A 230,686-nucleotide genomic window follows, 5' to 3' on the forward strand; every position below is an offset into this window, starting at 1 on the left:
CGTTATCGTTCCCCGAAGGTTCAGATAACTCGTTTCCGCTCGACTTGCATGTGTTAGGCCTGCCGCCAGCGTTCAATCTGAGCCATGATCAAACTCTTCAATTTAAGATTTTGTTCGGCTCAATGAATACTGAACATTACATAAGTAATGTTTGAATTGACTGTGCTGAATCCGAAGATTCAATGGTCACTTCGTTTCATTGAAACCTAATTTGAAACCGCTCTTTATTAAGAGAAATTTCTAATTGGATTATCATCAACGAGTGCCCACACAGATTGATAGGTCTATATTTTTAAAGAGCACACTTTGAAGTTCTCTTCAAAGTGGACGGCCATTTTAGCTAGATAACTTATCGTGTCAAACACTTTTTTAAGTTATTTATCTGCGAGTTAATTCTTAACTCACTGACCTTGTTGTCTAGGCTTCGCTTAACTTGCTTTCCCTTGACAACGGAGGCGCATTATAGGGCGTTCATTAAGGAACACAAGTGCATTTTTAAAAAAAACTCACCTTTTTAGTTCATTCGTATAGAAAACAGGCAAAAGGTTCTAAAACATTATAGAAAAGGGGCCAAATGGCCCCTTGAATGTGATTTTTATCTCATTTCTTATTGTATCCGTGCAATTACTGATGGGCACGAATTTGGTCATTAGTAACGATTAGCTGCACTTTCTTGTCTGGAACAATTTCACCAGAAAGAATCGATTTGGCTAATGGGTTCTCGACATTCTGTTGAATTGCGCGTTTTAAAGGACGCGCACCATATACAGGGTCGAAACCAACTTGAGCGATCAAATCGAGTGCTTTGTCAGAAACCTCTAGTTGATATCCTTTTTCTTCTAGTCGTTTCGCCAAACGTTCTAATTGAATAGAAGCGATGGACTTGATGTGCTCTTGACCAAGTGGATGGAACACCACGATTTCGTCAACACGGTTCAAGAACTCAGGACGGAAGTGTTTGCTAACCACATCCATTACTTCACTCTTGATACCTTGATAGTCTAATGTTGCGAAATTCTCTTGGATACGAGATGAACCCAAGTTCGATGTCATGATCACAACCGTATTACGGAAGTCAACAGTACGACCTTGACCATCCGTTAAACGCCCATCATCGAGAACTTGCAGCAGAATGTTAAATACATCCGGATGCGCTTTCTCTACTTCATCTAACAAAATTACCGAATACGGCTTGCGACGAACCGCTTCCGTTAAGTAACCACCCTCTTCATATCCGACATAGCCTGGAGGCGCACCAACCAATCTTGCCACTGAGTGTTTCTCCATGAACTCAGACATGTCGATACGGACCATCGCATCTTCGCTGTCGAACATAAAGCTCGCAAGTGTCTTACAAAGCTCTGTTTTACCTACACCAGTTGGACCTAAGAATAAGAAGGAGCCAATTGGTCGGTTTGGATCAGAAAGCCCAGCTCGACTACGACGAATGGCATTCGATACAACAGAGACCGCTTCGCTTTGCCCTACCACACGATTATGCAGTACGTCTTCCATACGAAGTAGTTTCTCTTTTTCCGCTTCTAGCATCTTGGATACTGGGATGCCAGTTTGCTTAGAAAGTACTTCTGCAATCTCGTTGTCGGTTACTTTATTACGCAATAGTGTCATTTCCTGCATTTCCGCTTGGGTTGCAAGATCTAACTGCTTCTCAAGTTCAGGAATACGACCATATTGAAGTTCCGACATGCGGTTTAGATCACCAGCTCGGCGAGCAAACTCCATATCCATACGAGCTTGTTCAAGCTCAGACTTAATATGTTGAGTGCCAGAAAGTGCGGCTTTTTCTGTATTCCAAACCTCTTCTAGTTCAGCGTACTCACGTTCTTTTTCATTGAGTTCTTCATTAAGCGCTTTCAAACGCTTTTCACTCGCTTCGTCGTGCTCGTTACTAAGCGCCTGTTGCTCAATCTTAAGTTGGATGATTTTACGTTCAAGCTTATCTAATGACTCTGGTTTAGAGTCAATTTGTAAACGAATGCTTGAAGCCGCTTCGTCGATTAAGTCGATCGCTTTATCTGGCAGTTGACGGTCAGAAACATAACGATGTGACAAACTCGCCGCTGCAACAATCGCTGGGTCAGTAATTTCAACGTGATGATGAAGCTCATAACGCTCCTTCAAGCCACGTAAAATCGCCACGGTATCCTCAACGGTCGGCTCATCCACCAGCACTTTTTGGAAACGACGTTCTAACGCCGCATCTTTTTCGATGTACTGACGATATTCATCCAGTGTTGTTGCGCCAACACAGTGCAGTTCACCACGGGCTAATGCAGGTTTGAGCATGTTCCCCGCATCCATTGAGCCTTCACCTTTACCCGCACCAACCATAGTGTGGAGCTCGTCGATAAACAGAATGACATTACCTTCTTCTTTAGCGAGTTCATTCAATACCGACTTCAAGCGCTCTTCAAATTCACCACGGTACTTAGCACCAGCAACCAGTGCGCCCATATCTAATGACAGCACACGGCGACCACGCAGACCCTCTGGCACTTCATTGTTGACAATGCGCTGAGCTAAGCCTTCAACAATTGCGGTCTTACCTACGCCAGGTTCACCGATGATCACAGGGTTGTTTTTAGTACGGCGCTGCAATACTTGGATGGTACGGCGAATTTCATCATCACGGCCGATAACCGGATCCAGTTTGCCCTGTTCTGCTCGCTCGGTAAGGTCAATGGTGAACTTTTCCAATGCTTGGCGAAGCTCTTCTGCATTCGGATCATTAACCTTTTGACCACCTCTGATCTTTTCGATTGCTTGGCTAACTTTTTGCTCTGTTAAACCGATCTCTTTGAGTAATTGCCCCAATGGTCCGCGATCTTCTAAAGCAGCAAGCAGGAAGATTTCAGACGAGATATAGGAGTCTTGACGCTTTTGCGCCACTTTGTCACACAGGTTAAACAACGTGCCCATCGAACTAGAGAGCTGTACATCTCCACCGATGCCACTGACTTTTGGTAATCGATCTAGCATTTCACTCAATTTAGAGCGTAAATGCGTTACGTCCACATCCAGCATAGTAAGCAATGGACGAATTGGACTGCCATTTTGGTCAAGCAAAGCCACCATTAGGTGAACTGGCTCGATATATTGATGATCGCGCCCTAACGCTAGTGATTGAGCATCAGAGATAGCGATTTGAAACTTACTTGTGAATCGATCAAGACGCATATCTACCTTCCTAACCTCAACTAAAGGAAATTCTTTTGACAGTTAGAAAGATGGATACTCAGAGGAGGAATTTCAAGGGAGTGAATGAATAAAGATAGCTTTGCAAAAATAGCACTATGCATCTTGGCACTTTAGTGCTTATAACTAATCTTCAATCCAAATAAAGGTGGCTTGCCGACCAGTTTTACCATCACGGCGATACGAATAAAAAGAGGCTTTATCTTGGTAAGTACAAAGTCCAGAGTCAAACACTTGTGTCACACCAGCTCGATTTAGACGTTGCGTTGCCAGCTTTGACATATCAGCCAACCATTTACCTTTAGCCCCTCGTGGCATAAAAGCTTGATGTGCCAGAGAATCGACATCAACAAAAGCTTGCAGAACATCTTCACCGACTTCAAAAGCTTCAGGCCCAATAGCAGGCCCAAGCCACGCTATCACTTCACCTGAAAACAACGCTAATGCATTTTCGACAATACCATTTGCTAAGCCGCGCCACCCTGCATGAACGGCAGCGACCTGCGTGCCTTGTGTATTAGTCAATAATACAGGTAGACAATCGGCGGTCATCGCTGAACAAACAACATGGCTTGAAGAAGTAAATACACCGTCCGCATCAAGCACTTGTGTTGTTGGTTCATTTGCTTGAGCCACAACGGTCGAATGCGTTTGGTTTAACCAGATTGGCGCATTGGGCATGTTCGCCTGCTGCGCCAACCAAGCTCGGTTCTTCTCTACTAAAGACAAATCATCCCCAACGTGAGTACCTAAATTTAGCCCTTGATAAGGGCCTGTCGAAAAACCGCCTATGCGTGTTGAGGCAAAAGCTTTGACATTTTTAGGCGCACGCCAATTCGGAATGATTGTCTTCATCTTAGAACTCTTCCGGTAAACCGTGCTCTTCCGTATCTTGACGAAGCGCTTCAGTCATCGCCACCATGTCATCAGGCACAGGGGCATGGAACTCAAGTACTTCTCCCGTAATTGGATGTTCAAAGCGTAGCATTACGGCGTGCAATGCTTGGCGATCGAAGCCACGGATCATTGCAGTTAGCTCTTCAGAAGCACCTGTCGGGATGCGAGCACGTCCACCATATGCAATATCACCGAGCAGCGGATGCTGAAGGTAAGACATGTGCACACGGATCTGGTGCGTACGACCCGTTTCAAGACGCAGACGGATACGTGTGTGTTCGCGGAAACGTTCAGCGACACGGTAGTGCGTTACCGCTGGTTTACCCATTGGTGCTACCGCCATAAGCGTGCGCTTGGTAGAATGACGACCAATAGGTTGGTCCACTTTACCGCCCGCTGTCATACGACCAATAGCGATCGCTTCGTACTCTCGAGTAATATTACGTTTTTGCAGTGCGCGAACCAGACGAGTTTGTGCAGGAACGGTTTTCGCCACCACCATCAGACCCGTTGTGTCTTTATCCAGACGGTGCACAATACCTGCACGAGGTACTTCTGCGATATCAGGGTAATGATGCAACAACGCATTAAGCACCGTACCATCTGGCGTACCGGCACCTGGGTGAACCACAAAGTCACGAGGCTTATTGATAACGATAATATCGTCATCTTCAAAAACGATATCTAGCGGGATATCTTGCGCTTCCCAGCGTTCTTCATCTTCTAACTCGGCTTGCAATGTAATTTCCTCGCCACCCATTACTTTGGTGCGAGGTTTGGTGACAACTTCACCATTAACTTGAACTTTCCCATCAAGCAGCCACTCTTTCAGGCGCGAGCGAGAGAAGTCCGCGAATAATTCGGCGATAGCTTGGTCTAAACGTTGACCTAACTGGCTATCTTTTACGGTATTTGTTAATACAATCTGCTGAGCCATATCGAACTTTTTTAAAAACTGTGAGACTAATGCTCACGACTGTGAAAAAATAGACTATTACGTCATTGTATCTGTTACTGGAAAGAAAGTAACGGCAGCTTAAGAAATATTTAGATTCAAGGAACAGACTCCTGATATGAAACGTCAGACTTTAACAGGCCTTTTAGCGGTATCCCTTCTGTTTGGATGTGCAAGCAAAGAAGAAATCGTTCCTGATGTGCCGCCTTCGGAACTGTATGCAGACGCACAGATTTCTCTTCAAAGTGGTAATTGGCTTTCTGCAATTGAGAAACTGGAAGCATTAGACTCACGTTACCCATTCGGTGCCTACTCAGAACAGGTGCAGCTTGACCTAATCTATGCGTACTACAAAAACGACGACCTTGCTTTGGGCTTGGCAACCATTTCTCGCTTTATGCGTTTAAACCCAACCCATGAAAAAATGGACTGGGTACTGTACATGCGCGGTCTAAGCCATATGGCGCAAGATCGTAACTTTATGCATGATCTGTTCAGCGTAGATCGAAGCGATCGCGATCCTGAGCCAGTAAAAAAAGCGTTTGATGACTTCAAAAAACTGCTCCAACGCTACCCGAACAGTCCATACGCAGAAGATTCACAAAAACGCATGGTTGCGCTAAAAAACCGCCTAGCGAACTATGACTTAGCGACGGCTGACTTCTACCTCCGCCGTGAAGCCTGGGTAGCTGCAATTAATCGCAGTCAAGAGCTACAAAAAGCATTCCCAGACACCGAAGCGGCACGTAAGTCACTGACTATCCAGCTAGAGGCCTACAAGCAACTCGGTTTGGAAGACGCCGTAGCAAGAACTGAAAAGCTTATCGAGCTCAACCCTGTGAAGTAACTGAGCCGCTTCAAACTAAACCGCCACCGTTTTTACCGTGGCGGTTTTTTATTACCCGCAATAGCGTGTTCTGCCCTTGCTTGATGATCTACGGGGCTCTACATATGCTTAAAGTTCCCCTCCCCTTTATAAAAGGATGTGAACGTGACGATACCTAAGCTATGCGCAGTTATGCTGCTCTTATTGTCTGCTTCCGTTTGCGCACTGCAAATATCACCACTCAAGCAACCTCCTTACACTGGGGATCTCGATGTTATTAAAGAGAAGAATGTTTTACGTGTCCTCGTTTCTGCTGATCTAGGCTTCTATTACATTGAGGGCGGTACACCAAAAGGAATAGGTGCAGAACTGCTGGCGCATTTCGAAAAAGACCTTCGTAAGCTCAAACCGAAACTTAACGTACAAATTATTCCTCTAGCCCGTGACCAACTCCTGCCAGCCTTAGAAAATGGCTCCGGTGATCTAGTCGTCGCCAATCTGACCATTACCAACACACGTAAACAGAAAGTCGATTTTAGTTCACCCATTCTTACTGGTATTGACGAGTGGATAGTCACGAACAAAAGCACACCAGCCATGACTAACATTGAGCAACTGAGCGGCAAAGAGGTTTGGGTACGTGCCAGTTCTAGCTACTTTGAGAGTATTCAAGCACTAAATAAGAAGCTAAATAAAAAAGGCTTGCCACCCGTTGTCGTACATTTTATTGAAGAAACACTGCAAGACTACGAACTGGTTGGGATGCTCAATAACGGCTACGTCAAAGCCATTGTTCTCGATAGTCATAAAGCCAAACTTTGGCTGAAAGTGATGGATGATATTCGAGCTCACCCAGAAATCCCTATTCGTGAAAATGGTAAAATCGCTTGGGCAATGCGGGAAAACAGCCCAAGTTTGAAAGCCGTCGTGAACAAGTTTATTCAGAAATCTCGTTCTGGGACACTGCTCGGTAACGTCATTTACGGAAAATACATCGATAACACAGGTTGGCTAAACAAAGCCCTTAACCCCAACAAAATTGCTCAACTAGAAAAGCTTGCTACGTTGTTTTCACGCTATGGTGAGAAGTACGATATCGACTATCTACTGATCGCAGCCGTCGCTTATAAAGAGTCCGGCTTTAATAACGACCTCGTTGGAAGTCGAGGTGCAGTCGGCATAATGCAAGTTCTACCCAGCACGGCTCGAGACCCTAATATCAATATCAAAAACGTTCGGCAGCTAGAAAACAATATTCATGCTGGCGTGAAGTATTTAGCATTTTTGCGTAAACAGTACTTCAGTGATCCTGCTATTACGGCGGAAAATAAACTCTACTTTACCTTAGCGGCTTACAATGCTGGCCCCGGGAATGTAGAACGAATTCGTAAACGTGCAGCCCAGCAAGGCTACGATCCTAATGTTTGGTTCAATAACGTGGAAGTCGTTATGCGGAAAAGTTTAAGCTCAACGGTTGGATACGTTACCAGCATTAATCGCTATTACGTTATATACAAACAGCTAGAAAGTTTGGACCAAGTCAAAAGTCTAGAGCGGGTATCACTGGCTCCAAAGGATCCCTTCTTCATGATACCGCTACGAAAAGTCAGTCAAACGCCAGACACAAAAAAGCCGCTTGTACAATAAGCGGCTTTGTAAATAAATTCGTCTGAGAGACTCAGTGACTGTCATCACACTTTACGTATAGTTAAATTTTAACCACCTCTAATATTAGGCCGTAAAACTTCCCTAAAAACGAAGACGTTTTCAGCTGAGTACTCTATCCAATCTACGGATTTACTAACCGATAACAAGCAATTTCACGATAAATCTCAGCAGATCTTGAGTGAGATCACATTCATTTTTCATCATAAAAAACCCGAACAAAATAATGATCTGAGTCACATTTTTTTATACTTAAAGCGGTAATCTGAACTCAACCCATGAGGGATGCAACAGAGGAAAAACACTTATGACAATGAATATCACTGGCAAAAACATCGAAATCACCTCTGCAATCCGAGCTCATATTGAGAGCAAGTTTAAAAAACTGGAGAAATGGCAAGTAGACCTAATTGGTTGCCAAGCAACTTTCAGTGAGGAACCAAACAAACAGAAGAAATTCGAAGCGGTTATTAAAGTTCCTAAAGGCCAGCTCATTGCCTCAGCAACTCACGAAGATCTTTACGCAGCTATCAACGAAGTGGAGCAAAAACTAGAACGACAATTGAACAAGCTGACCCACAAACCTGAAGCTCGACGTGCAAATAAGCCTGAGCTAGTGGAAGAAGAAGAGTAAACTGACCAGATTGAGGAAATAGCGCCGAAAGGCGCTATTTTTTTGCTTGACGCTCTCCCCTGCCTTGCTTATTGTGTTTAAACACTCATAAATTAAGCACTATTTATGCATTTAACCTCACTGTTTATTTTTGACTTCTTTTTCCTCCCATAGTCGGAGGGGCGAACTCGTTTGTGAAAGAAAAGTCAAAAACAAACAGAAAGCCTCCCAAATCGGGAGGCTTTTTTATAAGGAAAGAATTGATGACTGACCAACCTATTTCCCTCGAAGAAATTCGTTTGCGCTTGAATGAGCTAGATGACCAACTTCTCAGCTTATTGTCTGAGCGCCGTAAACTCAGCATTGAAGTAGCCAAAAGCAAAGTACAAACCTCAAAACCCGTTCGTGATGCCGTTCGAGAACAACAACTATTAGTTAAGCTGATTTCTAATGGCCGAGATAAATACGAACTCGACGCGCAGTACATCACTAAACTTTTCCATACCATCATTGAAGACTCTGTGCTTCTTCAGCAAAGTTACCTGCAAAACCTCGTTAACCCGCAACAAAGTCGTAAGCCACTTGCTCGCGTCGCTTTCTTAGGAGCCAAAGGCTCTTACTCGCACTTGGCAAGCCGCGAATACTTCAGCCGTAAAAATACAGAACTTATCGAGCTCAACTGCGAACACTTCAAAGAAGTGACTCAAACAGTAGAATCGGGCCATGCTGATTATGGTGTTCTGCCTATCGAAAACACCAGCTCAGGCTCTATTAATGAAGTGTATGACCTACTACAACACACGACGCTGTACATCGTTGGAGAGCTAACTCAACCAATCGAGCACTGCTTGGTTGCGAAAAAAGACATTCGTCTGGAAAACATTAAAACGCTGTATTCACATCCTCAGCCACACCAACAGTGCAGTGAGTTTTTAAGCCGTATGAAAGGTGTAAAACTGGAGTCTTGCGCCAGCACGGCAGATGCAATGCAAAAAGTCCAAGAGATGGATCGTGATGATGTTGCTGCAATTGGTAATGCATCAAGCGGTAAGCTATACGGCTTGCAAGCAATTCAAGGCAACATCGCAAACCAAACTGAGAACCATACTCGTTTTATCGTGGTTGCTCGCAAACCAGTTGAGGTTTCAACTCAGATTCCAGCAAAAACCACCTTGATTATGTCGACCTCCCAAGAGGCTGGCTCATTGGTTGAAACACTATTAGTGCTGCAACGTTACGGCATCAATATGACCAAGCTAGAATCACGTCCAATTATGGGGAACCCATGGGAAGAAATGTTCTACGTAGACTTGGAATCCCATCTTGCTTCGACAGAAATGCAACAGGCACTAGAAGAGCTAACAAAAATAACTAAACACTTGAAAGTATTAGGCTGTTACCCTAGTGAGAACGTAAAGCCTACCCAAGTAAAATTGAGTTAATAGACACCAGTGAGTAAAAAGATCATGGCAACCCAAAAAGTCGTAATCGCATCGCTAAACCCAGCTAAAATTAATGCCGTTCAAAGTGCATTTAACAGTGCATTTCCGCACCAAGAGTTCCACTTCGTCGGCGTCAGTGTACCTAGTGAAGTCGCAGATCAACCTATGACTGATGAAGAAACTCATCGCGGTGCACTAAACCGCGTTAAAAACGCAAAAGTAGAGATGCCAAACGCGGATTACTATGTCGGACTTGAAGCGGGAATTGAAACAAACGTGACGTTCGCGTGGATGGTTATTGAGTCGAATACTCACCGCGGTGAATCTCGCTCTGCGAGCTTAATGCTGCCGCCCAAAGTATTGGAAAAACTCGAGCATGCGAATGAGCTGGGAGATGTCATGGATGAGGTGTTTGGTACCGAGAACATCAAACAGAAAGGTGGTGCCATCAGCCTGCTCACCCAAAACCAGCTGACTCGAAGTTCGGTTTACCATCAAGCCTTGATTCTGGCTCTGATTCCATTCACAAACCCTGAGCACTTCCCTTCAAATTTATAACGCTCATCCTATTCGCTAAGTACGAAAAAGGGCGGATATTTCCGCCCTTTTTAACACGTTATCTTAACCACTTGTGATACCAATACCTAAAAGCGAATTGGAATCACTGGCTACTTAGATACCGCAACTTGCTCTAACAAAACCTTGAGTTTGTCTTTCTCTTCATCAGATTTAGACTTTAACTCGTTAGAGCCACGAGTAATAGTGGCAATACCCACGCCAAGCATCTGGCTGATCTGGCGTTGAGATAATTCTCCTTTAAGAAGCTCGTTAATAATATTAACGCGTGATATTAATGATTCTCTCTCATCACGTGACATCAGCATGGTTAACAGCATGTCATCTTGCTCACTGTCCATGCTAGTTCGAATTAGCTCAATAATCTGTTGCCAGTCTTTGTACTCGGGTTCGTGCGACATCAAGTTACCTCACTCAATACTTGGTATTGATCTCATGTTGATTCAAGAACGCGCCATCGATACCCAAAAGATCACGGTAATATGTTTCAAACATCAGGATGTTTTGTACATAACCGCGTGTCTCTCTAAATGGAATTGCCTCAATAAAGGCATAAGCATCCACTTTTCCTTGGGTACGCTCTCGCCACGTTTTTACTCTGTTAGGACCTGCATTATAAGCAGCAAGAGCAAAAATACGATTATTATCGTAATCCTCTAATAAGCCTTGCAAATAATGGCTACCAATTTCGATATTTTTGCCCACATTGTAGAGGTCCTGCGTACCTTGATAACTCAACTTATATTTACGTGCTGTGTACTTTGCTGTAGCGGGCATGATCTGCATAAGACCACGAGCACCAACTGGAGAACGGGCTTCGACATCCAACGCACTTTCCTGTCGAGCTAGGGACATCATCGTTACGGGATCTATGTTGTGTTTTTTTGCATAAAAGTTAAACCACCAGCGATGCGCAATCGGGAACCTCAGTTCGATATTATCCCACATCTGCGCTTGAATACTCGCGGTCACCGTTAGGTTATGCCAACGCTTAGAAGACGCATAAGCCGCCAGCATCGCCTTTTCATCTTTCCCTACGCGGCGCAATAAATGTGCCCATTCACTTTTCGCTGCTGCAATTTTATCCGTCGCGATCAACTCTTCAATACGAACTAACGAGTCTTGATAGGGTTGAACCACTCGCTTATCAAACTTAACCGTATGCGTAGGGTATTTGATTGATTGTCCAATCGCATTGGCGGCTGCCACACTATAGAAGTTTCGCTGCCCGACCAAAGTCGCTAAACGCTGTTTCCCTGCGATGTCATCACCTAACGCAATTTCACTTCGTCCAAGCCAGTATTGCCAGCGAAGCGACGCTTGCTCCTCTTTATTGAGAACGGCAATCCACTCTTGTACGCCCTTCCAATCCGCGTTCTGAATCGCTAAGCGAATGCGAGTTTCAATGAGCGGTAAGTACTGGCTGGTTTTCGTTTTATCATCGCGCCACTTAGCTAGTGACTCAGACTCCGTACGGGTCAATCGAAATGCGATATAGTCAGCCAGGGCTTGCGCCTTTTCTGGAGAAAACTTCTGCCCTTTAATGACGGCATCATACGCACTCTGCGCTTGACTGGTATTCATGCGAGCTAGCTTTTCCAGCGCATATTCGCTTTGCGCTCGATTAAAATCATTAGCCGGTTTTTTCTTCGCGAACTCCGCAACGCTTGAAGGGTTATCAAACAACGCCTTCATTTCTTTCGCTTGTTGCCTTGCCTGCGAGGATTTAGGCAGTTTAAGTAAGTAACTCATCAAACTGCCATTACGTGCATCAAACGCCAGTAGCATACGCTGGAGAATTAATTCATCAGTACGTTCACCGGCCTTGTCCCATGCTGCGAATAATGGATCGCACTCATCGGCAATACTTCTGCCACGCAACCACATATGCTCAGCCCCTTTAAACGCGGCGACTTTCTTACCTTGCTCTAACTGAGCCACGTAGAAAATACATTGGTAACGCTCGCCACTTGGAATGACTTTTTGAAACTCAGTAATGGTTTTCCAATCTTTTTGCTTATAAAGATGGTTGAGGTATGGAGCGCGAACACGACGAGAAAAAGGAAACGACTCGTACTCCGAAATAAATTCGTTCACCTGCTGTGGCGATTTTTCCGGTAACTGTCTAATAAACGTTCGGTAGTCCACATAAGGCGTCAGTGGATAGTCAGAAATTTTAGGACGGATCGAAAGGTATCCGTCGATGTCATTTTTATCTAATAAATCTTGAGCTTGCTCATAAACTTCACGCTGCTTTTCCAAGCTCAGCGCGGCATTAGCACTCAAACTCATCGCACACAGCGCGGCTGCACAGCATACGTTTTTAGCCAATTCAGATACGTTGAATCTCATTTGTGTCATTTTCCCCAGACATATACTGCCCCAAAGCCTCGTTTTGTTAGCGTTCATGTGATGTTAAGGCAATTTTCACACATGCATCTATTTACACAGAATGCAGATGTCCATGTAAAGCAACTTAGTGTATTAAAAATTGTACTCGTGAAACTTTTAAGACGATGGAGACAAGGAGTTCCTAACTTGTGCAGAAAGCACTTCGTCATTTATAACGAATAACAAAAGTGTATACCCTAACCGTGTAAGTTTCCGGTCAGCTCAAAATAAGAAATCCATTCGAAAGGGAAATTCTTGCAATGCGGTAACAAAAACAAAGCACTTGGTATAAAATGATGGGTTTGAATGACAGTTAATTTAGGAACGATCGGCAATGGCTGAATACGTATATACCATGTCGCGGGTGAGCAAGATTGTGCCACCTAAGCGTCAAATTCTTAAAGACATCTCTCTGAGCTTCTTCCCTGGTGCGAAAATCGGTGTTTTAGGTCTGAACGGTGCAGGTAAATCCACACTGCTACGTATCATGGCAGGTATCGACACGGATATCGACGGTGAAGCACGTCCACAACCTGGTCTAAACGTAGGCTACCTACCCCAGGAGCCAGTATTAGACGAATCAAAAACCGTTCGTGAAGTTGTTGAAGAAGCAGTTGCTGACGTTGCTGACGCACTGAAACGTTTGGATGCGGTCTATGCGGCTTACGCAGAACCAGATGCAGACTTCGACGCACTTGCAAAAGAGCAAGGCGAACTTGAAGCTCTGATCCAAGCGAAAGATGGTCACAACCTAGAAAACGCACTTGAGCGAGCAGCAAACGCACTTCGTTTACCTGAATGGGACCAAAAAATTGCGCACCTATCAGGTGGTGAACGCCGCCGTGTCGCTATTTGTCGCCTGCTACTTTCTAAGCCAGACATGCTGCTGCTTGATGAGCCTACCAACCACCTAGATGCAGAATCTGTTGCTTGGCTAGAGCGCTTCTTAGTGGATTACACAGGTACTGTAGTCGCTATCACCCACGACCGTTACTTCCTAGATAACGCCGCGGGTTGGATCTTAGAGCTTGACCGTGGTGAAGGTATCCCATGGGAAGGTAACTACACCTCATGGTTGGAGCAAAAAGACGCTCGTCTACAACAAGAAGCATCTCAAGAAAGTGCTCGTCAAAAAACCATCGAGAAAGAACTTGAGTGGGTACGTAAAAACCCTAAAGGTCGTCAAGCGAAATCAAAAGCACGTATGGCACGCTTTGAAGAACTGCAAAGCTCTGATCACCAAAAACGTAACGAAACCAATGAACTGTTTATCCCGCCAGGTGAGCGCCTAGGTGATAAAGTTATTGAAGTGAAGAACCTAACGAAGTCATTTGACGGCCGTGTTCTAATTGATGACCTATCATTCAGCATCCCTAAAGGTGCGATTGTTGGTATCATCGGTGCGAACGGCGCAGGTAAATCGACCCTATTCAAGATGTTAAGTGGTACTGAACAACCAGATTCAGGCACAATTGAAATGGGCGACACTGTGAAACTTGCATCGGTCGATCAGTTCCGTGACAGCATGGACGATTCTAAAACCGTATTCCAAGAGATTTCTGAAGGCGCAGATATCATTAAGATCAACAACTTCGAAATCCCTGCTCGCGCGTACTGTTCACGCTTTAACTTTAAAGGCAGCGACCAACAAAAAATCATTGGTGAGCTATCAGGTGGTGAGCGTAACCGTGTCCACCTTGCGAAACTGCTTAAAGCGGGCGGTAACGTGTTACTACTCGACGAACCGACCAACGACCTTGACGTGGAAACACTGCGTGCTCTAGAAGAAGCACTACTAGAGTTCCCTGGTTGTGCAATGGTTATCTCGCACGACCGTTGGTTCCTTGACCGTATCGCGACCCACATCATTGACTACCGTGACGAAGGCCAAGTTAACTTCTACGAAGGTAACTACACCGAGTACATGGACTGGTTGAAGAAAACGTTGGGCCCTGAAGCCGCAGAACCACACCGCATCAAATACAAGCGTATTGCGAAGTAATCGCAACCCGCAAAGTTTGATTGTAATTTGTACAAAGGCCGCTATCATAGCGGCCTTTGTTTTCTTTGTTATAAAAAAGAGCTCATTAGCCCGTCTCGTTCGTTAAGAACATGACATTGCACTTACGTCACTCTGTAGCGACCTCGACACTTTTCAAACAGCAATCGAACATTTTTTGTTCGTATTGATATACTATTCAATTCTGTTTGAAGACATGACGAGAAAATGCACATGGCAGAGAGACGACGCTTTTCACGCATTCTCCATCAAGCGCCAGCGAAGGTAGAACAACGTGACTTGGCAATTGAAGCTAGGATTCAAGATCTTTCCTTACATGGTTTACTCATGAAAGTGGAAGAGACTGAGGCTTTGGATCCAACCCTTCCAGCCCATGTTACTTTTTCATTTGATCAATCTGAACAAGTGATTACGTTAAAAGCGCAAATTGTGGATGTTTCTAAGTGTGAGATTAGGTTAAAGATCATCAAGATAGACATCGAGAGCATTAGCCAACTAAAACGATTTATAGAATTGAATGTAGGCAATAACGACCTTCTGAACCGAGAGTTAGAACATCTCTCTGATTTAGGAGAAAAATAAATGAACGCCTATTTAAGTAACAATAACTATGTCTAAAAAAATCATCATGCAGATCCCGACGAAAGACGGCGATCAGCAGTTCTATTTGGGCCGCAGTTCGGTCCTAGCAGTATTTGCTTCGGTATTGGCATTACCCGCCGTCGTTGGTGGCGCGTGGTATCTCAATCAACAGCAGATACACAATAAAGACGAACTAACACAAACCATCGCCAAACTAGAAAGTGAAAAGGCCGAAATCACCGCTCTTTATGAAGAGCAGCTTGATACCAACCACTCGCTTTCTCAGTCATTGACCGATAAAAACAATCAAATTCAGCTATTAGGAAAACGAGTATTCGACGTCGAATCGGTTCTAGGTCTCGCTGACGAAGAGCTGATGATCGATGAAAACAACATGGCGTTAGAAGAGCGAATTGATGCAGCAGCTATCGATTCCGCGGTTCGAGCAACCATGTTTCGTTTGATTCCAAATGATAGCCCAGTGACATACCAACGTATTTCTTCTTCCTACGGCAGTCGCATTAATCCTATTTCAGGTAAACGACACGTTCATACTGGTATCGATCTTACCTGTAAACGAGGAGAAGAAATCCTCGCACCTGCAGACGGAGTGGTGGAAACCGTTCGCCCGAGTAATCGTGGCTATGGCAACTATGTCACTATTCGTCATTCATTTGGCTTTATGAGCTCCTTTGCTCACTTACAACGCTTTAAAGTGAAAAGCGGCCAATTTGTCAGTAAAGGCGATGTGATTGCTCAATGTGGTAGTTCAGGTAATTCCACTGGCCCGCACCTGCATTATGAGGTGCGCTTTCTCGGGCGAGCACTCAACCCTCAATACTTGATGGAGTGGACACCTGAAAACTTCAATTATGTATTTGAAAAAGAGAAAAAAGTGAAATGGGGCCCTTTAGTTCAATTGATTGATAATGTCGTGCGTCTGCAAGTCAATTTAACCAACTCCCCCTATCGCGACACCAGTATCAATACAGTATCAAGTGAAGATACCAGCAATACCGCGACTAACTGATTTATCTCTCGACACAAAAAAGAGCAGCGTAAGCTGCTCTTTTCGTTTCGGGCTCCACACGGATAGATAACCCGCGATTAACCGCGATGAATATTATCATTCGCCTGTTTGAGTAAGTTTTGGCTCTCATTCATAAATTGTTGTGAATAATCACCAAACCACTCACTCACCTGCTCAAAGCTTTCGACAAATTTGGCTTTATCTTTGCTATCCAAAATCGCAAGTGCTTCGCCGAAGCGTTGGTGGAATCGCTTAATCATGTCGATGTTTTCTTGCGATGAGAGAATAATGTCACCGTAGAGGTTTGGATCCTGACCAAACAGACGCCCTACCATCGCCAACTCCAGGCGGTAGATTGGTGAGCTCAACTTTAACAGTTGCTCAATGTTCGGGTTCTCTTTGCTTAGATGCATGCCGTAAGCAAATGAGGTGAAGTGACGCAGCGCTTGGATTAACGTCATGCCATGATCGTGCTCTTGCGCATCAATCTGGCACAAGCTCGCGCCCCAAATACCAAACTGTTGCAGCAACCATTGGTATTGATCATTTCCACGCCCATCACAGTACACAATCACCTGCTTGGCAAGGCTCGGCACATCTGGGCCAAACATTGGGTGTAAACCAACCACCGGTCCTTGGTGCACATTCAACATTGCTTGCAGTGGCTTAGATTTTATAGAAGTCAGGTCACACAGAATACAGTCTTGTGGCAGATTACCTAGCTTTTCAATCACACCTTCTGTTAGGTGAATTGGCACAGTAACCACCACCAGGCCCGCATCTTTTAGGATGTCATCCGCACGATCCCAGTCTTTGCTACCAAGCACTTTGACTTGATAACCAGATAACTTAAACATACGCCCAAACAGGCCGCCTAACTGGCCATTACCACCAATAATGACCACTGAGCGTAATTCAGGGTTCAAACACTTAAAACCGGAGTCTTTTTCACTGGCATAAGACTCACGCATGGTACGACGCAGAATATCTTCAATAAGCTGTGGAGGAATTCCCATTTTCTCAGCTTCTGCTCGGCGAGAAGCCAGCATCGCCGCTTCACGATCAGGGGCATAAATAGGCAAACCATGTTCGCTTTTTACTTCCCCAACTTTCTCTACGAGCGCCAAACGCTGAGCTAATAGCTCCAACATTTGCTTGTCGACTGCATCAATCTGATCGCGTAATGCGTTAAGTTCAACTGCCATTGATGTTCCTTAAATCCTGTATTAATTAGCCTTTAGACGATTTTCTAAGAAAGGCACTAGCTCTTCATGTGCATGACGTAATAGTGCCTCAGTTGAATCCCAATTGATACATGCGTCAGTGATAGATACACCGTATTTCATCTCTTCAAGAGCTAAGTCAGAAGATTGATTTCCTTCATTGATATGGCTTTCAATCATAAGGCCGATAATGGACTTATTACCTTCACGGATTTGGTGAATAACATCTTCTGCGACTAATGGCTGGCGACGGTAATCTTTACGTGAGTTGGCGTGACTACAATCCACCATTAATGATGCATCAAGGCCAGATTTCGCCATTTCTTGCTCACACTCAGTAACTGACACTGAGTCGTAGTTAGTTTGCTTGCCGCCACGTAAGATCACATGCCCATTAGCATTACCCTGAGTGGTCAATAGCGCTACTTGTCCCTCACGGTTAATTCCCATAAAACGGTGGCTAGAAGACGCAGCTTGCATCGCATTGATTGCGGTTGCCAAACTGCCATCCGTGCCATTTTTAAAACCGATTGGCATAGACAGGCCACTTGCCATTTCACGGTGAGTTTGTGACTCCGTAGTACGTGCGCCGATCGCAGCCCAACTAAAAGTATCCGCCAAGTATTGTGGGCTAATTGGGTCCAGAGCTTCAGTCGCGAGCGGGATTTCCATCTCTGCCAATTCCACTAGCAGTTCGCGTCCAACATGCAGACCATGTTCAATATCGAAGCTGCCATCGAGGTGCGGATCGTTAATCAGCCCTTTCCAGCCGACCGTGGTGCGTGGTTTTTCAAAGTAAACACGCATAACAATATACAGTTGGTCACTTAGTTGTTCAGAGAGCGCTTTAAGACGTTTTGCGTAATCCTTCGCCGCTTCCACGTCGTGGATAGAACATGGACCACATACAACCAGCAGGCGATGATCCTTTTTATGAATAATATTAGCGATAGTTTGGCGAGACTCTTGAATAAAGCGGCGCGCTTTTTCACTCAAAGGAAGCTTGGTTTTTAGCTCCTCTGGGGTAATAAGAACCTGCTCTTCGCTAATATTAATATTGCTCAACTCACTTTTCTGCATAACTCTAACCTGTATATTTATTTTTACACCCAACCAAATCCTTGGTGAGACAACTAAGCTTTAACGACAAGATAACAGGCTAAAAAAGAAAAACAAGCGTACACAATAAAAAACATTTGGTGTAAGTTTTTATTTACAGATAAATAAAAAGCCAAAGTATAATTAACTTTAGCTTCTAATCGGTGTTTTGAATCGTTTACAAGAGGTTTAGCTGGTCAAGCGTTTCATCGCTTCACTCGCCGCTTTCCACTCTTGAGATAACTTGAGATCGCTTAGAGAAAACGACTGTTTTTTCAGTAACGCATCCGCCAGTGGCACTGTTGATACTGGCAAGTTATCCAACACCTCAATGTGTGCTTCACGCTTATTACACATCAATAGCATATCGCAACCGGCTTTCAAGGCTTGAGCCCCACGCTCGGCAGGGCTACCCATGATTGCAGCGCCTTCCATCGTCAGATCATCGGAGAAAACCAAGCCTTTAAAACCGAGTTGCTGTCGCAAAACTTGTTTCAACCAGTATTCTGAACCACTCGCAGGCTGAGAGTCGTAGTTCGGAAAAATAACGTGAGCAGGCATCATGGCATCTAAAATACCGGCATCAATTTGCGCTTTAAAGATAGCCATGTCTTGTTCAAAAATGTCGCTGCGCTCGTCGTATGGCGTTTCTAAGTGTGAGTCAGCAATCACACCACCGTGACCCGGGAAGTGTTTGCCTGTTGTTGCCATTCCAACGCTCTTCATACCCTGCATGTAAGCGGTGCTAAATCGAAGAATGGTATCGGCATCTTCGCCAAATGCTCGGTTACCGATCGCTTTACATTGATGACCTTTATCGAGCACGGGTGCAAAGCTTAAATCAATGTCGTGTGCTATCAACTCCGCTGCCATTAGCCAACCGCCCATACATGCTAACTCTTCACCATTTTGATGTTTGGCGTATTCTTCGGCTGCAGGGATCAACGAGAAACCTTCACGGAAGCGTTGTACTCGCCCCCCTTCTTGATCCACACCGATCAAAATCGGGCGCTTGGCTGCCTTGCGGATTGATTGAGTAAGTGCTTGAAGCTGTTCACTATCATGATAGTTACGAGCAAATAGAATTAAGCCACCAACCGTAGGATGTTCCAGAATTTCTTTGTCTTCAGCGGTCAGTTCATAACCCGCGACGTCAACCCATAACGGTCCCATGTTTTCTCCTCAAAATCGGCTGAATATCTCGTATTCGATGAGGTTATTCGCTTCAGATTTGCTTTACAATAAGTGAATGAAGAATTGACGAGATCGGCTATGAAATTTAACGAACTGTACATTGGTGTGATGTCTGGAACGAGTATGGACGGCGTTGATACCGCTCTGGTTGAAATAAGTGATGAGCACGTTCGTCTGGTTGCGCACGACGATTACCCAATGCCCGCAGCACTGAAAGAAATGCTGTTATCTGTTTGTACCGGTCAAGCCACAAATTTAAAAGCCATAGGTGAATTGGATCACCAACTTGGCCACCTCTTCGCTGACGCCGTTTTACAACTGCTCAATAAGTCTGGCTACGTCGCGGAACAAATTCGTGCGATTGGTAATCACGGTCAAACGGTATTCCACCAACCTACTGGAGAGTTACCCTTTACCACTCAGTTGGGTGATGCCAACATCATCGCAGTGAAAACAGGGATTGATACGGTTGCAGATTTTAGACGTAAAGATATGGCGCTAGGTGGTCAAGGTGCACCGCTGGTTCCCGCTTTTCATAAAAGTATCTTTGCCATGCAAGATTCCACCACCGTCGTGCTGAACATCGGTGGCATTGCCAACATCTCTGTACTGCATCCCGAGCAACCAGTCATTGGCTATGACACAGGTCCGGGCAACATGTTGATGGACGCGTGGTGTGCACTGCACACTGGGCAAAGCTTCGACAAAGATGCACAATTTGCACTGAAAGGAACGGTAAACGCTACTTTGTTGACTCAATTACTTAAAGAAGCTTACCTCGCCATGCCAGCACCTAAAAGTACCGGGCGAGAACTGTTCAATATTGACTGGCTGCATCAGCAACTGGCTCATTACAATTTACCAACCGAAGACGTACAGCGTACACTCTGCGAATATTCTGCGATTACCATTGCCAACGAAGTCGACAAGTTTTCTCATGGCATCACGCCTCAACTATTGGTCTGTGGCGGTGGAGCAAGAAACCCACTTTTGATGCAGCGACTGGCCAAGTTATTGCCACAATGGAGCGTTGCGACAACGGCAGAAAAAGGCGTTGATGGCGACTACATGGAAGCAATGGCGTTTGCTTGGCTTGCGCAGCGCCATATTCACGGCCTCCCTAGCAACTTACCGGAAGTTACGGGGGCAAGTCGTCTCGCTTCACTGGGTGTACTCTATTCAAAAAATTAAGGGCAATAGATCCTAAACAAAAAGGCTTAATTCATTATGACGAACGATGCACTTATCGCAGCTTTATCCCATCTGGTATCTGAAGGGCGAAATCCAGACACCATGGACATCGACTTGCTGCCTTCTCTCGATATTGTTCAACGCATCAACCAACAGGACAAACTCGTTCCTCTTGCCGTTGAAAAAGTGTTGCCTGAGATCGCTGAAGCCGTTGATAAGATCACGGAAGCATTTAAGGTCGGAGGTCGGTTGTTTTACATCGGTGCAGGCACCAGTGGTCGGCTCGGCGTCTTGGACGCTTCAGAATGCCCGCCGACTTTTGGCACGGATCCTGAGATGGTCGTTGGTATTATTGCGGGTGGAAAAGAGGCAATGTTCCGTGCAAAAGAAGGGGCAGAGGACGATCCTGCACTAGGCGAGCAAGATCTTAAAGAGAATGCGCTAACACAACGCGATGTCGTCGTTGGTATTGCGGCAAGTGGACGAACACCGTACGTGATTGGTGGCTTAGAGTATGCGAACGAACTTGGTGCCACCACTGTAGCACTATCTTGTAACCCTGACTCTCCGATTGCAGATATTGCCGATATTGCGATCAGCCCCGTTGTTGGACCTGAAGCGTTAACGGGATCCACTCGCTTAAAATCAGGGACGGCGCAAAAGCTCGTCCTGAACATGCTCACTACTGCAAGCATGATTCGCCTAGGCAAAAGTTATCAGAACTTAATGGTAGATGTGAAAGCGACAAATGCAAAGCTAGTTGCAAGAGCGGCTCGTATTGTTATGCAAGCAACAGATTGTACTAACCAAGAGGCTAAAACTGCGCTCAAAGAAACGGACTACGACGCCAAGTTAGCTATTTTGATGATTTTAACCGGGCTGGATAAAGAAAGCGCGACTGAGCAACTGAAAGCCAAACAAGGATATTTAAGAAAAGTCGTGATCGATCAAGCGAATCAATCTTAATCAATAAAGCGCCTCACTTATTTAAAAGTCAGGCGCCTTTTATGGCTTAATTTAGTAGTTCAATCGTTCAATGTGAGTAATACCGACTTTACCTTCAAGGTCGCTGAACATATGAACCATTGCTGGGTATGGTTGTGCTCCAGGGTAGACAACTTCTGCATTACAGAAAAACGCATAGTTTTGTCCGGCTACGACTTGAGTAGCCACAACCAAAGGGGAATATTTGACGCCGACAAACCCCTCGATACCTTTAGCAAATACTTCTTTATCCTCTGCTTTGAGTTCATTAAATGGACTCCAGCCACCAGCCATTTGCGTTGACATAATGTGATTCCTTTTTTCTGTGCTCACTATCAAGCAATATGAACATAGTTTAATAATGAGAATTTTGCCACAATTATGTTTTGGACGGTATCACAACGGCTTTATTGACTATTAATTTGAGTACTCATTCCAGCCACGCTGCCATTCCATACGGAATTTTTGTGCTTGCTCAGTACCCTCACAAACCCCTTCATAATACTGACCAGATAGCCCCATTTGATACGCAAAAGCAGGGTTGCAGTATTCACGTAGCCCCTCTAAATAACCTTGGTCGTAATCACTTTGCTTAACGCTACCCAACTCACGCAGCTCGCTCATCGTGCGTGATGTATGTCCGGCTACACCATCTTGATATCCGATCTGATGCCAATCTCCTGACTTGGCAAGATCTTCCGTCGTTGCAGCGCATCCTGCAAGTAAAGCCAGCGCCAAACCTAACGTTGCCTTTTTCATGGTTCTTCCTTAAGTAATTGTTTTCAAAAATAAGCTTACCACTAATTATTGGCGTTTGCCGCTTAGCTTGCAGATTAAACCACTGACGCCTCGAATCAACCGCTCACTACTGCAATCAACCGTTCGCCAATTTTAAAAACCGCTCAAGCAGTATATCGACCACTCAGTGCTCTATTCGACCACTCATCTACTAACCGAATGCATTTAACACAAGTGACGCATAACATGCATCCTGAGATTAAAAAATTACCCTACCCAACTAAGACCAAGGACAATTGCTATGATGTGGTTTCTAACCTGTGTCGCAGCCCTAATCGGCGGATACTTCATCTACGGCGCTTTCGTCGAGAAGATTTTCGGCATCAATGAAAAACGCCAAACGCCTGCTCACACCAAATCGGACGGTGTTGACTTCGTTCCAATGTCAACAAAGAAAGTTTATCTAGTTCAGCTACTTAACATCGCTGGTGTTGGTCCAATTTTCGGCCCAATCATGGGTGCACTATACGGTCCAGCGGCAATGCTTTGGATTGTTGTCGGTTGTATTTTTGCTGGCGCAGTACACGATTACTTCTCTGGCATGCTTTCAGTACGTAACGGCGGCGCATCTGTACCTACTATCACGGGTCGCTACCTAGGTAATGGCGCAAAACACTTTATGAATATTTTTGCCATTGTCCTACTGCTTCTTGTTGGCGTAGTGTTCGTTTCTGCTCCTGCAGGCATGATTACTAACCTCATCAATGATCAAACAAGCTTGAGCGTAAGCATGACTACAATGGTTATCGCTATCTTCGCTTACTACATCATTGCGACGATTGTTCCTGTCGATAAAATCATTGGCCGCTTCTACCCACTGTTTGGCGCTCTACTTATCTTTATGTCTGTTGGTCTAATGACAGCCGTTGCGTTTTCTAGCGAACACACAGTAATGGGTGACTTCCAAGTTTCAGACATGTTCTCGAACCTTAACCCAAATGATATGCCACTATGGCCAGCACTGTTCATCACTATCGCATGTGGCGCGATCTCTGGCTTCCACGCGACTCAGTCTCCACTGATGGCGCGTTGTATGGAAAACGAGAAAAATGGTCGTTTCGTCTTCTACGGAGCAATGATTGGTGAAGGTGTTATCGCGCTAATCTGGTGTGCTATCGCTCTGTCTTTCTTCGGCTCTCTAGACGCACTATCAGAAGCTGTGAAAAACGGTGGCCCTGGTAACGTGGTATACAGCGCATCATTTGGTCTGCTTGGTGTGTTCGGTGGTATCCTTGCGTTCCTAGGTGTGGTTATCCTACCAATTACGTCTGGCGATACAGCATTCCGTTCAAGCCGTCTGATCCTTGCTGAATACTTCAACATGGAACAAAAGACGCTACGTAACCGCCTACTGATGGCACTTCCACTGTTCGTTATCGGCGGTATCTTAACTCAAGTAGACTTCGGCATTATCTGGCGCTACTTCGGTTTTGCTAACCAAACAACAGCAGTAATGATGCTTTGGACTGCGTCCGCTTACCTACTACGTCACAACAAGCTGCACTGGATTACCACTATCCCTGCTATCTTCATGACCACGGTATGTGTCACGTTCATCTTAAACAACAGCTCGCTAGGTTTTGGCCTGCCAATGCAACTATCAACTATCGTCGGTATTGTGTTTGCCCTAGCAGTGACTGGTTACGTTATCAAAACCTCTAAGGGTAAAGGAGAAACTGAACTGGCTGACGAAGAGAAACCACAAGCCGTGTCAGAAACAGCGTAATACTCGTCACATCCGAGTGACTAAGATAGGAGCCTGCCAATTGCAGGCTCTTTTTGTTTTATACCCAAGTCACTTTAAGATTCAGAACTCGGAGCGCAGCGTCATTTACTTAGCTGTTCTTATTTATCTGAGCCAAGCATCTTGAGGTGACTTAGGTATACAATAACAACATTGATTCTAGGTTAGGTTCACTATGGAACTGGTCGTTTCCCTTTTACAACAGATGTGTGTGTACTTAGTTTTGGCTTACATGCTAAGTAAAACGCCAATCATCTTACCTTTGCTGAGTATTTCTTCGCGCTTAAGCCACCGCCTAATTTGTTACGTACTCTTCTCTGGCTTTTGTATTCTCGGCACCTATTTCGGTCTGCACATCAACGATGCTATTGCTAATACTCGCGCGATCGGCGCGGTCATGGGCGGGCTGTTTGGTGGCCCAGTGGTGGGTTTCGCCGTCGGATTTACTGGTGGCATCCATCGATACTCTCTTGGTGGCTTTACTGACCTCGCCTGCGCAATTTCAACCACCGCCGAGGGCGTAATTGGTGGCTTGCTCCACGTTTACCTTATCAAGCGAAATAAAGGCGCATTGCTGTTTAATCCAAGCGTCGTATTCAGCGTCACGTTTGTTGCAGAAGTTGTGCAAATGATTTTGCTGCTCGCCGTCGCTAAACCCTTTGATCAAGCCTATGAGCTGGTGTCTGCCATTGCAGCACCGATGATCATCGCGAACTCATTTGGTGCGGCATTGTTCATGAGTATCCTGCAAGACAGAAAAGCGATCTTTGAAAAGTTTTCTGCGACGTTTTCGCGTCGAGCACTCACCATTGCTGATCGCTCAGTGGGAATTCTAAGCAACGGCTTCAACACCGAAAACGCTGAGAAAATCGCGCGTATTATTTACGAAGAAACCAAAGTGGGCGCTGTCGCGATTACCGACCAAGAAAAAATCTTAGCGTTTGTGGGCATTGGCGATGATCACCATAAACCGAACACGCCGATTTCATCGCAAAGCACATTGGATTCCATGGAGAAAAACGACATCATTTATCTTGATGGCTCAGAACGTCCATACCAATGTTCCATCGCAAAAGACTGCAAACTTGGCTCCGCGCTGATCATCCCACTGCGTGCAGGGAAAGAGGTCATTGGTACCATAAAGCTGTATGAACCGAAGCGTAAATTGTTCTCTACGGCCAACATGTCAATGGCGGAAGGGATAGCTCAGCTTCTCTCTAGCCAAATCTTGTATGGCGACTACCAGCAACAACAAGCCTTACTCGCTCAAGCAGAAATCAAACTGCTTCACGCTCAGGTGAATCCACACTTTTTGTTTAATGCACTCAATACCATTAGTGCGATTACTCGCCGTGATCCTGACAAAGCGCGCGAGCTAATCCAAAATTTATCGCACTTCTTCCGCAGCAATTTAAAGCAGAACATTAATACCGTGACGCTAAAAGAAGAGCTAGCACATGTGAACTCGTACTTGAGCATCGAAAAAGCTCGTTTTACGGACCGCTTAGAGGTTGAAATCGATATTCAACCTGAATTGCTGGACATCAAATTGCCAAGCTTTACACTCCAGCCTTTGGTTGAGAATGCCATTAAACACGGCATTTCAAACATGCTTGAAGGTGGTAAAGTTCATATATACAGCGAAGCACACCCACAAGGTCATTTGATTACCGTCGAAGACAATGCAGGCAGTTTTGAACCGCCAAAAGAAAACCACTCCGGGCTAGGTTTAGAAATTGTCGACAAACGTCTCACTAATCAATTTGGGCGTGATGCATCGCTAAAAATTACGTGCGAGCCACATCAATTTACTAAAATGAGCTTTATCATTCCCCCAAAATCATAAAAGCACGTTGAAGCAATAAAGGTAATGTTGGATGTTAACCGCACTCGTCATTGATGATGAACAGTTTGCTCGTGAAGAGCTGACAGAGTTATTGGATGAAACAGGCCAAGTTGAAGTGGTGGACAATGCCTCAAACGCGATCCTTGGTCTAAAAAAAATCAATGAGCTCAAACCTGATGTGGTGTTTCTCGATATCCAAATGCCTCAAGTCACTGGGATTGAACTACTTGGAATGCTTGATCCAGAAACCATGCCTTATGTGGTTTTTGTCACGGCTTACGACCAGTATGCAATTCAAGCGTTTGAAGACAACGCCTTTGATTACTTGCTCAAACCTGTCGACCCATGCCGTTTAACCAAAACGGTCAAACGGCTAAATAAAGTCATTAGTCAATCAGCCCTAACTCAACAACTGTCTGCTATTACGCCCGACACTTTAGATCAGATTCCGTGCATCGGGCACAACCGTATCGTCATCATGGCCACCGACACGGTAGAATGTGCATACAGTGACATTAGCGGCGTGCATGTACGCTCCACCAGCCAAGCCGCGAGCACTCAACTAACATTAAAAACGCTAGAAGAGAAAACCCCACTGGTACGCTGTCATCGCCAATACTTAGTCAATATTAAGGCCATCAGCGAAATCAAATTACTCGAAAACGGATTAGCAGAAATCATCACCAAAACTGGCTTTGAGATACCAGTAAGCCGCCGCTACCTTAAAGTGCTCAAAGAGATGCTGGGCATTAGCCACTAACACAAAAAGTTCACACATCACCGCTGAGTTTCCGCTAGCGTATAAATAAGACGCTCCGAAAAGACGAGGCGATGATGTATAAAGTTTTGTTCATATGTAAGCACAATGCTGGACGAAGTGTGCTCGCTGAGTCGATCGCAACCCATATCCTGCCAGCAGAGTTTAGTGTCGCCAGCGGTGGCTCTCATCCCACAGGCACAGTTCACCCTGTGGTGCAAAAATATTTAGATGACCACCAACTTCCCATTCCACATATCCACACCCACTCATGGGAAGAGCGAACTCAGTTTCTTCCTGACATCGTGATTATTCTCTGTGACTCTTTACATCAAGAGACAGCTCCTCAATGGCTTGCGGGGGGCGTTCGAGTAAACTGGCAAGTCGATGCCTTTCCGACTGAAGGTTCTGATGAAGAGGTGTACGCACATTGCGAAAGGGTTGCTCAGTCGCTTGAGCGAAGAATCACGAAGATGTCCGATATGATTATCGATGGCTTAGGAAAAGACCAAATTCGTGATTACCTAAATGAGTTAAGAGAGATGTAAAAAAGGCGACCCACAGGTCGCCTTTTGAATATTCGATAAATGGAGACTAATCCACTTGCTTGATTTGCAGTTCTTTAGGTACTTCAAAGAACATATTCTCTTCGCGACCAAGTACTTCATCAACCGCTTCGGCACCGACGAGTTCTTTGATTCGCTCTAGAATCTGATTAACGAGCTCTTCCGGAGCAGATGCCCCCGCAGTCACGCCGACCTTTGTTTTGCCTTCGAACCACTCAGGTTTGATATCTTCCGGACAGTCGGTTAAGTAGCCAGGTGTCCCTAGCTTTTCAGCTAGCTCTTTAAGACGTGTAGAGTTTGATGAGTTTCTAGAACCCACCACAACCATCACATCTACGTCACCCGCTAATTCACGTACGGCATCTTGGCGGTTTTGTGTCGCGTAACAGATATCGTCTTTACGTGGTCCTTGGATATCTGGGAAGACGCGGCGTAGCTCTTCGATAACATCGGCAGTTTCATCTACAGAAAGTGTCGTTTGGCTTACGTAATGAAGATCTGATGGATCTTTCACAATCGACTTCAGTTTCTCAACATCGGCAGGGGTTTCAACCAAGTACATACCACCCGTTTCACTCGCGTACTGCCCCATTGTGCCTTCCACTTCAGGGTGACCTGCGTGACCAATCAGAACCACTTCCATATTGCGGCGGCTTGCTCGCGCTACTTCCATATGCACTTTGGTTACCAAAGGACACGTTGCGTCAAATACCGTCAAATCTCGCTGCTTAGCTTCCTGACGAACCGCCTGCGATACACCATGAGCAGAAAAAATCACAATGTTGTTGTCTGGCACTTCATGCAGCTCTTCAACGAAGACAGCGCCACGTTGTTTTAGCCCTTCAACCACAAAACGGTTATGCACCACCTCATGACGAACATAAATCGGTGGCTGATACATCTCTAGCGCACGCTCTACGATGCTAATCGCACGGTCTACACCAGCACAAAAGCCGCGTGGGTTAGCTAATAGGATTTTCATTTCATTGCTCATGGAAATTATCTTTATTGGGTTCGCTATTCTACTGACAAAATTTCAACTTCGAAAGTCACGTCTTGTCCCGCTAGAGGATGGTTGAAGTCCACAGTGACTGAATCGCCAGCAATCTCTGTAATAATGCCCGGGATTTCCATACCATCAGGACCACTGAACGCCATGATTGTACCCACTTCTACTTCTGCATCACCTACAAACTTAGTGCGATCCATATGGTGTACATGGTCTGGGTTTGGCATGCCAAACGCGTCTTCTGCTTTTAGCTCAATCGCTTTTTGGGCGCCTGTTTCTAAGCCTATTAAGCACTGCTCAAAGTTTTCACTCAAGCTGCCATCACCCATAACAAATTTCGCTGGTTTACCCATGTTATGAGTACTATCCGCAACCGATCCATCTTTCATTTTAATCGTAAAGTGAAGGGTTACTACAGATTCATTGGTTATTGTTGTCACGTTACTGCTTCCTTGTTCTTGGGTTATTACGCTGTCAGCTTGGTCTTTTTATACATTGATATGCTGATTGGCGCTCCAACATAATAAAAAGCGTCGCTCGAATCAACGGGCGACGCTTAGGGTTATTCAACTTTTCGCAATATACACTGCCACTACTTAGGCTTTCGCCTCGTCTTTCTTTCGAAAGCCGTCAAGAATAATCATCGCGGCACCAATACAGATCGCCATGTCTGCAAGGTTGAACGCTGGCCAGTGATAATTACCCCAGAAAAAGTCCAAATAATCCACGACAAACCCATGTATTACTCGGTCGAATACGTTGCCTACTGCGCCACCAATAATCATGGCATAAGCAATATTATTCCATTTCTCTTTCGCTGGTAGTTTACTCATCCAGTAAGTCAAAAGACCCGTAACGATAAAAGCAATACCTGTAAATAACCAACGTTGCCAGCCCGCTTGATCACTCAAAAAGCTAAAAGCAGCACCATAGTTATGCACGTACAAAAGATTAAAGAATGGCAAAATTTCTATGCGGTTTGCCCAGCCATATCCCATGTTGTTCATTACAACATACTTAATGCCAATATCAGCTAAAAAGATAACCACCGCTAACCATAACCAGCGAATACCAGATTGCTTTAAAGACAGTGCTTTTTCACTCATTACTTTACCTACAAACAGCCCCAGTAAATACTGGGGCTGTTAATTTTAAAAAAAGTTCAGTCGTTCTAGGCAATTACGCGAATTTACGTACTTCACCTTCGCCTTCTACGTTAGATACACAACGACCACAGATTTTCTCGTGACCTTCAATTGTGCCTACGTCTGGCGTGTGGTGCCAACAACGATCACACTTCTCGCCTTCAGCTGCTGCTACTTCAACAAACAAGCCTTCGATATCCGTGGCTTGTGCTGCATCAGTCTTCTCACCTAGAGGCTTAACTTTCGCCGCAGAGGTTAGTAGAACAAAGCGCAGTTCATCTTCAAGTTTGTTGATCTTCGCCGCTAAAGCGTCATCAGCAAATAGAGTCACTTCAGCTTGTAGTGCACCACCGATGGTTTTCTCTTTACGCGCATCTTCTAGAAGTTTGTTTACTGCACCACGAACCGCTTGGATCTCAGCCCAGAATTCATTGTTCAGCTCTTCACCTTCAGCAAGGCCGAATAGACCGTCGAACCACTCACCAGTGAATACGAACTTGTCGCGCTCGCCTGGCATTTCGTTCCAGATTTCATCTGCAGTGAACGACATGATTGGCGCCATCCAACGAACTAGCGCTTCTACGATGTAGTAAAGTGCAGTCTGACAGCTACGTTGAGCGTTGCCGCCACGTTTTGCTGTGTACTGACGGTCTTTAATTACGTCTAGGTAGAAAGAGCCCATTTCGATCGAACAGAATTGCATTAGACGCTGAGTCACACCGTGTGTGTTGTACTCTTCGTATGCTTTAACAATCTCTTCTTGTGCTGCTAGCGCACGACCAACTGCCCAGCGATCTAGCGCAACCATCTCTTCAACAGGAACGATGTCTGTTTCAGGGTTGAAGCCGCTTAGGTTAGCAAGGAAGAAACGCGCTGTGTTACGGATACGACGGTAAGCATCTGCGCTACGTTTTAGGATTTCATCCGAAACCGCAACTTCACCAGTGTAGTCTGTTGAAGCAACCCATAGACGAAGAATGTCAGCACCTAGCTTGTTAGTTACGTCTTTTGGCGCAACCACGTTACCGATAGATTTAGACATCTTACGACCCTGACCATCAACCACGAAACCGTGTGTCAGTACTTGTTTGTAAGGCGCTTCGTCTTTCATCGCGATAGATGAAATTAGAGAAGACTGGAACCAACCACGGTGTTGGTCAGAACCTTCTAGGTATAAGTCTGCACTGTTGCCATTGTACTCTTCACGAGCATCAACAACGGAGAAGTGAGTGACACCTGAGTCGAACCATACGTCTAGCGTATCGAGCACTTTTTCGTATTGGTCAGCGTCAGCACCGAGTAGTTCAGCTGCGTCGACATCCCACCATGCTTGGATGCCTTTCTCTTCAACCAACTTCGCGACTTTTTCAATCAGCTCTAGTGTGTTTGGATGAAGTTCTGCTGTTTCTTTATGAACAAACAGAGCGATTGGCACACCCCAAGTACGTTGACGAGAGATACACCATTCAGGGCGACCTTCGATCATACCTTCGATGCGGCTTTGACCCCACTCAGGCATCCACTCTACGTTCTTGATTGACTCTAATGCTTTAGCACGTAGGCCAGCTTGGTCCATAGAAACGAACCATTGAGGTGTAGCACGGAAGATGATTGGAGTCTTATGACGCCAACAGTGTGGGTAGCTGTGCTCGTAAGCGTGGTGGTGTAGTAGTGCACCTTTTTCTTTCAGTACTTCTACTACTGCATCGTTCGCTTTAAATACGTGCTGACCAGCAAATAGCTCTGTATCTGGTAAGTAAACACCGTTTGAACCAACTGGGTTTGCTACTTCTAGGTTGTACTTGTTACCAACCGCGAAGTCTTCTTGACCGTGACCAGGTGCAGTGTGAACAACACCAGTACCTGAATCAGTCGTAACGTGATCACCAAGGATAGCCGGTACAGTGAAATCGTAGAATGGGTGTTGGAATTGAGAAAGCTCTAGATCCGCACCTTTAGCAAAGCCAAGATTGTGGAAGTGCTCGATACCAGCACGGTCCATTACGTCTTTCGCTAGTTCAGCTGCAACGATGATACGTTCAGGTTGCTCGCCTTCAACTTGGATAAGTACATACTCAAGGTCATCACGTAGACACACAGCACGGTTCGCAGGAAGCGTCCAAGGTGTTGTCGTCCAGATGACAATAGAGATATCGCCTTTACCTTCATGGCCTTCAGTCAGCTCAAACTTAGACAACAGTGCCGCTTCGTCAGCCGCTTTAAAACGAACGTCGATAGATGGCGATACTTTATCTTTGTATTCTACTTCCGCTTCAGCAAGAGCAGAACCACAGTCTGTACACCAGTGAACAGGTTTGAAACCTTTTAGCAGGTGACCATTGCTTGCGATCTTACCAAGAGCACGAATAATGTTCGCTTCAGTTGCAAAATCCATGGTGCGGTATGGCTTGTCCCACTCACCCATGATACCAAGGCGTTTGAAGCTCTCTTTCTGACCTTCAACCTGACCTGCTGCGTATTCACGACATTTCTCGCGGAATTCTGCTGCCGTCACTTTTTGGCCTGGCTTGCCTACTTTTTTCTCTACCATTAATTCAATAGGTAGACCGTGGCAATCCCAGCCAGGAATGTAAGGTGCGTCAAAACCTGAAAGTGTTTTGGATTTAATAATAATGTCTTTAAGAATCTTGTTTAGTGCGTGACCAATATGAATGTCACCATTTGCGTAAGGAGGGCCATCGTGCAATACGAATGACTTTTTGCCTTTCTTAGCTTTACGGATTTCACCGTAAAGATCTTCTTTGTACCAACGCTTAAGCATTTCTGGCTCACGATTGGCCAGATTGCCGCGCATTGGAAACCCTGTTTCAGGTAAGTTCAGGGTATCTTTATACTCACTCATCGATTCTTAATTCCGTTATATTGGGCGAAAATTAGACATTATGTTGAACGGTGGAATAAACCGCTCAACGCTTAAGCTGACGCAGCCACACCCTTGCTGCTTCAGCATCCAATTCGATTTGTTGTTTAAGTGCTTCAAACGACTCAAACTTTTGCTCATCTCGAAGTTTATGCAAAAGTTCCACTTCTAGTTGCTTGCCATATAAATTGGCATGAAAGTCGAATAAGTGTACTTCTAACTGCTGGCGAACGCCATTGACAGTCGGTCTTTGACCAATATTAGCGACACCACCAATTGGCTTATTTCCTAAGCCAAGCGCTTGAACAACATAGACTCCGGAGACCGGAGAAACACAGCGTTTCAAAGGAATATTCGCAGTAGGAAAACCTATCGTTCTTCCCAGCTTTCTTCCGTGAGAAACACGACCGCTGATGCTGTAGTTTCTTCCCAGCATCTGTTGCGCGGAATGCAAATCGTCACGCGCCAGCGCTTGACGGATAGCCGTACTGCTGACACGTAATTGTTGTAAACAAAAGCTCTGGGTACTCACGACATCAAAACCGTACTTTTCCCCTGCTTCCTGCAGCATTGCAAAGTTACCTGTACGGCCTTTGCCAAAGCAGAAATCATCACCAACGACAAGAAACTTAACACCCAAACGCTCGACCAACAAGTCACGGATAAATTCTTCCGCGGTTAAACTTGCAAAATGACGATTGAAATTGACGCAGAGCAAGCGATCAATATCGAGCTTACTCAATTGCACGAACTTATCGCGTAATCGCGTCAACCGTGCAGGTGCCTTATCTTTGGCAAACAGCTCCATCGGCTGAGGTTCAAAGGTCATCACAACAGAAGGCAATGATAGCCTGTCCGCTTGCTCAGACACTTGGTGCAATACTTGTTGATGGCCTTTATGGACACCATCGAAATTGCCAATAGTCAGCACGCAACCATGATGTCGCGGGGTGATATTGTGAATGCCTCTAATCAGTTCCATTGGATACTGCTTTCTGCCTCTGTTTTTACTTTACACTGTGTGAAACTGACGGATTATATACTAATCACCCTTAGTCTGTCCCAGCTTTTAGGTCTTTTAAGCGTGCACCAGTTAAAAATAGAACCACTAGGTAAACCACGGCTCCTAGACCGATCAACATTCCTAGTACACCGCTGCGGTGAGCAAAGCTCCAATCTAGCCACACTGACATGTCTTCCAATTGCCATAAGATCGCAGCCACCATCGCCGCACCTGCAATAACCAAACGTATAATAAAGAAGACGGTTCGTTTGGTGATTTGGTATACCCCTGCGATATGTAGACCACGATACAGCAATGCCATATTCACAAACGCCGAAAGTGCCGTCGCGATAGCCAAACCAACGTAACCATAAAAGTACGCAAAAATTGCGTTAAATACCATGTTGGTCACCATCGCAATGATGCCGTACTTTACTGGCGTTTTAGTATCTTGACGCGAGTAATAACCTGGCGCTAGCACCTTAATCAGCATGAAGTTCAACAAACCTGAAGCGTAGGCAAAAAGCGACAATGATGCTTGATGTACGTCTTGAGGAGAAAATTCACCTCGCATAAACAGAACCATCAGCATAGGTTTTGCCAGTACCATCAGACCAAGCATTGCAGGAAGGCCAAGCAAGATCACCATGCGCACCCCCCAATCCATGGTTTGTGCGAAGCCTTCACTTTGTGCGTCAACGTGTTTACGTGAAAGCGCGGGTAAAATCACAGTCGCAATCGCAATACCAAACAGGCCTAAAGGAAATTCCAATAAGCGGTCTGAGTAATACAGCCAGCTGATCGAACCGGTTTGCAAAAAACTGGCGATGAACGTATCAAACAACAGGTTAATCTGACTGACCGATACGCCAAATAAAGCGGGGATCATCAAAGTACGGATTTTCACTACACCCGGATCGCGCCAGCCCCATTTTGGCTTAACCATGACGCCTGCTTTAATAAGGAAGGGAATTTGGAATAAGAACTGGACCAAACCACCTAAGAAAACACCAATGGAAAGCCCTATTTCTGGCATTTCCATTTGCGGCGAGATAAACCACGCCGCCAAAATAATCATCACATTGAGGAAAACAGGGGTAAAGGAGGAGACAGCAAATTTACCTAATGTATTGAGGATAGCGCCCGATAGAGCGACGAAGGTAATGAACCATAAATAGGGAAAGGTGATTTTGAGCATCACGCTAGCAAGCTCAAACTTTGCTGCAGCCGGGCCACCATGCATCCAGTCAAGGAACCAACCAAAACCAAACACTGCAGTGACCACGCCGGAGCCTAGGACACCTAAAATGGTAACAATAGAGACTATCACCCCTAACGTACCCGCCGCTCTAGCAATCAGTTCCCGAGTTTTATCCATGTCGCCTTGAGCATGGCTTTCCGTTAAAACAGGTACAAACGCTTGGGAAAAAGCCCCTTCAGCAAACAAACGTCGTAAAAAATTAGGAATTTTATTGGCGAAGAAAAAGACGTCTGCGCTTGCTCCTGCCCCCATTAAATTTGCCACTACAACATCACGAACTAGGCCAAGAACGCGGGAAATAAATGTCATAGCACTGACGATCATGCCAGACTTGAGTAGTCGTTTACTCACTGTAACCTCGGAATATCACCATAAGACAGCTAACCCTATACTGTTTCTCTGACAGGTGCTGTAAATAGACGTCAAAAATCTATCCGCGGGTTGTAAGGAATAAGTGTGCCTTTCGCGGATAATTATTAGCATTGGTATAAAAATGCTGTTAGAATCCCCGCCATCTTAACCGCGATAACCTCTCTTACCAAAATTTGTTTTGGCTTAGATCGGTTTTTGCACAAATCATTTGACATTTAAGCGCAAATGAGGGATATTCCTCGCCCTTAAATTGTCACAGAACTAAGTTTTTGGGAGTTAGACCCTTGGCAAATAGTAAATCTGCTAAGAAGCGCGCTATCCAAGCTGAGAAACGTCGTCAGCACAATGCTAGCCGTCGCTCAATGATGCGTACTTACATGAAGAAAACTGTTGCTGCTATCGAAGCAGGCGACAAAGAAGCTGCAACTGCTGCATTCGCTGTAGTTACACCTATCCTAGACCGCATGGCAACTAAAGGCCTTATTCACAAGAATAAAGCAGCTCGCCATAAGTCTCGTTTCGCTGCACAAATCAAAGCTCTTTAATAGAGTCCTGATTTTACAGTGAAGAAAAAACCGACCTTGTGTCGGTTTTTTTATATCTACAAAATTTTCTTAATAAAAAAGCTGGCAATGCCAGCTTTTCTTTTTTCTGCACGCCTATTCAAAGGCATCAGCTTATTTACCTTATAAAGCTCAAACTGGAAAGCACCAATAAAACACTTGAGAACAAAGCAAATTGGTCGATGCGCAGCAACTCTACCATCAAAAGTTTAACGCCACTCTCAAATATTCCAACGAGTTAGATTCACAGCCTAAAATGAACGATATATTAGGTATATGTAATTAACGCTAAGCGCTTTCAGCACAATAAAGACTATGCAGTGTTTTTATTAACGCTTTCACTTCATCACTCTTTAATGTGTAGTACACGGTTTGTGCTTCTTTCCTTGTCGTGACTAGCTCATCACGGCGAAGCCAAGCAAGATGCTGAGATAATGCCGACTGGCTTAGCTCTAACTTTGCACACAGCTCTCCCACGGACAGCTCTTGGTTATGCAGCATACAAAGGATTTGTAGGCGTCTCTCGTTTGCCATCGCTTTGAGCAACACGACGGCTTTTGCGGAGTTCTGCTCCATTTCTTGTAGATTCATGTGTTGGACCTCTAGCTACAACTTACTTATTCCAACCCTGGCCAGCTTGTTGTGTTGCACTGATTTATATATCTAAGAAAATCAAGATACACTTCCAGAGTCTTCATTATTAGAACCTCTAATTTAGTTGTTAGTGATACACCAATATTATCCACCAAAGTGGAGAATTGATGCGCCATCAATAATTAATAGTTTTGCTCACTAAAACAAGTATCTTGAGTTACTTAGGTATTATTTAGAATTATATTTTTATTGATAGTAATCTATTTATTTGCGCAACGATACGGGTTTACTCAAACATTTGACTGAAATCAGCATCACAAACATTTTTTACCGCTGGGTGTTGGATCATTCGTTCCGCAAAAATCACGTAGTACTCTTCTTTTAACCCATCGACATGACCAATTAGCTGTAGATTTCGGTCGTCCTCAATCTCCGACATGTATACGGTCGGCGCTAAGAAAATCACATCATCGTGATACCGTGCGAAAGCCTTCATCAACGCGACATCATCAAACTCTCCCAACACATTAGGCTGAAGACCTTGACGATCAAACCACTGAATAACCTTACGCCCCATTGCTGTTCGGCTTGCAGGAATCAAAAGCTTTTTCTGTTCCAGAATCTCAGGGAAACGCACATTTTCAATTTCAGAAGAGGCGAAAAAGCTCATGCTGCTCTCACCTAGCTTTTTGCTATAAAGGCTAGGGCTTTGAGTTGAGTCAACGGGACAATCCGAGAGGATCATATCCAGCTTGTGCTGAGACAGTCGTTCAAGTAGCAATTCGTGGGTTGACTCATAACAGCGTAAATGAATACTGTTATCTTCCGGGACAGTCGTCATTAGTACTTTACTGACCAAGCGTTTAGATAACGCATCGGCTACGCCAACTTCAAACAGAATGTTCGAGTGCTGGCTGTAATTGACGATATCTAACATCTCATAACTCAAACCAAACATTCGGTCGGCGTACTTAAAAACAAGTTGCCCTAACTCAGTTGGCTCAACTGTACGACCATTTCGTTTGGTTAACTTTCCTTTCATGCGTTCTTCAAGCGCTTTAATCTGCCCTGTCACGGTTTGCGGTGTCAGGAAAAGCGCATCGGCCGCTTTAGTTACAGAGCCCTGTTTGCACACCATCCAGAAATAATATAGATGGTTGTAGTTTAGATGTGACATGATCAAGTCCCGAAAAGAAAGTGATGCTTTTTATACCAAATGTGACAGAGACAAACAATAAACTCGACAAAACCATACAATACATTACAAAAACATAAGTTTTACCGAATATATAAAATTAACACTGTCATAAAAGTTGAACTGAGGCGCATTTTCTTTCTAAAGAAAACGCAATAACCACACAAAACGAAAGCAAAATTTATTTATTAAATTCAAACAGTTAAAAACCTTCATTTTTCCCTACTCACACCACTATCAAAAAGAACAATAAAAATTACTCACAGCAAGAAATCTGTAATATTACTGAAATATTTGTTCTCTAACATCGCCCGCAGTTTCAACTACAGACCGAAAAATGAACTGAAAGGTCAACGGAGAAAATTATGATGAACCAAGCTACTTCAACAGTGGCGCCAATTTCGAGCACTGCTCGTTGGTTACGCTGGACTAACTTGGCATTCATGTTGTATCTGCTTCTTCTAGCAGTATCTATGGTTGGTAGTGGCTTCAAATGGGCAACTGGCGATCAAGCTAAGGTGCTATTTGAGTTTGCCGCTCACCCTGTTGCAGGTCTAATGATCGGCTTGGTGGCAACAGCCTTAATTCAGTCCTCAAGTACTGTAACGTCTATTATTGTAGGTTTAGTTGCAGGTGGCTTACCAGTAGAAACCGCGATTCCAATGGTGATGGGTGCCAATATTGGTACCACAGTGACCAATACGCTTGTTTCTCTTGGTCACGTACGTTGTAAAGAAGAGTTCAAACGTGCATTTGCAAGCGCAACTATTCACGACTTCTTCAACTTACTTGCTGTTGCTATTTTCCTTCCGTTGGAAATGATGTTCGGCATTTTAGAGAAAGTTTCTCATTGGCTTGTTTCTCCACTACTTGCTACTGGCGATATGAGCATTAAAGGCTTCAACTTCATTAAGCCAATAACAAAACCAGTTGTGGGTGCAATTAAAGAGCCACTTTCAACATTCGGTGATACTGTTGGTGGCATTATGCTTATCATTTTGGGTATTGCGACAATCTTCGTTGCAATTACGGTAATGGGTAAGCTAATGAAGAGCCTAATGGTTGGCCGCGCACGTGAAATTTTGAAAAACGCGATTGGTCGTGGCCCTATTCACGGTATTGTATCGGGTTCAATCGTGACTGTGTTGGTACAATCTTCATCAACAACAACTAGCTTGATGGTTCCACTTGTGGGTACAGGCGTTCTTAAAGTTCGTGATATTTACCCATTCACGCTAGGTGCAAACATTGGTACTTGTATTACGGCGCTACTAGCAGCAACAGCCGTATCGGGTGAGTTTGCGGTATTCGCGCTTCAAATCGCTCTGGTACACCTAGTATTTAATATCATGGCAACGCTGTTTATCTTTGGTATTCCGTTCCTACGTGAAATTCCAGTGAAAGGCGCTGAGATGATTTCTGAAATGGCTATCAAGAACAAAGCTGTTGTCGGTGGCTACCTAATGTCTGTATTCGTTATTTTACCAGGCGCGATCTTAGCCCTAACGACATAACAATAACTTACATACCATCGCTTATTGTTTAGGCTCCACATTGTGGGGCCTTTTTTGCGTTAATGACGCTGTTCAAATTCATTGTCTGGTGATAATTTGAGCCATACCAGCATACTTATGCTGGGCTACCTCATTTGGAGTCGACAACATGACGCAGCTTAATGGCACTATTTCTGATCAGCTACTCGCAATAGACGAAAACCTAACTCAACTGGTTGCTGATATTGATATCCTCAGTAGCGTGAATCCTCTCAATTATGCTCAGGAAAGAGAGCGCTTTATTAAGAACAAATACTCTCAAGAGCCTAACTTCCAATACTCAACCACCAATCTAGATACTCACAGCGCAAAACGACGTCTGTATGAACTGCCTTTAGAAAATATTCAAGACACCCAATTACAAAAGCTGTACGCGGATGTGATTCAGTCTTACGCAGATAAATTGGATCAAGTGAATACTATCGGTACACAAGAGTTTCTTTATAACTCCCTGCGCTATTACGGAGAGCCGAGCGCCAAAGATATTGCCAACGCCCATTTCATTTTACACCTTCCCACGGAAGAAGAGAGCAAACCGCAGCATGATAGCCGCGCGATAGCACACTTCATGCAAAACTTTGCTCAACGTAATGGATATGAGTGTGAAATACAGGTGTTGGATGGGATGTTAGCAAACGCACTCGTTTCGGGATCTCGAGTCAAAATTAACCACGCAGCATACATCACGACCGATGAGTTAGAGGCTCTCGCACATCATGAAATGGGTGTACACCTTCTTACTACGCTTAACGGTCGTCAACAACCGCTAAAGGTCCTGAGCTTAGGGTGCCCAGCTAATACAAACACCCAAGAAGGGCTGGCTATATTGTGTGAATATCTGTCAGGACATTTCAGTATCAAACGCCTAAGAACCTTAGCCTTACGAGTCCTGGCGGTAGAGTCGATGATCAAGGATCGCGATTTCCGCCATACGTTCATGCTATTAAAAGAACAGTATAAAACGTCTGACCTTCAAGCATTTACAACGACTGCTCGTGTGTATCGAGGAGGCGGTTTGACGAAGGATTACTTGTACCTCAGAGGGTTCCGAGAGGTGCTCAATGCCTACGATAAACTGGGCAATGACTTTTCATTGTTGCTATGTGGGAAAACAGAACTGAAATATTTTGAGCTTATCCGCTCATTAGTGAGCAAACAAATATTCACCCAACCCAAGTTTATTAGCCCGGCACTGTCTGCGCCGAAGCAGACCAACCCTATTCACCGCTATATTGTCAGTGCACTCAAGTAATATCTTCAAAGTACGAAAAAGCAAAAAAGCTCCATTCGGAGCTTTTTTCATATCTTGAAAAACAACACTGGTTACACTGAGAATGGGTAACGAATAGGGTCGTGATGCTCGTATCCTTCAACCCAAAAGTCATCCAGTGTGACCCATGTTTCCAGATCTTCTAGAGATTTAATCTCTGGATTGATGTGGAACGTCGGCGCTTTTAATGGTTCACGTTTCAACTGAACATCACGCATCAGTTCAAGCTGATCTTCATAAACGTGCGCATTCACAATCTTATGAAATGCCTGACCAGGTTTCTTGCCCGTGATTTGCGCCATGATCGCCAAGAACACGTAAACTTGAACCATATTGAAGTTTAAGCCAAGCGGTACATCACACGAACGCTGAGTACTGTTCAGGTAAAGCGTATCATCCAGCAATGAAAAATGGTGGCTATACATGCAAGGACGCAAGCACCCCATGTGGAATTCACCCGGGTTGTAGAAGTTCAAGATTTCACCGCGATCATCAACACCACGCGTTAAGTCATCCACTATCTTGCGTAATTGGTCAACATGCCCGCCATCAGGCTTCGCCCATGCGCGCCCTTGGACACCGTAGACACGGCCCATGTCGTCTTCACCTTTACGGTATGGGTTATTTAACCAAGCATCATTTAGGTTGGCATTGGCATCCCAGGTTTTCGTGCCCAGCTTACGAAAATCTTCCGCATTATCGTAACCACGAATGTACCCTAGTAGCTCTGCAACGGCCGCTTTCCAAAAACTTTTACGTGTGGTTACCAACGGAAATTGATTGTTCGCAACATCGTAGGTTAAATCCGCGTTGATTACGGTCAGGCAACGCTTGCCTGTACGCTCATTTTCAACCCAAACACCTTGGTCAACGATGCGTTGACACAAATCTAAATACTGTTTCACACCAATACCTTACTTCGTCTTTTGTGGTAACTCGTCTTTGTAATGACCACGTTTGTATGCCCAAACCATCATTAGGACACCGATAACCACCATTGGCAGGGATAAAATCTGTCCCATGGAAATAAAGCCACCGAATAAACCCAAATGAGCGTCTGGTTCGCGCACGTACTCAACTAGGAAGCGGAATGTACCATATCCAGCTAAAAATAGCCCTGAAACAGAACCTAGAGGACGAGGTTTCTTGATGAACCAATTCAAGATGAAGAAAAGTACGATACCTTCAAGCGCCATTTCATAAAGCTGCGATGGATGACGTGGCAGTGGACCACCATTTGGAAAAACGATCGCCCAAGGCACATCCGTTACTCGGCCCCACAATTCGCTGTTCATGAAGTTACCTAAACGCCCCATACCCAAACCAAATGGCACAAGCGGCGCGATAAAGTCGGCAACACCGAAGAAAGTTCGCCCGTTTTTGTGTGCATACCAGAACATCGCGGTAATAACCCCCAGTAAGCCCCCGTGGAAAGACATACCACCGGTCCACACTTTAAACAGATACAAAGGATCAGCCAGGAAGAGCTCAAAATTGTAGAAAAGCACGTAGCCAACACGGCCACCAATCACCACGCCAAGAAAGCCTGCGAACAACAAATCAGAAACCTGTTCTCGTGTCCAACCACTTCCCGGCTTATCCGCACGTCGGTTCGCCAACCATAGGGCGAACATAAAGCCCACAAGGTACATCAAACCGTACCAACGAACCGAAACAGGACCAATAGAGATTAAAACCGGATCAATATTGGGAAATTCAATATATCCCTGAGACATAAATCATTCTCTTCTTATCACAACAAAATAAATATACCCAAGTAACCTCTAGATGCTTGGTTCAGCGAGAATGACTTGGGTACAAACTTAGAGCAGCATGGTCGCTGCTACAAACATTAAGAACACCGCAAATATCTTTTTTAATACCGCAGTTGGAAGGTTAGTTGCCAGCTTTGCGCCCACTTTTGTTGTGAGCATCGAGGCCATGGCAATTGCTAATAAAGCGGGAAGATAAACATAGCCAATACTGTATGAAGGCAAGCCTTCTACTTTGTAGCCATGTAAGATGAAACCGATCATACCAGAAATAGCAATCACGCAACCACAAACGGAAGATGAACCTACCGCTTTACGCATTTCTATCCCGTGTTTATTTAAAAATGGGACCGATAGTGAACCGCCACCAATACCAGCAAGGCTTGATACGACACCAATCCCCGTGCCATATGCAACGGTCACCGGGCTGCTCGGCATAGGTTTACTGCTCGTAACTTTAATGGAACGGAACATTTGTACTGACAGGCAAAGTACAATCACACCAAATACTTTCGGCAAGTAGTGCGTAGGGATCCACTCAGCAATATTGGCACCGACAAAACCACCTATAACCACACCTGGCATCAACCATTTTACGACGAACATATCGACATTGCCGAGCTTAAGGTGATTCATCGCCGATGAGCCTGACGTGACAATAATACTCGCTAACGAAGTGGCTAGGGCCATGTGCATACTCATTTCTGGAGAGATTCCAGCAAGAGGAAGCAAATACAACAAGGCAGGAACAACAATCAAACCACCACCGATACCGAGTAACCCCGCCATCACCCCCACAAAAGCGCCTAGCGCCAACAATAACAAAAATAAAGAGACGGTCACGATTTCCTACTTTTTACCTGCACGGATAAAGCCCGCAAAACCCTGTTGGATGAAGAAGTCATGCATCATTTGATGAATGTCCTCCCCGTAGGACTTTGTCATTGCTTGCTCCGCTAGTTTTTCTAATTCTTCTTGTTGGCTATGACGAATCAAATATTTCACCTTAGCCACGTTGGAGGTGTTCATACTCAAACTGGTATACCCTAACCCAAGTAAGAGAAGAGCGCCAAATGGGTCACCAGCTAACTCACCACAAATACACACTGGCACCTGATACTTATCGCACACATCATGGATTTGCTTAAGCGCTAACAGTACCGCAGGATGCATAGATTCATAGACATCCGCGACGCGCGAATTGTTCCTATCAACCGCTAATAAATACTGGGTTAAATCGTTTGTCCCGACAGAAACAAAATCAACACGGTGAGCAATCGTTGGCAATAAATACACCATTGATGGCACTTCGATCATGACCCCAACTTGTGGGAATTGAATTCTATCATCAAGCAATACGGCTTCGCTGTGGGCTTGATTAATCAAGCTAATGGCATCGTCTAGCTCTTTTACCCCAGACACCATTGGCAACAAAATACTTAAGTTACCGCTTTCTGCACTCGCCCTTAACATTGCACGCAGCTGGATCAAGAAAATATCTGGGTGATCCAATGTAAAACGAATGCCACGCCAGCCTAAAAACGGATTATCTTCTTCGATGGGCAAATATGGCAAAGGTTTGTCACCACCAATATCCAAAGTGCGCATCACCACTCGTTGATTCGGATAACTGTTGAGTATCGCTTGGTATTGATGATACTGCTCATCTTCCGACGGAAAGTGATGCTGAAGTAAAAATGCAATCTCAGTTCGGTACAACCCAACACCATCAACACCTGTATTGATGGCAATATTACTGTCTGCACTGAGCCCCGCATTGAGCATAATTTCGATATGGTGATTATCTTGCGTAACCGCAGGGAGTGCGAGGTCCTTGTTTACCATGGCAAACAATTCAGACTCTTCACTTACTAAACTGCGATACTCTCGCAATAATTGACGGTTTGGCTCTAGGAAGATCTCGCCCGTATAACCATCCACTATCCCGAGTTTGCCATTCACCACATCCGGGTTAATGTTGGCGCCCATGACTGCGGGAACTCCAAGTGCGCGAGACAAAATAGCCGCATGAGAGTTCGCGCCACCTTCTAGTGACACGACGGCTAACAAAAATTCTTTAGGTACAGACGCGAGCAAGGTGGCTGTGAGTTCATTCGCCACCAAAATAATGGGACGATCAATTGCAGAATTTTCTTGCTCACTGTTATGTAGAAAATAGAGCAGCCTTTGCCCTAACTCTCGGATGTCTTGCGCTCTCTCGCGCATGTAGACATCCGACATTCTGGCAAATCGATTCGAGTATGATTCTACCACTTGGCGTAACGCCCAGTCTGCCCTATCTCCTTTTTCAATCTGCTTCTTCAAATCACCGCGAAGCATCGGGTCATTGAGTAAGTGCGTAAACAGATCGAAGATCGCCAGCGCATCTTTGTTGATTTCACTGTCCAGCTTTTTCCGCATACGGCGAAAATCATTTAACGCTCGCTCTATGGCCACCAGCAATGTCTCGTGCTCACGTTCCTTATCTAACGTGGACGATGGGAAAACATCCGATAAACTCGGTTGGGTATTGTCGAACCAAAACTCTCCAATCGCGACACCAGTAGATGCAGGCAAACCTTTTAATACCGTGGGTTTAGATGCCAACTGCCAATGCCCAAGATTCTGCGCATGCGCAATAAGCACTGCTAGCTGAGCGGACAACGTGACAAGAAAAGACTCTTCCATTTCACTGAACAAGCGAGGTGTTTTTTGCTGGATCACCAACACACCTAAAACTTGTTTTCGATGAATGATTGGAGTGGCTAAAAAGGAGTGGTAAATCTGTTCGCCGAGTTGAGGGAAGAATTTAAACTCGGGATGTTTTGAGGCTTCGGCAAGGTTGAGTGGCTCTGCGCTTCGTTTAACCAACCCAACCAAGCCTTCATTGAAGTTGATATGAATACTATCACCTTCAAAAATAAGGCCTTGAGTTGCCATTAACTCAAGGCGCTGCATTTCTTCATTAGCAAGATAGATAGTACAGCACTCAGTGCGAAGGGCAGCACAAGTCTCTTTCACCAATATATCGAGTGCCAGATGCACATCATCGACCCTGGAGACTTTCTCAACTATTTCCCTTAGCTGACTGAGCATGATTATCCTCTACGTTGCTTTTTTCTTTTCCCTTTCGCTTTTCTCTCTCGAAAAGGCATGGCTAAGGATGCAAACTCTTTCATCGCTCGTCGATAAACATCTCGCTTGAAAGAAACAACTTGCCTAACTGGATACCAGTAACTCACCCAGCGCCAACCATCAAATTCAGGGGATTTTCCGCGTTGCATATTAATACGAGATTCATCGCATTCTAATCTCAGCAGAAACCATTTCTGTTTTTGGCCGATACAAACAGGCTTGGAGTCCCAACGCACCAATCGCTTTGGTAGCTTATATCTTAACCAATGACGACTTGTTGCAATGATCTTAACGTCTTTTTTCGTTAAACCGACTTCTTCGTATAACTCCCTAAACATGGCTTGTTCAGGGGTTTCACCTTCGTCAATCCCACCTTGTGGAAATTGCCATGAGTGTTGCCCGTATCGTTTAGCCCAGAAGACCTGACCATGGTTATTACATATCACAATACCAACATTAAGTCGGTAACCATCGCCATCTATCACTGGCTAACCTCTATGAATAAATTTTTATTACCGTGATTTTTCCACATATCCCCATTACTAGCAAACTTACTGATGTGATATGAGCAAGATTTATTACCTTTTCACCATATTTGGATATCTTTTAATCAAGCCATACCTTATCAACACAAGAGTGAGACATTGCCCACATTTATTCACCTTTTCTGTGAATAACTTTGTGAAGAATTCAATTCAAATGAGTAATTCTGTTCAACCCCATCACAAGCAAAACAAATAAAGAAACAAGAAAACAAGCATAAAACATTGATAAAAAAGTCTTTATTTTAAAAAATAGCGATAAATCGATCTTCAGTTTCTTGATGATCTTTTCACCAAACCCAGATCGGTCAAAGATCCACCAATAGGCTATTTATCCACACTCACCTGCTATTCGTTTAGATAATTACAACAAAATCAACCCCAAAAATGCATTTTAACCCCTGTTTATTCATACAGACCCCGTCAGGATCTTATCAACACCTCCTCCTCCTGTGGATAAGTTATGAATTGATCGTTCTTACACCGCCTCGGTGAAATCTTAAACAGTAGATTTGGCCGGAGTTTGATAAACTATATTTTTTGTAATACCACCTTGTGACTATGAAACCAGAACCACAAACAGAAGCAGAGCTATTGGAACGAGCGCATGATATGGCAGGACTCAGTTTTGCTGAGTTGGCCGCCGAGGCGAATATGATTGTTCCTGAAAACTTAAAACGTGATAAAGGTTGGGTGGGTCAATTACTCGAATGGCATTTGGGCGCTCCGGCTGGCAGTAAACCTCAACAAGATTTCGCTAAGCTAGGGATCGAGCTGAAAAGTATTCCGATCAGTCACTCTGGCAAACCATTGGAAACAACCTTTGTTTCGGTGGCTCCTCTCACAGGTGTTCATGGTCTTACATGGGAAACAAGCCACGTACGCAACAAGCTGTCTCGTGTGCTTTGGGTACCAGTGGAAGGGGAACGAGAAATTCCACTTGCAGAAAGACGTGTTGGTAGCCCACTGATTTGGTCACCAGACGAAGACGAAGAGCGTATTTTACGAAACGACTGGGAAGAGCTAATGGAGATGATCGTCTTGGGGAAATTTGATCAAATTTCCGCCAGACACGGAGAAGCGCTGCATCTTCGCCCTAAAGCCGCGAATGCAAAAGCCCTCACCGAAGCATATAGCTCAAATGGCAAGCCGATAAAAACTCTGCCCCGAGGTTTTTACCTCAGAACACAGTTTACTGAGCAGATCTTACTCAAGCACTACATCAGCACGCCATCTGAGTAATGTTGTTTCCGCCATTTAGTGCGTCACGAGCGATAACTCGATATCACAGTACGAGGCTGCCTCTTCAGTGCCACATTCGTCATACGCATTGTGCAGCCTTAAGTACGCTTTATCTACCCCTAACCTCAGCAGCTCTTCTTTCACCAAATCTAGCGAACCGAAATGTATCGGATCTTCACCGTCTTTAATCGGCTCAAGTTGATGCTTGTACTCCACTGCTAGCAAATAGTCAGAGACATCAGAACACCCAATCACAAATACTTTGGGAGTTTTATAAGTATCTTTATGGGGACCGTGTAACCACATGTCCAATTGATGCTTCTGCATAACGTACCTCCTTTACACGATCATTTAAGTGTAGTTAGGCTATGTATAGCTTTCGAGTTTGGTCTTCCTTTATACGTAAATCATTTGCGATAGCGGTTAAAAATCCCCTATATTGGAATCACTTATTTAGTCGGTAACTCTTCAAGGACGTGATATGCAATACACAAAACTACCGCACTCATCACTTGAGATCAGTAAAATCTGCCTCGGAACCATGACGTTTGGCGAGCAAAATACAGAAAAGGACGCCTTTGAACAGCTCGACTTTGCCCTTGATCATGGGGTGAATTTCATTGATACCGCAGAGATGTACCCTGTACCTCCCAAAGCGGAAACGCAAGGACTCACCGAGCAATACATCGGTAATTGGTTAGCAAAGAGCGGCAAACGTGAAAAAGTTGTGCTGGCAACAAAAGTGGCTGGCCCTCGTGGTGTCCCTCACATCCGAGACAACATGAGCCTTAATCGTCGCCACATCCATACAGCAATTGATGACAGCCTTAACCGCCTGCAAACGGATTATGTCGATTTATACCAATTACATTGGCCTCAACGCCAAACTAACTGCTTTGGTCAACTCAACTACCCTTACCTAGACAAACAAGAAGAAGTCACATTAATTGAAACCTTGGAAGCGCTGACTGAGCTAGTGAATGCAGGCAAAGTACGCTACATCGGTGTATCAAACGAAACGCCATGGGGTGTGATGTCATTACTGCGTTTAGCTGAAAAGCATGATTTGCCACGCATTGTCTCGATTCAAAACCCATATAACTTGTTGAACCGCAGCTTCGAAGTTGGCTTGTCTGAAATCAGCCACTATGAAGGTGTCCAGCTACTGGCCTACTCTCCACTGGCATTTGGCTGCCTAAGTGGCAAATACTTGAATGGTGAGAGACCAGAGGGTGCTCGATGCACGAAGTGGGAGCGTTTTGCGCGCTACTTTACTCCTCAGGGGATAAAAGCGACCGAAGCTTACGTCAATTTAGCCCAAGAGCATGGTTTGGATCCTGCACAAATGGCACTCGCATTTGTCAATCAGCGCCCATTTGTAGCATCTAATATTATCGGCGCGACCAACCTCAACCAATTAAAAACCAACATCGACAGTATCGATCTAAAACTAAGCGATGAGCTCCTTACTGAGATTCAAGCAATTGGTACAACCTACTCGAATCCATGCCCTTAACAGTAAAGCTCCCCTCAAACGAAAACAGCTGACCTTCAAGGTCAGCTGTTTATCAAATGAAGTATGACTTCATATCGCACGTTAAGCGTGTTGAATGACTCGATAGCAACTCAGTCAGTCCAACACGCTAACGATTACGTCATTATTCGCGACGTTAAAACTCGACGAAGGTGACGAACTCGACGTTCAACTTTTACTGCATCCGGAACATTGGCGCGTGTGGAACGACCATCGCTATCTAAACCAATATCCCTCAATAGATGAACATTCGTCCATGGAACATCATGAGCAGTGCGGCGTATGGTTCGCTGCCATTGCTTTTCTTCGCGTTTAAGGTCTGCTTTCAATAGCAAAGTTGCCAGTTGTAGGTAAATAGAGTGACGCATAATATTTTCTCCGATTATCGATGTATTCGACTGGGAAAAATAGTGCGTAAAATGAACAGAAGTGCTCTGTTGATACTAAGCCGCTACTTTTCCGCAGCCTAGTAATAAATAAGATAGGTTACGGATTAATTTTTATCTTGTGAGCCAGTGGTATTGGTATCATCCGACTTAAGAGTCATCGGAGCGATAGGCATACGATCAGCGCAAGCAGTGGTGTTAACAACGTAATGTTTCATCTTGCGCCTCCTAGCTAAAAATTAATCCGTTTATGAAAGGTATAACTCATTGAGTTACGGTTAAATTGTAAGCTTTGATGAATATATATCAAACATTTTTTGTCTTTTTGATTAAAAACAAATCAATACACCGCAATTCAGTTTCATATACTTTTCTATATAACATATTCACCTAGGGAATATATAAAATTACGGATTTTATAAATCAAACTGAATACAAAACAAAAAGAGCGGCTTTGTAGCCACTCCTTTACTGATATTCATTCACCAATTTAACTTCAGAAAGAACAAATTACATGGCTTGATCGGAAATCAAATTATGTTTGTTCAGTAGTCGATACATGGTCGCGCGTGAAACACCAAGCTCCTTCGCCGCATTCGAAACTTGACCAGAATGCGATTCCAAAACAACCAGTAACGCGTCACGCTCACTCTTCTCACGAATCGATTTCAAACTACGCTTTGAGTCATTACGCTGAGGCAAATCTAGGTGATGCTCTTCAATCATTACGCTGTCAGACATCAGAACCGCTCGTTTCACTTGGTTCTTCAACTCACGTACGTTACCTGGCCAGAAATAACGTGTCAGTGCCTTGAGTGCATCCTCAGAAAAGCTTTTTGCTTGCGAGTTATACTCTTTAGAAAACTCTTGTAAGTAGTAGCGCGCTAACAAAGAAATATCGCTCGCGCGCTCTTTTAAGCTCGGGACATTAATGCGTAATACATTAATGTAGTGATAAAGCTCTTCATTAAAATCTCCGTCAATCAAGGCTTTTTCTACATCTGACGAGTTAGCCGCAAGGATACGCACGTTGACCGCTTTTACACCATCTTTGGTATCAATGGTGCCTTCTTGCAAGAATCTCAGCAGATTCATTTGTTGCTCTTTTGAGATGGTAAGAATGTCATTAAACAACACCGTACCGCCATCCGCTTGTTCGAGCATGCATGCTTCCATATCTTCATCGGCGTTAATACCAAATACTTCCGCCTGGAAACGTTGCTCATTGAGCGCGCGACAGTTAATTGCCATAAACGGTTTATGAGAACGTGAAGAGACTTTGTGGATAGCGCGAGCAACCGCTTCTTTACCTGTACCACTTTCCCCAGAAATCAGAATACTGACGTCCGTCGGACCGATTCGCTTTACTTGATCGCGTAAACGCTTCATCGGGATAGATTCACCGATCAGCCCCATGTCTAAGCTGCTACCAAAACTAGGCCAAACTTTTTTCTCCAACTTGAGCATACCAAGCTGGTGACCAATCGTGCTTAAAAGCTGGGCATCCGGGATTGGCGCAGTGAAAAAGTCGATACAAAAGTTAACAATGAACTGGCATATGGTGTCAGTGCCAAGCTGAGATTCACGAATAAATGCTAACCAACGCACGTGTTTGTGAGAACTGACTAAGTTCGCCAAACCGTTCAAGCTGAATTCGTCATGGCTGAGATCGACAATACCGATACATGGACCAATATCCTCTAACAACGTATTAGCTTTGCGTAAGTCACCCACTTGGTGACACTTCCAGCCCACTTGCTCAAGTACTGATAACCAAGGCTCATAAGTACCGCCAACTACCACAAGCGATCCCGGGATGGAATCCATCTTAAACTGCCCAGCCATTCTCTAACCCTTTTCATTGTTAATAGAAATTTTGCGCCACAAACCTATCTTTGCGAGCGGGTAACATTATCGAGACTCCGCGCCCCCACGTCTGTCTCAGTATTAAGACTATGCAATAGATTGAGATTTGGCGAATGTTTATTTGCATATCCTATTAAAAAGCAAATGCAACAACTTGAACTTATTTAACTAAAAGGCATAAAAAAACCACCCGAAGGTGGTTTTTTTGATCATCCTGCCAAATTACGCTTGTGGGCGCATTGCTGGGAATAGGATCACGTCACGGATAGTGTGCGTGTTAGTCAGTAGCATAACCAGACGGTCGATACCGATACCTTGGCCTGCCGTTGGTGGTAGGCCGTGTTCTAGTGCAGTGATGTAATCTGCATCGTAGAACATAGCTTCGTCGTCACCAGACTCTTTAGCTTCAACCTGTGCTTTAAAGCGCGCGTCTTGATCTTCTGCATCGTTAAGCTCTGAGAAGCCATTCGCCACTTCACGACCGCCGATGAAGAATTCAAAGCGGTCTGTAAAGAACGGGTTGTCATCGCTACGGCGAGCCAATGGAGAGATGTCCGCTGGGTAGCCAGTGATGAACGTTGGCTGCATTAGCTTAGGTTCTGCTGTTTCACCGAAGATTTCTTCTAGAAGCTGACCACATGTCCAGAAGTCTTCTACTTCAACATGTACTGATTTCGCGATAGAAACCATCAGTTCACGGTTTTGTAGATCTTCTTCGGTTAGCGCTTGGATTTGCGCGTGATCTGGGTTGTACTGCTTGATTGCTTCAAACATGCTCATACGAGTGTAAGTGCCACCAAATTCAACCGTTTCATCACCGTAAGGCATTGATGTTGAACCTAGAACTTCTTGCGCTACCGAGCTTAGTAGTTCTTCAGTAAAGTCCATCAGATCTTTATAATCCGCGTACGCCATGTAGAATTCCATCATAGTGAATTCTGGGTTATGACGTGGAGAAAGACCTTCGTTACGGAAGTTACGGTTAATTTCGAATACGCGATCGAAGCCACCAACTACTAGACGCTTCAGGTATAGCTCAGGTGCAATACGTAGGTACATTGGCATGTCTAGCGCGTTGTGATGCGTGATGAATGGGCGTGCACTTGCACCACCAGGGATCACGTGCATCATCGGCGTTTCTACTTCCATGAACTGTTTTGAGATCATGAAGTTACGAATTGCAGACATCACTTTAGAACGTACAATAAATGCTTTACGTGAATCTTCGTTCACAATCAGATCAACGTAACGCTGACGGTAACGCATTTCTTGGTCAGTAAGACCGTGGAACTTCTCAGGAAGTGGACGAAGTGCTTTAGTTAGCAACTCGTATTCTTCCATGTTCACGTATAGGTCACCCTTACCAGATTTGTGCAGCGCACCTTTAACACCGATGATGTCACCGATATCAAGACCTTGGTATTTCTCTTTTAGCTCTTTTTGTACGTCTTTAGCAGCGTAAGCTTGGATACGGCCAGATGTTTCTTGAATTACTAGGAATGGACCACGCTTAGCCATAATACGGCCAGCAATTGCAACCACGTGGTTAAGCTCTTCTAGCTCTTCCTTCGTCTTTTCACCGAACTCTTTTTGAAGGTCGCCCGCTAGTGCGTCACGACGGAAGTCGTTTGGGTGGCCGTTTGCTTTGCAGCTCTTTCGGATTTCATCCAGTTTAGCGCGGCGTTCAGCAATCAGCTTATTTTCTTCTAGTACAGTTTCGTTTTGAACAGCATCAGTCATTTTCGATGTATCCTGTTTTTGTCGGTGAAAAGCTTTATAGGCCTGATTTCAGGCTAGCTTCAATAAATTTGTCCAGATCGCCATCAAGAACCGCTTGAGTATTACGGTTTTCAATGCCCGTACGGAGGTCCTTAATACGTGAGTCATCCAATACGTAAGAACGGATCTGGCTACCCCAGCCAATGTCAGACTTAGCGTCTTCATTAGCTTGTTTTTCCGCGTTTTGCTTTTGCAATTCAAGCTCAAATAGCTTCGCTCGAAGCTGTTTCATTGCCTGATCTTTGTTCTTATGTTGAGAACGGTCATTCTGACACTGAACCACGGTGTTCGTTGGTACGTGCGTAATACGTACCGCAGATTCTGTGGTGTTGACGTGCTGACCACCTGCGCCTGACGCACGGTAAACGTCGATGCGTAGGTCAGAAGGATTAATGTCGATGTCGATGTTTTCATCAATCTCTGGATAGATGAACGCAGACGCAAATGACGTATGGCGACGGCCGCCTGAATCGAACGGAGATTTACGAACAAGACGATGAACACCCGTTTCAGTGCGCAACCAACCGTACGCATACTCACCAGAGATGCGAACTGTTGCCGACTTAAGACCCGCGACCTCACCTTCAGAGACTTCAATCACTTCAGCTTTGAAGCCCTTCGCCTCTGCCCAGCGTAGGTACATACGCAGCAGCATGTTGGTCCAGTCTTGTGCTTCCGTACCACCAGAGCCAGCTTGCAAATCGATGTAGCAATCTGAACTATCATGGTCGCCCGAGAACATACGACGGAATTCAAGCTTTTCTAGCTTCTCTTCCAACTCAGCAAGTTCTGGTTCGATTTCGTCAAATGTTTCTTGATCTTCTTCTTCTACAGCCAGCTCAAGAAGACCTTCTACGTCTTCTACACCTTGCTCTAGTTGATCAATAGTTTCAACAACCGCTTCTAGCGATGCACGCTCTTTACCCAGTGCTTGTGCACGTTCAGGTTCGTTCCATACATCAGGTTGTTCAAGCTCTGCGTTGACTTCTTCTAGACGCTCTTTCTTCGCGTCATAGTCAAAGATACCCCCTCAGGACATTTGTGCGCTGAGACACGTCCTGCAGACGGTTTTTAATTGGATTGATTTCAAACATGTTTACTCAACATTTTAGAATAGAATTTAACCGAGAAATTCTACTGAAAAATGTGACCGAGATACAGGAAAATTTCGGATGAGAAATCAGATTGCGGTTAGAGAGAGCACGGTCATAAAATTTTACACCCTCTTAGGGGCAACCGTACTCTATAAGAAAGGTTAATCTAAATATTACTTAGCTTCGATATGATCGATCATCAATTGCAGTGATTGATTACCACGAAATTCATTCACATCCAATTTGTAAGCTAAACGTACCGTTTTAACTGATGCATCCGGCCAGCGACGCAAATCGACATTAAATGCAATGCCGTCGATCATCACATTGGTAGGGTGACCTTTGTAAAGCGGCTCTAACATCAATTTAAGATGCTTCTCACCCACCAGCTTTTGATGCAACACTTTAAACTCACCATCAAAGATTGGTTCAGGAAAGGCTTGTCCAAAAGGGCCACCAGACCGTAGCTGTTCAGCGACATGCATAGAGAATTCTTCAGGCTTAAGTTCACCATCTGACATGATCACGCCTTTTAGCGCCGCTTCATCGAGTTCTTTTTTTACCACTTCATCAAATAAACGGCTGAAACGTTCAAAATCCTGCTCTTTAATTGTTAAGCCTGCCGCCATCGCGTGACCACCAAATTTGATGATCAAACCTGGGTTTTGCGTGTCGATGAAATCCAACGCATCGCGCATGTGTAACCCTGGAATTGAACGACACGAACCCTTAATTGTCCCTTCTCCGCCATCAGCAAATGCGATGACTGGACGGTGAAACTTCTCTTTGATGCGCGAGGCCAAAATACCAATCACACCTTGGTGCCAATCACGTTGGAACAAGGCTAATCCGTAAGGAAGCTCACTGCCTTCACCAAACTGGAGACGCTCGCAGAAAGCCATCGCTTCTTGCTTCATGCCTTCTTCAATCTCTTTACGAGTTTGGTTCAAACCATCCAGTTCACTTGCCATACGACGAGCGGCGTGAATGTTGTTACACATCAACAGTTCAACACCAAATGACATATCATCAAGGCGACCTGCAGCATTGATACGAGGACCTAAAGCAAAACCAAAATCGGACGCCACCAAACGACGCGCATCGCGCTTCGCGACCTCAATCAATGCTTGAATGCCAGGGCGCGCTTTGCCCGCACGAATACGCTGAAGGCCTTGGTGCACAAGAATGCGGTTGTTTTCATCCAGTGGGACAACGTCGGCAACTGTACCAAGTGCAACAAGGTCAATCAGTTCCATCAACTTAGGCTCTTGCATGCCCTGCTCAGCAAACCAATTGTGTTTTCGCATATGAACGCATAGTGCCATCATGAGATAAAATGCGACCCCGACACCAGCGAGCGCTTTAGACGGAAAATGACAGCTCTCAAGGTTTGGGTTCACCATTGCATCTACATCAGGCAACACTTGTCCCGGTAAATGGTGGTCGGTAACGAGCACGGTAATACCGTTTTCTTTTGCGTAACGCACGCCTTCGATTGATGACACACCGTTATCTACCGTCATGATCATCTCAGCGCCAAGCTCTAATGCTTGGTCAACGACTTCTGGGCTTAACCCATAACCGTCTTCAAAACGATTCGGTACTAGGTAGTCCACATTGTGACTACCAAGCATACGCAGCGCGAGCACCGACAATGCAGAGCTCGTCGCACCATCAGCGTCAAAATCACCGACAACGATGATGCGTTTTTGTTCTTTTATTGCCTGAAACAAAAGCTCGACAGCTTGCTCAATCCCCCCGAGTTTTTGGTAAGAATGCAAACCACGAGCTGACGTTTCTAGTTGCGCAGGATCCGTAATCCCACGGTTGATGTAGATACGTTTGAGAATCGGAGGAATGGAATCAGGAAGAAGGGAAAGATCAGGTTCAGGACGTCGTTGAATTTCTATCATGCTTGAAAAGAGCCGGCGACTTTGCCGACTCTGCTCCTAAAGGATTATTGTTGCTTTAAACGTTTCAGTAGCTCTGCAGGTGGTAGGTAACCGCCAACCATTTCGCCATTCGGTAAGAAGATCGCTGGCGTACCAGAAATTCCCAATTGGCGACCTAGATTGTAATGTGATTGGATGGTTTCTTTACACTGTTTTAAGTCTTTCGCAGGGTTATCAAACGTACGATTCACTTTCGCGTTGTGCATTGCCGACTTTGGATCTTCAGCACACCAAATCGTCGCCATTTGCTCTGCCACTGGGCCAGTAGCACCTTGGCGAGGGTAAGCCATGTAACGCACTGTAATGCCTAGATCGTTATAGCCTTGCATTTGGCTGTGCAGACGCACACAGTAACCACAAGTGATATCAGTAAATACCGTCACAGCATATTTTTCATCGTCGGCTTTGTATTCAATCATGCTATCGGAGAACTGCGCGATTTTCTCCGCATTAAGCGGCGCTTGGCGCTCTGCAATGACATCTTTGTAACTGCCATCGTCATTGATGGCATAAAGCGTACCGGCGATAAAATGGCTACCATCATTTGAAGCAAACAAGATCCCGCCATTAGTTTGGATTTCCAATAAACCAGCAACTTCTGATGGCTGAATATCAACGATAGATAAACCAAGCTTTGAGAACTTAGTTTTTAATGCTGCTTCATCAAAACTGCTTTGCGCAGCTGGTGCCACTTGCTGTGCAGGAGTGTCCGTTTTAGCCTGACTTTCTTCTGCACCACACGCGGTAACAAAAAATGGTAAAGTCAGCAGAGTTAGTCGGCGTAATACGCTCATGAAATTCACCTTAATATAAAATCGTTTTTCCAAGAGGACATGGATGAATCTAACCATTGTTATGCTCTTGGGTGGTGTTGACTGTGGATCTGCTTCAATCGTTCAGTCGCCACGTGAGTATAAATTTGCGTGGTCGATAAGTCACTATGTCCTAATAGCATCTGTACGACCCTGAGATCTGCGCCATAGTTCAATAAATGCGTGGCAAAGGCATGACGCAGTACGTGCGGCGACAGCTGTTCAGTGTCAATCCCTGCTATCAAAGCATAGTACTTAATACGATGCCAAAACGTCTGACGAGTCATTTGCCTTGCGCGTTTGCTAGGAAAAACAATATCAGATGATGTATCACCAAGTAACGCAGGGCGCCCTTGTTGAATAAACGTCTCGATCCAATCTACCGCGTTCTCCCCCATTGGCACTAAGCGCTCTTTACCGCCTTTACCTGTGACACGTACAACACCTTGACGCAAGCTTATGTTTTCCATAGTTAAACTGACCAATTCCGTCACACGCAAACCAGTCGCATACAGCAGTTCCAGCATCGCTTTATCCCGCAATTCCACAGGATCATTCGGGTCTGGCGCTTCGAGCAAGGCGTCCACTTGCTCTTCACTAATATCTTTGGGCAAGCGTTGTGGCAGTTTAGGACTGACCAAGAGCGCACTCGGATCATCAGCACGTACTTTCTCACGATGCAGATATTGGAATAAACGGCGAATTGCCGACAACATACGCGCACGGGACGTCTGCTTGTAATCCAAGTCTACAAGGTAGCTTTGGTATTCTTGCAAGCCAGACAAACTAATGAAATCAAGACGGTAGCGATGTTTCTCCATCCACGTGAGCAGCTTCATCAAATCATTTCGATAGGAAGCCAGCGTGTTCTCTGATAGCCCACGCTCCATCCACATCGCATCTAAGAATTGCTCAACAAGCGAAAAATCTTGTTGATTGACAGGCTGTTGTGCCGTCATGAACGCTTCCTTATCTGTTTATATTTACAGTATTTAGATTAAGGCACCTGCCGATCCAATACCATAAAAAAATCATCCCGCTTAGGATATTCGCTGCAATCTTCCTCAATTTATGGTTAGAATCTTCCACAACAGCAACACAAATAACGATGAATATAATGAAAATCGGACTCTTTTACGGCTCAACGACCTGCTACACCGAAATGGCAGCAGAGAAAATTCGTACCATTATTGGTGAAGACCTTGTCGACATTCACAATGTGAAAGAGACACCGTTATCACTAATGGCAGACTACGACTTACTACTCCTTGGCATCTCAACTTGGGACTTTGGTGAAATTCAAGAAGATTGGAATGCGATTTGGCAAGACATCGCAACAACACCATTAAAAGGTAAAGTTGTCGCGCTATTTGGTCTGGGTGACCAAGAAGGCTACGGTGAGTGGTATTTGGACGCGATGGGCTTACTTCACTATGAATTACAAGCGACCGGCGCAACCTTTATCGGTTACTGGCCAAATGAAGGCTACGAATTTGAAGCATCGAAAGCACTGATTGAAGATGGCAGCAAGTTTGTTGGACTAGCGTTAGATGAAGACTCGCAGTACGAACTGAGTGATGAGCGCATCGAAAAATGGTGTGAACAAGTTCTTGTAGAGTTCCACGACACACTTTAATAGTGTGAACGCTTCAAAGATAAAAAATAAAAAGCCCGATGAAGTCATTCATCGGGCTTTTTAATATCTTGATAGTGCGAAGTTATTACGCTGTTTCTTGTGCTAGCTCTGGACGAGGTTTCGCGATGAAGAACATGCACACGATAGCCGCAAATGTTGGAAGCACCCAACCCATACCCACTTCGAATAGTGGCAACATGTTAAACGCAGAAACATCAACACCCGATACTTTTGCCGCGTCAACCAACGCAAACAGCAGAGATACAAGCAGTACCGCGCGGTAAGCAAAACGTGGATTTGGCAGTTTGCTGCGTACAAATGTTAGTGCAACCAACGCAATCGCCACAGGGTACAGCGCAAACAATACTGGCACTGACAGAGAAATCAGTTGTGCAAGGCCGACATTCGCAACCAACGCACAAACAGAACCGTTAATAAGTACCCATTGCTTGTATGACAGTGGCGTTTTCGAGCTGAAGAAGTCTGAACACGCAGAAATCAAGCCAATAGCCGTTGTCAAACACGCTAGTAATACAATGACAGACAGAACGATTTGACCGTATGGACCAAACAGCGCTTGAACGTATTGGCTAAGTACCAGACCACCGTTATCTGCACCAGCAGCAACAGTTGCACTCGTCGCGCCCAAGTAGAATAGTGAGATGTAAACAAACGCAAGACCAGCAGCGGCAATACAACCTGCATAGATCAGATATTTAGTCGTTGCAGAACGCTCAGTAATGCCTTTACCGCGCAGTGCATCAACCATCAGCATGCCAAACATCAATGACGCGAACGTATCCATTGTGTTGTAGCCTTCTAGGAAGCCTTTGGTCAGTGGTTGCGTTAAGTACTCACCGTGCGCGCCCAGCATGTCACCTTGAGGATCAATAAATACCGCGACAGCAAGAATGATCAAACCGACAAACAGCGCTGGAGTCAGCACTTTACCAATCAAGTCGATAAGACGGCCTTGGAACCATGAGAACATCATCGCCGCAATAAAGAAGATCACTGAAAATGCAGTGAGATGCGTTTGTGACGCTTCAAGGAAGAAAGGTTTCACCGCCATCTCGTAAGCCACTAGGCCAGTACGAGGCGCAGCAAATGCAGGACCGATGATGATGAAGATCAACGCAGCCATAATAACCGCTGCTTTTTTCGGAAGGTCTTGCGTTAAGTGATCCCAAGAACCACCAGCAACAGCAATAGCAACGATAGTAATAAGAGGTAGACCTACCGCTGTTAGCAAGAAACCAAACATCGCTGGCATTAAGTTTTCACCGGCTAGCTGACCCGCTAGAGGTGGAAAGATGATATTGCCCGCACCTAAAAAGAACGCAAATAGCATAAAGCCTACTGCGATAATATCTGTTAGTTTTAACGTCTGCTTCACAGATAACCCTTGTCTTTTAATTAATGAATGTTGTGTATGCTTAGACCACTTTTTGTATACCTAAAGTCAATAAGTACACGTGGTTCAATCTATAAAATTTTCGCCGCATAATGACGAAAGACTCATCATTTGGCAACCTTTAAGAAAAAAACACCATATTAATTTAGTTTTCAAACTTAAAAGCAGTGGATATAACCAGATCTAAATAACAGACCAGTTCTTTATCTCGATCAATTAACAATACAATTTAATAACCAACAAAACAACAATCTATACAATTAAGAAACAATAGAGAAATTCACTTAATTATTGAGCAAACATAAAACAATCATGAAGAGCAAAAAACTGAAAACTAAAGGCTTCAATTTTAAGCAATTTTGTATTGAGGGCGGCGAGAGTGGTATGCCCGTCAGCACTGATGGGGTCATGCTTGGTGCTTGGATTCAAAGCCCGAACAACGCTCAAATTCTCGATATTGGCACTGGCACCGGGTTGCTTGCCCTGATGTGTGCCCAACGCTTTACAGAAGCTCAAGTAACCGCGGTCGATATTGAATTAACAGCCATTGAAGCTGCGCAAAAAAATGTGGTTCAGTCGCCTTGGTCAGCTCGTGTGAGTGTGCATCATTCTGACGTACTAGACTTTACGCCGACGCATCCATTCCAACGTATCATTTGTAATCCGCCCTACTTCAATAGCGGCGAGCAATCGAAACACAGTCAACGTGCAACCGCGAGGCACACTGATACGCTACGCCACAACGCATTGCTACAACGTTGCTATCAGTTGCTTGATGAACAAGGGAAAGCTAATTTTGTGTTACCAATCACCGAAGGCGAACGGTTTATTGAACTAGCATTACACCAAGGTTGGCATCTATCGCGAGTCTGTCGTGTACAGCCATCAGAAAAGAAACCGGTACATCGACTGTTATTTGAACTGGCGAAGCAGCCTTGCGATACTCAAGAATCACATTTAATAATTCATTCGCATGACGGTTACAGTGACGATTTCGTCCAATTAACCCGCGAGTTTTATCTTAAGATGTGAAATAACATGTGATCCTTATCACCAATCACTTTATAATGTGCGACCTTTTTGTATTCTATGCTGTTGTGGCGAACCATTAACCAAGCTTTGCTTGTGGAGAACTCATTGTGATCAGAACCTTTGCTGAACTTGATCTAGACCAAAACCTACTTGAAGCCATTGAAGAGATGGGTTACGAACGCCCAACAAAAATTCAGGCAGAAGCGATTCCACAAGCGTTGGATGGTCGTGACATTCTAGCGTCAGCGCCAACAGGTACTGGTAAAACGGCAGCCTTCGTTCTGCCTGCATTGCAATACTTGCAAGACTTCCCTCGTCGCAAGCCTGGACCTGCGCGTATTTTGATCCTAACGCCAACGCGCGAATTGGCGATGCAAATCGCTGATCAAGCACGAGCTTTGGCAAAAAACACTAAACTGAACATTTTCACCATCACAGGTGGTGTTCAATACCAAGAGCACGCCGATATCCTTGCGACAACACAAGACATTGTGGTTGCAACGCCTGGCCGTTTAAAAGAATACATTGATGCAGAGCGTTTTGATTGCCGTGCGATTGAATGGTTAATTCTGGATGAAGCAGACCGTATGCTAGACATGGGTTTTGCTCCTACTGTCGATCGTCTATCTAACGAGTGCCGCTGGCGTAAACAAACCCTTCTGTTCTCAGCAACTTTAGAGGGTAAAGGCGTAGAAGGCTTTACCGCTGATCTGTTGAATGACCCAGCAGAGATCGATGCAAAATCGCCACTGCGTGAGCGTAAGAAGATTGCTCAGTGGTACCACCGTGCTGATGATGCAGAACACAAGCTTGAATTACTAAAACACATTATTACTCAACAAGCAGAACGCACCATCGTCTTCTTGAAGACACGTGAGCGTTTGGCAGAGCTACGAGCGCAGCTTGAGAGCGCACAGATTCCATGTTCTTGGATTCAAGGTGAAATGCCTCAAGATCGTCGTAATAACGCGATTACACGTTTCCGTGATGGTACTGTGAACGTGCTGCTCGCGACAGACGTAGCGGCGCGTGGTATCGATCTTCCAGATGTGTCACACGTTATTAACTACGACATGCCACGTACGGCTGATGTTTACCTTCACCGTATTGGCCGTACGGCTCGTGCGGGTAAGAAAGGTAATGCTATCTCAATCGTAGAAGCACACGACCAACCAATGATGGATCGCGTTGCACGTTACGTGAAAGAAGACATCAAAGAGCGTTTCGTAAAAGAGATGCGTCCAAAACACAAAAAACCTGTGTTTAAGAAGAAAAAGAAAAAAGAAGACAAGAAGAAGCCAGCGAAAAAGAAAACCGCTAAGAAGAAGTAATCTTATTGGGGCGAAATAGCCCAAGCTAAAACATAACAAAGGGTTGGTACTGCCAACCCTTTTTCGTTTGTACTGATGGAGATTAACGTAGACTACGTCTCAATCAGTTTTAGTTTTGCTCTTCGCGTTTAAATACTAACTCTGTTGGTGTCGATTCATCTTCAACAAAGTAGTAACCCGCCGTATCAAACTTAGTCAGGTCTGCCACGCTCTCAATACGGTTTTCGATGATGTAACGCGCCATCATGCCGCGCGCTTTCTTCGCGTAGAAGCTGATGACCTTGTATTGGCCATTCTTACAATCTTTGAATACTGGCGTGATCACTTGCGCATCTAAGTGCTTTGGCTTCACCGCTTTAAAGTATTCATTTGATGCAAGGTTGATAAGCACATTACCACCTTGAGCAGAAATCGCTTCATTCAGCTTATCCGTAATCACATTGCCCCAAAACTGGTACAAGTTCGTGCCCTTGTCGTTTGCAAGCTTGGTACCCATTTCAAGACGGTATGGCTGCATCAAGTCGAGTGGTTTTAGTAAACCATAGAGGCCAGATAACATGCGCAGATGATCTTGAGCATATTCGAAGTCCGCCTCAGATAAGGTTTCGGCGTCTAGTCCTGTGTAAACATCACCTTTAAACGCTAGGATCGCTTGTCGTGAGTTTTCTGTGGTAAACGTTTCACTCCACTCTTGAAATCGCCCGACATTCAAATCGGCAATCTTGTCGCTCACTTTCATTAAAGAGGCAACATCAGCAGGAGTCAGTTTGCGGCAAACATCGATAAGCTCTTTTGAGTATTCGACCAACTCAGGTTGAGTAAATTTTTCTGTCGCTAACGGAGACTCGTAATCAAGAGTCTTCGCTGGAGAAACTACGATAAGCATGACTTTCCCTTCTCTAATTTTGTTTTTTAATAGGGTACAAAAAAAGCCATGCATTGTCTGCATGGCTTTTTACATCGTACTAATAGCTTTCAACTATGAGTGATAGCTCACTTAGTCTTTTTTATCGTTGTACCAAATGCCTTCTTCAAGCTGAGATTTCAGCTCAGGGAAGTCATTCGCATCAAACGTTGGTACTTTACCTTCACCAAGTTGGCGGTTGTAATCTTTTGCTAGCTTAATCACGATGCCAGATAGCAAGATGATTGCCACCAAGTTGACTATCGCCATCAGCCCCATCGAAACATCAGCAAGTGACCATACGACTGGGAGCGAAGCAAGTGCACCAAACATCACCATACCAAGAACAACAACGCGGAAAATGCTTAGGCCCGCCTTATGGTTGTGCTCTAGGAAGATTAGGTTCGTTTCAGCGTACGAGTAATTCGCGATGATTGATGTAAATGCAAAGAAGAAGATTGCCACGGCAACAAAGATGCCACCCCAATCACCAACTTGCGAGCTCAATGCACGCTGAGTTAGCTCGATACCCGTCACTTCTGTTGCTTGACCGACATACTCACCTGACATCAGGATGATAGCCACTGTCGCTGAACAGATAACGATCGTATCCATAAATACACCTAGCATCTGAACATAACCTTGAGATGCAGGGTGTGGTGGGTAAGGCGTTGCTGAAGCCGCCGCGTTTGGCGCAGAACCCATACCCGCTTCGTTCGAGAATAGACCGCGTTTAATACCGTTAATCATTGCCTGTGCAATCGCGTAGCCAAGACCCCCAGCCGCCGCTTCTTGCAGACCAAATGCACTCTTAAAGATAAGCATTAATACATCAGGTAGCTTCTCTAGATTAGAGAACATGATGAACAGTGCTAGAGCCAAGTAAAGCAGCGCCATGATCGGAACGATCATCTCTGCGACTTTTGCGATACGCTTGATACCACCGAAAATTACAATCGCAGACAGTACTACAACCGCGATACCAACGTACAGGTCACTCCAACCAAATGCTGTGCTCATTGCATTTGCAATTGAGTTAGCTTGTACGGCGTTGAATACCAAACCAAAAGCGATGATTAGGAAAACTGAGAACAATACGCCCATCCAACGCATGCCCAGGCCTTTTTCCATGTAGTAGGCAGGACCACCACGGTAGTTGCCATCATCATCTTTGGTTTTGTATAGCTGCGCCAGAGTACTCTCTGCAAACGACGTTGCCATACCAAGCATTGCGATCAGCCACATCCAGAAGATCGCGCCAGGACCACCTGCAGTCAATGCAACTGCAACGCCCGCCATGTTACCTGTACCAACACGTGCAGCAAGACTAGTACAAAGCGCTTGGAAAGAAGAAATACCAGCTTTGTCTGCTTTACGACTGTTCTTAAGAACAGAGAACATGTGGCCGAAATGGCGGAACTGAATGAACCCTAATCGAACGGTGAAGTAAATACCAACACCAACAAGAAGATAAACCAGAATCGAACCCCAAAGGAGATCGTTCATCAAATTGATTAAGTCTGTCATGTGTACCTCAAAGTGAGTTGCGCCGGTCTATGCGTCCAAGCCATCCACCAAATTGCCTGCTAAGTGTCAAAGTGTGCTTAGCTTTTTAAGTAATGTTTATGGGCAATCTAGAATCGTAAACGTCGCTTCATGCATCCATTTTACGTACCAGCGTATTTTTTGACGGGCGGATAATGCAACCTAGGAGCGCAAAAATCAATATGCAATCATGATAATAACATTGTTATTTTTCACTATAAAGTCACCAAAAAATAACATAAATGGAAGACTTAACACCCATAAGTCGCAACATTTCAATTACCAAATGCCAACATAAATAATTATCGCCCACCAAACAGAACGGAGACCCATATAATTAAGAGCAAGCTAGTATTCACAAGGTGTTACATAAATTTGCTCTAGTGCCTTACCATCTAATTGAACACTATTTCATCAAACTGGTTTTATGCAACTTTGACCTTTGCACTGTCCCCCCACTCGCCAAATTGAATTAACATTGAAAATCTCTCTATTTAATCGTTTTCTTGAGATCGTTTGTGCATTTTTTAGCCATCACATTGCCATGAAAAGTGTGATTTTGAGAATATTTTTGCACGAAAATGTCATGCTACCGACACAAATGCGAAATATATCATGGTTATTCTCACGGCTATTGTGGTACTTAAAAAACTCCACAAGGACTGGTTACAACAGTTTAGCTTAAGAAAGGTAAAGGTGGCTTATGGAAGGCTTTCAACTAGATGACATTTTTAATCTGGATACTACCTCAACAACCAAATCTCGTGCCAAACCAGTAAAGCGAAAGTGGCGTGAAATAGAAGAGATGAACGACAGGCGCAATTTGCTTAAAGAGCTACGCGAACTTGATGCCTGTACCGACTACAACTTGGAAGACATTAAACTCTAATTCAAACAAAAGGCACCTTAAGGGTGCCTTTTGTTTTTGTTTACAGTAACCGTAAACGACGTGTTTAAGCGCTAGGATTTGAGTATGAGTACCGTTATTACTCAATAGGAATTTTCCTGTCTTTTGGTTGAGAAGCGCAAAAGATAAATTTGCGTCCAATTCTCAATAAATAAGAAATGCAGCTAACAAACCCGAGTGATACTTTCGCTCACTCAGGTTTCATCGCACACACTTAAACATACTCAGCATCACTTTGACGCACACGTTCAGCTAACTGTTTATAACGATCGGCGATGGTGTCACCAAAAACTGGGTCATCTTCACTGACGCTCCATAAGCTTTCAACATGCTGCCAATCCTCGGTAGTGAACAGCTCCTCAATGAGAGGCAGGATTTTTCGTTCCTCTAACTCCAAGTGACGTCTTTGTGATTCAATGAAATCCTCTAGGTGGGCCACAAACATGTCTTGAGGCACAACAGCATCCTGCAGGATCATCTCTATCAAGGAAGCAAACTCTTTGGTTTTACTTGCTAGCTCTTGGTGTTCTTTCTCTAAGTTTTCCATGGTCTGTTGCTTACCATAGTGCTCCAGAAAGTGGTGATAGAGAATATCTTCTTTCGGATGGTGAACTTTTTCTGAATGATTAGAGAGGTAATCAACTATCTCGCTTACTAATGCGTAGTTGATCGCACGTTCTTCTTTTATCTCATTAAGTTTATGGCGCAGTATCGCCAACAGACGAACCATATAGCCGTGTTCGCGTCGAATTCTTTCGATCATCATAGCGTCTCTCCTTAACACCTACTTTTAATAAGTGTACATGAGAAATTTGCCATCAGCCTCGAGCGTGCTCAAAAAAACAGCGATAATGGCAGCATTATCGCTGTCTCTTCTTTTATACAGTTAATGGCAAATGCCAGTTGATTGGTGCTTTTCCTTGCGAGGCAAGTAACTGGTTTGCTTGAGAGAAATGCTTACAACCAAAAAAACCTCGGTGTGCTGAGAGTGGTGATGGATGTGGTGCGGCTAACACATGATGTTTATTGCGATCAATAAAGCGCCCTTTCTTCTGAGCGTGAGAGCCCCACAATAAAAACACCACGCCTTCCTGATGCTGGTTTATCGCTTCAATCACTCGGTCAGTGAACGTTTCCCACCCCGTTTTTGAATGTGAATGCGCTTTACCTTGCTCAACCGTCAATACCGTATTGAGCAGCAATACACCTTGCTCTGCCCAGCTTTGTAAGAATCCATGCTGAGGGATTTGGAACCCTTCAATATCTTGAGCCAGCTCTTTATACATATTAACGAGTGATGGTGGCGTTTTGATTCCAGGAAGAACGGAAAAGCACAAGCCATGCGCCTGATTTGGACCATGGTATGGGTCCTGCCCCAGAATCACTACTTTAACATCGTTAAACTCGGTAAAACGAAACGCATTAAAGACATCTTTCGCTGGCGGAAAAATCGCTTTGCCTGCGGCGCGTTCTGCTTCTACAAAATTCAAAGTGTCTACAAAGTAGCTCTGCTTTTTCTCTTCGCCGATCACATCGTGCCAAGTGGGTGACTGATTCATGGAAAGTTCCTGTCCTAAATTTTGCTTCTATTCTAACGAGCGAAACCCAAACAAACAAAAACTTACCACGAACTTGAGAACAGTAATAAAGGACTAATGCTTCTGTGGCGTTCGAAAATGCCCCTGTCCTGTAATGTGACGATTAGGCATCGGCAAACGAAGCACGCGGCGGCTATATGCGTAAGAAGCAAAAGAGAGTGGTCGAGACATAGTGGCATCCTTCTTTCTTAATTCAAATTGACTTAAGTGGCTAAGAAAGAAAGGTGCCAACTCTGTGATCACATCATTGGTTACCTATCGCCGCTAGATGAAACTGACGCAGTGCGTTGATTTCTTGCTGCCAGATGTCCGGATCAATTGTTTCTAAAATCAGAGGGATACCATCAAATCGAGAGTCTTTCGCGATGTACTCAAAGCAATCCCACCCGATTTCTCCTTTGCCTAATGAGTGGTGGCGATCCACTTTGCTGGCAAACTCAACTTTTGAATCATTTAGATGCATTGCTCTTAAATAGTGCATCCCAACAATACGGTCGAATTCCGCAAAGGTATGCTCACAATCCTCTTTAGTACGCAGATCGTAACCGGCGGTAAACGTGTGGCAAGTATCGAGACATACACCAACACGTTCTTTGTCTTCCACTTGCTCGATGATTTCAGCAAGGTGCTCAAACTTCCAACCTAGGTTTGTACCCTGACCAGCCGTATTCTCGATTACCGCGATCACATTCGGCACCGCTTTGTGCGCAAGATTGATCGACTCAGCGATCGTCGCTAAGCACTCCTGTTCCGAGACTTTCTTTAAGTGGCTCCCAGGGTGAAAGTTCAGCAACGTTAAACCCAATTGATTACAACGCTCCATCTCATCGATGAATGCAGCGCGTGACTTATCCAACTTATCCGCTTCTGGTGCACCTAAGTTAATTAGATAAGAGTCATGGGGAAGAATATGTTCTGCGCCGAAACCCAGCATTTTACAGTTCGCTTTAAACGCACTGATGGTTTTTGCTTCTAAAGGCTTCGCCACCCACTGGCGTTGGTTTTTTGTAAATAGTGCGAACGCATTCGCGCCAATTTCGCGAGCTCTCAACGGCGCTTGATCGACCCCACCAGCAGCAGAGACATGTGCACCAATGAGTTTATTCCCAAGCTTGTTTTTCATGTTTGTCATTTAATCACTTTAGACTTTCAGTATTGCTACCTAAATACAGATAGTTGCGTTAATCAGTTTAAACTTTAAGCTCAATTTGTAGTAAATTTACAACAAAATAAGTTATTAAATATTTTTTATATTATCAAATAAATTGTAATTAGTTTGTTTTCAAAGGTTTTATTGATTTAACTCAACAAAATTACCTTAATAAAAATAATGTTTTTGGTTGTTTTTTGACTTAAATCAATATTAAAATAGTGGATATTAGCTATATAATACTCAGCTCAACGAAAATTCGAAAATTAACACCAATAATCACCACGTAAGTGGTCTAGGAGATAGTGATGATCCAAGGTATCCAAATTACAAAAGCGGCAAACGACGACCTACTAAACTCTATCTGGCTATTAGATAGCGAAAAAAATGAAGCTCGTTGTGTTGCTGCAACTGCTGGCTACGAAGCAGACCAAGTTATCGCAATCAGCGATCTAGGTGAATACGAAAGCCGTGAAGTAGCAATCGAAACAGCTCCTCGCATCGAAGGTGGTCAACACCTAAACGTGAACGTGCTTAAACGCGAAACACTAGAAGATGCAGTTGCACACCCAGAGAAATACCCACAACTAACTATCCGTGTTTCTGGTTACGCAGTACGTTTCAACTCGCTGACTCCAGAACAGCAACGTGACGTAATCGCTCGTACTTTTACTGAGACTCTATAATTTCTCAGTAAACTAGCTCGCTAGAATTTAAAAAGCTTGGTCAGCAATGACCAAGCTTTTTTTGTTTTTCCATGCATCTAACCGTTCTGTTCCTTTACGGAGCATTTCTCTGTGACGGATCCTTCTTAAACACTTCAGCCAGTGAGGTTGGGTCAAGCCTTTCTCTTTGTTGTGAAGCGCCTTCAGCCCACCAAATGAGTTGATGTATTGTGCGATTCATATAGCTGTCCCACTGCGTCTGCTCAGACTCATCCGCAACGACGCCCTGTTCATCAAACACCTCTTGCGCTTTCGGAATGTGGATCATTGCCGACACAGGCAAGCACCCCAGCTCAGATAAGAAAGTACGCATCGACACTGCAGCACGAGCACCACCCCATTGCCCAGCAGAATAGGTCACGATAGCACTTGGCTTATAAGAAAACAGCGAACTACCAAAATGGTTAAGCATATTAGCCAAGGCAGGACTCATCGAATGGTTATATTCCGGACTGACCATCACATAGCCATCGGCACTTTTAATTTTGTCCGCCAGTTCTCTCAAGTGGGCTGGCACTTTAGCGCGATGATAAGCAAACTCAGGCTTAAACACGTCGTCAAAGTCGTAGTTCAATGGGTCAATGATTTCGACGGTATGTTGCGAATACTGATTCTTAAACAACGTTTCACAAGCTCTACTCACTCGCATGCCCAAGCGGGCTGGTCGTGGTGGCGTGCTGTCTCTCACTGAGCCAAGGAAAATCAAAAAATGCATGCTTTTCTTTCCATCTCATTTAGTTAAGTTCGTTTCTCAATCATAAAGAGAGTCAAAACTTACCGACAATAAAAAAGGCGAATGATTGCTCATTCACCTTTCGTCGTTCATCATTTTAATAATTACTGTACGCGGCGCAGTACTTGTTTCAATGCATCAAAGTCTGCGTCTAGCTCTTCCGATAGCAGTTCCATCGCCGCGTGCTTCGCTAGCGGTGCAGGAAGCTCGATGTCAGATTGCAAAATGTCATCCACCACTTCTTTGAACTTCGCAGGGTGAGCAGTACATAGGAACAGACCGGTTTCACCTTCTTGCAGTTGCTCTTCAAGAACGCGGTAAGCAATCGCACCGTGCGGTTCACATAGGTAGCCCAATGAGTACAAGTCTTTCACAGATTGTGCGCTTTGCTCATCTGAAACCGCGCCTTTACCTAGTGTCTCTAGGCCCCACTCTTTCACTCGGCAGAGCTCTTCAATACGCGGCCAGTTGTTCGGTTGACTTACATCCATTGCGTTCGATGTCGTTGCAACCGTTGGTTTTGGCTCCCACTTACCTGTTTCTAGGTAGCGTGGCACGGTGTCATTGGCGTTGGTTGCAGCAATGAAGCGTTTGATCGGCAGACCCAGCGCTTTTGCCAGTAGACCTGCCGTCAGGTTACCGAAGTTACCACTTGGTACAGACACGACTAGGTTTTCACGCTCTTCCTTACTCATTTGCGCGGCTGCTTCAAAGTAGTAACAGATTTGCGCCATCAAACGGCTGATGTTGATTGAGTTTGCAGAGTTCAGGCCGATCTCTTCACGCAGTGCGGAATCATCGAAAGCTTGCTTAACCAGAGCCTGGCACGCATCGAAGTCGCCATCGATCGCGACAGTGTGAATGTTCTTGCCTAGCGTACAGAATAGCTTCTCTTGCAGTGGGCTGATCTTGCCTTTCGGGTAAAGAATCACAACGTTGATGTCTTCCATACCATAGAAAGCGTGCGCAACGGCTGCGCCAGTATCGCCAGAAGTCGCAGTCAGAATGGTGATCTTGCCACCGTCCGATACCGCCGCAAGAGATTGCGCCATAAAGCGACCGCCAAAATCTTTAAATGCCAGCGTTGGACCATGGAAAAGCTCTAACGCGTAAACACCATCTTTGACTTGATTGATTGGCGCCGGGAATTGGAACGCTGCGTCCACAAGCGCGTTGACTTGCTCTTCCGCCAGCTCATCACCGATAAACGCTGATAAAATCTTCGTGCTACGAGAGACAAAGTCTTCTGCCAGTAGCGCATCAACGTCTTCAAACTTTGGTAATTCCGATGGGAAAAATAGACCTTGGTTACGGCCTAACCCTTGGCGAACGGCTTGGCCAAAGGAAACTTGTTCATCATTTTCTTTTATATTGTAAAGCTTCATAGCTCACTTCCTGTTACTTTCGAACCCTGCTTATCTAGACGACAAACATGGACGAATCCTTCTTCGTTTTGTACGTAGTTCTGTTCTAACCAGCGAGCAACTCGCTCAGCGACATCTTTCTCTTTGCAAATACTGAACAGTGTCGGCCCACTGCCAGAAATACCGGTAGCCAATGCACCCGCAGAGGCTGCGTATTGACGTGCATTCGCAAAGCCCGGAAGCAGTTTCTCACGATACGGTTCTGCGATCACGTCTTTGATCATTTTTGCAGCTAGCTCTGGCTGACCAGAATGACACGCATGAATAAAGCCCGCAAGGTGACGACCATGAGCGATGATATCTTGTCGGCGGTATTGAGATGGTAGGATCTCACGCGCTTCTGCTGTTGATACTTTGATTCCCGGATACGCCATGACCCAGTACCAATCATCAAAACAAGGCACTTCTTGGCTAATGATACCAAGCTCTTCAAGCATCAACTGGACACCACCAAGGTAACACGGCGCGACGTTATCGTAGTGAATACCACCAGAGATTTTGCCTTCCATTTCCCCCATCAGTGCTAGCAGCTCAGTCTCATTCAGCGGTTGACCATGGAATCGGTTTAAGGCATCCAGCGCCGCCACGATAGAACATGCACTTGAGCCTAAACCTGAGCCTATTGGCATGTTCTTTTCTAGCGTCATTTCAAGTGGTTTTAGCTCAACACCTTTTTTATCTAGCTCGCGAGAAAACACCAGCCAACAATCGTAAACGATGTTTTCTTTTGGCTCTGTAGGCAACTTAGAGACAAAATTACCCGCAGTTTTCAGACTGAACGGCTCAGCCCCTGCCTTAACTTGCACTCTGTCACCTAGCAAGGTCCCATCCACTGGGGACACCGCCGCCCCCAATACATCAAAACCAACACTTACATTACCAATTGATGCTGGGGCATAAACCACTACATCCATATCACTTGAACTCATTCTTGTTATACCCCTAGTTTCCAACCTAAAGTACGCATCACGTCAGAGAATACACCCGCAGCCGTTACCTCAGTACCTGCGCCATAGCCACGCAACACAAGTGGGATTGGCTGGTAGTAACGGCTGTAAAATGCCAGTGCGTTTTCACCGTCTTTGATTTTATACATCGGATCGTTTTCATCCACCGCAGCGATGCTTACTGTGCACTTGCCCTCGTTAATTTCACCAACGTAACGCAGTACTTTGCCTTCTTCTGCTGCTTTAGCCGATAACTCTTTGAAGTAAGCGTCTGCCTCTGGAAGACGCGCCATAAACTCATCAACACTGCCTGAATCATCAAAACCTGGCGGTAGCGCTTGGTCAACAACAACATCTTCAAGCTCTAGTGACATGCCCGCTTCACGAGCTAGGATCAACAGCTTACGCGCGACATCCATACCAGACAGGTCATCACGAGGATCTGGTTCAGTAAAGCCATTTTCTTTTGCGATATTCGTCGCTTCACTTAAGCTCATTCCTTCATCTAACTTACCGAAAATATAAGAAAGAGAACCCGAAAGAATACCGCTGAAACGCTCCAGTTCATCGCCTGCAGAAATTAGGTTTTGCAAGTTTTCAATAACCGGTAGGCCTGCACCTACGGTTGTTTCATACATCAATTTACGACGGGAGCTACGAGCCACATCGCGAAGCTGATGGTAGTACGCCATGCTTGCTGTGTTTGCTTTTTTGTTTGGTGTTACAACATGAAAACCTGCCGCTAGGAAGTCGGCGTATTGTTTAGCAATGCCTTCACTGGACGTACAATCAACCAATACTGGGTTGATAATATGATTGCGTTGTACCAAAGAAATCAGACGCGCTAGGCTGAACTCTTCTGTGGCTGCTGACATACGATCACGCCAGTGCTCGAGCGGTAAGCCTTCGCTATCAAGCAAAAGACCTTTGCTGTTTGCTAAGCCACAAACTCGAATCACAATGCCTTTCTCAGCCAGTTTGACTTGTTGGCGTTCGATCTGATCCACCAGCTCGCCACCCACACCACCGACACCAACAACGAACACATCGAGGAAGTGTTTCGAGTTGAATAGGTTTTCGTGACACGCTTTGATCGCTTCAGAAATTTTGTCTTCTGGAATAACGGCAGAAATCGCACGTTCTGATGAGCCTTGTGCTATCGCCACGATGTTCACGTTCACTTCAGCAAGAGAAGAGAAGAAGCGAGAAGCCACACCACGCGATGTGCGCATACCGTCACCAACAAGCGTAATGATTGAAACATTATCAATAAACTCGACCGGTTCTAGTAAGCCATCTTTCAGTTCTAGCTCGAACGCATCTGCCAGCACTTGCTGCGCTTTCGCTTTATCTTCAGCCTCAATACAGAAGCTGATGCTGTATTCAGAAGAAGACTGAGTGATCAGAACAATAGATACACCAGCAGAAGACATCGCACCGAATACACGACTCGCCATGCCTACCATGCCTTTCATACCAGGGCCTGATACGTTAACCATGGTTAGGTCGTTAAGTGTTGTAATACCTTTGATCGCAAGATTATCTTCACCAGTATCTTGGCCGATAAGAGTACCTGCACCTTGAGGGTTAAAGCTGTTTTTGATCAGACATGGAATATGGAATTGAGCAATAGGGGCGATGGTTTTCGGGTGCAGAACGGAAGCACCAAAATAAGAAAGCTCCATCGCTTCTTGGTAGCTTAGTGATTTAAGCAGGCGAGCATCTTCGACTAAACGTGGGTCACAGTTGTATACACCATCAACGTCGGTCCAGATTTCACAACAGTCTGCGCGTAAGCAAGCTGCAAGAACCGCTGCCGAGTAGTCAGAGCCATTCCGACCAAGCGTGACAAGCTCTCCTTTTTCGTTGCCAGCTGTAAAGCCCGGCATAATGTTCACATGACCCTGAGGAAGGGGTTTTTGACGGAAGTTTTGCGTTGAAATATCCACATCAACCATAGCTTCAAGATGATCACCTTGGGCATACAGATACTCGACAGGATCGATCAAGCTCGCTTGTTGTCCCTTCGCCTCCAAGACAGCTTTCATCAACTGAATGGAAACACGCTCACCTTTACTAATAATGCGCGCATTTACGTTGTTTGGGCACATACCTAATAGATTGATGCCGTGAACAAATTGACGTAATTGAGATAGCGAGGTTTTCACTTGGTTATCGAAAGCTGAACCATCAATATTGGGGAGTACTGCTTGGATTTGAGTGAAGAGCGTTTTAAACGATTCATCCAACTCTTTGATTTGCAGCTCTGCTTCACCATTGCGCAACGCGCCTTCAATGACCGCAACCAACTTATTTGTTGTTTTACCTGGGGCTGAAAGAACAACCGCCACTTCTTCTTGTTGAGCGTTATTGGCAATGATGTCTGCCGCTCTTAAAAAGCGATCTGCATCAGCTAGTGATGAACCGCCAAACTTCAATACTCGCATCCCTTCCTCCGGTATATCTTCTCAAACTTGTCTAAATTCTGGATAAAAAAGCATAAAAAAAGGCCTGTATCTTGTTGGATACAGGCCTTTTTTGTGAATTTCTTTCGCTCAGCAGCCTGCCCCAACATGTGTCGTGTCGGTAATAATAATGGTCGTGGTCATTACTACTAGGCTGTTAGATGGCATAAATAAATATTCAACGTTAATTGTGTTTGCTTAACCCTACGTTTACCGAGTTTCCGATTCATAGTCAACAAAAAATTGTTTGTTTTTCAGTCTTACAGCGATTTCTGCTAAGCAATCTTATTGATATTTAAAGCTAATTGGATGTTATTGCTCGTTAGGAAATCTGTCGCTTATTTTTGTAGGGGGCTCATCCCATCGTCATCAGTCTCACTTTTTACTCCATAACTAGTCTGATCTTCGTCATAAAGCGTAAGATCAAATTATGAAAGGGAGTTGTTGACACTTAACAACAACTTAACTGTGACCTATGTTCACAGGATCGAATTATTTAGAAAATAGGTGAGCTAGCTTTCATATTCTATGCTTTAATAGTGAGAAGCTTTGGGCACATACTAATAAAAAAGTTGACACAAGGAGTGGTGAGCATGAAAAGAGGGCTTTTTCTGTTGCTGTTTTTTGTGCCTGGCGTTTGTCTAGCGAACGAGCTTCCGCCTCTTCCAGGCAAAACATCCCCTTCTCCTCATAAACTGTTTATTTCCAGCGACAGCTATCAATCTGACAGTTTCGATGTTTGGAATATCGACACGGGTTATGCGTACGAACTCTTTGACTCCGTAGACGTTTACGTCGGTGCACGAGTCAACAACTCTCCAACCCAAAACCAAAGCGGTTTTTTGAGTGGGATCAGCTATCACTTCAATGATCGTGTCACACTAAAAAGTACGGTTCGCTCTTACAAGAATGAGACTGCGGAAGGTATTCGACAAGAAGACAGCAGCCTCGCAGCTGAAGTCTCAAGTCGCGTAAAAATCACCGATAAACTGGATTTTCACGCGACTCTTGATTACCAAGATTGGCAACAAGGTATTGAGGTAGGTTTAGGCTTTCGTTTTTAGAAATCTAATTTTTGCTTTGAAATCAACACACCATTCCAATCAGCGTACACATAATGCTTCGGCTGCACGATTTGGTTTTGCATCGTTAAGGTCACATTGACCTCTCCCATACCTCGCTTCTCTGTCTTAAACGGATTGGTACCAAGTGCTTGCACACCAATGTCCATCTGAGATATTTGTGCTACGTCGCGTATTGCACCATAGACAATAATGCCTTCCCACCCATTTTCTATTCCGAGTATTGCTAATTGATCGCCAAGCAATGCTTTCTGACACGAACCATGTCCGTCAACAATCAATACTTTCCCCGTCCCATCTTCGCCCAGTACTTCACGTACTTTTGAGTTGTCGTGATAGCAACGCACTGTGACAATTTCTCCGTAAAAAGCGGTGCGTTGACCAAAGTTCTGCAGTGGCAAAGTAAGCAGGGTAACTTGGTCTTCAAATTGGTCACAAATATCGGGTGTAATGTCTCTCATATTTCCTCCGTGAATTTTCTCACCCAAGCAGTGCTTCGGTGAGTAGTATCCTTTCCTATACGAGTCGAGGCTTAAGGGAGCCTAACTTATGCAACACTTTCGGCTGTGAGCACGCAATAAGGTAAAGTTGATCATCAATGACGTAGTAAATCGCGTTTTGTTGAAAGTCATTCGCCAATGCGACCGCCGCCTCTGGTGATAACTCGACGGCAAAGCTTTCCTCATACCATGTAAAAGAGCTGTCACCTACTGTGATAGGCGCGTAATTAACGTGCTGTAGTAGCGTTTCTAATGCTTGATTGCTTATGCAGTTCTCTTCTTTGGACCGCAAATTACTGTATGGGTTCCAAGCGGTTATCACAGCGTAGTTTGAAACGCACCACTCGGCCTCGAATCTGAAAAAAGATTCTGAATAAGCATTCCATAACGATGCGTCTATGTTCGTATTACTTTTTTCTATCATAAGTCTTAAACGATTAATAACAGTTACATTTCATCAATTGATATAAATCAACAAACTGAATGGAATTAACATTTGAGCATTGTTAGCATGCTGTTAACAATATAAAATCCGCTCCATATCTTAGGGTGTTTACGTTTCAGGCCCCACAGAAAGCAGGAAATGAAAGGTAAACAAGCCCTTTAGAATAAACGTCGCCATTGGATACTGGTGAGTTGGCAAAATTCCATGGAGGGCGGATAACTGAAAGAAGTGTTTTTTTGATCAACTTGATTTATTATCAAAATCACATTACCTGTATGTTATATTTTTGCCTAGAATTTATTCTATTAGCACAATTTTGTCACAAATTTAGGTACCGCCAATGCAAACCCCGCAGATTCTTATCGTTGAAGATGAGCAAGTAACTCGTAACACTCTTAAGAGTATTTTTGAAGCAGAGGGATACGCTGTTTTTGAAGCCAGTGACGGTGAAGAGATGCACCAAGTGTTGTCTGACAACTCAGTCAACTTGGTTATTATGGACATTAATCTTCCAGGCAAGAATGGCCTTCTGTTAGCGCGTGAACTACGCGAACAAGCGAACATTGCTTTAATGTTCCTGACAGGCCGTGACAATGAAGTGGACAAGATCCTAGGTCTTGAGATTGGTGCAGATGACTACATCACTAAACCATTCAACCCACGTGAACTGACTATTCGTGCTCGCAACCTACTTAGCCGCTCAATGAGCTCTAACGCGGTGCAAGAAGAGAAACGCTCAGTAGAAAAGTATGAATTCAATGGTTGGGTACTGGACATCAACAGTCGCTCTCTAGTAAGCCCTGCTGGTGATAGCTACAAGCTCCCTCGCTCTGAGTTCCGAGCTCTACTGCACTTCTGTGAGAACCCAGGTAAGATTCAAACTCGTGCCGATCTTCTTAAGAAGATGACTGGCCGTGAACTTAAGCCGCATGACCGTACTGTAGACGTAACGATTCGTCGCATTCGTAAACACTTTGAGTCTGTTTCAGGTACTCCTGAAATCATCGCGACTATCCACGGCGAAGGTTACCGCTTCTGTGGCGATCTAGAAGACTAATTGAATCGCTAATACGCAAAGGGCTTGCTCATTGAGCAAGCCCTTTTATTTTGGGTTTAGCAATTAGCGGATAATCACTGAATCTAATAAACCTTGTTAATCTTCACGTACTTTTCCACTAACCAGCGCTGTTTACCTGCGTCGTCTAAAAGTACCGCGATATCAACCGATTTTTCTGTGTCCGCGTCTACCTGAGACGTGAAGGCTACTTCCCATTGGCTCTCACTATGAGTTCGAGTTTCTAAAGAGTCTTCATCCACCCACCACTCTTTTTCCCCTTGCTTGATGATAAGCGCTTCGGCAGTCAGGTTGGCTGGGAGTAACTGGTCTCCTTCAAGGTAAAGTGATCCTTGAATGCTTTGCTCTTGTACTTCCCCAACAGTCGGCATCAGGTTCACCCATAAGTTACTTTTGAGCTCGACATTCACCTGGTTAATCGTAATCTGACTGTTTTGTTGCCAGTTCACACTTGGAACGGAACTGCAGCCTGCCATAAATGCTATAACCAACGCCAACGGTGCGATTTTTTTCATGTTATTTCCTTTGTTCCAACCAACTTTTGAGGACTTGAATATCGTTTTGGTATTCATTTTTGATCTCTTCAACCCAGTCTGAAATGTTTTCCCACCATGCTGGCATATCGGGAGATTGCGCTTTCTGCGCCACACTTTGGATACGTTTGAGGCCAATCGAACCTGCAGCGCCTTTAATTTTATGCGCTTCAGAAACAATCCCATCTTGATCTTTTGCCGTCATGTTTGAGTCTAAGACATCAATATAGTCTGGCATCATGTCTTCAAACATTTTTATGCTGTCGTAGACCGGCTTGGCACCAACAATGTCGACGTAAGACTCTAACATATCCATATCGAGCAAGTGTGTCTCAATCACAGGAGAAGGGGTCGGCTCTTCCACTGTTTCTGGAACGCTCTCAGGTTGCTCTTGCGGCTCTACCTGATGCGCGAAGAATTTATCAATTACAGACTGAATGGCATTCACAGCAAGCGGTTTACTGATGGCATCATCCATACCGTTATCTAAGTATTCACGACGATCTTTCATCACATTAGCTGTTAGGGCGACCAATGGAGGCAGATTGTTATAATGCTCGCGATAATAATTTGCGACATCAAACCCCGTCATATCAGGCAGCTGAATATCCAACAACGCCAAGTCATATTTTTCTGGCACAAAGTTCACGAGCGCTTCTTGTCCCGTCATCGCCACGGTAACGGAGTGTCCTAAGCTCTCAAGCAACGATTTGGCCACGGTGACGTTAAGCTCAATGTCTTCAACCATAAAGATGTTGAGATGCACATTATCGCGTTTTGCATCAATGACAGGTTCTTCGAGTTCCACAATAGGAACGTGAATCGATACGGTAAAAGTACTACCAAAACCTTCTTCACTGGTAACCGTAATGTCACCATCCATCATATTGATCAGCTGTTTTGACACCGCCAAGCCTATACCAGTCCCGACAGCATGCAGGTTGTCTTTACCTGATTTCACTTGGTAATACATGGCGAAGATTTTATCGAGCTCATCTTCCGGTATACCAATACCTGTGTCTTCCACTTCCATAATAATGGTGGCAAAATCGTCTTCTACATCCGCGCTCACCGTCATCACAACGCCACCTTCTTTGGTAAACTTCATTGCGTTGCTGACCAAGTTCCAAATTACCTGACGCAAACGGGTCGCATCCACTTCAATTGCTTTTGGTAAATCACTCAAACGTTCTAAGTCAAAGCGCAGCCCTTTTTGCTCCGCCATCAAAGCTGAGATGCTTTCAATCTCAGCGACGAAGTCTTCGAAGTTAAGTGGCGCAGGTAATAGTTCTAGCTTGCGGCGATCAAACTTATCCATATCGATAATATCGTTGAAGATGTTACCTAGCGTAATCGCACTCACATTGATGGTCTGCATGTGTTTGCGCTGCTCTTCTGTCAATGGACTATCGAGAAGCATACGACTTAAGCCCACAATGCCATTTAGTGGCGTTCGCAGTTCATGACTGATGGTTGAGATGAAAGTAGTTTTATCACGGCTTGCTTTCTCTAACGACTCTTCATGACGTTTACGTTCAGTGATATCACGGCCAAAACCTACCAAGCCAAGGTGACGACCATCTTTGCTGTAAAACGGCACTTTACGCAGTTCAAAGTAATGTTTGCGTCCATCAGGATACTCTAGCCACTGCTCGTAAGTGATGGCTTGATTATCGGCGAAGACCTTTTGGTCAGTATCAACGATGTGCTCAGCGATTTCTTTGCTATAAACATCCCAAGGGCTTAATCCGACTAACTGGTGCTCTTTCTTGCCCGTTAGCTCTTCCATTGCCCGGTTACAACCGGAGAACACACCATCGGCATTGCGGTAGTAAATTAAGTCTGGCGAGGCATCAATAAATGAACGCAGTAGTGCAGTGCGTTCTGCAAGCTCTAACTGAGTACGCTCTCGTTGGAACACCTCGTTTTCGAGATCTTGCATCGCCTCTTCACGAGCTTCTTCTGCTTTAATGCGCTCTTCAATTTCTTGGTTGAGCTTTTCGATGTTTTGTTGCAGTTGATAATTCAGTTCTTGGTCTCGCGAGCGCATGTCTTTCAGTTTGGACACCAACTTGGTTAAACGCTGGCGAGACTCTTCTAGCTGATCAACAACAACAGAAAGAAAATAAACCGCCCAAGGTGTAATCAAGAGACCAAAAAACACCGAACGGACAATGTCGATATCGTCGACTCGCCCCTTGAGAGCTAAAGTAATCCCCACCTGCACCACAACGGCTAATGCCACCAGCGCAAGGGCCAGCAAAATCGAGAAACGAACAATCCCCAGTTTGACTAGCAAGTCGACATAATACTGGGCGAGATTTTTCATGGGTTTCATTAACTACTCCATGGTGCTGGCTAGATGTTGCCCTCAATGATAAAAAACGAGCAGACATATTCGGCCTAACGCAATTTAGGTCTGTGTGATTAGTGAAAAATACGTAGTGCGAACTGCGCTTGCTAAACAAGATAAAAAGATAAGTTAACCAACGAACGCACAGGCTTCGGTAAGTTTAACGTGTTTAATACGGCGATTTAAACAATCAGCTATCAACTTAGAGCAAGCGGTCACAAAGCGTTAGCAAGAACTGGGGTGAATACAGGTGCGATTACGTCCATCCGCTTTGGCTTGGTATAGCGCACTGTCAGCCATGGCAATACCCATTTCCGGTTCATCACCATGTTGAGGAATATAAGAGACAAGACCGATACTGACCGTGAGACGTTCCGAAGCTTCTGAGCTGTCGTGCTCCATATCGAGTTGTCGAATTTGTTCATGAATACGCTGCGCTACATTGCTCGCGCCTTCCGTTGTGGTATTCGGCAGGATAAAACCAAACTCCTCACCACCATAACGCGCAACACAATCCGAAGAGCGATTGATGACTTTTGTGAATACGGTAGCAACACTGACCAATGCTTCATCACCTTGCTGATGGCCGTAACAATCGTTGTAATCTTTGAAAAAGTCGATGTCACACAACATGATAGTGAGCGGCAGCTTTTCGCGGGCATGGTGGTACCATAGTACCTGCAGTTGTTCATCGAAGCGGCGTCGGTTCGATACCTGAGTTAAGCTATCCATAAAGCTCAACTTTTCTAACTCTAAATTGGCTCTCTCCAACTTTTGTTCGGCAAGGTAACGTTCAGAAATATCACGCGCCATGATCAACACACCATTCGTTCCTGAAGCTTTATCTTTAAAAGGCGATTTCACCACATCAAACCACGTACTTTTGCCATCACTGCTAACGACTTTATCTATGTATCGGACAGGCTCTGACTGACGCAATGCATCCAAATCACTAGCGGCTAAGCGAGCGTACATCTCTTCAGGAATGACATCTTGAAGGCGCTTACCGATCAAATCAGACACGTCTGAAATACCTAATGCATTAACGAACGGTTTATTACACGCTTGATAGACCATATTCTCATTGAAGATACCGATAGAGTCAGGGCTAGCGTCAAGAATAGTTTGTAAGATAGTATCCCTTTGCGCCAACGCAACTTCTGTATCTTTACGCCGCTCCATTTCATCTCTCAGGTTTTGCTGCATTTTGTGCCACTCGGTCACATCATGACTAATGGATAATGTACCGATCAGCTCACCACTCGGTGACACAAGGGAGTTTTGATTCACTTCCAATAAGCAACTGCGACCTTGTGGATCCGTCGTCCACTTGCGCTCACTCTTTCTGGTAGCCTCACCCATGGAAGCCTTTGATGCGCAGGCTTCTTCCCTTCGCCCTTCCCAAAATTGATCAAATGCTCGGTTCGTCGTTAATAAATTCCCTTGGCGATCTTGGGTACAGATTAACTCAGAGAGTGAGTCTAGTGCCGAACGGGCGATCGTTAATTGCGCAAGCTCTTGTTGCTGCTCTTGATGAGTGGATTGATATGGCTGCGCGTAGATGATCCAAACACGGTGATTGCGCAGCAAACTCTTTCTTCCTGACAACTCCACCTTGATAGATTCGCTTTCAGATAAGCGCCAATCAAATACCTGCTGGCTAAAATGACGACTAGAGACACTGTCGAGAAACGACTCAAGCTCACGAATATCGAATAAAGCGGGATACAAATATCCCGTGCCTAGAGAGCGAATACCTAATAACTGCATCGCAGCTTGGTTAGATAACAAGATCTGAGCATGGCCAGTATCCAGCACTATGACTGGATAGGGTGAATCCGTTACGAGTTGCTTAAGTGATGTTTGAAAGTGCAAATAGATCAGTGCTAACGCGCACACGCTAGCAATTAATAACAAGACGACATAGCCATAACCGCCTTGACCATCCCAAAGCCAATTGAGTAACTGATCCATCGTTTAAACCTTTAAAGAAAACTGGTTAAAATATATCAGTTATTTATTGAGCGATCTGCTATTAATTCCGGTTTAGTATAGATAAAAGCGTTTCCCGTTAGGCTTCCTTGAGCACCATGTTCACTGAGGGCTCGACCAATTTCAGTCATCGCCAGCCAGCGATTTTCACACCACAGTGGCGATAATAAGGTAGGTCTACGAGCTGCTGATGAAACGCGATGGTAAATCACGTCCGGTGGCGTCATACGAATCATCTCACTGGCAATTGCGACATATTCTTCTAGCTCTGGCGCCTCTAATCGTCCTGCACGCCACGCTTTCGCCATGGTGCTGCCTTCCACAATATGCAAGCCATGTAACTTAATGCCATCCGTGCCCACGGCTAACACTTTTTGCAGCGTCTCAATATTATCGTCGCGGCTTTCTTTCGGTAATCCAACAATTAAATGAGTACAGACTTTAATACCTAGCGCACGCGCACGCTTGGTGATCTCGGCATAACATTCGAAATCATGACCGCGATTGATGCGCTTAAGGGTGTCGTTATTAGCGGTTTGAAGCCCTAACTCTAGCCAAATTTCATAACCTTGCTGTACATAGTCAGACAGCAAATCTAATACGGCATCAGGCACGCAATCTGGACGAGTCCCGACACACAATCCCACAATATCAGCCGCTTTTAGTGCTTCTTCATACATATTTTTCAGCACTTGCACTTCCGCATAAGTACTGGTGTAAGCCTGAAAATAAGCGAGATACTTCTTCGCTCGATGAATTTCGCCCGCACGATCTTTCAACTGATCGTGAATACTCTTTATCTGTACTTCTTCATCCGCAAACGAAGCCACATTACAAAAAGTACATCCTCCCCGACCAATCGTGCCATCTCGGTTAGGGCAACTAAATCCACCGTGCAACGTTAGTTTATGGACTTTTTCACCGTATCGACGCTGAAGATCTTGGCCGACTGTATTGACCAACTCATGTAACTGCATAAATTCTCACCAACAATGAACCGTAATCAATCTCACTACGATCTGTGTAAATAAATTACATCCCTGCAAGAAAAAACACACAATACTAGTCAATTCAAACAAACATCATACGGCTCAAAATCAATAAACCTGCATAAATACAGATAAAAAACGTTCATGTTGCGTAAATGTTAAACTAAAAATGCATAATTAAACGAAAAAATTGGGTCACAACGTCGACTTTTTCATTGCATTCTGAAGTGACAAAATTGTAGGATACTTACACAACCCCGTTATTTTTGTGACTTTTATTACAAAGTACACTGCGGGATTTGTCGGTGTTATCCCACTCCTACCTATATAAATCACTAAATAGTGGCAATAAATAAAGGGATACCACCAAGGATTGTTTTTCTCGCAAAACTTTTCCTGCGAGATACGGAAAGGAATCAAGATCGGTCAACCTAGATCGGTGGCGATAATAAATATAAAGGACAAGACGTAATCAATGGTCTAGGTGGCATTTGCCTGCCTGGTGCTTTTGCGTCGACATTGAACTGGAAGGATGTATCTATGGTAGATAGAGAGCAAAATCCACAGGGTCTATATACTCCTGAATTGGAGCATGACGCGTGTGGTATCGGTTTTGTTGCTCACCTTAAAAACCGTAAATCTCATGAAGTAGTGACTCAAGCATTGGATATGCTAGCTCGCATGGAGCACCGTGGTGGTCAAGGTTGTGATCCATGCAGCGGTGATGGTGCGGGTATCTTGCTACAAAAACCTCATGAATTCCTATTAGAAGAGGCCGTTAAGCTCGGCATTAAACTACCTTCATTTGAAAAGTATGGTGTGGGTGTCGTACTTTTCCCGAAAGACGAATACAAACGCGAGCAATGCCGTGACATTCTAGAACGCAACGCTCAGCGTCTAGACCTTGAAGTTATTGGCTACCGCGTATTGCCAACCGATAACTCAATGATCGGTGCCGACCCGCTAAGCACAGAGCCTCAGTTTGAGCATGTGTTTATCTCTGGTGGTCCAGGTATTACACCTGAAGAGCTAGAGCGCAAACTGTACGTACTTCGTAACTACACTGTACGTGTTTGCCTAGAAAGCGTTTCGAACATTGGTGATGACTTCTATATTAACTCTATGTCTTACAAGACATTGGTGTACAAAGGTCAGTTAACGACCGAGCAAGTACCTCAGTACTTCCTTGATCTGCAAAACCCGACCATGGTGACCGCACTGGCACTAGTACACTCTCGCTTCTCTACCAACACCTTCCCGAAATGGCGTCTTGCACAACCTTTCCGTTACATTGCCCACAACGGTGAAATCAATACAGTTCGAGGTAACTTGAACTGGATGAAAGCCCGTGAGGCGATCATTGAATCCGATCTATTTACCCAAGCTGAAATCGACATGCTGCTTCCTATTTGTCAGGAAGGCAGTTCGGATTCATCTAACTTTGACATGGCTCTTGAGCTCCTAGTTCTTTCTGGTCGCAGCCTGCCGCACGCATTGATGATGATGATCCCGGAAGCATGGCAAGAAAACAAAAACATGGATCCTAAGCGTCGTGCGTTCTATCAATACCACGCGAACATCATGGAACCATGGGATGGTCCGGCTTCAGTATGTTTTACTGATGGTGTTCAAGTTGGTGCGACACTCGACCGTAACGGTCTGCGCCCTTCTCGCTACACAGTGACCAAAGATAACTTCCTAGTAATGGCATCAGAATCTGGTGTTGTGGATATTGAGCCAGAGAACGTTGAGTTCCGCGGTCGTCTACAACCAGGTCGCATCTTCGTTGCAGACTTAGAGCAAGGTCGCATCATCTCTGATGAAGAAGTGAAAGACACCATCGCAACAGCGCAGCCTTACGAAAAGTGGGTAGAAGAAAACCTACTGAGCTTGAAGAAGCTGCCAGATGCGAGCAACCAGTTCAGCCAACCTAAGCCAGAACATCTTCTACACCGCCAACAAGCGTTTGGCGTAAGTACTGAAGAAGTGAACGAAATCATCGTTCCAATGGCGAATGACGCAAAAGAACCATTGTCAGCAATGGGTGCCGACTGGCCTCTTGCTGTTCTATCTCATCAGTCTCAACATCTTTCAAACTACTTCAAGCAGCTGTTCGCACAGGTAACTAACCCACCGATTGACCCGATCCGTGAGCGTATGGTGATGTCGCTGAACACTTACTTGGGTAAAGACCAAAACCTTCTGACTGAAACACCACTTCACTGTCAGAAAGTCGAATTGGAATCGCCTGTTCTGGCGAACTCTGAGCTTGAGAAACTGCGTGCGATCGATAACGAGCATCTTCAGGCGAAAACGCTAGATATCGTATTCCAAGCCAGTGAAGACCAAGGCAAGCTTGAGCGCGCACTAAAACGTATCTGCCAATACGCAGAAGACGCGGTTATTGATGGTTACTCAATCATCCTGCTAACTGACCGCGCAGTGAACTCAAACCACGCCGCTATCCCAGCCATGCTGGCAGTTGGTGCAGTGCATCACCACTTGATCCGCAAAGGTCTACGTGCGAAGTGTGACATTGTGGTTGAAACCGGTGACGCGCGTGAAACGCACCACTTTGCAACGCTAATTGGTTACGGTGCCAACGCCGTTAACCCATACCTAGTGATTGAAACCATCATTGAGCTTCAGCGTACGAAGAAGCTGGACCCAGAAGCGAACCCTCGCGATCTGTTCAACAACTACCGTAAAGCGATCAATGGCGGTCTTCTGAAGATCTTCTCGAAGATGGGTATCTCAACCCTGCAGTCGTACCACGGTGCGCAAATCTTCGAAGCCTTAGGTATTCATAAGTCAGTGGTAGACAAGTACTTCACAGGTACAGTTTCTCGTATCCAAGGTCTCACCCTTGACGATATTGCTAAAGAAGTGCTCGTTCGTCACCGCATCGGTTACCCACAACGCGAAATCCCAATTCAAATGCTGGATGTGGGTGGTGTTTACCAATGGAAACAGCGTGGTGAGAAGCACCTATTCAACCCAGAAACCATCTCGCTACTGCAAGAGTCTACGCGCAACAAGAACTACGATCAGTTCAAGCAGTACGCGACAGCAGTCGATAAACAAGGTGACAACGCGGTAACTCTGCGTAGCCAGCTAGAATTCATTAAGAACCCAGCTGGTTCTATCTCTATCGACGACGTCGAGCCAATTGAAAGCATCGTGAAACGCTTCGCGACAGGTGCAATGTCATTCGGTTCTATTTCTTACGAAGCACACTCCACATTGGCTGTTGCGATGAACCGCCTTGGCGCAAAATCGAACTCTGGTGAAGGTGGTGAAGACCCAATGCGTTTCGAGCGCAAAGAGAACGGCGATTGGGAACGCTCTGCAATCAAACAGGTAGCTTCGGGCCGTTTCGGCGTAACCTCTTACTACCTAACCAACGCTGATGAGCTACAAATCAAGATGGCTCAAGGTGCGAAACCAGGTGAAGGTGGTCAGCTACCAGGCGATAAAGTAGATGACTGGATCGGTGCTACACGTCACTCAACTCCGGGCGTCGGTCTTATCTCGCCACCACCACACCACGATATCTACTCAATCGAAGATTTGGCTCAGCTTATCTACGATTTGAAGAACGCGAACCGCGAGGGTCGTGTAAACGTGAAGCTGGTATCGGAAGCTGGCGTAGGTACGATCGCTTCCGGTGTAGCGAAAGCGAAAGCGGACGTTGTACTAATCGCAGGTTTCGACGGTGGTACTGGTGCATCCCCAATGTCTTCAATCCGTCATACTGGTCTTCCTTGGGAACTTGGCTTGGCAGAAACGCACCAAACGCTACTGAAGAACGGTCTACGTAACCGTATCGTGGTTCAAGCGGATGGTCAGATGAAGACTCCTCGTGACCTTGCAGTCGCAACACTACTGGGTGCTGAAGAATGGGGCGTGGCAACCGCAGCCTTGGTGGTTGAAGGTTGTATCATGATGCGTAAGTGTCATAAGAACACCTGTCCTGTTGGTATCGCAACTCAGAACAAGACGCTTCGCGAGCGCTTTGATGGTCGCGTAGAAGACGTCGTAACCTTCTTCCAATACATGGCACAAGGTCTACGTGAAATCATGGCTGAACTTGGCTTCCGCACTATCGATGAGATGGTCGGTCAAGGTCAGAAGCTGAAGATTCGCCAAGACGTTTCTCACTGGAAATACAAGAACCTAGATCTGTCTCCTGTTCTACACGTTGAACAGCCACGTGAGTCAGACGGTATCCATAACCAAACGCAACAGAACCACAACCTGGAATCGGTACTAGACCGTAAGCTGATTCAAGCGGCGATTCCTGCTCTCGAGAAAGGCGAGGCGGTGAATGCCGAATTCCCTATCGTCAACACTGACCGTTCTGCGGGCACCATGCTGTCGAACGAAATCTCGAAAGTGTACAAAGATGCCGGCCTACCTCGACCAATGAACGTGAAGTTCAAAGGTTCAGCGGGTCAGTCATTCGGCGCATTCCTAGCTAAGGGCGTGAAGTTCGAAGTAGAAGGCGACGCGAACGACTACTGGGGTAAAGGCTTATCTGGCGGTACGTTAGTACTTTACCCAGATGCGAAATCAAGCATTGTCGCAGAAGATAACATCGTGGTTGGTAACGTGTGTTTCTACGGTGCCACTTCGGGTGAGTCTTTCATTCGCGGTATGGCTGGCGAACGTTTCTGTGTTCGTAACTCAGGCGCGAAAGTAGTAGTAGAAGGCGTCGGTGACCACGGTTGTGAATACATGACGGGCGGTGCAGCAATTATCCTTGGTTCAACAGGTCGTAACTTTGCCGCAGGTATGAGTGGCGGCGTGGCTTACGTATGGGATAAATCAGGCGACTTTGAGTCGAAACTGAACCCAGAGTTAGTAGACCTAGATCCAATCGAGCAAGAAGACAGAGATCTATTACTCGACATGCTAACTAAGCATGTTCAATTCACAGGAAGTGAAGTCGCTCAGTCTTTCCTAGACAACTTTGAAGCAAGCCTAGCCTCTATGGTTAAGGTAATGCCGCGTGACTATAAAGCGGTGCTTCAAAAGCGTAAAGCTGAAGCACAGTCTCAAGGAAACGAAACTCAAGTGGAGGCCGTATAATGGGTAAGCCTACTGGATTTTTAGAGCATGGTCGTGAACTACCACAGAAGATCGACCCAGCTGAACGCATCAAGAACAACAAAGAGTTCGTTCTGAACGAGGAGTTTGGTGACAAGATCAATACTCAAGCGTCTCGTTGTATGGATTGTGGTGTGCCGTTTTGTCATAACGGCTGCCCTATCGGTAACATCATCCCAGAGTTTAACGATGCGGTTTATCGTGATAGCTGGGAAGAAGCATGGAACATTCTAAGCTCAACCAATAACTTCCCAGAGTTTACTGGTCGTGTTTGCCCTGCTCCATGTGAAAGTGCTTGTGTACTTGGCATCAACCAAGACCCAATCACCATCTGTAACATCGAGAAAACCATCGTAGAAACGGCGTATCGTGAAGGGTACGCCAAGCCAAAAACGCCACGTTCTCGCACTGGTAAAACGATAGCGATCATTGGATCTGGACCAGCGGGTCTTGCGGCTGCTGAGCAGCTAAACAGCGCTGGTCATACTGTGACAGTATTCGAGCGAGACGAGAAGGTTGGTGGTCTGCTGCGTTTCGGTATTCCAGATTTTAAACTGAGCATGGAAGTCATTGATCGTAAGATCAATCTAATGGCAGAAGCTGGCGTTGAGTTTAAAGTAAACCAACACGTCGGTGTTGATGTAAATGCTCAGCAACTGCGTCAAGAGTTCGATGTGGTTCTACTGACGGGTGGCTCAACGGTTCCACGTGATTTGCCAGTTCCGGGTCGTGAGCTCAAAGGCGTTCACTTCGCAATGGAATTCCTAGGTCAAAACAACCGACGTGCAAATAACATGGACCTGAAAACGGAAGAGATTCACGCAAAAGGTAAACATGTGGTTGTCATTGGTGGTGGTGATACCGGTTCAGACTGTGTAGGTACGTCAAACCGTCACGGCGCAGCAAGCGTAACTCAAGTGGAAATCATGCCGATTCCACCAGAGAAGCGCCCAGCCAATATGCCTTGGCCTCAATACCCAATGATCCTACGTACTTCGACCTCTCATGAAGAAGGTGTCGATCGTCACTGGAACATCCTGACCAAAGAGTTCATCGGAAATGACAAAGGTGAAGTCACAGGCCTTCGTCTTGCTGATATCGTTTGGCAAGATGCAAAACCAGGCGAGCGCCCAAGTTTCAAAGAAGTAGAAGGCAGCGAGCGAGTGATCCCATGTGATATGGCATTCCTAGCAATGGGCTTCTTACACCCAGAACCTACAGGCGTGCTTGCTCAACTGGATATCGCGCTAGATGATCGCGGTAACGTAGCAACTCAAGGTTTTGCTACTAACCAAGAAGGCGTATTTGCTGCTGGTGATATGCGAACAGGCCAATCTTTGGTGGTTCGTTGTATCAACGAAGGTCGCGAATGTGCTCGTGCTATCGATGACTACCTAATGGATGGCACAAACCTAGAAGCAAAAGCAGATTCATTGATGCTTTCTGCTTAACGGAAGTATTCACGCTTCCCTCTTTCAATGCCATAAATAGCCATCAGCGATATCGATGGCTATTAGCAAAGAAAGAAAACAATTCCTTCCAATCTTTCTATTTTGACCAGCATTTTATGCTGGTCTTTTTTATTTCCCACAGAATCAAATGTTACTTTTTTGTAACAATCAATTTTCTATCTATTTGAAATCATTAAACTATTTTAGCTTATTAAATGGTAAATCGCATATTTACGTGATTATCCACTAATAACTTGACCTTTTTTACAATAAGCTATAGCTTGTGAAGTTGATGAAAATAAAACACTCAAAAAATGTTAAATATTTCACAGCTTTTATTGAATAAATATACATAAAACCATAAAAGATGACGCATATTCAGTCATAACTATCAACGTAAGCAGTGTTGATATATCTGTCGGGATGACGGATAAGCAAAGGGAGAATTGCAATGGCTCTTTATGATCCAAGTCTTGAGAAAGACAACTGTGGATTTGGCTTGATCGCGCATATGGAAGGCGAACAAAGCCACAAGCTGGTTCGTACAGCAATTTCTGCACTTGACCGAATGACCCACCGTGGTGGTATTGCCGCCGATGGTAAAACCGGTGATGGTTGTGGTCTTCTATTACAAAAGCCCGATTCCTATTTACGTCTTATTGCCGAAGAAAATGGTTTCAACCTTGGCAAGCAATACGCCGTAGGGATGATTTTCTTCAACCAAGATCCGGTCAAAGCTCAACTCGCTAAAGACATCGTCAACAGAGAACTTGCGCAAGAGACGCTAACAGTGGCCGGTTGGCGTGAAGTACCAACTAATTCAGAAGTACTCGGTCCAATTGCGGCTAACTCGCTTCCAAATATTCAGCAAGTCTTTATCTCTGCACCGGCTGGTTGGCGAGAGCGTGACATTGAACGTCGTCTCTACATCGCACGCCGTCGCATCGAGAAACAAATCACCGAAGATCCGGATTTCTACATCTGTAGCTTGTCGACTCAAGTTTTAGTGTACAAAGGCCTGTGCATGCCTGCGGATTTGCCTCGCTTTTATCTTGATCTTGCCGATCTACGGATGGAATCCGCTATCTGTCTGTTCCACCAGCGTTTTTCCACCAACACTCAACCGCGTTGGCCACTGGCTCAACCGTTCCGCTACCTTGCTCATAATGGTGAGATCAATACCATTGAAGGTAATCGACAATGGGCACGAGCTCGTGCTTACAAGTTCTCGTCACCACTGCTGCCCGATCTTCAAACTGCAGCACCATTTGTGAACGAGACAGGTTCAGACTCCTCCAGCTTAGATAATATGCTGGATCTCTTCTTAGCTGGCGGCATGGATATCTTCCGCGCCATGCGTATGCTTGTGCCGCCTGCATGGCAAAACCACCCAGATATGGATCCGGATCTACGGGCGTTTTACGATTTCAACTCCAAGCACATGGAACCATGGGATGGCCCAGCAGGTATCGTACTGTCCGATGGTCGTTATGCTGCTTGTAACCTAGACCGAAACGGTCTGCGTCCTGCGCGTTATGTAATTACCAAAGACAAGTTGATCACTCTGGCATCTGAGGTAGGGATTTGGAATTACGCCCCAGATGAAGTTGCCGAAAAAGGGCGTGTAGGTCCGGGGGAATTGCTTGTCATCGACACTCGTAAAGGTAAGCTTTGGCAGTCTAGCGAGATCGATAATGATCTGAAATCTCGTCACCCTTATCGCGAATGGATGGAAAACAACGTTCGCAAACTCACACCATTTTCTCAGCTACCTGAGGAGCAAGTAGGTGAGCGTAGCTTTGATGAAGACTTACTTAAGACTTATCAAAAGCAGTTTGCCATGAGCAATGAAGAAGTCGATCAAGTGCTGCGTGTCCTCGGTGATATGGGGCAAGAAGCCGTCGGTTCCATGGGGGACGATACTCCAATGGCAGTGCTCTCCTCAAAAGAGCGCTTGGTAACTGACTACTTCCGCCAGAAGTTCGCTCAGGTCACCAATCCACCGATCGATCCACTGCGTGAAAAACACGTGATGTCACTGGCGACCAGTATCGGTAAGGAAATGAATGTCTTCTGTGAAACCGATGGCCACGCGCATCGCGTAACATTTGATTCGCCTGTACTGCTTTATTCAGACATGCAGCAACTGCTCGAGCTTGGTGACGATCACTACCGTAATACCATTCTAGATATCAACTACGACCCACAAGAGAAAGATCTTAAACAAGCCATTAATGATCTCTGTGAGCAAGCAGAGCAAGTCGTACGTGAAGGCACGGTTTTAGTGGTACTTTCAGATCGCGCTTTGGTCAAAGGCAAGTTACCAATTCCAGCGGCAATGGCAGTCGGCGCCGTTCAAACTCGTTTGATTGATGCGAACTTACGTTGCGATGCCAACATTGTAGTCGAAACCGCAACTGCACGTGATCCACACCAATTTGCTGTCTTACTTGGCTTTGGTGCGACTGCAGTTTACCCATACCTTGCTTATGAAGCGTTAGGTAAACTGATTGATGATAAGGCACTAGAGAAAGACTATCGCGATGTGATGCAAAACTACCAATACGGCATCAACAAGGGCCTGTATAAAATCATGTCAAAAATGGGGATCTCAACCATCGCCTCCTACCGCTGCTCACAACTGTTTGAAGCAGTTGGCTTGAGCCAAGATGTGGTCGATCTGTGTTTTAAAGGCGTCACAACTCGAATTGAAGGCGCGAATTTTGACGACTTCCAGCAAGATCTTACAAACTTATCTCGTAAAGCATGGGCGAAACGCAAATCGATTGATCATGGCGGCTTGTTAAAGTATGTCCATGGAGGTGAGTATCATGCTTACAACCCGGATGTTGTCGGCACGCTGCAACAGGCCGTTAAATCTGGCGAAAGTAACGACTATCAGAGCTTTGCTAAGCAGGTAAACCAACGCCCTGTTGCCATGCTGCGTGACTTAATGTCGCTGAAAAAATCAGACTCACCGCTGCCACTTGAGCAAATAGAACCGAAAACCGAACTGTTCAAACGCTTCGACTCTGCGGCCATGTCCATTGGCGCACTTAGCCCTGAAGCGCATGAAGCACTCGCGACTGCGATGAACCGTCTTGGTGGCTATTCAAACTCCGGTGAAGGCGGTGAAGATCCTCGCCGTTTCGGCACTGAACGTAACTCGCGCATCAAGCAAATTGCTTCAGGCCGATTTGGTGTAACACCTCATTACCTGACGAATGCGGATGTACTACAAATCAAGGTAGCGCAAGGAGCTAAACCAGGTGAAGGTGGTCAGCTACCAGGACACAAAGTCACCGCTGAAATCGCAAAGCTGCGTTATTCGGTACAAGGCGTGACTCTGATCTCCCCTCCTCCGCACCACGATATCTATTCGATTGAAGATTTGGCCCAGTTGATCTTCGACCTTAAACAAGTCAACCCAAATGCGCTGGTTTCGGTGAAACTCGTCTCCGAGCCAGGTGTCGGCACCATCGCAACGGGCGTAGCCAAGGCTTACGCTGATCTTATTACCATTTCGGGTTACGACGGTGGTACTGCAGCAAGCCCATTAACTTCGGTAAAATACGCAGGTAGTCCATGGGAATTAGGTCTAGCAGAGACGCAACAAGCACTGGTTGCTAATGGTCTGCGTCATAAGATCCGCCTACAGGTAGACGGTGGTCTAAAGACTGGTCTAGACGTGGTTAAGGCCGCGATTCTTGGTGCGGAAAGCTTCGGATTTGGTACCGCGCCAATGGTTGCTATGGGTTGTAAGTTCCTGCGAATTTGTCACCTCAATAACTGTGCAACAGGGGTTGCGACTCAAGACGAAACGCTGCGTAAAGAGTACTTCAAAGGCTTACCTGAAATGGTGATGAACTACTTCACCGGACTGGCAGAAGAAGTGCGCGAGCTGCTTTCTGAGCTAGGCGTTGAAAAACTGACGGACTTGATTGGTCGTACCGATTTACTTGAAGCAGTAGAAGGCTTTACCGCGAAGCAAACCAAATTGGATCTATCCAACATTCTAGAAGCTCCCGTCTCGCCTGAAGGTCATCCGCTGTTTTGGACAGAGCCAAACAAACCGTTTGATAAAGCTGAGCTCAATCAAAAGATCATTGATGATGCCATGCATGCGGTAGAAAACAGCCAATCAGCAAGTTTCTTCTACAATGTCATCAACACTGATCGTTCTGTGGGTGCTCGCTTATCTGGCGAAATAGCGAAGCGCTATGGCAACCAAGGATTGGCGGCTTCCCCTATCAAAATCTATCTTGACGGCACTGCCGGCCAGTCGTTTGGCGTTTGGAATGCGGGAGGCGTAGAGCTTTACCTCACAGGTGATGCGAATGACTACGTAGGGAAAGGGATGGCAGGCGGCAAGATCGCCATTAAACCTCACTTAGGTACAGCGTTCAAGTGTCATGAAGCCACCATTATTGGTAACACGTGTTTGTACGGCGCAACGGGCGGTAAACTGTTCGCGGCAGGTAAAGCGGGTGAGCGTTTTGGGGTACGTAACTCAGGTACGATTGCCGTCATTGAAGGTGCGGGAGATAACGCTTGTGAGTACATGACAGGCGGTATTGTTGCCATTCTAGGTGCAACAGGCGTGAACTTTGGTGCAGGTATGACCGGAGGCTTTGCCTATGTTCTGGATGAAAACCAAAGCTTTGAAGGTCGAGTCAATACTGAATCTGTCGAAGCCATTTCATTGTCCGATCTATACATCCACCAAGAGCATTTGCGCGGCCTGATTGCGGAACACCTTGAAGAAACAGGGTCGAGCCACGCAGAAAATATTTTGGCGAACTTTGATGAATGGATTCCAAAGTTCTATTTGGTGAAACCACAAGCGGCAGATCTTCGCACGCTACTTGGTCACCAGAGCCGCAGTGCCGCTGAGCTGCGCGTTCAAGCCCAGTAATCATGGAGGATGTTTGAATCATGAGTCAGAACGTTTATCAATTTATCGATGTTCAACGCGTAGATCCTGCGAAGAAGCCTATCAACGTTCGTAAGATCGAGTTCGTTGAAATCTACGAGCCGTTTACTAAGCAACAAGCCACTGCACAAGCAGACCGCTGTTTAGATTGCGGTAACCCATACTGTGAATGGAAGTGCCCAGTACACAACTACATCCCTCAATGGCTAAAACTGGCAAATGAGGGACGTATTCTTGAAGCGGTTGAGCTATCGCATCAAACCAATAGTTTACCTGAAGTATGTGGACGCGTTTGTCCTCAAGACCGTCTATGTGAAGGTTCATGCACGCTTAATGATGACTTTGGTGCCGTCACCATCGGTAATATAGAAAAGTACATTACCGACAAAGCCTTTGAAATGGGCTGGAAGCCAGATATGTCCAAGGTGGAGTGGACCGATAAAAAGGTCGCAATCATTGGAGCTGGCCCAGCAGGCTTGGCAGCCGCTGATATCCTAGTGCGCAATGGCGTTAAGCCAGTCGTGTTTGACCGCTACCCGGAAATCGGCGGACTACTGACTTTCGGTATCCCTTCGTTCAAGCTTGAAAAAGGGGTAATGGAAAATCGTCGCCGTGTGTTCACTGAAATGGGCGTCGAGTTCCGCATGAACGTGGAAGTCGGTAGAGATGTACAAATGCAAGATCTAATCGATGAGTACGATGCCATTTTCTTAGGCGTTGGCACCTATAAATACATGCGTGCAGGACTAGAAAATGAGGATGCGCCGGGTGTGTATGACGCGCTGCCATTTTTAATTTCGAATACCTACAAAGTCATGGAGCTTGAGAACAACCAACCTTTTATCGACATGGCAGGAAAGAAAGTGGTCGTGCTTGGTGGTGGCGATACCGCAATGGACTGTGTACGAACCTCTATTCGCCAAGGAGCCTCCAATGTGATTTGTGCTTATCGTCGTGACGAAGCCAACATGCCAGGTTCACGTCGAGAAGTGAAAAACGCTAAAGAGGAAGGCGTGAAGTTTATGTTTAACCTGCAACCACTCGGTGTGGAGGTCGACGCCTCAGGTAACGTATCGGGCGTTAAAGTGGTAAAAACCGCTTTAGGTGAGCCCGATGATGCAGGTCGTCGCAGACCAGAACCAGTGGAAGGCAGTGAACATGTATTGCCTGCGGATGCCGTGATCATGGCATTTGGTTTCCAACCACACAAAATGGACTGGTTAGAACCGTATGGTGTCGATTTAGACCAATGGGGACGTATCAAGGCACCTGTTGAGCAAGCATTCATGTACCAAACCAGCAATGCGAAAATCTTCGCTGGCGGTGATGCGGTCCGTGGCTCAGACCTCGTCGTAACCGCCATTGATGAAGGGCGAAAAGCGGCAGAAGGCATTCTTGATTACCTCGAAGTTTAATCTCAGCTAACATCACAAAAAGGATCCTATTATTGGATCCTTTTTCTTTTGTATCCATATAATTAGAAGCAAAACTATAAGAGTAAATACAATGAAAAAAGCCGCTCTCCTTTCCATCACTTTACTCAGCCTTACAGCCTGCAGCCAAGGAGTCACCAGTATGCCAGATCGTTCTCAATCACCTTGTGGTGACAAACCAAATTGCGTTTCAACTCAGGACTCAAGAGACAAGTTTCAATTAGCACCTTTTTTGCTCACTGAGTCCGCAACGTTAGATGCCATTGAGCAAGCCGCGCTTCAACTTCCTGGCGCCAAAACCGCGGTAAAAGAGGGTGATTACCTTCGGATAGAATGCACATCTAAAGTCATGCGCTTCGTGGATGACCTCGAATTAAAAGTAGCAGGAGACAAACTGATTGTTCGCTCAGAGTCACGTGTGGGTTATTCTGACTTTGGCGTAAACAGAAAGCGCGCCGAACAATTACGAGAAAAGCTCACTCAAGCTAAGCTCATCAAATAGAAAACTGCTCATGGGGAGTGCTATACTCTCGGCCAACTAAAATATTTACCGAAAGAGAGTGTTATGAAAGTTGGTATCATCGGTGCGATGGAACAAGAAGTGACCATCCTGAAAGAAGCAATCACAAACTGCAAAACCGTAAATAAAGCAGGTTGTACGTTTTTCTCTGGTCAAATTGATGATGTAGAAGTAGTCTTACTACAATCAGGTATCGGTAAAGTTGCAGCTGCAGTAGGCACTACCATTCTTCTTGATGAATACCAGCCAGATGTTGTGATTAACACAGGCTCTGCTGGTGGCTTCGATTCAAGCCTAAATCTAGGTGATGTTGTTATCTCAACAGAAGTTCGTCATCACGATGCAGACGTGACCGCTTTTGGTTATGAAATTGGCCAAATGGCTGGCCAGCCTGCTGCATTCAAAGCGGATGAAAAGCTAATGGATTTAGCAGAAAAGGCACTAGCGCAAATGGAAAACACTCATGCAGTTCGCGGCCTGATCTGTACTGGTGATGCATTTGTTTGCACCGCTGAACGCCAAGAGTTTATTCGTAAGCACTTCCCATCCGTTATCGCGGTAGAAATGGAAGCATCTGCTATCGCTCAAACTTGTCACCAATTCAACACGCCGTTTGTTGTTGTGCGCGCAATCTCTGATGTCGCTGATAAAGAGTCCCCAATGAGCTTTGATGAGTTCCTACCGCTAGCAGCAAAAAGCTCTTCTGAAATGGTATTCAAAATGCTGGAACTCATTAAGTAAACGACTCATTCATGGAAGAAGTTTTTCAGTCATTTTATGCCAACGGTGCGCTCCTTATTATGTGGGGCGCACTGCTCTTTCACCTTATTTTACCAATCCCCCGTTCATCGCATCCCATCACTTTATGGCGAAAGTTAGCTGAGAACCTCGCCAACAAAGTGAACAATAATCATAGTTACTCACAGAGCCTGACCTCCGGCAGTCTTGCATTGGGCTTGATGCTATTGCCTTGCTTGATCTTGCTGATTGCCGTGGAGCCATTCGTTTGGCAAGTGCCTTTATACGAACTAGTGCTATTGATCATTGCTTTGGACTGGCGCAACAGCGAAGCCTTAACGAAACAACTCGTCACAAGTATGTCGAGAGAAGACAAAGCTCAGTGCCGACAATTACTAAGACCATACCTTAATCGCGATACTGACAGCCTCTCGATCATCGGCATAGGTAAAGCAAGCTCAGAAGCTGTGATTATGGGATACAGCCGCAACGTAATCGGTGTGTTATTTTGGTACGCACTAGCAGGTGGTATTGGTGCGTTAATGTATCGACTAGCCACAGAGTTAGCTCGAGTTTGGTCCCCTAGCCGACGCCAATATTTGCCCTTTGGTAAACCTGCCGTTCAGCTGGTTGCCGCTCTGGATATTATTCCACTTCGTCTCTTTGCCATACTTTTAGCTGTAGGAAAGAACGTAAGCAATGTGCTTTCTGGTGTACAGCAACAAGCGAAGTCTTGGCCACTACCCGGGCCCGCCTGGGTGTTGTGTACCATCGGACACAAACTACAACTCTCTTTATGCGGCCCTGCTATCTATCAAGGTATACGTGCGGAACGCGCAAAAATCGGTGGACGAATCGCCCCATCGGCTATTCACCTTTCACAAATACATACGCTGCTCGTTTGGCGAGTCTTCGTTTGGATAGCTATCCAAAGTCTGCTTTTAGGAATGATTTATCAAGGATTATGATGAATAAACTATGCTTCGCATTAACGCTGTTTGTTTCGACAGCGACCTTCGCCCAAACACCAGCGCAACGCATTGTAAGTTTAGCTCCGCATGCCACTGAAATTGCCTTTGCGGCAGGGCTAGGAGACAAGCTTGTTGCTGTCAGCGAAATGAGTGATTATCCAGAGCAGGCAAAGCAGCTGGAAAGAGTCTCTAATTACCAAGGAATTAAATTAGAGCGCATTATTGCTCTTCAACCGGATTTAGTCATTGCTTGGCCGGCAGGAAACCCGGCAAAAGAGCTGGAGAAAATTAAACAGTTCGGCATTCCTATCTATTATTCCACTACAGGCTCACTGGAAGATATCGCCAATAATATCGAGCAGCTAAGCCAATACAGCGAAACCCCGCAAATAGGACAAAAGGCCGCTGAAGATTTTAGAACGCAACTGAATACACTAAAAGAGAAGTACAACACGCACGAGAAAGTTCGTTACTTTTATCAGTTGAGTGAAAAGCCTATCATCACTGTCGCCGGGAAGAACTGGCCAAGTGAAGTCTTTACTTTTTGCGGTGGTGAAAACATTTTCGCAGCATCCAGCGCGCCTTATCCTCAGGTCAGCATCGAGCAGGTCATCACTCGCCAACCAGAGGTTATTTTTACTTCTCGTCACGCAATGAGTAATGATGGTATGTGGGCAGAGTGGAGCAATGAGCTTCCCGCACTTAGAAATAAACACATCTGGTCTCTAAACTCAGATTGGATTAACCGCCCAACCCCACGCACACTAAATGCGATCACAGAAGTGTGTGAGCACTTTAAAAGCGTTCGTCAAAAACGCTAACGATTTCGTGGCAAATACCGTACAATTTCCGCCCATTTTTTCTCACACTATATAAAGGTACTAAGTAACATGGACTCCATGCTGCTTTATATGATCGATTTGTTCGGTACCGCTGTTTTCGCTATCTCTGGCGTGTTACTGGCGGGCCGTTTAAAAATGGATCCATTCGGCGTTATCGTTCTCGGCAGTGTGACTGCTATTGGTGGCGGAACAATCCGAGACATGGCGCTAGGTGCCACTCCTGTATTTTGGATAACAGATACTACGTACTTATGGGTGATATTTGTTACGTGTCTACTAACCATGCTTGTTATTCGAAGACCCAAGCGACTCTCATGGTGGGTATTACCCGTTTGTGATGCCATCGGTCTCGCTGTATTTGTGGGAATTGGAGTAGAGAAGGCACTCGCCTACAATGCATCTGGAATGGTCGCTGTGATAATGGGGGTTATTACTGGCTGTGGAGGTGGCATTATACGAGACGTGCTGGCTCGCGAAGTTCCTATGGTATTAAGAAGCGAAGTCTACGCTACGGCATGTATTATTGGCGGCATCTTCCATACGATGGCGGTAAACATGGGTTATGACCACTCAACGGCTTTACTCGCTGGTGTAATCTCAACGCTCATTATACGTCTCGGTGCTATTCGTTGGCATCTATCCCTGCCAACTTTCGCAATTAATCGTTAAACACAAATTACATGATTCGGTCATGGAGTCGACTGAGTGTCGGCTCCTCTCATTTATACTCATTTGATTCGCCAATTCTTGTACAATTCGCTAAATTATTTCAACCATTCCTAACTTTCATTAATTATTATGTTGCTTGAAGGTATTGAGACGTTACTTGTCCTCAGTAAAGAAAAAACCATGAGCCGTACGGGCAGCCAACTCTATATTAGTCAATCTGCGGTGAGTAAGCGCATTTCGAATCTAGAGAAGAAGTTAGGAAAAAAATTGATTGAGCCAAGTGGTCGGCACATAAAGCTGACCTCCGATGGCCTTGCGCTCATCAACACGATCGAGCCAACGTTCAATGAGTTAAGAGGTCAGATCTATGATCAGCAAGAAATAGAAGATACTTCTTTGATCAAGATAGACTGCTCTGAAACCTTAGTCGCTGGATACCTTAGTGTGATCATGGCAGAACGCTTTGCCCATGACCAGTACATACGAATATCGACCAATCATACACCACGCATTATTGAGAACGTCAAATCAGGTAAAGCGACACTGGGATTCTGTGCTGGTTATTTACCGCCTCATCATGGATTAATGAGCCTTCACCTCGCTGATGAACCTTTTTCAATCGTCAGTAGATACCCACTTTCGCAACTACCCAAAGCCATTTTGACCAATGACTTAACCAATCCTGCCAACACTTACCAACAAGCTATTTTGTCAAAATACGGAATTGAGCCTTTGATGGAAATGGATTCATACACTGCGGCAGCACAACTGGCTTTGGGCGGAATGGCTCCCGCTTTAATTCCTAAATCTATCCTGAAGACACTTAATATCACACCCAAATTCTGCTATGACTTTGAAGAACTAGGACAGTTAATTCGACCAATACATATCTGCTTGCGCCACAGCACATATCGCAGTAAACGAGTTAAAGCACTGACAAAATCCATTGCTGATGTTGTTGCCAAAGAAGTTTCGTTGCCATGAGCATCGACATCACAATAACTAGAGGACGAATCCATTTTTGCCCTTTACTTACCACGACCTTCGCCCCTAACTGAGCACCAAGAAAACCGCCAACAGCCATGGTTAAGCCAAGCTTCCACACTGGCAACCCGGCTAAGATAAAAAAGAGTAGTGCCGCTATGTTTGACGTGAAATTGAGGATTTTTGTTCTAGCAGTGGCTTCGACCAAAGAAAAGTGACCCAGTGCAACAAAACAAACAGTAAAAATAGATCCAGTCCCAGGGCCAAAAAAGCCATCATAGAAACCGATCCCCCCACCAATGCATAGCGCAAACATCGCTTCAGATAACTTTGGTTCTCCATCGATTTTTCGCGTACTTGGCGCGAGTAAAAAATAGAGGGAAATGGCTATCAAAAGAACAGGGATCAAACTGGTGAGTACGCTAGCATCAATAAACTGCACAGCCTCGGCACCGATCGCTGCACCGATAAAAGTACAGAGTATCGCGAAACGCATTTCCTTTAGGCTGACAATACCGTTACGCACGAAATACCAGCTAGCAGAGAAACTGCCAAACGAACTTTGTAACTTGTTGGTTGCTAGAGCTTGAGTCGGACTCAACCCCGCTGCCAAAAGCGCAGGGAGCGTAATGAGCCCTCCCCCACCAGCCATCGCATCAATAAAGCCTGCGGCAGTCGCAACAAAAAATAGAGCCAACAAAATCTCAACCGTGATTTCCACTACACATCCTTTTTATTTAAAGAGGCATCAAAGAGGAAAAACGGTAGCACTTATTCACAAAACCACCAATGGAAAGTCAAGACACCAATCTATTCCTAATTTTCATCTTTGTGAAATTTTCATTTTAGTTTCACAAAAAAAGATACATGCCTCAAGGATACGAATGAAATAGTATTTTCATTGTGTCAGCCGTGTAGGCAAGGTCATAATAAAATTATGGTTTCAAGGAGAAAACGATGTACCCTGCAATACAACAAGACTCAAGTAGCAATACCAAAGAAGTACATATAGTATCAGTAAGCGTATTTGATGACTTAATTAACAAAAACATCAAAAGGAAAGGTGTTACTGAAAAATGGAAAGTTATCAAAAATAAACTAGAAAATACTGCAAACTATTACACAACATCCGATGATCTTATATTTTTAACAAAACTAGCGAATAATCTAAGCGGAGCAACAAACCCTGTCCATATAAATTACTATTCTGGCCAACCACATTTTGTCTTTACGGGGACACCGGCTCTGAGAATAAAGTTAAGTGCTTTGGGTTCTCTGCACCGACTCCAACAATTACTAACTTTGCTGTAGGTCCAAAAAGTGCTATCCAGTCTATTAAAAGTGGAACAATTATTACAATCGTACTAGTAAGCTCTTTTAGAGCAATGGAACACTTCTTTTCGGAAAAGAATAAATCAACATTACTGAGTTTGTTTGGCACAATAACTAGTGACATCCTAAAGTTAGGAATTTCATCCGCAATTGCTGCAATTGCTGTAAAAGGAATTTCTGGAGCTACTACTATTTTCGCTCTAACTTCTGGCCCATTATTTTTAGCTATAGGTATAAGCTTGGTTATTGGGAGCATATTAAATCATATAGATAAAAAGCATAATATAACAAAAAAATTCAAATTAACATTAGAGAAAAAACTAGATGAATCAATAAAAAATGAAATAAATCAGAAGAAGCAAGAATAAAAAATTTAATTGGTTATACATATATAAAAAATGGAATTTTTTTATGAAAAAGAAGACAACCTAGATCTAACATCAACATTTTTAACATCACTGTTATTCCTTTCTCTAGGATTGTTATGCATTTATTTTTTTACAACGATACCATAAATAACATAAAAGACATATATAACGAAGAATGTATTATAGAAATTTCTCAGGGATCATTTTATGGGTTATTTGGAAGCTGGGTATTTATATCTATATTTATTCTTTTAATTACTGTGTTTTTAAAAAAAGAAAATTATCATATAAGAAAGAAGGCATGTTCATTAAAGTTATAATCTCTTTTTCAATTATAACAATTATAGCACCAAGTGCATTTGTGTTTCTCACTAAAAAACACTTAACAAATCAGGGTTACTCTGTTTCAATTGATAAAGAAGACTCCTGGCTACAAGATAAGGTTTATATTTTCAAAAAATAAACTTCAATTTATGTTACATAAAAGAAATTAAAATTTGAGAAAAAATTCAATTAGCATAGCGAACATCTCAATAAGTGTATGTTTATACTTGGCATTGACTATTGGTCTGACTATTAGCTTAAGCATTTGGAATGACTGGTTTTCTTTTACTCAATACATTGATCTAGATACGTACCTTCTTACATTGGGAGCTATTACGGTTGTTGTTGTATGCATTCCAAACATCCTGACAATAAGCAAAGGATTAAGTATTGCTGCAAAAATAAACTTAATCACTATCTCTTTTATCATTCTTACCTGCAGTATCAACTTTGTTGTAGCAAGTGGTAGTACTATTTCTTCATCTTTAGGAACATTGCTTGCCATAATTAGCTTGATGCTCTTCAAAAGCGAAGCATACCAATCGTTCCTAGCACATTTTAATACTCTTCATTTTAGAAAAACCTCGATATAAAAAAGCCCGCTCAAATGAGCGGGCAATGAGGTTGTCATGTAAGCCCTGACTAACGAGCTTACTGATTTTTATCTGTTACGCGTCTAGACTCGCTTTCACTTTAGCGTGTAACTCTTGAACCGAAGTTACTGACGCTTTTGCGTCTGCAGTGTGAGACATACATGTAGCGAACGCTGCGTTCAGTGTCGTTGTGTAGTTCACTTTCTCTGCCAGTGCGCCGCGACGTAGAACTTTCGAATCTTCAATCGCTTGACGACCAGCAGCCGTGTTTACGATGTAGGTGTATTCGTTGTTCTTGATACGGTCAAGAATGTGTGGACGACCTTCGTGTACTTTGTTTACCAAACGTGGGTTGATACCCGCTTCGCCCAGAATCACAGCAGTACCATGTGTCGCATCCAGCTGGTAACCCAGTTTCACTAACTTAGAGGCCAGGTCAACAACACGCTCTTTATCGCCTTCACGTACTGACAGTAGCGCACGACCACCTTCAGGGTAAACCGCACCACAACCTAACTCTGCTTTCGCGTAAGCTTCTGCGAATGTTGCGCCAACGCCCATTACTTCACCTGTTGAGCGCATTTCTGGGCCCAATAGCGGGTCAACGCCAGGGAACTTGTTGAACGGCAGAACCACTTCTTTCACTGAGTAGTAAGGAGGGATAATCTCTTTAGTAAAGCCTTGTGACTCTAGAGATTGACCCGCCATTACACGTGCAGCGATTTTCGCTAGAGGTGCACCTGTCGCTTTCGATACGAATGGAACCGTACGAGCAGCACGAGGGTTCACTTCGATTAGGTAAACATCGTTGTCTTTCACAGCAAACTGCGTGTTCATCAAACCGCGTACACCGAGTTCGAACGCCAGCTTCTCAACTTGCTCACGCATCTTGTCTTGAATTTCCTGACTTAGCGTATATGCAGGCAGTGAACATGCAGAGTCACCAGAGTGAACACCGGCTTGTTCGATGTGTTCCATGATACCGCCGATAACGACGCGTTCACCGTCACAGATAGCATCAATATCAACTTCGGTTGCATCATCCAAGAAACGGTCTAGTAGAACTGGAGACTCGTTCGATACGCTTACTGCTTCATTGAAGTAGCGACGCAGGTCTTGCTCGTCGTATACGATTTCCATCGCACGACCACCGAGTACATAAGATGGACGAACAACTAATGGGAAGCCAATTTCTTTCGACTTCTCAACCGCTTGCTCCATCGTTGTTACTGTCGCGTTTTCTGGCTGAAGTAGACCTAAACGGTCAACAGCGGCTTGGAAGCGTTCACGGTCTTCCGCACGGTCTATAGCATCTGGGCTCGTACCAATGATTGGAACACCAGCCGCTTCTAGAGCACGAGCCAGTTTAAGTGGCGTTTGACCACCGTACTGAACAATTACACCTTTTGGTTTTTCAACGCGAGCGATAGACAGTACATCTTCCAGAGTTACTGGTTCGAAGTACAGACGATCAGACGTATCGTAGTCAGTAGATACCGTTTCTGGGTTACAGTTAACCATAATGGTTTCGTAACCGTCTTCACGCAGCGCAAGTGATGCGTGTACACAACAGTAGTCGAATTCAATGCCTTGGCCGATACGGTTTGGACCACCACCAAGAACCATGATCTTGTCTTTGTCTGTTGGGTTGGCTTCACACTCTTCATCGTAAGATGAGTACATGTAAGCCGTGTCAGAAGAAAACTCTGCGGCACACGTATCCACACGTTTGTAAACCGGGTGAATATCAAACTGCTCACGAGCACGGCGAATTTCACTTTCAGCGACACCAAGCAGTTTAGACAAGCGCGCATCAGAGAAGCCTTTACGTTTCATCTGGCGAAGCACTTCTTTGGTTAAACCTGCGTAGCCGCCCGCCTTGACTTGCTCTTCGAGTTTTACGATTTCTTCGATTTGAACCAGGAACCAACGGTCAATTTGAGTCAAGTTGAACACGCCGTCAACTGACATGCCAGCTCGGAATGCATCGGCGATGTACCAGATACGCTCAGCGCCTGCTTCTTTAAGTTCGTGACGAATCTTAGTCAGTGCATCTGGTGCTTCTAAATCGACCATCTCGTCAAAACCAGTTGCGCCAACTTCTAGGCCACGAAGTGCTTTGTGAAGAGATTCTTGTTGGTTACGACCAATTGCCATTACCTCACCAACCGATTTCATCTGAGTAGTCAGACGGTCGTTTGCGCCAGCAAATTTCTCGAAGTTAAAGCGAGGAATCTTAGTTACGACGTAGTCGATAGTTGGCTCGAATGATGCTGGTGTTGCACCGCCCGTGATGTCGTTTTGTAGTTCGTCTAGAGTAAAGCCAACAGCAAGCTTCGCGGCAATCTTAGCGATTGGGAAACCTGTTGCTTTTGACGCTAACGCAGAAGAGCGAGATACACGTGGGTTCATCTCGATGATAACCATACGGCCATCTTTCGGGTTGATACCAAACTGTACGTTTGAACCACCTGTTTCAACACCAATTTCACGTAGAACGGCTAGCGATGCATTACGCATTAGCTGGTATTCTTTGTCAGTCAGTGTCTGTGCTGGTGCTACTGTGATGGAGTCACCCGTGTGGATACCCATTGGATCAAAGTTTTCGATTGAACATACGATGATACAATTGTCCGCTTTGTCACGAACGACTTCCATTTCGTACTCTTTCCAACCGATTAGTGACTCATCGATAAGAAGTTCGTTGGTCGGAGATAAGTCCAGACCGCGACGACAGATTTCTTCGAACTCTTCTTTGTTGTACGCGATACCACCACCAGTGCCGCCCATGGTGAACGATGGACGGATGATACAAGGGAAGCCAACCATATCTAAAACTTTGTAAGCTTCTTCCATGCTCTTCGCTGTATCTGCGCGAGGACACTCAAGGCCGATAGACTTCATCGCTTTATCAAAACGAGAACGGTCTTCCGCTTTGTCGATTGCATCAGCCGTTGCACCAATCATCTCTACGCCAAACTCTGCGAGAACGCCGTGCTTCTCTAAATCTAACGCACAGTTAAGTGCAGTCTGGCCACCCATGGTTGGCAAAACTGCATCTGGACGTTCTTTCTCGATGATCTTACGTACTACTTCCCATTGAATTGGCTCGATGTAAGTTGCATCTGCCATTTCAGGATCAGTCATGATGGTTGCTGGGTTAGAGTTAACTAGGATAACTCGGTAGCCTTCTTCTCGAAGAGCTTTACACGCTTGTGCGCCAGAGTAGTCAAACTCACATGCCTGACCGATAACAATCGGACCAGCACCAAGAATTAGAATACTTTGAATGTCAGTACGTTTTGGCATTATCTACTACTCCGAATTAAGCGCTGTGTTTTTTGATTAGTTCGATAAAGTGGTCAAATAGCGGTGCCGCGTCATGTGGACCTGGGCTCGCTTCTGGGTGACCTTGGAAGCTAAATGCTGGCTTGTCTGTGCGGTGAATACCTTGCAAAGAGCCATCAAATAACGATACGTGAGTAGCACGTAAGTTTTCCGGTAACGTTGCTTCATCTGCCGCAAAGCCGTGGTTTTGCGAAGTGATCATAACAACGTTACGGTCTAAATCTTTTACTGGGTGGTTTGCACCATGGTGACCAAACTTCATTTTCACGGTTTGTGCACCTGACGCTAACGCAAGGATTTGGTGACCTAAACAGATACCGAAGATAGGTAAGCCTTTTTCTAGGAACACTTTTGTCGCTTCAATCGCGTAAGTACATGGTTCTGGATCACCAGGGCCATTTGATAGGAAAACACCGTCCGGGTTCATCGCAAGCACTTCTTCCGCTGACGTTTCAGCAGGAACAACCGTTAAGCGGCAACCGCGGTCAACCAACATTCGTAGGATGTTGCGTTTTGCGCCGAAGTCGTAAGCAACGACGTGGTATGGCAGCTCGCTGTCATCTTTCGCCTCTGGAAGTCCACCTTCAAGCGTCCACGAACCTTGTTTCCATTGATACGCTTCTTTCGTTGTAACTTCTTTCGCAAGGTCCATTCCTTTTAAGCCTGGGAATTCTTTTGCTTTCGCTAAAGCCAAAGCTTCATCTAGGTTATTACCCGCAACAATACAACCGTTTTGAGCACCTTTTTCACGCAAGATACGAGTGAGCTTTCGCGTATCAATATCAGCGATGCCAACGATATTTTGAGACTTAAGGTAATCAGAGAGGGATTGTTCATTACGGAAGTTAGAAGCGATAAGAGGAAGATCGCGAATCACAAGGCCTTGTGCATGAATGGAAGAGGATTCTTCATCTTCGGAAGTGGTTCCGGTATTGCCAATGTGAGGATAAGTAAGGGTGACGATTTGCTGAGAATAGGAAGGATCAGTGAGGATTTCTTGATACCCCGTCATCGAGGTATTAAAAACGACTTCACCAACGGAAATACCATCTGCCCCTATGGACACTCCGTGGAACACTGTCCCATCTTCTAGGACTAACAGTGCTAATTTACCCAAGACAACCTCCAGAATAAAAATGCAAAAAAAATAAATCAAACTGCAAACATGCCTTCCTTTACCTATAAAATCTACATAAATAGGTATTTCAGACAAATTGGCGGTATTCTAAAGTTGGACTGGAAACCTGTCAACCTACAATCAAAAATAAATTATCAATTTCTAGCGAGTAAGGTCATTTCGAATCAGTAAGGCTCAAAAAGACAACTTTTGAATGCTATTACATAGGGAGGGATAGAGGTTTAATGAATTTTGCAAATTTGAACTTTTTAGGGATCACAAAAAATTATGAGTTTTTAACGCAAACGTTCACCATGACAAAAATAGGAACACTTTTAACGGTTACACCCAAAAACAAAGCTAAAATAGATAAAAACACAACAAAAGTAAGTGCTAAAATCTTCTCTATCAGAATCATTTTATTTACAAATAATTCTATAGATATAAAAAAGCCGGCTAACGCCGGCGAATAATTATGTATTTAGAGTTCATTCAATCCCAAAACATCTGTCATGGTATAAAAGCCCGCAGGTTTAGCACTCAACCAAACTGCAGCCTTTACGGCTCCATTAGCAAACGTCATGCGATCAGTCGCTTTGTGCGTTATTTCCACTCGTTCCCCGATATCAGCAAACATAGCCGTATGCTCACCGACGATATCGCCAGCGCGAATCGTAGCAAAGCCGATCTCATCTTTTGTTCGTTCACCAGTAATGCCTTCTCGAGCATAGACAGCTACATCATTCAGCTTATTACCCATCGCACCAGCAATAGCTTCTCCCATTCCGATAGCGGTACCAGAGGGGGCATCAACTTTATGGCGATGGTGTGCTTCAACAATCTCGATATCACAGTAATCCCCCATTACTTTGGCCGCTTTCTCAAGAAGCTTAAAGACAAGGTTTACGCCTACAGAATAATTTGGCGCCATCACAACAGGCACTTGCTTGGCTGCTTCATCAATAAGATCACGCTCTGCATCGCTGAAGCCAGTCGTCCCAATCACAATGCTCTTGCCGTATTTCTTACACAACTCGAGATTCGCTAATGTGCTTACTGGAGCGGTGAAATCGATGATTACATCAAAATTATCGACGTCTTTAGCAAGATCATCCGTTAAGAGCACATCGAATTTACCTTCACCACAAAGTTCACCGATATCGACACCGACAAGTGAAGACTCAGGTCGTTCTGATCCCGCGCTCACTGTCGCTTCAGGATTAAGGTGTGAAGCTTTAACCAAATTACGGCCCATTCGGCCAGCTGCTCCTGCGATTGCAATACGAACCATTGCGCTTTCTCTCCTTCTCTGGATAACGAGGTTTGCTCTCGTTCTCTCGTTTTGCTTAATCTGTTTAAACTAACAACATACTATGGTTACCACAAGCAAGTTCATCGAGCTTAAGCAAACTCTTTTACAACACGCTCCAAGATAGGTACGTTCGCTTCAGGAAAGGTATAGTCGCCCAATTCGCTGATTTCAACCCAGCATCCTTCTTGACCTTCTCGACCGTAAGGCTCATTACTGAATTGAGATACTGTAATAAAATCAAACTTGAGTGATTTGTCTGGATAGTCGTATTCCAAATGTTCAAAAGGGGCTTGCTCAATAACTTCAATTCCTACTTCTTCTTCGAGTTCTCTTGTAATAGCAAGCTCAATGCTTTCTCCCGGCTCGACTTTGCCACCCGGAAACTCCCAAAACCCGCCTTTGTGCTTATCATCAGGACGCTTTGTAATAAAGATCTTTGATTTGTCTTGGTTAAAAATAATTGCCGCGACTATGTGAATTCTTTTCATGGGGATTCCTAACTCTCAAGACCGTTGTACTTTTCTATTGTGACAACGAGCTTCTACACCTCAAAAACTTGCTGACCTATCAAACTTATGGAATTTGATAGCCAAAGAATTTATTTAAAAAAAGAGTCGCCTAAGCGACTCTTTGAGAAATAATCTGACTAACAGATTAGTCGATTTTGCCGTGGCACTGTTTGTACTTCTTGCCACTGCCACAAGGGCAAGGTTCATTACGACCTACTTTACGTTCATCACGTACCATTGGTTGATTTGAACCTTCTTCAGATTCTTCGCCTTCAGAAAGCGGATTTTGTGCTGCAGCGTGTTGCGCTTGTGCACGACGAGCGGCTTCTTCAGCTTGCGCACGACGCTGTTCTTCCATACGTTCAACTTCTTCTTGTTGCTGAACGCGAACACGAGATAGAACAGTAATAACGTCTGTTTTCAGCGCTTCTAGTAGGCCCTCAAACAGTTCAAACGACTCACGCTTGTATTCTTGTTTTGGGTTCTTCTGTGCGTAACCGCGTAAATGGATACCTTGACGCAAGTGATCCATCGCAGCCAAATGCTCTTTCCAAAGCGTATCCAGAGTCTGAAGCATGACCGATTTTTCGAAGTTGCGAAGCACTTGTGCACCCACCACTTCCTCTTTCTCTTTGTACACTTCAACGGCTAGGTTGATGATCTTTTCACGTAATGCTTCTTCGTAAAGCTTGTCGTCTTCTTCAAGCCATTGTTTCACTGGCGCATCAAGATCGAAGTCCGCTTTCAAGCGCTCTTGTAGACCTTCAACATCCCACATATCTTCTAGTGACTGTGGTGGAATGTACTCATCAATAACCGCTGTTAGCACATCTTCACGGTTTTGCTCGATCATGCCGCTGATGTCTTCAACGTTCATTAACTCATCACGCAGTTCGTAGACAACCTTACGTTGATCGTTCGCTACATCATCGTATTCAAGCAGCTGCTTACGGATATCAAAGTTACGACCTTCCACTTTGCGCTGTGCTTTTTCAATTGAGCGAGAAAGCATTTTCGATTCAATAGCTTCACCTTCTTCCATACCACTTTGAATAAGGCTCGCCATACGATCAGAAGTGAAAATACGTAGCAAAGAGTCTTCCATAGATAGGTAGAAGCGCGATGAACCCGCATCACCTTGACGACCAGAACGACCACGTAGCTGGTTATCAATACGGCGAGATTCGTGTCGCTCAGTACCAATGATATGTAGACCACCAGCTTCTAGCACTTGGTCATGCACCACTTTCCACTCTGCTTTAATCGCATCGATTTGCTCTTGAGTTGGGTTCTCTAAAGCTTCAACTTTTGATTGCCAGCTACCGCCAAGCACAATGTCCGTACCACGACCGGCCATGTTGGTCGCGATAGTTACCGCACCAGGCATACCCGCTTCAGCAACAATTTCCGCTTCTTTCTCATGGAATTTCGCGTTCAATACGTTGTGTTTGATCTTAGCCTTCTTCAATGCGTTAGAAAGAAGTTCTGACTTTTCAATCGACACAGTACCAACAAGCGTTGGCTGCCCTTTGGCAACACGCTCTTTAATATCTTCAATGATTGCCGCAAACTTCTCTGCTTCAGTACGGTAAACCACATCTGGCATATCGTTACGAATCATCGGCTTGTTGGTTGGGATAACCACCGTTTCCAAACCATAGATAGACTGGAATTCGAACGCTTCAGTATCCGCTGTACCTGTCATACCTGACAGTTTTTCGTATAAACGGAAGTAGTTCTGGAAGGTAATAGAAGCCAAAGTTTGGTTTTCGTTTTGGATCTTAACGCCTTCTTTCGCTTCTACTGCTTGGTGAAGACCTTCAGACCAACGACGACCTGGCATTGTACGACCAGTGTGTTCATCAACGATGACCACTTCGCCTTCATCAGTAACGATGTAATCAACGTTACGCTCGAATAACACATGAGCACGCAAAGCAGCATTCACGTGATGCAACATGCTGATGTTAGCCGGAGAGTAAAGTGTATCACCTTCCTCCATCAGACCGTTTTTCACCAACAGTTCTTCAACGTATTCTTGACCCGTTTCAGTTAGGTATACTTGCTTTGATTTTTCATCAACAGTGTAGTGACCATCACCACGATATTCTTCAGAGTCTTCTTTATCTTGCTTTTTCAGATGCGGGATCAAAAGGTTGATTCGAGTGTATAGCTCAGAGCTATCTTCAGCAGGACCAGAAATGATCAAAGGAGTACGAGCTTCATCAATTAGGATTGAGTCCACCTCATCGACAACTGCAAAGAAGCGATCACGCTGTACACGGTCTTCGCTACGGAAAGCCATATTGTCACGAAGGTAGTCAAAACCAAATTCATTGTTGGTTCCGTATAGAATGTCAGCTTGGTACGCTTCTTTTTTCTCTTGAGGAGGCATGTTTGGCACGTTTACGCCAACGGTCATACCTAAAAATTCAAATAGAGGGCGGTTCGTCTCAGCATCACGTTTAGCTAGATAATCGTTCACTGTTACGATGTGAACGCCTTTACCAGCAAGAGCATTTAAGTAAGCTGGAAGCGTTGCAGTCAGCGTTTTACCTTCACCTGTACGCATCTCCGCAATTTGACCCGCATTTAGAACCATACCACCGATAAGCTGAACGTCGAAGTGACGCATGCCGTAGACACGCTTAGATGCTTCACGAACCGTAGCAAAAGCTTCAGGAAGTAGTTTATCAAGAGTTTCACCTTTCTCTAGGCGCTCACGGAACTCAACCGTCTTTGCTTTTAACTCTTCATCACTTAGAGCTTCGAATGTTGGCTCGTAGTTATTAATTTCTTTTACAATTTTTCTAAGGCGGCGCAGTGTTCGGTCGTTGCGACTGCCAATCACTTTTGTCAGTAGCTTAGTTATCATTTTTCGTGAATCTCTCTTTAATCAGACCGTTCCCGATCTACTCATAATGCCTTCAGTCTCTGCCAGTTTGGAACTAAGAATACTGAGATAAATCATTTATCAAAGATATTGAGTTCAAACATCCATATTTCAAGGCTAAGTTTCGAAACAATGTGGCTTAGTGTAAGGATTTTTCATCGATACAACCATAAATAGACGTATTTGTTTGAAGCACTCTGAAGTTTTTACTTAAAGTGGTGACTGATTAGACGATATTGCATACCACAATATGTGTAATCTATTCAGAGCAGACTTTGCTTTTTACCTTGCTACATTGTAAAACTGAAGCGAAAGACGTTAATGTAAACTATACCTTGATAGAAAGCTGCTCTAGAATAGCTGATATCTCAACAAAATTAGATTTTACCTATGCGTGATCACCGTCCAACCTCGACTGAAGATGTTATTGCTGAATCACAGTTCAAGCAGATTCAAGAACATGCTGGAGAAATCTTACAGCTTAACCAAGCTTTGCAAGAGATCTTACCCACAGGGACGGCCGATCATTGCCGGGTGGCGAATGTTCGTAACGGCCACCTATTGATCGATGTTTCTAGTGCCGCGATCAAAATGAAGATCGATTACGATCGCCTCATGATCCTAAATAAACTTCGTACTCAAGGCTTTGCCAAACTGATGAGCGTTGAAGTGAGGATCAATCCATCATTATACAGAAATCGTTTCGAACAAGACGACAGACCTAAACGTCCACCATTAACAGAATCTGCAGCAAAGTCATTGATGACGATTGCCGACATGGCACCGCCTAAAATTCAAGAGCGTTTAAAGCGATTGGCCGATATGGCAGAAAAGAAAGACCGTAAGTGATCGTTATTTCAATATGCTGAAAAGCTCGAATGCTATTAATAAGCCCAAGATTAAAGCCAAATAGCAAAAAACCAGGCATAAGCCTGGTTTTTATTAATTTTAATGCCGAGTATTTACGCAAGCACCATATTTGGTTCAGCGAATGCTACTGGTGAGCCGACTTCTTCTTCGAATGTAGTCCACTCCCACGCTTCCTGATCAGCAAGAACTGCTCGCAGAAGTTGGTTGTTCAAACCGTGACCCGATTTAAAGGCGCGAAATTCACCGATGATTGGGTGACCACACATGTAAAGATCACCAATCGCATCCAACACTTTGTGAGTCACAAACTCATTTTCAAAGCGTAGACCTTCTTCGTTAAGAATACGGTAATCATCCAATACGATAGCATTGTCGAAACTACCACCCAATACTAGGTTTTGAGATTGTAGATATTCGATATCACGCATAAAGCCAAACGTACGTGCACGAGAAATTTCACGAACGAAGCCTTTTGAAGAGAAATCAAACAGCAAGCGCTGTTCGTCTGACTCAATAGCAGGGTGATTAAATTCAATTTCGAAGTCCATGCGGAAGCCGTTAAATGGTACAAACTCTGCCCATTTATCGCCATCTTCAAAACGAACTGGCTTTTTAATACGGATGAAACGTTTTGGCGCATTTTGCGTTTCGATACCTGCTTGTTGTAGCAAGTATACAAATGGGCTAGCACTACCATCCATAATTGGAATTTCAGGTGCGTCTACTTCGACAACAATGTTGTCGATGCCCATACCAGCAAGTGCCGCATTCAAGTGCTCTACAGTTGAAATACGCACACCTTCGTCGTTTACCAAAGCAGTACATAGCATGGTGTCACGAACAGAAGCTGGATCAGCTGGAAAATCTACAGGTGGGTTTACATCTGTACGACGGTAAATGATACCTGTATTTGCAGCAGCCGGGCGCAGAGTAAGCGTGACTTTACGACCAGAGTGGAGGCCCACACCAGTTGTTTTCACTATTTCTTTCAGAGTACGTTGTCTGATCATCTGCTTGCCTCTCAAAAATTTGCTACAAAACACGGCCGTCTGTAACGTCGACCGTGAATGCTACCATAATTTTGAGCCATGTCAAATTTATGGATTAAAGATTAATCAGCCTGACGACGCAAAAATGCCGGGATATCTAAATAACCACTTTCCTTCTCTTGCTTCGGAGCCGCAGAGCTTTGGCTCGACGATGCTGGAGAAGAAGAAACTGTATTTGTAGGCTGAGGAGTTACCTGTGGCTTCTCTTGCACTTGATTATTTTGCAAGGTTTGTGCCGGTTTCTCTTCAGCTTGCGTTGCCGCCGCTTGCTGTTGTGGTTGAGCCTGCGGCGTCGGAGCCACTTTCGCTTTACCACCCGCAACTAGCGTGATATCTGGTTTTTTCTCATTGCCAATACCTGTCGCTACAACTGTTACGCGGATTTCGTCCGTCATATCTGGGTCTAGAGAAGTACCGATAACAACAGTTGCATTGTCAGAAGCAAATGCTTTCACTGTATTACCAACCGTCTCAAACTCGTCAAGACGCATATCCAGACCTGCAGTAATATTGACAAGAACACCACGAGCGCCCGCTAGATCGATGTCTTCCAGAAGTGGGCTAGAAATTGCCATTTCAGCCGCTTCTTCAGCACGATCTTCGCCTTTAGCAATACCGCTGCCCATCATCGCGTGACCCATTTCAGACATTACTGTTCTTACGTCCGCAAAGTCGACGTTGATCATGCCAGGGCGAGTAATTAGCTCTGCAATGCCTTGAACTGCGTTCTTAAGAACGTCGTTCGCACTTGCAAAAGCTTCTAGTAGCGTGACACCACGGCCAAGTACTTTAAGCAGCTTTTCGTTTGGAATCGTAATCAAAGAGTCAACGTGCTTAGACAGCTCATCGATACCTTGCTCAGCGAACGCCAAACGCTTTTTGCCTTCAAAGCTGAACGGTTTTGTCACTACCGCGACAGTTAGAATGCCAAGCTCTTTAGCTACTTCAGCAATAACCGGTGCTGCACCAGTACCTGTACCGCCACCCATACCAGCTGCGATAAACACCATATCGGCGCCAGTTAGGGAATCTTTAATTCTATCTCTGTCTTCGAGAGCTGCGTCACGGCCAACCTGTGGATTAGCACCTGCACCCAGACCTTTGGTGATATCGCCACCGATCTGAATAACATTGCCAACGCTTGTCTTACGAAGTGCTTGCGCATCAGTGTTGACGCTGATGAATTCCACACCTTCGATGGATTCACGCACCATGTGTTCAACGGCGTTACCACCGCCGCCACCAACCCCAACGACCTTGATTACTGCATCGTCAGACATTTCCATCATCGGTTCAAACATGTGTTGTCTCCGTTTATCCTGCAACTCAGGTTAAAACTCTTTTTGTATCCAGTTACGCAATTTATCGAAAAAGCCAGTAACAGATGAGCGTTTAGGTTCATTATAATCGCTATCGTCGCTAGACTGCATGTCTCTTGCGTAATGAAGTAATCCAACTGCCGTAGAATGGTACGGCTCTTTTACATAGTCAGTTAATCCGCTGACTTCGAGCGGTTTGCCGACCCTTACTTGATTGCGGAATACGCGTTCCGCACATTCTATCACTCCGTCCATTTGCGCAGCACCGCCGGTGAGTACAACTCCCGCAGCTAGATGGTGCTTTATACCCTCTTCGCGCAATTTCGCTTGTACAGAGTCAATAGTTTGGTTAACCAGTCCCATAAGCTCAGAGTAGCGTGGCTCAATCACTTCTGACAACGTTTGACGTTGCAGACTACGTGATGGTCGCCCACCTACGCTTGGTACATTAACCGTGTCATCCTTACTGACCAGTTCACTCAAAGCACAGCCATATTTGACTTTTATTTCTTCAGCATCGCTCACTGGCGTACCAAAAGCAAAAGCAATATCGCTGGTTACAGCATTTCCTGCGTACGAAAATACTTCTGTGTGACGTAACGCACCGCCAGTCCAGATGGCCACATCCATCGTGCCGGCGCCAATATCCACCACACAAACTCCAAGCTCTCTTTCATCCTCGGTGATTACTGCATTACTTGCAGCAAGCCCAGAAAATACGAGTTGCTCTACTTTAAGGCCGCATCGTTCTACCGCCTTAATAATATTGCGTGCCATGTCATTATGGCATGAGATAAGGTGGACACTTACTTCCATTCTTACCCCAGATAAACCAAGCGGATTTTTGATTCCCTCTTGGTAATCAATGGTGAACTCTTGCGGAATCACATGAAGGATTCGCTGTTCATCACCGATTTTAATCGATTTTGCGGTATGGATAGCGCGATCCATGTCTTCTTGAGACACTTCTTCATCTGAAATCGTGCCCATACCTTTTTCAATTCGGCTTGCGATATGCTTACCAGACAACGAAATGAAGACTCGGCTGATCTGGCACTCGGCCATCAATTCAGCTTGATCAATTGCACGTTGTACTGATTTTACAACCGACTCCAAGTCATTCACGCCACCTTTATCCATGCCACGTGAAGGGCTACTACCTGCGCCAATAATATTAATTTGACCGTCTGGTAGAACCTCACCCACTAGAGCCGATACGGTTGCAGTGCCTATATCAAGACCAACAATAATGTTGTCATCAGCGGCCTTAGTCATCTGTACTCTCTTCTAACTCTTGTTCAGGAAACCAACCAACTGCGGCTCCTGTATCGTACCTAAGATCGATATAACTGATTCTTTGCGTGTCACTGCCAAGCTTGTTATAGAGCTTAAAAAATCGCTCTATACGCTCAAGAAGAGACTCTTTACCGAGCTCTAATCGAATACCGTTATCAAGGATGATTTGCCAAGCTCGTCGCTCGTTTAATACCAGAGACGATATCGCTAAACCCAATTGCTGAAACTTAGGACTCAAATCACGGTAAGTCTGTAAGACTTCTGGTCCGCTGTCTTTGGGTCCGTACAGTTTCACTTTTTCTTCTTGTAACAGAGCCACATCGCCATCAAAAACAAACCCGTTTTTATCTAACAGTTCGTTGCCATTCCAAATGGCCTCAGGTTGATGCTCTGTCAAAAAAACTTTTACTGTATCCGGCCACTGCTTTCGGATTGCGGCATGCGCCACCCATGGCAGAGCTTCGACACTTTGCTGTAATACATCAATATCCTGAGACATAAATGTACCGATGTGATCTATTCGACTAAATGCAGCCTGCACATCGTCAGCTTGGACATACTCCAGTTTTCCCTGAAGTACTATTTTGGAGAGAGGTAACCTTTGGTCATCCCACATCCAACTGATCGCCGAGTACAAAACAGAACTAATTAAGGTCACAACCACAACGAAAAATAACGCACCCAAGATTTTCTCTTGGCGACCACGGTTATTATCCGTGTTTGGTCGCTCGTCATTCAGTGCAATATTCAACAACGTCTTCGTTTCCTGACTTTTGTCGTGTACTTTTTACCCACATAATTACGCAGAGGTAAAAGTCTTGACTTTAACCTTGGGATTATACTGAGCTCTTGTAAACTATCAAACACTGATAGCAATAAATCACAATGATATTGACGCAAAATCGAGATCTGAGTCTTTATCTGTCCTTCGCACCAACAATCTGTGTTAACCAAGCATCTTGTTTATATTTAATTCAAGACCTGCCAGTTGTTTCGCCACTTTACCAACATCACCCGCACCTTGCGTTAAGATTAGGTCGCCGTCTTGTATAACGTTAGCTAAAACTGAAGGTAATTGCTCGATTTCTGGAACAAAAATCGGATCTACCTTACCTCGACTGCGAATTGTGCGACACAATGAACGTCCATCAGCTCCTGCAATTGGCTTTTCACCTGCGGCATAAACATCCAACATGATTAATACATCAACTTGCTCTAGCACATTCGCAAAGTCATCGTACAGATCACGAGTACGGCTATAACGGTGTGGTTGGAAAATCATAACGAGACGTTTATCTTGCCAACCGCTTCTCGCAGCATTAATGGTCACATCAACTTCTGTTGGGTGGTGTCCGTAATCATCCACTAACATGGCATGACCATTACCGGTATCAAACTCGCCAAGGTGATCAAAACGTCGTCCCGTGCCTTGCGTGCCGGCCATTGCTTTTAGAATTGCATCGTCTTCAATGTCATCTTCGGTAGCCACTGCAATCGCAGCCGACGCATTAAGTGCATTGTGACGACCTGGAATGTTCAGAGTGATATCTAGGTTGGCACGCCCTTTACGTACTACCGTAAATTTGCCTTGCTGACCTTCTTGACGATAGTTTTCAATGCGTACGTCAGCATCTTCGGAGAAGCCGTAAGTAATCACTTGACGACTAATACGTGGGATTAACTCTCGAACCACAGGATCATCAATACAAACAATAGCTTGGCCGTAGAACGGTAGATTGTGTAGAAAATCAATGAAGGTTTGCTTTAACGTTTCAAAGTCCCCCCCATAAGTATCCATATGATCGGCTTCAATATTAGTGACGATACTTACCATTGGTTGCAGGTGCAGGAATGACGCGTCGCTCTCATCCGCCTCAGCAATTAGAATACGACTCGAGCCTAAACGAGCATTTGTACCTGCGCTTTTCACCAAGCCGCCGTTTACAAACGTTGGATCAAGGCCGGCTTCAGAATAGATTTGTGTCACGAGTGCCGTCGTCGTCGTTTTACCGTGCGTGCCCGCAACGGCAATACCATGACGGAAGCGCATCAACTCAGCGAGCATCTCAGCACGACGTACGATTGGGATACGTAACTCCCGCGCAGCCATCACTTCTGGGTTTTCTTCGTTGATAGCGGTTGAAACCACAACCACACTGGCTTTTTCAACATTGCTAGCTTGGTGCCCGATAAATACCGTCGCACCTTTTGATACTAAACGCTCTGTCACAGGGTTTTCTGATAGGTCAGAACCTGTGATTTGATAGCCTTCATTCAACAGCACTTCTGCAATGCCGCTCATGCCCGCACCACCAATACCGATGAAGTGGATGGATTTCACGCGGCGCATCTCTGGCACCATGGCGCGAATCTGAGCTAAGTCTTGTGTATGTTGGATTGTCATCAATTCTATTCTCAATAATTCGTTAACGCTTTTCGGTCAAAGCGACAATGGCTTGTGCGACAACTTGGTCGGCATTCAATTTAGCAGCGCCACGCGCTTGCTCAGCCATCGTAAGTAAAGCTTGGCGATCCAATTGTTGGATCTGCTGAGTCAAAGACTCAACGGTTAAATCTGGTTGTTCAATCATTTTCGCTGCGCCGCATTCTACTAGATGATCGGCATTCAGTGCTTGTTGGCGATCTTTATGCATAAAAGGAATAAAGATCGCACCAACGCCAGCAGCAGAAACTTCAGAAACGGTTAACGCCCCTGAACGACAAACTAAAAGGTCAGCCCATGCATAAGCCTCTGCTACGTCGTCAATGAACTCTGTGACTTCTGCATTTACCACACCATTAGCTTGGTATGCGGCGTTCACTTCTTCGGCGGAACCTTTGCCCGCTTGATGACGAATACAGTAATCACCGCCCAACTTTGCCATCACTTCTGGCAGAGTTTGGTTAAGAATGCGTGCACCTTGGCTACCGCCCATCACCAGAATACGAATTGGGCCTTGGCGATCTTGCATTCGCTCTGCAGGCGCTTCTAATCTTGTTAGGTCTTCACGAACTGGGTTACCAACCACTTCGGCATTTGGAAAAGCGCCCGGGAAAGCCTGAAAAACCTTCTTAGCGATTTTCGATAACCATTGGTTCGTTAAACCTGCTACTGCATTTTGTTCATGCAGAACAACAGGAATACCGCTCAACCAAGCCGCAATGCCACCGGGACCACTCACATAACCACCCATACCTAACACGGCATCGGGCTTCCAATGTTTCATGTGCGCCCGAGCTTGCATGATGGCATTAATAATTTGAAATGGAGCTGCAAGCAGACGCTTTACGCCTTGACCTCGTAACCCTTTCACTTTGATAAAATCGATTTCAATGCCATGCTTTGGCACCAAATCCGCTTCCATTCGATCCGCCGTGCCTAACCACCGGATCTCCCAGCCTTGCTCTTGCAGCTGTTTTGCTACAGCTAACCCTGGGAATACGTGACCGCCAGTACCACCAGCCATCACCATCAAACGTTTATTTTGTTTCATTAGTTTGTTGTTCTGATTGTTGTTGCTCGCGTTTCAAGCGGCATTCGTAATCGATACGCAGCAATATGGACACTGCGACGGACATAATAATCAGACTGGAACCACCATAACTGATTAGCGGAAGTGTTAAACCTTTGGTTGGTACGATACCAGCTGCAGCACCAACGTTCACCAAGGTCTGGAACGCAAACCAAATACCGATACCGAAAGCCAAATAACCGCCGAACATTTCGCCTTCTTCAAACGCACGCTTGCCTATGTAAACCGCTTTTAGCACTAAGCTAAAAATCAACATTAAGACCAACACAACGCCAACAAAACCGAGCTCTTCAGCAAGTACGGCAAACACAAAGTCGGTATGCGCTTCCGGTAGATATTCCAGTTTTTGAATTGAATTACCGAGACCTTGACCGAACCATTCACCACGACCAAACGCCATCAAAGACTGAGTCAACTGATAGCCACTACCAAATGGGTCTTCCCACGGGTCAAGGAAGGAGGTTACTCGTCGCATACGGTATGGTTCGACTAAAATCAAACCTACCACAGCGCCGATACCTGCCACCATCAACGCGAGAAACTGAGTCAGTTTTGCGCCTGCGATAAACAGCATGCCAAACAGTGTTACTAGCATCACGACGACCGTACCCAAGTCTGGCTGACCAAGCAGTAATACTGCGAAGAAAGCAAACACCATGATTGGCTTCATAAAGCCACCAAAGAAGGTTTGTCGTACTTCGTCTTGCTTTCGAACTAAGTAACCAGACATGAAGATAAACAGCGATAGCTTCGCGACCTCTGCTGGCTGAAGGTTAAACAGCCCAAGGGGAATCCAACGAGACGCACCATTAACCGACTTACCCGCCAAGAGCACGATGATCAACAGTGCGAAAGAAGCCCAAAGTAAGTAATGGCTCTTCTTAAACCACTCTTGCAAAGGTACTTGCAAAATAACAGCGGAGGTTCCTAACGCCAGCACAAGAAACGTCGCGTGACGAAACATAAAGTGAAACGGCTGTTCGGTTAATCGTGAGCTGATCGGAAATGATGCAGAGGTTACCATCACCAACCCCGTCAACATCAAACCCAGTGCAATCCACACTAGCTGACGATCAAACATCGCCTCTGGGGCTGGATGCTTGAGCCAATTGCCAATACTGCGTTTAACGTTACCTAAACCCACGAAGTGTGTAACCTTTAATTATGCATATTTCTGAGCAAGAGCAGCGAAGACATCGCCTCTTGCCATAAAGTTGTCGAATTGATCAAAGCTAGCACATGCTGGAGACAGCATCACCATATCACCTGGTTTTAACTGCGAAGATACTTGTTGAATCACATCTTCCATGGTGTCGAAACGTATTGCAGATTCATGCAGTGGCATAAATTCATCGCCATCAGCGCCAAAGCAGCACAGTTGCAAGTTAAGCGTCGCGAAGATCGGTTTTAATGGCGAGAAGTCAGCACCCTTGCCAACACCACCAACGAGCAAGTAGAGCTTACCTGTCGACTCCAAACCAGATAGCGCAGCCATAGTGCTCGCAATATTAGTTGCTTTAGAGTCATTCACCCATTTTACGCCTTGATTATCCGCAACCACCTGGCATCGGTGTGTCAGTCCCGTGTAATTTTTAAGTGCATTCAATGCGTTGTGATAGTTTACGTCCGCAGCTTTTAAGAGCGCTAAAGCAACCAGAGCATTAGATAAGTTGTGCTTACCAACCAACTTAAGCTCATCACTTGCGACGACTCGTTGACCGTGATCGAGCAGCCAAGTGCGATTGCCATCCACCTCGAGACCAAAGTCCTGATTGTCGCTGCCAAATGTCACCAATGGCACCTCTGCATCTGGGAAGGTTTCTTGATCATCACGGTTAACTACCGCGAGATCAGCATGATCAAAAATACGCAACTTGGCTTGTCGATAGTCAGACATGCCTTGATAACGGTCCATATGATCTTCAGAAAGATTCAGAAACGCAGCGGCTTTGAGCTTTAAGCTTGACGTCGTTTCTAACTGGAAGCTTGAGAGTTCAAGCACATATAGGTCTGCGTCATGTTCTAGTAAATCCAAGGCAGGAACGCCGATATTGCCGCCAACGCCAACATCCAAACCCGCGGCCTTGGCCATCACGCCTGTGAGATCGGTGACAGTGCTCTTACCGTTTGAGCCCGTAATCGCAATCACAGGCTTCTGCACCGCCCAGGCGAATAACTCAATATCACCAACTACTGTCGTGCCTTTTGCTAATACGGCTTGGATCTCTGGTGTCGCTAGCGCAATACCAGGGTTGGTCACGATAAGATCAGCGTGAGAAAGCCAGTCTGTATTCCAACCACCACTATGCAGTTGAACACCTTCCGGCAAGCGCTCTGCTCCCGGAGGGTTTACGCGAGTATCAATGACTTTGACCACAAGCTGTGGCTGATTTTTTCTTAGGTGTTTAACGACAGAGAGCCCGGTAATACCGAGCCCTACGACGACAACACTATGTATGTTTTGCCAACGTTCCATATTTGATCACACTGTAAATCTTGTTCTTGGAAAGTGCGATTAACGCACTTTCAATGTCGCAAGACCAATCAGAACAAGAACCATAGAAATAATCCAGAAGCGCACGATTACGCGAGGTTCTGGCCAACCTTTCAATTCGTAGTGGTGGTGAATCGGTGCCATACGGAAGATCCGCTGACCACGCAGTTTGTATGAACCCACCTGTAGAATTACCGACAGCGTTTCCATCACAAACACACCGCCCATGATCACCAACACCAACTCTTGACGAACGAGAACAGCAATAGTGCCTAATGCGCCGCCAAGCGCTAGTGAGCCGACATCACCCATGAACACTTGTGCTGGATACGTGTTAAACCACAAGAAACCAAGGCCTGCACCGACGATTGCTGTACATACGACAACCAACTCAGAAGCATGTGGTAAGTATGGAATATGAAGGTATTCAGAGAAGTTAACGTTACCCGTCGCCCATGCAATAACCGCGAAGCCTGCAGCAACAAGAACCGTTGGCATGATTGCCAAACCGTCTAGACCATCGGTCAGGTTAACCGCGTTACTCGTACCGACAATCACAAAGTAAGTCAGGATAATGTACATCAAACCAAGTTGCGGCATGATGTCTTTAAAGAATGGCACTACGAGCTGAGTGGCTGCAGTGTCTTTACCGTAAGCGTACAATGCAAAAGCCACGACAAACGCGATCAACGATTGCCAGAAGTACTTCCAACGCGCGATCAAACCATCGGTATTTTTGCGCACCACTTTACGATAATCATCAACAAATCCGACTGCACCGTAGCCAAGCAAAACCGTCAAGACCGCCCATACATATGGGTTGGATAAGTCAGTCCAAAGCAAGATTGTGATTGAGATGGCCGCTAAGATCATGATACCGCCCATCGTTGGAGTACCACGCTTACTAAAGTGAGATTCAGGACCTTCGTTACGTACTACCTGACCAATTTGCAGCATTTGCAAACGCTTGATCATGATTGGTCCCATCCATAATGACAGACCCAGAGCGGTTAATACGCTTAGAATTGCTCGAAAAGACAAGTATTCAAACAATCGGAAAAAAGACAGGTATGGCTGTAGCAGCTCGGCAAGCCAAATAATCATTAATAATACTCCTTCAAAGCAGCAGCGACTTCAAACATACGTGCACCGTTCGCTCCTTTCACCAAAATCGTATGGTTTTCAGGAACGGCTTGGTCTAGATGCTGCTTGATGTATTCAATCATCTCTTGGTGCGTCTCAAAATGAATGCCTTGGCAAAGCTCACTGATCACCTTGGCGTCTGCACCATATGTGAGAACATGTTCAAATTTTTGTGGGGCAGCATGTTCCCCGACTTGACGATGAAGTGCAAGACTTTCCTCGCCCAATTCCGCCATATTACCTAAAATCAGCCAGCGCTGACCTGGGAAAGCTGCCAATAAGTCAACCGCCGCTTTCATGGCTGGCACGCTTGCGTTGTAGCTGTCATCAATCAATTTGATTTTTTCGCTCAGCGCTTCAACCTCGACGCGACCTTTCACTTTGTTTAAATGTTTAAGGCCAGCGCGAACCTCTTCTAATGTGGCGCCCATTTGTAACGCAATAATAGAAGCTGCGATTGCATTCGCTACGTTGTGTTGACCTATAATACCCAGAGACAGTTCAATTTCTTGTGAGCTTGCTGCGATATGTAGGTTAAAGCTGGCCTCTCCCGCGGCATTCATCACGATATTTGATGCATAGTAATCAGCCGCAGAATTACTTTGTGAGAAGGTGATAACTTCCTTATCCGCCAGCACGCTTTCCCACTTTGTTTCGCCATTGCTGTCTAAATTGACAATCGCAATACTACCTGCAGCAAGACCTTGGTAAATTTCACCTTTGGCTTGTTTCACGCCATCAATAGAACCAAAGCCTTCAAGGTGCGCGGCGGCTACATTATTCACTAACGCGATATCTGGTTTTACTAACTGCGTTGTGTAAGCAATTTCACCGATATGATTAGCACCAAGCTCAATCACGGCATAGTCGTCATCCTGCTGTGAGCGCAATAACGTCAACGGAACACCAATATCATTATTGAAGTTACCTGCAGTAAACAGCACTTTGCCTTTCAATTGCAGAATGCTCGCGACCATTTCTTTGACGGTCGTTTTACCACAACTGCCTGTGATGGCAACGGTAGATGTTTGGCAAGTTTGATGCACCCAAGAGGCTAACTCACCCAGTGCCATTTTGGTGTCCGACACCACGACTTGTGGCACATTCACATCTAGACGTTTTTGTACGAGTAAAGCACCAGCGCCTGCATCCACCGCTTGTTGGCAAAAGTTGTGCGCATCAAAGCGCTCACCCACCAGCGCAACAAATAAAGCACCGTTGTCAATCGCTCGTGTATCAGTAGAAACCGCGTCGATAAGTAGATCATCGCCGAATAGCTCACCGCGAGTGATGTTGGCAATTTGAGATAACGTTACTTTGATCATAAGGACAATCCTAAAAGCTGCATAGCAGACTCACGGTCGGAGTAATGAATAGTTTCGCCATTCCGAATTTGATAATCTTCGTGGCCCTTACCCGCTAACAAGATGATGTCTTTTGGCGAAGCATTCTCAACCACATAAGACAGTGCTTTGAAACGATCATGCTGCACAATCGCTTCGGCAGGTTTTGACAGCCCAGCTAACATGTCTTTTACAATCTGAACCGGATCTTCACTGCGTGGGTTATCGTCAGTCAACACCACTCTGTCGCCTAGACGCTCTGCAATTTCTGCCATCATTGGACGCTTACCTGCATCGCGATCGCCTCCGCAACCAAAAATAGCCCACAGCTGCCCCTCACAGTGAACTCGTAAAGCTTGCAGCGCTTTTTCTAGTGCATCAGGAGTATGGGCATAATCGACCACGACTTTGGCACGGTCCTCTGTCTGGAATAACTCCATTCGGCCGAGTACAGGTTGTAACTGACCTGCGGTTTCGAGTAACGCTTGTTTATCCTTACCCAAGCTTAATAAGGTCGCAAAAGCGAGCATTATGTTGGTTGCGTTAAACTCACCAATCAGTGGCGCGTGCAATTGACCTGAGCCAAATTTACCATCAAATTGGATAGTAATCCCCGACTCCGCGTAACGGACATCTGTCGCCCAAATAGCGCTTTCAAATTCAGTGTTCGGTTTGAGTGAAACCGCAATCGCATTGCTTAACTGCGTCGCCCATGCATGACCGACCTCATCATCGATATTGATAATGGCACGTTCACATTGATGTTGTGTAAACAACCCCAGCTTTGCATTGGCGTACTCTTCCATCGTGCCATGATAATCTAGGTGATCACGACTTAGATTAGTAAACACACCCGCCGCAAACGACAACGCCTTGACACGGCCTTGCGTTAAGCCATGAGAAGAGACTTCTAGTGCGGTGTATGCGGCTTGTTGATTTTCGAGAGAAGAGAGCGTTTTCTGAATTTCTACAGCATTCCCTGTTGTATTCGCGGCTTGCTGTAAATTGTCGAGAAAACCATTTCCCGTCGTGCCCATCACTGCCGCTTTGTGGCCAAGTAGCTCTAGCCATTGTGCAATTAGCTGAGTAATGGTGGTTTTGCCGTTGGTGCCGGTGACACCAATCAAATCCATATCTGGGTAAGCATAGAGCTTTCCAGCAATTGCAGATAAACGTTGATCCAACGTATCGAGGTAAATAACGGGAACGTCATCGATGATTTCCACCGTGCCGTGTGCTTTTACATCACAGGCTTGCGCTAGAACCGCATTGGCGCCTTGCTCAATGGCAGAAGAAATGAAGTTACGCCCATCCACAACATGGCCAATCACCGCAACAAACGTGGTTCCAGGCTGAACTCTTCGGCTGTCGAGCTCCAATTCAGAAACAAGAACGGACGATAAGCTAGGGCAATCCACCCAAGGGGAAAGCAGCACGTCCATACTGATGGCTTTAGTCATATTTGTTCTCCGAGCTTTGGCTCAGGTTTTCTTAATTTTGTTTGCTCAGTAAGCCACTCGGCTTACTGCTGGAATTTATTTTCGTCTGGTGCAACATTGAGTATTTGTAGCGCGCCTTTCATGATTTCAGAGAAGACAGGAGACGCTACCGAACCACCATAGTAATCATCACCTTGAGGCTCGTTTACGATCACAACCAATGCAATTCGCGGATCGCTAACCGGAGCAAGCCCTGCCGTATAAGTGATGTACTCATCGCTGTATCCACCTGCAGACGCTTTACGTGAGGTACCCGTTTTGGCTCCCACTCGATAACCAGGAACTGCCGCTCGACGAGCTGAGCCTCCTTTTTGGGTTACGGTTTCCAGCATGTCCAAGACCTGGCGTGCGTACTTTGCACTCACTACTTGGCGCGACATGTCATGATCATTGCTTTCGATAATATGGATTGGCTCGTATTTGCCGAGATTTCCAAGCGTCGCATAGGCATGCGCTAACTGGATTGGCGTTATCGATAGACCATAACCAAACGCAATCGTGGCACGTTCAATAGGAGACCATCGTGTTCGTGTCGGGAAGATACCAGTCACTTCCCCAACGAGGTTCAGACCAGAAAGCTCACCAAAGCCCACAGAACTGTATAGGCCGAGCAGCGCCTCTACTGGCATTTGCATTGCCAGCTTCGTCACACCGATGTTACTCGATTTTTTGAGGATCGTGGTCAAGCTCGCTTTACCCACGCGGGATACATCTCTTACTCGGCTACCACCTAAACGAAGTACACCATTACCGGTATCTACGATGGTATCTTTATCGGCTACCCCATTTTCTAAGGCGGCTAAAATAACGAAAGGCTTAATGGTGGAGCCTGGCTCCATCGAGTCCGTGATCACTCGGTTACGCATTTTATAGCTTTGCCAATCGCTACGATTGTTAGGGTTGTAGGAAGGCGCATTCACCATGGCCAATACGGCGCCGGTTTTCACGTCCAACATAACAACGGAGCCTGACGTGGCTCGATGGTCCGCAACGGCTTGTTTAATCGCACGATAAGCAATCGCCTGTAGGCGCTGGTCGATTGTCAACTGGAGTGACTTACCTTCTTGCTTGTCTTGCCAGGCAATGTTTTCTACGACGCGACCATAACGGTCTTTACGAATGGTTTTCTTACCTGCGGCGCCAGTAAGCCACTCATCGTAGCTACGCTCAACACCCTCTAGACCATGCCCATCAATCCCCGTCACCCCAACTAAGTGAGCACTAACCTCACCGGCAGGATAGTAACGACGAGATTCTGACTTAAGACCCACACCAGGCAGCTTTAGCTCACGAATATAGTTCGCCATGGCTGGACTCACTTGGCGCTGCAAGTAAATAAAGCGGCGCTTTTCATTGTGCTTGATCTTGTCTATCAACCCTTGTCGGTCAACACCAAGAACATCCGCTAATGCATACCAACTCTTGGTCTGGCTTAAGGCATTTTCTTTAAATATCGTCGCGGGATCCGCCCAAACGGCCTCAACAGGCACACTGACAGCGAGCGGCTCACCATTTCGGTCCGAAATAATACCGCGTGCAGAAGGAATGGATTTCACACGAACCGAGCGTAGATCACCTTGTTTAATCAGGTTATCCGGTTCAATGATTTGAATATAGGCTACACGCGCCACCAAAAGTGCAAATGCACAAAAGACAAAAAACAGTAATAGATGGAAGCGCCAACGAATCAGAAAGGATTCTTCAACCGCCACTTTCACTGCTTTTTTCTCGGTTTTCGTATCCCCCGAAGCGTTTTTTTCTTTCGCGACAGGTTTACGCTTGTTGCTTGGTTTCGTGTTGGTTTTCTTTCTAATCATTTGAGCGTGACAACCACTTCTTTATCGCCATCAGGTCGTTTCATTTCAAGTTCTTTTTTGGCAAGGTCTTGAACACGACTGTGCTCCGCGAGGGCCGTTTCTTCCAACATCAGGTTGCGCCATTCGCTATCTAAACGCTCTCGCTCAACCAAAGTGTGATCTTTTTCGGTGATCGCTTGGCGCGCATGGTGGGTAGCAAATACCACTCCCATTGCCGATGCCACGATCAATAGCAACAACAGTAATGGCCAGCGACCAACGGTGATAAGATCCGTTGCAATCAACTTAGCAAGGTTAGGAGTGGGTTTCGTCATAATAATTAAAGCTTTTCTGCAATTCTTAGCACAGAGCTGCGCGAACGAGGGTTCATTTCAATTTCTTGTTTACTTGGCTTAATCGCTTTGCTCACCGCTTTCATATTCGCACTACCAAGAGCACGAATTTGCTCTTCAGTCATTGGAATGCCATGTGGCACTTCAGGTCCTTTGCTCTCTTTACGGATAAAACGTTTGACCATACGGTCTTCCAGAGAGTGGAAACTGATGACAGATAAACGACCTTCAGGAGCCAGAATACTTGCCGCGCCTTTTAGTGCCGTATCAATTTCTTCTAACTCACTGTTGATGTAAATACGAAATGCCTGGAACGCACGAGTCGCAGGGTGTTTTTTCTCTTTAAAGCTTTTGGGTGCAGCATCTGAGATCAGCTTCGCGAGCTGGCCAGTACGTACCAGTGGTTCATTTTCTTCGTCTTCACGGTAGGCAACAATCGCTTTGGCAATACGGCGCGCGTGTTTGTCTTCACCAAACTCACGAATTACCCAAGTAATATCATCTAAGTCAGCTTCCATTAGCCATTGAGATACGGGAATACCTGATGTTGGGTCCATACGCATATCTAGCGGGCCGTCTTTCATAAAGCTAAAGCCACGCTCTGCGTCGTCTAACTGCGGAGAAGAAACACCTAAATCCAGTAGAACGCCATCAACTTTGCCAACCAAGTCATACTCTTTAGCATACTCAGCAATACCAGAAAATGGACCATGAATGATGGTGAAGCGAGGATCATTGATTTTGCCTGCTTCAGCTATCGCTTGAGGGTCACGATCGATACTGTACAGTCGGCCGTTTTCGCCGAGTTTAGATAGAATAGTCCGGCTGTGACCGCCACGGCCAAATGTTCCATCGATATAGATACCGTCTGGTTTGATAGCTAAGCCATCAATGGATTCATTTAATAACACGGAAATATGTTGGAAGGTTTCGGTCATAGCTTTCTCGTTGAATGATCTTGAAGCGATTTTAAGATATGTTGCTCTCTCATGCTGAATATTTATAGCAAAAGATCAACCTACCATAGTGTACTGATTTCCCACATCATCGCCACCTCAAGTCTAAAGTCAGACGTGATTTAACGCCAAGTTTATTGGTAATGACAGGGTTTGCGTCAATAAAATGCAAAAAACCCATCACTACGAAAAGTAGTGATGGGTCTCGAATAGTTGGAGTCGACACATAAGCCGGGTTCTGTTCCGCTTGCGCGGCGGTAGCCATTCGTCTAGGCCAGCAATCGCTCACTGGCTCAAGCAACCTACCCGCCTCCTTACGCGAGCAACGCAATGTGGAGGCCTATTTGGTCTTGCTCCGGGTGGAGTTTACCCTGCAACGAACTATTGCTAGTCGTCCGGTGCGCTCTTACCGCACCCTTTCACCCTTACCTGTGCCCTAGGGCCATCGGCGGTCTTCTCTCTGCTGCACTTGTCGTAGGCTTGCGCCTCCCAGGCGTTACCTGGCACCCTGCTCTATGGAGCCCGGACTTTCCTCCCCTTTACCAGTCTCCCGAAGGACGTCAACGTCAGTCTCCCAAAGGACTTCAACGTCAGTCTCCCGAAGGACATCAGTAAAGCAGCGACTACCCAGTCAACTCCGAGGGCGGATTGTATAGAGTTATCTACTCAGAGTCTAGTGAGATCACAGATATGATGAAATGAATGCATTGAGTGGTGTTTTTTTAACCTAACCATCAAGCATTGAGCCTAAAAAAGGCCGATATTTTCACATCGACCCGCTTTACCATGTGTCTCGTTAGCCGTGCTTAGTCTAAGTTTTCTAAGCCCCACTTATACAACGCATTCTTCTTCAAGTTATGAATTTCTGCCACCAAAGCCGCTGCTTTTTTCAAAGGCAGCTCTTTGGTTAAAATCCCTAATGTACGCAAGGCATCATCTGGCAATGAATCGTCCGCGGTTTCGCGGTGACCATGTACCAATAATACCATTTCGCCACGCTGTTGGTTATCGTCACTTTTCACCCACTCAATTAACTCACCTAATGGCATACCTTGAATGGTTTCAAAGGTTTTCGTTAGTTCTCTCGCCAACACGACTTCTCTATCTGGGCCAAGAACGTCTAACATGTCTTGTAGAGAGTCCAAAATACGGTGCGGTGACTCGTAAAAAATACACGTACGCTCTACCGAAGCAATCTCTAGGAATTTATCCTTACGGCCTTTGCTTTTCGGTGGCAAAAAGCCTTCGAAGCTAAAGCGATCGGATGGCAAGCCTGATGCACTTAACGCCGTAATGACCGCGCAAGCACCAGGAAGCGGCACAACTCTAACGCCCGCTTGACGACATTTTGTCACCAAATGGTATCCTGGGTCGCTGATAAGTGGTGTACCAGCGTCAGAAACTAACGCTATAGACTGACCGGAAAGCAGCTTTTCTACCAAAACCTGTGCTTTTTGCTGCTCATTATGATCATGCAGAGCAAAAGTTTTGGTTTGAATATTGAAGTGAGACAGTAATTTACCCGTATGTCGAGTATCCTCAGCAGCAATGATGTCCACCGTCGACAGAATTTCGATAGCACGTTGGGTGATATCCGCTAAATTTCCGATTGGAGTCGGTACGATATAGAGAGTTGGCCCCTCATTCGGCAACTTATTTTTATCTGTCATTTGTTTACCATCACTTCAACGATTAATATAGAGACAATTTTGTACAAAATTATAGAGAACTCACGGCAATGATTAACCATAAGAGACTCAGTGTACCACGCATACTTACTCCTGTTGCACTAGCAATTACGCTCGCCGCCTGTTCTTCAGGTCCAAGACAGCCTGATGGCGTTGATGTAACACTTGAGCCTACTCAGTCTGTTCAGAACTATATGATCCAAGCTGATAGCACGGAAGGCAGTTTACAAAATGACTGGTTGATCATGGCAACCAAAGCCGCTATTCAAGCGAACCAGTTTGATCAAGCAGAACTGTTGATCAAACGTCTGGCTCGACAACAGTTGACCGAAGTTCAGCAAGCGGAGTGGCAACTGGCGCGTGCGACCATACAGCAAAAGCAAGGTAATTACTCGCAGTTGCTGCAATTGTTAAACTTTAAACCTTGGTGGAAATTGCCAAACGAGCAATGGAAAGACTATTACTTGATGCGTGCCGACGCTTATCAAGGCCTCAACCAAGCGTTTGAAGCAAACCGCCAGCTGGTTGCATTTGGTCAATACGCCTCGTCAGCAGAGCAGAGGGAAATCTCTAGCCGTATTTGGATGAACTTTGGCAGCTACTCAGAATATGAACTCACCTCATTAGAAACAGAGCCGAATGAGGATGTTCTAGACGGCTGGCTTCAGCTGGCTGTTTATGCAAAAACGCTGTCGGGCAACCTGTCCCAGCTTAAAAATACGCTAGAGCGCTGGTTAAGCGAAAACCCTTCGCACCCAGCTGCTATCTATACACCAGAAGAGATTCAAAACATTCTCTCTCTTGATATCGTGAAGCCAAACAATACTGCTTTATTGCTGCCGCTGACGGGTAAGTTCTCGCCACAAGCGCAATTAATTCGTGATGGTTTTGTGTTTGCGATGATGAATGATCGTAATCGAGATCCTAGTGCAACACTTACGGTGATTGACACCAATGCGTATAACGCTGACCAAATTAAACAACGCTTGATCAATGAAAACATCGATTTTGTTGTTGGCCCTCTAGAAAAAGAGAACGTGGAGTTGTTGCACACAACCATGGATGGCTCAGCAAATGGCCCTACCATTCCAGCCCTTGCGCTAAATATCCCCGAGGATGTGCAACCAGATAGCAATATTTGCTACTTGGCATTATCACCGGAACAAGAAGCCGCACAAGCTGCAAAACACTTGTTCAGCGAAGGCTACAACTTCCCTCTTATTCTTGCACCAAAAGGCAGCTTTGGAGAGCGTGTAACTGAGGCTTTCAACAAAGAATGGCGAAAGTACAGCTCTAACAAAGTCGCAGCAAGTTACTTTGGTGACAAGCGCCAACTTCAAAAAGACATCAATGAAGTATTTGGCCTGCAAGAGAGCAAGCAGCGTATCGCCCAGATGCAATCATTAATGCGAATTAAGCTTGAAACACAGCCACGTAGCCGTCGTGATGTTGATGCGGTTTATATCGTAGCTAGAAGCACTGAGCTGACTTTGATCAAGCCGTTTATCGAAGTAGCGATTAACCCTGATGCGAAAGCACCACAAATCTTCTCTAGTTCGCGTAGCAACAGTGGCGGCGCGACATACGAAGATCTAACAGGCATCATCTACAGCGACATTCCATTGCTGATTGACCCAGATCCTAGCGTAACCGCTGAAATGAACGAGCTTTGGTCAGAGCAATCTAACATGGAAAAACGTTTGAAAGCACTCGGTATGGATGCATATAAATTGATCGGTGAACTTCCACAAATGAAGGTCGTTCCTGGTTACTCAGTCGGTGGCCAAACCGGTATTTTAAGTATCGACAACAACTGTGTTGTACAGCGTGAATTGAGCTGGGCTGAGCGTGGGGCTCTTTAGTAAGCGCCAAATCGGAAATCAATATGAAGCTCTGGCGAAGCACTATTTGCAACGCCAGGGCTTGAGCTTTATTGAACAAAATTTCCTGACCAAGGTCGGTGAGATTGATTTAATCTTCCAACAAGGTGAAACTATCGTGTTTGTTGAAGTCAAATATCGTAAGAACGATCACTTTGGCTCAGCAGCAGAAATGGTAACGCACGCAAAAATGCGCAAGCTAATCAAAACTGCACAAGTTTGGCTTAGCCAACAAAAGCGCTTAAAACACAATATCGATTATCGGTTTGATGTCATCGCTATTCATGACAATGGGCGAGATATCAACTGGATAGAAAACGCAATCTCTGAAGGATAAGCGATGCTAGACAGCATTAAAGACAGCTTTACAGAAAGTATTCAAATTCAAATCGCAGCAGCAGAGGCGCTGCCCGATGCCATTACTCACGCGGCCCAAGCGATGGTCTCAAGCTTGCTCAATGGCAACAAAATTTTATGTTGTGGTAATGGCGGCAGTGCTTCAAACGCTCAACAATTTGTTTCTTGTCTTTTAAACCGTTTTGAAACTGAGCGCCCTAGCCTACCTGCAATGGCCTTAACAGCCGATAATACAACCCTGACCGCTGTTGCAAACGACTACCACTACCAGGAAATTTTCTCAAAACAGGTACGAGCGTTTGGCCAGCCAGGCGACATTCTGCTTGCCATGTCGACTAGCGGTAACAGCAAAAATATTATCAAAGCGATGGAAGCGGCCGTAACTCGAGACATGACGATTATCGCGCTAACAGGCAAAGATGGCGGTGAGATGGCAGGACTGCTTGGTGAGAACGACGTCGAAATTCGCATTCCATCACACCGCACTGCACGTATTCACGAAGTACATATGGTGACACTCCATTGTCTTTGTGATCTTATTGACCAGGTGCTTTTCCCTGCTCATGAAGAGTAACCAAGACTGAGGGTCAGAATTATGATACGTAGCCTCGTTATCTTATTAACAGCATTGAGTTTAAGTGGTTGCGCTGGCTTGTTTATCGCTGGCGCTGCAACCACAGCAAATATTGTCACGGACACACGCAGTACAAAACAAATTTGGCAGGACAACAACATCGAATTCGAAGTTGCAGCGATCGGTAACAAGGCGCCGTTTAAAGGTGAAGTTCGTGTGGTTGCCAGCTCTTATAACGGTACGGTTGTTCTTATGGGTCAGGCTCCAACGCAAGACCTTATCCATGCTTTAGAGCGAAGAGCTCGAGAAGTTAGTGGTGTGAAAGTCATACACAATCAAATCAAACAAAAAGAGCCACTCACTGTCACTCAAGTTAGCAACGACAGCTGGATCACAACCAAAGTAAAATCAGCCTTGCTTACCGACTCTGAGCTCAATGGCGTTAAGGTTAAAGTGATCACTGAAGACGGCGACGTTTTTCTGTTTGGTTATGTCACACCAGAGCAAGGCGAGCGAGCGACAGAAATCGCGCGTAATATCTCTGGCGTAAAACAAGTCATTAAAGGGTTCCAATATGGCGAAATGGAACCTGTTGAAGTGGACTTACCGAGTGACGGTGTACAAACAATAGAAAGTGAGACAAACGCGGAAAATGAAGCCAACGTCGAAGCATTTACGATTGAGTAATTGCGAAACATCACTTGAAAACACGTCAAGACACTAAAAAGAAAAAAGCAGCGTTACGCTGCTTTTTTATTATTTAATCACTCTTAAGCTTGGTTTGCCTTTTGGTCGAGGAGCATCGTCCTCTTCGGCATCCGAATCAGAGGCTAACTCAGAAGGCTCATCGCTAACCGTTGTAAACGATGGGGATGATTCTTCCTCGGTCATCGCTTCTTCTTCGATGTGAGTGTACGCTTCTTCTGGTTCAAACATAGTACCAGCACCATTCTCACGCGCATAAATAGCTTGGACAGCATACACAGGCACAATTACTGAGTGTGGACGGCCGCTAAAGCGAGCATGGAAGGTAATCGCATCATTACCTAACTCAAGATTACCCACCGCACGTGGTGCAATATTCAAAATAATTTGACCATCTTGAATAAACTCAACCGGTACACGTACGCCCGGCATCGTTGCATCCACCACCAAGTGAGGAGTCAAGTCATTGTCTACTAGCCAATCGTAAAATGCACGAAGCATATACGGACGGCGAGCAGTCATTTTTGCAATATCCATAACGTGTTTAAAATCGCTTAGCGAACTAGGCGCATTTCACGTTCAGCTTCAGTTAGGGAAGCAAGGAACGAATCACGTTCAAATACGCGGTTCATGTACACCTTGATTTCTTTTGAACCAGGGCCAACCAGATCGATACCAAGTTGAGGCAAACGCCACAATAATGGAGCTAGGTAACAGTCGATCAAGCTGAATTCTTCGCTCATGAAGTACTCATATTCAGCAAAAATTGGCGCTAATGTCAGAAGATCATTACGCAGCTTTGTGCGTGCTTTTTCTGATTCTTCCGCATTACCTTTCATCACTTTTTCAGCGAGTGAATACCAGTTGCGTTCGATACGGTACATCATCAAGCGGCTGTTGCCACGAGCAACAGGGTAAACCGGCATTAGAGGTGGATGAGGGAAACGCTCGTCCAAGTACTCCATGATGATTTTTGAATCGTAAAGAGCTAGCTCACGGTCAACAAGAGTTGGCACTGATTTATATGGGTTTAGCTCAACAAGCTCAGCAGGAAGGTTTGCTTCGTCAACAAGCTCAACTTCAACACTTACGCCTTTTTCAGCTAGTACAATGCGAACCTGATGGCTATACAAATCTGATGCACTTGAGAAAAGAGTCATCACAGAACGTTTATTGGCAGCTACAGCCATGGAGCCCTCCAGTACACTTACAAATAAAAACAATGGAGGCTAAGCCTCCATTGTACATCAATTAAAATTGGGAATTAGCACGGTATTTTAGCACAATTAATGCACATCGCGCCAATACTCTTTCTTGAGCATCACGACAACGATAGTTAGAAGCACTAAGAAGCCCATTACCCACCAACCTAAAGCATGACGCTCAAGCTGCACTGGGTCACCTGAATAAACCAAGAAGTTCACTAGGTCGCCAACCGCTTTGTCGTATTCGCCTTCGCTCAGCTCCCCCGTACCGTCTGTCTCAGTACCAACAACAACTTGTACTTCTTCGCCATCTACGATTTTCGTATCGTAAATCGGCGTCGGGATACCTTGTAGCTCTTCGAGCACATGTGGCATACCAACACTCGGGAAGACAATGTTGTTCACGCCGAATGGACGAGATGGATCAACATAGAAAGAGCGTAAGTAAGTGTATAACCAATCAGCACCACGAACTCGTGCAACCAACGTAAGATCTGGTGGTGGAGCACCAAACCAGTTTGCCGCTTGCTTCGGTGGCATTGCGTTGACCATTAGATCACCGATTTTCGCTTCAGGATTGAAAATCAGGTTTTCTTTCATTAAGTCTGTTGGAATTTCCAAGTCTGTTGCTACACGCTCATAACGCTGATACTGCGTTGAGTGACAAGCAAAACAGTAGTTCATGAACAACTTCGCACCGTTTTGTAGCGAAGCTTTATCCGTTAGGTCAACATTCGCTTTATCAAGCGGAACGTTAGCCCCCGCTGCCATCGCTAGTGATGGCAACATAGCAAATAGAATTACAATCCACTTCTTCATTTGAATGTCACCCTCTCTGGTAATGGTTTGGTTGCTTCATTTTTGCTGTAGAAGAACAGCAACACAAAGAACATGAAGTAACACAAGCTAAAGATCTGAGATAGTAGTGTGTACGTTGGTGTTGCAGGTAACGCACCTAAAATACCCAGAGCGATAAAGGCGATAGTGAACTGTACAATATTCAACAGATGAAGTTTGCTACGGTAACGGTATGAACGAACTTTACAACGATCCAACCAAGGTAGAACAAACAGCACTGCAATTGACGCACCCATTAGGATAACACCTAATAGTTTGTCTGGAACCGCACGTAAAATTGCGTAAAACGGCGTGAAGTACCATACAGGAGCAATGTGCTCTGGTGTCTTCAGTGGGTTGGCCGCTTCAAAGTTAGGCGGTTCAAGGAAGTATCCTCCCATTTCTGGGTTAAAGAACAGCACGTAACAGAAGAAGAACAAGAAACCAGCCACACCAACTAAGTCCTTAACCGTACCGTATGGGTGGAAAGGAATAGAGTCGATAATGTCGTATTTCTTCGTGTAGTAATCGTGGAACTTGAACTGTGTCTTGTAATCATCGCCCATTGAACCTTTTGGTAGCTTAGTTTCGATACCATCAGGGTTGTTTGAGCCGACTTCGTGCAGCGCCAATACGTGCAGAACCACAAGAAGAAGTAGAACGATAGGCAGTGCGATAACGTGTAGCGCGAAGAAACGGTTTAACGTTGCACCAGAGATGATGTAGTCACCACGGATCCAAAGCGTTAGGTCATCACCGATAACAGGAATCGCACCAAACAAAGAAATGATTACCTGTGCACCCCAGTATGACATCTGACCCCATGGCAGTAGGTAACCCATGAATGCTTCAGCCATTAGAACAAGGAAGATCAACATACCGAAGATCCACAGTAGTTCACGAGGTTTTTGGTATGAGCCGTAGATCAGGCCACGGAACATGTGCAAGTACACAACAACGAAAAACGCAGATGCGCCAGTTGAGTGCATGTAACGTAGAAGCCAACCGTACTCTACATCACGCATGATGTACTCGATAGAAGCAAACGCACCGTCACCAGAAGGAACGTAGTTCATCGTTAGCCAAATACCCGTTAGGATTTGGTTAACCAGAACCAGCATCGCCAGAGAACCGAAAAGGTACCAAAAGTTGAAGTTCTTAGGCATTGGGTATTCAGACAAATGCTTTTTATAAGCATTCATTGCAGGAATACGCTTTTCAACCCAGTCTAACATTGCTTGCATTATGCATCCCCCTCATCAACACCCACAATGAGCTTGGTGTCGCTCAAATACATGTGCTTAGGAACGACAAGGTTCAATGGAGCAGGTACCCCTTGGAACACTCGACCAGCCATATCGAACTTAGAACCATGACAAGGACAGAAGAAGCCAGATCTTACGCCCTGGACCTGCTCTGAGAAAGAGTCTGGTAGATAGGTTGGTGAACAACCTAGGTGAGTACAGAAACCAACAGCGACAAAAAACTCTTCCTTAATCGAACGAAACTCATTCTGAGCGTACTCAGGCTGCTGTTCCATTTCAGATTGCGGATCACGAAGCTTATCGCCGATCGTTTTTAAGTTATCTAGAACGCTTTGAGTGCGGCGAACAATCCATACAGGTTTCCCCTGCCACTCGACACGAACCAGCTGACCTGGTTCAATTTTACTTATATCCACTTCCACCGGTGCACCTGCCGCTTTGGCTTTGGCACTCGGATTCCATGATTTGATAAAAGGCACGGCGACGGCGACTGCCCCTAACCCACCAACAACTGCCGTTGTAGCGGTTAGAAAACGCCTGCGACCGTTATTTAAAGGCGCGTTGCTCATCCAAACATTCTCCCATTTGCTCCCTTTGGATCGTTATTATTCCGCTTATAAGAGCATGGCTAACAAATAATGAATTTAGTTCTATTTATTGGAGGGAAATGATAAAGAAAACCCTACTTTTTGACAAGATAAAGCTACCTTTTTGTAACATTTGTGAGGCAAATCGCTCGCGTCGTCACAAAAGCGGCAGAATTATAAAAAATTGATGTGATTTGTAACAAGAAAGCACAACATGGAAGTTCTGCTGAAAGCTATTCAAACCTTTTATCTTGGTAGTTTTCAGTTAATTACACAGCAAAATATTTCTTAGTGCGCATTCAACTTACGTTGTTTGTATTTTCACTTTTGTAGCACGCCGCATACGCAAAAAAGACGAGTAGGCATTTTAAAACATGTTGCAGGGATATTAAGACGTAAAGGCACCCACAGCAGATAAATAAGCTTATAACGTATGGTAAGGAAGAAGCCTTACTCTGAGCCTAGTTATAAGTGAATACAAATGGATATTGATAGGCAAGTATTATTTCTTTAAAAACAAAAAAGCCCGGCATAGAGCCGAGCTTTTGGTACACAGTTTCCAGAGTAACTCTGAAAAGCAGAATTTCCAATAAGAGGAAATTAACGCTTAGAGAACTGTGGACGACGACGTGCTTTACGTAGACCAACTTTCTTACGTTCAACGCAACGAGCGTCACGAGTAACGTAGCCAGCTGCGCGTAGAGCAGGACGTAGAGACTCATCGTATTCCATAAGCGCGCGAGTGATACCGTGACGGATAGCACCAGCTTGACCAGAAATACCGCCGCCTTTAACTGTTACGTAAAGGTCTAGCTTTTCAGTTAGTTCAACAAGTTCTAGAGGTTGTTGTACAACCATGCGAGCTGTTGGACGACCGAAGTATTCGTCAAGGTTACGCTTGTTTACTACAATGTTGCCGCTGCCTGGTTTAATAAAAACACGTGCAGCTGAGCTTTTGCGACGGCCAGTGCCGTAGTATTGATTCTCTGCCATTTTCGAAATCCCCAATTAGATGTCTAGTACTTGTGGTTGTTGAGCAACATGGTTGTGCTCAGCGCCTGCGTAAACTTTAAGCTTACGGTACATAGCACGGCCTAGAGGACCACGTGGAAGCATGCCTTTAACTGCAAGCTCAAGAACCATCTCAGGTTTACGATCGATCAACTTTTCAAAAGTGATAGATTTTAGACCACCTGGGAACTCAGAGTGACGGTAGTACACTTTGTTCTTAGCTTTGTTACCAGTTACAGCAACTTTCTCAGCGTTGATAACGATGATGTAGTCACCAGCGTCAACGTGAGGAGTGTATTCAGCTTTATGTTTGCCACGTAGGCGAGATGCAATTTCACTTGCTAGACGACCAAGAGTTTTACCTTCAGCGTCTACAACGTACCAGTCGCGTTTTACAGTTTCTGGTTTAGCAACGAAAGTTTTCATGCTAATAATAACCCGTTAATTAAAATTTAAACTTTAAGGAACACCGTTCTGGTGCTCCCACACTGTCTAAGAGCCCAGTCATCACCCCTTCGAGTCGTTGGTACTCTCGACCTTCAATTTCGAAATAACTTCGATAATCAGGTCTGCAGTAACGGTGGGTCGCAGGATTATAGAGAAGAGCGAAGAAAAAATCACCTTTTTTTGCGCCAAATCACTAATTTTTTCTTCACTTTTTAAGAACCCACTAGATTTAGGCCAAATGCTCACGCGCGAGGTACTCATGACTTTGCATCTCAGTGAGCCGAGACAAACAGCGCTTAAATTCAAACTCGAGCTGCCCCTCAGTATATAAGTCTTCCATTGGCACTTCAGCAGAAATAATCAACTTCACATTGCGCTCGTAAAACTCATCGACCAGTGCGATAAAACGCCTCGCAGCGTCATCTATTTTTCGGTTCATCTGTTGAACGTCCGCCAATAATACCGTGTGATAAATTCGGGACAGCTCAATGTAGTCATTTTGACTGCGAGCGGTTTGGCATAACTGAGCAAACGACGCATGCAGAACCCCATCACTCGCTTCAATTACCTCAAGCTGACGGTGATTAACTTCGATTTGATGAGCGACGATCTGACGTTCGCCCGTCAGCTGCTGATAATACTTGTTGAGATTAATGTTGGCCTGTTCATCAAGTGGATAATGGTATATTTCGGCCTGTTCAAGCGTTCTTAAGCGATAATCAACGCCACTATCAACATTCAACACGTCACAGCGTGCCAAAATCATATCAATTGCAGGCAAAAAGCGCGCTCTTTGTAAGCCATTACGATATAAGTTCTGCGGTTCGATGTTTGAAGTCGCGACTAGGATCATCTGCCGCTTGAACATCTCTTGGAGTAACGTTGCAAGGATCATCGCATCCGTAATGTCAGAGACAAAAAATTCATCAAAGCAAACCACATCCGCTTCTTCTTTGAATTTATCCGCTACTTTTGCTAGCGGATTTTCGACATCACCTAACAGCTTCAACTCATCATGTACTCGATACATGAAGCGGTGAAAGTGTACGCGCATTTTTCTTTGGGTTGGTAAAGCATCAAAAAACGCATCCATGAGGTACGTTTTACCGCGTCCGACTCCTCCCCAAAAGTAAAGACCTTTTGGGGGCTCAGGCATGTCGATTTTTTTCCCCATGAGCTTTTGCCATTTGGAAAGCTGGGGCACAGGAGCTGACTGAAATTCAACGATAGCATGGTAAAGCTTATCTAATGCAACGACCGCTTGATACTGAGCTTCATCACGCTGAAACCCGTGTTCTGCTATGTCTTTTTGATATTGTTGTAGTGGTGTCATCGTATTAAGTCGTATAGAGGTACTGGGAAAAGGGTTACCTCGGGGTCAACTTTGAGAATAGAGAGAAGTAGTTATCAGTCCCCGAAGACATACTGCTATTTTTCTTTATCGGCTGTTCAAGCCATAGTAACATGGACTAGCACCGCGTGTAACTAAGTAGTAAAAGACTTGTTAAAACAACTATAAGGAGCAGTTATGCCTTGGATTTATGCCATTGTGGGTTTGCTGGTCGGTACAATCGTAGGCGTAGTCATTAGTAGACTAACCACCCCTGAATACAAGAAACAAAAGTCTGTGCAGAAAGAACTTGAAGCGGCCAAGTTTGAACTAGAGCAACAACGTCAAGAGCTCGTCGATCATTTTGCACAAACCGCAGAAATGTTGGATACACTAGGTAAAGATTACACCAAGCTGTACCAACATATGGCTAAGACCTCTTCTGAGCTTTTGCCAAACTTGCCAGAGCAAGACAACCCGTTTGATAAGAAAACGGCAATGTCTTCTGAAGCTATTGCAGAAGATCAACCAGAGTTTAACGAACAGCCAAAAGACTACGCCAATGGCGCAACGGGTCTTTTAAAGGATCAAGAGAAAGAAATCATTAATGCTCCCGAAGCGGTAACCGCAAAAGCATCATAATCTTCTCTTACCTCTACCTATTAGGGCCGATACATTTGTATCGGCCCTTTTTTGAACTTTTTCTCCTTACCTTTGCTCTAACTTGGATGTGAACTGCCTCCCCCTTTGATTATCCGAACTAGGCCCTATATTAGTTATTAACAAAGTGAACTAACCGTTCGGATATTTCTTTTTGGCAGACATGTTTCAAGAGGAGTTATTGGATGAAAAAACCACTGCTTGCGCTCACCGTTCTATCTCTGAGTTTGGGCTCTATTATTGCGCCAGTTCAAGCCACCGCCGCATTACCTTTAAATGTGGATGGCCAACAGTTACCTAGCTTGGCGCCCATGCTTGAGAAAGTAACCCCTGCTGTTGTGAGTATTGCTGTAGAAGGCAAACAAGTACAAACCAGCCGTATTCCCGAACAATTTCAATTCTTCTTTGGACCGGACTTTCCGATGGAGCAAAGGCGCGAGCGCCCGTTCAGAGGTTTAGGTTCTGGTGTCATTATTGATGCGAAAAAAGGGCATATCGTCACTAACTACCACGTAATCAAGGGCGCGGATGAGATTCGAGTTCGCCTCTATGATGGTCGCGAGTATGACGCTACGCTCGTTGGCGGCGATGAGATGGCCGATGTTGCGTTGCTTAAATTAGAAAAAGCGAAAAACTTAACACAAATTAAAGTCGCAGATTCCGACAAACTTCGCGTAGGTGACTTTACGGTTGCGATTGGTAACCCATTCGGGCTCGGTCAAACCGTGACGTCGGGCATCGTCTCAGCGTTAGGCCGTAGTGGCTTAAACGTTGAAAACTTCGAAAACTTCATCCAAACCGATGCCGCAATTAACAGCGGTAACTCTGGTGGTGCATTGGTCAACCTTAATGGTGAGCTGATCGGTATTAATACTGCGATTTTAGGCCCTAACGGCGGTAACGTGGGGATTGGCTTTGCGATTCCGTCCAACATGATGAAAAACCTCACCGAGCAAATTCTAGAGTTTGGTGAAGTCAAACGCGGCATGTTGGGTGTACAGGGTGGTGAAGTAACCTCTGAGCTGGCTGATGCATTGGGTTACGAGTCGAGTAAAGGAGCCTTTATTGGCCAAGTCGTACCAGACAGCGCAGCCGATAAAGCTGGATTGAAAGCCGGTGATGTAATTGTATCGGTAAACGGCAAAGAGATTAATACTTTCTCAGAGCTCCGCGCAAAAGTGGCAACGCTGGGCGCAGGTAAAGAAATCACATTAGGTGTGGTTCGAGATGGTAAGAATAAAACCTTTGATGTAACGCTTGGCGAATCTACAAATATGAAAGCCAAAGCCGAAACATTACACGAAGGGCTCAAGGGTGCTGAGTTAAGCAATACGACACCAAGTGATGCAATTCAAGGCGTTAAAGTATCAAGCGTTGCAGATAACTCTCCGGCAGCTCAATATCAATTACAACAAGGTGACATCATTATCGGTGTGAACCGTCAGCGCGTGAAAAACCTTGCTGAGCTTCGTGCAATCGTGGATAAGCACAAAGGCGTATTGGCTCTGAATATTCAGCGTGGCGAACGTACTATTTATCTTGTTATTCGTTAGTCACTTTCAAAGTGATAGGAAATAAGGTTTTCGATGCATAGCACCGAGTAATAAGCCTCGAATACTTTTCCTTATCGCTCAATAGCTAATGAAAAGGGCAGCACGATTCCGTGCTGCCCTTTTGTTATTTTTCAATGTAATGCTATTCTTCATCTTCTATGCCATTTTGGCGCTCATGCATGGAGAGGATATGCTCAGCTTTTTATTACGTTCTGTCTTTTTAGGCTTGGCTACTGCCGCAGTGGTATTACTGGCGGTGCCATCTTTGCGCCACAACGTAATTCCTGCCGCGCTAGATCCGCAACCTGTTAATATCGCGTCCGTTGAGTTGACATTTAATCAGGCGGTGCGAAGAGCAGCACCTGCCGTAGTAAACATCTACAGCCGTAAATATGTTGAAAATGATCGCAGTAAACTCTCGACTCAAGGTCTGGGTTCAGGTGTCATTGTCAGTGAGAAAGGCTACATCATTACCAACTACCACGTGGTTGCTCAAGCAGACCAAATTGTTGTCGCATTACAAGACGGTAGAGCCGCGGCAGCTCAGCTAGTTGGCACGGATAAACGCACAGATATTGCCGTACTGCGTGTCGAAGGTTCGAACTTACCTGTTATCCCTCTGAACTCTAATTACAAGCCACAAGTGGGTGATGTGGTCCTAGCCATCGGCAACCCATACAACCTTGGTCAAACCACAACGTTCGGCATTATTTCAGCAACAGGACGCTCATCTATTAGCGACGGTCGCCAAGCATTTATTCAAACCGATGCCGCCATCAATGAGGGCAACTCTGGCGGTGCTCTAGTGAATACACAAGGTGAGCTCGTCGGCATCAATACCGCCTCTTTCCAACAAGCGACTGATTTAGAAACTTACGGTATTTCCTTTGCGATCCCTGCGCCACTAGCCAGCAAGATCATGCAGAAAATCATCGCTGATGGTCGCGTGATTCGTGGTTATATTGGAATCGACGGCCAAGACATTAATGCGGTCACTGCTCGCCTACTTGGAAATGAACACATAGGTGGTATTGTCGTGCTTGGTATTGATCCAAATGGTCCAGCCAATGCGGCAGGCTTCCAAAAGCAGGACATCATTATCAGTATTGATGGCAATAAAGTGCAAGGGCGTCAGAGCGTTATGGATATCGTCACCGATTTACGTCCTGGCACCACCGTGGACGTCGGCATCATTCGCAAAGGAAAAGAGATGAGCTTGAAAGTCACGATTGCTGAAGACAAGCAAGAAGCATAAAAAATCCCAGCCATTGGCTGGGATTTTTATTTGTGCGTTACTCGCTATCGCTCGGTGTTTCCGTCGTATCGGAATCATCCAGCTCAACTTCAATGCGAGTGACTCGCTGCAAACCTCTTGGTAATAACCCACCTCGGCGACCACGTTCGCCACGGAAGTTATCAAGGTCAGACGGTTTAAGACCCAACTTTCGCTTACCCGCGTACAGCGTTAACGATGCACCTTTCGGTAAAGACATTAAGTGAGATAATACTTCTTCCCGCTCTTTTGCTTTTGCAGCAGGAATGTTGATGATCTTATTCCCCTTACCTTTCGCCAGCTGTGGCAGGTCTTTGATTGGGAACAGCAGCATGCGACCTTGGTTAGTGATTGCTAAGATTTCATCAGAATCTAAATCTTCAATCCCTTTTGGCGTCATGACCTCAGAGTTAGCCGGTAAAGTGACCAGCGCTTTACCACTGCGGTTTTTAGACAGCAAGTCAGCGCCTTTACATACAAAGCCGTAACCTGCATCTGAGCCCACCAGCCACAGCTGATCTTCTTCACTCATGATCACTTGGCGAATACTGCTACCAGCCGTAATATTCAAACGACCGGTAATCGGCTCACCTTGACTACGAGCAGAAGGCAGCGAGTGCGATTCCAGAGAGTAACTTCGACCATCACTACCTAGGAATACCGCAGGCTGATTACTCTTACCTCGCGCATGCGCTAAGTACTTATCACCCGACTTATAGTTCAAGCCTTCTGCATCTACGTCATGGCCTTTCGCGTGACGAATCCAACCTTTCTCAGAAAGCACAACCGTGATTGGTTCGCTTGGAACAAGATCACGTTCAGTAAGCGCTTTTGCTTCTGCACGCTCAACCAATGGAGATCGACGGTCATCACCGTATTTCTCAGCATCCGCTTTGATTTCTTTTTTCAGTAGTGTGTTTAGACGACGCTCAGAACCGAGTAGCAGTTCTAGCTTCTCACGCTCTTTCTCTAGCTCGTCTTGCTCACCACGGATCTTCATCTCTTCTAGTTTGGCTAGGTGACGAAGTTTGGTGTCTAGAATCGCATCCGCTTGGATATCGGTAATACCAAAACGTGCCATCAATACCGCTTTAGGATCATCTTCAGTACGGATGATCTCAATCACTTCATCTAGGTTTAGGTAAGCAACCAACAAACCTTCCAAAATGTGTAAGCGAGCCATGACTTTGTCTAGGCGGTGTTGTAGACGACGACGTACGGTCGTGCGACGGAACTCAATCCACTCTGACAGAATTTGCACCAGACCTTTAACTTGAGGACGATTATCCAAACCAATCATGTTCAAGTTAACGCGGTAGCTGCGCTCAAGATCCGTTGATGCGAACAAGTGGTTCATCAACAAATCACAATCGACGCGGTTTGACTTAGGAACCACAACGATACGCGTTGGGTTCTCGTGATCCGACTCGTCACGAAGATCGTCAACCATTGGCAGCTTCTTCGCTCGCATCTGGTTAGCGATTTGCTCAAGCAGTTTTGCACCCGATACTTGGTGTGGCAGAGAGGTGATAACGATATCAGAACCTTCTTTGTGCCACACCGCGCGCATCTTGATGCTGCCGCGACCGTTGCGGTAAATCTTCTCAATATCCGCTTGCGGCGAGATGATTTCTGCTTCTGTTGGGTAATCCGGACCTTTAACATACTGCATCACGTCCGGCAGTTCTGCTTTCGGGTTGTCGATCAAATGAATAGTCGCATCTGCGATTTCACGAACGTTGTGCGGTGGGATGTCTGTTGCCATACCAACCGCAATACCGGTTACACCGTTAAGCAGGATATGAGGCAGACGTGCTGGCAACATTTGTGGCTCTTTCATTGTGCCATCAAAGTTAGGTTGCCATTCAACCGTGCCCTGGCCCAGTTCGCCTAGCAATACTTCAGCAAACTTAGACAGTTTTGCTTCGGTATAACGCATTGCCGCGAATGATTTCGGGTCATCTGGCGCACCCCAGTTACCTTGACCATCGACTAATGGATAGCGGTAAGAGAATGGCTGAGCCATCAATACCATCGCTTCGTAACACGCTGAATCACCGTGCGGATGGTATTTACCTAGCACGTCACCAACCGTACGTGCAGATTTTTTGTATTTTGCTGATGCAGAGAGACCAAGCTCTGACATCGCATAAATGATGCGTCGTTGAACCGGCTTTAAGCCATCGCCAATGTATGGCAATGCACGGTCCATGATTACGTACATCGAGTAGTTCAGATAAGCGTCTTCAGTGAACTTGCGCATTGGCAACTGTTCGACGCCATCGTAGGTAATTTCTGTAGACATCCGTTACACCTCTGCCAAGTCGCCGTTGTTTTGTAGCCAAGAACGACGGTCATCTGCACGCTTTTTACCTAGCAGCATGTCCATCATTTCCATGGTCGCCGTAGAGTCGTCAATGGTTAACTGCACTAAGCGACGCGTGTTCGGATCCATGGTGGTTTCACGCAACTGAAGTGGGTTCATCTCACCCAAACCTTTGAATCGTTGCACGTTGATTTTGGCTTTCTTCTTCGACAAGCGCTCTAAGATGCCATCTTTTTCATCGTCATCGAGGGCGTAGAACACTTCTTTCCCGCAATCGATTCGATACAGAGGCGGCATCGCCACGTAGATATGACCCGCTTCAACCAGTGCACGGAAGTGACGAGTGAACAGTGCACAAAGCAGCGTTGCGATGTGAAGACCATCCGAGTCCGCATCGGCAAGGATACAGATCTTACCGTAACGAAGACCATCAAGGTTATCGCTGTCAGGATCAATCCCCAAAGCCACTGAAATATCGTGTACTTCTTGAGATGCTAATACTTGGTCAGCAGAGACTTCCCACGTGTTCAAGATCTTACCACGCAGTGGCATCACGGCTTGGAACTCACGGTCACGTGCCTGTTTTGCCGAGCCACCCGCAGAGTCACCCTCCACAAAGAAGATTTCAGTGCGACTTAAGTCCTGTGCTGAACAGTCGGTCAACTTACCTGGCAGTGCCGGGCCGGACGCCACTTTCTTACGTACGACTTTTTTCGCTGCACGCATACGACGGTGCGCATTAGCGATACAGACTTCTGCCAATTGCTCTGCTAGCTGAGGCTTTTCGTTCAACCAAAGACTGAACGCATCTTTTACTACGCCAGAGACAAATGCCGCGGTTTGACGAGAGGACAGACGTTCTTTGGTCTGGCCTGCAAATTGCGGATCTTGAATTTTAACCGACAACACGTAAGAACAGCGGTCGAAAACGTCATCACCCGTTAGCTTCACGCCACGAGGTAATAGATTACGGAACTCACAGAATTCGCGCATCGCTTCTAACAAGCCTTGGCGTAAACCATTAACGTGCGTACCACCTTGAGCAGTTGGGATCAGGTTAACGTAGCTTTCGGTGATCATCTCACCACCTTCTGGCTGCCAAATTACCGCCCAGTTTGCCGCTTCGGTATCCGCCAAGAACTCACCAGTAAATGGTTCTTCAGGAATAACTGGGTAGCCTTTTACGCCTTCCGCAAGATAGTCTTTAAGACCGTCTTCGTAGTACCACTTATAGTCTTTACCATTAACTTTGTCGGTTAATGTAATTTCTAGGCCCGGGCACAAAACCGCTTTTGCGCGCAGATTATTGACTAGGCGTGTAACAGAGAAGTTAGCCGAATCGAAGTACTTCGCATCAGGCCAGAAATGCACGCTGGTACCGCGATTGCGACGACCACATGTGCCGGTTACGGTCAGGTCAGAGACTTTATCACCGTGCTCAAATGCAATTTCATACACTTGACCATCACGACGAACGGTTACTTCAACGCGTTTTGACAACGCGTTTACTACCGAAATACCTACCCCGTGCAAACCACCAGAGAATTGGTAGTTTTTGTTAGAGAACTTACCACCTGCGTGCAGCTTGCATAGGATTAACTCTACGCCCGACACTTTCTCTTCTGGGTGGATATCAACAGGCATGCCTCGACCATCATCGATCACTTCTAGTGATTGGTCGGCATGTAGGATGACTTGTACTTTTGAGGCATGTCCGGCTAGCGCTTCATCGACACTGTTGTCGATAACTTCTTGGCCCAAATGGTTTGGGCGCGCTGTATCCGTATACATCCCTGGTCGGCGACGTACTGGCTCTAAGCCATTCAGTACTTCAATGGCACCAGCATTATATTGTTCAGTCATAATACGGAATTATTCTCAAAGTTTACTTGTTGCCTGAATATCACCAATGGGTGAACCCATACTCAGGAAACGAAAAAGCCACCCTGTTCACATCACTAAGTGCTTGTAAACATGATGCATAACAAAGTAGCCAGGGTCCTCGACCCTTAAGATCTTTTGGCAAAACATAGTCGGAAAGCATACCGCCCATGTCAAGAAACGGTTGGATATATCAATAAAAACTATGAGCCTTTTCCAATCGCTTTCGAATTACAGTTCTAGAAATTCGATAATCTGTGCAGGATAACGCTCAAAGCCTACAAAACTGTGATCACCGCCTTTTTCTACTGTTTGCTTAGCGTCTGCAAACTTATCTACCGCTTGTCGATAGTCTAAAACCTCATCTTCTGTTTGCTGCAACAACCAGAAAGAATGTGGCGACGCGATGCTTTGTACATCAAGAGCTTTTAACTCGTCAATATGACAAGCTTCAAGTGTATAGGTTTCGTGCGTATAAGGGTTAGTTTGCTCCCCCAAATAATCTACTAACAACTCATAGGGCTTAACCGCAGGGTTGACCACAACCGCTTTAAATCCAAACTTGTCATTTAGCCACATTGACATAAAGCCGCCTAATGAGCTGCCCACCAGACCAATGTTATAGTCGTCTTTATATTGCTCGATGATATCCAACAACATTTTCGCCGCTTGTTGAGGATAACAAGGTAACTGGGGAACAATCACTTTGATATCAGGACGATGCTGCTCGCAGTATGCTCTCATCACATTGGCTTTCATTGAAAGTGGGGAGCTGTTAAAACCATGGATATACAGAAGAAGTGAAGGTTTACTCATAGATATCTCGCACAAAAAAGCGAGCCCGAACATAGAGCTCGGGCGCGTTAGTATCCGTTAGAAGAGAAGTCTGGTTGGAACTGGCCGTCAGGAAGTCGGCCCACTTGGGTCGTAATCTCACCACAAGCGTGCAACTGCAGTTCACGCCAACCAGGCGAAGTCGTATCGAGGGCAAAATCATCCGAGTTGGGCTTAAACTGAACACACGTCGAGGGTGTTGCCATCACTCGAATACCATTATGAAGCACATTCATGTCTTGATGAACATGACCACAGAGAATGCCTTTCACGTTATCAAAACGATCGACAACCTGCCAGAACGCTTCGGCATCTTTTAAGGTATGTTGATCAAGCCACGCGCTTCCCACCAATAATGGATGGTGATGCAGCAACACAAGTGTGTGCCTTTCTGGGTGTTCTGCTAACTTTTCTTCGAGTAACGCTAACTGCTGATCACTCAAGCGTCCGTGGGGAACGCCAACAACTTGCGAGTCTAAAAGAACTAACTGCCAATGCGCGCCAAGCAATACATGCTCTGCCGCTTTGATTTGTTGCGAAGGTAATACACTGCCCATATTGGGCTTGTAGTCATGATTACCAGGCAGCCAAAAGCAGTCTTTCTCTAGCGGTTCAATGCCTTCGGCAAAGCGCTGGTAAGATTCTGCACTATGGTCTTGGGAAATATCCCCTGTCGCCAAGATGTAATCAAACGTCACGTTGCGGCGTAAAACATCAGCAACAACAGCGTTAAAGCTATCGGCCGTTTTTACGCTCAGCAAACTTCCCTCATCGGCAGCAAACAGATGAGTATCCGTAATTTGTAAAAGTTTGATGCTGTCACTAGATGATTGCAAAATGAAAACCTGATTCGTCCACTATATCGTTATTTGTTATTTTCCTTTAGTGACGTGACGATCAATTGAAGGCAAGTGGTGTTCTACTGATACCACTTCGTAAACAAAACGTCAGCCATTCACCGAGGAATGTGTTTAGTTGATGCTTTTCATCTTTCTGCATCAGTTGGTCGTTGGGATAATCATACTTAGCTTTTATGCGAGAGAACTCTCCGCTTGAGCATACTTCGGCTACTCTCGCATCGTGATAAAGCCTGACAGACATCGTCGGTAAAGGAAACACTGGCGTTTCATCACTCTGACATATCTCAACAACTGTGGTGTATTTTGTGATTTCATTCACGGTCAGTTGGTAAACCATGTTCGCCGCTTGATAGCAGCGTACATCCCCAACTTCGGCAGAAGCAGGCAATAAGGCGTTCAATTTAGCGTAGTTGGTCTCATAGGTTCTCATTAGACCCGCTAAATCAACATGATACCTCTGTTTTTCAGCCACTTGTGCCATTACTTACTCTCCACCATTTGGGGTTGCCCCCACTGTGACTTCAACTCTTGATGGTTTAATTGCAACCATTGCAACGCAATAATCGACGCACCATTTTCAAATTTTCCGTCTTTCACCCATTGATATGCTTGCTCACGACTCAAAACATGTACGCGAATATCTTCATTCTCATAGTCTAAACCATGAATGCCGTGCGCTTTAGATGCGTCCACTTCACCAACAAATACGTCCAACTTTTCCGAGCAACCGCCAGCAGAAGGATAATAAGAAGTGACTGGCGCAACACGCCCCACTTGTATCCCCGCCTCTTCGACAGCTTCTCGGCGAATGACGGCTTCAGCTGATTCATCACGGTCAATCATACCCGCGACAATCTCTAGCTGCCATGGGTATTGATGCTCTAAGGCTCCTACTCGAATCTGTTCAATGATAACCACTTGATCCGTATTTGGATCATAAGGAAGCATCGCTGCAGCATGACCACGTTCGAACATTTCTCGTTCGACAACCTCGCTCCAACCTCCAGCAAATAGCTTATGCTGAAAGCGATATTTCACCATTTTGAAAAAGCCTTCAAATAAGGTTTCTTTCGAGATGACTTTTACATCTTGCGAAGTAAAATCCTTTTGTTGTTTGTCACACTGTTGCATTCGACACCTCTCTGAGTGAATCTTGTAGTTTACTCATTGTTATTCGCTTGCTCAAAGGACTTGGCTCAACTTTTTGTACAATAGTTACAAATTAATTTAAGTCTTTGGTGAAAATTTATTGCACAACTGGATAATTACGTGTAAAAAAGTGCAAACTTTAGAGTAAATATCGTGCAAATTGAGTTAAACTACTGAGAATTAACCAATCTATTGACCGCGGGAATAGAAAATGAAAAAATTGCTTCCACTATTTATCAGTGCAGCGCTAGGTAGCATGAGTACGTCTGCGTTCGCAGACTCTTTGGCTGAAATCTACGACTTAGCAAAACAAAATGATCCACAATTGCTCAGTGTAGCAGCACAACGTGACCAAGCTTTCGAAGCAATCACCTCAAGCCGTAGTGCTCTATTACCACAAATTAACCTAACAGCAGGTTACAACTTAACTCGTGGCGATACTGAATACGACTCAAATCTAGTCAATGACGTATCAAACGATGCCAACGCTCTAACCGCTGGTGTTAGCTTTTCACAAGCACTTTACAACCGCGCATCTTGGATCTCGCTAGATACCGCTGAGAAAAGTGCTCGCCAAGCAGACGCAACTTACGCTGCGACTCAACAAGCACTAATTCTTCGTGTTTCACAAGCGTATTTTGAAGTTCTACGCGCACAAGACAACCTTGTTTTCGTCCGTGCAGAAAAAGCCGCAGTGGGTCGTCAACTAGAGCAAACAAAACAGCGTTTTGAAGTAGGTTTATCTGCGATCACTGACGTACACGACGCGCAAGCTCAGTACGACCAAGTACTGGCGGATGAAGTGTTAGCAGAAAACGCACTGACTAACAGCTACGAGTCATTACGTGAAATCACCGGTCAAGAGCACAAAGATCTCAACATCTTGGACACTCGCCGCTTCACTGCTAGTCCATCGACCGTGCCTGCTGAGTCGCTAATTGACGAAGCAAAAACCAAAAACCTGACCTTGCTGTCTTCACGTATTCTTCAAGATATCGCACGTGACAATATTTCACTAGCAAGTTCTGGTCATCTACCAACGCTGTCTCTAGACGGTGGTTACAACTACGGTGATACGTCTCATAGCTCTCGTGACAACACCACAGACAACTTCAATATCGGTGTGAACCTTGCGGTGCCGCTATACACGGGTGGTAACGTCACCTCTCAAACCAAACAGGCTGAATACGCGTACGTGGCTGCAAGTGAAGATCTTGAAGCACAATACCGTAGCGTAGTAAAAGATGTTCGCGCACAAAACAACAACATTAACGCCTCTATCGGCGCACTACGTGCTTATGAGCAAGCCGTTATTTCTGCGCGCTCTGCACTAGAAGCAACAGAAGCAGGTTTTGATGTGGGTACTCGTACTATCGTTGACGTGCTAGACGCAACTCGTCGTCTATACGATGCGAATAAAAACCTATCGAACGCTCGTTACGACTACATCTTAAGTGTTCTTCAGCTACGCCAAGCAGTTGGTACGCTAAGCGAACAAGACATCTTAGACGTTGATGCAGGTTTGAAAGCAGCAAAATAATTGCTGACTGAATGCTTCAGTTCTCAATAAATAAAAACGCCAGTTGATTTATCAGCTGGCGTTTTTTATTGCTTGCAGTTAAGAGACGAAAAGTATCTCAGAACATCAAGTATCAAAAAGGCCGCACTTGGCGACCTTTTACAAACAAATAGCGTTTCAATGCCAACAAATCGTAGGCTTAGCCCTTACCGCCTTTGATTGCATTGATGATTTCACTGGTTGAGCAACCATCCTCAAAGTTCAATACACGAACTTCGCCACCTGCAGCGATGACTTCTTTACCACCAGCAATCTCTTCTGGTTTGTAGTCACCACCTTTTACTAGCAAGCTTGGCAGAACTTCCGAGATCAAACGTTGCGGCGTATCTTCACTAAATGGTACTACCCAATCCACAGCGCCCAAACCTGCCAATACCGCCATGCGGCGATCGGTTGGGTTCACAGGACGACCAGGCCCTTTAAGACGCTTCACTGATTCATCGGTATTCACCGCAACAATCAGGCGATCACCAAGTTCTGCAGCGTGATTGAGGTAAGAAACATGCCCAGCGTGAAGAATATCAAAGCAGCCGTTTGTCATAACGACTTTCTCGCCACGTGCACGTGCTTTTTTCACTGCTTCAATCAGCGCTTTTTCTGAAATCACACCGTAATCCGTGTCTTGGCTGCCATGTACCGCTTCTGCCAGTTCAATTTCAGACAAGGTCGAGGTACCAAGCTTACCAACAACAACGCCTGCCGCAGCATTCGCTAGTGCACACGCTTCTTCGAAGGATTTACCCGCCGCCACTGAAGCTGCAAGTACAGAAATCACCGTATCACCAGCACCAGTCACGTCGTACACTTCTTTCGCTTGAGTCGGAAGGTGGAATGGCTCTTGACCACGGCGGATCAACGTCATGCCGTTTTCACTACGCGTAACCAGTAGCGCTTCAAAATCAAACTCTTCAACAAGCTGAAGTGCTTTTTCAACCAGCTCTTGGTCTGATTTTACTTTGCCAACGACATCTTCGAACTCTTTCATGTTTGGCGTAAGAAGTGTTGCGCCACGGTAGCGTTCAAAATCCGCACCTTTAGGGTCAATGAAAACTGGAATATTTGCTGCGCGCGCTTTTTGGATGTATGCCTGAACATGCTCTAACGAGCCTTTTGCGTAGTCAGACATAATCACGGCTTTAACGTTTGGCAGAGCGGCATCCATACGCGATAGCACAGGTGCTGAATCCGTGTTTTCAAACTTATCTTCGAAGTCGAGACGAATAAGCTGTTGTCCACGGCTCATTACGCGAAGCTTCGTAATCGTTGGGTAATCCGGCAGTGCAACGAAATCGCATTTCACATTGAGTGAGCTCAGCGTCTCCGTCAGCACTTTTGCAGGCTCATCTTCCCCTGTTAGACCAACAATGTGAGCATGACCACCTAGTGATGCGATATTCATCGCAACGTTCGCAGCACCACCAGGACGCTCTTCATTGTTTTCTACTTTTACAACAGGAACCGGCGCTTCAGGAGAAATGCGTCCGGTTGGGCCATACCAGTAACGATCTAGCATGACATCACCGATGATGAGCACACCAGCGCTGTTGTAATCAGGTAGAATTGGTTTCATTATTGGTCTCCAAAAATTAAATCGAAGTGAGTTTATCACAGCCCTTATCGAGGCTAAATATATGGTCTTAACTGAACCACTGATTCCAAGCCTGTTTTACCCACTCCCTTTCGGCAACAAACTTATCTTCCACCACATCAGCATCTAAATTGAGTAGATTTCTTCGGTGTATTTCGTTTCGCATTGTCGTGTAGGCACGTATCAACTGCATTGCCTGGTCTTCGTCCATGACATTTTGTGCAATGAGCGTTTCAAAGATACGCACATTATCACACCAACGCGTTAATTTCGGCTTATCGTGACTATAGTTGAGCACTAAGTACTGAGCGAGAAATTCGATATCGGTAATCCCTCCCACATCTTGCTTGAGCATAAAACGGCCGGGCTTTTTCCCCCCAAGATGACCGCGCATTTTCTCTCTCATTTCAACAACGGCTTTTTTCAGTTCCGCCCGATCGCGCGCTTTGCACAACACATCATGTCGCGTATTGTGAAATGCAATAGCAAGGGGTTCATCGCCGTAAATCAAGCGCGCGCGCACAAGTGCTTGATGCTCCCATGTCCAGGCTTCTTGATGCTGATAATCGTCAAACGCATCGGTTGGGCTAACCAACAAACCTGACGCGCCAGACGGGCGCAAGCGGGTATCGACTTCGTACAAAATGCCGGAAGCGGTGCGAGTCGAGAAAATATGGATGATGCGCTGCGCTAGGCGAAGGTAGAACTGACGGCCGTCGATTTCCTTTTTGCCATCTGTATAGACATTGACTGGGCAGTCATGCATGAAGACGATATCCAAGTCGGAGTTATAGCCGAGTTCCCAGCCACCGACTTTGCCATAGCCAATGACGGCAAAACCCTTGCCTTCACGATCTTTCACATGCGTTGGCTCGCCGTATTTTTCGGACACTTGCAACCAAGCCTGACTGACCACAGCATCAACGATAGCTTCCGCCAAATAGGTTAAGTGATCACTCACTTTCATCACCGGCAATGCACCAGCAATATCCGCCGCCGCAATACGTAAAATGCAGATTTGCTTAAACTGACGCAACGCTTCCATTTGCTGCTCCATATCATCTTCTGGAATACGGGCCAGATAATCACGCAGCTCTGTACGGTAACTGTCTAATGGGATTGGATTGTACAACTGTGCAGGATCGATCAACTCATCGAGTAAGATCGGATACCGAGATAGCTGCTCTGAAATCATTGGGCTTGCGGTACACAAACGCACGAGCTGTACTAGAGCCGCTGGGTGCTCATCCAATAACTCCAGATAAGTCGTACGAGTGCAGATATTGTGCAGTAAATGCAGCACTCGCGGTAAACCAAACTGTGCATCAGGGTGGGCAAACACCGCATCAAACACCTTCGGCATCAAACGGTTTAACACTTCGCGTCCACGCGGTCCTAACGTTTTTTTAGCCAGATCGGTTTTAAAGTTGATGATAGTTTTCGCGCATGAAGCAAAGTCTTCAACCTGAATATCCTGCTGTAAGATATGCTCAAGCACATCTTGTTTGTTCGCCATATCCCATAGCTCATGAAAATGACGAGCAACCGTAGTGCCCTCATCTTCTTCATCATCACCAATTAACGACTCAAATACTTGATGGACATTCGCCATGTGCTGCTGAGTTTGCTCAATCAGTTGGTCCCAAGAGGTCATTTGCATCGCTGTGGCGAGCTTTAAGCGTTCGGTTTCGCAATCAGGCAGCGTCTGGGTTTGCTTATCCGCCATCGCTTGCAACAAGTTTTCTAATTGACGCAAGTACTTGTATGCAGCTTCTAGACTGCTGACTTCTTGCGAAGTGAGTAACGCCAGCTCTTCAATGCCTTGCAGCGTTTCCAACAACCCTCGATTACGAAGAGAAGGCTCGCGACCACCTCGAATTAATTGAAAAACTTGGGCGATAAATTCAATTTCTCGGATGCCACCTGCACCTAACTTAATGTTGTTGTTCAAACCTCGGCGGCGAACCTCACTACTGATCATCGATTTCATCCGACGCAAAGACTGAATCGCACTGAAATCAATATAGCGACGAAAAACAAAAGGACGCAGCATTTGGCGTAGCTCTTGGTATTGCGGGTACATTTCGCACCCCATCACTCGAGCTTTGATCATCGCGTAACGCTCCCAGTCACGTCCCTGTTCTTGATAGTAATCCTCTAGTGCCGCATAGCTCATGACTAATGGACCACTTTCTCCAAATGGACGCAGTCGCATGTCGACGCGGTAGCAAAAACCATCGAAGGTTTGTTGGTCGAGCGCTTTGATGATGCGTTGACCAAGACGAGTAAAGAACTGGGCATTGGCAATGCTGCGGCGCGCGCCTTGTGTCTCACCGTTTTCTGGATACGTGAAAATTAGATCGATATCGGAAGAAAAGTTTAACTCGCCACCACCCAGTTTCCCCATGCCGATAATCAACATCGGCTGAACTTCACCTTCCTCACTCGTCGGCGTTCCCCACTCCTGACAACACGCTTGATATTGCCATTGATAGGTTTCAAAAATCATCGCTTCAGCCAACTCGGATAAGTGGCTTAAAGACGTTTCTAGCGACCATGCATGCGTGAAATCCTTCCACGCAATGTACACCATTTCTCGGTTGCGAAACTGACGCAACACGCGATGACCAGACATCTCATCCGGGCATTGTCCCAACAGTGCAGCAAGACGTGAACGGTAAGATTCCTGACGACTTGGTTGCGCTAACATGCTTGGCAACTCACGGGCTAAAATTTCATCGCGATGAATGGCTTCGGTAATAAACTGGCTTAAGCCCGCCACATAGCGAAATTGCTGCGCAATCTCATCTGGCCAAAGGGGAAAATAACCTGCCTCTTGAGCATTTTGTACGGCAGATTCAGCGATAGAAATCAGTGGCGAAGGCAGCTGCATTTTTCTTCCTTGTTTGAAAAGCACGGTAACTCATTCTTTATACCAGACTTAAAGCAAATAAAAACGCCCACAAAAGGTTTGTGGGCGTTTTATCAAAAGTTCTGGATGGAATATTAAACTTGGAAAGATTTGATCTTCTTATCTAACTCGCCAGCATTATTTTGCATCATTTCAGAAGTTTCTAGCAGCTCTGTCACAACCACAACCGAGGCTTCCACCAGCTCACGCACATTGGTGAGGTTTTGACTCATCTCTTCTGCAACACTGCTTTGCTGACCAGACGCCGTCGCGATTTGGAAGTTCATGTCATTGATTTGCGTCACTTGCCCAACAATACCATCGAGCTCAGATCCAGCATTAGAAACCAGCTCGTTTCCATCGGCCGCTTCCACTACGCTTTTTTCCATGAGTTCTACAGCAGATTCTGCACTGGTTTGCAGCTGAGCAATCATCTCTTGAATTTCTACCGTCGCTTGTTGTGTACGTTGTGCAAGGTTACGAACTTCATCTGCAACCACCGCAAAACCACGACCCGCCTCGCCAGCTCGCGCAGCTTCAATAGCCGCATTCAGTGCAAGCAGGTTAGTTTGTTCAGAGATACCTTGAATCGTACCCACAACACTACCAATGGATTCAACACGTTCTTCGACCTGGTTAACCGCCTGCGCCGATGAAGCGATGTCCGACGAGAGTTCACTCATTTTCGCCATCGTACTTTGCAAGAACTGTTGACCAGAAATCGCTTGTGCGGAAGCTTGCTCTGTAAGAGAAGACGCCGTCTGAGCATGTTCTGCGACGGTTTGCACCGTCGACGACATTTCACTCATCGCCGTCGCAAGTTGGTCAATTTCGTTAAACTCTTCTTGCGCCGATTCCTTCGTTTCCGACATGCTCAGCGTCATCACTTCCGTGAGTGTGGATAACTCATCAGAAGCATTAATTTGCATTTGAATCACATCGTGCAATTGGCGACGTGTCTTTTCTAATTCACGTGCCACGTCTCCGTATTCATCTTTACAATCCATACCAAATGGCACGGAGAGGTTCTTGCTCGCCATCAGTTTGATTGCGTCGCTCAGATACTGCGTTTGACGCAGCATCACTCTAGCCGCCGCTAATAAGAGCACGACAAAAACCACAATCAATAAGGCGGTTTGCCAAGCAACTTGCGTTAAGTATGCTTCGTAATGCTGTTGGGCAACTTGCGCGTTTTGTGTCGCCGCTAAAAGTGAATCGTAAAAGGTGTTCGCGTCCCACAGTTGTTTTGCCACTATCAGGACAGTACTGAAGACCATCAACATGACCATTTTAGGAACCAGTCGAATGTCGGATATGACCCTTTCCCATGGCTTAAATGCCAGCTTTTCCATTGTCAGTTCTCCACCGAGTCTTATATAGTCTTTATCTATAATCTTTATATTACTTATAGTTATGTTCGCGTTTAGCCGTGGTTACGCGATTTATTTCGAGCTTCGTATGAAAAACAATGATATCAAAGACAGCACACGACCGATGGGCCTGTTGTCACTAATATTGTCTTTTATGGCACTATTTGTGATCTCTGGCTTGTTGTTTTTCCCGATCGATCACGAAACCCGTCAAGTTCTTATCGGTCTGGATTTCATAATCTGTAGTATTTTTCTATTACAGCTCACCATTGATTTGATCCGGTCCACAGATCGGTGGTTATTTCTTAAACGTCATTGGATAGATTTCGTGGCGAGCATCCCATTAATAGAGCCACTGCGCTTTGCTCGTATCTTTCATATTCTTCGAGTGGTATTAGTACTGCGCTCGTCGAAGTTCATTTTGCATCAGCTCAAAGAGAACCGCCGCGAAACCACGGTCGCCTCAATATTACTGTTGATGGTGATCCTCATTACGCTCGGTTCTAGTGCCATGCTGTTTATCGAAGCGAAAAACCCAGAAGCAAATATTCGCACTGGAGCCGATGCTTTGTGGTGGGTATTCGTAACGATCTCAACCGTTGGTTACGGCGATCATTATCCGGTGACCTCAATAGGAAAGTTTTTAGCCGTCATCATCATTGTTTGTGGTGTGGGGATCTTTGGTATGATTTCGGGTCTTATCACCTCTATTCTTACTGCCCCGACGAAACAACAGACGCACAGCTTAATCAATAAAGAACGTATGCTCGAGCAGCTCCTAAGCCAACAAGCGCAAATACTAGAACGACTCGACTTCATAGAAAAAGAACTGCAACAAAGCAAAACAAAGACAAAAAAATAGGACCATGCGGTCCTATTTTTTGTACAGGTAGTCAAGGTGATCATTCACGCCAATAAGGCTGAACTTCCACACTGATCGCTCGGGTTTGATCCATTGCATGCAAAATTGAACGCTCTTGACGGTGCAACCAGCGTTCTAACTGCTCTTTTTCTGCGTCTTCCAACATATCTACTAACGGAAGCAAGTGGTTCAGCATTAGCAGATCATCGATACCATGCACCAGATCCGCCCATGGCAAACGGAAGCTGTTACGCTCATCCGAGTTATATAGACTCGCGAAACCAATACCGGTATAGAGATTACGCAACAAACGATAGCGCTGATCAACGTACTCTTGCGCCGTCAGGTCGCGCTCTGCAGGGAAAGCTTCCATTAGTTCTGCCCAAGTGCGATCGAGCTGAGTGACTGAAAATGGCATGATATTACTTGCCATTTTTTCGCGCGCTTTTTCATCAAGAAACGGCTGCCAGCCACGCGCTAAGATCCAGCGACTAAGATCCAGCAATAACCCGGTGTAACGCGCGGAATTGAGCAACCCTAGCACTTCTTCACGGCTTGGCAGCTCTTGTAACTGCTGAGTCAACTCAGATACTAAGAACTTACGCGCATCCAACTTACGCAGCACATTGCCTTTGTCATCTAAGAGCTCTTCAAGGTGTGCATGCTCATCCAACCAACTCAGTTCTTCTTCCAACCATTTAAGCTCTTGGCGCAAAATCGCACTCGCGCGACGAGGGACAACACCACCAAAAATGGTCAATGTTTGACGAATAAAACGAATGGCATTGCTGATTTCACGTAGCGCTTCCACATTGTCACGCTCAGCATAAATTTGCTCGTGATAATGCCAGTGAGATAGGGCGTGTTCTAAAGAGTTGATCAAGCAGTATTCAACGGTATCCGTCGGGCTACTGTCCACAAGCGCCAACGATTTTACTTCATCACCTGCATAGCCACTTGCAAGTCGATAGCCTTTCGCCGCTTTACTCAAGTTACCCAAACGCATGCCACCTTGCTCACAAAAGCTACGTGCTAGTGTAAATAGGGCATCGGTTTGGCCCGATTTAAGTTCCAGTTCAACTTCGCAAATCGGTTCTTGTTTCTCTTCCCCATCTTCACCTTTGGCGACGACCATACCTTGGTCAAACGCCACTTCTATTTGGCTACCATCTGGCATGCCAATCAGCCACTGTTCACGTGTGAAGTTGGTCGAGAATAACGGCATAAGCTCAGATTGCAGCGTTGCTGCGTCTTTACCTGGCGGCCAAATGTCTACAGGATGAAGCGACAGGTTAGGCTCGTCGCTAGTGTGCTCAGCATTGTATTCTGGTCTTTGATGTAAGCCTGCGACGACGCGTCCTGCTGTCTTTACGGTTTGGACGAATACATCATCAAAACGGCGAATTCTTAAACCAATGTCGTGCTTTCTCAGCCATTTATCGGCGGTATCAAAGTAGGTGTTACCCAAGTCACGACAACTATGCTGAAGTACTTTTGTCTCAGAAATTTTTTCTTTTAAAGTTTCTGAAAATTCAGGAGAAACAAAAAACTTCAGTTCTATTTCGGTTTCCATAGCTATACCTTTCAAAGCAGATAGAAACAGGATATTGCGTAATTTCTCGCACGGCAAGAGAGAAATATCGCCGGAATGATGATCTAAAACAGTTTTAATGAGCGATTTAATGCGTTACCATGCGCGCCTTTATAGCCATCGTTCAACATTTCGCCAAGCACTCAGAAATGGTGTATGTTTTTTTAAGGTTATAGTTATTAGGTTGAATGACCATGCCAGTAAATACAATTATGGGGTTATTTGCAAAGTCCCCAATTAAGCCTTTGCAACGCCACGTTGTGTGTGTCAACGAATGTTGTTCACACTTGGTGAAATTCTTTGAAGTATCTTCAAAGGGTGACTGGGAAAAAGCATCTGAAATCCGTGCACAAATTTCTCACCTAGAGAAAGAAGCGGACGTGCTGAAACGTGAAATCCGTCTAAAACTGCCTCGCGGTTTGTTCATGCCAGTAGACCGTACTGACATGCTTGAGCTTCTGACTCAGCAGGACAAACTTGCAAACCTGGCAAAAGACATTGCTGGCCGTGTATATGGTCGTCAACTTGTCATTCCTGAGGCTCTCCAACCAAACTTCCTCGCTTACGTTCAACGTTGTCTTGATGCGGCCGATCAGGCGCAAAAGGTAATCAATGAACTTGATGAATTGCTAGAAACCGGCTTCAAAGGTCGTGAAGTGACGCTCGTCGCTGAAATGATTCATCAATTAGATGTCATCGAAGATGATACCGATGCTATGCAGATTGAACTTCGTCAACAGTTGATGGCGATTGAGTCTGACATGAACCCTATCGATGTCATGTTCTTGTACAAGATTCTTGAATGGGTAGGTGGTATTGCCGACCAAGCGCAGCGCGTAGGTGCTCGTTTGGAAGTCATGCTATCTCGATCTTAAAACATAAAGTTAACGACATAACGAAGAGCATAATGAACACGTGTCATAGGGACGATGACTATTTTCATCGTCTTATGGTTTGGCGCGCGTAAAATTTTGTTCCGCTTGTTATAAAACAACTAGGTATTACGATGGATATCCTTGCGAACTACGGCACTGTCCTGATTATTGTTGCAGCGATTTTTGGTTTCATGATGGCGATTGGTATTGGCGCGAACGACGTTGCTAATGCGATGGGTACATCAGTAGGTTCAAAAGCGCTAACCGTAAAACAAGCTATCATCATTGCGATGATCTTCGAATTTGCAGGTGCTTACCTTGCAGGCGGTGAAGTAACCGACACTATCCGTAAAGGTGTAATCGAAACTTCTTTATTTGCTAGTCAACCTGACGTTCTTGTCTACGGTATGATGTCTGCTCTTTTGGCTGCGGGTACATGGTTACTTCTTGCCTCTTACATGGGCTGGCCAGTATCTACGACTCACTCAATCATCGGTGCAATCATTGGTTTTGCATGCGTATCAGTAGGTACTGAAGCGGTTGACTGGGGCAGCGTTCAAGGCATTGTTGGTAGCTGGATTATTACACCAGTGATTTCAGGTTTCTTTGCTTACGTTATCTTTGTCAGCGCACAACGTCTGATTTTTGATACTGAGAACCCGTTATTCAACGCCAAACGTTTTGTTCCTGTTTACATGTTCATCACAACAATGGTGATTGCACTTGTAACTATCAAAAAAGGTCTAAAACACGTTGGTCTTCACCTAACCAATGGTGAAGCTTGGATGTGGGCAGCAGCAGTTTCAGCACTCGTGATGGTTGGCGGCTACGTATACATCCAGAAAAAATTCGCTAATCGCGAAGAAGACCGCAGCTTTTCTGGCGTGGAAGGTATCTTCAGCGTTCTGATGGTTATCACCGCTTGTGCAATGGCATTTGCACACGGTTCAAACGACGTTGCAAACGCCATTGGTCCACTGTCTGCTGTAGTATCGACTGTTGAACACATGGGCGAAATCAGCACGAAAAGCACCATCGCTTGGTGGATTCTACCTCTTGGTGGTATTGGTATCGTGGTCGGTCTTGCGACACTGGGTCACAAAGTAATGGCAACCGTTGGTACAGGTATCACTGAACTAACTCCTAGCCGTGGTTTTGCAGCTCAGCTAGCAACCGCTTGTACTGTTGTTCTAGCTTCTGGTACTGGTCTGCCAATCTCAACCACTCAAACATTGGTTGGTGCGGTTCTCGGTGTTGGCTTTGCTCGTGGTATCGCGGCACTAAACCTAGGCGTAGTTCGTAACATCGTGGCATCATGGATCGTTACACTACCAGCAGGTGCACTATTGGCCGTTGTATTCTTCTACGGACTTCAAGCGATGTTCGCTTAAGACACTCGTCAATAGAATGTAAGCGCTTTGTCATTATTGACTCAAACGCACAGAAAGGGAGGCTTTGCCTCCCTTCTTTGTTGCACCGAAGTTTGAAACTGCATACTATTCGTCTATTTCCGGCTCCAATCATTCGGTGCCAACGCTGTCTCCAAGAAAAATCGTTAAGGGATTTACTGTGAAAAAACTAATCATCACGGTTTTGTTTACTTTGCTAGCAGCGCCAGCGGCCCTAGCAGCAGACCGTTATATTTCTGATGACCTCTTCACTTTTATGCACTCAGGTCCAAATAACACCTACCGTATTATTGGTAGTGTTAATGCCGGTTCTAAAGTACAACTGATTAAAACCAACCGAGATACTGGCTATACGCAAGTTCGTGATGACCGCGGTCGTACTGGTTGGGTACAAAGCAAGTTTGTGACAAACCAAGAAAGCATGGCGATTCGCCTTCCTCGCATTGAGAAAGAGCTAGCAGAAGTGAAAGAGCAGCTTGCTAACGCTCGTAAAACTTCTGATGCAGAGAAAGCCGGCCTTGTTACCTCTCTAGAAACGCGTAACCAACAAATTTCCGATCTTGAGAATAAATACTCTGAGATCAGCGACCAGCTTACTTCTGTTGAAACAGAAAACCGCGAGCTGCGCGCTAAACTGGATACACAAAAAGACGACATGCTGCTTAAGTACTTCACTTATGGCGGCGGTGTTGCAGGTTTAGGTTTGCTATTTGGTTTGATTCTTCCGCATGTCATGCCTCGTAGAAAACGTTCACCTGCGGGTTGGGCATAAGTCCTCCGCCCTTTTATCTATAAAAAAGAATGCAAAAGCCAGTCGATATTCGACTGGCTTTTTTGTTTGCTTAGTTTTACGGAAATCTGCACTACTCCCCCATTGAACTAGACGCTCGACGACGATCCGTTGCGCCATAAAGCTTGCCATCTTTTAGCTCAATTGCATTCAAACCACTTACCACTGGAATAACGTGTACTGGGTAGCCAAGCGCCATAAACTCCGGCACCAACATTTCTGCGAAGGTTTTCTTCTCCACTAGCAAGCCTGTTGGGTCATACGGCTTCGTGCGGTCTATCTTGGTACCGTACTGGATGTTTGGTAAGTCAATGGCCTCTTGCGCTGATAAGTTCCAATCCAGCACGCCAACCACGGTTTTGAGTACATACCCCGGGATTTGCGAACTTCCTGGTGAACCGACAACCAAACGCAAGTTATCATCACTGTCCATCACCATTAATGGCGTAATGGCTGAGCGTGGACGCTTACCCGCTTCAATCGAGTTTTGCGTAGGCTTACCGTTAAGCGTTGGTTGAGGTGAAAAGTTTGCCATTTGTGCATTCAAGATAACGCCATCAACCATGACACCAGATCCCATTCCCGTGCCAACGGTGCTGGTCATAGCAATCGCATTACCTTCCCTATCAACGATAGAAATGTGCCCTGTATCTTTGCTCTCGAAGCCTTGATATTGCGCATACTGAGTTTGCGTTATCTGTCCGGCTTTGGGATTCTCTTTCGAGGTGCCATTATCAGGGATTAAATCACGTCTCTGGTCCAAATAGGTTTTAGATAACAGTTGTTCAACTGGTGCTTCCACATAATCCGGATCTCCGGCATACGCAATACGATCAGCTTTTGCTAAGCGCATCGCCTCAGTCATTAAACGCCAAGGCTCTACATCAGTTAATGCCATCTGAGATATATCGTACGGCTCCAGCAATTTCAGACTTTGAGCAACCATCACACCGCCAGAGGCCGGGTAACCAAACGAAACAATTTTGCTGCCTCGATAATCGCTTTCAATAATATCGCGAGATTTAACCTGATAGTTTTTAAAGTCCTCTAACGACAATTTCTCATGCTGATCGTTAATACGACGATTCACCGTATCAACAATATGTTGACCAAGTGCACCACCATACAAATAGCGATCGCCTTGCTGAGCTATTTTATCTAGCGTCTCAGCCATTTTAGGGTTCTTCATTAACGTCCCTGCTGGCTTCACTTCATCATCTTGCCAATACAAGGCTTTAATTTCTGGGTCGCGAGCCAAACGCGTTTGCTCTCGCACGACGATATCATAGGTATAGCTATTCATCGCGTACCCATCACGCGCGAGCTTAATCGCAGGTTGAACCAACTCAGACCATGGTAATTTGCCGTATTGCTCATGAGTGGAATAAAGCAGACGCAAGGTGCCCGGCACTGCAACGGAGCGAGGCCCCAAAATTTCATCGCGGCTGAGTGCTTTCCCATTTTCAATAAACATCTCAGGGTGAGCGCTAGACGGCGCTTCATCTCGCCCATCAAGGGCTAAAAACTTCTGCTTGTCATGTTGATAAAACAGCGCGAAAGTACCGCCTCCAATTCCCGTCATATCCGGTTCAACCACAGACATCACCATCTGCATCGCGACCATGGCATCAACGGCATTCCCACCATCTTTCAATATTGAATAACCAGTGCTGCTCACGTAAGGGTTGGTCGCGCTGACCATAAAATCTTGTCCGTTATTATCTGGTGTTATAGGGAAAGGGGTCGGCTTTGCTGCGTAACTTAACGACGCAACAACACTTAAAGAAAAAATCAGAATACGCATGTGTCTCTGTGTAGACTCCTGTTATTTCATGGGGTCTAACGTGGACCAGGTCGTGATGACGAAGTTCGTCAATGTGGCGTTTTTTTACACAACGCTGACTGGAGTCATTCTACTAATACATGACTGATATTGATGTAATTTAAACGACTGAGAAAAGCTATATTTTGCTTGTGTGAGTCCTTAAAAATCATCACTCAAATAGATGAAAAAAGGCCTTATGAGAAACAAAAAAGCCAGCGACATGACCTCGCTGGCTTGATGATTTACTATAAAAAACGGCTACCCTTTCCACTCATACAACGCTGGGATACGAATTTGCTCACCTTGGAACTCGACAATCACCGCTTGCGGTTGTATTTCTCTTAATGTGACCTGCCCATCAACAACGTCTCCTTGATGATATTCAACATTGTTAATTTTCACCCAGCGGCGATTTTCATCACTGGCGTACATGTGAGTTTGCAAATTGAGCGCAGGTAAACGCCCTTGCCATTGGTGAGCGTTGCGCTCTAAATCGTTCACGCGCACCGTTTGTGGTGAAGGCGCATCATCTCGGGATAACGCATTTTCGACCTTTCGCGCCAAATCAGGAGATAATGAGGACAAGTCAAGATCATCCAGAGACAAACCTAGGTCCTCTTCAACTACTGAAGAGCCTTGAGTTGATACAGATGTTTCTATCTCGTCTTTGTTTGCTGTATTACTCACGTATTCATCAGATGTTGCAAACGTACCAAAATCACGAGACAGCTCTGCACTTGGCCACTCTCTTGGCAATTGCGCCAACTGAGTAGTTTCAGGATAGTCCAATGCTTTGAACGGTTGTTCCGCTTCCATCTTAGCCTTAGGGGCGGAAGTACTAGCTTCAGCATGAGGCGTAAGGAGATCTAAATACCAAGCAACTCCGATTGCAGCAACGGTGATCGGCAACAAGAACAAACCAATATGTTTAATGGCTGACATTATGCGTCCTCCTTCTCGATTCGTGCCAGTTGAGGCGCATCTGGCTGCACGTTTTGTTGAAGACGATCTAGCGTCCGCTTACCTGCAATGCCGTCGACCCCAATACCTTGCCAACGTTGGAATAACTCAACTCGCTCTTTCATCGCACCATCAAAAATAGACGTTTCAAGCAGTGGCTCACTTACCGCTTCTGCTAATAGTCGGTCTAATACTTCGATCGCAGGGCCTTCCATGTCTAAACGTAATGTCTCTTTCAACGGCGCTTGCCACAGTTCAATGATATTGCCTTGCCACATCGGCTTTAGCCACGAAATAGGCAGACGCAGACGCTGCTTGCCATTGAGCACTTCGACTTTGTCATTACCGACGGCGTACAAAATGACATACCCAACATCACCTTGATAATTCAACTCCAAAATCACAGGGCGATTTTGTTGCATCAGCAGCGGCCAGGTCGCCATTTTACGCTCACAACGCATGGTCGATTGGGGCTCTGATAAACAAAGATTGTCGCGAACCGATGCTTGATAACCCCACAAACGATACAAATCATTCACGGCGAGATTCGACTGTTTTTGTGCTAACAATAAGTCACGCTGATCATCTGTCAATTGTTGGTTGACGACTATTGGCGTTGGCTCCTCTCTTGGTGCGGTCACTTGCGCCAACACTGACGTTGCTTGAGCTGGCATATAATTCACGACCGACCACCCCGTACCTAATGCAGCAATAAGACCCACCGTGACAGAGCCCCAAGCAGGCCAGCGGAAAGTACGGCGCTCTTTTTTATCTTGCTGATAAATATCTGCCTGAAACTGCATCACCTCTTCACAGGCCTGCTGAACGGTTTGCTTATCCACCACCGCATTACCTTGGTGATAACTGATGTTGAGAGATTTATCACAGATAAGATTAATCAAGCGCGGGATGCCGTGACTGTATTTGGCAATGAGTTTACAAGAAGCACGATTAAACAGTTGCTGGTCACCACCTGCCGTATGTAATCGAAACGCGATGTAATCTTCTGTCTCTTTTTCATCCAACGGCAACAAGTGATAACGCCCAGTAATGCGCTGAGCGAGCTGGCGTAGTTGCGTCGTTTGTAATAGCCGCTGTAATTCAGGCTGTCCGACCAACAACACTTTGAGCAGTTTTCTGGTATCGGTTTCCAAGTTGGTCAACAAACGTAACTGCTCTAAAACGTCGGCAGCAAGGTGTTGAGCCTCATCAATGACCAGCAATGTCTGCCAGCCTGAACGATAATTACGCAGCAAGTATTTGTGAATCACTTGGTTTAGCTGTTTGAGGTTTGCATCTGGCGGGTAAGTAATTTTGAATTCATCGCAAATAGCTTCGAGCAAGTCTCGACTCGAAAACGTGGGATTTAGGATCAGACCCGCTTTGGTGTTATCACCTAAATTCGCCAGCATCGCTTTTGCGACGGTCGTTTTGCCTGTACCCACTTCGCCAGTAAGCATAGCAAAACCACCGCCATCGCCTAGCCCGGCTTGGAGATGTGTGATTGCCTCTTTGTGACGTTGGCTTAAATACAAATAACGTGAGTTTGGAACAATCGAAAATGGTTGTTCTACAAACCCAAAAAAGTCCTTATACATTAGGCTCTCCAGCTAAAAAACCACCAGGGAATAGTCAGATATAATATAAACATAGCTGCATCTACTCTCGGGAGTAAAGAAAAGTACCATTGCTTGCTACAATGTCCAACGGCATATCAATAAATTAAGAGGTAATTCGTGCAAGTTTATTTAGTAGGTGGCGCAGTTCGAGATAAATTGCTCGGAATTGATAGTTATGACAACGACTGGGTGGTCGTAGGTGCGACTCCCGAGACGATGCTGTCCCAAGGGTACACCGCCGTTGGTAAAGACTTTCCTGTATTTTTGCACCCAAAAAGTAAAGAAGAACATGCACTTGCGCGAACAGAAAGAAAATCAGGCTCTGGTTACACTGGCTTTGAGTGTTTCTTTGATCAAAGTGTCACCTTAGAAGAAGATTTAATTCGTCGTGATTTAACCATTAATGCAATGGCAATGGATGATGCAGGTAAGCTCCATGATCCTTACGGCGGCCAGAAAGATCTAAATAATAAACTCCTACGCCATGTCTCAGACGCCTTTGTCGAAGACCCTCTACGCGTTTTACGTGTCGCTCGCTTTGCTGCCAAGCTGGCTGATCTAAACTTTACGGTTGCCGACGAAACCATGCGGTTAATGCGCCACATGGCAGAGTCTGGGGAGCTGAGCACACTGACTCCCGAGCGTGTTTGGCAAGAATGGCATAAGTCCCTCTCCACCCCTCGCCCTGATATCTTCTTATCGATTCTAAGAGATTGTGGTGCATTGGCCGTTGTTTTACCTGAAATTGATGCACTATTTGGCGTACCTCAACCAGAAAAATGGCATCCAGAAATCGATACGGGCATCCATACTTTAATGGTAGCAAAGCAAGCCGCAAGATTGAGTGACTCACTCCCCGTCAGATTTGCCGCTCAAGTGCATGACTTGGGCAAAGGGGTGACGCCAGAGAGCGAATGGCCAAGCCACAGAATGCATTGTCATACAGGATTAAAACTGATCAAAAAGCTGTGCGAGCGTGTCCGTGTACCGAATGAGTTTCGTGATTTAGCCTTGATGGTGTGCGAACAGCACTCCAATATCCATCGTGCGGCCGAGTTAAAGCCGCAAACCATCATAAAAATACTCAACAAATTCGATGTGTGGCGCAAAGCTGAGCGCTTAGAAGATATTTTAATATGCTGTCAGGCTGACCATGCAGGTCGAAAAGGGTTAGAAGAGAAGCCTTATCCTCAAGCTGAGATTTTTACCCACGCTTATCAAGCCGCAGCCGCCGTAGATGTTCAGAGCATCATTAAGGATGGATTTAAAGGCCCGGCAATACGTGATGAACAAGAAAAGAGACGGATTGAAGCGGTAAGAGTCGCTTTGAATAAATGATCTGAGCTCAGATTAATTAACCGAATTGTATTCATGCCAGGTCATTCCAGCGAGCCTTAGCGAGACTAGGAATCTAACATCAGCACGCAGGGAAGTTTTAGAAATGGCCAACGCCATAAGAAACTAAGAGGAGAAGATTCTGAACCTCGCTCCTTCGTCGCTGTTCAGAATGACGTTGTGGTTTAGGTATGCAGCTTGCGGTTAAGCAAGCTGCCAATCCGTCGCGTTATCATGCGCTAAGCAAGAACGCAAACAAGCCGAAACCTAGAATCAGACGGTAAATCACAAACGGTGTCATGCCCATGCGTGAAATCATCTTTAAGAAGAAGTGGATACAGATGTACGCACTGATAAACGATGTGATGATACCAGTCAGCAAGAAACCAATATGGACAGGTTCACCACTGGTCACTAGCTTCATGCCTAAGTAGCTACCTGCTAATGTAATGATCGGGATCGACATTAAAAATGAAAAGCGCGCAGCCGCTTCTCGAGTAAAGCCAAGGTAAAGTGCAGCCGTAATGGTCGCCCCTGAACGCGACGTTCCAGGAATCATCGCTAAGGCTTGGGCAATACCGATAAACACGGCTTTCTTCCAACCCGTTTGGTATTCATCCGCAACCAACTTAGCGTTTTTGTCTACCCACCAAAGCAACAAACCAAATACGATCGTTGTGGTCGCGATGACATAAGCGCTACGTAGATACACTTCAATGATGTCTTTCATCAACAAGCCAAACACACAAGCTGGAATCGTGGCGATCACGATCATCCAAGCAAGTTTTGCTTCTTTACTCCGATCTCCTTTAAAGATCGAAGCAAATAATGCCTGGAACAGAGTGATCACTTCATGGCGAAAATAGATCACTACCGCCATTAATGTACCGACGTGAACAGCAACATCAAAGGCTAGACCTTGGTCTTCCCATCCCAAAATGGCGGAGGGCAGGATCAAATGGGCAGAGCTCGAAATAGGCAAAAACTCTGTCAGACCCTGAATCAGAGCCAGAATAAAGGCTTCAAAATAACTCATGTAAACAACTCAAATTAAAAATGAAAAAGAAACAGGTTTGAGTGAATCGACTGGCTGCATTGCATGCCAAATATCTGCGACTGTGCGTCCATCGCCTGGGATCACTAATTGAGGTTCGAGATCATACAGAGGCTTTGTGACAAAAGGATATTTGTAGATATCACTGCGAGGTAGCTCAGGTTTTTTCTTGGAGACACATTCACCGAACAACACTATATCGAGATCCAGTGTTCGATCCTGATACTTTTGCGCATTTTCTTCGCGTCCCCACTTAAATTCAATCTCACGTAGCTGATGACTCAACTCTTCTAATGACAACTCGGTACGCATTGCAACGACAAAGTTGTAGAAGTTCTGGCTGCTAAAGCCAATAGGTTCACATTCATATACCGGCGATACGAGGAGACTTTCTCCAAGCTGTAGCAGCTCCTGATACGCAGCGAGCGCATGTTGCTCTCTTTCTACATTCGTACCAACACCGATATAGGTGGTGATCATGCTTGACCTCGCTCAATCACGACACCAACAGCACGTGCTTGTGGCACTGCACCAGGTTTTGCTAAACGGATTTTCACCCAAGGCACAGAGAAACGCTGCATGATAAGCTCTGCCACTTCTTCGGCTACGCGCTCAACCAACAGAAAACGACCATTTTCAATATGGCTCAGTACCGCCTCGCTCACTTGCGAGTAATCCAACGCATCTTGCACATCATCACTTTTACCCGCAGGCTTATTGTCGTGCGCCATTTCGATATCCAGAACCAACTTTTGTTTAATTTGTTGTTCCCAGTCGTACACGCCAATCGTGGTGATTACTTCTAATTGTTCAATAAAAACTTTATCCAGAGCCATCTTATGTCCTTCTATTACAGAGGTCGGATACCCGTGAGGGGTAATTTGATCGTAGTATTCTATACCTAAGTAACATTTACTTGGGTCATCACAATGTTACTTAGGTATAAACTGCGAAAGCATCTTTATATACAAGAAATCACATAATGCAAGCTCTATCACAGTGAGGATTTCTGCATTATGTGAATTCGAGGTATGATAGCAACTACGCGGGAACCGAGCATTAAATTCCAATCCATCAAGGACTTCTATGGACGCACTGGCACTGATAATGACAATGGCCGCCTATTTACTGGGTTCGGTTTCCAGTGCGGTTTTGATCTGTCGACTCTTAAAACTGCCAGATCCACGCAGTGTAGGCTCCAACAACCCTGGAGCAACGAACGTATTGCGTATTGGCGGACGAGGAGCCGCTGTTTCAGTCTTGTTGTGCGATATGCTCAAAGGCACCATCCCCGTATGGGGCGGATACTTTCTTGGTATCGACCCTATCATTCTTGGCGTCATCGCCATTGCTGCCTGTCTTGGCCACATGTACCCCATCTTTTTCCACTTTAAAGGCGGAAAAGGTGTCGCAACAGCGCTTGGCGCTATCGCTCCGATTGGTTTGGACTTAACAGGATTAGTGATGTTAACTTGGCTGTCAGTAGCCGCGCTATTCCGCTATTCATCCTTAGCGGCTCTCGTCACGGTTTTGGTCACTCCGTTTTATACTTGGATGTTTAAACCGCAATACACGTTACCTGTTGCTATGCTGTGTTGCTTAATCGTATTTAAGCATCATCAAAATATTCGGCGGCTTTTGTCTGGCGACGAGCCAAAAATCGGCGAGAAGAAACTGACACAAAAAAACTCGGCTTAATGCCGAGTTTTTCGTTTAAAGAGGAATGCATTGGTTATGCATGAACTCGATTCAGGAAGTTCAACAACATTTGGTTGACGAACTCCGGCTGTTCTAAACAACTGATGTGTCCCGCTTGCGGAATTTCTACCAACTCACTGCCCGTGATACAGTCTTTCATTAAATACGATTCGAAAACCGGGCGAGGCTTATCTTCACAGCCCACCGCAATTAACGTCGGCAGAGCGAATTTTTCCGAATCTTCAATCACATCACGGCGACCAAACACCATGCGACCAATGCGAGCCACTTCAACCGCACGCTCACCACTCAGGCTTTCTAAACTGCGTTTGAATGCAGCGACCAACTCAGGATTCACCTGCTCAGCGTTATCAGCAAAAAACAATGGCACGACAGCTTCAATAATTGGCGCAGGCACCGCTTGGACTTGGCTGATGGTATCAAGCATTGCAAAGTACTTTTTATACGTAACTTCTGGCTCCCAGCCAATGAAGGTATCCATCAATACCAGTGATTTCACACGTTGCGGTGCTTGAGCCGTCAGTTCCGCTCCCCACATGCCACCAACAGATAAGCCCACCACAGAAAACTCTTCAATATCCAAATGATCCATCAACGCCAACATATGTTGTGCATAATCAACTAATGACTCTGTCGATGTAGGGGCCGCTTCTGACTCACCATGTGCCCACAAATCTGGCACAATACAACGATATGACTGGCTTAAAACTTCAATTTGTGGCGCCCACATTTGGCTATCCCACAAATAACTGTGACCAAACAGTAATACTGGACCATCACCTTTATCAAGGTAAGCAAGTTGCTGACCTTCAATTTCAAACTTATTCATTGTTATATCCATTTCTTATTCTTCCGCACCATCCTATCACTGAAACGATACCGAACTGCTCGCATCAGTCAGAGTGTAAACGAAGCTTTTCATTGAATAGCTAAAAATAAAGGCCTCTGATGAGCAGAGACCTTTATCGTAGTGAATCTATTTCAAACCTACCGCATAAGTTTGATTAAGCGACTGGCGTCAGTTGGTCAATCGGCCAACGTGGGCGAGCCTCTACCGACATATCTGCCACTTCGCCATTCTTCAAACGCTGCATACCAGCGTAAGCGATCATCGCACCATTATCCGTACAGAACTCAGTTCGTGGGTAGTAAACCTCGCCGCCAACTTTCTTCGCTAGCTTCTCTAACTCTGCACGTAAACGACGGTTAGCACTCACACCACCAGCAATAACAATACGCTTCATGCCTGTTTGCTCAAGCGCGCGTTTACATTTAATCGCCAATGTTGCACACACGGCTTCTTCAAATGCCAGTGCGATGTCTGCGCGAGTTTGCTCGTCATCGCCATTCGCAGCAATCGTATTTGCTGTAAAGGTTTTCAGGCCAGAGAAACTCATATCCAAGCCAGGGCGATCAGTCATTGGGCGCGGGAACTTAAAGCGACCCGGCGTGCCTTTTTCTGCCAGTTTAGACAACAGCGGGCCGCCTGGGTAATCCAACCCCATTAGCTTCGCTGTTTTATCAAACGCTTCGCCCGCCGCATCATCAATCGACTCACCCAGAATTTTGTACTCACCGATGCCTCTCACTTCGACCATCATCGAGTGACCACCCGACACCAACACTGCCACAAACGGGAACGGTGGAGGGTTATCTTCCAACATTGGGGCCAATAGGTGACCTTCCATATGATGAACAGGTACCGCTGGCACTCCCCAAGCATAAGCAATACTGCGACCGATAGTCGCACCCACTAATAGCGCCCCAACAAGACCAGGCCCCGCGGTATACGCGACACCATCGATGTCTTTTGAAGTTAAGTTCGCTTCTTTTAGTGCCTCTTTAATAAGAGGAATGGTTTTCTTTACGTGGTCACGTGAAGCCAACTCAGGCACCACACCGCCGTAATCTGCGTGCAGTTTTACTTGGCTGTATAGCTTGTGTGACAAGAGACCGTTTTCATCGTCATAAATTGCGATGCCAGTCTCGTCACAAGAGGTTTCAATACCAATAATGCGCATGGTTTTCTCAGTATGCTTTCTGTATAGAGGAAATTTGGGCGTCATATTACCTCGCCTTGGTGCTGCAAACAAATTTTGTACAGACAATAATCGACAAAAGGCTTTACAAAGTAGTTGTGATCGGATTAAAATTCCGCACCATTTTTGATCAAGCTGGTAAGAGACCTAACAATTGTGATTTGGTCTGTTGAATACCAGCGTTAACGAATAACCCCTGAGGTGAAAGGCATATGCCAGTAGTTAAAGTACGTGAAAACGAACCGTTCGACGTTGCTCTACGTCGTTTTAAGCGCTCTTGCGAAAAAGCAGGTATCCTTTCTGAAGTGCGTCGTCGTGAGCACTACGAAAAACCAACTACAGTTCGCAAACGCGCTAAAGCAGCAGCTCAAAAGCGTCACGCTAAGAAGCTAGCTCGCGAAAACGCTCGTCGCGTTCGCCTGTACTAATAACTGAGCTCCAAAAGGAATTTAGTTATGGCTCTGATTGATCAACTCAAAGAAGAGCAAAAATTAGCGATGAAAGCCAAGGACAAATTGCGCCTTGGTACTATTCGTTTAGCCCTATCAGCAATCAAGCAACGTGAAGTTGACGAACAGATCACTCTGAACGATGACGACATTCTTGCAGTATTGACCAAGATGGTTAAACAACGTCGCGACTCTGTAGCGCAGTTTGAAGCAGCGGGTCGTCAAGATCTTGCTGATGCGGAACAAGCAGAAATTACCGTTCTTGAGGACTTTATGCCTCAACCACTGACAGACGAAGAAGTAGCGGCTCTCATTGAGAACGCGATTGCTGAATCTGGCGCAGCTGGCATGCAAGACATGGGCAAAGTAATGGGCGTTCTGAAACCGCAAATTCAAGGGCGTGCAGATATGGGTAAAGTAAGCGGTTTAGTTCGCGCTAAATTGGCTTAAGGTACCCCACCCAATTGCAGCAAGCCGTGCTATCCTTTGGAGCGCACGGCTTGTTTGTATCTGGATGGATGGAATGAAATCAATGGGCAATACGCTCATTCTTTTAAGGCATTCACTCCACTCATCATCTTCTTTTTTTGTTAGGTTTTATGGCTGGACACATCCCTCGCAGTTTTATCGATGACCTTCTAGCTCGACTTGATATTGTCGATATCATCGACGCACGTGTGAAACTTAAGAAAAAAGGCAAAAACTACGGCGCATGCTGCCCTTTCCACAACGAAAAGACACCCTCATTCAGTGTCAGTCAAGAAAAGCAGTTCTACCATTGTTTTGGTTGTGGCGCGCATGGAAATGCCATCGATTTTTTGATGGAGTTCGACCGACTAGAATTCGTCGAAGCCATTGAAGAACTCGCTTCATACTTGGGTTTAGATGTTCCTCGCGAACAACGTAGCGGCGGTAATGGTTCGTTTCAATCAGGCCCACAAGCAAGCAGCAGTGAAAAACGTAATCTATACGACTTAATGGGCAGCATTGCTCAATTTTATCGTAACCAACTCAAGCAGCCAGCAAGTAAAGTGGCAATTGAGTATCTAAAAGATCGCGGCCTGTCTGGTGAAATCGTCCAGAAGTTTGGCATCGGCTATGTGGCTGATGAATGGGATTTAGTTCGTAAGAACTTTGGCCAGAATAAAGAAAACCAAGACATGCTCGTCACAGGCGGCATGTTGATTGAAAACGATAAAGGCAACCGCTACGACCGATTCCGTGGTCGAGTGATGTTTCCTATTCGAGACAGACGCGGCCGAGTGATAGGCTTTGGGGGTCGAGTATTAGGTGATGGGACACCGAAATATCTCAACTCACCCGAAACCCCGATATTTCATAAAGGTAAAGAGTTGTATGGCCTTTATGAAGTACTACAAGCGTACCGTGAGCCACCACAAATTTTAGTGGTTGAAGGCTATATGGATGTTGTCGCGCTTGCTCAATATGGCGTAGATTATTCCGTTGCCTCATTGGGTACCTCTACAACGGGCGATCACTTGCAAGTGTTATTCAGGCAAACAAGCACCGTCGTATGTTGTTACGACGGTGACCGCGCAGGCCGTGAAGCAGCGTGGCGTGCCATGGAAAATGCATTGCCTTACCTAACTGATGGTCGCCAGTTAAAATTCATGTTTTTGCCGGATGGAGAAGATCCCGACTCTTATATCCGACAAAACGGAAAACAAGCATTTGAACAACAAGTGTCTAATGCGATGCCTTTGTCTGAATTCATGTTCAGCTCATTGACTCAGCAAGTCGATATGAGCACGAAAGAAGGCATGGCAAAACTCAGTACCCTTGCTGTTCCTCTCATCGACAAAGTCCCTGGCGGCACTTTAAGACTATACTTGAGAGAACTGCTTGGCCGCCGTTTGGGTTTGGTTGATGAACGCCAACTACAGCAGCTAATTTCAAAACAAGGTAAAGAGGATAAAAGGCCTCAACCTCATAAAGAAATCAAGCGAACGCCGATGCGAGAAGTGATCGCGTTACTGATTCAAAACCCACAATACGTAAGTATGGTGCCAGATCTAACTAGCGTTAGAGATTTACCCATTCCTGGTCTAAGTTTATTTGTTGATGTACTTGATAAATGCCAAGCGCATCCCCATATCAACACAGGCCAATTATTAGAGCATTGGCGAAACAGCCAAAATGAGACCCTTCTGTCTCGTCTCGCGAGTTGGGACATTCCACTCGATGAGGACAACCAAGAAGAAATATTTTTAGACTCACTGGATAAAATTATTGCCCAGTGCGTAGAAAAACAAATTGAAAACCTGCAGGCCAAAGCAAGAAGTGTCGGTTTATCAGCCGAAGAGAAAAGGGAGCTGCTAGCACTTATGCTAGATTTAAAAGCGTAACCCTGTTTAATTAGTCAGCAACGATTTAATTTGTTATAGTAAGTGGTTTGCATTTCGCATACTGATTCCTTCACCAGATTACGAAGTTGGATACCGTCTATGGATCACAATCCGCAGTCACAGCTAAAGTCACTTGTTATTAAAGGCAAGGAACAAGGCTATCTGACCTACGCCGAAGTAAATGACCACCTACCTGCTGAAATCGTAGATTCAGAACAGGTAGAAGACATCATTCAGATGATCAACGACATGGGCATTAAGGTAGTAGAAACTGCTCCTGATGCTGATGATTTAGCACTGAACGATGACACAAATATTACCGATGAAGATGCAGCCGAAGCTGCAGCCGCTGCACTGTCTAGCGTAGAGAGTGAGATTGGTCGTACCACAGACCCAGTACGTATGTACATGCGTGAAATGGGTACTGTCGAACTTCTAACTCGCGAAGGCGAAATCGACATCGCAAAACGTATTGAAGAAGGTATTAACCAAGTTCAATCGTCTGTTGCTGAATACCCAGGTACGATTCCGTACATTCTTGAGCAATTTGACAAAGTTCAAGCTGAAGAACTACGTCTTACTGACCTTATTTCAGGTTTTGTAGACCCAGATGCTGACGACACCGCTGCACCAACGGCAACACACATCGGTTCTGAACTGACTGAATCTCAGTTAGAAGAAGAAGACGATGAAGACGTTGATGACGACGAAGATAGCGATGACGATTCAGATGATTCTGAAGAAGATGTAGGTATCGATCCAGAGTTAGCGCTAGAGAAATTCAACCAACTACGCAGCACCTATCAAAATCTTCAATTAGCAATCAACGAGTACGGCTATAACAGCCCGAAAGCAACCGTTGCTAATGAAATGATGCTAGACGTATTCCGCGAGTTTCGTCTAACGCCTAAACAGTTTGATCACCTAGTGAATGAACTGCGTACTGCTATGGATCGCGTTCGTACTCAAGAACGCCTGATCATGAAGTCTGTGGTTGAATACGGCAAAATGCCGAAGAAATCATTCATCGCGCTGTTCACTGGTAATGAATCAAGTGAAGCTTGGTTGGATGAAGTTCTTGCTTCAGACAAGCCATACGCTGAAAAGATCAAACGTAACGAAGAAGAAATCCGTCGTTCAATCGCTAAGCTAAAAATGATTGAAGAAGAGACTTCTCTAAACGTACAGAACATTAAAGACATCAGCCGTCGTATGTCTATCGGTGAAGCAAAAGCTCGCCGTGCGAAGAAAGAGATGGTTGAAGCGAACTTGCGTCTTGTAATTTCTATCGCGAAGAAATACACCAACCGTGGCCTACAGTTCTTGGATCTTATCCAGGAAGGTAACATCGGTCTGATGAAAGCGGTAGATAAGTTCGAATACCGTCGTGGTTACAAGTTCTCGACTTACGCAACGTGGTGGATCCGTCAGGCAATCACTCGTTCAATCGCGGACCAAGCACGTACGATTCGTATCCCGGTACACATGATCGAAACGATCAACAAGCTAAACCGTATCTCTCGTCAAATGCTGCAAGAGATGGGTCGTGAGCCACTACCGGAAGAGTTGGCTGAGCGCATGCAGATGCCAGAAGACAAGATTCGCAAAGTTCTGAAAATCGCTAAAGAGCCTATCTCAATGGAGACACCAATCGGTGACGACGAAGATTCGCATCTAGGTGATTTTATCGAAGATACAACGCTAGAACTTCCGCTAGATTCTGCAACTGCAACTAGCCTTAAAGTGGCAACGAAGGACGTGCTTGCAGGTCTAACGCCACGTGAAGCGAAAGTACTTCGTATGCGCTTTGGTATCGACATGAACACTGACCATACTCTAGAAGAAGTTGGTAAGCAGTTCGACGTTACTCGTGAGCGTATCCGTCAGATCGAAGCAAAAGCACTACGTAAACTTCGTCACCCAAGCCGCTCAGAGACTCTGCGCAGCTTCCTAGACGAATAATCGCAGCGCATACAAGCTTTTAGAAATCAAAAAAGGTGACTTTAGGTCACCTTTTTTATTATCTACTGTGCTAAGTGGATAAAAACTAAGCGCAATTGCCCTAGTTGGTATCTAGACACCTTGCAACGCTTCCCCTATAATCGTTGTCCTATTAAGGCCCCTTAGCTCAGTGGTTAGAGCAGTCGACTCATAATCGATTGGTCCGCAGTTCAAGTCTGCGAGGGGCCACCATATTCTAGAAGGCGTAGCAGGTTAGTACCTGCTACGCTTTTTTTGTACCTAGTGATTTTGGGTGTAGTTGTGGGTGTAGTTAGGAAGTTGCTTAGCTCACAATTTTGGACGCTTTGCTGAGCTTGCCAACATTTTTCCATCACGAGCAGAACAGAAAATTCGATAAGATAATAAAAAAGCGCCCCCTTATGTGAAAAGGGGGCGCTTTTTTATTATCTGCCTATTTTACTCAATTCCGTGTTTACGATCATACCAAATAGCTAACAAAGGCAAACCGATTGTACCAACGGTAACTAGAGCTAAAAATAAAAGTTGAGCTAAAGTCATACCCGTTACATCCAAAAGTTGTACTAACATATTGAAACCCGCCCTAATGTTCTTGTGGTTATATTTTAACCTAAAAATACAAAACTTGATAATGTGCTTACTGGCCAAGATAGATAACTGTAATCTCTTCTCGCTCATGCCCTAACTCTCTACTAATAATAAGGCGAGCTTCTTTATCTGCACTTTTTTGTTCTCTACTCAGTTCTCTGCTAGTTAAACCACCCGCTTTAGGTGCATTCATTCCTGTCAGTTCTATGTATCGCTGTTGAGCATATTGATGGCGTAGACCATGGTTCTTGCATAACCCAACCTTCCTACAAGTATTTTCGTAGTGCTTTAGCTGTTGAATGTACTTTTTGCTTGCGGGAATCAGAGAGCCTCTTGGGGCAATAGCTATAGCTCGTTCTAACACCTGCTTTTGATATTCGTTTCTGATTGGTACCTCTCGCGCCTTGCCACCTTTAGTTCAAGAACCCATTAAATGAATTCTATCTGCTTTAATCGCTATACTGGGGTTAAACTTCAAAGCTTCTTCCCGCCTCAGACCGAATGCAGATTGTAGCTCTAACGCTATTTTTATATATGGGTCTGAGATTGCGTTAAACTTTACTTCATCAAGCTCTTTCGCCTTGTTGGTACTATTGTCACTGAAAACTCTCTTTCCTATCCCCAACTCTTCATTGGACTTGGGTAACAAATGCTCACGTCCAGTCTTTTCGAATACCCAACGAATATGTGCCATTCGGTTTTTTATAGTTCCAACGCTTAAGCCTTGACTTTGCCAATGCTCAACCAAAAATTTTACGTGCTTTAACTTAAGTGTATGTGGAGTTAAGTGCCTGTACCCTCCTCTCTTTAATTGTTTTTCGATTTGGATGAGGATGTTTTTACGTGCAGCTTGAGATGCATAACTCCCATCAATGTTGCGCTTCATTAACAAAACTAGGCCGTGTCGTAAGTTTGGTTTGCTCATGACTCTTACTCCTAAATAAATAAGAGCCATATAGCTCATATGGCTCTATCTACTTGAAAAAATGATGGAGAAAACGTAATCAAACCACGTGAACCTGATGGTTAGTGATAAGCCCAATTCAAACTTATGGTTAGTAAGATGAATGCCTCAGAGGCGATTAGGGCAAGAGTGATGGTTTGTGTATCGATAGTTACGAATGTCGTACATGATCTACTTGAAGAAGCGTGAGCATCTACGAGAAGAGCATTGTGACGTCACAATGCTGGTTACGTTTCTTTCTCCTATTGAACATTTATGATTTATGAAGAGTCTTTATAGCGACGGCTACTTTTTTATTTACGTGATGAGGCTACCAAGCCGTCACTTGGCTGTCACCAAGTGACCCCGCTTAAAAGAAATAACGAGAATATAGAAAAAATAAGGTGATGCGCTCGCGGTATACCTCCTGTCACTACCTATTTCACAGCTAGTGACAGGAGGGCTTCAACGTGCGTTCTTTATGCTGTTGAGCAGTGGTTCTTTGATACCATCAATACATAGGACAGCTTCTTGCAAAGACGATTCAAGGCGTGGATCAAAGTAACCATACTGAACGAATATCTGACGTTTGATGTCATCTGGAGATTTCAAGTAATTGATTATATTTTCATCTGTAAGCTTAAATGGTGGCTCTTGGATTAACATGGCCGTAATTGCTTTAGCCATGACGGCGCGATGCTGTAAATCCAAACTTGTAATAGCATCTCTAAACATACCTTCTATATCTTCCATGTAGCGCTTCCAAATAAATTCGTCCATCTGCACCATACATACACCTTTACGTTGTTTTGTTCGCACTGCGAACATTTCACTCCTCTGCTAATCTTAAGTAGAAAGCGTAACCTATTACGTGACAAATGCATAAATCTGGCAGATTGAATATGGAATATAAAAAAAGCCCTACGCTCATCTCAATCTTTGGGAGCATTTTCATTTCATTGCTTAAAGTTATTGTTTGTGTTTTGGAAGCTTCAAGTAAAAGCTCAAACATCGATCGCGAACATATTAGCTATGATGATGGTATTTCAGACAACACCTACTTTGATGACATCGGGTGTGAATTCGAGCGGGATTTAGAGGGTAAGTTGAGGAATAGGATTACAGAAAAACGCCATAGAGATAATTCAGATTGGTAGCTGGTAAAAAGTGACTCAACGTTTACTGTACATTAAGTCACTTCATTCTAATTATAGGCTTCAGTCAAATGTATTTGTTTGATGATAAGAGAAAGACCATAACCAATCGCCAGCTTCCGCTTCATCTAAAGGCACAGGCTCTTGGTTTAAGCCAAAGATCATCAATTTACTGCTTCTTCCATCTACACTATGAACCAGTTTAAGGTCAACAAGCTCAACTTTCCCATTAAATCTGCAAACGTAGTAAGAGCCTTCATTTGTAGGTCGGCTCATAAACCAAGGTGAGCGCTCTGGCCCTACTGCACTAAAACAATGGATATTCCTAGCAAAGTTAAATACCGCCTCAACGAGCTCCGGTTTACTAAATTCAGACGTAATCTCTACATCATGGGCAAGTTGAAATGGGGATATGCTCCAACCATAACGATTAAAGCTATCAACAAAAAAATCAATTAAGTTATCAGCATTATCTCTTAAGGCATCCATGTAATCATCTAGATAGAATCCAGGCCCACCAAACAATGAAAGATCCACATATCTAAATACTTTAACCCCCATAACTGACTTAGCCCAATCTAAAGCGGTGCTAAGGTTCAAAAACTGCTTTGTATCCTTACCGTAATCAACTATTACACAATCAATGTCTTCTATCACAGAACATAGTGCATTATCATGATTTAACGGAGTCATGGGAGATAAGTACTCCTCATAATAACCAAACAACACGTTTCTCATGTCAACATGACAAGACATAGAGATACTTGTTTGGTTGCAATATTTAACTGATGCAGAATCAAACTGCTTGCTCCCATTACGCTTAGTACTATTCATATTTCCTTCCTTCTTGATGAATGAGAAGCGAACAGCCCCTCAATGTCAGAAAGAATGTTAAAGCCGATAAAGTTAAATATTTTTTTTAAGCTAACGATTACTGCATTTATCCCAACAAGTGGAATTAACGTTCGCAGTGCGAATAAAAAGCGAGGCCTATAGCCTCGCGTACATAAATTTAATCTTTAAAAGCCTGTTCTTGCTCTACTAGCCAATCAACAAAGTCTCGCTCACGCCAGCCTAAACAACGCCCATTTATCTGTATTGGCTTAGGAAAACACTTGTCTTTCGCCCACCAACGCCAAATAGTCCTTGGACTGCGGCCCAGTGAATCTGAAACTTCTTTAAGGGACATAATTCGATCTCTTGCCATGAGCATCCTCCTTTTCTCATTTGATGACTGAACCAGTATCTTTGATAAAAAGAGGCGTAACGGTTTTAAGAGGTCGATTGATTGAATTGATCAGATGTTCGCAGTGCGAACGACATAAACTTGGTTTTTCTCAATTTACTTCACTTACTCCACTTTAAGTGAGGTAAGTGAAGTAAAGTTATAAACATACAATCTCAGAAATGTGGACGATAGCTGCTTGGAAACAAATACAGCCTGTAGCCATCTTTGTAACGAGTTTCAATTTTCCCCTCATCAGCTAATCGCTGTAGAGCTCTGCCGACATGAGCAACATAGTTACATGGTATGCCTAAGATCTGGCTAATTTGGCCTGGTGCAAGCCATTCAGTCTGGCTTCGATTATCATCAGCCTCCATTGATATTCGCTCCTGAAGCATTTTATACCAACGCCCTTTATCCAAATATTTATCAGATACCGTATCAACCAGAGCCTGCTCGTCCATTGACAGTACCCAAGGCTCACCAGCTTCATACATGTGCTTGACCTCCAACCAAAACTGCCGCAATGACTCGGGCTCTTCTTGGCGAAGGCTGCCAGTTCCATTGTATTGCCACCCGAGAATCCGATTCACAGTAGTCATATCAATGGGTTCATTTAGTTCAATCACACCAAACCGAGTATTACCCGTTCTGTCCTTTAAGAAGTCTTGGCCGTTTACCGTCGCTATCAAAAGCGTTTGCCTCGGTTTTTTAAGGTCGGTACGCGCATAGGGCAACCTGATTGTGTCTGCCTCTTGGGATATAAATGCTTTCAGCTGACCTTGACTGTGCTTTGTTGAAGACTCCAGTTCACCGAGTTCAACAATCCATGACTTAATAATAGGTAACACGCTATCTTTGCAGCGGGGATCTAATGCCCGACCTCCAAGAAATGCCCCTTGTACGATGTCACCTATTCTTGATAAGAAAGCGGTTTTTCTAAAAGACTGCTTACTCTGAAGCACCGGAACTAACTTACTGCTAAACCGAGGCTCGTATAGCGCCGCAATACAACCTACAAGCCACCTCCGCATAATTAGCTCCGTAACTTCAGGTCTCTTAGAACGGATGCACCCAATAACTTTCTTCACTCGTTCGACGCCATCCCATTCAGAGTCAGCCAGATGCAAAACAATAGGGTGATATGAACGCTCCTTTGCCAAAACATGTAGATGATCACCAATTGCTGCTTTTGGTACATCGAATCTTGCACAGTCGCTTATCAGCTTACTCATTAACACCTCATATTCCATAACCTTACCGTTATGGAGCACTTCTATCTCAGTGTTCATCGCATTTAAGTAAGGGACGTATCCTTTGTGATCTAACAGTACCCTCAGGTTGTCATCTGTATTGAGAATAAGCTTCTTAAACCCTTCTTTTTTCTTGTCTGGAAAATCGAGTTGAGACTCGCTCGGCTGACTTTTATCACTTGCTGCTGTCACTTTTCCCCCCTTGATTCTCCATCCAGTTATCTAGCTCAGACTCTCGCCACCCAAGGCAGCGTCCATTAATCAGAATGGGTTTCGGAAATGTTTTCTCTTTTGCCCACCATCGCCAAATTGTTTTGGGTGTCCGGCCTAAAGCTTCTGATACCTCTTTTAATGGGATTATTCGATTTCGTGTCATTACCTGTCTCCTTATCTCATTTGAGGGCAGGAGTTAGTATCTTTGAAAAAAAAGGAGGGAACGATTTTGGGAGGTCGATTGCATTAATTGATCTTGATAAAAAAGTTATAACCAAAAGAAGATGTTAGCAGTGCGAACAAAAAATAAAATTGGCCTCAAAAGTTCTGGCAATAAAGAGTGAAACCAATTTGTGGACAAAAGTTGGTTAGGAAATTTACTCTATTTAGACTATTAGGTATTAGGAAAAGTATGGGTGTTGCATCATTAGCACCCACGACATGTCTGGGAGAGACATCATAGCTAGAGCGGCGTTAAGTTGCTTAAACAATGGTGGGCGATGACAAATGTCAGTCATAGTGCGCGTTGGTTTGTGGATTTGGAGCGTACAGCGAGAGTCGAACCCGCATCATCATATTGGAAGGCAGAGAAGTAGGCTTTGCGTTCATATTTCTTGATAGTCAGTGATTTGACGAGTCAATTTTAATCAAGAAGGCTAAGTCAGTTAGAACGCTATAGCATGAAAAAGTGCTATATTGAAAGCATCACATCTTCACGCCCCCACAGAAGGAATAATACTATGCCGACCTACCAGGTCACTTACTTCAACGTGAGACACGCCGTGATGGACAGCGAAGCTATCTTCATGAAAAACCTAACGAACGCAAAGCGCTCAGCAGAGCATCATGCGCCAGAGGGGACTGACCAAATTGAAATCAAAGATTTAATGGATCAAGTTTTGACTCGATTGACGCTTGAGCAAGGCTGGGTTGATAACATCGAAGACTGACATTGTCTAGCAATCACGGGTCGTTTGGAGTGTCATCAATAAATACACAGGCTTGATTAGTTTTTCGTATTAGCCTTTGACACAGTTTAATTTGTTTGTCTGTCAAAGCCTGTTCACAGTAGAGTTGGTCGAGTAAACCTGCAAGCATGTCTCTTTCCAAGTTACTCAGTTTTTCAGAATGCATGAGGAGTGTCGTATTGATAAGTTCAGAGAGGTTTCTTGAACTCACAATCCCCATTCCTTATCCCACTTCTTTTGTTCCTCAATATCTTCTATTCGTTTGCGGACATCCTTTCTCTTCAACTCTTCTGGTGTCCGCTTAATCCTTTTTCCTTTCGGATTAAGACCAAGTTGTTTCTGCTTTTGTGTCGGTTTAGGTAACTTGCTCACATATAATCCTATTTTGATGGTTGACTGAATTTCGCACCGCATCCACGTTGGCTATGAAAGAAACAATGATACTACACAAGTCAGCATAAAATAGACAAAAGTGAGTAACAGCACTAGTTAAATTAGCATTGTAAGTATCGCAAAAACCAGCTAGTTGCAACTTCGGCTATTTGCTCGCAGTCGGCATAAAGTCATTTTTGTTAGCTAACGCATTAGAAACTTACTAATATTTTTTAAAATCATAACATTACAGCCAAATTAAAATATGACCGAAGACTAAACTAACTATTTTCAATTTAAGGCTTATACTTAAAGTAGCTCCGCGAATTTGAGTTATTTTTTCATTATAAAACAAGTTTCCTTTCACAGTTATTTTCGAAATTTTTCGTTTAACTTCTGCGACAGCCCTCTTGAGTGACTATGAAATAGCTCTAGTTACCAGAGCCTTAACCTATAGGATTAGTCGAGGTATATATGTCTGACAGAGAAACTGGATCAGTAAAATGGTTTAACGAGAATAAAGGCTTTGGATTTATCACCAAAGATAGTGATGGCAAGGATATTTTTGTCCATTTCCGTTCGATTTCGTCTGATGGGTTTAAGACCCTGTTGGAAGGGCAAAAAGTAAGTTTTGAAGTTGAACCAGGTGAGAAAGGACCACACGCAACAAACGTGGCTCTCATCTAGATACGGCTGAAGGCATAGCAATCAAAAGCTTTGCCTTCATTTTTTGTCTAGTTATTGTTTGATGGTAAAAGTCCATTCCAACTTCTTCCTTCTTTTCGAAATTCAACTCTGATCCTTTCAGGTTATAGATTTTCAGCTGATCAAAGCTATTTGGATATGGGAAATATAAAAGTGTCCCAGAAAACAGTCTATGACAAGGAGGTGCCTTTTATAAAGGTCAACCATCATTGAAAGGAAACAAATCATGATACCCACCAACGAGAAAACATGGCGCCAAACATATCTAAGTTCACTGAATTTAAAAGGTACAGAATATAGATACTGGTCATTAAAAAAACTTGCCCAAGATTATCAAGTAAACCTGTCCAAAATTCCCGTAACTAAACGTCTGCTTATTGAAAATGTAATGCGACAAACCTCTGATTTAAAAGAGTCATCTCGAATTATTGAAGCATTGCTCTTTAAAAATAAGGCTCTCGACTCAGAGAACAACGGTCATTCATCAGAATTGAGCTTCTATCCTAGTAGAGTACTGATGCAGGACTATACTGGGATACCTGCTTTAGTCGATTTAGCCGCAATAAGAGATGCAGTAGCTAAAGAAGGCGGAGATCCGAGTTATGTAACACCTAAATGTCCGGTTGATCTTGTCATTGACCATTCGTTAATTGTTTATCAATCAGGTTCAGAATCTTCGATACAAACAAATCGTGCACATGAAATGGCACGAAATAGAGAGCGTTATACATTTCTAAAGTGGGCACAAAAAAACTTCCGTAACTTGACAGTGATCCCTCCCGGTAAGGGGATATGCCATCAAGTTAATCTGGAATATCTATCTCAAGTTGTGCGCGAAGACGAAAAAAGAGTGTTAACACCAGACACGGTAATAGGAACCGATAGCCACACCACTATGATAAACGGGTTAGGCGTGTTGGGTTGGGGAGTGGGAGGCATAGAAGCCGAAGCTGCAATGCTTGGTCAGCCACTAAATATCGCTATCCCACGAGTTGTCGGAGTACTTCTTGATGGGCAATTGCGTCCCGGTGTGACTGCGACCGATTTGGTTTTGACGATCACAGAAAGGTTAAGGTCTCATGGCGTGGTAGGTAAGTTCGTTGAGTACTATGGTGACGGCTTAGCCACTCTATCGGTGGCAGACCGAGCAACGCTTGCCAATATGGCACCAGAGTATGGAGCCACTTGCGGATTTTTCCCAATTGATGAAAATACTATCGCCTATTTAACCCTGACAAACCGCCCTTCTTCACTGATTGATAGAGTGCGGGCGTACGCTCTAGAGCAAGAGCTATGGTGGGATACAAACTGCCCTTCACCAGAGTATGACGAAAATGTTGTAGTCGATTTATCTGCCATCGGTACCTCAATAGCAGGGCCCAAACGACCTCAAGACAGACTTAATATCAGCGCCATTAAGCAAGCGACTCTTGACCAATGTGCTATTGAAGGTGCCGCAAACTCAAACCAGCCAGGCTCATCCAGACCCTTACATCATGGTGATGTCGTCATTGCAGCTATCACCTCGTGCACTAACACGTCAAACCCCGCTGTTATGTTGACTGCGGGTTTGGTGGCTAAGGCAGCAGTTAAAAAAGGGTTAACCGTTCCTAGCTACGTCAAAACTTCTCTCGCCCCCGGTTCATTAGCTGTCGCTCGATATCTCAATGATACGGGTTTGCAAGACTACCTCGACCTATTGGGATTTCATCGAGTTGGATACGGTTGCACAACATGCATTGGTAACTCTGGCCCATTAAAAAACAATCTTGAAACTGAGATCTCGGAAAACAGCCTGAATGTATCGGCGGTATTATCAGGTAATCGCAACTTTGAAGGTAGAGTGCACCCCTCTGTTAGCCTAAACTGGCTTGCCTCGCCACCTTTAGTCGTCGCATTTGCGTTAGCGGGTACGACCTGTATTGACTTAGAAAAAGACCCAATTGCGCTCAATAGTAACAACGAGCCCGTCTATCTAAAAGATCTGTGGCCAAGCCAAGCCATGCTGGATGAAATGCTAAATCAAGTCCATGAGAGCCACTTTAGATTGAGCTACAGCGACATTACTGAAGGTGATGAAGAGTGGGAACAATTGTCAATGAAAGATAGCCCCTGCTACCCTTGGGACGAAGGCTCCACTTACATACAACGCCCTCCTTTTTTGGAAATACCACCGCCGACTTTTCCTGTTGAATCAGCGCGTGTATTAGCCATTTTGGGGGATTCAATTACGACCGACCATATTTCACCAGCAGGCCGCATTTCAGAACATAGTCCGGCGGGTCAATATCTACTTTCAAAAAACATCACACCCGAAGAGTTTAATAGCTATGGTTCACGCCGAGGAAATCATCACATCATGGTTCGTGGGACTTTTTCAAATGTACGTTTGGAAAACAAAATCGCCTCCCCGACGATAGGCGGTGTCACGCGATGTTACGGCGATACCAAACTGGATGACTGTAACATGTCAACCACTGAGAAAGCGCCTCCCATCATTCCTATTTACGACGCCAGCAGGAGGTCAATCGAACTTAACGTTCCGTTGGTAATATTTGCTGGCAAAGACTATGGTTCAGGCTCTAGTCGTGACTGGGCGGCAAAAGGTTGTTTGTTATTGAATGTGAAAGCGGTCATCGCGGAATCGTTTGAGCGAATTCATCGTAGTAATTTAGTCGGTATGGGCATACTGCCTCTTCAACTGATGCGACCAGATGAATTAAATTCACTGACTTTAGAGGGTAATGAGACTGTTTTTATTGCCCCCCACGAACCTATAAAGCCGTTATTGGAGCTCAATATTATCGTAGTAACAGCGCAAGGTGCTGAGCTCACCATACCTGTTACTGCTCGTATAGATAACCCTAAGGAACTGGAGTATTTTAACTCGGGGGGTATCCTTCAATATGTTCTGAAGCAGCTGACAGCTAATATCCCTAAAATGTCATAGTGAAGTCTCGCGTCTTAGATTACGGTGTAGCAGTCTGCGGTACTTTTTCACCGCAGGCTGTCTATACATTTCAGATTCAGATTTAGATGTTGTTCTGTTTTTCTCTTACAGAGAAATACCGTAAAAAAGTGAGGCCGAGTAAAGCTGAACAGATGGAAGCTGAGAAAATTCCAAGTTTTGCTGCATTAATTTGATCAGTGCTATAGGCTAACTCTGAGATAAACAATGCCATCGTAAAACCAATGCCAGCTAGCATCCCACCCCCCAAAATCATTCCCCAATTCATATTTTCTGGAAGCATGGCTACCCGGAGTCTTACGGATATCCAACTGAACAGCACAATACCTATAGGCTTGCCAAAAACAAAACCCAAAAAGACAGCAAAAGTAATTGGAGAAGTTGCGTTCGTACTGGTTAGTGAAATCCCAGCATTAGCAAAGGCGAATAGTGGTAAGATGATAAACCCGACCCAAGGATGAAGTAACATTTCTAAGCGCTCGACCGGTGAAAGCGTTTCACGGGCCGCCGCAGCAGCCGTCCTTAAAGTCTCTCCTTCAATCTTATCTCCGCTCCATTGCTTCATAGGAGATGATGCCACTATTGAGTTCACAATAGTGGAGAGGTGTTGCTTGCTGACCCACTTATTTGTGGGGGTTAATAAGCCTAGAATCACACCAGTAATTGTCGGATGTATACCAGACATGTCGACCGACAACCATATCATTCCTCCAACAAGAGAGAAGAGTACAATACTGCGAACTCCCAAGAAGCTCATACCTCGAACAATAATAAAACCTATCAATGCATAAACGACGGGCCACCATTCAATGTCATTACCATAACCAATAGCCACAACAAAGATTGCGCCAATATCATCGACTACGGCCATTGATAACATGAATATTCGTAAGCTACTCGGAATACTTCGTCCTAAGAGCGCTAGGCATCCGATCACAAATGCGGTATCCGTCGCCATCACAGTCCCCCAACCATGATGCCCTGGTTCACCAAATTGGATAAATAAATAGAAAAGAGGAGGCAACAACATCCCACCAAGAGCGGCAGCAATGGAAAGTACAGCTAATTTAGGATTACGAAGTTCACCTAGCATCAACTCACGCTTAAGCTCTAAGGCAATGAGAAAGAAAAACAAAGTCATTCCTGCATCGTTTATCCATTTGTGCAAAGAACGCTCAAAGACTAAATCACCGAAAGTAATCCCTACCGAAATCTGCCAAAAATGAGCAAACTCTTCACTTAGATTTGAATTGGCAAGTAAAACAGCAAGTACTGCTGAAACAAATAGAACAATGCCTGCTGCGGATTCAATATGTATAAAACGGTTTACTGGTTGAGCGACCCAATCAATGTATTCTTTTGGTAATCGAGTCGGATTAGTTGGTGCTATTGGGATTTTTTTACTCATTGTTTTCAACTGTAGGTATTAAGTTACCTTCAATGCTATTGAGAAACTTGAATATGTCACTGTTAGTAGATAAAACAAGCGTTGTATTTTCTGAAATGATAGTTGAGTAAGACTGCATTGTTCGCGTGAACTCATAAAGGTCTCTCGCTTGAGGGCTTTTATTGTAAGCTAACGAATAAATTTCGGCGGCTTTGGCATCAGCTTGTCCGCGAATCTCTTCGACTTCACGATAGGCTTCAGACTGGATTTTATTCAAATCTCTGATGCGGTCACCACGAATCCTCGCAGCTTCCCCATTCCCTTCGGATAAAAAACGTTCCGCGATTTGCCGACGCTCACTAATCATTCGCTCGTAAATTTTAGGGCGAACACTTTCATTGTAATTAATACGTTTGAAGCGAATATCGAGCAATTCAATACCAAATATCTTTATTTTTTCTGACGCAGCAGAGAATATTTCTTGTTCTACTAGTTGACGCCCTTTTTTAATAGGAACAAGGGTGCCAATTTTTAACTCTCCTTCAGTGTCACTTAATAAGGCATCTCGTAACGGTTTTCTGTTTTTGTTGGTACGAATTATTTCGATTAGTTCATGCTTTGCGACAGCATTTCGCGTCTCACTTCCCAAAATATCGTCAAGACGAGATTGTGCACTACGCTCATCTTTGATTCTTAAAAAGTATTGAAGTGGGTCGATTATTCGCCACCGAGCGAATAAATCAACTGAAATATACAGCTTATCTTTTGTGGGCATATCGGAAGGGTTGCCATCCCACTCCAACACTCTTTTGTCTATAGTGTTAATCTCATGAATGAATGGCATTTTTATCTTTAACCCGGCATCCACAACAGGTTCTCCTATTGGCTTCCCAAACTGAGTAATAATGACCTGTTGTACTTCACTCACGGTGTAAAGTGCGTTGTATATACCAAGAGAGACACATAAAACTAATGCGGTTATGACTCCTATTTTTTTCGGTTTCATTGTGCATCTCCTTGTGTCTTATTGAGATTAAGTAAAGGTAAGATATTGTTTGCTCGCTCATCAATGATAATTTTGGCCCGAATATTCGGTAATACAGCTTGCATGGTTTCTAAGTAGATTCTTCGTTTGGTCACTTCTGGAGCTTTAACGTACTCAAACAATAGTGCATTAAATCGCGCTGTATCCCCCTCGGCTTCATTCACTCTTTTTAAACGATAACCATCAGCCTCTCTGATCCTTTGATCTTTTTCTCCTAAAGCTAAAGGGATTACTTTGTTGTAATCTCGACGAGCTTCATTAATAAGCTTTTCTTTTTCCTGTTGGGCTTGGTTCACTTCGTTAAATGATGCCTGAACAGGTTGAGGAGGGTTGATGTTTTTCAATTGCACTTGGTCAATGCTTATCCCTAAGGCATATTTCGTTGAGAGCGCCTGCATTTTTGAAAGCGCTTCATATTCAATTTCTTGTCGGCCTATTGTGATCACTTCATCCACAGTTCTATCCCCGACAACTTCACGCATTACGGACTCAGAAACATATCGAAGCGTTTCACTAGGTTCTCGGACTTCGAACAAAAACTTAATAGGTTCAGAAATTCGATATTGAACTACCCACTCCACAAGGGCAGCATTTAAATCACCAGTGACCATTTGTGTCTCTTGGCGACGATCGTTCACTCTGGGACTTTGGTGAGGATCATTAGCTCCTGGCGTCGTAAAACCAAACTCTTGTTTCAACTGACGTTTAACTGGAACTATTTTTACCGTGTCAATACCAAGTGGAACCTTGATGTGGAGCCCCGAAGGAACATTATTTACATACTTACCAAAGCGTTGTACGACAGCGACAGAATCACTTGGAACGGTATAAAATGTTGACCATAAAATGAGAGCTAAAAATAAAATAATAAATGGAGAAAAAAAGCTCGATGGTCCGCCACCGATAAGAATTTTCTTGAAGTGCTGAAGAATAGTATGAAAAGCTTTTTTCAAATGTGGAGGATCTTGCTGTCCTCCGCCCCAGGGGTTTCCTGAAGAATTGTTACTTGGGAGCATGAGCATGCCCTCCGGCTATAGGTAAGGAATTTGACCTATGCAAAATTGAATGAGGTAGGTAGCGCTTAATCAACTAGAGTAAATTGTGTGCAGTTTACGATTAGTTACTAAGTGTTGCCTTAGGATAGGGAAACTCTACTTAAACTTCTAATATAATTAGAAATTATTAGCTAGAAATCATACTAGCTTTCATATCTCAAGCTCTACAGTAACCCCTAATTACTAGGCTCTTTTTATCGCTAACGTTATGCGACGTGTAGTTATGTGAGAGCATACATCTTTAACTATTATTATAGGTTATTTATGTCCGTATAAGGACAGATTTGGCAATTTTTCTACAACGGAACGAGCCTTGTAGAGAAGTATGACTCGAATAACCTAAAAGAACGGCCGCCTAGCAAGAATCGGGATAAGATAAATCAGACTAGAGAGCACTGAATCAATACTGGACACAGGCTTTTCAACGGTGGAGAAAAGCCTGTGCTAATGCTTCTAGCAGTCAGTTTGCTCTGAAAGTCTCAAAGCTTATTCCCGTTCAACTCCAAGGTAACGAATCGTATTGTCTAGCTTCGAATGTCCTAGTAAAATCTGTACCGCCCTAATGTTTTTTGTTCTGGCATAGATCAAAGTAGCTTTGGTGCGACGTATTGAATGAGTCCCATAATAGTCTGCATTCAGCCCCAGTTTTACAGCCCAACACCTTATAATCGAACGATAAAATGAGTAACTGATAGGTTGCCCTTTACGGCGACAACTTGGAAACAAAAAACTGCTTCTAGGGGTGCAGAGTAGATCCATTGACTAATACTCTGCTGAGTTCTAGGAGTGATTTCATAGTGCACATCAGTGCCCGTTTTTTGCTGTATGCATTGACCCCTCTCATAAATCACTCCTTGCGAAGAGACATCGTATACGTGTAGTTTTCGTAAATCACTCGCTCTCAACTTACTATCAATGGCTAGGTTTAGCAGAGCAAGTTGCCTTAGGTCGTTTTCAAGCTCAAGCCTGGTCCTGATTCGCCAGATTTCTTCAAGCTTAAATGGCCTTTTTATGCCACTGCACTTTGTACAAGATAACTTTCTCATGATGACCTCCTCTCAGTGTTTTTGGTCAACATGAAGTTTGGCTGTCACATTTAATAGGGCTCAGAAAGATCTGAAATGTTGGTGGACAAATGTGTTTTAGTAACTTGACTAAATTGGCGACTAACTGATTAGTCTAGGTACGGGTAACCTCCAATTAAGTAGTAAAATCTAGTTGACCGTTACATTCCCATTAGTAGAGCTAAAATAGATGTAGGTACTATATTCATGAACTTAGGTATTCTCAAATGGGGATATTTACTTGTAACAAGTGTGGGAAGTTTGTCAGTCCAAATATACTGGCTTCAAAAGGTGGAATTTGCCCAGTTTGTTTTCAATTCTTGGCTATGTCCCAAATGCACCCTAAGATTTGGGATGTACTTCATCGAGAAATTGAGGAAGGTAATCAAATCGTTGGCTTCAATGCTATTGGAGCATTGGGAGGAAGATGTATATCCATTGAGCTTAAGTATCCATTTTCAAACTCATATGAGTTGAATGAAGGTCTGATTGATTATGTTGATAATTCTAGCTCTGGCAATGAGTGGAGCATGTATGTTGGTATTGAGTATCGTCCTATAGATGGCCCGCAGGGGAGTCTCAAGATTAAATCTGTATTGAGATATACCAATCAGTCTGAAGCTGTCCCCGGGGATCACCCCTTTAGCAAACTGGACATTACCTATCTTCGTGTTCTTTTACTTTTATTATCAATTCTCATTGTTTCCATATTCGTTTCCATATCCATGTTCCCAGAATTTTATCATCTACTGATAAAAGTGCTTATTCCTGTTCTTGTATTGAGGTGGGCTCTAAACAAGTACTGAATAGCCACCAATATAGTAGCCACTTCTAGTATGACCAAAAGTATGTCAAATCACCGCTAGGTGAATAATATATCAACTAGGCGTAACACCGAATGGGGCACTTCTGAGTTACGGAGTGCCAACTGTGAAAGTTCTGGACATAATCGAGTGAGAATCAATTGAGCATGAAATCGTAAGACGTTATTTACAACTCTACGATACATCAATAAAAAGAAACAAAATAATGCAGCGTTCGCAGTGCGAACATCAATCCCACTTCACCAAAGACTAACCACGTTTGAATCTGTTTCCTCTGCTCTAGATAACTTGCTTTCCCATAACTCCAAAGCATAACGCTTCTCAGCCAAATATTCGTATCTATCGTAATGTTTTGAGCTAACGTCGTTTAGAGCATGGTTTTGTAGCCTGTCTCTCAATGCCTTACTTACCCCAATCTCTCCCATCAATGTTTTACAGGTTCGACGTAAATCCCTAGGGATAAAATACTCAAATTGCGGGTGATCATCTCTATAACGAGCAATGACTTGGCTCAATGAATCTAAGCGAACGTGGTCATTGTCATCTTTATGATGCGGGAAAATAAATGGACTAGCTGAGTTGCTTTCTCTGAGCCTTTCTAAGATAGACATCGCTGATTCAGTTAAAGGGACCAAGTGGCTACGCTTGTTTTTCGAAAGGTCCGGAGTGACAAGTAACGTTCGTTCATCCCAATTGATTGCCGTCCATTTTGATGCTGCAATCTCATAAGGTCTTTGTCCACCAGTATGAATACAAAGAAGAATAAGGCATCGCATCATTTCTGAGGATCGAACTCCTTCTATATCAAACTCAATATCATGCATAAACTGATGTAATTCCGTGAACGTTAGATAGCGCTCCCCTACTCGTTCTGCATCTTTTTGTTTTGGTATAGAAGATACTGGATTAAAGACGAGACCAAACTTAGCGTCTCTCAAGTAATTCGCAGGATCATTGTCATGTGAAAGGCCATAATTAAATGCGGCATGAAGGTAGCTTCTGACTCGATTGCTCTGCGTAGCGGCACCACGTTGTATCATGTGAGCTAATATCGTAACGATATTAGACGTCGTCACATCACAAGCCTTTGTTTCTTTGGAGATAAATGGATAAACCTCTTTCTCCAGTGACCGATAAACGTTTTGATAAGTCCGCTTCCCCTCTTTTTTCATTTGGTTTACATAACTTTGAAACAGCAACTCTAAGCTTCCCTTGCTCTCCTCCTCTCTTCGAGCTACTTCACGCTTTTTCTCTGCGTTGGCTAATTCAAATTTAGGATCGAGTCCCTGCTTTAACATTAAGCCCAGTTTATGCGCCTCCTTCCGCGCATCAACAAGACTGAGCGCCGGAAATCGCCCTAACTGAATAAAGAGACGTTTACCCTCGCGGTAGTAGCGAAAGACAAACCCTTTATTTCCACTAGCAAACACTTTCACTCCAAGACGTCCAGCGCCTTTAGTTCGGTCATCATCCCAAACGTAATACGCATTACTTTTAGGCTTTAAACCCACAATTTCTTTTTGCGTAATTGCCATAACAGTTCCTTTGTTGCGCAACTACACCCAGAGTTAAATTGGGTGTAGTTGTGGGTGTAGTTAGGAGGTCTCTTAATGACAGTTTGTGAGATATCACAAGATAAGGCAAGCTAAACAATCCACTAATTATCAATAATTTAAATACAATTTGAGATAACATGGAATTTGATAAAACAAATATTATCACGACTCATAATCGATTGGTCCGCAGTTCAAGTCTGCGAGGGGCCACCAAATTTCGAAAGGCGTAGCAGGTTAGTACCTACTACGCCTTTTTTGTGTCTGCTGACTTTGGGTACAGTTGTGGGTGTAGTAATTCGTTGCTCATCTCGTCAACAACTTCAAACTTATTACCTTCCTCGATTCTACCCTCTCTTTCTTTTCGCTTCTTACCAAGCTTTCTATATAGTCGTGGAAACAAAATGTCTGCTCGCTATTTAAACCATTGACCCTTTTTCGACTTCTGATAGGATGGACATGTAAACGTATGGACGTCTAAAATAAAAATGGAGTTACAATGAAAAGTATTCGTCACCTAAAGAAACTAGCTTTGGTCCTCACGGCAGTAGTTGGCTTAAGTGCTTGTGGAGAAAAAGATGACTCTGTCATTAAAGTGGGAGCAACCGTAGGGCCTCATGCTCAAGTAGTTGAAGCAGTAGCGAAGGAAGCAGCGAAGCAAGGCTTGAATGTAGAAGTCATCGAGTTTTCTGATTACGTGACACCCAATGCCGCGCTTAGCGATGGTAGCATCGACATTAACAGCTATCAGCACCAACCATTTTTAGACAACTTCAACAATAGTCATGACGCCCAATTAGTGTCGATTGGTCAATCCATTCTGATGCGCATGGGACTTTATTCTAACAAGTATCGCTCATTGCAAGAGCTTCCAAACAATGCACGCATAGCAATTCCAAACGATCCAACTAACGGTGGTCGTGGTCTGTTGCTACTCGCCGATGCAGGTTTAATTGAGCTGAAACAGGGTGTTGGCCATAAAGCCGCCCTAACTGATATCACAAAAAACGCAAAGTCGTTTGAATTCGTCGAGGTAGATGCCGCCCAGTTACCACGAACATTGGATGATGTAGACGCGGCTGCGATCACAATGAACTACGTAATGTCTTCTGGTTTAGACCCGAAGAAACAAAGTATCTATCTTGAAGCAAAAGACGCACCACTGGCCGTCATGGTCATCGCTACTCGTGACGCAGACAAAAATAATGAAGCGTATAAAAAATTCGTTTCTATTTACCAATCTCAAGCAATTCGTGATTATCTCGATCGTACGTTCAAAGGCACAATAGAAGCGGCTTTTTAATCAATAAAGCAACGAATACTTTGCTCACTAATCAGATAGAAAAGAGGCTGATGTTTCTCATAGCCTCTTCTTTTCACTCCTCACTCAATCGGCTTATTGTCGACTTTCAGCCTCTAATCTCATTGCTAAATAAGCTTGGTCCGCAGAAACCAATTCAGGGCGGTTAATCAACTTCCAAAGGAAGTATGGGGGGATTAAAAATACGACAAAGTAGAGAGATTCATGGAAGAATACATCGGCTATCGCTTGCTGATGCTCCCAGAGTGCCGTCAGTGCAAAGAGCTCTAACATCACGCCTAATACGCCAAAGACGACAGAGACAACAATCGCTAAACCCAGTAGTTCTCTAATAAAGTGCTTGTATGCCATGATACTAATTCCTTCTAGCAATAAGTCATACTAACTTACGCTCATAAGAAAGAAGCCAGCTTGACTATTATCAAACTCCCCTCATCACAGTTAAGAACTTAGTTTTATAAAAAAGGACTTGTATATAGCACCATTGAAGATTGACCTCTCTATCACAATACAATGACATCATTTCTCGACTTTGAGACTAGCCTTTTACATTTATCAGCAGTGTAAACAAGAGGTCATAATGAAAAAATATACTTATCCTTTACTTGCTATCTCAGGTGGTCTTTTATTGACGGGCTGCGGTAGCGACGACTCTTCATCCGATACAGAAGCAGCCACTTTTTCTCTCAGCGTTTCCGATGCGCCTGTCGACGATGCCAACAAAGTCGTCTTAGCGTTTAAAGATGTTGTCCTTGTACCATTTGACCCAGAAACTGGCGAACAGACTGGAGAACATATTCTGTTAGATGTTAGTGACAATGGAACACTACACCAAGTTGATCTAATGGAATATCAGGGAAGTAAGGCTAAAACGATCATTAGCGAGCAAGACATCGCTCCTGGTGATTATGCTATGTGTGTGTACGCTAAAGACGGCAAACAATTAAACGATACAACGCTGTCATACGTAGAGAAGACAGACGGCAACATCAAAGGCTTAGTTGTGCCTAGCCGAGGCAGCTGTTTTGGTTTTAAACCAGATACGAGCGATCAAGGTCGCTTGAAGTTTTCGCAAAAAGGTCAGTATGTAAAAGTTCATACTGGTCATAATAGCTATGTTGTCGAGTTTGATTTGCGTAAAGGTCTGGCAGATCCAACGGGCAAAGATTACATGAACATGAACTCTAATGCGGTAAGCTTAGTAAACGCATCAGAATCAGGTCATATCGGTGGTGAAGTCAGTGAAATTCAGTATCAAGCGTGTGAAGCAGACAGTGCAGCATCAAATGCAATAAATGACGTTCCTGCCGTTCACTCAGTCTATCTTTACGCAGGTTCGATGGATCGCTCAACCATGGGCGATATGGGCGCGATGGAACCACTCCAAGCGCCAGTTGCAGTAGCTAACGTGAATGAATCGCAAGACGAAGAAGGTAATACAACCTACAGCTACGAGTTTGGTTACATTGGCCCAGGCACCTACAGTATTGGGTACACCTGTACCGCGTATGTTGACACACCAGATAACCATGAAACATCAGAAGATGGCTTCCTGATTTATCAACATTACACACCTGTTGATGTGGTCGAAGGTGAGCATACAGAGCAAGATATCAATCCTATCCTATAGCTCTCGTCTTATCGAAAGCCGCTCACACGATGAGCGGCTTTTTGACTATTATTTTAATCCGATAAGTAATACTGAACGGTTGAGACCACTCGTACTTTCTTAATGTAAGGCGTGTTGCTGTCTCGGTCATAAATCGAGAACTGCCCTTGCGTGGCACGTTTGATCTTACCCAGTGAACTCTGTGAGTCTTTGGCAAACTTTTGCGCCACTTCGCGGGCGTTTTTGGTCGCCTCTTCAATCATGTCTGGCTTTACATCATTTAGCTTAGTAAAGCTGTACTCAATGCGGTTCGCGTACGGGTCCTGATTCAGCAGTACGCCTTGTTTTCCTAGCTCACCAATCTCATTAATTGCCGCTCGAACCACATCGACACTTTGACTATAAACCGTAACGGTCCGCGAGGCTAAATAACGAAACTCGATATCTTGCTCACTCCCGTATTGCTGTGCTTTTCGGTCAATGACAGCAGGAGAAGAAAGGGAAACGCTCGTTTCAGGGAGCCCTTTGGCACTTAAGAAATCCAGAATCAAACGCGTTTGCTGATCGATGTCATCAAACATAGCCCCCATATCATTACTCGCTAAGGTGAACTGAATTGGCCAGATCACTGTATCGGCAGAGTACTCTCGTTCAGACAATCCCTTCACCGTTACCACTCGCTCATAGGCTTTGTATTTGACTGCTGTTTGCTGAATAAAAAAGCCCAATACTCCTAAACCAATTATCAGACACAGCCCGAGCCATATTGACGCTCTATTGGAAATCTTCTCCATTCATCCTCCTAATTTCGCCAAAAGTAGCAATTCGTCGTATCGATAACATAGCTCAACTATGGCCAGAAAATGGCGACCTAAAGCCAAGTTTTTGTCATATCGTTCGAAATGGTGAATAGAATAAATTACAATTGAACGGTGTTTTATTGTGAGTTTTAAGATTATGTTGAAAATAAAATGGCTGGTAGTTCTGAGCGGATTATTTGTCTCAACGGCTTGTTTGAGTACTGACGACTTAGTAATGGATGACAACTCAACACAAGAACCCCAAGCGGGTATGTGCGATGAAGATCAATGCGAAGGGAAACGCTTTGATGGTCGTATTCTGCTAGACAATGAGCCGACCAAACAGGTCTTGAGCTCACTAGAAAGTCTCGGTGAAACGCTCAACTCTCTGAGTATCCTGATGTTTGCTGGCGACAAAACGTAACGCTAAAGCTGTCCTATCCCCTTCGCCTTTAGTCAACAAAGCTTCACCAGTTTGTCACCAAAGGCTCATGGATTTGCCTCTGAACTGTCATCTGTAATTTCTACTATCCGATCAGCCACTTGTACGCTGAGGTAAATATGGATAGTTCGACCCCTTTTCGTCTCCCTCGTAAAACGCCGTTTGGCATTGGTGAAAACGTTGCAGAATGGGCAACAGGTTTAAGTCAGCTCGATAAATTCTACGCCCAACGCCCCGTGAATGCGGATACCAAAACTTTCTTGCGATTTACGCTGGATATTTTGGGGATCGACTATCGCATTGCCCATGGTTCGCTCGACGCAGTGCCAAAGCAAGGCGCAACCGTCATTGTGGCGAATCACCCTCTCGGTTGTGTTGAAGGCGTGATTCTCGCCGAGCTACTATTGATGATACGAGACGATATCCAAATTTTAGCGAATCAGTACCTAAAAACCGTACCAGAGCTCGACCAACTTTTTATTGGTGTCGACGTATTCGAAGGCAAAGACGCCGTCAAATCGAATATGAAGGCCCTCAGAGCAGCCAACAAACACCTTGCGAATGGCGGCTTGTTATTGGTTTTCCCTGCGGGTGAAGTGTCGCAGTTGGTGGATGCCAAACAACAGCGTTTAGAAGACAAAGAATGGAGCCGCAGTGTCAGTGCGTTAATTCGTAAGAACAAAGCCGCCACTGTTCCCGTCTTCATTCGTGGGCAGAACTCAAAACGCTTCTACATGGCAGGTAAAATCCACCCTCTTTTACGCACCTTGATGTTGGGAAGAGAGCTGCTCAACAAGAGCGCAAAAACCATTGAGTTGTCCTTTGGGCAAGCAATCAAGTTTAAAGAACTCAATAACCTCAATGATGATCAGATCGTCAATTATCTGAGGCTTAACACCTACCTGCTTAACCGCGATGTAAGTGCCACTCAGCAAACGGTCTCAGACAATGATCTCTTACCTATTGCGGCAGGGTTACCCATAGGCCAATTACTTGAAGAGCTGCACAGCTTACCGGCAGAAACCCAATTGCTTCAAAATGGCGAGTTCGACGTGTACTGCGCCAGCGCACAGCAGATCCCATCTCTCCTGCATGAAATTGGCCGCTTGCGAGAACATAACTTCCGTCAAGTTGGCGAAGGGACCGGACAAGCGATAGACATCGATCACTTCGATCATGATTACCTGCACCTGTTTGTGTGGGATCGTGAGAACCAATGCATGGTAGGAGCTTACCGTCTTGGATTAGTTGATCAATTATTGGCGAAATATGGCGTAGAAGGATTGTATTCGCGCACCTTGTTCAACTATGACCAACGCTTTCTCGATCAAATGGGTAAGTCGATTGAGATGGGGCGTTCTGTGATTGCCGAGCAATATCAAAAAAGCATGAGTGCCCTACTCTTACTCTGGAAAGGCATAGCGACTTTTGTTCATCAACATCCCGAATACACGCACTTATTTGGCCCAGTGAGCATCAGCAACGATTACAGCCATACCGCGCGTCAATTATTGGCACAATCGATGACCCTACACCACTACGACAACGACTGCGCCGAATACGTCACTCCGTCAAACCCACTGCCAGAAACCAACTTAAACTGGAATACCAGCATGCTAACCGCATTGGGAGATTTACAGTTGCTATCTCGCGTGATCGCTCGAATTGACGAAGGCAAAGGCGTCCCGGTATTACTGCGCCAATATTTGAGTTTGAATGGTAAGTTGGTGTGTTTTAACGTCGATCCGGCGTTTAACAACGCACTGGATGGATTGATTATGGTGGATTTACGCGATGTGCCTGAGAAAACGCTTGCACGTTACATGGGCAGTGAAAACGCGCGCGAGTATTTAGCTCTGAATAATTAACCGTCGTCTACAAACGTAGGAGGTATCGCGCTGTTCAAAATCGCTCTAAACAACACAACGCGAGCAGCGTGATGCGTTATTTACCCATAAGACATTAAAAACAAAGTGTTTAGTTAAACTCATCGCAAAAAGGCCAGTCATCTCAAGCTTTAATCCACAAAACGCCAACATCGCACAAACGTTCACGTTATAAACTTTCACAAAACTTCAAAATAGTCATAGATCACATTTTCAATCAAACCTGACTTCAAACAAAATGTGACATTGATCATTTCGAGTATTTAATTTGAATTGAAAAAGAAATTAAAGGTGATCTTAATCACAATGAATTTTTATTTTATATTTGTCAGAAGATCGAATTGATCACTAATATTTTTATTGACAGATTTGAAAGTCATTTTTTGTTATTAAGTTACATATCAATTAATTGATCATCATCACTTAAAAAATGCTTTTCATCCGAAGAAATGCGGGGGTTGATCACGAAAAACCCGTCGTCAGTTCCAATTGGAAAATGTGTGGTAAATTGATTGGGTACTAAGCAATCAAACAAGCGGTTTTGGCGAACCGTTTACGACAACATATTCATCAGAACATCGAACGGGGAATTGTTATGATATCACCAGATGCCAAGATCAAGATACAAAATTTTGGTCGTTTTCTGTCAAACATGGTAATGCCTAACATCGGCGCGTTTATCGCGTGGGGCTTTATCACTGCTCTATTTATCCCAACCGGATGGCTACCAAATGAGACGTTAGCTTCCATGGTTGGTCCTATGATCACTTACTTGCTGCCACTACTGATCGGTTACACCGGTGGTAAATTAGTGGGCGGCGATCGCGGCGCGGTCGTTGGTGCAATCACAACTATGGGCGTGATTGTCGGTACCGACATCCCAATGTTTATGGGTGCAATGATGGTCGGCCCAATGGGCGGCTGGGCTATCAAAAAATTCGATAACTACATCGACGGTAAAGTAAAAAGCGGCTTCGAGATGTTGGTGAACAACTTCTCTGCGGGCATCATTGGTATGCTGTGCGCCATTTTGGCTTTCTTCCTTATCGGTCCATTTGTCAAAGTGCTTTCAGGCGCATTGGCAGCAGGCGTAAACTTCCTTGTTTCAGCGCACCTTCTGCCACTGACTTCTATTTTTGTTGAGCCAGCGAAGATCCTGTTCCTAAATAACGCGATCAACCACGGCATCTTCTCTCCACTGGGTATTCAGCAAGCGTCTGAAACTGGTCAATCGATCTTCTTCTTGATCGAAGCGAACCCAGGTCCTGGTCTAGGTATTCTGCTGGCTTACATGGTGTTTGGTAAAGGTACGGCTCGTCAAACGGCAGGTGGTGCATCCATCATCCACTTCTTCGGCGGTATCCACGAGATTTACTTCCCTTACATCCTAATGAACCCTCGCCTAATCCTTGCGGCTATCGCAGGTGGTATGACGGGCGTATTCGTTCTAACTATGTTTAACGCAGGTATCGTTTCTCCAGCATCACCAGGCTCAATCTTCGCAATCTTGTTGATGACTCAGAAAGGTTCAATCGTTGGTGTACTAGCGTCTATCGCAGCAGCAACAGGTGTGTCATTCGCCGTAGCAGCACTGCTAATGAAGACACAAACGTCAACAGAAGAAGACGGTGATGAAGCAGCACTAGAAAAAGCAACATCACAAATGAAAGACATGAAATCTGCATCTAAAAACGATGCGGTGGTAAACAGCCAAAGCAAAGGTGACGTAGACCTAGCGACAGTACAAAGCATTATTGTCGCTTGTGATGCGGGCATGGGCTCTAGCGCAATGGGCGCGAGCATGCTACGCAAAAAGGTTCAAGACGCAGGTCTGAACATCCACGTAACCAACCTTGCCATTAACAGCTTACCAGAGAGTGCAGATATCGTGATTACTCATAAAGACTTAACGGATCGTGCACGTAAACATGCTCCAAACGCACACCACATTTCATTGACGAACTTCCTAGACAGCGAAATGTATAACCAGCTAGTCACCAAGTTACTGGCAGCACAAAACCAATCCGCAGCCAATGACGACCAAATGGTAAAAGTGTCGCTCGTGGCAGCAAACGACGACAACTTCGAGCCACAGCAAACGTCGGTGTTCCAAATCCAGCGTGAAAACATTCACCTAGGTTTGAAAGCAGCCAACAAAGAAGAAGCCATTCGCTTTGCAGGCAACAAATTGGTTGAACTTGGCTACGCAGAACCAGAATACGTAGACGCGATGTTTGAGCGTGAAGCGTTGGTTCCAACTTACCTTGGCGAGTCTATCGCGGTTCCTCATGGCACCGTAGAAGCGAAAGACCGCGTGAAGAAAACAGGCATTGTAATCTGCCAATACCCATCGGGTATCCAATTTACTGAAGATGACGACGATGTCGCGAAACTGGTTATCGGCATTGCCGCTAAGAACGATGAGCACATCCAGGTGATCACCACCATTACGAACGCGCTCGATGAGCCGGAAGCAATTGAGAAGCTAACCAGCACCAACGATGTGGAAGAGATTCTGAACATCCTTGGCGGTCAACAAGCGGCTTAATTACTCCTTTAATTTGCTCCTGAGGCAAATGAGGTCAGCTGTCACCCCCTATGCGGTTGGCCTCACCCTAGTTTCGTAAGTCAACATTTTCAGATATTGGTAGGTAAGAATTATGAAAAACGCAGTTCATTTTGGTGCAGGTAACATCGGTCGTGGTTTCATCGGTAAACTCTTAGCAGACGCAGAAGTCGAGGTCACTTTCGCTGACGTTGATGCGCCGTTGGTAGACCAGCTCAGCCACAAACAAGAATACAAAGTGAAAGTCGTGGGCACCGAGTGCCAAATCGACACTGTTACCCACGTCACAGCGGTAAACTCAGCCAGTGATGACGTGATTGATCGCATCGTCAAAACCGATTTAGTTACCACTGCGGTTGGTCCAAACGTATTAGATATCATCGCGAAAACCATCGCGAAAGGCATCGCCAAACGTTTTGAAGCTGGCAATGACGCGCCACTTAACATCATCGCCTGTGAAAATATGGTGCGTGGTACCACACACCTAAAAGGTGAGGTGTACAAGCACTTGGATGAATCACTGCACACAAAGGCAGACGAGTTGGTTGGCTTTGTTGATTCAGCGGTAGACCGCATCGTGCCACCAGCAGAAGCCGCCAACGATGATCCACTAGAAGTCACGGTAGAAAGCTTTAGTGAATGGATTGTGGATGAGCAACAGTTTAAGGGCGATATCCCTGACATAGCTGGCATGGAAAGAACCAACAACCTAATGGCCTTTGTCGAACGTAAGCTGTTCACCCTAAACACAGGTCACTGCATTACCGCTTATTTAGGTTGTTTGAAAGGGCACCGTACCATTCGTGAAGCAATTGAAGACCCAAGCATTCATGCCGAAGTAAAACAAGCAATGCACGAAAGTGGTGAAGTGCTGATCAAACGTTACGGCTTCGACCGCGACATGCACAATGCCTACATCGAAAAGATTTTAGGTCGCTTCGCCAACCCATATTTAGTGGATGAAGTGGATCGCGTTGGACGACAACCAATTCGTAAATTGGGTGCAAATGATAGATTAGTGAAGCCATTACTCGGTACAATCGAGTATGGCACTGAAAATCAAACACTTTTGAAAGGGATCGCGGCGGCGTTGAAATACACCAACGACACCGATCCGCAAGCGGTTGAGCTACAGACCTCATTAAAAGAGGTTGGCGTAACAAAAACGCTAGCGAAATACACCGGTCTGGCTGAAGACAGTGTTGAAGTGGCTCAAATAGAAGCGATTTACCACCAGCTTTAATCGAATCAAGGGGAGCTCTGCTCCCCATAAATATAATTTTAAACAGTTACTCAGTATATGGCAGATAACATCAACGAAACCGAGATCATTGAACGATTAAACAGCGCGCCATCGGTACGAGGCTTTTTTATTGCAGCAGTCGATGTGTTCAACGATTCCATCGACGGGCTAATACAAAGGATCTTTCGTAAAGATAACTTCGCCGTGCAATCGGTTGTTGGTCCCCTACTGCAAGACTCCGGACCGCTGGGCGATCTCTCCGTTCGTTTGAAACTCCTATTTGGCTTAGGCGTACTCCCAGACGATATTTATCATGATATTGAAGACATCATTAAGCTTAAAAACCGACTCAATAGCGATGCATCCGACTACGAGTTCACTGATCCAAATATTCTAGAGCCAATCAAAAAGCTGCATCTGGTAAAGAAAATGGGCATGGTGCAATTAGAAGTCAACGAACCTGATGACGACATCGACCTTGAGTTTTATCAACTCCAACTTCAACGCCAGCAACAAATAATAAAATCAGGTCTCTCGCTCGCCATTGTCGAGATCTGTAACGAACTGGGCAAAGACAGCCCTTTTTAACCCAACCTCCGGCAAGGAACGCCTTATCTACTAGCCTCTTTTCTTTACGTATCCTTTCTGTATGACGTGCGTGAAAGCCATCACAGTCCATATTCGTATGTCTCTGTAATATCAGACCAATCTATCGCTGGCATTGAAACGGTATGGCATGCTTTCAATCGAAGACACTAAAACCAAATGGGCGTTTTTCCAGAAACACCATTGGGTATCTCCAGAATTTTCCCGCACTCCCGTACTTGAGTCGTGGGAGCGTTGCATAAAGCAATGCAGTCCTTACACCTGGTCAAAGCCACATATTGCCTCTGGATTTACCTTCTCATCTCTGATGAAACGCAACGAGCACCTCATCGAATGCGCCACTACCGTACTTGAAGACACTTACGACATGCTAGGAGACGAAGACCTGCTATTGATGGTGACTGATGGCAACGGCTGTATTCTCTCCACCGTCGGGCACGACTCTATGCGACAAGAGATGCAAGCACTCGGTATTAAACAAGGCTGCTTTCTGTCTGAAGGGAAAATTGGCACAAATGCAGTCAATCTCTGTATCAACACTCACATCCCGTGTGAAGTGTTCGCAGCAGAACATTTCAATCGCCACTTACACTCTTATGCCTCTGTAGCGGCGCCTGTTTTCGACCAATTTGGCAAATTACGCGGTACAACATGCCTTTTCAAAAAAGCGGAAAGCTATAAGAAAGAAGACTTAGTCATCATCGCGTCGAGCGCGAAAGAAGTCAGTTTGCAAATCCATATTCAGTCGGAACAAGAAAATATGAACCGCCTCACTTGTGCGCACAACGCAACGTTAGAGTGCATGGATGACGGCCTTCTGGCCTGGGATGAAGAAAGCCGTATCACCATGGTAAATCATCAATCAGAGCGCTTGTTAAACATTGAAGCCAGTCAGGTCTTGGATAAAGAAGTCTTTTCTGTTTTACGCTTCCCGCCAAATGTCCTCAATAGTATTGAGTCGGGTGCAAGCATCAATCGAAAACTCACAACGGTAGAGGTTCGTGGCGAGTTTGTTGAAGCGATCATTACCTTGCGTCCACTCAACGACGGAACGCACTTATTGTTTTTGCACCCTATCGATAAAATTCGCGAACTTGCTCAACAACAAATAGGTGGCAGTGCGCGCTATACGTTCAGTACTTTGCCTGTTATTTCACGAAAAATGAAGCATGTCATTACCGTGGCAAAACGGGCCATAAAGTCCAAATCACCGATTCTAATTACAGGTGAAGAAGGTGTAGGAAAAGCCACTCTCGCCATGGCGATTCATAACGAAAGCACCTACAAAGAAGGGCCATTCATTACGCTCAACTGTCGCTCTATCAATACAGAGCAACTGGTCAAAGAAACCCTAGGCTACGACGAAGGACAAGGCATGCCTTCTAAGTTTGAACTCGCCCATGGCGGTACGCTCTTTTTAGAGAAGGTGGAATATCTATCGCCCGATTTACAAGCCGTGTTACTTAAGTTGTTAAAAACTGGGCTCGTCAGCCGCAGCGACAGTTTGCGATTGATCCCCGTAGACTTTCAACTTATTACGAGCACCGCTTCAGAGATCAGCGAGTATGTCACTCAGCGCTCATTTGGTCGGCAACTTTATTATGAAATCTCCTCGAACGAGCTGCATATTCCGCCACTACGAAAGCGTAAAGAAGACATTGAATTTCTCGTCCAGCAGCTTATCAGCCATTATGAACGCCGCCACAATGTGACGATCTCGATAGAGCCAGTCGCACTGGAAGCGTTGATGAATTTTCGTTGGTCAGGCAACAACTCTGAATTAAGAAACCGAACTGAGCGAATTTTGCTGAACCGCAGTTCGAACTTAATCAAGCTGAACGATATTCCAGAAGACATTAAACTGAATTCCCGCCATACCGCAGAAAATACGCCAGTAATCACGCTAGAAGAAGCCGAGAGAAGAGCTATCGTTCAGGCTTGGAATCAGTGTGATGGCAAAATGCATGATATGGCGAAAGCATTGCAAATTGGCCGCACGACCTTATGGAGAAAAATTAATAAGTTTGGGCTGCAGGAGCAAATGAAGCTGTATTAAGCCAAGAAATGGCGTTCCTAGAAAAGTAAAACCGGCGTAAGCACGCCGGTACACATGTACTAACGATAAAGGTATCGATTAAACATCGACAGACAACTGACGAATCTGCGCTTTTAGTCCCGGTAGCAGACTCGAACTGGCGCTGAATTTTCGTAACCCAACACGAAGTAATGTTTCTGTGGCATTTGGATCGCCTGCCATCTCACCGCACATACTGACCGGTATGCCCGCGCGCTCGCCTGCTGCACAAGTGAGTTCAATGGCTTTTAGTACCGATGGTTCAAAGTAGTTCACTAATTCAGCAACGGCGGCGTTGCCTCGATCGGCAGCCATAACATATTGAGTCAAATCATTGGTGCCAATAGAGAAAAAGTCGACTTCTTGTGCTAACGCATCAGCATTCAACACCGCGGCGGGTACCTCAATCATAATACCGACAGGCAAATGAGTCGCATCCAAGCCGAGTTGGTTTGCTTGATGCGCCAACAGCGCTTTTACTTTTCTCACTTCTTCAACCTGAGCCACCATCGGTATCATCAATTGAATATTCGGTTGCTCGTGAAAGGCTCTCAGAATGGCTCGAAGTTGGGCGGTAAACAATGACTCATGTTGAAGGCACAACCGCACCCCTCTCAGACCTAAAAATGGATTATCTTCCGCTGGCATAGGGTAAGCGACTAAAGGCTTATCACCGCCAACATCTAGACTACGAATCGTAAGTGGCTTATCACCAAGTGCGGCGGCAATATCACGATACACTTGGTATTGCGCTTCCTCAGTCGGCAACTCATCACTGTTTTGAAATAGAAACTCAGTCCGGAATAGACCAACGCCCTCAGCTCCTGATGTTAGTGCATCATCAATATCTTTCGGTCCACCAATATTGGCGAATACTGGAATATGGACACCATCACAGGTGACTGCGGCTTGCTGAGCACTCGCTAGCGCACTTTGTCGGGTGCTTTGCCACTCAATTTGTTGCGCTTCTAATTCCTGTTGTATGGCATCTGAAGGAGAGAACCATAAATGCCCTCGAAAGCCATCAATAGTCACCACTTGCCCAGCACGCACAGCATCAAGACAGCCCTGAGCTTTAACGATGGCAGGAATCCCCATCGCACGAGCAAGAATCGCACTGTGAGAGGTTTTCCCTCCTTCACTCAAACAGATACCAAGCACTTTCGATTTATTAAGCCCGGCCACATCAGAAGGCATCAGGTCGCGGGCCAACAAAATACTCGGTTCCTGAATGTCGATGGCATTAGGCGTTACACCTGTCATTTCGACCATAACTTGGCGTGCGATATCATGCACATCTGCTTCGCGCTCCCGCATGTACTGACTTTCTGCCTGGCGAAACTCTTCGGCCAACGTTTGCAGTGATTCTATCCAAGCTTGCTCGGCTATCATGCCCGTTTGAATTCGCGCCTCAACCGATGCCCATAACTCTGGGTCACTGAGCATCATGCTATGAGCAGAAAATATTTCCCCTTTCGGCTGCTTCGCTTGCTCCTGCAAATGTTGAACAACCACGCCTATCGCATGCTTAACCCGTTCAATTTCATCTTGTTCACTTTGGAAATCACGTTCAGGCACAGCTGGAATTTCATGGGTAAAAAGGACAGCTGGAGCAGTTGCGATACCGTCATTGACTCGAATACCAACAACAGCACCTTCAATCTGACTTGAGGCCATATCATCGAGCAGAGTATCCGTGCTCTCTTCAGGCTCGATAATGCCTTGCTCAACCGCCTCTTTTTCTCCGAAGTGCTCATGAGCTAAGGCTTCAAATGCCTGAATTGCTTCACTAGATTGAGGTCCGAGTGCGCACAGCGTGATCGTCTCTTGGCTACGAACGCCAAGTTTCGCAATGCTGTTTAAGCTCTTCGCGTTCACACGGCGCTCACCTTTTTTCAACCATAATTGGCAGTCAAAAGGCGCGAGTGCACCAACAATGGCCGCAGCGGGACGAGCATGTAATCCATGCGGATTTTGCACTACCCAATCAAATGTTTGTTCTTGCTCAACACTTTTTGATACTGGCGCTATCTCAGCGGATGTTAGTGGCTGATCGCCAAGGTGCTCTCGTTTTACGCTTAACGCATTCTGTGCCTCTTCGACTACCGTCGATAAAGGTAGTCCGGCGGCAGCAGCCACCGACGCCGCCATGGTCCCTTCAACAATGGGGGCCGAGATAAGGGTGACATTTTCCCTCACATGATCATCAATCAGATCCAGAGCCATTTCCGTGCTAAGCAACGCGCTGCCAAGATCCATCAATACAACAACCCCTTGTTGATCTTGTACCTGCTCAATCGCTTCCATCACGGCTATGGCATCGGTTCCGATCGGGTTCTCTGGATCATCAATCCCCGCGGCAATCGCAAGCTTGGCTTTGCCTTGCGTCATTTGGGTGGCAAGTTCGGCCACCCCTTCAGCAAGGCGACGACTATGAGATACAACAACAATTCCCACCATCTTAATTACCTGCTATTGCCTGCTGTAGCGCTTTAATCATTAACAAAGAAGAGGTTGCGCCAGGGTCTTGATGACCAATACTGCGTTCACCTAAATAACTTGCTCGCCCTTTTTTCGCCAACATTTCAATCGTGGCAACCGCATTCGTTTCTGCTAGCTCAACCATTTCATTCAATAAATGGTCAGCGCTCATACCATTTTCTAACGATGCCTTCACGCTAACTAAAACGGGTAACCAAACATCACACATGGTTTTATCACCCAGTTCCGCTTTACCACGAGACACCACGCCATCCACACCGCTTTTTAGTGCATCCACTAACTCTTCAAACGTTAATTGCTCTCGAGTTCCGACAGCGGCAGCCGTGCGAATAAACAGCGTGCCATACAGCGGGCCACTTGCCCCACCGACACTAGAAAGCAAGGTCATGCCCGTATTCTTGAGAATGCTGCCGATATTTTGGTCCGCAAATTGCGGCAGTTTTTCAGCAACTTTTTTAAAGCCTCGGTTCATATTGAGACCATGGTCTGCGTCACCAATATCACGATCAAGGTCGGTCAGAAAATCTTGATTCTCTTGATACGTTTTTGCACATAGCTCTAACCAGTGAACGATATGTTGTTTTTCAATTTGCATGTTTACTCTCCCCTGTTACCACTTGATCGCGGCCGTATCGACAGGAGCATCAAACAGCTCCAACATCTCTTTGTCTGCCTTCAGCAACGTAATCGAAACGCCTTCCATATCGAGTGACGTACAGAAGTTACCAACCATATTACGCACGATACGGAACCCTGCTTGCTCGCAGTTATGAGTAAGACGGCGGTACACCCCGTAAAGCTCTGAAGTTGGCGTACCACCCATACCATTCACCATCACGATGTAGTCGTGTTCAGCGGCGAAAGGCTCAATGCTGGATTCCACTTCATCCCATTCACCTTCGTCACGATTCCAAATACGCAATGTGCGCTGATAAGGTGTGTTTTCAGCAACTTCAGCAAACATTTCATCCACTAACGTATCGACATCGGTGTATTTCACTCGCTTGATACCTGGTTCGCCATGGATACCAACACCAAACTCAACTTCATCATCTTCCAGAACAAAAGATGGTTTACCCGCCGCTGGTACAACACAAGCATTAAGCGCCACGCCAAATGAACGACAGTGATTATTAACGCGACGAGCCAGTGCTTCACATTGCTCCAACGAATAACCTTTGCTCGCGGCAGCACCAACTAACTTCTCAACTAATACCGTTCCAGCAACACCGCGGCGACCAGCGGTATACAGGCTGTCTTTTACGGCTACATCGTCATCCACCAACACCGACCCAACTTTGATGCCATCGGTATGAAGGAGCTCCACGGCCGTTTCAAAGTTCAACACGTCGCCGGTGTAGTTTTTAATGATAAACAGCACGCCCTCACCAGTATTCACTTGGTTGCCACATTCGTACATTTGATCAGGCGTAGGTGAAGTAAATACCTCACCAGGGCAGGCGCCTGTCAGCATGCCTTTACCAATAAAACCTGCGTGCAAAGGTTCATGACCACAGCCACCACCAGAAACCAATGCCACTTGCCCCGGCGTTTCCTCATGCCACATGTAACGAGGTTCGTAGTTAGCTTTGAGCTCAGGGCGGGACAATGCCAGGCCTTCCATTTGCTGCAATACAACATCATCGACTTGGTTAATTAACTTTTTCATCGTTCTATCTCATTCCATTTATATTTTTATGTAGGGTATGAATTCATCTTAAACAGAGAAAAAACGTGCTCAACAAAAATCAATACGTTTCATATTGAAACAACGACCTCGGTATTTTTGTTTCAATATGAAACGAAAAACGACGAATTTGCTTGAATAGTGATCGGCGCCATAAAGCATACTAATGCTTATTACTTCTGACAGTCGGTTTGACACCGAGGTCATAAAAGCATGGAACAAAACCAGAGAGATCCTTCACCACTTACCTCACCAAACCTAATATAAACCTTATCGCTACAATGGATTTTCATTGCAGTCCAAAACACACATAAAAAAGGTTAAAGGTTTGAATTATGGACAAAATTATTATCAGCCCAAGCAAATACGTCCAAGGTGAACAAGTACTTACATCTATCGCTCACTATGTGAAAACATTGGGTGAACGTCCGTTAGTCATTGCTGATGAGTTCGTGACTAACCTGGTTGGTGATGACGTCAAACAAAGCTTTGCTGACGAAAAGCTTCCACTCACTATGAACATTTTTGGTGGCGAATGTTCGCGCGTTGAGATTGAACGCATCACGGACATTTGTGCGACTCAAAAACACGATGTCATTGTCGGTATTGGCGGCGGTAAAACGTTAGATACAGCAAAGGCCGTTGCGTTTTACACCAAAATTCCTGTCGTGGTGGTTCCTACGATTGCCTCGACTGATGCGCCAACCTCTGCTCTTGCGGTGATATACACACCTGAAGGTGAGTTTGCGGAATACTTGATGATCCCTAAAAACCCAGACATGGTCATCATGGATACATCAGTCATCGCAAAAGCCCCAGTTCGCCTACTGGTATCGGGGATGGGTGATGCGCTTTCCACCTACTTTGAAGCCAGAGCCAACATGACCTCTGGTAAGGCAACAATGGCTGGTGGTTTAGCGACACGTTCAGCGCAAGCTCTTGCGAAGCTCTGTTATGAAACCTTGCTTGAAGATGGTGTAAAAGCAAAAGCTGCGGTAGAAAATGGTGTGAGCACCAAAGCGGTAGAAAATATTATTGAAGCCAATACATACCTAAGCGGTATCGGTTTTGAAAGCAGTGGTCTAGCGGGTGCTCACGCTATTCATAACGGCCTAACTAAGCTTGAAGAGTGTCATCATCTCTATCATGGTGAGAAAGTCGCGTTCGGCACACTAGTTCAGCTGGTACTAGAAAACGCAGCGATGGAAGAGATTAATACGGTTCTTGCATTCTGCCGCTCTGTAGGTCTACCAACCAACTTATTTGATATGGGCGTTAAAGAGCTTAACCACGCTAAGTTGCGCGAGGTCGCCGAAGCCTCAACGGCCGAGGGAGAAACCATCCACAATATGCCATTCCCAGTGACGGCAGAAAATGTCTACTCTGCTATTCTAACCGCTCATCAACTGGGCCAATAACCCAAATAACTTCAAACGAGTTTGACTCTCAAAAGGCAAGCCAAGGTTTGCCTTTTATGCTTCAACTGACTTATCACTTCCATTGACACCTGCCGATGGCAACATCATAACAAACCGCGTCTTGTCTTTATCTGATGTTACTTTTATCTGTCCTTCATACGCTTGCACGATAGATTGGGTAATCGACAAACCTAGCCCTGCACCTACGCTACCTACATGTTGGCGAGATTTATCTGCGCGATAAAACCGGTCGAAAAGGTACGGTAAGTTTTGCTCGGCAATGGTGTCACCTTGGTTGCTGACCGATATCGTAACCTGTTCATCAACCGCTTGAACGTCAATCACAATGGTTGAATCAGCATACGCATGACGAATCGCGTTGGAGAGCAAATTGCCCACTGCACGCTCAAACATGTTTTTGTCCATATAGAGCTGACCGTCGCCTGAGCTCACGATTCGCACCTCGGCATCTTCGGCCAATATTTCAAAATACGCGACCAAACGGTCAATTTCCTCCTGCACCGCAAACACTTCATCATGGCGATGAATGAGCTTGTTTTCAGCCTTGGCAATGTAGAGCAAATCGTTGATGGTTTTCGTGATGCGGTTGAGTTCTTCCAACGTTGAGGCAATCGCATCCTGATACTCTTCAGACGTTCGACACGCACCTAAAATGACCTGATTTTGTGTAGTAATGTTGGTGAGTGGCGTTTTTAACTCATGTGCTATATCAGAAGAAAACTCGCTCAAGCGGCGAAAACCAGTTTGCAACCTATCGAGCATCGCGTTGTGTTTGTTGGCTAACTCGCGCAGTTCTATTGGCAACGAATCGGGGTCGAGACGAATGCCCATTTGCTCTGGTGATATCTGTTGAATGTGCTGATTCAATCCCACCATCGGCTTCAACCCACGTTTTACCATCCAACCGCTCAACGCTGAAGAAATCACAAACGCCAAACCGAGCGCCCAAAACAAAATCCAGTCGAGTTTATCCAAAAACAAAATATGGTGGTTGATACTCATGCCGAGCACCACCTGATACTCCCCAGCTTGAAACGCAAACGCGCGGATATTCAGCGAGTCCTCACTCCATTCGATGGCGCGCTCGTGATTTAAGACCTGAGGTGAGCTAATGCTGTAGGCTCGGTTCTGAGGAATCGTCAGGCTCGAATTCTGATACACGTTCTGCTTGCCTTCAAACACCCACATATAGAGCGTACTGTTATTCGCTTGCTTGAACACATCCTCTGGCGAGCGTTTTAACTCGTTCTCAATGGCATTGAACTTACTGGAAATATAGCTGAAATCTTGCGAATAAAAGTGGCGCTCAATGGCGTACTGTAGGATGAAAGCCAAAGAAAAATAGGTAACAAACGTCATGCTAACAAACATCAGCACGAGCTTGTTTTTCATGGAAAAAGGCAGCGAAAACTTAGGCATCACGACTCTCTTCGAGTTTGTAGCCCATCCCTCTGACAGTGTGAATCAGTGGTTTATCGAACGGTTTGTCCACTTTGCTACGCAGACGTTTGACCGCCACATCAATCACATTGGTATCGCTGTCAAAATTCATATCCCACACTAACGACGCAATAGTGGTACGTGAAAGCACTTGGCCAGTTTTGCGCATCAACAACTCAAGCAGGGCATATTCTTTGGCGGTAAGCGATATCGACTGCTCCGCGCGCGTGGCAACGCGTTTGATCATATCAAGTTCTAAATCTGCCACACGTAATGTTTGCGGCGATGCGACCACTTGCGCGGCAATATGATGACGAAATACGTTTTGAACACGCGCCAGTAGCTCCGCAAACGCGTAAGGTTTTACGACATAGTCATTGGCACCCAGCTCAAAACCGCGCACGCGATCTTCCACTTGCTCCTTCGCTGTCAGCATGATCACTGGGGTGTGAATCCCACTACTGCGCAATGTATTAAGCACCTGCCAACCATCGAGTTTAGGCAACATAATGTCGAGGAGGATTAAGTCATATTCTTCACTGGTAGCGTGATAAAGCCCATCGACCCCATCATGCACTAAATCCACCACATACCCAGATTCAATCAAACCTTTTTGCAGATATTCTCCGGCTTTGTGCTCATCTTCGACGATCAATATTTTCAACTTTACTTACCTAGTGTGTTAGCGGGAGGATGAGAACCCAGTATAAAGCTCGAAAAAGAGCATGATGTGAACCACACCATACTCTTCCCCATTGGCAAACCATTATCGATTGTTATCGCGTTCGGCATAATGCACTTTGACATTCACTTTGCCCAAATATTCCAACTGACCATCTTCATTCATGCGTTCTTGCACGGTCACGAAGCCACCATCTTTTAAATGCGTACTGCGAGACTTCACATTAAACGTCAGGATATTGAGCTCTTTATTCAGTTCACGAGCCGTCATGGTTTTAAGTGAATTGAGTTCAGACAGTGCCTGTTGATAAGCCTCATCTGACGTTGCTGTCGGCGTAACTGAGATGGTTTTCATCTCTTCGCGGCTCACGTAGTTGCCACCAGTGAAAAGTGGTTGAGCGAATGCAGATGCGCTAGTGATTGCCATTACCGTTACAAAAAGAGCAGTTTTGATTGCGTTCATGTTGTTAACCTTTGAGTGCTTGTTTTCAATGAGGTCATTATTGAACACCGCCTCTGACACCACCCTTTCAACAACATGACATTTTTGTCATGAAAGCAACCTACTGGCGAAGGCTCTTGAGCGTTCCATTACGCTTAGAATAAGACAAAAAAAGCGGCACATACTCTCGCATGTGCCGCTTGGGATTTTTGCTGTTAAGCGTAATTACTCAACCGTTACCGCTTTCGCTAGGTTACGTGGTTGGTCTACGTCCGTACCTTTGATCAGTGCTACGTAGTAAGACAGCAACTGCATTGGGATGGTGTAGTAGATCGCCGCCGTGATTTCACTAACGTGAGGCATCGTGATGATCTTCATTGTCTCATCGCCTTCGAAGCCTGCGTCTGCATCTGCGAATACGTATAGAAGGCCGCCACGTGCACGTACTTCTTCAACGTTTGATTTTAGCTTTTCAAGTAGGTCGTTACTTGGTGCAACCACAACAACAGGCATGTCAGCATCAATCAGCGCTAGAGGACCATGTTTCAGTTCACCCGCCGCGTAAGCTTCTGCGTGGATGTAAGAGATCTCTTTCAATTTTAGAGACGCTTCCATCGCGATTGGATAGAATTCACCACGACCTAGGAACAGTGTGTGGTGCTTGTCTGCGAAATCCGTCGCTAGTGCTTCAATGTCTTTCTCGAAAGAAAGTGCCGCGTTGATTTGCTTAGGAAGTGCGTGTAGCGCTTCAACAATCTCTTTTTCTTTCTCTTTGCTGACGCGGCCTTGCTCTTTACCTAACGCCGTAACCAGCATCAATAGTGCAGAAAGCTGAGTCGTGAACGCTTTGGTTGAAGCGACACCGATTTCAACACCAGCGCGAGTCATGAACGCAAAATCTGATTCACGAACCAAAGAAGAACCTGCTACGTTACAAATGGTCATCGCCGCCATGTAACCTTTTTCTTTCGCAAGACGAAGTGCTGCTAGCGTATCGGCGGTTTCACCAGACTGAGACAACGTGATCAATAGGCTGTTTGGACGAGTCACAAACTTGCGGTAACGGAATTCAGACGCAATTTCTACATCACAGCTCACGCCAGCAATGTCTTCAAACCAGTAACGCGCTGTCATACCTGCGTTGTAAGACGTACCACACGCAACGATTTGTACGTGCTCTACTTTACTTAGAATGTCTGCCGCATGCACACCGATCGCATCAGTTACAACGGAGTCTGCCGTGATACGGCCTTCCATTGTGTTGATCAACGCTTTAGGTTGCTCATAGATTTCTTTTTGCATGAAGTGGCGGTATTGGCCTTTATCGCCAGCATCATGTTCTGCGTTAGATTCTACGATTTCACGCTCAACCAGCTCGCCCGTTGCGTCAAAGACAGTAACTTCACGGCGAGTGATTTCTGCCACATCACCTTCTTCTAGGTACATGAAACGGCGCGTTACATTCAGTAGCGCAAGTTGGTCAGAAGCCAGGAAGTTTTCACCCACACCAAAACCAATTACGATCGGGCTGCCTGAACGTGCAACTACGATGCGTGAAGGATCTTTGCGATCCAACGCTACCGTGCCGTAGGCGCCTTCAAGTTGTTTCGCTGTTTTTTGTACTGCTTCTAATAGCGTTTCTGAAGTGCGAAGTTCCCACTCAACCATGTGTGCGATAACTTCTGTATCCGTTTGAGATTCAAACACGTAACCACGAGATTGAAGCAATTCACGAAGCTCTTCGTGGTTTTCGATAATACCGTTATGTACAACAGCAATATCGCCAGACATATGTGGGTGTGCATTAACTTCAGATGGTTCACCGTGCGTCGCCCAACGAGTGTGCGCAATACCCGTTCCGCCGATCACTTTTGCTTCTTCTACTGCATCAGCCAGTTCTTGCACTTTACCCAAGCGACGAACGCGCGTTAGGTTTGACTCGCCATCAACAACAGCAACGCCAGCTGAGTCGTAACCGCGATACTCTAAGCGGCGTAAGCCTTCAACTAAAATTTCTGCAACATCTCGTTGTGCTACTGCACCTACGATTCCACACATGTGTTTATCTCCGTTTGTAGTTTTGTTCTTCCCTAGCCATGTTTCAGATAGAGGCAGCAAGCAAAGGCCTGTATTCAGAGGGAAGTGAAATATGAAACTGATTACATTATTAGACTAGGCGCAAATGACTTTCACGCCATGTTGTTCAATCTGTATTTTGTGTTCTTGCTGAATATCAGCATCCGTCACTAGCACATCAATTTGATGCCAAGCGAGCTCTAAATTCGGGATCTTACGACCGATTTTTTCCGATTCGATCATGACGATCACTTCGCGCGACACTTCCGCCATTACCTTACTCAAACCAACCAATTCATTAAATGTTGTGGTGCCGCGTTCGAGATCGATGCCATCCGCACCGATAAATAGCTGGTCAAAGTCGTAAGCTCGCAACACAGATTCGGCTACTTTGCCTTGAAAAGATTCTGAGTGCGTATCCCAAGTCCCGCCAGTCATCAGCAGTGTTGGTTCGCTCTCTAATTCATTAAGAGCGTTAGCAACATGCAACGAGTTGGTCATGACAACTAAGCCACGTTTGTCATTCAACTGTTGAATCAACGCAGCCGTCGTACTGCCACTGTCGATCACGATGCGATTATGGTCTCGAATCAGTGATGCCGCTGCTTTTGCCAAGTTTAGCTTTCGAGTCGAAACATTAGCGCTCAATTCTTCGTGAATGACTTCGGTTGGGATAGCAATCGCACCGCCGTAGCGGCGTAGAAGTTGGCCATTTTTCTCTAAAGAAGCTAAATCCTTTCTAATCGTGACCTCTGAGGTTTCGAATTTCTGAGCGAGTTCGTCAACGCTGACTTCTCCTAGCTCAGAAACCAAGTTAGAAATGGCGTGTCTTCTTAGTTGAGTGTTTCGTTTCGACATTTACGTTTTGAATTTAAGTTTCGATGTGAAACTTATTATAGTCAAACCGAAACTTTCAAGTCCATTTATTTCGATCCAAAAAATTAATATTTCTCGATAAAACCTTGTCCTAAGACAATTCTTAAACAGTGATATTGGATTCATTCAGTGGTAGAATTCGCCACCGAAAAGAAAAAAAATTACAGAATTGAAGGCTATTTTTTTGCAACTTTCTGCATATAAAGTGGGATTAGTCACAAAAAGGTAACCAAAATCGCCGATCTTTTAGTCATAAAATGACTAAACTTGGTGAAAGACTTTCAGAATCTGAAGTACTGATAATGAGGCGAAAAATCGGTGGGTGACAGGCACTAAATGTCATCAATAACGCCCTAACTTCAGAGTAAACAACCGACTTTCAAATTGTAACTATACTTACCGGAGAGTATCTTCCATGAAAAAGACCAAAATCGTATGTACGATTGGCCCTAAAACTGAATCTGTAGAGAAGCTAACTGAGCTAGTGAACGCAGGCATGAACGTAATGCGTCTTAACTTCTCTCACGGTGACTACGAAGAACACGGCACTCGTATCGCGAACTTCCGTAAAGTAATGGAAGCTACTGGCAAACCACTAGCAATTCTTCTAGATACTAAAGGTCCAGAAATCCGCACTATTAAGCTAGAAGGCGGTAACGACGTTGATCTAGTAGCTGGTCAAGAATTCACTTTCACAACTGACACTTCAGTTGTAGGTAACAAAGATAAAGTTGCAGTAACTTACGCAGGTTTCGCAGCAGACCTAAACGTAGGTAACACTATCCTAGTCGACGACGGTCTAATCGAGATGGAAGTTATCTCTAAGACTGAAACAGAAGTTAAATGTAAAGTACTTAACAACGGTGCACTAGGCGAGAACAAAGGTGTGAACCTTCCTGGCGTTTCTGTAAACCTACCTGCTCTATCTGAAAAAGATAAGAACGACCTTAAGTTCGGTTGTGAGCAAGGCGTTGACTTCGTAGCAGCTTCTTTCATCCGTAAAGCTTCTGACGTTCAAGAAATCCGTGAAGTTCTAGCAGCAAACGGCGGCGAGAACATCCACATCATCTCTAAGATCGAAAACCAAGAAGGTGTTGATAACTTCGACGAGATCCTAGAGCTTTCTGACGGCATCATGGTTGCTCGTGGTGACCTAGGTGTTGAAATCCCAGCTGAAGAAGTAATCTTCGCTCAGAAAATGATGATCGAGAAGTGTAACCGTGCACGTAAGATGGTTATCACTGCAACTCAAATGCTTGATTCTATGATCAACAACCCACGTCCTACTCGTGCGGAAGCAGGCGACGTTGCTAACGCAGTAATGGACGGTACTGACGCAGTAATGCTTTCTGGTGAAACAGCGAAAGGTAAGTACCCAGTTGAAGCGGTAACTATCATGGCTCAAATCGCGAACCGTACTGATTCAGCGCTAAAAGCTGAGCTAGGTTCTCGTCTAGACAGCCCACGTCTTCGCATCACTGAAGCAGTATGTAAAGGCGCGGTAGACACAGCTGAAAAACTAGCTGCTCCACTTATCGTTGTTGCAACTGAAGGTGGTAAATCTGCACGTTCAGTACGTAAGTACTTCCCAACTGCAAACATCCTAGCACTAACAACAAACAAGAAAACAGCAGCACAACTTGTTCTAACTAAAGGTGTGACGCCAGTTGTTGTTGATTCTATCGAAAGCACCGACGCATTCTACGTAGCAGGTAAAGAGCTTGCTCTAGAATCTGGTCTAGGTAACAAAGGCGACATCGTAGTGATGGTTTCTGGTGCTCTAGTCGCTTCAGGTACTACGAACACAGCTTCTGTACACGTACTATAAGACTGAACTTCTCATACTTCAGTTGATTGATAAAGAGGGCTTATGCCCTCTTTTTTTATATGGCTTTCTTGCTCTAATAATAGCCTAACTGTATCATTCACCATACGCAGAATTGCGTACTGTTTAATTTTGTCGTCACGATTAAAATTTCTATGAGGTGTATGTGTCCAGTCCCACTCTTACCGACAAAGTATCAAAAATGATCCGTCAGGATATTCTCGATGGCGTGCTTAAACCGGGTCAAAAACTCGTGGTTGCGGAACTCAAAGAGAAGTACAACGTAGGAGCGTCACCCATTCGCGAAGCTTTGGTGCTGTTATCGTGGAGCAAATACGTCAAACTTGAGCCGCAAAAAGGCTGCTGGGTTGCACCTGTATGTAAAGATGAGTTGAATGACTTGTACGAGAGCCTACAAATGGTCTCTGCATGCCTACTAAATAAAGCAATTGTGATTGGCGATGAAAATTGGGAACTGGACGTCCTAACCGCTTATCACAAGTTATCCCGCTCTAAATCTGGCGAAAGCTTTTGCTGGAAGGAATGGGAAGAACGCCATAATCAGTTTCTTACTGCGCTGTTTGAAGGCGCTGGCTCTGCCAATATGTTTGGTTTTTTCCGCGATCTACTCACGCAAATTAAGCGTTACCAATATTTTGCTATGCAAATGTTAGGTACTGGAAACCCAGGGCACTGTAATATCGATGAGCAAGAAATGCTGATGAAGACGTCGTTAGATAAAAAGAGCCAGGATGCTTTAGGTTATCTAGAGCGTTATTTGAGACAGTCAATGCAGTGTATCGAAGCGGCCATCGACAACCAATATCGCATACTGGCTAGCGAATAACGCTGAGGCTAAAATAAGCATAAAAATCGGGGTCTATCCCCGATTTTTTGTTTTTGAAAAAGAGCTAAGCAATATCATCGAAACTATGACATAGTGATACGCAGTTACGCCCTGCACTTTTGGATTCATACAAGGCAATATCAGCACATTTATAAGTGCGCGTGCGATCGGAGGTTAAATCACTATACCCGGCGCTAACGGTAATAGCTCTATCACTGCGCAGTTGAACCGCCACACGTAACCGGTTCAATACAACTTCTGCTTCTTCGAGCGTGGTGTGCGGCATGATCACCGCAAACTCCTCACCACCGACACGAGACACAAAGTCAGTACTGCGCACCTCTTTAAGAAGAGTCTCAGCGACACTGCAAATCACTTTGTCCCCTTCATCGTGCCCAAGTTCATCGTTAATGCGCTTAAAGTGGTCAATATCAAACAACGCCAAACATGCAGGGGGACTGTCAGGATAACGCTCAATAATCCCGGCATATTGCGCTAATTGCTCTTCAAATTTTCGACGGTTCCACAAGCCCGTCAAACCGTCTTTTTCACTGAGGTTGCGTAGCTTTTCTTCCAGCTCTTTTTGCTCGGAAATATCCACCAGCGACGTGATGTAATAGCTTACTTTACCTGACTTGGTTAAGTTTGCCTGAATGCGCATAATGGCGGTAAATACGTGATTAAACTTGGTTCGACAACGAACCTCACCTTCCCAAACGTGCTCGTTCGCAAGCTTATTCCAAATATTGAGGGTCGACTCGAGATCTTCCGGTAAGAAAATTAGATTATGCGCATTCCAGCCTTTAGTATGCTTGGTTGAATAGCCCATCATGTTTTCAAACTCTTGGTTCACCATAATGATTCGATGCGACGCATCTGAGATCATCACCGCAGTCATGCCATCAAGTGCAGCCCGAGCTAACTTCGATTCCATACTATGACGTCGATAGTGCAGGGCCAACGCGGTCGTTGGTAAAGTAAAACCAAACACCAAACTTAATACAAAAAACGCTTCTTGGATTAAGTCATCAATATCTCGCTGAGATCGAGATAGTAATTGCTCATTCGTGAGATCAATCACTAGATGAAGTGGTTCACTAGAAACAAATTGGATCGTGCTATACGCTATCAAATTCGAGCCGTTGTACTCATAGCCCGAAACTTCTGAGATCATCGTGCGCCAAATGTTGGGGTACATCCGGCCAAAATTAAATTGAGAACGAGCTGGAATAATGTTGCCGTACAAGCGTGATGACTTAGGACTCGCGATATAAAAGCCATCACTTTTAATTAACTCAATATGAAAATCCCGCACCGGTGAGTAGTTGAGTCGAGAAGATAAATACTCAATATCAACATTAAGAACAAGATACCCTTCGCGTTTCCCATTGAGAGAAATCGGCATCAGAATACGCAATGAAGGGCTATAAGGGTAAACAAGCTCACCATTTTCCCGCTCCAGCTCAATCCCCCACGACGCAATTTCATCATTACCTAAACCTTGCGCGTAATGAAAATAATCCCGCTCTGACTTGTCATGTAATTTGAGGGCGGGTGCAGCGATACCCGTTTTGAAATCGTAATTAATCCGTGCTTTTTCCTGACCGGTAACATCAAGAAAACGAATTTGTTTATATAGCTTTTGGTTGATCGCAACCGAGATCCACATATCTTCTAAGATAGAAAGGTTGACCCGGTTCGGCTGACGTAGATAGTCGTAAAGACTTTGGCTGTGACCGAGAAGATCGCTGATCGTCTCAATTTGATCCTGAATATTGTTGTATTCGCGACCAGTATAAGCCAGTTGGTGTAATGCTTCTTGAGCGGTATTCTCAACGTTACTCTCTAATAACGTCAGATATTTCTGATAATAGTAAACTGCAGTGAGCGCACTAAAAAATAGTGCTGTCGCCAACAATGTGCCGACTCGCTTGGGGATTTTCACGCGTCTACTGCCTATAATGCTTACTAAAACGACAATTATATCATTAATTGTTATTTTCTAAACAAAAAGCCACTTAGATTAAGTGGCTTTTCTATATGCAGTTAGATGGCTAAGGTTTGAGTGCGCGCTCACCTCGGGCAATGCCCACTACCCCACTACGAGCAACTTCGACGACTTCAGTTACTTCAGATATCGCTTGAATGAAGGCATCCAACTTTTCACTCGTGCCCGCAAGTTGTACCGTGTATTGAGCAGCAGTGACATCCACGATCTGGCCACGGAAGATGTCTGCCGTCCGTTTCACTTCTGCTCGCGCAAAACCGCTGGCTTTCACTTTCACCATCATCAGTTCACGTTCGATGTGCTCGTACTCGGTGACTTCTTGTACTTTCAGCACATCGATCAATTTGTGTAACTGCTTCTGAATTTGCTCCAACTGCATCTCATCAGACGTCGTGGTAATGTTCATTCGCGACAGCGTTTCATCATCTGTCGGTGATACCGTCAAAGATTCAATGTTGTAACCACGTTGAGAGAACAAACCAACAACACGAGACAACGCACCCGGTTGGTTTTCCAATAGCAGTGAAATAATGTGTCTCATATTAAGTTCTCTCCGTTTTGCTTAGCCACATTTTATCCATACCCTCACCTTTGATTTGCATCGGGTATACGTGTTCGGTTTCGTCTACGTTGATGTCCACAAACACCAGACGATCTTTCATATCCAACGCTTTTTGTAGCCCTTCTTCGAGCTGGTCAGGCGTTTCGATACGAATACCGACGTGACCATAAGCTTCTGCAATCGCTGCAAAATCAGGAACAGAACTCATGTAAGAATTAGAGTGACGACCTTGATAAATAATGTCTTGCCACTGCTTTACCATGCCTAAGAATCGGTTGTTCAAGTTGATGATCTTCACTGGAATGTCGTATTGCATGGCTGTCGAAAGCTCTTGGATATTCATTTGAATACTGCCATCGCCCGTAACAACCACGACTTCTTCTTGTGGCATAGCAAACTTAACACCCATACCAGCCGGAAGGCCAAATCCCATAGTGCCCAATCCACCCGAGTTGATCCAACGGCGTGGTTTGTTAAATGGGTAGTAAAGTGCTGCAAACATCTGGTGCTGACCCACATCAGAAGCAACATACGCATCACCATTGGTCAGCTTGTGTAAGGTTTCAATCACTTGCTGTGGTTTAATTCGCTCTGGTGACTTCTCATAAGCCAAACAATTTCGGTCACGCCACACCTGAATGTCATCCCACCATGCGGTGATGGCATCTTGATCATTCCCACCTTCTTGCTCTGCCAGCAGGCCAAGCATGGTTGTAAGCACTTTTTCCGCAGAGCCTACGATAGGTAAATCCACCTTCACGTTTTTCGAGATCGATGATGGATCGATATCAATATGCATGACTTTTGCGTTTGGGCAGTATTTTTCAAGGTTGTTCGTCGTGCGATCATCAAAACGCACACCGATACCAAAAATAAGATCCGCTTCATGCATCGCCATATTGGCTTCGTAAGTACCGTGCATACCCAGCATGCCCAGTGAGTTTTTGTGCGTTCCAGGGAATGCGCCTAGTCCCATCAACGTACTGACTACTGGAAGATTCAGCTTGTCGGAGAGCTCTAAAATATGTTCATGAGCGCCAGAAATCACCGCACCACCACCGATATAAAGCACTGGTTTTTTCGCTTCTAACAGCGATTTAAGGGCTTTTTTAATCTGGCCTTTATGACCCGACGTCGTCGGCTTGTAAGAACGCATTGAAAGCGTTTCTGGGTATTGGTAAGGCAGTTTGATTTGCGGATTCATTACATCTTTTGGCAAGTCAATCACTACTGGACCAGGTCGACCTGTGGTCGCGATATAAAACGCTTTCTTGATCGTTTCAGGAATATCTTCCGCTTTTTTCACTAAAAAGCTGTGTTTGACCACTGGGCGAGAGACACCAACGATGTCACATTCTTGGAAAGCATCATTACCAATTAGGCTATTAGGTACATTACCCGAGATAACGATCATTGGGATGGAGTCCATATAAGCCGTGGCAATACCAGTAATGGTATTGGTCGCGCCCGGACCTGAACATACCAGTACGACACCCGGTTTACCGGTAGCGCGAGCGTAACCATCTGCCATATGAGTGGCGGCTTGCTCATGCCTTACAAGTACGTGTTTGATTTGATCGGTTTTGGCATGCAGTGCATCGTAGATATCCAAAACGGAGCCACCTGGGTAGCCAAAGATCTGCTCTACGTGCTCTTCTATCAGAGATTGAACCACCATCTCTGCGCCTGACAACATTGCTGTCATAATTGCTCTCCTTAGCCAGTTTCCTCACCGTAAGGTCAACGGATTGGTCTGGTTTTACATAGTCTAGGTCTTATTCGTAGCCTAATCGAAATACTTCCACGTTTTCGGCTATGTCTTGCGTTCGTCATAACATCCCGCAAGGTTACCCAACAAATGTAACGTTTTATTATCAACGGGTCTAATGAGAGATTGGTCTACTTTTTAAACAAGATGCTAGTAATTAGAATGTTAGTAGGAATAGCAGCCACACATACCTTATTTCACAGTACAACCTAAAAATTTAACGTTCAAAAAAAGAACATTATTTCAGAACCTTTTAAGTATAGGGTGCTAAATAGCTGTATTTGGTGAGCAAAATAGAAAGAATCAACACAAACAAAAATCCCCAGTAATGCGCAATCACATCACTGGGGATTTTTTCATCAATATAAAATCTAAGTCAGCTTAAGTTACTTTTTCTCTGACTTTTCCTTATACATTTCTTCAATTTCATCTTGGTATTTGTCATTGATGACTTTACGACGCAGTTTTTGAGTTGGCGTTAACTCACCATCATCCATAGAGAAAGCTCTTGGTAACAGTTTAAACTTCTTCACCTGTTCAAACTTTGCCAACTCTTTTTGGAGATCGTTAACACGCTTTTCAAGCATTTCGACCACTTGGTGATGCTTAATCAATTCAACGCGATCGTGATACTTGATATTCAGCTCTTTCGCATACTCTTCAAGAGAATCAAAACACGGCACAATCAGCGCCGAGACAAACTTACGCGTGTCCGCGATAACCGCGATTTGCTCGATGAAGTGGTCTTTACCAATCGCACCTTCAATCATTTGTGGAGCGATGTATTTACCACCTGAAGTTTTCATCAACTCTTTGATACGATCAGTGATGAACAGGTTGCCATTTTCATCAATGTAACCCGCATCGCCAGTTTTTAGGAAACCGTGCTCATCAAAGGTCTTTTCGGTCTCTTCTGGCATTTTGTAATAGCCACGCATCACCATTGGACCACGCACCAGAATCTCGTTGTTCTCACCGATCTTCACTTGCGCGCCAGGCATCGACATACCAATAGAGTCTGGGTTAAAGCACTTATCATCCCAACACGATACTGTCGCCGTGGTTTCAGTCATGCCGTAACCTAACTTCACATTGATACCAATCGCGTGGAAGAATCGGCCTATGGTTTCATCTAACTTTGCACCGCCACACGGCATAAAGTTGATTTGTCCACCAAGTAACGCTCGCAGCTTGCTCAGAACCAATTTATCCGCCAGGGCATATGACTTGCGCAGCATGAGCGATGGCTGACGTTTTTCTTGATGACAAGCGGCCATTTTTGCGCCCATGTTCACAGCCCAAGTAAACATGATCTTGCGATGAATTGGCGCGCGAGACACTTTCTCGTGAATCGCAGAGAAGATCTTCTCATAGAAGCGCGGCACGGCACACATCACGGTAGGTTGCACTTGGCTCAGTGCATCACGCACCTGCATGGTGTCTTGCAAATAGCAGTTGGTCGCCCCTTTGTACAA

195 protein-coding genes, 1 tRNA gene, 1 rRNA gene, 1 other RNA gene, 1 pseudogene and 2 other annotated features (1 of these 201 cut by a window edge) are annotated in these 230,686 nt (G+C 45.0%); of the genes and pseudogenes, 74 read left to right on the forward strand and 125 right to left on the reverse strand.

The genetic code is table 11. From position 1 onward, the window contains the following. The 4 genes from L3V27_RS12455 to rluD all read right to left on the reverse strand — a co-directional run. Positions 1–104, reverse strand: a 16S ribosomal RNA gene (locus tag L3V27_RS12455); the annotation flags it as partial. 520 nt (positions 105–624) lie between these two features. Beyond that, the gene (gene clpB / locus L3V27_RS12460; RefSeq protein ID WP_005397478.1) at positions 625–3,198 is read right to left on the reverse strand and encodes an ATP-dependent chaperone ClpB; all 2,574 of its coding nucleotides are present in this window, start codon (positions 3,196–3,198) and stop codon (positions 625–627) included. A 144-nt stretch (positions 3,199–3,342) separates the two neighbouring features. Then, positions 3,343–4,071, reverse strand: a complete 729-nt coding sequence (gene pgeF, locus L3V27_RS12465; RefSeq protein ID WP_167426869.1) for a peptidoglycan editing factor PgeF — start codon at positions 4,069–4,071, stop codon at positions 3,343–3,345. 1 nt (position 4,072) lies between these two features. Next, on the reverse strand, positions 4,073–5,050 hold the full coding sequence (rluD, locus tag L3V27_RS12470) for a 23S rRNA pseudouridine(1911/1915/1917) synthase RluD (protein ID WP_005385913.1): 978 nt from the start codon (positions 5,048–5,050) through the stop codon (positions 4,073–4,075). 136 nt (positions 5,051–5,186) lie between these two features. Here rluD and L3V27_RS12475 point away from each other — a divergent pair, with 136 nt between their 5' ends. From L3V27_RS12475 to yjjX, 5 genes are all read left to right on the forward strand, one after another. Then, a complete protein-coding gene (locus L3V27_RS12475) occupies positions 5,187–5,915 on the forward strand; it encodes an outer membrane protein assembly factor BamD (RefSeq protein WP_006743118.1) in 729 nt (242 codons plus the stop codon). A gap of 144 nt (positions 5,916–6,059) precedes the next feature. Beyond that, positions 6,060–7,541, forward strand: coding sequence for a lytic transglycosylase F (locus tag L3V27_RS12480; RefSeq protein ID WP_318526467.1), 1,482 nt, complete (start codon positions 6,060–6,062; stop codon positions 7,539–7,541). Positions 7,542–7,866: 325 nt separating this feature from the next. Beyond that, positions 7,867–8,193, forward strand: a complete 327-nt coding sequence (raiA, locus tag L3V27_RS12485) for a ribosome-associated translation inhibitor RaiA (protein WP_005397484.1) — start codon at positions 7,867–7,869, stop codon at positions 8,191–8,193. 108 nt (positions 8,194–8,301) lie between these two features. Then, positions 8,302–8,423: a sequence feature (Phe leader region), on the forward strand. A 12-nt stretch (positions 8,424–8,435) separates the two neighbouring features. Beyond that, entirely contained in the window at positions 8,436–9,614 is a 1,179-nt protein-coding gene (pheA, locus tag L3V27_RS12490; protein WP_005397485.1) for a prephenate dehydratase, read from the forward strand. Between the two features lie 24 nt (positions 9,615–9,638). Continuing rightward, positions 9,639–10,172: an inosine/xanthosine triphosphatase gene (yjjX, locus tag L3V27_RS12495; protein WP_237311967.1), complete on the forward strand. Its 534-nt coding sequence runs from the start codon at positions 9,639–9,641 to the stop codon at positions 10,170–10,172. A gap of 110 nt (positions 10,173–10,282) precedes the next feature. On the opposite strand, the gene trpR is transcribed toward yjjX, so the two are convergent. Together trpR and sltY are read right to left on the reverse strand one after the other, a co-directional pair. Then, positions 10,283–10,591 (reverse strand): trp operon repressor, encoded by a 309-nt coding sequence (gene trpR / locus L3V27_RS12500; protein WP_012842123.1) that lies wholly within the window; start codon positions 10,589–10,591, stop codon positions 10,283–10,285. A 13-nt stretch (positions 10,592–10,604) separates the two neighbouring features. Beyond that, positions 10,605–12,542 (reverse strand): murein transglycosylase, encoded by a 1,938-nt coding sequence (sltY, locus tag L3V27_RS12505; RefSeq protein ID WP_205408348.1) that lies wholly within the window; start codon positions 12,540–12,542, stop codon positions 10,605–10,607. Between the two features lie 373 nt (positions 12,543–12,915). Between sltY and ettA the strand changes: the two genes are divergently transcribed. The 3 genes from ettA to L3V27_RS12520 all read left to right on the forward strand — a co-directional run bounded on the left by ettA (position 12,916) and on the right by L3V27_RS12520 (position 16,213). Beyond that, complete coding sequence (gene ettA, locus L3V27_RS12510) at positions 12,916–14,583, forward strand: energy-dependent translational throttle protein EttA (protein WP_005381894.1); 1,668 nt, start codon at positions 12,916–12,918, stop codon at positions 14,581–14,583. Between the two features lie 231 nt (positions 14,584–14,814). Continuing rightward, the gene (locus tag L3V27_RS12515) at positions 14,815–15,183 is read left to right on the forward strand and encodes a PilZ domain-containing protein (RefSeq protein ID WP_237309056.1); all 369 of its coding nucleotides are present in this window, start codon (positions 14,815–14,817) and stop codon (positions 15,181–15,183) included. Positions 15,184–15,211: 28 nt separating this feature from the next. Then, positions 15,212–16,213: a M23 family metallopeptidase gene (locus L3V27_RS12520; protein ID WP_005397491.1), complete on the forward strand. Its 1,002-nt coding sequence runs from the start codon at positions 15,212–15,214 to the stop codon at positions 16,211–16,213. A gap of 77 nt (positions 16,214–16,290) precedes the next feature. Here L3V27_RS12520 and tyrA read toward each other — a convergent pair whose 3' ends face one another. From tyrA to nagZ, 3 genes are all read right to left on the reverse strand, one after another. Then, positions 16,291–17,418: a bifunctional chorismate mutase/prephenate dehydrogenase gene (tyrA, locus tag L3V27_RS12525; RefSeq protein ID WP_006743113.1), complete on the reverse strand. Its 1,128-nt coding sequence runs from the start codon at positions 17,416–17,418 to the stop codon at positions 16,291–16,293. Positions 17,419–17,439: 21 nt separating this feature from the next. Next, the gene (locus L3V27_RS12530) at positions 17,440–18,516 is read right to left on the reverse strand and encodes a 3-deoxy-7-phosphoheptulonate synthase (protein WP_005397501.1); all 1,077 of its coding nucleotides are present in this window, start codon (positions 18,514–18,516) and stop codon (positions 17,440–17,442) included. Positions 18,517–18,723: 207 nt separating this feature from the next. Then, positions 18,724–19,707 carry a beta-N-acetylhexosaminidase gene (nagZ, locus tag L3V27_RS12535; RefSeq protein WP_237311969.1) on the reverse strand — a complete coding sequence of 328 codons (984 nt, stop codon included), beginning with the start codon at positions 19,705–19,707 and terminating at the stop codon, positions 18,724–18,726. A 99-nt stretch (positions 19,708–19,806) separates the two neighbouring features. On the opposite strand from nagZ, the gene L3V27_RS12540 reads away from it, so the two are divergent. Together L3V27_RS12540 and murQ are read left to right on the forward strand one after the other, a co-directional pair. Continuing rightward, positions 19,807–20,919: an anhydro-N-acetylmuramic acid kinase gene (locus L3V27_RS12540; RefSeq protein ID WP_237311971.1), complete on the forward strand. Its 1,113-nt coding sequence runs from the start codon at positions 19,807–19,809 to the stop codon at positions 20,917–20,919. Positions 20,920–20,955: 36 nt separating this feature from the next. Then, positions 20,956–21,885, forward strand: a complete 930-nt coding sequence (murQ, locus tag L3V27_RS12545; protein WP_134647790.1) for an N-acetylmuramic acid 6-phosphate etherase — start codon at positions 20,956–20,958, stop codon at positions 21,883–21,885. A 51-nt stretch (positions 21,886–21,936) separates the two neighbouring features. On the opposite strand, the gene L3V27_RS12550 is transcribed toward murQ, so the two are convergent. Together L3V27_RS12550 and L3V27_RS12555 are read right to left on the reverse strand one after the other, a co-directional pair. Continuing rightward, positions 21,937–22,209: a hypothetical protein gene (locus L3V27_RS12550; RefSeq protein WP_012842127.1), complete on the reverse strand. Its 273-nt coding sequence runs from the start codon at positions 22,207–22,209 to the stop codon at positions 21,937–21,939. 111 nt (positions 22,210–22,320) lie between these two features. Further along, positions 22,321–22,662, reverse strand: a complete 342-nt coding sequence (locus L3V27_RS12555) for a DUF2799 domain-containing protein (protein ID WP_012842128.1) — start codon at positions 22,660–22,662, stop codon at positions 22,321–22,323. A gap of 280 nt (positions 22,663–22,942) precedes the next feature. On the opposite strand from L3V27_RS12555, the gene L3V27_RS12560 reads away from it, so the two are divergent. From L3V27_RS12560 to L3V27_RS12575, 4 genes are all read left to right on the forward strand, one after another. Beyond that, positions 22,943–24,427 carry a carbon starvation protein A gene (locus L3V27_RS12560; RefSeq protein ID WP_005381914.1) on the forward strand — a complete coding sequence of 495 codons (1,485 nt, stop codon included), beginning with the start codon at positions 22,943–22,945 and terminating at the stop codon, positions 24,425–24,427. Positions 24,428–24,620: 193 nt separating this feature from the next. Continuing rightward, positions 24,621–26,291: a sensor histidine kinase gene (locus L3V27_RS12565; protein ID WP_237311973.1), complete on the forward strand. Its 1,671-nt coding sequence runs from the start codon at positions 24,621–24,623 to the stop codon at positions 26,289–26,291. 31 nt (positions 26,292–26,322) lie between these two features. Next, positions 26,323–27,051, forward strand: a complete 729-nt coding sequence (gene btsR, locus L3V27_RS12570; protein ID WP_237311974.1) for a two-component system response regulator BtsR — start codon at positions 26,323–26,325, stop codon at positions 27,049–27,051. A 71-nt stretch (positions 27,052–27,122) separates the two neighbouring features. After that, positions 27,123–27,596, forward strand: coding sequence for a low molecular weight phosphatase family protein (locus L3V27_RS12575; protein WP_237311976.1), 474 nt, complete (start codon positions 27,123–27,125; stop codon positions 27,594–27,596). A gap of 46 nt (positions 27,597–27,642) precedes the next feature. Here L3V27_RS12575 and ispH read toward each other — a convergent pair whose 3' ends face one another. From ispH to murJ, 6 genes are all read right to left on the reverse strand, one after another. After that, positions 27,643–28,608, reverse strand: coding sequence for a 4-hydroxy-3-methylbut-2-enyl diphosphate reductase (gene ispH / locus L3V27_RS12580; RefSeq protein WP_167713382.1), 966 nt, complete (start codon positions 28,606–28,608; stop codon positions 27,643–27,645). A gap of 23 nt (positions 28,609–28,631) precedes the next feature. Beyond that, positions 28,632–29,063, reverse strand: coding sequence for an FKBP-type peptidyl-prolyl cis-trans isomerase (fkpB, locus tag L3V27_RS12585; RefSeq protein WP_012842130.1), 432 nt, complete (start codon positions 29,061–29,063; stop codon positions 28,632–28,634). A 156-nt stretch (positions 29,064–29,219) separates the two neighbouring features. Beyond that, positions 29,220–29,729: a signal peptidase II gene (lspA, locus tag L3V27_RS12590; protein WP_005397302.1), complete on the reverse strand. Its 510-nt coding sequence runs from the start codon at positions 29,727–29,729 to the stop codon at positions 29,220–29,222. Positions 29,730–29,802: 73 nt separating this feature from the next. Then, a complete protein-coding gene (gene ileS, locus L3V27_RS12595; RefSeq protein WP_167426875.1) occupies positions 29,803–32,631 on the reverse strand; it encodes an isoleucine--tRNA ligase in 2,829 nt (942 codons plus the stop codon). A 64-nt stretch (positions 32,632–32,695) separates the two neighbouring features. After that, positions 32,696–33,631, reverse strand: a complete 936-nt coding sequence (ribF, locus tag L3V27_RS12600; RefSeq protein WP_237311978.1) for a bifunctional riboflavin kinase/FAD synthetase — start codon at positions 33,629–33,631, stop codon at positions 32,696–32,698. Positions 33,632–33,701: 70 nt separating this feature from the next. Further along, the gene (gene murJ, locus L3V27_RS12605; protein ID WP_046873949.1) at positions 33,702–35,264 is read right to left on the reverse strand and encodes a murein biosynthesis integral membrane protein MurJ; all 1,563 of its coding nucleotides are present in this window, start codon (positions 35,262–35,264) and stop codon (positions 33,702–33,704) included. Positions 35,265–35,569: 305 nt separating this feature from the next. Between murJ and rpsT the strand changes: the two genes are divergently transcribed. Continuing rightward, complete coding sequence (rpsT, locus tag L3V27_RS12610; RefSeq protein WP_005381938.1) at positions 35,570–35,830, forward strand: 30S ribosomal protein S20; 261 nt, start codon at positions 35,570–35,572, stop codon at positions 35,828–35,830. 306 nt (positions 35,831–36,136) lie between these two features. Here the strand turns inward: rpsT and L3V27_RS12615 are convergent, their stop codons facing one another. Both L3V27_RS12615 and nhaR read right to left on the reverse strand, forming a co-directional pair. After that, entirely contained in the window at positions 36,137–36,439 is a 303-nt protein-coding gene (locus L3V27_RS12615; protein WP_005397309.1) for a metalloregulator ArsR/SmtB family transcription factor, read from the reverse strand. A gap of 289 nt (positions 36,440–36,728) precedes the next feature. Further along, positions 36,729–37,619, reverse strand: a complete 891-nt coding sequence (gene nhaR, locus L3V27_RS12620; RefSeq protein ID WP_237311979.1) for a transcriptional activator NhaR — start codon at positions 37,617–37,619, stop codon at positions 36,729–36,731. A 386-nt stretch (positions 37,620–38,005) separates the two neighbouring features. Between nhaR and L3V27_RS12625 the strand changes: the two genes are divergently transcribed. Then, positions 38,006–39,151, forward strand: coding sequence for a Na/Pi symporter (locus L3V27_RS12625; protein ID WP_237312189.1), 1,146 nt, complete (start codon positions 38,006–38,008; stop codon positions 39,149–39,151). 148 nt (positions 39,152–39,299) lie between these two features. Next, positions 39,300–40,442 carry a flavohemoglobin expression-modulating QEGLA motif protein gene (locus L3V27_RS12630; protein ID WP_006743340.1) on the forward strand — a complete coding sequence of 381 codons (1,143 nt, stop codon included), beginning with the start codon at positions 39,300–39,302 and terminating at the stop codon, positions 40,440–40,442. Positions 40,443–40,513: 71 nt separating this feature from the next. Here the strand turns inward: L3V27_RS12630 and L3V27_RS12635 are convergent, their stop codons facing one another. The 5 genes from L3V27_RS12635 to rppH all read right to left on the reverse strand — a co-directional run bounded on the left by L3V27_RS12635 (position 40,514) and on the right by rppH (position 45,852). Beyond that, positions 40,514–41,365 (reverse strand): thymidylate synthase, encoded by an 852-nt coding sequence (locus L3V27_RS12635; RefSeq protein ID WP_237311981.1) that lies wholly within the window; start codon positions 41,363–41,365, stop codon positions 40,514–40,516. A 9-nt stretch (positions 41,366–41,374) separates the two neighbouring features. After that, entirely contained in the window at positions 41,375–42,196 is an 822-nt protein-coding gene (gene lgt, locus L3V27_RS12640; protein ID WP_005381948.1) for a prolipoprotein diacylglyceryl transferase, read from the reverse strand. 87 nt (positions 42,197–42,283) lie between these two features. Beyond that, complete coding sequence (locus L3V27_RS12645) at positions 42,284–43,075, reverse strand: sulfite exporter TauE/SafE family protein (protein WP_006743341.1); 792 nt, start codon at positions 43,073–43,075, stop codon at positions 42,284–42,286. A gap of 6 nt (positions 43,076–43,081) precedes the next feature. Beyond that, the gene (gene ptsP / locus L3V27_RS12650) at positions 43,082–45,328 is read right to left on the reverse strand and encodes a phosphoenolpyruvate--protein phosphotransferase (RefSeq protein WP_047009107.1); all 2,247 of its coding nucleotides are present in this window, start codon (positions 45,326–45,328) and stop codon (positions 43,082–43,084) included. Between the two features lie 2 nt (positions 45,329–45,330). Then, complete coding sequence (gene rppH, locus L3V27_RS12655; protein ID WP_005381953.1) at positions 45,331–45,852, reverse strand: RNA pyrophosphohydrolase; 522 nt, start codon at positions 45,850–45,852, stop codon at positions 45,331–45,333. A 618-nt stretch (positions 45,853–46,470) separates the two neighbouring features. Between rppH and mutH the strand changes: the two genes are divergently transcribed. Beyond that, positions 46,471–47,151 (forward strand): DNA mismatch repair endonuclease MutH, encoded by a 681-nt coding sequence (mutH, locus tag L3V27_RS12660; protein ID WP_237311982.1) that lies wholly within the window; start codon positions 46,471–46,473, stop codon positions 47,149–47,151. Positions 47,152–47,166: 15 nt separating this feature from the next. Here mutH and L3V27_RS12665 read toward each other — a convergent pair whose 3' ends face one another. Continuing rightward, positions 47,167–47,478: a DUF6482 family protein gene (locus L3V27_RS12665; RefSeq protein WP_005397320.1), complete on the reverse strand. Its 312-nt coding sequence runs from the start codon at positions 47,476–47,478 to the stop codon at positions 47,167–47,169. A gap of 154 nt (positions 47,479–47,632) precedes the next feature. On the opposite strand from L3V27_RS12665, the gene L3V27_RS12670 reads away from it, so the two are divergent. Then, positions 47,633–48,667 carry an NADP(H)-dependent aldo-keto reductase gene (locus L3V27_RS12670; RefSeq protein ID WP_237311984.1) on the forward strand — a complete coding sequence of 345 codons (1,035 nt, stop codon included), beginning with the start codon at positions 47,633–47,635 and terminating at the stop codon, positions 48,665–48,667. A gap of 134 nt (positions 48,668–48,801) precedes the next feature. Here the strand turns inward: L3V27_RS12670 and L3V27_RS12675 are convergent, their stop codons facing one another. From L3V27_RS12675 to xerD, 7 genes are all read right to left on the reverse strand, one after another. Further along, positions 48,802–49,053, reverse strand: a complete 252-nt coding sequence (locus tag L3V27_RS12675) for a hypothetical protein (RefSeq protein ID WP_005397324.1) — start codon at positions 49,051–49,053, stop codon at positions 48,802–48,804. Positions 49,054–49,581: 528 nt separating this feature from the next. Continuing rightward, the gene (gene vpsR, locus L3V27_RS12680; RefSeq protein WP_237311986.1) at positions 49,582–50,916 is read right to left on the reverse strand and encodes a cyclic-di-GMP-binding transcriptional regulator VpsR; all 1,335 of its coding nucleotides are present in this window, start codon (positions 50,914–50,916) and stop codon (positions 49,582–49,584) included. Positions 50,917–51,159: 243 nt separating this feature from the next. Beyond that, entirely contained in the window at positions 51,160–52,677 is a 1,518-nt protein-coding gene (gene lysS, locus L3V27_RS12685; protein ID WP_005397328.1) for a lysine--tRNA ligase, read from the reverse strand. A gap of 34 nt (positions 52,678–52,711) precedes the next feature. After that, positions 52,712–53,810 (reverse strand): peptide chain release factor 2 gene (gene prfB, locus L3V27_RS12690; protein ID WP_100068604.1). Its coding sequence is split into 2 segments (ribosomal slippage): positions 52,712–53,734 and positions 53,736–53,810, totalling 1,098 coding nucleotides; the frame shifts between segments, so codons are not numbered across the junction. A gap of 173 nt (positions 53,811–53,983) precedes the next feature. Beyond that, positions 53,984–55,723, reverse strand: a complete 1,740-nt coding sequence (gene recJ, locus L3V27_RS12695; protein ID WP_006742673.1) for a single-stranded-DNA-specific exonuclease RecJ — start codon at positions 55,721–55,723, stop codon at positions 53,984–53,986. A 44-nt stretch (positions 55,724–55,767) separates the two neighbouring features. Further along, positions 55,768–56,556 (reverse strand): bifunctional protein-disulfide isomerase/oxidoreductase DsbC, encoded by a 789-nt coding sequence (dsbC, locus tag L3V27_RS12700; RefSeq protein ID WP_012842135.1) that lies wholly within the window; start codon positions 56,554–56,556, stop codon positions 55,768–55,770. Positions 56,557–56,615: 59 nt separating this feature from the next. Beyond that, positions 56,616–57,533, reverse strand: a complete 918-nt coding sequence (gene xerD, locus L3V27_RS12705) for a site-specific tyrosine recombinase XerD (RefSeq protein WP_005397336.1) — start codon at positions 57,531–57,533, stop codon at positions 56,616–56,618. Between the two features lie 158 nt (positions 57,534–57,691). On the opposite strand from xerD, the gene fldB reads away from it, so the two are divergent. Beyond that, a complete protein-coding gene (gene fldB / locus L3V27_RS12710) occupies positions 57,692–58,210 on the forward strand; it encodes a flavodoxin FldB (protein ID WP_237311988.1) in 519 nt (172 codons plus the stop codon). A gap of 85 nt (positions 58,211–58,295) precedes the next feature. On the opposite strand, the gene brnQ is transcribed toward fldB, so the two are convergent. Next, on the reverse strand, positions 58,296–59,606 hold the full coding sequence (gene brnQ / locus L3V27_RS12715) for a branched-chain amino acid transport system II carrier protein (RefSeq protein ID WP_006742676.1): 1,311 nt from the start codon (positions 59,604–59,606) through the stop codon (positions 58,296–58,298). 330 nt (positions 59,607–59,936) lie between these two features. On the opposite strand from brnQ, the gene L3V27_RS12720 reads away from it, so the two are divergent. Then, positions 59,937–60,656, forward strand: coding sequence for a tRNA1(Val) (adenine(37)-N6)-methyltransferase (locus tag L3V27_RS12720; protein WP_134647773.1), 720 nt, complete (start codon positions 59,937–59,939; stop codon positions 60,654–60,656). 107 nt (positions 60,657–60,763) lie between these two features. Then, the gene (srmB, locus tag L3V27_RS12725) at positions 60,764–61,987 is read left to right on the forward strand and encodes an ATP-dependent RNA helicase SrmB (RefSeq protein WP_114323164.1); all 1,224 of its coding nucleotides are present in this window, start codon (positions 60,764–60,766) and stop codon (positions 61,985–61,987) included. A gap of 109 nt (positions 61,988–62,096) precedes the next feature. Here the strand turns inward: srmB and yaaA are convergent, their stop codons facing one another. Both yaaA and L3V27_RS12735 read right to left on the reverse strand, forming a co-directional pair. Then, complete coding sequence (gene yaaA, locus L3V27_RS12730) at positions 62,097–62,873, reverse strand: peroxide stress protein YaaA (RefSeq protein ID WP_237311990.1); 777 nt, start codon at positions 62,871–62,873, stop codon at positions 62,097–62,099. Between the two features lie 111 nt (positions 62,874–62,984). After that, positions 62,985–64,418: a sodium:alanine symporter family protein gene (locus L3V27_RS12735; RefSeq protein ID WP_005396293.1), complete on the reverse strand. Its 1,434-nt coding sequence runs from the start codon at positions 64,416–64,418 to the stop codon at positions 62,985–62,987. 721 nt (positions 64,419–65,139) lie between these two features. Here L3V27_RS12735 and L3V27_RS12740 point away from each other — a divergent pair. Further along, positions 65,140–65,325, forward strand: coding sequence for a DUF3545 family protein (locus tag L3V27_RS12740; protein ID WP_005396294.1), 186 nt, complete (start codon positions 65,140–65,142; stop codon positions 65,323–65,325). A 232-nt stretch (positions 65,326–65,557) separates the two neighbouring features. Here L3V27_RS12740 and L3V27_RS12745 read toward each other — a convergent pair whose 3' ends face one another. From L3V27_RS12745 to nfo, 3 genes are all read right to left on the reverse strand, one after another. After that, complete coding sequence (locus tag L3V27_RS12745; protein ID WP_005396296.1) at positions 65,558–66,109, reverse strand: hemerythrin domain-containing protein; 552 nt, start codon at positions 66,107–66,109, stop codon at positions 65,558–65,560. A 112-nt stretch (positions 66,110–66,221) separates the two neighbouring features. Beyond that, positions 66,222–66,902: a uracil-DNA glycosylase gene (ung, locus tag L3V27_RS12750; protein ID WP_005396298.1), complete on the reverse strand. Its 681-nt coding sequence runs from the start codon at positions 66,900–66,902 to the stop codon at positions 66,222–66,224. Between the two features lie 283 nt (positions 66,903–67,185). Beyond that, positions 67,186–68,073, reverse strand: coding sequence for a deoxyribonuclease IV (gene nfo, locus L3V27_RS12755; protein ID WP_134647771.1), 888 nt, complete (start codon positions 68,071–68,073; stop codon positions 67,186–67,188). A gap of 326 nt (positions 68,074–68,399) precedes the next feature. On the opposite strand from nfo, the gene grcA reads away from it, so the two are divergent. Then, entirely contained in the window at positions 68,400–68,777 is a 378-nt protein-coding gene (gene grcA / locus L3V27_RS12760; RefSeq protein ID WP_005381814.1) for an autonomous glycyl radical cofactor GrcA, read from the forward strand. Between the two features lie 94 nt (positions 68,778–68,871). On the opposite strand, the gene L3V27_RS12765 is transcribed toward grcA, so the two are convergent. From L3V27_RS12765 to thrL, 5 genes are all read right to left on the reverse strand, one after another. Beyond that, positions 68,872–69,531 (reverse strand): NAD(P)H-dependent oxidoreductase, encoded by a 660-nt coding sequence (locus L3V27_RS12765; RefSeq protein ID WP_237311992.1) that lies wholly within the window; start codon positions 69,529–69,531, stop codon positions 68,872–68,874. Between the two features lie 122 nt (positions 69,532–69,653). Beyond that, the gene (thrC, locus tag L3V27_RS12770; RefSeq protein ID WP_170892369.1) at positions 69,654–70,934 is read right to left on the reverse strand and encodes a threonine synthase; all 1,281 of its coding nucleotides are present in this window, start codon (positions 70,932–70,934) and stop codon (positions 69,654–69,656) included. Beyond that, a complete protein-coding gene (gene thrB, locus L3V27_RS12775) occupies positions 70,931–71,887 on the reverse strand; it encodes a homoserine kinase (RefSeq protein WP_237312191.1) in 957 nt (318 codons plus the stop codon). The genes thrC and thrB overlap by 4 nt, the downstream gene beginning before the upstream one ends. Before the next feature lie 20 nt (positions 71,888–71,907). Then, positions 71,908–74,367, reverse strand: coding sequence for a bifunctional aspartate kinase/homoserine dehydrogenase I (gene thrA / locus L3V27_RS12780; RefSeq protein WP_237311993.1), 2,460 nt, complete (start codon positions 74,365–74,367; stop codon positions 71,908–71,910). A gap of 53 nt (positions 74,368–74,420) precedes the next feature. Further along, positions 74,421–74,540: a sequence feature (Thr leader region), on the reverse strand. Further along, a complete protein-coding gene (gene thrL / locus L3V27_RS12785; RefSeq protein ID WP_074192076.1) occupies positions 74,476–74,553 on the reverse strand; it encodes a thr operon leader peptide in 78 nt (25 codons plus the stop codon). It overlaps the preceding feature by 65 nt. A 425-nt stretch (positions 74,554–74,978) precedes the next feature. Here thrL and L3V27_RS12790 point away from each other — a divergent pair, with 425 nt between their 5' ends. Further along, complete coding sequence (locus L3V27_RS12790) at positions 74,979–75,449, forward strand: hypothetical protein (protein ID WP_046873974.1); 471 nt, start codon at positions 74,979–74,981, stop codon at positions 75,447–75,449. On the opposite strand, the gene L3V27_RS12795 is transcribed toward L3V27_RS12790, so the two are convergent. Continuing rightward, positions 75,446–75,928: a putative 4-hydroxy-4-methyl-2-oxoglutarate aldolase gene (locus tag L3V27_RS12795; RefSeq protein WP_005396309.1), complete on the reverse strand. Its 483-nt coding sequence runs from the start codon at positions 75,926–75,928 to the stop codon at positions 75,446–75,448. The two genes, L3V27_RS12790 and L3V27_RS12795, sit on opposite strands and share 4 nt — an antisense overlap. A gap of 55 nt (positions 75,929–75,983) precedes the next feature. Beyond that, positions 75,984–76,391: a DUF3293 domain-containing protein gene (locus tag L3V27_RS12800; protein WP_031780532.1), complete on the reverse strand. Its 408-nt coding sequence runs from the start codon at positions 76,389–76,391 to the stop codon at positions 75,984–75,986. A 361-nt stretch (positions 76,392–76,752) separates the two neighbouring features. Between L3V27_RS12800 and arcA the strand changes: the two genes are divergently transcribed. After that, on the forward strand, positions 76,753–77,469 hold the full coding sequence (arcA, locus tag L3V27_RS12805) for a two-component system response regulator ArcA (protein WP_005381824.1): 717 nt from the start codon (positions 76,753–76,755) through the stop codon (positions 77,467–77,469). Between the two features lie 83 nt (positions 77,470–77,552). On the opposite strand, the gene L3V27_RS12810 is transcribed toward arcA, so the two are convergent. The 4 genes from L3V27_RS12810 to L3V27_RS12825 form a co-directional block, all read right to left on the reverse strand. Further along, positions 77,553–78,002, reverse strand: a complete 450-nt coding sequence (locus L3V27_RS12810) for a hypothetical protein (protein WP_237311995.1) — start codon at positions 78,000–78,002, stop codon at positions 77,553–77,555. A gap of 1 nt (position 78,003) precedes the next feature. Further along, positions 78,004–80,358, reverse strand: coding sequence for an aerobic respiration two-component sensor histidine kinase ArcB (gene arcB / locus L3V27_RS12815; protein WP_237311997.1), 2,355 nt, complete (start codon positions 80,356–80,358; stop codon positions 78,004–78,006). 240 nt (positions 80,359–80,598) lie between these two features. After that, positions 80,599–82,347 (reverse strand): sensor domain-containing diguanylate cyclase, encoded by a 1,749-nt coding sequence (locus tag L3V27_RS12820; RefSeq protein WP_085343974.1) that lies wholly within the window; start codon positions 82,345–82,347, stop codon positions 80,599–80,601. A 35-nt stretch (positions 82,348–82,382) separates the two neighbouring features. After that, positions 82,383–83,342 carry a TIGR01212 family radical SAM protein gene (locus L3V27_RS12825; RefSeq protein WP_237311999.1) on the reverse strand — a complete coding sequence of 320 codons (960 nt, stop codon included), beginning with the start codon at positions 83,340–83,342 and terminating at the stop codon, positions 82,383–82,385. A gap of 552 nt (positions 83,343–83,894) precedes the next feature. Here L3V27_RS12825 and gltB (L3V27_RS12830) point away from each other — a divergent pair. The 10 genes from gltB (L3V27_RS12830) to L3V27_RS12875 all read left to right on the forward strand — a co-directional run bounded on the left by gltB (L3V27_RS12830) (position 83,895) and on the right by L3V27_RS12875 (position 101,004). Further along, positions 83,895–88,445, forward strand: a complete 4,551-nt coding sequence (gene gltB / locus L3V27_RS12830) for a glutamate synthase large subunit (protein ID WP_237312001.1) — start codon at positions 83,895–83,897, stop codon at positions 88,443–88,445. Further along, positions 88,445–89,914, forward strand: coding sequence for a glutamate synthase subunit beta (locus tag L3V27_RS12835; protein WP_006742690.1), 1,470 nt, complete (start codon positions 88,445–88,447; stop codon positions 89,912–89,914). The genes gltB (L3V27_RS12830) and L3V27_RS12835 overlap by 1 nt, the downstream gene beginning before the upstream one ends. A gap of 451 nt (positions 89,915–90,365) precedes the next feature. Then, positions 90,366–94,829 (forward strand): glutamate synthase large subunit, encoded by a 4,464-nt coding sequence (gene gltB / locus L3V27_RS12840; RefSeq protein ID WP_237312003.1) that lies wholly within the window; start codon positions 90,366–90,368, stop codon positions 94,827–94,829. Between the two features lie 20 nt (positions 94,830–94,849). Further along, complete coding sequence (locus tag L3V27_RS12845) at positions 94,850–96,262, forward strand: FAD-dependent oxidoreductase (RefSeq protein WP_237312005.1); 1,413 nt, start codon at positions 94,850–94,852, stop codon at positions 96,260–96,262. A gap of 91 nt (positions 96,263–96,353) precedes the next feature. Next, the gene (locus tag L3V27_RS12850) at positions 96,354–96,782 is read left to right on the forward strand and encodes a DUF1499 domain-containing protein (protein WP_237312007.1); all 429 of its coding nucleotides are present in this window, start codon (positions 96,354–96,356) and stop codon (positions 96,780–96,782) included. A 63-nt stretch (positions 96,783–96,845) separates the two neighbouring features. Then, the gene (mtnN, locus tag L3V27_RS12855; protein ID WP_237312008.1) at positions 96,846–97,541 is read left to right on the forward strand and encodes a 5'-methylthioadenosine/S-adenosylhomocysteine nucleosidase; all 696 of its coding nucleotides are present in this window, start codon (positions 96,846–96,848) and stop codon (positions 97,539–97,541) included. A gap of 11 nt (positions 97,542–97,552) precedes the next feature. Then, complete coding sequence (locus L3V27_RS12860; RefSeq protein ID WP_193447648.1) at positions 97,553–98,506, forward strand: cobalamin biosynthesis family protein; 954 nt, start codon at positions 97,553–97,555, stop codon at positions 98,504–98,506. After that, entirely contained in the window at positions 98,506–99,330 is an 825-nt protein-coding gene (gene btuF, locus L3V27_RS12865; protein ID WP_012842144.1) for a vitamin B12 ABC transporter substrate-binding protein BtuF, read from the forward strand. The genes L3V27_RS12860 and btuF overlap by 1 nt, the downstream gene beginning before the upstream one ends. Positions 99,331–99,399: 69 nt before the next feature. Then, positions 99,400–100,020 carry a TRIC cation channel family protein gene (locus L3V27_RS12870; protein ID WP_005387377.1) on the forward strand — a complete coding sequence of 207 codons (621 nt, stop codon included), beginning with the start codon at positions 99,400–99,402 and terminating at the stop codon, positions 100,018–100,020. Positions 100,021–100,149: 129 nt separating this feature from the next. Beyond that, a complete protein-coding gene (locus L3V27_RS12875; RefSeq protein WP_006742696.1) occupies positions 100,150–101,004 on the forward strand; it encodes a LysR family transcriptional regulator in 855 nt (284 codons plus the stop codon). On the opposite strand, the gene L3V27_RS12880 is transcribed toward L3V27_RS12875, so the two are convergent. Continuing rightward, the gene (locus tag L3V27_RS12880) at positions 100,946–101,725 is read right to left on the reverse strand and encodes a TSUP family transporter (RefSeq protein ID WP_005396424.1); all 780 of its coding nucleotides are present in this window, start codon (positions 101,723–101,725) and stop codon (positions 100,946–100,948) included. The genes L3V27_RS12875 and L3V27_RS12880 overlap by 59 nt on opposite strands. Positions 101,726–101,961: 236 nt before the next feature. On the opposite strand from L3V27_RS12880, the gene L3V27_RS12885 reads away from it, so the two are divergent. Beyond that, positions 101,962–102,315 (forward strand): hypothetical protein, encoded by a 354-nt coding sequence (locus tag L3V27_RS12885; RefSeq protein ID WP_237312009.1) that lies wholly within the window; start codon positions 101,962–101,964, stop codon positions 102,313–102,315. Between the two features lie 74 nt (positions 102,316–102,389). Beyond that, the gene (locus L3V27_RS12890; protein WP_237312010.1) at positions 102,390–102,704 is read left to right on the forward strand and encodes a hypothetical protein; all 315 of its coding nucleotides are present in this window, start codon (positions 102,390–102,392) and stop codon (positions 102,702–102,704) included. A gap of 992 nt (positions 102,705–103,696) precedes the next feature. On the opposite strand, the gene carB is transcribed toward L3V27_RS12890, so the two are convergent. Next, positions 103,697–106,930, reverse strand: a complete 3,234-nt coding sequence (gene carB / locus L3V27_RS12895; RefSeq protein ID WP_005381854.1) for a carbamoyl-phosphate synthase large subunit — start codon at positions 106,928–106,930, stop codon at positions 103,697–103,699. A 16-nt stretch (positions 106,931–106,946) separates the two neighbouring features. Further along, the gene (gene carA, locus L3V27_RS12900; RefSeq protein ID WP_005396428.1) at positions 106,947–108,086 is read right to left on the reverse strand and encodes a glutamine-hydrolyzing carbamoyl-phosphate synthase small subunit; all 1,140 of its coding nucleotides are present in this window, start codon (positions 108,084–108,086) and stop codon (positions 106,947–106,949) included. Positions 108,087–108,331: 245 nt separating this feature from the next. Between carA and L3V27_RS12905 the strand changes: the two genes are divergently transcribed. Next, the gene (locus tag L3V27_RS12905) at positions 108,332–108,559 is read left to right on the forward strand and encodes a hypothetical protein (RefSeq protein ID WP_237312011.1); all 228 of its coding nucleotides are present in this window, start codon (positions 108,332–108,334) and stop codon (positions 108,557–108,559) included. Between the two features lie 8 nt (positions 108,560–108,567). On the opposite strand, the gene dapB is transcribed toward L3V27_RS12905, so the two are convergent. The 3 genes from dapB to secA all read right to left on the reverse strand — a co-directional run bounded on the left by dapB (position 108,568) and on the right by secA (position 112,782). Then, positions 108,568–109,377, reverse strand: a complete 810-nt coding sequence (gene dapB, locus L3V27_RS12910; RefSeq protein ID WP_006742699.1) for a 4-hydroxy-tetrahydrodipicolinate reductase — start codon at positions 109,375–109,377, stop codon at positions 108,568–108,570. Between the two features lie 110 nt (positions 109,378–109,487). Then, positions 109,488–109,886 carry an 8-oxo-dGTP diphosphatase MutT gene (mutT, locus tag L3V27_RS12915; protein ID WP_005396433.1) on the reverse strand — a complete coding sequence of 133 codons (399 nt, stop codon included), beginning with the start codon at positions 109,884–109,886 and terminating at the stop codon, positions 109,488–109,490. A 166-nt stretch (positions 109,887–110,052) separates the two neighbouring features. Continuing rightward, entirely contained in the window at positions 110,053–112,782 is a 2,730-nt protein-coding gene (secA, locus tag L3V27_RS12920) for a preprotein translocase subunit SecA (protein WP_005396435.1), read from the reverse strand. A 408-nt stretch (positions 112,783–113,190) separates the two neighbouring features. On the opposite strand from secA, the gene L3V27_RS12925 reads away from it, so the two are divergent. Beyond that, positions 113,191–113,649: a DciA family protein gene (locus L3V27_RS12925; RefSeq protein WP_012842148.1), complete on the forward strand. Its 459-nt coding sequence runs from the start codon at positions 113,191–113,193 to the stop codon at positions 113,647–113,649. A gap of 113 nt (positions 113,650–113,762) precedes the next feature. Here L3V27_RS12925 and lpxC read toward each other — a convergent pair whose 3' ends face one another. The 16 genes from lpxC to rsmI form a co-directional block, all read right to left on the reverse strand. After that, positions 113,763–114,680, reverse strand: a complete 918-nt coding sequence (lpxC, locus tag L3V27_RS12930; RefSeq protein ID WP_005381871.1) for a UDP-3-O-acyl-N-acetylglucosamine deacetylase — start codon at positions 114,678–114,680, stop codon at positions 113,763–113,765. 101 nt (positions 114,681–114,781) lie between these two features. Beyond that, the gene (ftsZ, locus tag L3V27_RS12935; RefSeq protein ID WP_012842149.1) at positions 114,782–116,020 is read right to left on the reverse strand and encodes a cell division protein FtsZ; all 1,239 of its coding nucleotides are present in this window, start codon (positions 116,018–116,020) and stop codon (positions 114,782–114,784) included. 30 nt (positions 116,021–116,050) lie between these two features. Beyond that, positions 116,051–117,313 carry a cell division protein FtsA gene (gene ftsA, locus L3V27_RS12940; protein WP_012842150.1) on the reverse strand — a complete coding sequence of 421 codons (1,263 nt, stop codon included), beginning with the start codon at positions 117,311–117,313 and terminating at the stop codon, positions 116,051–116,053. Further along, entirely contained in the window at positions 117,306–118,088 is a 783-nt protein-coding gene (locus L3V27_RS12945; RefSeq protein ID WP_012842151.1) for a cell division protein FtsQ/DivIB, read from the reverse strand. The genes ftsA and L3V27_RS12945 overlap by 8 nt, the downstream gene beginning before the upstream one ends. A 192-nt stretch (positions 118,089–118,280) precedes the next feature. Beyond that, on the reverse strand, positions 118,281–119,738 hold the full coding sequence (gene murC, locus L3V27_RS12950) for a UDP-N-acetylmuramate--L-alanine ligase (protein WP_167394134.1): 1,458 nt from the start codon (positions 119,736–119,738) through the stop codon (positions 118,281–118,283). Positions 119,739–119,760: 22 nt separating this feature from the next. After that, the gene (gene murG, locus L3V27_RS12955) at positions 119,761–120,828 is read right to left on the reverse strand and encodes an undecaprenyldiphospho-muramoylpentapeptide beta-N-acetylglucosaminyltransferase (RefSeq protein WP_237312012.1); all 1,068 of its coding nucleotides are present in this window, start codon (positions 120,826–120,828) and stop codon (positions 119,761–119,763) included. Further along, complete coding sequence (gene ftsW, locus L3V27_RS12960) at positions 120,815–122,011, reverse strand: cell division protein FtsW (protein ID WP_005396444.1); 1,197 nt, start codon at positions 122,009–122,011, stop codon at positions 120,815–120,817. The genes murG and ftsW overlap by 14 nt, the downstream gene beginning before the upstream one ends. 18 nt (positions 122,012–122,029) lie before the next feature. Further along, on the reverse strand, positions 122,030–123,343 hold the full coding sequence (murD, locus tag L3V27_RS12965) for a UDP-N-acetylmuramoyl-L-alanine--D-glutamate ligase (protein ID WP_237312013.1): 1,314 nt from the start codon (positions 123,341–123,343) through the stop codon (positions 122,030–122,032). A 39-nt stretch (positions 123,344–123,382) separates the two neighbouring features. Continuing rightward, on the reverse strand, positions 123,383–124,465 hold the full coding sequence (gene mraY, locus L3V27_RS12970) for a phospho-N-acetylmuramoyl-pentapeptide-transferase (protein WP_005372931.1): 1,083 nt from the start codon (positions 124,463–124,465) through the stop codon (positions 123,383–123,385). Next, positions 124,465–125,829: a UDP-N-acetylmuramoyl-tripeptide--D-alanyl-D-alanine ligase gene (murF, locus tag L3V27_RS12975; protein WP_237312015.1), complete on the reverse strand. Its 1,365-nt coding sequence runs from the start codon at positions 125,827–125,829 to the stop codon at positions 124,465–124,467. Before murF ends, mraY begins: the two co-directional genes overlap by 1 nt. Further along, complete coding sequence (gene murE, locus L3V27_RS12980) at positions 125,826–127,307, reverse strand: UDP-N-acetylmuramoyl-L-alanyl-D-glutamate--2,6-diaminopimelate ligase (RefSeq protein ID WP_237312016.1); 1,482 nt, start codon at positions 127,305–127,307, stop codon at positions 125,826–125,828. The genes murF and murE overlap by 4 nt, the downstream gene beginning before the upstream one ends. A 62-nt stretch (positions 127,308–127,369) precedes the next feature. Further along, positions 127,370–129,163 carry a penicillin-binding transpeptidase domain-containing protein gene (locus L3V27_RS12985; RefSeq protein WP_006743237.1) on the reverse strand — a complete coding sequence of 598 codons (1,794 nt, stop codon included), beginning with the start codon at positions 129,161–129,163 and terminating at the stop codon, positions 127,370–127,372. After that, positions 129,160–129,477, reverse strand: coding sequence for a cell division protein FtsL (gene ftsL, locus L3V27_RS12990; RefSeq protein WP_012842154.1), 318 nt, complete (start codon positions 129,475–129,477; stop codon positions 129,160–129,162). The genes L3V27_RS12985 and ftsL overlap by 4 nt, the downstream gene beginning before the upstream one ends. A 5-nt stretch (positions 129,478–129,482) precedes the next feature. After that, complete coding sequence (gene rsmH, locus L3V27_RS12995; protein WP_005396452.1) at positions 129,483–130,433, reverse strand: 16S rRNA (cytosine(1402)-N(4))-methyltransferase RsmH; 951 nt, start codon at positions 130,431–130,433, stop codon at positions 129,483–129,485. Between the two features lie 229 nt (positions 130,434–130,662). Then, positions 130,663–131,090, reverse strand: an RNA gene (gene rnpB / locus L3V27_RS13000) — RNase P RNA component class A. A gap of 167 nt (positions 131,091–131,257) precedes the next feature. Then, positions 131,258–132,121: a 16S rRNA (cytidine(1402)-2'-O)-methyltransferase gene (rsmI, locus tag L3V27_RS13005; RefSeq protein ID WP_005396454.1), complete on the reverse strand. Its 864-nt coding sequence runs from the start codon at positions 132,119–132,121 to the stop codon at positions 131,258–131,260. A gap of 68 nt (positions 132,122–132,189) precedes the next feature. Between rsmI and L3V27_RS13010 the strand changes: the two genes are divergently transcribed. Genes L3V27_RS13010 through L3V27_RS13025 form a run of 4 tightly spaced genes read left to right on the forward strand, consistent with a single transcriptional unit; the run spans position 132,190 to position 135,637 of the window. Beyond that, on the forward strand, positions 132,190–134,001 hold the full coding sequence (locus L3V27_RS13010; protein WP_048626628.1) for a penicillin-binding protein activator: 1,812 nt from the start codon (positions 132,190–132,192) through the stop codon (positions 133,999–134,001). Beyond that, a complete protein-coding gene (locus L3V27_RS13015) occupies positions 133,988–134,356 on the forward strand; it encodes a YraN family protein (RefSeq protein ID WP_005396457.1) in 369 nt (122 codons plus the stop codon). Before L3V27_RS13010 ends, L3V27_RS13015 begins: the two co-directional genes overlap by 14 nt. 3 nt (positions 134,357–134,359) lie before the next feature. After that, positions 134,360–134,950: a phosphoheptose isomerase gene (locus L3V27_RS13020; RefSeq protein WP_005372901.1), complete on the forward strand. Its 591-nt coding sequence runs from the start codon at positions 134,360–134,362 to the stop codon at positions 134,948–134,950. A gap of 21 nt (positions 134,951–134,971) precedes the next feature. Further along, on the forward strand, positions 134,972–135,637 hold the full coding sequence (locus L3V27_RS13025; protein ID WP_237312018.1) for a BON domain-containing protein: 666 nt from the start codon (positions 134,972–134,974) through the stop codon (positions 135,635–135,637). A gap of 69 nt (positions 135,638–135,706) precedes the next feature. On the opposite strand, the gene sspB is transcribed toward L3V27_RS13025, so the two are convergent. From sspB to zapE, 8 genes are all read right to left on the reverse strand, one after another. Next, complete coding sequence (gene sspB, locus L3V27_RS13030; protein WP_031780550.1) at positions 135,707–136,192, reverse strand: ClpXP protease specificity-enhancing factor; 486 nt, start codon at positions 136,190–136,192, stop codon at positions 135,707–135,709. A gap of 17 nt (positions 136,193–136,209) precedes the next feature. Beyond that, positions 136,210–136,845, reverse strand: a complete 636-nt coding sequence (gene sspA / locus L3V27_RS13035; protein WP_005372897.1) for a stringent starvation protein SspA — start codon at positions 136,843–136,845, stop codon at positions 136,210–136,212. A gap of 96 nt (positions 136,846–136,941) precedes the next feature. Continuing rightward, positions 136,942–137,679, reverse strand: a complete 738-nt coding sequence (locus tag L3V27_RS13040; RefSeq protein ID WP_005372881.1) for a cytochrome c1 — start codon at positions 137,677–137,679, stop codon at positions 136,942–136,944. Continuing rightward, on the reverse strand, positions 137,676–138,941 hold the full coding sequence (locus L3V27_RS13045) for a cytochrome bc complex cytochrome b subunit (protein WP_005372880.1): 1,266 nt from the start codon (positions 138,939–138,941) through the stop codon (positions 137,676–137,678). The genes L3V27_RS13040 and L3V27_RS13045 overlap by 4 nt, the downstream gene beginning before the upstream one ends. Continuing rightward, positions 138,941–139,531 (reverse strand): ubiquinol-cytochrome c reductase iron-sulfur subunit, encoded by a 591-nt coding sequence (gene petA, locus L3V27_RS13050; protein WP_005396462.1) that lies wholly within the window; start codon positions 139,529–139,531, stop codon positions 138,941–138,943. The genes L3V27_RS13045 and petA overlap by 1 nt, the downstream gene beginning before the upstream one ends. Before the next feature lie 618 nt (positions 139,532–140,149). Beyond that, positions 140,150–140,542, reverse strand: coding sequence for a 30S ribosomal protein S9 (gene rpsI / locus L3V27_RS13055; protein ID WP_005372876.1), 393 nt, complete (start codon positions 140,540–140,542; stop codon positions 140,150–140,152). A gap of 15 nt (positions 140,543–140,557) precedes the next feature. Beyond that, positions 140,558–140,986 carry a 50S ribosomal protein L13 gene (gene rplM, locus L3V27_RS13060; RefSeq protein ID WP_012842158.1) on the reverse strand — a complete coding sequence of 143 codons (429 nt, stop codon included), beginning with the start codon at positions 140,984–140,986 and terminating at the stop codon, positions 140,558–140,560. Positions 140,987–141,236: 250 nt separating this feature from the next. Next, positions 141,237–142,340, reverse strand: a complete 1,104-nt coding sequence (gene zapE, locus L3V27_RS13065) for a cell division protein ZapE (RefSeq protein WP_005395918.1) — start codon at positions 142,338–142,340, stop codon at positions 141,237–141,239. Positions 142,341–142,535: 195 nt separating this feature from the next. Here zapE and zapG point away from each other — a divergent pair, with 195 nt between their 5' ends. The 3 genes from zapG to degS all read left to right on the forward strand — a co-directional run bounded on the left by zapG (position 142,536) and on the right by degS (position 145,805). Continuing rightward, entirely contained in the window at positions 142,536–142,979 is a 444-nt protein-coding gene (gene zapG, locus L3V27_RS13070) for a Z-ring associated protein ZapG (RefSeq protein ID WP_005395919.1), read from the forward strand. Between the two features lie 203 nt (positions 142,980–143,182). Continuing rightward, the gene (locus L3V27_RS13075; protein ID WP_047009069.1) at positions 143,183–144,550 is read left to right on the forward strand and encodes a Do family serine endopeptidase; all 1,368 of its coding nucleotides are present in this window, start codon (positions 143,183–143,185) and stop codon (positions 144,548–144,550) included. A 190-nt stretch (positions 144,551–144,740) separates the two neighbouring features. Next, entirely contained in the window at positions 144,741–145,805 is a 1,065-nt protein-coding gene (gene degS, locus L3V27_RS13080; RefSeq protein ID WP_046873999.1) for an outer membrane-stress sensor serine endopeptidase DegS, read from the forward strand. A gap of 37 nt (positions 145,806–145,842) precedes the next feature. Here the strand turns inward: degS and parC are convergent, their stop codons facing one another. The 6 genes from parC to nudF all read right to left on the reverse strand — a co-directional run bounded on the left by parC (position 145,843) and on the right by nudF (position 152,855). Further along, positions 145,843–148,128 carry a DNA topoisomerase IV subunit A gene (parC, locus tag L3V27_RS13085; RefSeq protein ID WP_237312019.1) on the reverse strand — a complete coding sequence of 762 codons (2,286 nt, stop codon included), beginning with the start codon at positions 148,126–148,128 and terminating at the stop codon, positions 145,843–145,845. A 3-nt stretch (positions 148,129–148,131) separates the two neighbouring features. After that, positions 148,132–150,012 (reverse strand): DNA topoisomerase IV subunit B, encoded by a 1,881-nt coding sequence (parE, locus tag L3V27_RS13090; RefSeq protein ID WP_005395924.1) that lies wholly within the window; start codon positions 150,010–150,012, stop codon positions 148,132–148,134. Between the two features lie 249 nt (positions 150,013–150,261). Beyond that, the gene (yqiA, locus tag L3V27_RS13095) at positions 150,262–150,846 is read right to left on the reverse strand and encodes an esterase YqiA (protein WP_237312020.1); all 585 of its coding nucleotides are present in this window, start codon (positions 150,844–150,846) and stop codon (positions 150,262–150,264) included. Between the two features lie 47 nt (positions 150,847–150,893). Further along, complete coding sequence (cpdA, locus tag L3V27_RS13100) at positions 150,894–151,700, reverse strand: 3',5'-cyclic-AMP phosphodiesterase (RefSeq protein ID WP_005395929.1); 807 nt, start codon at positions 151,698–151,700, stop codon at positions 150,894–150,896. 61 nt (positions 151,701–151,761) lie between these two features. Continuing rightward, on the reverse strand, positions 151,762–152,205 hold the full coding sequence (locus tag L3V27_RS13105) for a DUF1249 family protein (RefSeq protein WP_005395930.1): 444 nt from the start codon (positions 152,203–152,205) through the stop codon (positions 151,762–151,764). Next, on the reverse strand, positions 152,205–152,855 hold the full coding sequence (gene nudF / locus L3V27_RS13110) for an ADP-ribose diphosphatase (protein ID WP_170892353.1): 651 nt from the start codon (positions 152,853–152,855) through the stop codon (positions 152,205–152,207). Before nudF ends, L3V27_RS13105 begins: the two co-directional genes overlap by 1 nt. 229 nt (positions 152,856–153,084) lie before the next feature. On the opposite strand from nudF, the gene tolC reads away from it, so the two are divergent. Continuing rightward, complete coding sequence (gene tolC, locus L3V27_RS13115) at positions 153,085–154,413, forward strand: outer membrane channel protein TolC (protein ID WP_012842165.1); 1,329 nt, start codon at positions 153,085–153,087, stop codon at positions 154,411–154,413. Between the two features lie 178 nt (positions 154,414–154,591). On the opposite strand, the gene hldE is transcribed toward tolC, so the two are convergent. The 3 genes from hldE to L3V27_RS13130 form a co-directional block, all read right to left on the reverse strand. Further along, positions 154,592–156,022 carry a bifunctional D-glycero-beta-D-manno-heptose-7-phosphate kinase/D-glycero-beta-D-manno-heptose 1-phosphate adenylyltransferase HldE gene (gene hldE, locus L3V27_RS13120; RefSeq protein WP_012842166.1) on the reverse strand — a complete coding sequence of 477 codons (1,431 nt, stop codon included), beginning with the start codon at positions 156,020–156,022 and terminating at the stop codon, positions 154,592–154,594. A gap of 67 nt (positions 156,023–156,089) precedes the next feature. After that, positions 156,090–158,933, reverse strand: coding sequence for a bifunctional [glutamate--ammonia ligase]-adenylyl-L-tyrosine phosphorylase/[glutamate--ammonia-ligase] adenylyltransferase (glnE, locus tag L3V27_RS13125; RefSeq protein ID WP_226421548.1), 2,844 nt, complete (start codon positions 158,931–158,933; stop codon positions 156,090–156,092). 113 nt (positions 158,934–159,046) lie between these two features. Continuing rightward, a complete protein-coding gene (locus L3V27_RS13130; RefSeq protein WP_005395942.1) occupies positions 159,047–160,303 on the reverse strand; it encodes a methyl-accepting chemotaxis protein in 1,257 nt (418 codons plus the stop codon). 106 nt (positions 160,304–160,409) lie between these two features. Here L3V27_RS13130 and L3V27_RS13135 point away from each other — a divergent pair, with 106 nt between their 5' ends. Continuing rightward, positions 160,410–161,183 carry a potassium channel family protein gene (locus L3V27_RS13135; RefSeq protein WP_104971251.1) on the forward strand — a complete coding sequence of 258 codons (774 nt, stop codon included), beginning with the start codon at positions 160,410–160,412 and terminating at the stop codon, positions 161,181–161,183. 40 nt (positions 161,184–161,223) lie between these two features. On the opposite strand, the gene L3V27_RS13140 is transcribed toward L3V27_RS13135, so the two are convergent. Continuing rightward, the gene (locus tag L3V27_RS13140; protein ID WP_005395946.1) at positions 161,224–162,756 is read right to left on the reverse strand and encodes an inorganic triphosphatase; all 1,533 of its coding nucleotides are present in this window, start codon (positions 162,754–162,756) and stop codon (positions 161,224–161,226) included. 212 nt (positions 162,757–162,968) lie between these two features. On the opposite strand from L3V27_RS13140, the gene L3V27_RS13145 reads away from it, so the two are divergent. The 3 genes from L3V27_RS13145 to L3V27_RS13155 all read left to right on the forward strand — a co-directional run bounded on the left by L3V27_RS13145 (position 162,969) and on the right by L3V27_RS13155 (position 165,830). Continuing rightward, complete coding sequence (locus tag L3V27_RS13145) at positions 162,969–163,649, forward strand: TIGR00153 family protein (protein ID WP_031780508.1); 681 nt, start codon at positions 162,969–162,971, stop codon at positions 163,647–163,649. A gap of 131 nt (positions 163,650–163,780) precedes the next feature. After that, a complete protein-coding gene (locus L3V27_RS13150) occupies positions 163,781–165,040 on the forward strand; it encodes an inorganic phosphate transporter (protein ID WP_005395948.1) in 1,260 nt (419 codons plus the stop codon). A 178-nt stretch (positions 165,041–165,218) separates the two neighbouring features. Continuing rightward, positions 165,219–165,830 carry a TIGR04211 family SH3 domain-containing protein gene (locus tag L3V27_RS13155; protein WP_031780509.1) on the forward strand — a complete coding sequence of 204 codons (612 nt, stop codon included), beginning with the start codon at positions 165,219–165,221 and terminating at the stop codon, positions 165,828–165,830. A 91-nt stretch (positions 165,831–165,921) separates the two neighbouring features. Here L3V27_RS13155 and ggt read toward each other — a convergent pair whose 3' ends face one another. The 3 genes from ggt to L3V27_RS13170 form a co-directional block, all read right to left on the reverse strand. Further along, positions 165,922–167,652 (reverse strand): gamma-glutamyltransferase, encoded by a 1,731-nt coding sequence (ggt, locus tag L3V27_RS13160; protein WP_237312022.1) that lies wholly within the window; start codon positions 167,650–167,652, stop codon positions 165,922–165,924. Positions 167,653–167,931: 279 nt separating this feature from the next. Beyond that, a complete protein-coding gene (locus tag L3V27_RS13165; protein WP_237312023.1) occupies positions 167,932–168,615 on the reverse strand; it encodes a general secretion pathway protein GspB in 684 nt (227 codons plus the stop codon). Beyond that, entirely contained in the window at positions 168,615–170,231 is a 1,617-nt protein-coding gene (locus L3V27_RS13170; protein WP_237312025.1) for an ExeA family protein, read from the reverse strand. The genes L3V27_RS13165 and L3V27_RS13170 overlap by 1 nt, the downstream gene beginning before the upstream one ends. 138 nt (positions 170,232–170,369) lie before the next feature. On the opposite strand from L3V27_RS13170, the gene L3V27_RS13175 reads away from it, so the two are divergent. Further along, positions 170,370–171,590: a multifunctional CCA addition/repair protein gene (locus L3V27_RS13175; protein WP_237312027.1), complete on the forward strand. Its 1,221-nt coding sequence runs from the start codon at positions 170,370–170,372 to the stop codon at positions 171,588–171,590. 229 nt (positions 171,591–171,819) lie between these two features. Here L3V27_RS13175 and L3V27_RS13180 read toward each other — a convergent pair whose 3' ends face one another. From L3V27_RS13180 to folB, 3 genes are read right to left on the reverse strand one after another with little or no spacing between them, the layout of a single operon-like run. Continuing rightward, positions 171,820–172,623, reverse strand: coding sequence for an undecaprenyl-diphosphate phosphatase (locus L3V27_RS13180; RefSeq protein WP_006743204.1), 804 nt, complete (start codon positions 172,621–172,623; stop codon positions 171,820–171,822). A gap of 9 nt (positions 172,624–172,632) precedes the next feature. Beyond that, a complete protein-coding gene (gene folK, locus L3V27_RS13185) occupies positions 172,633–173,121 on the reverse strand; it encodes a 2-amino-4-hydroxy-6-hydroxymethyldihydropteridine diphosphokinase (RefSeq protein WP_012841141.1) in 489 nt (162 codons plus the stop codon). Then, positions 173,118–173,477, reverse strand: coding sequence for a bifunctional dihydroneopterin aldolase/7,8-dihydroneopterin epimerase (gene folB, locus L3V27_RS13190; protein WP_005395977.1), 360 nt, complete (start codon positions 173,475–173,477; stop codon positions 173,118–173,120). The genes folK and folB overlap by 4 nt, the downstream gene beginning before the upstream one ends. A gap of 250 nt (positions 173,478–173,727) precedes the next feature. On the opposite strand from folB, the gene plsY reads away from it, so the two are divergent. Further along, positions 173,728–174,339 carry a glycerol-3-phosphate 1-O-acyltransferase PlsY gene (plsY, locus tag L3V27_RS13195; protein ID WP_005379857.1) on the forward strand — a complete coding sequence of 204 codons (612 nt, stop codon included), beginning with the start codon at positions 173,728–173,730 and terminating at the stop codon, positions 174,337–174,339. Between the two features lie 34 nt (positions 174,340–174,373). Here the strand turns inward: plsY and L3V27_RS13200 are convergent, their stop codons facing one another. Both L3V27_RS13200 and tsaD read right to left on the reverse strand, forming a co-directional pair. Next, positions 174,374–175,189 carry an alpha/beta fold hydrolase gene (locus tag L3V27_RS13200; protein ID WP_237312028.1) on the reverse strand — a complete coding sequence of 272 codons (816 nt, stop codon included), beginning with the start codon at positions 175,187–175,189 and terminating at the stop codon, positions 174,374–174,376. A gap of 175 nt (positions 175,190–175,364) precedes the next feature. Next, positions 175,365–176,381 (reverse strand): tRNA (adenosine(37)-N6)-threonylcarbamoyltransferase complex transferase subunit TsaD, encoded by a 1,017-nt coding sequence (tsaD, locus tag L3V27_RS13205; protein WP_124009018.1) that lies wholly within the window; start codon positions 176,379–176,381, stop codon positions 175,365–175,367. Positions 176,382–176,611: 230 nt separating this feature from the next. Between tsaD and rpsU the strand changes: the two genes are divergently transcribed. From rpsU to L3V27_RS13230, 5 genes are all read left to right on the forward strand, one after another. Beyond that, entirely contained in the window at positions 176,612–176,827 is a 216-nt protein-coding gene (rpsU, locus tag L3V27_RS13210; RefSeq protein ID WP_001145625.1) for a 30S ribosomal protein S21, read from the forward strand. Positions 176,828–176,854: 27 nt separating this feature from the next. Further along, entirely contained in the window at positions 176,855–177,298 is a 444-nt protein-coding gene (locus L3V27_RS13215; RefSeq protein WP_005379720.1) for a GatB/YqeY domain-containing protein, read from the forward strand. Between the two features lie 149 nt (positions 177,299–177,447). Further along, entirely contained in the window at positions 177,448–179,214 is a 1,767-nt protein-coding gene (gene dnaG / locus L3V27_RS13220; protein WP_005379719.1) for a DNA primase, read from the forward strand. Positions 179,215–179,313: 99 nt separating this feature from the next. Next, complete coding sequence (rpoD, locus tag L3V27_RS13225; RefSeq protein WP_005395986.1) at positions 179,314–181,176, forward strand: RNA polymerase sigma factor RpoD; 1,863 nt, start codon at positions 179,314–179,316, stop codon at positions 181,174–181,176. Between the two features lie 155 nt (positions 181,177–181,331). Next, positions 181,332–181,407 (forward strand) — tRNA-Ile (locus tag L3V27_RS13230). A gap of 225 nt (positions 181,408–181,632) precedes the next feature. Here the strand turns inward: L3V27_RS13230 and L3V27_RS23335 are convergent. The 8 genes from L3V27_RS23335 to L3V27_RS13265 form a co-directional block, all read right to left on the reverse strand. After that, positions 181,633–181,764 (reverse strand): hypothetical protein, encoded by a 132-nt coding sequence (locus L3V27_RS23335; RefSeq protein ID WP_017634400.1) that lies wholly within the window; start codon positions 181,762–181,764, stop codon positions 181,633–181,635. Positions 181,765–181,831: 67 nt separating this feature from the next. Then, positions 181,832–181,975 (reverse strand): hypothetical protein, encoded by a 144-nt coding sequence (locus L3V27_RS13235; RefSeq protein WP_237312029.1) that lies wholly within the window; start codon positions 181,973–181,975, stop codon positions 181,832–181,834. 225 nt (positions 181,976–182,200) lie between these two features. Next, positions 182,201–182,707 carry a phage integrase N-terminal domain-containing protein gene (locus L3V27_RS13240; protein WP_237312030.1) on the reverse strand — a complete coding sequence of 169 codons (507 nt, stop codon included), beginning with the start codon at positions 182,705–182,707 and terminating at the stop codon, positions 182,201–182,203. Positions 182,708–183,190: 483 nt separating this feature from the next. Beyond that, positions 183,191–183,514 carry a hypothetical protein gene (locus L3V27_RS13245; protein WP_152560902.1) on the reverse strand — a complete coding sequence of 108 codons (324 nt, stop codon included), beginning with the start codon at positions 183,512–183,514 and terminating at the stop codon, positions 183,191–183,193. A gap of 428 nt (positions 183,515–183,942) precedes the next feature. Beyond that, positions 183,943–184,713, reverse strand: a complete 771-nt coding sequence (locus L3V27_RS13250) for a hypothetical protein (protein ID WP_140246597.1) — start codon at positions 184,711–184,713, stop codon at positions 183,943–183,945. Between the two features lie 178 nt (positions 184,714–184,891). Next, positions 184,892–185,092, reverse strand: a complete 201-nt coding sequence (locus L3V27_RS13255) for an AlpA family phage regulatory protein (protein ID WP_324186314.1) — start codon at positions 185,090–185,092, stop codon at positions 184,892–184,894. A gap of 188 nt (positions 185,093–185,280) precedes the next feature. Then, positions 185,281–186,549, reverse strand: a complete 1,269-nt coding sequence (locus tag L3V27_RS13260) for a VapE domain-containing protein (protein ID WP_031823103.1) — start codon at positions 186,547–186,549, stop codon at positions 185,281–185,283. Further along, positions 186,533–186,733 (reverse strand): AlpA family phage regulatory protein, encoded by a 201-nt coding sequence (locus L3V27_RS13265; protein WP_029839162.1) that lies wholly within the window; start codon positions 186,731–186,733, stop codon positions 186,533–186,535. Before L3V27_RS13265 ends, L3V27_RS13260 begins: the two co-directional genes overlap by 17 nt. Before the next feature lie 577 nt (positions 186,734–187,310). Here L3V27_RS13265 and L3V27_RS13270 point away from each other — a divergent pair. Next, complete coding sequence (locus tag L3V27_RS13270) at positions 187,311–187,520, forward strand: hypothetical protein (protein ID WP_005378991.1); 210 nt, start codon at positions 187,311–187,313, stop codon at positions 187,518–187,520. Between the two features lie 225 nt (positions 187,521–187,745). On the opposite strand, the gene L3V27_RS13275 is transcribed toward L3V27_RS13270, so the two are convergent. Beyond that, positions 187,746–187,910 (reverse strand): hypothetical protein, encoded by a 165-nt coding sequence (locus L3V27_RS13275; RefSeq protein ID WP_180793015.1) that lies wholly within the window; start codon positions 187,908–187,910, stop codon positions 187,746–187,748. A 474-nt stretch (positions 187,911–188,384) separates the two neighbouring features. On the opposite strand from L3V27_RS13275, the gene L3V27_RS13280 reads away from it, so the two are divergent. Together L3V27_RS13280 and acnA are read left to right on the forward strand one after the other, a co-directional pair. Further along, a complete protein-coding gene (locus L3V27_RS13280) occupies positions 188,385–188,597 on the forward strand; it encodes a cold-shock protein (RefSeq protein ID WP_005378997.1) in 213 nt (70 codons plus the stop codon). A gap of 244 nt (positions 188,598–188,841) precedes the next feature. After that, the gene (gene acnA, locus L3V27_RS13285) at positions 188,842–191,565 is read left to right on the forward strand and encodes an aconitate hydratase AcnA (RefSeq protein ID WP_237312031.1); all 2,724 of its coding nucleotides are present in this window, start codon (positions 188,842–188,844) and stop codon (positions 191,563–191,565) included. 82 nt (positions 191,566–191,647) lie between these two features. Here acnA and nhaA read toward each other — a convergent pair whose 3' ends face one another. From nhaA to L3V27_RS13305, 4 genes and pseudogenes are all read right to left on the reverse strand, one after another. Next, on the reverse strand, positions 191,648–192,991 hold the full coding sequence (gene nhaA, locus L3V27_RS13290) for a Na+/H+ antiporter NhaA (RefSeq protein WP_029852869.1): 1,344 nt from the start codon (positions 192,989–192,991) through the stop codon (positions 191,648–191,650). Continuing rightward, positions 192,984–193,976, reverse strand: coding sequence for a protease modulator HflC (hflC, locus tag L3V27_RS13295; protein WP_237283651.1), 993 nt, complete (start codon positions 193,974–193,976; stop codon positions 192,984–192,986). The genes nhaA and hflC overlap by 8 nt, the downstream gene beginning before the upstream one ends. Continuing rightward, positions 193,973–195,031: an FtsH protease activity modulator HflK gene (hflK, locus tag L3V27_RS13300; RefSeq protein ID WP_237283652.1), complete on the reverse strand. Its 1,059-nt coding sequence runs from the start codon at positions 195,029–195,031 to the stop codon at positions 193,973–193,975. Before hflK ends, hflC begins: the two co-directional genes overlap by 4 nt. 525 nt (positions 195,032–195,556) lie before the next feature. Continuing rightward, positions 195,557–196,116, reverse strand: a pseudogene (locus L3V27_RS13305) (tyrosine-type recombinase/integrase). A gap of 245 nt (positions 196,117–196,361) precedes the next feature. On the opposite strand from L3V27_RS13305, the gene L3V27_RS13310 reads away from it, so the two are divergent. Further along, positions 196,362–196,940, forward strand: a complete 579-nt coding sequence (locus L3V27_RS13310; protein ID WP_237312032.1) for a hypothetical protein — start codon at positions 196,362–196,364, stop codon at positions 196,938–196,940. Between the two features lie 257 nt (positions 196,941–197,197). Here L3V27_RS13310 and L3V27_RS13315 read toward each other — a convergent pair whose 3' ends face one another. Next, on the reverse strand, positions 197,198–198,493 hold the full coding sequence (locus tag L3V27_RS13315) for a site-specific integrase (RefSeq protein WP_017633489.1): 1,296 nt from the start codon (positions 198,491–198,493) through the stop codon (positions 197,198–197,200). Between the two features lie 517 nt (positions 198,494–199,010). Between L3V27_RS13315 and L3V27_RS13320 the strand changes: the two genes are divergently transcribed. Next, positions 199,011–199,814: a MetQ/NlpA family ABC transporter substrate-binding protein gene (locus L3V27_RS13320; RefSeq protein WP_006742753.1), complete on the forward strand. Its 804-nt coding sequence runs from the start codon at positions 199,011–199,013 to the stop codon at positions 199,812–199,814. 93 nt (positions 199,815–199,907) lie between these two features. On the opposite strand, the gene L3V27_RS13325 is transcribed toward L3V27_RS13320, so the two are convergent. After that, a complete protein-coding gene (locus L3V27_RS13325) occupies positions 199,908–200,183 on the reverse strand; it encodes a hypothetical protein (protein WP_048626615.1) in 276 nt (91 codons plus the stop codon). Between the two features lie 229 nt (positions 200,184–200,412). On the opposite strand from L3V27_RS13325, the gene L3V27_RS13330 reads away from it, so the two are divergent. Beyond that, positions 200,413–201,462, forward strand: a complete 1,050-nt coding sequence (locus L3V27_RS13330) for a DUF4382 domain-containing protein (RefSeq protein WP_164666506.1) — start codon at positions 200,413–200,415, stop codon at positions 201,460–201,462. Positions 201,463–201,515: 53 nt separating this feature from the next. Here L3V27_RS13330 and L3V27_RS13335 read toward each other — a convergent pair whose 3' ends face one another. Next, positions 201,516–202,235: an SIMPL domain-containing protein gene (locus tag L3V27_RS13335; RefSeq protein WP_006742751.1), complete on the reverse strand. Its 720-nt coding sequence runs from the start codon at positions 202,233–202,235 to the stop codon at positions 201,516–201,518. Between the two features lie 163 nt (positions 202,236–202,398). On the opposite strand from L3V27_RS13335, the gene L3V27_RS13340 reads away from it, so the two are divergent. From L3V27_RS13340 to dhaR, 6 genes are all read left to right on the forward strand, one after another. Next, complete coding sequence (locus L3V27_RS13340) at positions 202,399–202,665, forward strand: hypothetical protein (protein ID WP_041852999.1); 267 nt, start codon at positions 202,399–202,401, stop codon at positions 202,663–202,665. A gap of 137 nt (positions 202,666–202,802) precedes the next feature. After that, positions 202,803–204,551: a GNAT family N-acyltransferase gene (locus L3V27_RS13345; RefSeq protein WP_164666508.1), complete on the forward strand. Its 1,749-nt coding sequence runs from the start codon at positions 202,803–202,805 to the stop codon at positions 204,549–204,551. A 613-nt stretch (positions 204,552–205,164) separates the two neighbouring features. Beyond that, positions 205,165–207,117: a PTS mannitol transporter subunit IICBA gene (locus L3V27_RS13350; RefSeq protein ID WP_199803709.1), complete on the forward strand. Its 1,953-nt coding sequence runs from the start codon at positions 205,165–205,167 to the stop codon at positions 207,115–207,117. A 112-nt stretch (positions 207,118–207,229) separates the two neighbouring features. Beyond that, positions 207,230–208,378 carry a mannitol-1-phosphate 5-dehydrogenase gene (locus tag L3V27_RS13355; protein WP_199803708.1) on the forward strand — a complete coding sequence of 383 codons (1,149 nt, stop codon included), beginning with the start codon at positions 207,230–207,232 and terminating at the stop codon, positions 208,376–208,378. A gap of 57 nt (positions 208,379–208,435) precedes the next feature. Continuing rightward, complete coding sequence (locus L3V27_RS13360) at positions 208,436–208,966, forward strand: MltR family transcriptional regulator (protein ID WP_012841150.1); 531 nt, start codon at positions 208,436–208,438, stop codon at positions 208,964–208,966. 148 nt (positions 208,967–209,114) lie between these two features. Continuing rightward, positions 209,115–211,040: a dihydroxyacetone kinase operon transcriptional regulator DhaR gene (gene dhaR / locus L3V27_RS13365; RefSeq protein ID WP_237312033.1), complete on the forward strand. Its 1,926-nt coding sequence runs from the start codon at positions 209,115–209,117 to the stop codon at positions 211,038–211,040. Between the two features lie 78 nt (positions 211,041–211,118). Here dhaR and ptsP (L3V27_RS13370) read toward each other — a convergent pair whose 3' ends face one another. From ptsP (L3V27_RS13370) to dhaK, 3 genes are read right to left on the reverse strand one after another with little or no spacing between them, the layout of a single operon-like run. Next, positions 211,119–213,518: a phosphoenolpyruvate--protein phosphotransferase gene (gene ptsP, locus L3V27_RS13370; RefSeq protein WP_237312035.1), complete on the reverse strand. Its 2,400-nt coding sequence runs from the start codon at positions 213,516–213,518 to the stop codon at positions 211,119–211,121. A 1-nt stretch (position 213,519) separates the two neighbouring features. Continuing rightward, entirely contained in the window at positions 213,520–214,155 is a 636-nt protein-coding gene (dhaL, locus tag L3V27_RS13375) for a dihydroxyacetone kinase subunit DhaL (protein ID WP_005379705.1), read from the reverse strand. A 15-nt stretch (positions 214,156–214,170) separates the two neighbouring features. Beyond that, on the reverse strand, positions 214,171–215,229 hold the full coding sequence (gene dhaK / locus L3V27_RS13380) for a dihydroxyacetone kinase subunit DhaK (RefSeq protein ID WP_237312037.1): 1,059 nt from the start codon (positions 215,227–215,229) through the stop codon (positions 214,171–214,173). A 353-nt stretch (positions 215,230–215,582) separates the two neighbouring features. On the opposite strand from dhaK, the gene L3V27_RS13385 reads away from it, so the two are divergent. Continuing rightward, on the forward strand, positions 215,583–216,665 hold the full coding sequence (locus L3V27_RS13385; protein ID WP_005379703.1) for a glycerol dehydrogenase: 1,083 nt from the start codon (positions 215,583–215,585) through the stop codon (positions 216,663–216,665). Between the two features lie 54 nt (positions 216,666–216,719). Here L3V27_RS13385 and L3V27_RS13390 read toward each other — a convergent pair whose 3' ends face one another. The 5 genes from L3V27_RS13390 to L3V27_RS13410 all read right to left on the reverse strand — a co-directional run bounded on the left by L3V27_RS13390 (position 216,720) and on the right by L3V27_RS13410 (position 222,183). Then, entirely contained in the window at positions 216,720–218,105 is a 1,386-nt protein-coding gene (locus L3V27_RS13390; protein ID WP_237312039.1) for a heavy metal sensor histidine kinase, read from the reverse strand. After that, positions 218,098–218,790 carry a heavy metal response regulator transcription factor gene (locus L3V27_RS13395; protein ID WP_193272109.1) on the reverse strand — a complete coding sequence of 231 codons (693 nt, stop codon included), beginning with the start codon at positions 218,788–218,790 and terminating at the stop codon, positions 218,098–218,100. The genes L3V27_RS13390 and L3V27_RS13395 overlap by 8 nt, the downstream gene beginning before the upstream one ends. A 102-nt stretch (positions 218,791–218,892) precedes the next feature. After that, a complete protein-coding gene (locus tag L3V27_RS13400; protein WP_031815906.1) occupies positions 218,893–219,270 on the reverse strand; it encodes a DUF3316 domain-containing protein in 378 nt (125 codons plus the stop codon). 204 nt (positions 219,271–219,474) lie between these two features. Next, the gene (gene glmS / locus L3V27_RS13405; protein ID WP_005392238.1) at positions 219,475–221,307 is read right to left on the reverse strand and encodes a glutamine--fructose-6-phosphate transaminase (isomerizing); all 1,833 of its coding nucleotides are present in this window, start codon (positions 221,305–221,307) and stop codon (positions 219,475–219,477) included. A 114-nt stretch (positions 221,308–221,421) separates the two neighbouring features. Further along, positions 221,422–222,183, reverse strand: coding sequence for a DeoR family transcriptional regulator (locus L3V27_RS13410; protein ID WP_005392240.1), 762 nt, complete (start codon positions 222,181–222,183; stop codon positions 221,422–221,424). A gap of 433 nt (positions 222,184–222,616) precedes the next feature. On the opposite strand from L3V27_RS13410, the gene pykF reads away from it, so the two are divergent. After that, on the forward strand, positions 222,617–224,029 hold the full coding sequence (pykF, locus tag L3V27_RS13415) for a pyruvate kinase PykF (RefSeq protein ID WP_005392243.1): 1,413 nt from the start codon (positions 222,617–222,619) through the stop codon (positions 224,027–224,029). Between the two features lie 157 nt (positions 224,030–224,186). Further along, entirely contained in the window at positions 224,187–224,873 is a 687-nt protein-coding gene (locus L3V27_RS13420) for a GntR family transcriptional regulator (protein ID WP_082240136.1), read from the forward strand. 64 nt (positions 224,874–224,937) lie between these two features. On the opposite strand, the gene L3V27_RS13425 is transcribed toward L3V27_RS13420, so the two are convergent. The 4 genes from L3V27_RS13425 to L3V27_RS13440 form a co-directional block, all read right to left on the reverse strand. Continuing rightward, positions 224,938–226,818, reverse strand: a complete 1,881-nt coding sequence (locus tag L3V27_RS13425) for a diguanylate cyclase (RefSeq protein WP_237312041.1) — start codon at positions 226,816–226,818, stop codon at positions 224,938–224,940. 109 nt (positions 226,819–226,927) lie between these two features. Continuing rightward, a complete protein-coding gene (gene ilvN, locus L3V27_RS13430) occupies positions 226,928–227,422 on the reverse strand; it encodes an acetolactate synthase small subunit (RefSeq protein WP_005392253.1) in 495 nt (164 codons plus the stop codon). 1 nt (position 227,423) lies between these two features. Continuing rightward, a complete protein-coding gene (locus L3V27_RS13435) occupies positions 227,424–229,148 on the reverse strand; it encodes an acetolactate synthase 3 large subunit (RefSeq protein ID WP_053809447.1) in 1,725 nt (574 codons plus the stop codon). Between the two features lie 449 nt (positions 229,149–229,597). Further along, positions 229,598–230,686, reverse strand: partial view of a long-chain fatty acid--CoA ligase gene (locus L3V27_RS13440; protein ID WP_046874025.1) — the 3' portion only. Its footprint extends 720 nt past the window's final position; 1,089 of the gene's 1,809 nt are visible here — the last part of the coding sequence; its start codon lies beyond the right edge, outside the window — the gene reads right to left on this strand; the stop codon is at positions 229,598–229,600.

The sequence above is a fragment of the Vibrio sp. J2-3(2022) genome (assembly GCF_021725735.1).
GTDB classification, from domain to species: domain Bacteria; phylum Pseudomonadota; class Gammaproteobacteria; order Enterobacterales; family Vibrionaceae; genus Vibrio; species Vibrio diabolicus.

What these genes read in the sequence shown, in the direction of transcription:
- L3V27_RS12475 (WP_006743118.1), top strand. Translation starts at nt 5,187, where the DNA reads ATGAAACGTCAGACTTTAACAGGCCTTTTAGCGGTATCCCTTCTGTTT.
- L3V27_RS13245 (WP_152560902.1), bottom strand. Translation starts at nt 183,514, where the DNA reads ATGGTGCAGATGGACGAATTTATTTGGAAGCGCTACATGGAAGATATA.
- L3V27_RS13170 (WP_237312025.1), bottom strand. Translation starts at nt 170,231, where the DNA reads ATGTATAAGGACTTTTTTGGGTTTGTAGAACAACCATTTTCGATTGTT.
- L3V27_RS12810 (WP_237311995.1), bottom strand. Translation starts at nt 78,002, where the DNA reads ATGAAAAAAATCGCACCGTTGGCGTTGGTTATAGCATTTATGGCAGGC.
- L3V27_RS13360 (WP_012841150.1), top strand. Translation starts at nt 208,436, where the DNA reads ATGGCAGATAACATCAACGAAACCGAGATCATTGAACGATTAAACAGC.
- thrB (WP_237312191.1), bottom strand. Translation starts at nt 71,887, where the DNA reads ATGGATGTAGTGGTTTATGCCCCAGCATCAATTGGTAATGTAAGTGTT.
- dhaK (WP_237312037.1), bottom strand. Translation starts at nt 215,229, where the DNA reads ATGAAAAAGTTAATTAACCAAGTCGATGATGTTGTATTGCAGCAAATG.
- secA (WP_005396435.1), bottom strand. Translation starts at nt 112,782, where the DNA reads ATGATAACTAAGCTACTGACAAAAGTGATTGGCAGTCGCAACGACCGA.
- L3V27_RS12870 (WP_005387377.1), top strand. Translation starts at nt 99,400, where the DNA reads ATGGACTCCATGCTGCTTTATATGATCGATTTGTTCGGTACCGCTGTT.
- dhaR (WP_237312033.1), top strand. Translation starts at nt 209,115, where the DNA reads ATGCTTTCAATCGAAGACACTAAAACCAAATGGGCGTTTTTCCAGAAA.
- L3V27_RS12890 (WP_237312010.1), top strand. Translation starts at nt 102,390, where the DNA reads ATGGAACACTTCTTTTCGGAAAAGAATAAATCAACATTACTGAGTTTG.
- tyrA (WP_006743113.1), bottom strand. Translation starts at nt 17,418, where the DNA reads ATGGCAGTTGAACTTAACGCATTACGCGATCAGATTGATGCAGTCGAC.
- L3V27_RS12670 (WP_237311984.1), top strand. Translation starts at nt 47,633, where the DNA reads ATGCAATACACAAAACTACCGCACTCATCACTTGAGATCAGTAAAATC.
- L3V27_RS12540 (WP_237311971.1), top strand. Translation starts at nt 19,807, where the DNA reads ATGAAATTTAACGAACTGTACATTGGTGTGATGTCTGGAACGAGTATG.
- L3V27_RS12985 (WP_006743237.1), bottom strand. Translation starts at nt 129,163, where the DNA reads ATGATTAGAAAGAAAACCAACACGAAACCAAGCAACAAGCGTAAACCT.
- L3V27_RS12630 (WP_006743340.1), top strand. Translation starts at nt 39,300, where the DNA reads ATGACGCAGCTTAATGGCACTATTTCTGATCAGCTACTCGCAATAGAC.
- yqiA (WP_237312020.1), bottom strand. Translation starts at nt 150,846, where the DNA reads ATGAGTAAACCTTCACTTCTTCTGTATATCCATGGTTTTAACAGCTCC.
- tolC (WP_012842165.1), top strand. Translation starts at nt 153,085, where the DNA reads ATGAAAAAATTGCTTCCACTATTTATCAGTGCAGCGCTAGGTAGCATG.
- thrA (WP_237311993.1), bottom strand. Translation starts at nt 74,367, where the DNA reads ATGCGAGTATTGAAGTTTGGCGGTTCATCACTAGCTGATGCAGATCGC.
- L3V27_RS12520 (WP_005397491.1), top strand. Translation starts at nt 15,212, where the DNA reads ATGTCTAAAAAAATCATCATGCAGATCCCGACGAAAGACGGCGATCAG.
- L3V27_RS13135 (WP_104971251.1), top strand. Translation starts at nt 160,410, where the DNA reads ATGAAAAACAATGATATCAAAGACAGCACACGACCGATGGGCCTGTTG.
- sltY (WP_205408348.1), bottom strand. Translation starts at nt 12,542, where the DNA reads ATGAGATTCAACGTATCTGAATTGGCTAAAAACGTATGCTGTGCAGCC.
- L3V27_RS12720 (WP_134647773.1), top strand. Translation starts at nt 59,937, where the DNA reads ATGAAGAGCAAAAAACTGAAAACTAAAGGCTTCAATTTTAAGCAATTT.
- ptsP (WP_047009107.1), bottom strand. Translation starts at nt 45,328, where the DNA reads ATGCTCAGTCAGCTAAGGGAAATAGTTGAGAAAGTCTCCAGGGTCGAT.
- L3V27_RS12790 (WP_046873974.1), top strand. Translation starts at nt 74,979, where the DNA reads ATGAAAAGAGGGCTTTTTCTGTTGCTGTTTTTTGTGCCTGGCGTTTGT.
- parE (WP_005395924.1), bottom strand. Translation starts at nt 150,012, where the DNA reads ATGACTGAACAATATAATGCTGGTGCCATTGAAGTACTGAATGGCTTA.
- acnA (WP_237312031.1), top strand. Translation starts at nt 188,842, where the DNA reads ATGATACCCACCAACGAGAAAACATGGCGCCAAACATATCTAAGTTCA.
- btuF (WP_012842144.1), top strand. Translation starts at nt 98,506, where the DNA reads ATGAATAAACTATGCTTCGCATTAACGCTGTTTGTTTCGACAGCGACC.
- arcB (WP_237311997.1), bottom strand. Translation starts at nt 80,358, where the DNA reads ATGAAACCCATGAAAAATCTCGCCCAGTATTATGTCGACTTGCTAGTC.
- L3V27_RS12625 (WP_237312189.1), top strand. Translation starts at nt 38,006, where the DNA reads ATGAACCAAGCTACTTCAACAGTGGCGCCAATTTCGAGCACTGCTCGT.
- ptsP (WP_237312035.1), bottom strand. Translation starts at nt 213,518, where the DNA reads ATGGTGGGAATTGTTGTTGTATCTCATAGTCGTCGCCTTGCTGAAGGG.
- L3V27_RS12740 (WP_005396294.1), top strand. Translation starts at nt 65,140, where the DNA reads ATGGAAGGCTTTCAACTAGATGACATTTTTAATCTGGATACTACCTCA.
- L3V27_RS12800 (WP_031780532.1), bottom strand. Translation starts at nt 76,391, where the DNA reads ATGATAGAAAAAAGTAATACGAACATAGACGCATCGTTATGGAATGCT.
- dhaL (WP_005379705.1), bottom strand. Translation starts at nt 214,155, where the DNA reads ATGCAAATTGAAAAACAACATATCGTTCACTGGTTAGAGCTATGTGCA.
- L3V27_RS13340 (WP_041852999.1), top strand. Translation starts at nt 202,399, where the DNA reads ATGTTGAAAATAAAATGGCTGGTAGTTCTGAGCGGATTATTTGTCTCA.
- L3V27_RS13315 (WP_017633489.1), bottom strand. Translation starts at nt 198,493, where the DNA reads ATGGCAATTACGCAAAAAGAAATTGTGGGTTTAAAGCCTAAAAGTAAT.
- murC (WP_167394134.1), bottom strand. Translation starts at nt 119,738, where the DNA reads ATGACAATCCAACATACACAAGACTTAGCTCAGATTCGCGCCATGGTG.
- L3V27_RS13330 (WP_164666506.1), top strand. Translation starts at nt 200,413, where the DNA reads ATGAAAAAATATACTTATCCTTTACTTGCTATCTCAGGTGGTCTTTTA.
- vpsR (WP_237311986.1), bottom strand. Translation starts at nt 50,916, where the DNA reads ATGGCTGGGCAGTTTAAGATGGATTCCATCCCGGGATCGCTTGTGGTA.
- L3V27_RS12835 (WP_006742690.1), top strand. Translation starts at nt 88,445, where the DNA reads ATGGGTAAGCCTACTGGATTTTTAGAGCATGGTCGTGAACTACCACAG.
- ribF (WP_237311978.1), bottom strand. Translation starts at nt 33,631, where the DNA reads ATGGAACTGATTAGAGGCATTCACAATATCACCCCGCGACATCATGGT.
- ftsL (WP_012842154.1), bottom strand. Translation starts at nt 129,477, where the DNA reads ATGACGAAACCCACTCCTAACCTTGCTAAGTTGATTGCAACGGATCTT.
- gltB (WP_237312003.1), top strand. Translation starts at nt 90,366, where the DNA reads ATGGCTCTTTATGATCCAAGTCTTGAGAAAGACAACTGTGGATTTGGC.
- zapE (WP_005395918.1), bottom strand. Translation starts at nt 142,340, where the DNA reads ATGACACCACTACAACAATATCAAAAAGACATAGCAGAACACGGGTTT.
- ggt (WP_237312022.1), bottom strand. Translation starts at nt 167,652, where the DNA reads ATGCGTATTCTGATTTTTTCTTTAAGTGTTGTTGCGTCGTTAAGTTAC.
- ung (WP_005396298.1), bottom strand. Translation starts at nt 66,902, where the DNA reads ATGAATCAGTCACCCACTTGGCACGATGTGATCGGCGAAGAGAAAAAG.
- carB (WP_005381854.1), bottom strand. Translation starts at nt 106,930, where the DNA reads ATGCCAAAACGTACTGACATTCAAAGTATTCTAATTCTTGGTGCTGGT.
- dnaG (WP_005379719.1), top strand. Translation starts at nt 177,448, where the DNA reads ATGGCTGGACACATCCCTCGCAGTTTTATCGATGACCTTCTAGCTCGA.
- glmS (WP_005392238.1), bottom strand. Translation starts at nt 221,307, where the DNA reads ATGTGTGGAATCGTAGGTGCAGTAGCACAACGAGATGTTGCAGAAATT.
- hflC (WP_237283651.1), bottom strand. Translation starts at nt 193,976, where the DNA reads ATGAAACCGAAAAAAATAGGAGTCATAACCGCATTAGTTTTATGTGTC.
- L3V27_RS13265 (WP_029839162.1), bottom strand. Translation starts at nt 186,733, where the DNA reads ATGACACGAAATCGAATAATCCCATTAAAAGAGGTATCAGAAGCTTTA.
- L3V27_RS13435 (WP_053809447.1), bottom strand. Translation starts at nt 229,148, where the DNA reads ATGACAGCAATGTTGTCAGGCGCAGAGATGGTGGTTCAATCTCTGATA.
- L3V27_RS12745 (WP_005396296.1), bottom strand. Translation starts at nt 66,109, where the DNA reads ATGATGATCGAAAGAATTCGACGCGAACACGGCTATATGGTTCGTCTG.
- L3V27_RS13045 (WP_005372880.1), bottom strand. Translation starts at nt 138,941, where the DNA reads ATGCAAGCAATGTTAGACTGGGTTGAAAAGCGTATTCCTGCAATGAAT.
- ileS (WP_167426875.1), bottom strand. Translation starts at nt 32,631, where the DNA reads ATGAGTGAGTATAAAGATACCCTGAACTTACCTGAAACAGGGTTTCCA.
- L3V27_RS12560 (WP_005381914.1), top strand. Translation starts at nt 22,943, where the DNA reads ATGATGTGGTTTCTAACCTGTGTCGCAGCCCTAATCGGCGGATACTTC.
- mutT (WP_005396433.1), bottom strand. Translation starts at nt 109,886, where the DNA reads ATGAAAAGAATTCACATAGTCGCGGCAATTATTTTTAACCAAGACAAA.
- nhaR (WP_237311979.1), bottom strand. Translation starts at nt 37,619, where the DNA reads ATGTCACATCTAAACTACAACCATCTATATTATTTCTGGATGGTGTGC.
- L3V27_RS13390 (WP_237312039.1), bottom strand. Translation starts at nt 218,105, where the DNA reads ATGCCTAAGTTTTCGCTGCCTTTTTCCATGAAAAACAAGCTCGTGCTG.
- L3V27_RS13255 (WP_324186314.1), bottom strand. Translation starts at nt 185,092, where the DNA reads ATGCTCATGGCAAGAGATCGAATTATGTCCCTTAAAGAAGTTTCAGAT.
- L3V27_RS12530 (WP_005397501.1), bottom strand. Translation starts at nt 18,516, where the DNA reads ATGCAGAAAAGTGAGTTGAGCAATATTAATATTAGCGAAGAGCAGGTT.
- murF (WP_237312015.1), bottom strand. Translation starts at nt 125,829, where the DNA reads ATGATCAAAGTAACGTTATCTCAAATTGCCAACATCACTCGCGGTGAG.
- L3V27_RS13040 (WP_005372881.1), bottom strand. Translation starts at nt 137,679, where the DNA reads ATGAAGAAGTGGATTGTAATTCTATTTGCTATGTTGCCATCACTAGCG.
- rpsI (WP_005372876.1), bottom strand. Translation starts at nt 140,542, where the DNA reads ATGGCAGAGAATCAATACTACGGCACTGGCCGTCGCAAAAGCTCAGCT.
- L3V27_RS12765 (WP_237311992.1), bottom strand. Translation starts at nt 69,531, where the DNA reads ATGCATTTTTTGATTTTCCTTGGCTCAGTGAGAGACAGCACGCCACCA.
- petA (WP_005396462.1), bottom strand. Translation starts at nt 139,531, where the DNA reads ATGAGCAACGCGCCTTTAAATAACGGTCGCAGGCGTTTTCTAACCGCT.
- L3V27_RS13130 (WP_005395942.1), bottom strand. Translation starts at nt 160,303, where the DNA reads ATGGAAAAGCTGGCATTTAAGCCATGGGAAAGGGTCATATCCGACATT.
- hldE (WP_012842166.1), bottom strand. Translation starts at nt 156,022, where the DNA reads ATGAAACCAATTCTACCTGATTACAACAGCGCTGGTGTGCTCATCATC.
- hflK (WP_237283652.1), bottom strand. Translation starts at nt 195,031, where the DNA reads ATGCTCCCAAGTAACAATTCTTCAGGAAACCCCTGGGGCGGAGGACAG.
- rluD (WP_005385913.1), bottom strand. Translation starts at nt 5,050, where the DNA reads ATGGCTCAGCAGATTGTATTAACAAATACCGTAAAAGATAGCCAGTTA.
- L3V27_RS13140 (WP_005395946.1), bottom strand. Translation starts at nt 162,756, where the DNA reads ATGGAAACCGAAATAGAACTGAAGTTTTTTGTTTCTCCTGAATTTTCA.
- L3V27_RS12925 (WP_012842148.1), top strand. Translation starts at nt 113,191, where the DNA reads ATGCGTGATCACCGTCCAACCTCGACTGAAGATGTTATTGCTGAATCA.
- tsaD (WP_124009018.1), bottom strand. Translation starts at nt 176,381, where the DNA reads ATGCGCATTATTGGTATTGAAACCTCTTGTGACGAGACTGGCATCGCA.
- gltB (WP_237312001.1), top strand. Translation starts at nt 83,895, where the DNA reads ATGGTAGATAGAGAGCAAAATCCACAGGGTCTATATACTCCTGAATTG.
- L3V27_RS23335 (WP_017634400.1), bottom strand. Translation starts at nt 181,764, where the DNA reads ATGTTAGTACAACTTTTGGATGTAACGGGTATGACTTTAGCTCAACTT.
- L3V27_RS13215 (WP_005379720.1), top strand. Translation starts at nt 176,855, where the DNA reads ATGGCTCTGATTGATCAACTCAAAGAAGAGCAAAAATTAGCGATGAAA.
- L3V27_RS12820 (WP_085343974.1), bottom strand. Translation starts at nt 82,347, where the DNA reads ATGGATCAGTTACTCAATTGGCTTTGGGATGGTCAAGGCGGTTATGGC.
- L3V27_RS13010 (WP_048626628.1), top strand. Translation starts at nt 132,190, where the DNA reads ATGATTAACCATAAGAGACTCAGTGTACCACGCATACTTACTCCTGTT.
- L3V27_RS12825 (WP_237311999.1), bottom strand. Translation starts at nt 83,342, where the DNA reads ATGCAGTTACATGAGTTGGTCAATACAGTCGGCCAAGATCTTCAGCGT.
- L3V27_RS12675 (WP_005397324.1), bottom strand. Translation starts at nt 49,053, where the DNA reads ATGCGTCACTCTATTTACCTACAACTGGCAACTTTGCTATTGAAAGCA.
- folB (WP_005395977.1), bottom strand. Translation starts at nt 173,477, where the DNA reads ATGGCTCTGGATAAAGTTTTTATTGAACAATTAGAAGTAATCACCACG.
- ilvN (WP_005392253.1), bottom strand. Translation starts at nt 227,422, where the DNA reads ATGAGACACATTATTTCACTGCTATTGGAAAACCAACCGGGTGCGTTG.
- murE (WP_237312016.1), bottom strand. Translation starts at nt 127,307, where the DNA reads ATGACTAAAGCCATCAGTATGGACGTGCTGCTTTCCCCTTGGGTGGAT.
- L3V27_RS13400 (WP_031815906.1), bottom strand. Translation starts at nt 219,270, where the DNA reads ATGAACGCAATCAAAACTGCTCTTTTTGTAACGGTAATGGCAATCACT.
- L3V27_RS13165 (WP_237312023.1), bottom strand. Translation starts at nt 168,615, where the DNA reads ATGTCAGCCATTAAACATATTGGTTTGTTCTTGTTGCCGATCACCGTT.
- L3V27_RS13335 (WP_006742751.1), bottom strand. Translation starts at nt 202,235, where the DNA reads ATGGAGAAGATTTCCAATAGAGCGTCAATATGGCTCGGGCTGTGTCTG.
- plsY (WP_005379857.1), top strand. Translation starts at nt 173,728, where the DNA reads ATGGACGCACTGGCACTGATAATGACAATGGCCGCCTATTTACTGGGT.
- folK (WP_012841141.1), bottom strand. Translation starts at nt 173,121, where the DNA reads ATGATCACCACCTATATCGGTGTTGGTACGAATGTAGAAAGAGAGCAA.
- nudF (WP_170892353.1), bottom strand. Translation starts at nt 152,855, where the DNA reads ATGCAACAGTGTGACAAACAACAAAAGGATTTTACTTCGCAAGATGTA.
- recJ (WP_006742673.1), bottom strand. Translation starts at nt 55,723, where the DNA reads ATGATAGAAATTCAACGACGTCCTGAACCTGATCTTTCCCTTCTTCCT.
- glnE (WP_226421548.1), bottom strand. Translation starts at nt 158,933, where the DNA reads ATGCAGCTGCCTTCGCCACTGATTTCTATCGCTGAATCTGCCGTACAA.
- rsmH (WP_005396452.1), bottom strand. Translation starts at nt 130,433, where the DNA reads ATGACCGAAACCTTCCAACATATTTCCGTGTTATTAAATGAATCCATT.
- thrL (WP_074192076.1), bottom strand. Translation starts at nt 74,553, where the DNA reads ATGCCATCTAACAGCCTAGTAGTAATGACCACGACCATTATTATTACC.
- lgt (WP_005381948.1), bottom strand. Translation starts at nt 42,196, where the DNA reads ATGTCTCAGGGATATATTGAATTTCCCAATATTGATCCGGTTTTAATC.
- parC (WP_237312019.1), bottom strand. Translation starts at nt 148,128, where the DNA reads ATGTCTACAGAAATTACCTACGATGGCGTCGAACAGTTGCCAATGCGC.
- L3V27_RS13020 (WP_005372901.1), top strand. Translation starts at nt 134,360, where the DNA reads ATGCTAGACAGCATTAAAGACAGCTTTACAGAAAGTATTCAAATTCAA.
- L3V27_RS13325 (WP_048626615.1), bottom strand. Translation starts at nt 200,183, where the DNA reads ATGGCATACAAGCACTTTATTAGAGAACTACTGGGTTTAGCGATTGTT.
- raiA (WP_005397484.1), top strand. Translation starts at nt 7,867, where the DNA reads ATGACAATGAATATCACTGGCAAAAACATCGAAATCACCTCTGCAATC.
- L3V27_RS12615 (WP_005397309.1), bottom strand. Translation starts at nt 36,439, where the DNA reads ATGAATCTACAAGAAATGGAGCAGAACTCCGCAAAAGCCGTCGTGTTG.
- ftsA (WP_012842150.1), bottom strand. Translation starts at nt 117,313, where the DNA reads ATGACTAAGGCCGCTGATGACAACATTATTGTTGGTCTTGATATAGGC.
- L3V27_RS13180 (WP_006743204.1), bottom strand. Translation starts at nt 172,623, where the DNA reads ATGAGTTATTTTGAAGCCTTTATTCTGGCTCTGATTCAGGGTCTGACA.
- L3V27_RS13385 (WP_005379703.1), top strand. Translation starts at nt 215,583, where the DNA reads ATGGACAAAATTATTATCAGCCCAAGCAAATACGTCCAAGGTGAACAA.
- ispH (WP_167713382.1), bottom strand. Translation starts at nt 28,608, where the DNA reads ATGAGCAATGAAATGAAAATCCTATTAGCTAACCCACGCGGCTTTTGT.
- arcA (WP_005381824.1), top strand. Translation starts at nt 76,753, where the DNA reads ATGCAAACCCCGCAGATTCTTATCGTTGAAGATGAGCAAGTAACTCGT.
- dapB (WP_006742699.1), bottom strand. Translation starts at nt 109,377, where the DNA reads ATGGTTCGTATTGCAATCGCAGGAGCAGCTGGCCGAATGGGCCGTAAT.
- L3V27_RS13240 (WP_237312030.1), bottom strand. Translation starts at nt 182,707, where the DNA reads ATGAGCAAACCAAACTTACGACACGGCCTAGTTTTGTTAATGAAGCGC.
- L3V27_RS12565 (WP_237311973.1), top strand. Translation starts at nt 24,621, where the DNA reads ATGGAACTGGTCGTTTCCCTTTTACAACAGATGTGTGTGTACTTAGTT.
- L3V27_RS13310 (WP_237312032.1), top strand. Translation starts at nt 196,362, where the DNA reads ATGGGGATATTTACTTGTAACAAGTGTGGGAAGTTTGTCAGTCCAAAT.
- clpB (WP_005397478.1), bottom strand. Translation starts at nt 3,198, where the DNA reads ATGCGTCTTGATCGATTCACAAGTAAGTTTCAAATCGCTATCTCTGAT.
- L3V27_RS13200 (WP_237312028.1), bottom strand. Translation starts at nt 175,189, where the DNA reads ATGAATAAGTTTGAAATTGAAGGTCAGCAACTTGCTTACCTTGATAAA.
- mraY (WP_005372931.1), bottom strand. Translation starts at nt 124,465, where the DNA reads ATGATTATTTGGCTTGCCGAGCTGCTACAGCCATACCTGTCTTTTTTC.
- L3V27_RS12860 (WP_193447648.1), top strand. Translation starts at nt 97,553, where the DNA reads ATGGAAGAAGTTTTTCAGTCATTTTATGCCAACGGTGCGCTCCTTATT.
- trpR (WP_012842123.1), bottom strand. Translation starts at nt 10,591, where the DNA reads ATGTCGCACGAACCCGAGTACAAAGACTGGCAACAGATTATTGAGCTA.
- L3V27_RS13075 (WP_047009069.1), top strand. Translation starts at nt 143,183, where the DNA reads ATGAAAAAACCACTGCTTGCGCTCACCGTTCTATCTCTGAGTTTGGGC.
- L3V27_RS12575 (WP_237311976.1), top strand. Translation starts at nt 27,123, where the DNA reads ATGATGTATAAAGTTTTGTTCATATGTAAGCACAATGCTGGACGAAGT.
- pgeF (WP_167426869.1), bottom strand. Translation starts at nt 4,071, where the DNA reads ATGAAGACAATCATTCCGAATTGGCGTGCGCCTAAAAATGTCAAAGCT.
- degS (WP_046873999.1), top strand. Translation starts at nt 144,741, where the DNA reads ATGCTCAGCTTTTTATTACGTTCTGTCTTTTTAGGCTTGGCTACTGCC.
- L3V27_RS13355 (WP_199803708.1), top strand. Translation starts at nt 207,230, where the DNA reads ATGAAAAACGCAGTTCATTTTGGTGCAGGTAACATCGGTCGTGGTTTC.
- lysS (WP_005397328.1), bottom strand. Translation starts at nt 52,677, where the DNA reads ATGACTGATGCTGTTCAAAACGAAACTGTACTAGAAGAAAATAAGCTG.
- L3V27_RS13345 (WP_164666508.1), top strand. Translation starts at nt 202,803, where the DNA reads ATGGATAGTTCGACCCCTTTTCGTCTCCCTCGTAAAACGCCGTTTGGC.
- L3V27_RS12850 (WP_237312007.1), top strand. Translation starts at nt 96,354, where the DNA reads ATGAAAAAAGCCGCTCTCCTTTCCATCACTTTACTCAGCCTTACAGCC.
- L3V27_RS12905 (WP_237312011.1), top strand. Translation starts at nt 108,332, where the DNA reads ATGAATTTTGCAAATTTGAACTTTTTAGGGATCACAAAAAATTATGAG.
- sspA (WP_005372897.1), bottom strand. Translation starts at nt 136,845, where the DNA reads ATGGCTGTAGCTGCCAATAAACGTTCTGTGATGACTCTTTTCTCAAGT.
- rplM (WP_012842158.1), bottom strand. Translation starts at nt 140,986, where the DNA reads ATGAAAACTTTCGTTGCTAAACCAGAAACTGTAAAACGCGACTGGTAC.
- nagZ (WP_237311969.1), bottom strand. Translation starts at nt 19,707, where the DNA reads ATGGGACCGTTATGGGTTGACGTCGCGGGTTATGAACTGACCGCTGAA.
- L3V27_RS12515 (WP_237309056.1), top strand. Translation starts at nt 14,815, where the DNA reads ATGGCAGAGAGACGACGCTTTTCACGCATTCTCCATCAAGCGCCAGCG.
- ftsZ (WP_012842149.1), bottom strand. Translation starts at nt 116,020, where the DNA reads ATGTTTGAACCGATGATGGAAATGTCTGACGATGCAGTAATCAAGGTC.
- rpoD (WP_005395986.1), top strand. Translation starts at nt 179,314, where the DNA reads ATGGATCACAATCCGCAGTCACAGCTAAAGTCACTTGTTATTAAAGGC.
- dsbC (WP_012842135.1), bottom strand. Translation starts at nt 56,556, where the DNA reads ATGAGCGTATTACGCCGACTAACTCTGCTGACTTTACCATTTTTTGTT.
- L3V27_RS13250 (WP_140246597.1), bottom strand. Translation starts at nt 184,713, where the DNA reads ATGAATAGTACTAAGCGTAATGGGAGCAAGCAGTTTGATTCTGCATCA.
- pheA (WP_005397485.1), top strand. Translation starts at nt 8,436, where the DNA reads ATGACTGACCAACCTATTTCCCTCGAAGAAATTCGTTTGCGCTTGAAT.
- lspA (WP_005397302.1), bottom strand. Translation starts at nt 29,729, where the DNA reads ATGAGTGAAAAAGCACTGTCTTTAAAGCAATCTGGTATTCGCTGGTTA.
- L3V27_RS12555 (WP_012842128.1), bottom strand. Translation starts at nt 22,662, where the DNA reads ATGAAAAAGGCAACGTTAGGTTTGGCGCTGGCTTTACTTGCAGGATGC.
- rpsU (WP_001145625.1), top strand. Translation starts at nt 176,612, where the DNA reads ATGCCAGTAGTTAAAGTACGTGAAAACGAACCGTTCGACGTTGCTCTA.
- murG (WP_237312012.1), bottom strand. Translation starts at nt 120,828, where the DNA reads ATGAAACAAAATAAACGTTTGATGGTGATGGCTGGTGGTACTGGCGGT.
- L3V27_RS13280 (WP_005378997.1), top strand. Translation starts at nt 188,385, where the DNA reads ATGTCTGACAGAGAAACTGGATCAGTAAAATGGTTTAACGAGAATAAA.
- nhaA (WP_029852869.1), bottom strand. Translation starts at nt 192,991, where the DNA reads ATGAGTAAAAAAATCCCAATAGCACCAACTAATCCGACTCGATTACCA.
- murD (WP_237312013.1), bottom strand. Translation starts at nt 123,343, where the DNA reads ATGGAACGTTGGCAAAACATACATAGTGTTGTCGTCGTAGGGCTCGGT.
- lpxC (WP_005381871.1), bottom strand. Translation starts at nt 114,680, where the DNA reads ATGATCAGACAACGTACTCTGAAAGAAATAGTGAAAACAACTGGTGTG.
- sspB (WP_031780550.1), bottom strand. Translation starts at nt 136,192, where the DNA reads ATGGATATTGCAAAAATGACTGCTCGCCGTCCGTATATGCTTCGTGCA.
- L3V27_RS13145 (WP_031780508.1), top strand. Translation starts at nt 162,969, where the DNA reads ATGCCAGTAAATACAATTATGGGGTTATTTGCAAAGTCCCCAATTAAG.
- murQ (WP_134647790.1), top strand. Translation starts at nt 20,956, where the DNA reads ATGACGAACGATGCACTTATCGCAGCTTTATCCCATCTGGTATCTGAA.
- L3V27_RS13350 (WP_199803709.1), top strand. Translation starts at nt 205,165, where the DNA reads ATGATATCACCAGATGCCAAGATCAAGATACAAAATTTTGGTCGTTTT.
- fldB (WP_237311988.1), top strand. Translation starts at nt 57,692, where the DNA reads ATGAAAATCGGACTCTTTTACGGCTCAACGACCTGCTACACCGAAATG.
- btsR (WP_237311974.1), top strand. Translation starts at nt 26,323, where the DNA reads ATGTTAACCGCACTCGTCATTGATGATGAACAGTTTGCTCGTGAAGAG.
- L3V27_RS12665 (WP_005397320.1), bottom strand. Translation starts at nt 47,478, where the DNA reads ATGCAGAAGCATCAATTGGACATGTGGTTACACGGTCCCCATAAAGAT.
- pykF (WP_005392243.1), top strand. Translation starts at nt 222,617, where the DNA reads ATGAAAAAGACCAAAATCGTATGTACGATTGGCCCTAAAACTGAATCT.
- mtnN (WP_237312008.1), top strand. Translation starts at nt 96,846, where the DNA reads ATGAAAGTTGGTATCATCGGTGCGATGGAACAAGAAGTGACCATCCTG.
- mutH (WP_237311982.1), top strand. Translation starts at nt 46,471, where the DNA reads ATGAAACCAGAACCACAAACAGAAGCAGAGCTATTGGAACGAGCGCAT.
- L3V27_RS13025 (WP_237312018.1), top strand. Translation starts at nt 134,972, where the DNA reads ATGATACGTAGCCTCGTTATCTTATTAACAGCATTGAGTTTAAGTGGT.
- L3V27_RS13235 (WP_237312029.1), bottom strand. Translation starts at nt 181,975, where the DNA reads ATGAATGCACCTAAAGCGGGTGGTTTAACTAGCAGAGAACTGAGTAGA.
- L3V27_RS12735 (WP_005396293.1), bottom strand. Translation starts at nt 64,418, where the DNA reads ATGACAGACTTAATCAATTTGATGAACGATCTCCTTTGGGGTTCGATT.
- nfo (WP_134647771.1), bottom strand. Translation starts at nt 68,073, where the DNA reads ATGACAAACATGAAAAACAAGCTTGGGAATAAACTCATTGGTGCACAT.
- ettA (WP_005381894.1), top strand. Translation starts at nt 12,916, where the DNA reads ATGGCTGAATACGTATATACCATGTCGCGGGTGAGCAAGATTGTGCCA.
- L3V27_RS13150 (WP_005395948.1), top strand. Translation starts at nt 163,781, where the DNA reads ATGGATATCCTTGCGAACTACGGCACTGTCCTGATTATTGTTGCAGCG.
- yaaA (WP_237311990.1), bottom strand. Translation starts at nt 62,873, where the DNA reads ATGCTTATCGTAGTTTCTCCAGCGAAGACTCTTGATTACGAGTCTCCG.
- L3V27_RS12795 (WP_005396309.1), bottom strand. Translation starts at nt 75,928, where the DNA reads ATGAGAGACATTACACCCGATATTTGTGACCAATTTGAAGACCAAGTT.
- L3V27_RS12845 (WP_237312005.1), top strand. Translation starts at nt 94,850, where the DNA reads ATGAGTCAGAACGTTTATCAATTTATCGATGTTCAACGCGTAGATCCT.
- grcA (WP_005381814.1), top strand. Translation starts at nt 68,400, where the DNA reads ATGATCCAAGGTATCCAAATTACAAAAGCGGCAAACGACGACCTACTA.
- L3V27_RS13105 (WP_005395930.1), bottom strand. Translation starts at nt 152,205, where the DNA reads ATGGCACAAGTGGCTGAAAAACAGAGGTATCATGTTGATTTAGCGGGT.
- L3V27_RS13410 (WP_005392240.1), bottom strand. Translation starts at nt 222,183, where the DNA reads ATGTCGAAACGAAACACTCAACTAAGAAGACACGCCATTTCTAACTTG.
- L3V27_RS13270 (WP_005378991.1), top strand. Translation starts at nt 187,311, where the DNA reads ATGCCGACCTACCAGGTCACTTACTTCAACGTGAGACACGCCGTGATG.
- L3V27_RS12885 (WP_237312009.1), top strand. Translation starts at nt 101,962, where the DNA reads ATGTACCCTGCAATACAACAAGACTCAAGTAGCAATACCAAAGAAGTA.
- zapG (WP_005395919.1), top strand. Translation starts at nt 142,536, where the DNA reads ATGCCTTGGATTTATGCCATTGTGGGTTTGCTGGTCGGTACAATCGTA.
- xerD (WP_005397336.1), bottom strand. Translation starts at nt 57,533, where the DNA reads ATGACGGCACAACAGCCTGTCAATCAACAAGATTTTTCGCTTGTTGAG.
- L3V27_RS12550 (WP_012842127.1), bottom strand. Translation starts at nt 22,209, where the DNA reads ATGTCAACGCAAATGGCTGGTGGCTGGAGTCCATTTAATGAACTCAAA.
- L3V27_RS12875 (WP_006742696.1), top strand. Translation starts at nt 100,150, where the DNA reads ATGTTGCTTGAAGGTATTGAGACGTTACTTGTCCTCAGTAAAGAAAAA.
- thrC (WP_170892369.1), bottom strand. Translation starts at nt 70,934, where the DNA reads ATGAAGCTTTACAATATAAAAGAAAATGATGAACAAGTTTCCTTTGGC.
- rsmI (WP_005396454.1), bottom strand. Translation starts at nt 132,121, where the DNA reads ATGACAGATAAAAATAAGTTGCCGAATGAGGGGCCAACTCTCTATATC.
- L3V27_RS13320 (WP_006742753.1), top strand. Translation starts at nt 199,011, where the DNA reads ATGAAAAGTATTCGTCACCTAAAGAAACTAGCTTTGGTCCTCACGGCA.
- yjjX (WP_237311967.1), top strand. Translation starts at nt 9,639, where the DNA reads ATGGCAACCCAAAAAGTCGTAATCGCATCGCTAAACCCAGCTAAAATT.